Source organism: Halopenitus salinus (genome assembly GCF_042662125.1).
GTDB lineage: Archaea > Halobacteriota > Halobacteria > Halobacteriales > Haloferacaceae > Halopenitus > Halopenitus salinus.
In genome coordinates, this window is sequence record NZ_JBHSXL010000009.1 from 485,085 (window position 1) to 704,173 (window position 219,089).

Annotated in this window: 226 protein-coding genes, 3 tRNA genes, 1 other RNA gene and 2 pseudogenes (1 of these 232 only partly in view); 122 read left to right on the top strand and 110 right to left on the bottom strand. The window is 68.2% G+C overall.

The features are described 5' to 3' along the window. Together ACFQE9_RS11900 and ACFQE9_RS11905 are read left to right on the top strand one after the other, a co-directional pair. The coding region (locus ACFQE9_RS11900; protein ID WP_379744754.1) for a methylglyoxal synthase at positions 1 to 466 on the top strand (466 nt) is incomplete at its 5' end. 65 nt (positions 467 to 531) lie between these two features. Next, positions 532 to 714: a hypothetical protein gene (locus ACFQE9_RS11905; RefSeq protein ID WP_379744757.1), complete on the top strand. Its 183-nt coding sequence runs from the start codon at positions 532 to 534 to the stop codon at positions 712 to 714. A gap of 79 nt (positions 715 to 793) precedes the next feature. On the opposite strand, the gene ACFQE9_RS11910 is transcribed toward ACFQE9_RS11905, so the two are convergent. The 4 genes from ACFQE9_RS11910 to ACFQE9_RS11925 all read right to left on the bottom strand — a co-directional run bounded on the left by ACFQE9_RS11910 (position 794) and on the right by ACFQE9_RS11925 (position 2,711). Then, the gene (locus ACFQE9_RS11910) at positions 794 to 1,828 is read right to left on the bottom strand and encodes a presenilin family intramembrane aspartyl protease PSH (RefSeq protein ID WP_379744760.1); all 1,035 of its coding nucleotides are present in this window, start codon (positions 1,826 to 1,828) and stop codon (positions 794 to 796) included. Continuing rightward, positions 1,825 to 2,055 (bottom strand): H/ACA ribonucleoprotein complex subunit GAR1, encoded by a 231-nt coding sequence (locus ACFQE9_RS11915; protein WP_379744763.1) that lies wholly within the window; start codon positions 2,053 to 2,055, stop codon positions 1,825 to 1,827. Before ACFQE9_RS11915 ends, ACFQE9_RS11910 begins: the two co-directional genes overlap by 4 nt. Continuing rightward, positions 2,052 to 2,336, bottom strand: coding sequence for a signal recognition particle subunit SRP19 (gene srp19, locus ACFQE9_RS11920; protein ID WP_379744766.1), 285 nt, complete (start codon positions 2,334 to 2,336; stop codon positions 2,052 to 2,054). The genes ACFQE9_RS11915 and srp19 overlap by 4 nt, the downstream gene beginning before the upstream one ends. A 204-nt stretch (positions 2,337 to 2,540) precedes the next feature. Further along, on the bottom strand, positions 2,541 to 2,711 hold the full coding sequence (locus tag ACFQE9_RS11925; protein WP_379744768.1) for a hypothetical protein: 171 nt from the start codon (positions 2,709 to 2,711) through the stop codon (positions 2,541 to 2,543). A gap of 305 nt (positions 2,712 to 3,016) precedes the next feature. Here ACFQE9_RS11925 and ACFQE9_RS11930 point away from each other — a divergent pair, with 305 nt between their 5' ends. Continuing rightward, positions 3,017 to 3,547, top strand: a complete 531-nt coding sequence (locus tag ACFQE9_RS11930) for a DUF8173 domain-containing protein (RefSeq protein ID WP_379744771.1) — start codon at positions 3,017 to 3,019, stop codon at positions 3,545 to 3,547. Positions 3,548 to 3,550: 3 nt separating this feature from the next. Here the strand turns inward: ACFQE9_RS11930 and ACFQE9_RS11935 are convergent, their stop codons facing one another. Continuing rightward, a complete protein-coding gene (locus tag ACFQE9_RS11935; RefSeq protein WP_379744774.1) occupies positions 3,551 to 4,654 on the bottom strand; it encodes a PGF-CTERM-anchored ABC transporter substrate-binding protein in 1,104 nt (367 codons plus the stop codon). A 61-nt stretch (positions 4,655 to 4,715) separates the two neighbouring features. On the opposite strand from ACFQE9_RS11935, the gene btuC reads away from it, so the two are divergent. Further along, the gene (gene btuC / locus ACFQE9_RS11940; RefSeq protein ID WP_379744777.1) at positions 4,716 to 5,819 is read left to right on the top strand and encodes a vitamin B12 ABC transporter permease BtuC; all 1,104 of its coding nucleotides are present in this window, start codon (positions 4,716 to 4,718) and stop codon (positions 5,817 to 5,819) included. 56 nt (positions 5,820 to 5,875) lie between these two features. Beyond that, positions 5,876 to 7,192 (top strand): heme ABC transporter ATP-binding protein, encoded by a 1,317-nt coding sequence (locus ACFQE9_RS11945; protein ID WP_379745600.1) that lies wholly within the window; start codon positions 5,876 to 5,878, stop codon positions 7,190 to 7,192. A gap of 24 nt (positions 7,193 to 7,216) precedes the next feature. On the opposite strand, the gene ACFQE9_RS11950 is transcribed toward ACFQE9_RS11945, so the two are convergent. From ACFQE9_RS11950 to ACFQE9_RS11980, 7 genes are all read right to left on the bottom strand, one after another. Then, complete coding sequence (locus ACFQE9_RS11950; RefSeq protein ID WP_379744780.1) at positions 7,217 to 7,870, bottom strand: metal-dependent transcriptional regulator; 654 nt, start codon at positions 7,868 to 7,870, stop codon at positions 7,217 to 7,219. 79 nt (positions 7,871 to 7,949) lie between these two features. Further along, positions 7,950 to 8,654 carry a phosphoglycerol geranylgeranyltransferase gene (locus ACFQE9_RS11955; RefSeq protein ID WP_379744783.1) on the bottom strand — a complete coding sequence of 235 codons (705 nt, stop codon included), beginning with the start codon at positions 8,652 to 8,654 and terminating at the stop codon, positions 7,950 to 7,952. Between the two features lie 120 nt (positions 8,655 to 8,774). Further along, positions 8,775 to 9,731 carry a DUF4382 domain-containing protein gene (locus tag ACFQE9_RS11960; RefSeq protein ID WP_379744786.1) on the bottom strand — a complete coding sequence of 319 codons (957 nt, stop codon included), beginning with the start codon at positions 9,729 to 9,731 and terminating at the stop codon, positions 8,775 to 8,777. A gap of 242 nt (positions 9,732 to 9,973) precedes the next feature. Beyond that, the gene (locus tag ACFQE9_RS11965; protein WP_379744789.1) at positions 9,974 to 12,571 is read right to left on the bottom strand and encodes a DNA topoisomerase I; all 2,598 of its coding nucleotides are present in this window, start codon (positions 12,569 to 12,571) and stop codon (positions 9,974 to 9,976) included. 123 nt (positions 12,572 to 12,694) lie between these two features. Continuing rightward, positions 12,695 to 13,966, bottom strand: coding sequence for a threonine synthase (locus ACFQE9_RS11970; protein ID WP_379744792.1), 1,272 nt, complete (start codon positions 13,964 to 13,966; stop codon positions 12,695 to 12,697). 135 nt (positions 13,967 to 14,101) lie between these two features. Further along, entirely contained in the window at positions 14,102 to 14,902 is an 801-nt protein-coding gene (dph5, locus tag ACFQE9_RS11975) for a diphthine synthase (protein WP_379744795.1), read from the bottom strand. 109 nt (positions 14,903 to 15,011) lie between these two features. Continuing rightward, positions 15,012 to 16,160 (bottom strand): MFS transporter, encoded by a 1,149-nt coding sequence (locus ACFQE9_RS11980; RefSeq protein WP_379744798.1) that lies wholly within the window; start codon positions 16,158 to 16,160, stop codon positions 15,012 to 15,014. 313 nt (positions 16,161 to 16,473) lie between these two features. Here ACFQE9_RS11980 and ACFQE9_RS11985 point away from each other — a divergent pair, with 313 nt between their 5' ends. The 5 genes from ACFQE9_RS11985 (at position 16,474) to ACFQE9_RS12005 (ending at position 18,978) form a co-directional block, all read left to right on the top strand. After that, positions 16,474 to 17,460, top strand: coding sequence for a calcium/sodium antiporter (locus ACFQE9_RS11985; protein ID WP_379744801.1), 987 nt, complete (start codon positions 16,474 to 16,476; stop codon positions 17,458 to 17,460). A 105-nt stretch (positions 17,461 to 17,565) separates the two neighbouring features. Continuing rightward, positions 17,566 to 17,802, top strand: coding sequence for a hypothetical protein (locus tag ACFQE9_RS11990; protein WP_379744804.1), 237 nt, complete (start codon positions 17,566 to 17,568; stop codon positions 17,800 to 17,802). Next, positions 17,799 to 18,152, top strand: coding sequence for a type II toxin-antitoxin system PemK/MazF family toxin (locus tag ACFQE9_RS11995; protein ID WP_379744807.1), 354 nt, complete (start codon positions 17,799 to 17,801; stop codon positions 18,150 to 18,152). Before ACFQE9_RS11990 ends, ACFQE9_RS11995 begins: the two co-directional genes overlap by 4 nt. Positions 18,153 to 18,337: 185 nt before the next feature. Next, on the top strand, positions 18,338 to 18,583 hold the full coding sequence (locus ACFQE9_RS12000) for an AbrB/MazE/SpoVT family DNA-binding domain-containing protein (protein WP_379744810.1): 246 nt from the start codon (positions 18,338 to 18,340) through the stop codon (positions 18,581 to 18,583). Further along, positions 18,580 to 18,978 (top strand): PIN domain-containing protein, encoded by a 399-nt coding sequence (locus tag ACFQE9_RS12005; protein WP_379744813.1) that lies wholly within the window; start codon positions 18,580 to 18,582, stop codon positions 18,976 to 18,978. Before ACFQE9_RS12000 ends, ACFQE9_RS12005 begins: the two co-directional genes overlap by 4 nt. Positions 18,979 to 19,023: 45 nt before the next feature. On the opposite strand, the gene ACFQE9_RS12010 is transcribed toward ACFQE9_RS12005, so the two are convergent. Then, positions 19,024 to 19,320 (bottom strand): chorismate mutase, encoded by a 297-nt coding sequence (locus ACFQE9_RS12010; RefSeq protein ID WP_379744817.1) that lies wholly within the window; start codon positions 19,318 to 19,320, stop codon positions 19,024 to 19,026. Between the two features lie 15 nt (positions 19,321 to 19,335). Continuing rightward, the gene (locus tag ACFQE9_RS12015) at positions 19,336 to 20,247 is read right to left on the bottom strand and encodes a shikimate kinase (RefSeq protein ID WP_379744820.1); all 912 of its coding nucleotides are present in this window, start codon (positions 20,245 to 20,247) and stop codon (positions 19,336 to 19,338) included. Between the two features lie 128 nt (positions 20,248 to 20,375). Here ACFQE9_RS12015 and ACFQE9_RS12020 point away from each other — a divergent pair, with 128 nt between their 5' ends. After that, positions 20,376 to 20,837, top strand: coding sequence for a DUF5796 family protein (locus ACFQE9_RS12020; protein WP_379744823.1), 462 nt, complete (start codon positions 20,376 to 20,378; stop codon positions 20,835 to 20,837). A gap of 79 nt (positions 20,838 to 20,916) precedes the next feature. Here the strand turns inward: ACFQE9_RS12020 and ACFQE9_RS12025 are convergent, their stop codons facing one another. Next, a complete protein-coding gene (locus ACFQE9_RS12025; protein ID WP_379744826.1) occupies positions 20,917 to 22,599 on the bottom strand; it encodes an acyl-CoA mutase large subunit family protein in 1,683 nt (560 codons plus the stop codon). A gap of 143 nt (positions 22,600 to 22,742) precedes the next feature. Here ACFQE9_RS12025 and ACFQE9_RS12030 point away from each other — a divergent pair, with 143 nt between their 5' ends. Together ACFQE9_RS12030 and ACFQE9_RS12035 are read left to right on the top strand one after the other, a co-directional pair. Further along, positions 22,743 to 23,135 (top strand): nascent polypeptide-associated complex protein, encoded by a 393-nt coding sequence (locus ACFQE9_RS12030; RefSeq protein ID WP_379744829.1) that lies wholly within the window; start codon positions 22,743 to 22,745, stop codon positions 23,133 to 23,135. Next, entirely contained in the window at positions 23,132 to 23,875 is a 744-nt protein-coding gene (locus ACFQE9_RS12035) for a 50S ribosomal protein L11 methyltransferase (RefSeq protein ID WP_379744832.1), read from the top strand. Before ACFQE9_RS12030 ends, ACFQE9_RS12035 begins: the two co-directional genes overlap by 4 nt. Positions 23,876 to 23,936: 61 nt before the next feature. Here ACFQE9_RS12035 and ACFQE9_RS12040 read toward each other — a convergent pair whose 3' ends face one another. Continuing rightward, positions 23,937 to 24,263 carry a transcription factor S gene (locus tag ACFQE9_RS12040; RefSeq protein ID WP_379744835.1) on the bottom strand — a complete coding sequence of 109 codons (327 nt, stop codon included), beginning with the start codon at positions 24,261 to 24,263 and terminating at the stop codon, positions 23,937 to 23,939. A gap of 102 nt (positions 24,264 to 24,365) precedes the next feature. Between ACFQE9_RS12040 and ACFQE9_RS12045 the strand changes: the two genes are divergently transcribed. From ACFQE9_RS12045 to ACFQE9_RS12055, 3 genes are all read left to right on the top strand, one after another. Beyond that, a complete protein-coding gene (locus tag ACFQE9_RS12045; RefSeq protein WP_379744838.1) occupies positions 24,366 to 26,474 on the top strand; it encodes a hydantoinase/oxoprolinase family protein in 2,109 nt (702 codons plus the stop codon). Continuing rightward, a complete protein-coding gene (locus ACFQE9_RS12050) occupies positions 26,471 to 28,138 on the top strand; it encodes a hydantoinase B/oxoprolinase family protein (protein WP_379744841.1) in 1,668 nt (555 codons plus the stop codon). The genes ACFQE9_RS12045 and ACFQE9_RS12050 overlap by 4 nt, the downstream gene beginning before the upstream one ends. 192 nt (positions 28,139 to 28,330) lie before the next feature. Then, complete coding sequence (locus ACFQE9_RS12055; RefSeq protein WP_379744844.1) at positions 28,331 to 29,638, top strand: MFS transporter; 1,308 nt, start codon at positions 28,331 to 28,333, stop codon at positions 29,636 to 29,638. 57 nt (positions 29,639 to 29,695) lie between these two features. Here ACFQE9_RS12055 and ACFQE9_RS12060 read toward each other — a convergent pair whose 3' ends face one another. Beyond that, positions 29,696 to 30,100, bottom strand: a complete 405-nt coding sequence (locus ACFQE9_RS12060) for a CBS domain-containing protein (protein WP_379744847.1) — start codon at positions 30,098 to 30,100, stop codon at positions 29,696 to 29,698. A 126-nt stretch (positions 30,101 to 30,226) separates the two neighbouring features. Beyond that, a complete protein-coding gene (locus tag ACFQE9_RS12065; RefSeq protein WP_379744850.1) occupies positions 30,227 to 31,000 on the bottom strand; it encodes an enoyl-CoA hydratase/isomerase family protein in 774 nt (257 codons plus the stop codon). A gap of 197 nt (positions 31,001 to 31,197) precedes the next feature. On the opposite strand from ACFQE9_RS12065, the gene ACFQE9_RS12070 reads away from it, so the two are divergent. Next, positions 31,198 to 31,704, top strand: a complete 507-nt coding sequence (locus ACFQE9_RS12070; RefSeq protein ID WP_379744853.1) for a DUF5797 family protein — start codon at positions 31,198 to 31,200, stop codon at positions 31,702 to 31,704. A gap of 48 nt (positions 31,705 to 31,752) precedes the next feature. Here the strand turns inward: ACFQE9_RS12070 and ACFQE9_RS12075 are convergent, their stop codons facing one another. From ACFQE9_RS12075 to ACFQE9_RS12085, 3 genes are all read right to left on the bottom strand, one after another. Continuing rightward, entirely contained in the window at positions 31,753 to 32,745 is a 993-nt protein-coding gene (locus tag ACFQE9_RS12075; protein WP_379744856.1) for an ornithine cyclodeaminase family protein, read from the bottom strand. Between the two features lie 82 nt (positions 32,746 to 32,827). Next, complete coding sequence (locus ACFQE9_RS12080) at positions 32,828 to 34,012, bottom strand: MFS transporter (RefSeq protein WP_379744859.1); 1,185 nt, start codon at positions 34,010 to 34,012, stop codon at positions 32,828 to 32,830. 7 nt (positions 34,013 to 34,019) lie between these two features. After that, complete coding sequence (locus ACFQE9_RS12085) at positions 34,020 to 35,234, bottom strand: M24 family metallopeptidase (RefSeq protein WP_379745602.1); 1,215 nt, start codon at positions 35,232 to 35,234, stop codon at positions 34,020 to 34,022. Positions 35,235 to 35,387: 153 nt separating this feature from the next. Here ACFQE9_RS12085 and ACFQE9_RS12090 point away from each other — a divergent pair, with 153 nt between their 5' ends. The 4 genes from ACFQE9_RS12090 (at position 35,388) to ACFQE9_RS12105 (ending at position 40,326) form a co-directional block, all read left to right on the top strand. Further along, positions 35,388 to 35,780 (top strand): winged helix-turn-helix transcriptional regulator, encoded by a 393-nt coding sequence (locus ACFQE9_RS12090; RefSeq protein ID WP_379744862.1) that lies wholly within the window; start codon positions 35,388 to 35,390, stop codon positions 35,778 to 35,780. Positions 35,781 to 36,049: 269 nt separating this feature from the next. Then, positions 36,050 to 37,015, top strand: a complete 966-nt coding sequence (locus ACFQE9_RS12095) for a transcription initiation factor IIB (protein ID WP_379744865.1) — start codon at positions 36,050 to 36,052, stop codon at positions 37,013 to 37,015. Positions 37,016 to 37,179: 164 nt separating this feature from the next. Beyond that, the gene (locus ACFQE9_RS12100; protein ID WP_379744868.1) at positions 37,180 to 37,656 is read left to right on the top strand and encodes an NUDIX hydrolase; all 477 of its coding nucleotides are present in this window, start codon (positions 37,180 to 37,182) and stop codon (positions 37,654 to 37,656) included. Between the two features lie 177 nt (positions 37,657 to 37,833). Beyond that, positions 37,834 to 40,326: a DUF7527 domain-containing protein gene (locus tag ACFQE9_RS12105; RefSeq protein ID WP_379744871.1), complete on the top strand. Its 2,493-nt coding sequence runs from the start codon at positions 37,834 to 37,836 to the stop codon at positions 40,324 to 40,326. Positions 40,327 to 40,455: 129 nt separating this feature from the next. On the opposite strand, the gene ACFQE9_RS12110 is transcribed toward ACFQE9_RS12105, so the two are convergent. Together ACFQE9_RS12110 and ACFQE9_RS12115 are read right to left on the bottom strand one after the other, a co-directional pair. Next, positions 40,456 to 40,761: a hypothetical protein gene (locus tag ACFQE9_RS12110; protein WP_379744874.1), complete on the bottom strand. Its 306-nt coding sequence runs from the start codon at positions 40,759 to 40,761 to the stop codon at positions 40,456 to 40,458. 125 nt (positions 40,762 to 40,886) lie between these two features. Then, complete coding sequence (locus ACFQE9_RS12115) at positions 40,887 to 41,408, bottom strand: DUF7523 family protein (protein WP_379744877.1); 522 nt, start codon at positions 41,406 to 41,408, stop codon at positions 40,887 to 40,889. Between the two features lie 160 nt (positions 41,409 to 41,568). Between ACFQE9_RS12115 and ACFQE9_RS12120 the strand changes: the two genes are divergently transcribed. Together ACFQE9_RS12120 and ACFQE9_RS12125 are read left to right on the top strand one after the other, a co-directional pair. Further along, on the top strand, positions 41,569 to 42,441 hold the full coding sequence (locus ACFQE9_RS12120) for a CbiX/SirB N-terminal domain-containing protein (RefSeq protein ID WP_379744880.1): 873 nt from the start codon (positions 41,569 to 41,571) through the stop codon (positions 42,439 to 42,441). 4 nt (positions 42,442 to 42,445) lie between these two features. Continuing rightward, entirely contained in the window at positions 42,446 to 43,753 is a 1,308-nt protein-coding gene (locus tag ACFQE9_RS12125; protein ID WP_379744883.1) for a DR2241 family protein, read from the top strand. An 18-nt stretch (positions 43,754 to 43,771) separates the two neighbouring features. Here ACFQE9_RS12125 and ACFQE9_RS12130 read toward each other — a convergent pair whose 3' ends face one another. Next, positions 43,772 to 44,356, bottom strand: a complete 585-nt coding sequence (locus tag ACFQE9_RS12130) for a DUF7524 family protein (protein ID WP_379744886.1) — start codon at positions 44,354 to 44,356, stop codon at positions 43,772 to 43,774. Positions 44,357 to 44,495: 139 nt separating this feature from the next. On the opposite strand from ACFQE9_RS12130, the gene ACFQE9_RS12135 reads away from it, so the two are divergent. After that, a complete protein-coding gene (locus ACFQE9_RS12135; protein WP_379744889.1) occupies positions 44,496 to 45,920 on the top strand; it encodes an APC family permease in 1,425 nt (474 codons plus the stop codon). Then, the gene (locus tag ACFQE9_RS12140; protein ID WP_379744892.1) at positions 45,920 to 46,660 is read left to right on the top strand and encodes a universal stress protein; all 741 of its coding nucleotides are present in this window, start codon (positions 45,920 to 45,922) and stop codon (positions 46,658 to 46,660) included. The genes ACFQE9_RS12135 and ACFQE9_RS12140 overlap by 1 nt, the downstream gene beginning before the upstream one ends. Before the next feature lie 54 nt (positions 46,661 to 46,714). On the opposite strand, the gene ACFQE9_RS12145 is transcribed toward ACFQE9_RS12140, so the two are convergent. From ACFQE9_RS12145 to ACFQE9_RS12175, 7 genes are all read right to left on the bottom strand, one after another. Next, positions 46,715 to 47,860: an ABC transporter permease gene (locus ACFQE9_RS12145; protein ID WP_379744895.1), complete on the bottom strand. Its 1,146-nt coding sequence runs from the start codon at positions 47,858 to 47,860 to the stop codon at positions 46,715 to 46,717. Next, positions 47,857 to 48,519 (bottom strand): ABC transporter ATP-binding protein, encoded by a 663-nt coding sequence (locus ACFQE9_RS12150; RefSeq protein ID WP_379744897.1) that lies wholly within the window; start codon positions 48,517 to 48,519, stop codon positions 47,857 to 47,859. The genes ACFQE9_RS12145 and ACFQE9_RS12150 overlap by 4 nt, the downstream gene beginning before the upstream one ends. After that, entirely contained in the window at positions 48,516 to 50,018 is a 1,503-nt protein-coding gene (locus tag ACFQE9_RS12155) for a COG1361 family protein (protein ID WP_379744900.1), read from the bottom strand. Before ACFQE9_RS12155 ends, ACFQE9_RS12150 begins: the two co-directional genes overlap by 4 nt. A gap of 574 nt (positions 50,019 to 50,592) precedes the next feature. Continuing rightward, a tRNA-Ala gene (locus ACFQE9_RS12160) sits at positions 50,593 to 50,664 on the bottom strand. A gap of 84 nt (positions 50,665 to 50,748) precedes the next feature. Then, positions 50,749 to 51,327 carry an SRPBCC family protein gene (locus ACFQE9_RS12165; RefSeq protein ID WP_379744903.1) on the bottom strand — a complete coding sequence of 193 codons (579 nt, stop codon included), beginning with the start codon at positions 51,325 to 51,327 and terminating at the stop codon, positions 50,749 to 50,751. Positions 51,328 to 51,448: 121 nt separating this feature from the next. Then, on the bottom strand, positions 51,449 to 51,679 hold the full coding sequence (locus tag ACFQE9_RS12170; RefSeq protein ID WP_379744906.1) for a hypothetical protein: 231 nt from the start codon (positions 51,677 to 51,679) through the stop codon (positions 51,449 to 51,451). Positions 51,680 to 51,720: 41 nt separating this feature from the next. Beyond that, complete coding sequence (locus tag ACFQE9_RS12175; RefSeq protein WP_379744909.1) at positions 51,721 to 52,977, bottom strand: LEA/WHy family protein; 1,257 nt, start codon at positions 52,975 to 52,977, stop codon at positions 51,721 to 51,723. A gap of 209 nt (positions 52,978 to 53,186) precedes the next feature. Here ACFQE9_RS12175 and ACFQE9_RS12180 point away from each other — a divergent pair, with 209 nt between their 5' ends. From ACFQE9_RS12180 to ACFQE9_RS12195, 4 genes are all read left to right on the top strand, one after another. Continuing rightward, the gene (locus tag ACFQE9_RS12180; RefSeq protein ID WP_379744912.1) at positions 53,187 to 53,369 is read left to right on the top strand and encodes a DUF7525 family protein; all 183 of its coding nucleotides are present in this window, start codon (positions 53,187 to 53,189) and stop codon (positions 53,367 to 53,369) included. Between the two features lie 66 nt (positions 53,370 to 53,435). After that, complete coding sequence (locus tag ACFQE9_RS12185) at positions 53,436 to 53,666, top strand: DUF7123 family protein (protein WP_379744915.1); 231 nt, start codon at positions 53,436 to 53,438, stop codon at positions 53,664 to 53,666. A gap of 48 nt (positions 53,667 to 53,714) precedes the next feature. Next, the gene (locus tag ACFQE9_RS12190) at positions 53,715 to 54,179 is read left to right on the top strand and encodes a CoxG family protein (RefSeq protein ID WP_379744918.1); all 465 of its coding nucleotides are present in this window, start codon (positions 53,715 to 53,717) and stop codon (positions 54,177 to 54,179) included. A 90-nt stretch (positions 54,180 to 54,269) separates the two neighbouring features. Further along, positions 54,270 to 55,088, top strand: coding sequence for a nitrilase-related carbon-nitrogen hydrolase (locus tag ACFQE9_RS12195; RefSeq protein WP_379745605.1), 819 nt, complete (start codon positions 54,270 to 54,272; stop codon positions 55,086 to 55,088). 686 nt (positions 55,089 to 55,774) lie between these two features. On the opposite strand, the gene ACFQE9_RS12200 is transcribed toward ACFQE9_RS12195, so the two are convergent. From ACFQE9_RS12200 to ACFQE9_RS12210, 3 genes are all read right to left on the bottom strand, one after another. Next, the gene (locus ACFQE9_RS12200; RefSeq protein ID WP_379744921.1) at positions 55,775 to 56,854 is read right to left on the bottom strand and encodes a transcription initiation factor IIB; all 1,080 of its coding nucleotides are present in this window, start codon (positions 56,852 to 56,854) and stop codon (positions 55,775 to 55,777) included. 290 nt (positions 56,855 to 57,144) lie between these two features. Then, on the bottom strand, positions 57,145 to 58,395 hold the full coding sequence (locus tag ACFQE9_RS12205) for an asparagine synthase C-terminal domain-containing protein (protein ID WP_379744924.1): 1,251 nt from the start codon (positions 58,393 to 58,395) through the stop codon (positions 57,145 to 57,147). Beyond that, a complete protein-coding gene (locus ACFQE9_RS12210; RefSeq protein WP_379744927.1) occupies positions 58,392 to 59,075 on the bottom strand; it encodes a PHP domain-containing protein in 684 nt (227 codons plus the stop codon). The genes ACFQE9_RS12205 and ACFQE9_RS12210 overlap by 4 nt, the downstream gene beginning before the upstream one ends. Before the next feature lie 188 nt (positions 59,076 to 59,263). On the opposite strand from ACFQE9_RS12210, the gene ACFQE9_RS12215 reads away from it, so the two are divergent. The 4 genes from ACFQE9_RS12215 (at position 59,264) to ACFQE9_RS12230 (ending at position 64,854) form a co-directional block, all read left to right on the top strand. Further along, a complete protein-coding gene (locus ACFQE9_RS12215) occupies positions 59,264 to 59,575 on the top strand; it encodes a hypothetical protein (RefSeq protein ID WP_379744930.1) in 312 nt (103 codons plus the stop codon). 128 nt (positions 59,576 to 59,703) lie between these two features. Continuing rightward, positions 59,704 to 61,131 (top strand): FAD-dependent oxidoreductase, encoded by a 1,428-nt coding sequence (locus ACFQE9_RS12220; RefSeq protein ID WP_379744933.1) that lies wholly within the window; start codon positions 59,704 to 59,706, stop codon positions 61,129 to 61,131. Between the two features lie 100 nt (positions 61,132 to 61,231). Next, entirely contained in the window at positions 61,232 to 63,475 is a 2,244-nt protein-coding gene (gene purL, locus ACFQE9_RS12225; protein ID WP_379744937.1) for a phosphoribosylformylglycinamidine synthase subunit PurL, read from the top strand. Between the two features lie 149 nt (positions 63,476 to 63,624). Further along, entirely contained in the window at positions 63,625 to 64,854 is a 1,230-nt protein-coding gene (locus tag ACFQE9_RS12230) for an ABC transporter ATP-binding protein (protein WP_379744940.1), read from the top strand. Between the two features lie 131 nt (positions 64,855 to 64,985). Here the strand turns inward: ACFQE9_RS12230 and ACFQE9_RS12235 are convergent, their stop codons facing one another. After that, entirely contained in the window at positions 64,986 to 65,132 is a 147-nt protein-coding gene (locus tag ACFQE9_RS12235) for a DUF7550 family protein (protein ID WP_379744943.1), read from the bottom strand. A 121-nt stretch (positions 65,133 to 65,253) separates the two neighbouring features. Here ACFQE9_RS12235 and ACFQE9_RS12240 point away from each other — a divergent pair, with 121 nt between their 5' ends. After that, positions 65,254 to 65,979 (top strand): uracil-DNA glycosylase family protein, encoded by a 726-nt coding sequence (locus ACFQE9_RS12240; RefSeq protein ID WP_379744946.1) that lies wholly within the window; start codon positions 65,254 to 65,256, stop codon positions 65,977 to 65,979. Between the two features lie 31 nt (positions 65,980 to 66,010). Here the strand turns inward: ACFQE9_RS12240 and cyaB are convergent, their stop codons facing one another. Next, positions 66,011 to 66,610: a class IV adenylate cyclase gene (gene cyaB, locus ACFQE9_RS12245; protein WP_379744949.1), complete on the bottom strand. Its 600-nt coding sequence runs from the start codon at positions 66,608 to 66,610 to the stop codon at positions 66,011 to 66,013. Between the two features lie 183 nt (positions 66,611 to 66,793). On the opposite strand from cyaB, the gene ACFQE9_RS12250 reads away from it, so the two are divergent. The 3 genes from ACFQE9_RS12250 (at position 66,794) to ACFQE9_RS12260 (ending at position 69,195) form a co-directional block, all read left to right on the top strand. Further along, the gene (locus tag ACFQE9_RS12250) at positions 66,794 to 67,765 is read left to right on the top strand and encodes an FKBP-type peptidyl-prolyl cis-trans isomerase (protein ID WP_379744952.1); all 972 of its coding nucleotides are present in this window, start codon (positions 66,794 to 66,796) and stop codon (positions 67,763 to 67,765) included. Between the two features lie 123 nt (positions 67,766 to 67,888). Further along, entirely contained in the window at positions 67,889 to 68,149 is a 261-nt protein-coding gene (locus tag ACFQE9_RS12255) for a hypothetical protein (protein ID WP_379744955.1), read from the top strand. A gap of 2 nt (positions 68,150 to 68,151) precedes the next feature. Then, complete coding sequence (locus ACFQE9_RS12260; protein WP_379744958.1) at positions 68,152 to 69,195, top strand: sodium:calcium antiporter; 1,044 nt, start codon at positions 68,152 to 68,154, stop codon at positions 69,193 to 69,195. 44 nt (positions 69,196 to 69,239) lie between these two features. On the opposite strand, the gene ACFQE9_RS12265 is transcribed toward ACFQE9_RS12260, so the two are convergent. The 5 genes from ACFQE9_RS12265 to ACFQE9_RS12285 form a co-directional block, all read right to left on the bottom strand. After that, on the bottom strand, positions 69,240 to 69,869 hold the full coding sequence (locus tag ACFQE9_RS12265) for an RAD55 family ATPase (RefSeq protein WP_379744961.1): 630 nt from the start codon (positions 69,867 to 69,869) through the stop codon (positions 69,240 to 69,242). A gap of 23 nt (positions 69,870 to 69,892) precedes the next feature. Then, a complete protein-coding gene (locus tag ACFQE9_RS12270) occupies positions 69,893 to 70,651 on the bottom strand; it encodes a MinD/ParA family ATP-binding protein (protein WP_379744964.1) in 759 nt (252 codons plus the stop codon). A 74-nt stretch (positions 70,652 to 70,725) separates the two neighbouring features. After that, complete coding sequence (locus tag ACFQE9_RS12275) at positions 70,726 to 71,496, bottom strand: creatininase family protein (protein WP_379744967.1); 771 nt, start codon at positions 71,494 to 71,496, stop codon at positions 70,726 to 70,728. A 47-nt stretch (positions 71,497 to 71,543) separates the two neighbouring features. Then, positions 71,544 to 71,918 (bottom strand): YlbF/YmcA family competence regulator, encoded by a 375-nt coding sequence (locus ACFQE9_RS12280; protein ID WP_379744970.1) that lies wholly within the window; start codon positions 71,916 to 71,918, stop codon positions 71,544 to 71,546. Positions 71,919 to 71,997: 79 nt separating this feature from the next. Further along, complete coding sequence (locus ACFQE9_RS12285) at positions 71,998 to 72,678, bottom strand: alpha/beta hydrolase (RefSeq protein WP_379744973.1); 681 nt, start codon at positions 72,676 to 72,678, stop codon at positions 71,998 to 72,000. A gap of 128 nt (positions 72,679 to 72,806) precedes the next feature. Between ACFQE9_RS12285 and dph2 the strand changes: the two genes are divergently transcribed. After that, on the top strand, positions 72,807 to 73,850 hold the full coding sequence (dph2, locus tag ACFQE9_RS12290) for a diphthamide biosynthesis enzyme Dph2 (RefSeq protein WP_379744976.1): 1,044 nt from the start codon (positions 72,807 to 72,809) through the stop codon (positions 73,848 to 73,850). A gap of 70 nt (positions 73,851 to 73,920) precedes the next feature. On the opposite strand, the gene ACFQE9_RS12295 is transcribed toward dph2, so the two are convergent. The 4 genes from ACFQE9_RS12295 to ACFQE9_RS12310 all read right to left on the bottom strand — a co-directional run bounded on the left by ACFQE9_RS12295 (position 73,921) and on the right by ACFQE9_RS12310 (position 76,254). Further along, complete coding sequence (locus ACFQE9_RS12295) at positions 73,921 to 74,385, bottom strand: SLOG cluster 4 domain-containing protein (protein WP_379744979.1); 465 nt, start codon at positions 74,383 to 74,385, stop codon at positions 73,921 to 73,923. Positions 74,386 to 74,451: 66 nt separating this feature from the next. Next, positions 74,452 to 75,084, bottom strand: a complete 633-nt coding sequence (locus ACFQE9_RS12300) for a DUF7504 family protein (protein WP_379744982.1) — start codon at positions 75,082 to 75,084, stop codon at positions 74,452 to 74,454. Between the two features lie 75 nt (positions 75,085 to 75,159). Continuing rightward, positions 75,160 to 75,537 (bottom strand): DUF5798 family protein, encoded by a 378-nt coding sequence (locus ACFQE9_RS12305; RefSeq protein ID WP_379744986.1) that lies wholly within the window; start codon positions 75,535 to 75,537, stop codon positions 75,160 to 75,162. Between the two features lie 120 nt (positions 75,538 to 75,657). Further along, a complete protein-coding gene (locus ACFQE9_RS12310; RefSeq protein ID WP_379744990.1) occupies positions 75,658 to 76,254 on the bottom strand; it encodes an AsnC family transcriptional regulator in 597 nt (198 codons plus the stop codon). A 121-nt stretch (positions 76,255 to 76,375) separates the two neighbouring features. Here ACFQE9_RS12310 and ACFQE9_RS12315 point away from each other — a divergent pair, with 121 nt between their 5' ends. Beyond that, positions 76,376 to 76,579, top strand: coding sequence for a heavy-metal-associated domain-containing protein (locus ACFQE9_RS12315; protein ID WP_379744993.1), 204 nt, complete (start codon positions 76,376 to 76,378; stop codon positions 76,577 to 76,579). Between the two features lie 51 nt (positions 76,580 to 76,630). Here the strand turns inward: ACFQE9_RS12315 and ACFQE9_RS12320 are convergent, their stop codons facing one another. After that, the gene (locus ACFQE9_RS12320) at positions 76,631 to 77,146 is read right to left on the bottom strand and encodes a macro domain-containing protein (RefSeq protein WP_379744996.1); all 516 of its coding nucleotides are present in this window, start codon (positions 77,144 to 77,146) and stop codon (positions 76,631 to 76,633) included. A 119-nt stretch (positions 77,147 to 77,265) separates the two neighbouring features. Between ACFQE9_RS12320 and ACFQE9_RS12325 the strand changes: the two genes are divergently transcribed. Both ACFQE9_RS12325 and ACFQE9_RS12330 read left to right on the top strand, forming a co-directional pair. Next, on the top strand, positions 77,266 to 78,426 hold the full coding sequence (locus tag ACFQE9_RS12325) for a thiolase family protein (RefSeq protein WP_379744999.1): 1,161 nt from the start codon (positions 77,266 to 77,268) through the stop codon (positions 78,424 to 78,426). Further along, positions 78,423 to 78,863, top strand: a complete 441-nt coding sequence (locus ACFQE9_RS12330) for a PhlB family protein (RefSeq protein WP_379745002.1) — start codon at positions 78,423 to 78,425, stop codon at positions 78,861 to 78,863. Before ACFQE9_RS12325 ends, ACFQE9_RS12330 begins: the two co-directional genes overlap by 4 nt. An 18-nt stretch (positions 78,864 to 78,881) precedes the next feature. Here ACFQE9_RS12330 and ACFQE9_RS12335 read toward each other — a convergent pair whose 3' ends face one another. The 3 genes from ACFQE9_RS12335 to dpsA form a co-directional block, all read right to left on the bottom strand. After that, positions 78,882 to 79,814, bottom strand: coding sequence for a DUF7547 family protein (locus ACFQE9_RS12335; protein ID WP_379745005.1), 933 nt, complete (start codon positions 79,812 to 79,814; stop codon positions 78,882 to 78,884). Between the two features lie 64 nt (positions 79,815 to 79,878). Then, positions 79,879 to 80,961: an NADH:flavin oxidoreductase/NADH oxidase gene (locus ACFQE9_RS12340; RefSeq protein WP_379745008.1), complete on the bottom strand. Its 1,083-nt coding sequence runs from the start codon at positions 80,959 to 80,961 to the stop codon at positions 79,879 to 79,881. Positions 80,962 to 81,075: 114 nt separating this feature from the next. Continuing rightward, a complete protein-coding gene (dpsA, locus tag ACFQE9_RS12345; protein WP_379745011.1) occupies positions 81,076 to 81,624 on the bottom strand; it encodes a DNA starvation/stationary phase protection protein DpsA in 549 nt (182 codons plus the stop codon). A gap of 199 nt (positions 81,625 to 81,823) precedes the next feature. Between dpsA and ACFQE9_RS12350 the strand changes: the two genes are divergently transcribed. Together ACFQE9_RS12350 and ACFQE9_RS12355 are read left to right on the top strand one after the other, a co-directional pair. After that, complete coding sequence (locus tag ACFQE9_RS12350; protein ID WP_379745014.1) at positions 81,824 to 83,161, top strand: HEAT repeat domain-containing protein; 1,338 nt, start codon at positions 81,824 to 81,826, stop codon at positions 83,159 to 83,161. Positions 83,162 to 83,437: 276 nt separating this feature from the next. Beyond that, entirely contained in the window at positions 83,438 to 85,021 is a 1,584-nt protein-coding gene (locus ACFQE9_RS12355) for a phospholipase D-like domain-containing protein (RefSeq protein ID WP_379745017.1), read from the top strand. Here the strand turns inward: ACFQE9_RS12355 and ACFQE9_RS12360 are convergent. Further along, complete coding sequence (locus tag ACFQE9_RS12360; protein ID WP_379745020.1) at positions 85,018 to 87,108, bottom strand: DHH family phosphoesterase; 2,091 nt, start codon at positions 87,106 to 87,108, stop codon at positions 85,018 to 85,020. The genes ACFQE9_RS12355 and ACFQE9_RS12360 overlap by 4 nt on opposite strands. Positions 87,109 to 87,267: 159 nt before the next feature. Between ACFQE9_RS12360 and ACFQE9_RS12365 the strand changes: the two are divergent. From ACFQE9_RS12365 to ACFQE9_RS12385, 5 genes and pseudogenes are all read left to right on the top strand, one after another. Next, a pseudogene (locus ACFQE9_RS12365) lies at positions 87,268 to 87,747 on the top strand (Mov34/MPN/PAD-1 family protein); the annotation flags it as partial. A 140-nt stretch (positions 87,748 to 87,887) separates the two neighbouring features. Continuing rightward, positions 87,888 to 88,385, top strand: coding sequence for an FAD synthase family protein (locus tag ACFQE9_RS12370; protein ID WP_379745023.1), 498 nt, complete (start codon positions 87,888 to 87,890; stop codon positions 88,383 to 88,385). A gap of 45 nt (positions 88,386 to 88,430) precedes the next feature. Next, positions 88,431 to 89,870 (top strand): heme o synthase, encoded by a 1,440-nt coding sequence (locus ACFQE9_RS12375; RefSeq protein ID WP_379745026.1) that lies wholly within the window; start codon positions 88,431 to 88,433, stop codon positions 89,868 to 89,870. Between the two features lie 96 nt (positions 89,871 to 89,966). Next, positions 89,967 to 91,067, top strand: a complete 1,101-nt coding sequence (locus tag ACFQE9_RS12380) for an ABC transporter ATP-binding protein (protein WP_379745029.1) — start codon at positions 89,967 to 89,969, stop codon at positions 91,065 to 91,067. Continuing rightward, on the top strand, positions 91,064 to 91,819 hold the full coding sequence (locus ACFQE9_RS12385) for an ABC transporter permease (protein WP_379745032.1): 756 nt from the start codon (positions 91,064 to 91,066) through the stop codon (positions 91,817 to 91,819). The genes ACFQE9_RS12380 and ACFQE9_RS12385 overlap by 4 nt, the downstream gene beginning before the upstream one ends. Positions 91,820 to 91,889: 70 nt before the next feature. On the opposite strand, the gene ACFQE9_RS12390 is transcribed toward ACFQE9_RS12385, so the two are convergent. The 3 genes from ACFQE9_RS12390 to ACFQE9_RS12400 form a co-directional block, all read right to left on the bottom strand. Continuing rightward, the gene (locus ACFQE9_RS12390) at positions 91,890 to 93,602 is read right to left on the bottom strand and encodes a PH domain-containing protein (protein ID WP_379745035.1); all 1,713 of its coding nucleotides are present in this window, start codon (positions 93,600 to 93,602) and stop codon (positions 91,890 to 91,892) included. Beyond that, positions 93,599 to 94,063, bottom strand: coding sequence for a PH domain-containing protein (locus ACFQE9_RS12395; protein WP_379745038.1), 465 nt, complete (start codon positions 94,061 to 94,063; stop codon positions 93,599 to 93,601). Before ACFQE9_RS12395 ends, ACFQE9_RS12390 begins: the two co-directional genes overlap by 4 nt. A gap of 76 nt (positions 94,064 to 94,139) precedes the next feature. After that, a complete protein-coding gene (locus ACFQE9_RS12400; protein ID WP_379745041.1) occupies positions 94,140 to 94,568 on the bottom strand; it encodes an EamA family transporter in 429 nt (142 codons plus the stop codon). Positions 94,569 to 94,749: 181 nt separating this feature from the next. Between ACFQE9_RS12400 and ACFQE9_RS12405 the strand changes: the two genes are divergently transcribed. Together ACFQE9_RS12405 and ffs are read left to right on the top strand one after the other, a co-directional pair. Continuing rightward, complete coding sequence (locus ACFQE9_RS12405; RefSeq protein ID WP_379745044.1) at positions 94,750 to 95,166, top strand: DUF7548 family protein; 417 nt, start codon at positions 94,750 to 94,752, stop codon at positions 95,164 to 95,166. A gap of 74 nt (positions 95,167 to 95,240) precedes the next feature. Then, positions 95,241 to 95,553: signal recognition particle sRNA (gene ffs / locus ACFQE9_RS12410), an RNA gene on the top strand. Between the two features lie 59 nt (positions 95,554 to 95,612). Here the strand turns inward: ffs and ACFQE9_RS12415 are convergent. Next, positions 95,613 to 95,921 carry a hypothetical protein gene (locus tag ACFQE9_RS12415; RefSeq protein ID WP_379745047.1) on the bottom strand — a complete coding sequence of 103 codons (309 nt, stop codon included), beginning with the start codon at positions 95,919 to 95,921 and terminating at the stop codon, positions 95,613 to 95,615. A 215-nt stretch (positions 95,922 to 96,136) separates the two neighbouring features. Between ACFQE9_RS12415 and ACFQE9_RS12420 the strand changes: the two genes are divergently transcribed. The 5 genes from ACFQE9_RS12420 to ACFQE9_RS12440 all read left to right on the top strand — a co-directional run bounded on the left by ACFQE9_RS12420 (position 96,137) and on the right by ACFQE9_RS12440 (position 99,099). Beyond that, positions 96,137 to 96,415, top strand: coding sequence for a zinc ribbon domain-containing protein (locus ACFQE9_RS12420; protein WP_379745050.1), 279 nt, complete (start codon positions 96,137 to 96,139; stop codon positions 96,413 to 96,415). A gap of 62 nt (positions 96,416 to 96,477) precedes the next feature. Beyond that, the gene (locus ACFQE9_RS12425; RefSeq protein WP_379745053.1) at positions 96,478 to 96,795 is read left to right on the top strand and encodes a DUF7111 family protein; all 318 of its coding nucleotides are present in this window, start codon (positions 96,478 to 96,480) and stop codon (positions 96,793 to 96,795) included. A 53-nt stretch (positions 96,796 to 96,848) separates the two neighbouring features. Then, complete coding sequence (gene gatC / locus ACFQE9_RS12430; protein WP_379745056.1) at positions 96,849 to 97,184, top strand: Asp-tRNA(Asn)/Glu-tRNA(Gln) amidotransferase subunit GatC; 336 nt, start codon at positions 96,849 to 96,851, stop codon at positions 97,182 to 97,184. Next, on the top strand, positions 97,185 to 98,465 hold the full coding sequence (gatA, locus tag ACFQE9_RS12435) for an Asp-tRNA(Asn)/Glu-tRNA(Gln) amidotransferase subunit GatA (protein WP_379745059.1): 1,281 nt from the start codon (positions 97,185 to 97,187) through the stop codon (positions 98,463 to 98,465). Positions 98,466 to 98,544: 79 nt separating this feature from the next. Beyond that, positions 98,545 to 99,099 carry an OsmC family protein gene (locus ACFQE9_RS12440; protein WP_379745062.1) on the top strand — a complete coding sequence of 185 codons (555 nt, stop codon included), beginning with the start codon at positions 98,545 to 98,547 and terminating at the stop codon, positions 99,097 to 99,099. 28 nt (positions 99,100 to 99,127) lie between these two features. Here the strand turns inward: ACFQE9_RS12440 and ACFQE9_RS12445 are convergent, their stop codons facing one another. From ACFQE9_RS12445 to ACFQE9_RS12455, 3 genes are all read right to left on the bottom strand, one after another. After that, positions 99,128 to 101,689 (bottom strand): heavy metal translocating P-type ATPase, encoded by a 2,562-nt coding sequence (locus ACFQE9_RS12445; RefSeq protein WP_379745608.1) that lies wholly within the window; start codon positions 101,687 to 101,689, stop codon positions 99,128 to 99,130. Positions 101,690 to 101,867: 178 nt separating this feature from the next. After that, a complete protein-coding gene (locus tag ACFQE9_RS12450) occupies positions 101,868 to 102,656 on the bottom strand; it encodes a sulfite exporter TauE/SafE family protein (RefSeq protein WP_379745610.1) in 789 nt (262 codons plus the stop codon). A gap of 66 nt (positions 102,657 to 102,722) precedes the next feature. Then, positions 102,723 to 103,166: a cupredoxin domain-containing protein gene (locus ACFQE9_RS12455; protein ID WP_379745065.1), complete on the bottom strand. Its 444-nt coding sequence runs from the start codon at positions 103,164 to 103,166 to the stop codon at positions 102,723 to 102,725. Positions 103,167 to 103,382: 216 nt separating this feature from the next. Between ACFQE9_RS12455 and ACFQE9_RS12460 the strand changes: the two genes are divergently transcribed. The 5 genes from ACFQE9_RS12460 to ACFQE9_RS12480 all read left to right on the top strand — a co-directional run bounded on the left by ACFQE9_RS12460 (position 103,383) and on the right by ACFQE9_RS12480 (position 109,198). After that, positions 103,383 to 104,147: a protein sorting system archaetidylserine synthase gene (locus ACFQE9_RS12460; protein WP_379745068.1), complete on the top strand. Its 765-nt coding sequence runs from the start codon at positions 103,383 to 103,385 to the stop codon at positions 104,145 to 104,147. Positions 104,148 to 104,282: 135 nt separating this feature from the next. Next, positions 104,283 to 105,710 (top strand): glycerate kinase type-2 family protein, encoded by a 1,428-nt coding sequence (locus ACFQE9_RS12465; RefSeq protein ID WP_379745071.1) that lies wholly within the window; start codon positions 104,283 to 104,285, stop codon positions 105,708 to 105,710. Between the two features lie 102 nt (positions 105,711 to 105,812). Beyond that, complete coding sequence (locus ACFQE9_RS12470; protein WP_379745074.1) at positions 105,813 to 107,333, top strand: aldehyde dehydrogenase family protein; 1,521 nt, start codon at positions 105,813 to 105,815, stop codon at positions 107,331 to 107,333. A 112-nt stretch (positions 107,334 to 107,445) separates the two neighbouring features. Next, positions 107,446 to 108,648 carry a methionine adenosyltransferase gene (locus ACFQE9_RS12475; RefSeq protein WP_379745077.1) on the top strand — a complete coding sequence of 401 codons (1,203 nt, stop codon included), beginning with the start codon at positions 107,446 to 107,448 and terminating at the stop codon, positions 108,646 to 108,648. Between the two features lie 97 nt (positions 108,649 to 108,745). Continuing rightward, complete coding sequence (locus ACFQE9_RS12480; RefSeq protein ID WP_379745080.1) at positions 108,746 to 109,198, top strand: DUF5804 family protein; 453 nt, start codon at positions 108,746 to 108,748, stop codon at positions 109,196 to 109,198. A 56-nt stretch (positions 109,199 to 109,254) separates the two neighbouring features. Here the strand turns inward: ACFQE9_RS12480 and ACFQE9_RS12485 are convergent, their stop codons facing one another. Further along, positions 109,255 to 110,187 carry a PLP-dependent cysteine synthase family protein gene (locus ACFQE9_RS12485; RefSeq protein ID WP_379745083.1) on the bottom strand — a complete coding sequence of 311 codons (933 nt, stop codon included), beginning with the start codon at positions 110,185 to 110,187 and terminating at the stop codon, positions 109,255 to 109,257. A 116-nt stretch (positions 110,188 to 110,303) separates the two neighbouring features. On the opposite strand from ACFQE9_RS12485, the gene ACFQE9_RS12490 reads away from it, so the two are divergent. Next, positions 110,304 to 110,693 carry a thioredoxin family protein gene (locus tag ACFQE9_RS12490; protein WP_379745086.1) on the top strand — a complete coding sequence of 130 codons (390 nt, stop codon included), beginning with the start codon at positions 110,304 to 110,306 and terminating at the stop codon, positions 110,691 to 110,693. A gap of 25 nt (positions 110,694 to 110,718) precedes the next feature. Here the strand turns inward: ACFQE9_RS12490 and ACFQE9_RS12495 are convergent, their stop codons facing one another. Together ACFQE9_RS12495 and ACFQE9_RS12500 are read right to left on the bottom strand one after the other, a co-directional pair. Next, the gene (locus ACFQE9_RS12495) at positions 110,719 to 111,972 is read right to left on the bottom strand and encodes a Glu/Leu/Phe/Val family dehydrogenase (protein WP_379745089.1); all 1,254 of its coding nucleotides are present in this window, start codon (positions 111,970 to 111,972) and stop codon (positions 110,719 to 110,721) included. Positions 111,973 to 112,095: 123 nt separating this feature from the next. After that, complete coding sequence (locus ACFQE9_RS12500) at positions 112,096 to 113,007, bottom strand: HpcH/HpaI aldolase/citrate lyase family protein (protein ID WP_379745092.1); 912 nt, start codon at positions 113,005 to 113,007, stop codon at positions 112,096 to 112,098. A gap of 96 nt (positions 113,008 to 113,103) precedes the next feature. Here ACFQE9_RS12500 and ACFQE9_RS12505 point away from each other — a divergent pair, with 96 nt between their 5' ends. Continuing rightward, positions 113,104 to 113,580 carry a MaoC family dehydratase gene (locus ACFQE9_RS12505; RefSeq protein ID WP_379745096.1) on the top strand — a complete coding sequence of 159 codons (477 nt, stop codon included), beginning with the start codon at positions 113,104 to 113,106 and terminating at the stop codon, positions 113,578 to 113,580. A gap of 72 nt (positions 113,581 to 113,652) precedes the next feature. Continuing rightward, the gene (gene cdd, locus ACFQE9_RS12510) at positions 113,653 to 114,066 is read left to right on the top strand and encodes a cytidine deaminase (RefSeq protein WP_379745099.1); all 414 of its coding nucleotides are present in this window, start codon (positions 113,653 to 113,655) and stop codon (positions 114,064 to 114,066) included. 34 nt (positions 114,067 to 114,100) lie between these two features. Here the strand turns inward: cdd and ACFQE9_RS12515 are convergent, their stop codons facing one another. The 3 genes from ACFQE9_RS12515 to ACFQE9_RS12525 form a co-directional block, all read right to left on the bottom strand. Further along, the gene (locus ACFQE9_RS12515) at positions 114,101 to 115,063 is read right to left on the bottom strand and encodes a mechanosensitive ion channel family protein (protein ID WP_379745102.1); all 963 of its coding nucleotides are present in this window, start codon (positions 115,061 to 115,063) and stop codon (positions 114,101 to 114,103) included. Positions 115,064 to 115,205: 142 nt separating this feature from the next. After that, positions 115,206 to 116,333 (bottom strand): pyridoxal phosphate-dependent aminotransferase, encoded by a 1,128-nt coding sequence (locus tag ACFQE9_RS12520; protein ID WP_379745105.1) that lies wholly within the window; start codon positions 116,331 to 116,333, stop codon positions 115,206 to 115,208. A 130-nt stretch (positions 116,334 to 116,463) separates the two neighbouring features. Then, the gene (locus tag ACFQE9_RS12525) at positions 116,464 to 118,323 is read right to left on the bottom strand and encodes an SLC13 family permease (RefSeq protein ID WP_379745108.1); all 1,860 of its coding nucleotides are present in this window, start codon (positions 118,321 to 118,323) and stop codon (positions 116,464 to 116,466) included. A 242-nt stretch (positions 118,324 to 118,565) separates the two neighbouring features. Here ACFQE9_RS12525 and ACFQE9_RS12530 point away from each other — a divergent pair, with 242 nt between their 5' ends. Further along, positions 118,566 to 119,936 (top strand): geranylgeranyl reductase family protein, encoded by a 1,371-nt coding sequence (locus ACFQE9_RS12530; RefSeq protein ID WP_379745111.1) that lies wholly within the window; start codon positions 118,566 to 118,568, stop codon positions 119,934 to 119,936. Positions 119,937 to 119,983: 47 nt separating this feature from the next. Here the strand turns inward: ACFQE9_RS12530 and ACFQE9_RS12535 are convergent, their stop codons facing one another. Further along, entirely contained in the window at positions 119,984 to 121,279 is a 1,296-nt protein-coding gene (locus ACFQE9_RS12535) for an amidohydrolase (protein ID WP_379745114.1), read from the bottom strand. 140 nt (positions 121,280 to 121,419) lie between these two features. Between ACFQE9_RS12535 and ACFQE9_RS12540 the strand changes: the two genes are divergently transcribed. The 6 genes from ACFQE9_RS12540 (at position 121,420) to ACFQE9_RS12565 (ending at position 126,941) form a co-directional block, all read left to right on the top strand. Continuing rightward, complete coding sequence (locus tag ACFQE9_RS12540) at positions 121,420 to 123,219, top strand: histidine kinase N-terminal 7TM domain-containing protein (RefSeq protein WP_379745117.1); 1,800 nt, start codon at positions 121,420 to 121,422, stop codon at positions 123,217 to 123,219. A gap of 49 nt (positions 123,220 to 123,268) precedes the next feature. Beyond that, entirely contained in the window at positions 123,269 to 123,475 is a 207-nt protein-coding gene (locus ACFQE9_RS12545; RefSeq protein ID WP_379745120.1) for a DUF5800 family protein, read from the top strand. 116 nt (positions 123,476 to 123,591) lie between these two features. Beyond that, complete coding sequence (locus ACFQE9_RS12550; RefSeq protein WP_379745123.1) at positions 123,592 to 124,779, top strand: redox-regulated ATPase YchF; 1,188 nt, start codon at positions 123,592 to 123,594, stop codon at positions 124,777 to 124,779. A 136-nt stretch (positions 124,780 to 124,915) separates the two neighbouring features. Next, positions 124,916 to 125,725 (top strand): diadenylate cyclase DacZ, encoded by an 810-nt coding sequence (gene dacZ / locus ACFQE9_RS12555; protein ID WP_379745126.1) that lies wholly within the window; start codon positions 124,916 to 124,918, stop codon positions 125,723 to 125,725. Beyond that, positions 125,725 to 126,612: a mechanosensitive ion channel domain-containing protein gene (locus tag ACFQE9_RS12560; protein ID WP_379745129.1), complete on the top strand. Its 888-nt coding sequence runs from the start codon at positions 125,725 to 125,727 to the stop codon at positions 126,610 to 126,612. The genes dacZ and ACFQE9_RS12560 overlap by 1 nt, the downstream gene beginning before the upstream one ends. A gap of 98 nt (positions 126,613 to 126,710) precedes the next feature. Then, positions 126,711 to 126,941, top strand: a complete 231-nt coding sequence (locus ACFQE9_RS12565; protein ID WP_379745132.1) for a DUF8106 domain-containing protein — start codon at positions 126,711 to 126,713, stop codon at positions 126,939 to 126,941. A gap of 74 nt (positions 126,942 to 127,015) precedes the next feature. Here the strand turns inward: ACFQE9_RS12565 and ACFQE9_RS12570 are convergent, their stop codons facing one another. Continuing rightward, positions 127,016 to 127,609, bottom strand: a complete 594-nt coding sequence (locus tag ACFQE9_RS12570; RefSeq protein ID WP_379745134.1) for an acyltransferase — start codon at positions 127,607 to 127,609, stop codon at positions 127,016 to 127,018. A 142-nt stretch (positions 127,610 to 127,751) separates the two neighbouring features. On the opposite strand from ACFQE9_RS12570, the gene ACFQE9_RS12575 reads away from it, so the two are divergent. Then, positions 127,752 to 128,762, top strand: a complete 1,011-nt coding sequence (locus ACFQE9_RS12575) for a DUF7544 domain-containing protein (RefSeq protein ID WP_379745137.1) — start codon at positions 127,752 to 127,754, stop codon at positions 128,760 to 128,762. Positions 128,763 to 128,825: 63 nt separating this feature from the next. On the opposite strand, the gene ACFQE9_RS12580 is transcribed toward ACFQE9_RS12575, so the two are convergent. Further along, positions 128,826 to 129,083, bottom strand: a complete 258-nt coding sequence (locus ACFQE9_RS12580; RefSeq protein WP_379745140.1) for a hypothetical protein — start codon at positions 129,081 to 129,083, stop codon at positions 128,826 to 128,828. Positions 129,084 to 129,174: 91 nt separating this feature from the next. Here ACFQE9_RS12580 and ACFQE9_RS12585 point away from each other — a divergent pair, with 91 nt between their 5' ends. Next, positions 129,175 to 130,107 (top strand): hypothetical protein, encoded by a 933-nt coding sequence (locus ACFQE9_RS12585; RefSeq protein ID WP_379745143.1) that lies wholly within the window; start codon positions 129,175 to 129,177, stop codon positions 130,105 to 130,107. A gap of 155 nt (positions 130,108 to 130,262) precedes the next feature. Here ACFQE9_RS12585 and ACFQE9_RS12590 read toward each other — a convergent pair. From ACFQE9_RS12590 to ACFQE9_RS12600, 3 genes and pseudogenes are all read right to left on the bottom strand, one after another. Further along, positions 130,263 to 130,484 (bottom strand): annotated as a pseudogene (locus ACFQE9_RS12590) (DUF7539 family protein); the annotation flags it as partial. A 69-nt stretch (positions 130,485 to 130,553) separates the two neighbouring features. Continuing rightward, the gene (locus ACFQE9_RS12595) at positions 130,554 to 132,023 is read right to left on the bottom strand and encodes an MATE family efflux transporter (protein ID WP_379745146.1); all 1,470 of its coding nucleotides are present in this window, start codon (positions 132,021 to 132,023) and stop codon (positions 130,554 to 130,556) included. Positions 132,024 to 132,289: 266 nt separating this feature from the next. Beyond that, the gene (locus tag ACFQE9_RS12600; protein ID WP_379745149.1) at positions 132,290 to 132,721 is read right to left on the bottom strand and encodes a VOC family protein; all 432 of its coding nucleotides are present in this window, start codon (positions 132,719 to 132,721) and stop codon (positions 132,290 to 132,292) included. 108 nt (positions 132,722 to 132,829) lie between these two features. Here ACFQE9_RS12600 and ACFQE9_RS12605 point away from each other — a divergent pair, with 108 nt between their 5' ends. Further along, positions 132,830 to 133,297 (top strand): DUF5799 family protein, encoded by a 468-nt coding sequence (locus ACFQE9_RS12605; RefSeq protein ID WP_379745152.1) that lies wholly within the window; start codon positions 132,830 to 132,832, stop codon positions 133,295 to 133,297. A gap of 82 nt (positions 133,298 to 133,379) precedes the next feature. Beyond that, the gene (locus tag ACFQE9_RS12610) at positions 133,380 to 134,777 is read left to right on the top strand and encodes an eIF2B alpha/beta/delta subunit family protein (protein ID WP_379745155.1); all 1,398 of its coding nucleotides are present in this window, start codon (positions 133,380 to 133,382) and stop codon (positions 134,775 to 134,777) included. A 48-nt stretch (positions 134,778 to 134,825) separates the two neighbouring features. Here the strand turns inward: ACFQE9_RS12610 and ACFQE9_RS12615 are convergent, their stop codons facing one another. Continuing rightward, a complete protein-coding gene (locus tag ACFQE9_RS12615) occupies positions 134,826 to 134,975 on the bottom strand; it encodes a DUF7557 family protein (protein WP_379745158.1) in 150 nt (49 codons plus the stop codon). Between the two features lie 43 nt (positions 134,976 to 135,018). Continuing rightward, positions 135,019 to 135,516, bottom strand: a complete 498-nt coding sequence (locus ACFQE9_RS12620; RefSeq protein ID WP_379745161.1) for a metal-dependent hydrolase — start codon at positions 135,514 to 135,516, stop codon at positions 135,019 to 135,021. Between the two features lie 115 nt (positions 135,517 to 135,631). Here ACFQE9_RS12620 and ACFQE9_RS12625 point away from each other — a divergent pair, with 115 nt between their 5' ends. Further along, positions 135,632 to 137,248, top strand: a complete 1,617-nt coding sequence (locus ACFQE9_RS12625) for an HTTM domain-containing protein (RefSeq protein WP_379745164.1) — start codon at positions 135,632 to 135,634, stop codon at positions 137,246 to 137,248. A gap of 180 nt (positions 137,249 to 137,428) precedes the next feature. Beyond that, positions 137,429 to 138,745: an MFS transporter gene (locus ACFQE9_RS12630; protein WP_379745167.1), complete on the top strand. Its 1,317-nt coding sequence runs from the start codon at positions 137,429 to 137,431 to the stop codon at positions 138,743 to 138,745. Here the strand turns inward: ACFQE9_RS12630 and ACFQE9_RS12635 are convergent. After that, positions 138,720 to 139,862 carry an acyl-CoA dehydrogenase family protein gene (locus ACFQE9_RS12635; protein WP_379745170.1) on the bottom strand — a complete coding sequence of 381 codons (1,143 nt, stop codon included), beginning with the start codon at positions 139,860 to 139,862 and terminating at the stop codon, positions 138,720 to 138,722. The two genes, ACFQE9_RS12630 and ACFQE9_RS12635, sit on opposite strands and share 26 nt — an antisense overlap. 146 nt (positions 139,863 to 140,008) lie before the next feature. On the opposite strand from ACFQE9_RS12635, the gene ACFQE9_RS12640 reads away from it, so the two are divergent. Beyond that, the gene (locus ACFQE9_RS12640; protein WP_379745173.1) at positions 140,009 to 140,875 is read left to right on the top strand and encodes an RIO1 family regulatory kinase/ATPase domain-containing protein; all 867 of its coding nucleotides are present in this window, start codon (positions 140,009 to 140,011) and stop codon (positions 140,873 to 140,875) included. A 49-nt stretch (positions 140,876 to 140,924) separates the two neighbouring features. Here the strand turns inward: ACFQE9_RS12640 and ACFQE9_RS12645 are convergent, their stop codons facing one another. Next, the gene (locus tag ACFQE9_RS12645) at positions 140,925 to 141,284 is read right to left on the bottom strand and encodes an acylphosphatase (protein ID WP_379745176.1); all 360 of its coding nucleotides are present in this window, start codon (positions 141,282 to 141,284) and stop codon (positions 140,925 to 140,927) included. A 52-nt stretch (positions 141,285 to 141,336) separates the two neighbouring features. Here ACFQE9_RS12645 and ACFQE9_RS12650 point away from each other — a divergent pair, with 52 nt between their 5' ends. The 5 genes from ACFQE9_RS12650 (at position 141,337) to ACFQE9_RS12670 (ending at position 145,022) form a co-directional block, all read left to right on the top strand. Continuing rightward, complete coding sequence (locus ACFQE9_RS12650; RefSeq protein ID WP_379745179.1) at positions 141,337 to 142,905, top strand: phosphohexomutase domain-containing protein; 1,569 nt, start codon at positions 141,337 to 141,339, stop codon at positions 142,903 to 142,905. 79 nt (positions 142,906 to 142,984) lie between these two features. Next, a complete protein-coding gene (locus ACFQE9_RS12655) occupies positions 142,985 to 143,437 on the top strand; it encodes a hypothetical protein (RefSeq protein ID WP_379745182.1) in 453 nt (150 codons plus the stop codon). 87 nt (positions 143,438 to 143,524) lie between these two features. After that, positions 143,525 to 143,803, top strand: a complete 279-nt coding sequence (locus ACFQE9_RS12660; protein ID WP_379745185.1) for a ribonuclease P protein component 4 — start codon at positions 143,525 to 143,527, stop codon at positions 143,801 to 143,803. A gap of 80 nt (positions 143,804 to 143,883) precedes the next feature. After that, positions 143,884 to 144,132 carry a YhbY family RNA-binding protein gene (locus tag ACFQE9_RS12665; RefSeq protein ID WP_379745188.1) on the top strand — a complete coding sequence of 83 codons (249 nt, stop codon included), beginning with the start codon at positions 143,884 to 143,886 and terminating at the stop codon, positions 144,130 to 144,132. Beyond that, the gene (locus ACFQE9_RS12670; protein WP_379745191.1) at positions 144,129 to 145,022 is read left to right on the top strand and encodes a mechanosensitive ion channel family protein; all 894 of its coding nucleotides are present in this window, start codon (positions 144,129 to 144,131) and stop codon (positions 145,020 to 145,022) included. Before ACFQE9_RS12665 ends, ACFQE9_RS12670 begins: the two co-directional genes overlap by 4 nt. Positions 145,023 to 145,074: 52 nt before the next feature. On the opposite strand, the gene ACFQE9_RS12675 is transcribed toward ACFQE9_RS12670, so the two are convergent. Together ACFQE9_RS12675 and guaB are read right to left on the bottom strand one after the other, a co-directional pair. Beyond that, complete coding sequence (locus ACFQE9_RS12675; RefSeq protein WP_379745194.1) at positions 145,075 to 145,686, bottom strand: response regulator transcription factor; 612 nt, start codon at positions 145,684 to 145,686, stop codon at positions 145,075 to 145,077. Between the two features lie 154 nt (positions 145,687 to 145,840). Continuing rightward, on the bottom strand, positions 145,841 to 147,337 hold the full coding sequence (gene guaB / locus ACFQE9_RS12680; RefSeq protein WP_379745197.1) for an IMP dehydrogenase: 1,497 nt from the start codon (positions 147,335 to 147,337) through the stop codon (positions 145,841 to 145,843). Between the two features lie 365 nt (positions 147,338 to 147,702). On the opposite strand from guaB, the gene ACFQE9_RS12685 reads away from it, so the two are divergent. The 3 genes from ACFQE9_RS12685 (at position 147,703) to ACFQE9_RS12695 (ending at position 149,652) form a co-directional block, all read left to right on the top strand. Continuing rightward, a complete protein-coding gene (locus tag ACFQE9_RS12685; RefSeq protein WP_379745200.1) occupies positions 147,703 to 147,897 on the top strand; it encodes a hypothetical protein in 195 nt (64 codons plus the stop codon). Further along, positions 147,898 to 148,809, top strand: coding sequence for a DUF5794 domain-containing protein (locus ACFQE9_RS12690; RefSeq protein WP_379745203.1), 912 nt, complete (start codon positions 147,898 to 147,900; stop codon positions 148,807 to 148,809). It begins immediately after the preceding gene. A 90-nt stretch (positions 148,810 to 148,899) separates the two neighbouring features. Continuing rightward, positions 148,900 to 149,652: a DUF7289 family protein gene (locus tag ACFQE9_RS12695; RefSeq protein WP_379745206.1), complete on the top strand. Its 753-nt coding sequence runs from the start codon at positions 148,900 to 148,902 to the stop codon at positions 149,650 to 149,652. A gap of 27 nt (positions 149,653 to 149,679) precedes the next feature. Here ACFQE9_RS12695 and ACFQE9_RS12700 read toward each other — a convergent pair whose 3' ends face one another. Together ACFQE9_RS12700 and ACFQE9_RS12705 are read right to left on the bottom strand one after the other, a co-directional pair. Next, positions 149,680 to 152,799 (bottom strand): FAD-binding and (Fe-S)-binding domain-containing protein, encoded by a 3,120-nt coding sequence (locus ACFQE9_RS12700; RefSeq protein ID WP_379745210.1) that lies wholly within the window; start codon positions 152,797 to 152,799, stop codon positions 149,680 to 149,682. 119 nt (positions 152,800 to 152,918) lie between these two features. Next, positions 152,919 to 153,179 (bottom strand): UPF0058 family protein, encoded by a 261-nt coding sequence (locus ACFQE9_RS12705; RefSeq protein WP_379745213.1) that lies wholly within the window; start codon positions 153,177 to 153,179, stop codon positions 152,919 to 152,921. A 198-nt stretch (positions 153,180 to 153,377) separates the two neighbouring features. On the opposite strand from ACFQE9_RS12705, the gene ACFQE9_RS12710 reads away from it, so the two are divergent. From ACFQE9_RS12710 to ACFQE9_RS12740, 7 genes are all read left to right on the top strand, one after another. Next, on the top strand, positions 153,378 to 155,270 hold the full coding sequence (locus ACFQE9_RS12710; RefSeq protein WP_379745216.1) for a 2-oxoacid:acceptor oxidoreductase subunit alpha: 1,893 nt from the start codon (positions 153,378 to 153,380) through the stop codon (positions 155,268 to 155,270). 2 nt (positions 155,271 to 155,272) lie between these two features. Continuing rightward, complete coding sequence (locus ACFQE9_RS12715) at positions 155,273 to 156,211, top strand: thiamine pyrophosphate-dependent enzyme (RefSeq protein WP_379745219.1); 939 nt, start codon at positions 155,273 to 155,275, stop codon at positions 156,209 to 156,211. Positions 156,212 to 156,312: 101 nt separating this feature from the next. Then, positions 156,313 to 156,741, top strand: coding sequence for an HTH-type transcriptional regulator LrpA1 (gene lrpA1 / locus ACFQE9_RS12720; protein ID WP_379745222.1), 429 nt, complete (start codon positions 156,313 to 156,315; stop codon positions 156,739 to 156,741). Positions 156,742 to 156,814: 73 nt separating this feature from the next. After that, on the top strand, positions 156,815 to 158,200 hold the full coding sequence (locus ACFQE9_RS12725; protein WP_379745225.1) for a DNA polymerase Y family protein: 1,386 nt from the start codon (positions 156,815 to 156,817) through the stop codon (positions 158,198 to 158,200). Positions 158,201 to 158,236: 36 nt separating this feature from the next. Beyond that, on the top strand, positions 158,237 to 159,916 hold the full coding sequence (locus tag ACFQE9_RS12730) for a hypothetical protein (RefSeq protein ID WP_379745228.1): 1,680 nt from the start codon (positions 158,237 to 158,239) through the stop codon (positions 159,914 to 159,916). A gap of 84 nt (positions 159,917 to 160,000) precedes the next feature. Then, entirely contained in the window at positions 160,001 to 162,169 is a 2,169-nt protein-coding gene (locus tag ACFQE9_RS12735; protein WP_379745231.1) for a helicase HerA domain-containing protein, read from the top strand. A gap of 133 nt (positions 162,170 to 162,302) precedes the next feature. Beyond that, positions 162,303 to 162,779 (top strand): VOC family protein, encoded by a 477-nt coding sequence (locus tag ACFQE9_RS12740; protein WP_379745234.1) that lies wholly within the window; start codon positions 162,303 to 162,305, stop codon positions 162,777 to 162,779. A gap of 8 nt (positions 162,780 to 162,787) precedes the next feature. Here ACFQE9_RS12740 and tpiA read toward each other — a convergent pair whose 3' ends face one another. Beyond that, positions 162,788 to 163,432, bottom strand: a complete 645-nt coding sequence (gene tpiA, locus ACFQE9_RS12745; protein ID WP_379745237.1) for a triose-phosphate isomerase — start codon at positions 163,430 to 163,432, stop codon at positions 162,788 to 162,790. Positions 163,433 to 163,543: 111 nt separating this feature from the next. On the opposite strand from tpiA, the gene ACFQE9_RS12750 reads away from it, so the two are divergent. Beyond that, entirely contained in the window at positions 163,544 to 164,272 is a 729-nt protein-coding gene (locus tag ACFQE9_RS12750) for a DICT sensory domain-containing protein (protein WP_379745240.1), read from the top strand. 82 nt (positions 164,273 to 164,354) lie between these two features. Here ACFQE9_RS12750 and ACFQE9_RS12755 read toward each other — a convergent pair whose 3' ends face one another. After that, positions 164,355 to 164,897, bottom strand: a complete 543-nt coding sequence (locus ACFQE9_RS12755) for a multiprotein bridging factor aMBF1 (protein WP_379745243.1) — start codon at positions 164,895 to 164,897, stop codon at positions 164,355 to 164,357. A 128-nt stretch (positions 164,898 to 165,025) separates the two neighbouring features. On the opposite strand from ACFQE9_RS12755, the gene aroA reads away from it, so the two are divergent. Together aroA and msrB are read left to right on the top strand one after the other, a co-directional pair. After that, complete coding sequence (gene aroA, locus ACFQE9_RS12760) at positions 165,026 to 166,351, top strand: 3-phosphoshikimate 1-carboxyvinyltransferase (protein ID WP_379745246.1); 1,326 nt, start codon at positions 165,026 to 165,028, stop codon at positions 166,349 to 166,351. A 69-nt stretch (positions 166,352 to 166,420) separates the two neighbouring features. Continuing rightward, positions 166,421 to 166,915, top strand: coding sequence for a peptide-methionine (R)-S-oxide reductase MsrB (msrB, locus tag ACFQE9_RS12765; protein ID WP_379745249.1), 495 nt, complete (start codon positions 166,421 to 166,423; stop codon positions 166,913 to 166,915). Positions 166,916 to 166,958: 43 nt separating this feature from the next. Here msrB and ACFQE9_RS12770 read toward each other — a convergent pair whose 3' ends face one another. Together ACFQE9_RS12770 and ligA are read right to left on the bottom strand one after the other, a co-directional pair. After that, positions 166,959 to 167,681: an MBL fold metallo-hydrolase gene (locus tag ACFQE9_RS12770; RefSeq protein WP_379745252.1), complete on the bottom strand. Its 723-nt coding sequence runs from the start codon at positions 167,679 to 167,681 to the stop codon at positions 166,959 to 166,961. An 80-nt stretch (positions 167,682 to 167,761) separates the two neighbouring features. Then, complete coding sequence (gene ligA, locus ACFQE9_RS12775) at positions 167,762 to 169,531, bottom strand: ATP-dependent DNA ligase LigA (protein WP_379745255.1); 1,770 nt, start codon at positions 169,529 to 169,531, stop codon at positions 167,762 to 167,764. Positions 169,532 to 169,626: 95 nt separating this feature from the next. On the opposite strand from ligA, the gene ACFQE9_RS12780 reads away from it, so the two are divergent. After that, positions 169,627 to 171,177 (top strand): glutamate-cysteine ligase family protein, encoded by a 1,551-nt coding sequence (locus ACFQE9_RS12780; protein ID WP_379745258.1) that lies wholly within the window; start codon positions 169,627 to 169,629, stop codon positions 171,175 to 171,177. A gap of 24 nt (positions 171,178 to 171,201) precedes the next feature. On the opposite strand, the gene psmB is transcribed toward ACFQE9_RS12780, so the two are convergent. Beyond that, positions 171,202 to 171,921, bottom strand: coding sequence for an archaeal proteasome endopeptidase complex subunit beta (gene psmB / locus ACFQE9_RS12785; protein WP_379745261.1), 720 nt, complete (start codon positions 171,919 to 171,921; stop codon positions 171,202 to 171,204). A gap of 65 nt (positions 171,922 to 171,986) precedes the next feature. Next, complete coding sequence (locus tag ACFQE9_RS12790) at positions 171,987 to 172,148, bottom strand: hypothetical protein (RefSeq protein ID WP_379745264.1); 162 nt, start codon at positions 172,146 to 172,148, stop codon at positions 171,987 to 171,989. A gap of 372 nt (positions 172,149 to 172,520) precedes the next feature. On the opposite strand from ACFQE9_RS12790, the gene ACFQE9_RS12795 reads away from it, so the two are divergent. Both ACFQE9_RS12795 and ACFQE9_RS12800 read left to right on the top strand, forming a co-directional pair. Next, entirely contained in the window at positions 172,521 to 172,880 is a 360-nt protein-coding gene (locus tag ACFQE9_RS12795; RefSeq protein ID WP_379745267.1) for a DUF555 domain-containing protein, read from the top strand. Positions 172,881 to 172,981: 101 nt separating this feature from the next. Further along, on the top strand, positions 172,982 to 173,521 hold the full coding sequence (locus ACFQE9_RS12800; RefSeq protein ID WP_379745270.1) for a CBS domain-containing protein: 540 nt from the start codon (positions 172,982 to 172,984) through the stop codon (positions 173,519 to 173,521). A gap of 181 nt (positions 173,522 to 173,702) precedes the next feature. On the opposite strand, the gene purM is transcribed toward ACFQE9_RS12800, so the two are convergent. The 6 genes from purM to glmU all read right to left on the bottom strand — a co-directional run bounded on the left by purM (position 173,703) and on the right by glmU (position 181,650). Beyond that, positions 173,703 to 174,698: a phosphoribosylformylglycinamidine cyclo-ligase gene (gene purM / locus ACFQE9_RS12805; RefSeq protein ID WP_379745273.1), complete on the bottom strand. Its 996-nt coding sequence runs from the start codon at positions 174,696 to 174,698 to the stop codon at positions 173,703 to 173,705. A gap of 83 nt (positions 174,699 to 174,781) precedes the next feature. Continuing rightward, complete coding sequence (locus ACFQE9_RS12810; RefSeq protein WP_379745276.1) at positions 174,782 to 175,450, bottom strand: zinc metalloprotease; 669 nt, start codon at positions 175,448 to 175,450, stop codon at positions 174,782 to 174,784. Then, the gene (locus ACFQE9_RS12815; RefSeq protein ID WP_379745279.1) at positions 175,447 to 177,204 is read right to left on the bottom strand and encodes a TraB/GumN family protein; all 1,758 of its coding nucleotides are present in this window, start codon (positions 177,202 to 177,204) and stop codon (positions 175,447 to 175,449) included. The genes ACFQE9_RS12810 and ACFQE9_RS12815 overlap by 4 nt, the downstream gene beginning before the upstream one ends. Positions 177,205 to 177,313: 109 nt before the next feature. Further along, positions 177,314 to 179,146, bottom strand: coding sequence for a glutamine--fructose-6-phosphate transaminase (isomerizing) (glmS, locus tag ACFQE9_RS12820; protein WP_379745282.1), 1,833 nt, complete (start codon positions 179,144 to 179,146; stop codon positions 177,314 to 177,316). Further along, positions 179,146 to 180,387, bottom strand: a complete 1,242-nt coding sequence (locus ACFQE9_RS12825; RefSeq protein WP_379745285.1) for a sugar phosphate nucleotidyltransferase — start codon at positions 180,385 to 180,387, stop codon at positions 179,146 to 179,148. The genes glmS and ACFQE9_RS12825 overlap by 1 nt, the downstream gene beginning before the upstream one ends. 75 nt (positions 180,388 to 180,462) lie before the next feature. Continuing rightward, positions 180,463 to 181,650 (bottom strand): bifunctional sugar-1-phosphate nucleotidylyltransferase/acetyltransferase, encoded by a 1,188-nt coding sequence (glmU, locus tag ACFQE9_RS12830; protein ID WP_379745288.1) that lies wholly within the window; start codon positions 181,648 to 181,650, stop codon positions 180,463 to 180,465. A 158-nt stretch (positions 181,651 to 181,808) separates the two neighbouring features. Here glmU and ACFQE9_RS12835 point away from each other — a divergent pair, with 158 nt between their 5' ends. Further along, on the top strand, positions 181,809 to 182,969 hold the full coding sequence (locus ACFQE9_RS12835; protein WP_379745291.1) for a pyridoxal-phosphate-dependent aminotransferase family protein: 1,161 nt from the start codon (positions 181,809 to 181,811) through the stop codon (positions 182,967 to 182,969). 100 nt (positions 182,970 to 183,069) lie between these two features. Further along, complete coding sequence (locus tag ACFQE9_RS12840; RefSeq protein ID WP_379745294.1) at positions 183,070 to 183,183, top strand: zinc ribbon domain-containing protein; 114 nt, start codon at positions 183,070 to 183,072, stop codon at positions 183,181 to 183,183. 241 nt (positions 183,184 to 183,424) lie between these two features. On the opposite strand, the gene ACFQE9_RS12845 is transcribed toward ACFQE9_RS12840, so the two are convergent. Then, a tRNA-Lys gene (locus ACFQE9_RS12845) sits at positions 183,425 to 183,498 on the bottom strand. A 191-nt stretch (positions 183,499 to 183,689) separates the two neighbouring features. Here ACFQE9_RS12845 and ACFQE9_RS12850 point away from each other — a divergent pair. After that, on the top strand, positions 183,690 to 185,156 hold the full coding sequence (locus ACFQE9_RS12850) for a DHH family phosphoesterase (protein ID WP_379745297.1): 1,467 nt from the start codon (positions 183,690 to 183,692) through the stop codon (positions 185,154 to 185,156). An 85-nt stretch (positions 185,157 to 185,241) separates the two neighbouring features. Here the strand turns inward: ACFQE9_RS12850 and ACFQE9_RS12855 are convergent, their stop codons facing one another. Beyond that, positions 185,242 to 185,535, bottom strand: a complete 294-nt coding sequence (locus ACFQE9_RS12855) for a PRC-barrel domain-containing protein (protein ID WP_379745300.1) — start codon at positions 185,533 to 185,535, stop codon at positions 185,242 to 185,244. Positions 185,536 to 185,729: 194 nt separating this feature from the next. Between ACFQE9_RS12855 and ACFQE9_RS12860 the strand changes: the two genes are divergently transcribed. Next, entirely contained in the window at positions 185,730 to 187,568 is a 1,839-nt protein-coding gene (locus tag ACFQE9_RS12860) for a MutS-related protein (RefSeq protein ID WP_379745303.1), read from the top strand. A 75-nt stretch (positions 187,569 to 187,643) separates the two neighbouring features. On the opposite strand, the gene ACFQE9_RS12865 is transcribed toward ACFQE9_RS12860, so the two are convergent. Continuing rightward, positions 187,644 to 187,838, bottom strand: a complete 195-nt coding sequence (locus ACFQE9_RS12865) for a cold-shock protein (RefSeq protein ID WP_379745306.1) — start codon at positions 187,836 to 187,838, stop codon at positions 187,644 to 187,646. Between the two features lie 225 nt (positions 187,839 to 188,063). Between ACFQE9_RS12865 and ACFQE9_RS12870 the strand changes: the two genes are divergently transcribed. The 3 genes from ACFQE9_RS12870 to ACFQE9_RS12880 all read left to right on the top strand — a co-directional run bounded on the left by ACFQE9_RS12870 (position 188,064) and on the right by ACFQE9_RS12880 (position 189,593). Further along, on the top strand, positions 188,064 to 188,258 hold the full coding sequence (locus tag ACFQE9_RS12870) for a DUF7501 family protein (RefSeq protein WP_379745309.1): 195 nt from the start codon (positions 188,064 to 188,066) through the stop codon (positions 188,256 to 188,258). A gap of 111 nt (positions 188,259 to 188,369) precedes the next feature. After that, entirely contained in the window at positions 188,370 to 188,768 is a 399-nt protein-coding gene (gene mce, locus ACFQE9_RS12875; protein ID WP_379745312.1) for a methylmalonyl-CoA epimerase, read from the top strand. 174 nt (positions 188,769 to 188,942) lie between these two features. After that, the gene (locus ACFQE9_RS12880; RefSeq protein WP_379745315.1) at positions 188,943 to 189,593 is read left to right on the top strand and encodes a phosphate ABC transporter permease; all 651 of its coding nucleotides are present in this window, start codon (positions 188,943 to 188,945) and stop codon (positions 189,591 to 189,593) included. 63 nt (positions 189,594 to 189,656) lie between these two features. On the opposite strand, the gene ACFQE9_RS12885 is transcribed toward ACFQE9_RS12880, so the two are convergent. Next, a complete protein-coding gene (locus ACFQE9_RS12885) occupies positions 189,657 to 190,514 on the bottom strand; it encodes a 3-hydroxyacyl-CoA dehydrogenase family protein (protein WP_379745318.1) in 858 nt (285 codons plus the stop codon). A gap of 132 nt (positions 190,515 to 190,646) precedes the next feature. Between ACFQE9_RS12885 and ACFQE9_RS12890 the strand changes: the two genes are divergently transcribed. From ACFQE9_RS12890 to ACFQE9_RS12900, 3 genes are all read left to right on the top strand, one after another. After that, on the top strand, positions 190,647 to 191,267 hold the full coding sequence (locus tag ACFQE9_RS12890; protein WP_379745321.1) for a DUF7409 domain-containing protein: 621 nt from the start codon (positions 190,647 to 190,649) through the stop codon (positions 191,265 to 191,267). Positions 191,268 to 191,349: 82 nt separating this feature from the next. Continuing rightward, positions 191,350 to 192,168 carry a class I fructose-bisphosphate aldolase gene (locus tag ACFQE9_RS12895; protein WP_379745324.1) on the top strand — a complete coding sequence of 273 codons (819 nt, stop codon included), beginning with the start codon at positions 191,350 to 191,352 and terminating at the stop codon, positions 192,166 to 192,168. Continuing rightward, complete coding sequence (locus ACFQE9_RS12900; protein WP_379745327.1) at positions 192,168 to 193,079, top strand: class 1 fructose-bisphosphatase; 912 nt, start codon at positions 192,168 to 192,170, stop codon at positions 193,077 to 193,079. The genes ACFQE9_RS12895 and ACFQE9_RS12900 overlap by 1 nt, the downstream gene beginning before the upstream one ends. 9 nt (positions 193,080 to 193,088) lie before the next feature. Here the strand turns inward: ACFQE9_RS12900 and ACFQE9_RS12905 are convergent, their stop codons facing one another. Genes ACFQE9_RS12905 through ACFQE9_RS12915 form a run of 3 tightly spaced genes read right to left on the bottom strand, consistent with a single transcriptional unit; the run spans position 193,089 to position 195,074 of the window. After that, positions 193,089 to 193,910 carry a fumarylacetoacetate hydrolase family protein gene (locus ACFQE9_RS12905; RefSeq protein WP_379745330.1) on the bottom strand — a complete coding sequence of 274 codons (822 nt, stop codon included), beginning with the start codon at positions 193,908 to 193,910 and terminating at the stop codon, positions 193,089 to 193,091. Between the two features lie 37 nt (positions 193,911 to 193,947). Further along, on the bottom strand, positions 193,948 to 194,292 hold the full coding sequence (locus ACFQE9_RS12910) for a cupin domain-containing protein (RefSeq protein ID WP_379745333.1): 345 nt from the start codon (positions 194,290 to 194,292) through the stop codon (positions 193,948 to 193,950). After that, positions 194,289 to 195,074, bottom strand: coding sequence for an SDR family oxidoreductase (locus ACFQE9_RS12915; RefSeq protein ID WP_379745336.1), 786 nt, complete (start codon positions 195,072 to 195,074; stop codon positions 194,289 to 194,291). Before ACFQE9_RS12915 ends, ACFQE9_RS12910 begins: the two co-directional genes overlap by 4 nt. A gap of 177 nt (positions 195,075 to 195,251) precedes the next feature. Between ACFQE9_RS12915 and ACFQE9_RS12920 the strand changes: the two genes are divergently transcribed. The 5 genes from ACFQE9_RS12920 (at position 195,252) to ACFQE9_RS12940 (ending at position 201,140) form a co-directional block, all read left to right on the top strand. Beyond that, positions 195,252 to 196,469, top strand: a complete 1,218-nt coding sequence (locus ACFQE9_RS12920) for a mandelate racemase/muconate lactonizing enzyme family protein (RefSeq protein WP_379745339.1) — start codon at positions 195,252 to 195,254, stop codon at positions 196,467 to 196,469. Positions 196,470 to 196,593: 124 nt separating this feature from the next. After that, the gene (locus ACFQE9_RS12925; protein WP_379745342.1) at positions 196,594 to 198,387 is read left to right on the top strand and encodes an acyl-CoA carboxylase subunit beta; all 1,794 of its coding nucleotides are present in this window, start codon (positions 196,594 to 196,596) and stop codon (positions 198,385 to 198,387) included. A 112-nt stretch (positions 198,388 to 198,499) separates the two neighbouring features. Next, positions 198,500 to 199,414: an MOSC domain-containing protein gene (locus ACFQE9_RS12930; RefSeq protein ID WP_379745345.1), complete on the top strand. Its 915-nt coding sequence runs from the start codon at positions 198,500 to 198,502 to the stop codon at positions 199,412 to 199,414. Between the two features lie 33 nt (positions 199,415 to 199,447). Further along, positions 199,448 to 200,254 carry an SDR family NAD(P)-dependent oxidoreductase gene (locus ACFQE9_RS12935; protein ID WP_379745348.1) on the top strand — a complete coding sequence of 269 codons (807 nt, stop codon included), beginning with the start codon at positions 199,448 to 199,450 and terminating at the stop codon, positions 200,252 to 200,254. A gap of 4 nt (positions 200,255 to 200,258) precedes the next feature. Beyond that, entirely contained in the window at positions 200,259 to 201,140 is an 882-nt protein-coding gene (locus ACFQE9_RS12940; protein WP_379745351.1) for an amidohydrolase family protein, read from the top strand. Between the two features lie 7 nt (positions 201,141 to 201,147). On the opposite strand, the gene ACFQE9_RS12945 is transcribed toward ACFQE9_RS12940, so the two are convergent. Next, positions 201,148 to 201,978, bottom strand: coding sequence for an ATP-binding cassette domain-containing protein (locus ACFQE9_RS12945; RefSeq protein WP_379745354.1), 831 nt, complete (start codon positions 201,976 to 201,978; stop codon positions 201,148 to 201,150). Positions 201,979 to 202,212: 234 nt separating this feature from the next. Between ACFQE9_RS12945 and ACFQE9_RS12950 the strand changes: the two genes are divergently transcribed. Next, positions 202,213 to 203,145 carry an ABC transporter permease gene (locus tag ACFQE9_RS12950; protein ID WP_379745357.1) on the top strand — a complete coding sequence of 311 codons (933 nt, stop codon included), beginning with the start codon at positions 202,213 to 202,215 and terminating at the stop codon, positions 203,143 to 203,145. A gap of 200 nt (positions 203,146 to 203,345) precedes the next feature. Beyond that, the gene (locus ACFQE9_RS12955; RefSeq protein WP_379745360.1) at positions 203,346 to 204,404 is read left to right on the top strand and encodes a substrate-binding domain-containing protein; all 1,059 of its coding nucleotides are present in this window, start codon (positions 203,346 to 203,348) and stop codon (positions 204,402 to 204,404) included. Between the two features lie 15 nt (positions 204,405 to 204,419). Here the strand turns inward: ACFQE9_RS12955 and gfo6 are convergent, their stop codons facing one another. After that, positions 204,420 to 205,502, bottom strand: coding sequence for a D-xylose 1-dehydrogenase Gfo6 (gene gfo6 / locus ACFQE9_RS12960; protein WP_379745363.1), 1,083 nt, complete (start codon positions 205,500 to 205,502; stop codon positions 204,420 to 204,422). A gap of 140 nt (positions 205,503 to 205,642) precedes the next feature. Between gfo6 and ACFQE9_RS12965 the strand changes: the two genes are divergently transcribed. The 3 genes from ACFQE9_RS12965 to ACFQE9_RS12975 all read left to right on the top strand — a co-directional run bounded on the left by ACFQE9_RS12965 (position 205,643) and on the right by ACFQE9_RS12975 (position 206,577). Then, the gene (locus ACFQE9_RS12965) at positions 205,643 to 205,867 is read left to right on the top strand and encodes a DUF5795 family protein (protein WP_379745366.1); all 225 of its coding nucleotides are present in this window, start codon (positions 205,643 to 205,645) and stop codon (positions 205,865 to 205,867) included. Positions 205,868 to 206,007: 140 nt separating this feature from the next. Next, positions 206,008 to 206,180 (top strand) — tRNA-Trp (locus ACFQE9_RS12970). Positions 206,181 to 206,391: 211 nt separating this feature from the next. Then, positions 206,392 to 206,577 (top strand): DUF7333 family protein, encoded by a 186-nt coding sequence (locus tag ACFQE9_RS12975; protein WP_379745369.1) that lies wholly within the window; start codon positions 206,392 to 206,394, stop codon positions 206,575 to 206,577. Between the two features lie 162 nt (positions 206,578 to 206,739). Here the strand turns inward: ACFQE9_RS12975 and ACFQE9_RS12980 are convergent, their stop codons facing one another. Next, the gene (locus tag ACFQE9_RS12980; RefSeq protein WP_379745372.1) at positions 206,740 to 208,080 is read right to left on the bottom strand and encodes a cytochrome P450; all 1,341 of its coding nucleotides are present in this window, start codon (positions 208,078 to 208,080) and stop codon (positions 206,740 to 206,742) included. Between the two features lie 158 nt (positions 208,081 to 208,238). Next, the gene (locus ACFQE9_RS12985; RefSeq protein ID WP_379745375.1) at positions 208,239 to 208,691 is read right to left on the bottom strand and encodes a hypothetical protein; all 453 of its coding nucleotides are present in this window, start codon (positions 208,689 to 208,691) and stop codon (positions 208,239 to 208,241) included. Between ACFQE9_RS12985 and ACFQE9_RS12990 the strand changes: the two genes are divergently transcribed. After that, a complete protein-coding gene (locus tag ACFQE9_RS12990) occupies positions 208,692 to 208,898 on the top strand; it encodes a hypothetical protein (RefSeq protein ID WP_379745378.1) in 207 nt (68 codons plus the stop codon). It abuts the gene before it with no gap. A gap of 23 nt (positions 208,899 to 208,921) precedes the next feature. Here the strand turns inward: ACFQE9_RS12990 and ACFQE9_RS12995 are convergent, their stop codons facing one another. From ACFQE9_RS12995 to ACFQE9_RS13010, 4 genes are all read right to left on the bottom strand, one after another. Further along, a complete protein-coding gene (locus ACFQE9_RS12995) occupies positions 208,922 to 209,344 on the bottom strand; it encodes a hypothetical protein (protein ID WP_379745381.1) in 423 nt (140 codons plus the stop codon). Positions 209,345 to 209,451: 107 nt separating this feature from the next. Continuing rightward, entirely contained in the window at positions 209,452 to 209,643 is a 192-nt protein-coding gene (locus ACFQE9_RS13000) for a methytransferase partner Trm112 (protein WP_379745384.1), read from the bottom strand. Positions 209,644 to 209,688: 45 nt separating this feature from the next. Continuing rightward, complete coding sequence (locus ACFQE9_RS13005; protein WP_379745387.1) at positions 209,689 to 211,041, bottom strand: adenylosuccinate synthase; 1,353 nt, start codon at positions 211,039 to 211,041, stop codon at positions 209,689 to 209,691. Positions 211,042 to 211,136: 95 nt separating this feature from the next. Next, the gene (locus ACFQE9_RS13010; RefSeq protein WP_379745390.1) at positions 211,137 to 211,718 is read right to left on the bottom strand and encodes a GNAT family N-acetyltransferase; all 582 of its coding nucleotides are present in this window, start codon (positions 211,716 to 211,718) and stop codon (positions 211,137 to 211,139) included. Between the two features lie 208 nt (positions 211,719 to 211,926). Between ACFQE9_RS13010 and ACFQE9_RS13015 the strand changes: the two genes are divergently transcribed. Then, positions 211,927 to 213,075: a mandelate racemase/muconate lactonizing enzyme family protein gene (locus ACFQE9_RS13015; protein ID WP_379745393.1), complete on the top strand. Its 1,149-nt coding sequence runs from the start codon at positions 211,927 to 211,929 to the stop codon at positions 213,073 to 213,075. Between the two features lie 271 nt (positions 213,076 to 213,346). Further along, the gene (locus ACFQE9_RS13020) at positions 213,347 to 213,748 is read left to right on the top strand and encodes a type IV pilin domain-containing protein (protein ID WP_379745396.1); all 402 of its coding nucleotides are present in this window, start codon (positions 213,347 to 213,349) and stop codon (positions 213,746 to 213,748) included. Between the two features lie 89 nt (positions 213,749 to 213,837). Here ACFQE9_RS13020 and ACFQE9_RS13025 read toward each other — a convergent pair whose 3' ends face one another. Beyond that, positions 213,838 to 214,584: a hypothetical protein gene (locus ACFQE9_RS13025; RefSeq protein ID WP_379745399.1), complete on the bottom strand. Its 747-nt coding sequence runs from the start codon at positions 214,582 to 214,584 to the stop codon at positions 213,838 to 213,840. A gap of 35 nt (positions 214,585 to 214,619) precedes the next feature. Beyond that, positions 214,620 to 215,846: a bifunctional phosphopantothenoylcysteine decarboxylase/phosphopantothenate--cysteine ligase CoaBC gene (coaBC, locus tag ACFQE9_RS13030; RefSeq protein WP_379745402.1), complete on the bottom strand. Its 1,227-nt coding sequence runs from the start codon at positions 215,844 to 215,846 to the stop codon at positions 214,620 to 214,622. Between the two features lie 153 nt (positions 215,847 to 215,999). Between coaBC and ACFQE9_RS13035 the strand changes: the two genes are divergently transcribed. Continuing rightward, on the top strand, positions 216,000 to 216,221 hold the full coding sequence (locus ACFQE9_RS13035) for a PLDc N-terminal domain-containing protein (RefSeq protein WP_379745405.1): 222 nt from the start codon (positions 216,000 to 216,002) through the stop codon (positions 216,219 to 216,221). A 52-nt stretch (positions 216,222 to 216,273) separates the two neighbouring features. Here ACFQE9_RS13035 and ACFQE9_RS13040 read toward each other — a convergent pair whose 3' ends face one another. The 4 genes from ACFQE9_RS13040 to ACFQE9_RS13055 form a co-directional block, all read right to left on the bottom strand. Further along, positions 216,274 to 217,143 (bottom strand): FAD-binding protein, encoded by an 870-nt coding sequence (locus tag ACFQE9_RS13040; protein WP_379745408.1) that lies wholly within the window; start codon positions 217,141 to 217,143, stop codon positions 216,274 to 216,276. Between the two features lie 178 nt (positions 217,144 to 217,321). Beyond that, positions 217,322 to 218,134, bottom strand: coding sequence for an archaeal proteasome endopeptidase complex subunit alpha (psmA, locus tag ACFQE9_RS13045; RefSeq protein WP_379745411.1), 813 nt, complete (start codon positions 218,132 to 218,134; stop codon positions 217,322 to 217,324). 6 nt (positions 218,135 to 218,140) lie between these two features. Further along, positions 218,141 to 218,620, bottom strand: a complete 480-nt coding sequence (locus ACFQE9_RS13050) for an Rpp14/Pop5 family protein (RefSeq protein WP_379745414.1) — start codon at positions 218,618 to 218,620, stop codon at positions 218,141 to 218,143. Then, positions 218,617 to 219,089 carry the 3' portion of an RNase P subunit p30 family protein gene (locus tag ACFQE9_RS13055; RefSeq protein ID WP_379745417.1) on the bottom strand. Its footprint extends 295 nt past the window's final position, so 473 of the gene's 768 nt are visible here — the last part of the coding sequence; its start codon lies off the right edge, out of view; its stop codon occupies positions 218,617 to 218,619. The genes ACFQE9_RS13050 and ACFQE9_RS13055 overlap by 4 nt, the downstream gene beginning before the upstream one ends.

Below are 219,089 nucleotides of genomic sequence, written 5' to 3' on the forward strand. Positions count from 1 at the left end.
CGGAGACCGATCGGGAGTGACGGCTCCGGCGGTTTCGAACGGCACTCGAGCCGAAACCTCGATGTCGCTCCGCGAGAACCGTCGAGGCGGGATGCGGATCGCACTCATCGCACACGACGACGAGAAGCCCGAGATGATCGCGTTCGCGAACGAACACGAGGAGATCCTCGCCGAACACGACCTCATCGCGACAGGAACAACGGGCGGCCGCCTGAACGACGAGACGGATCTCGAAGTGACGCCGCTCGAGTCCGGGCCGCTCGGGGGCGATCTGATGATCGGTTCGGCGGTCGCCAACGACGCCTGCGACGCCGTCTTCTTCTTTCGCGATCCGATGACCGCACAGCCCCACGAGCCGGACATCACGGCGCTGCTCCGGATCTGTGACGTTCGAGACGTCCCGCTCGCGACCAACCGATCGAGCGCGACGGCCCTCCTTTGTGGACTCGACGCCGCCGTCGAGTAGCTCGAGCGATCGAATCGCAACGCCGCGACCACCATCACTATGGGCACCACCGTCGATGTGCCCGCATGGACGACCGAACCAGACTCTACGTGTCGGGGTTCATCGCCGCGACCATCGCGTACGTCACCACCGTCCTGGCCTTCGCCGGCCGGTTCGCGATCTTCGAGTGGATCGCGTTCGTGATCGCCTTCCTCGTCGTCTTCGTCGGGTTCGATCGGTTCGTCGTCTGGCTCGAGTCCCAGGAGTGATGGGCGGTCGAGCCATCAAAACGGCTTCACGGGAGGAGGAGTTCACGGTCGGAGGGATCCGCGGTCACGGGGATCCTACTCAGAGGAATCCCGAGATGCCGAGCGCCTCGAGGATCGGAACGCCGGCGACGAGCGAGCCGAGGACGTACCCGCCGATCGCGCCGCCGTTCAAAAGCGGCAGGCCGGCGTGTGCGCGCCCGCGCATCACCCATCGGAGCAACACGAACAGCCCGGCGAAGATCCCGACCATCGCGAGGAGCGCCGGGAGGTTGAGCCCGACGATCGGAACCCCGAGATCGGGCGCCGGCGAGAAGGTCGCCGCGCTCGCGACCAGCACGGTCGGAATGACGGCGTCGCCGAGGCCGATGAAGAACGCATCGCGCTCGTCGTCGTTTTCGTGGTCTCCGTCGCCTTCGTCCGCGGCGCTTCCGTCGACGTCGTTCGAGCCGTCGACGTCGGCGGCACCGCTTTCGTCCCCGTTGTCGACTCCGTCCTCACTTCCGTCGCCGTCCTCACTCCCGTCACCGTCCTCGTCCGCCTCCGCGAGGAACGAGTAGGAGAGCGAGAGCGGGATCACGAGAACGACCGGGATCCGAAGGTCCATGACTCCCTCGGCGAGCGAGAGCATGTGCTCGGTCCCGTAGACGGAGATCGCATCGTAGACCGCGAGGAAGCCCAACAACACGAGCGCCGGGAGGATCCCGAAGGAGATGCCGAACAGGCCGGCCGCGCCGGCCCCCATCAGCACGCCCGCGGCGTCGATCACGTACCACTCCGGGTACACGAGGAGCGCGATCGACACGGCCGCGGAGGGAACGACGGCGAGGACCGGATCGAAGAGCGCGGAGAAGACGTACCACGCCAACAGCCCGGCCGTCCCGACGATCACGTACCGGACCGCTCGGTCCAGATCGTAGCGGAACGCGGCGAGCATGAACCCGGTCGCGACCAGGATGGCGGCGAAGTACGCGAGGCTGTTCGTCGGGTCCTGGGGGTCCTCGACCGGCTGGTAGCCGCTCTCGACGAACTCCGGGACGAGCGCGAGCGCCCCGAGCTGGACGATCAAGAAGAGGGCGGCGGCGAACGCGACGCCGCGGTACTCGCGGGGGATCATCGCGCGTAGAGCTTGCCCCCGAGGAGGTCGGCCAGCGTGACCCCGTCGTTCGGCGTCACCGCGACGTAGGGGCGGTCGACCGGGCCGAACACGTCGACCACGCGGCCCACGGTCGAGAGCGACTCGTCCACGACCGTCTCGCCGATCCCGGGCGGATCCTCGCCCGTCGATCCGCGAGCGATCGCGAGCCCCTGTGCCGTTCGCACGACGTCGCCGACGCGTTTCACGAGTCGTCCCTGAGGAGGCCGACGTAGGCAGCGACGGCCTGCACGAGGTCGTTCTTCGTCGTGTCCTCCGTGCCTCGCACGAGGACGCGCCCACGTGCTTCGTGTTCGCGGGAGTAGCTCGCGTCCCGTTCGATCACGGCGTCGTAGCCGACCTGCTGGACCGCCTCGGCGATCTCGTCGACGGTCGGATCCGGAAGCGCCTGATCGCCCGCGACGCGCCGACCCGCTGACCGAGACAGATCGGCGTCGAGATAGGCGGGATAGATGACGTTCTCGACCATACCGATCCGCCGTCCCCGGGCCGTAAGGTCGTTTCGACTGGCGGGAGCGCCCCCGACGTCGCTCTCGAGACGTCGTGGGACGTGCTCGCGGGACCGGCGCGGCGGTCGCCGATCACGCCGCCGCCCAATTGCACCGGCCCCCCATTGCACCGGCTCCCGGTCGGCGCCCTGCCCGCCGTTCAGCGTAGGGAGTATCGACGTCGCTCAGCGTACCGCATCAGCGATCCGGGAGAGATACGGGTTGATCCGATCGAAGGCGATCAGGTAGACCCCGATGAGGATCCCGATCAACCCCAGCGGAAACGCCCCGGTCACGGTGGCGATGAACACGATGAGTCCCACGATCCTGACGATCTTGGCCGTTCGCTCGTTCATACTTGTCCCCCGTGCGACAGACTCGCGTGATCGCAATTAAAAGTTGTCCGCAAGGTGGTGCGAGGCGGTGACGGCGCTCTCCTCGCTCTCTGACGTGAGACGGTTCCACGACCGGATTCCGTGGGAGTGACGACCCGTCACTCGCCCTACTCGTGATCTCCGGCCTTCGATCGGAGCCGTTCGATCGAAGACGTCGTTCGAACGGTCAACGATCGCGGATCCATTCACGGAACGATCGCTCGCGAGACGACGACAGGAGTTTGACCCTTCCAAAAACCTTAAACGGTCGCGGGATACCGTCGTGCATGAACCCTCCGCTCGCTGCGACCCTCGCGTTCGAACCGTCACTTTCGACCGTCCTCGTCCCCGAACTCGCCCAGGTGACACAGCCGGGAGCGCCACAACCGGGAGCGAACGTGTCGCTCATCGGGAGCGTCCTCGGATCCGTGCTCCTCACCGTGGTCATCGGCGGCGGACTGCTCGCGTTCGCGCCCGACTACGTCGATCGAACCACGGGACGGATCCTCGACGATCCGGGAGAAACCGTCCTCTACGGGCTCGGGATCGGCATTGTGCTGGTGATCGGCATGGTCGTGTTGTTCATCACCGTCTTCGGGATCGTTCTCGCGATCCCGTTGATCCTGGCTACGATCGTCGCGAGCGAGCTCGGATATCTCGCCGCCGGCAGGGCCGTCACCGACGAGTGGGGTCCCGCATTGCTCGTCGCGATGGGCGTGTCCGCGATCGTCGGTGCCGTCCCGATCCTCGGTGCGGTCGTCGGACTGGTTCTCAGTAGCTTCGGGATCGGGGCTGCGTACCTCGATCTCACTCGGTAGCCGTCACCGATCGAGCCGCCGCGAGAACAGCGCCGTCGCGACGATCGCGACCGCCGCGATGGCGATCCCGAACCCGGGTGTGTCGTCCGTGGTCGGATCCGAGGTCCCCTCCTCGGTTGCCGGCGCCGAGGTTCCTCCCTCGGTTGCCGTATCCGAGGTCGTTCCGTCCGGAGTCGCCTCGACGGTCGACCCCGAACTCGGAGCCGAATCCGCTCGCAGCTGCTCGGAGACGTTCTCCACCGTGTAGACCACGCTTCGCGGCGCGGGCTGGTTGACCCACTGGACGGGGACGTAGATCGTGTTGTTCTCGCGACCCGCGGTGGTGCTCGCGTAGGGTTCCTCGGCGTGAATATCCGAGTCCCGGTCCGTGATGAGGATGTACTCCGGGTCCATCTCTAAGACGACCTCCGCGCTCAACTGGGGGTAGCCTGTGTGGTTCTCGGCCGCGACGTTTCTGGCGCCGGCCGTGGTCAGCATCTCGTCGATGAAGGTGTCGCCGGCGGCGACGTAGCCGCTGCCGAGCGGATAGAGGATGGTGGGTCGCTCGTCGTCGTCGTCGACCGAGACCCGGGCCGTCTCCACGCTCTCGTTCATCCAGGCGTTCGTCTCGGCGGCCCCCTCGCAGTTGCCGGTGAGCCTGCCGATCGTCGTCGTCTTCGCCGCGACGTCCTCGATCGAGTGTGCACGCGGGAGGTGGAAGACGGGGAGGCCGGCATCGCGCATCCCCGCCAGCTGTTCCGTGTCGGTCGAGTTCGGGACCAACACGAGGTCGGGCTCGGTGCCGGCGACCTCCTCGATGCTCACCCCGAACTCCGAGGAGACGGGGGTCCGCTCGTCCGCACCCTCGAGGTAGGAGGCGTACCGCGTCACGCCGACGACCTGCGAGCGCCCGCCGATCTCCCACATGGTCTGGGCGGCCGAGGGATTCGTCGTCGTCACGCGCTCTGGGCGCTCCTCGAGGCGAAGCGTCTCGCCCGAGGCGTCGGTGAGTTCGACCGGGAACGCACAATCGCTCGCTCCTGACTCCGCGGCGGCGACCGGCGCGGCCGCCGCGGGGAGGAGCAACGTCGCGACGAGGACCACGGTCACCGCGGTTCGTGTTCGCATCATCCCTTCCTCACCGTCAGTCCAATAAATATTTAGCTACTGCAAGCCGGTTTGTGACACCGTGCGACGGACCCGAACCGCGACGTGGTGTCTGGGCCTGACGACGCTCCTGGCGGCCGTCGTGGCCGCGAGCGCGGCGCTCGGCCCGGTTCGGGTCCCCCCGACGGCGGTCGCGAAGGTGCTTTTGGACGCGCTCGTCGTTCCGGTCGGCGCGGAGTTCGGACTGCGGTCGATGCCCGGCCCGCTCTTCGTCCCGGCCGTCGAGCTGCGGTACGTCTCGCCCTTCTCCTATCCGGTCTCGGACCTCCACCGACAGATCGTCGTCGCGATCCGGCTGCCGCGGATCCTGCTCGCGGCGATCGTCGGGTTCGCGCTCGCGGCCGCCGGCACCGTGATGCAGGGGTTCTTCCGGAACCCCATGGCCGATCCATCGATCATCGGCGTCTCCTCGGGCGCCGCGGTCGGCGCGGTCGCGTTCATCGTGGCGCCGCTCGCGTTTCCGACGTGGCTCCGATGGCTCGGCCTTCAGGGGATGGCCTTTCTCGGCGCCCTCGTCGCTGCCTTCGGCGTGTACGCGATCGCAACGAGGAACGGACGGACGCCGGTTTCGACCCTGCTTTTGGCCGGCGTGGCCGTCCAGACGTTTCTCGGCGCCGTCATCTCCTACCTCCAGTTGCGGGCCGAAGAGAGCCTGCGCGAGGTCGTCGGCTGGCTGATGGGCCACCTCGCGGGCGCGAACTGGGCGGAGGTACACGTGACGCTTCTCGTCGTTCCCGTCCTGTTCGCGGTGCTTTTGGCCTACGCGCGCGATCTGAACGTCCTGCTTCTCGGCGAGGAGGAAGCGCGGGGGCTCGGGATCGAGGTCGAGCGGACGAAGCGCGTCCTGCTCGGCGTCTCCTCGCTCATCACCGCCGCGGGCGTGGCGGTCACCGGCGTGATCGGCTTCGTCGGCCTGATCGTCCCCCACATGCTTCGCCTCGTCGTCGGACCGGACCACCGGATCCTGCTTCCCACTGCGGCGCTCGCCGGCGCGTCGTTCCTGGTGATCGCCGATACGGCCGCCCGACTCGCCAGCGCGGAGCTGCCGGTCGGAGTGGTCACCGCGGCCGTCGGCGCGCCGTTCTTCCTGTTTCTGCTTCGGCGCCGGGAGGTGCACGATCTGTGAGCGGGCCCGAGGAGACCACGGGCGAGTCGGGCGACGCCGCGGGCGAATCACGAAACGTGGACTCCGACGTCGACGACGCCGTCGAGGACTCGCCTCCGGCGATCCGCGTTCGCGATCTGACCGTCTCGTTCGGCGATCTCACGGTGCTTTCGGGGGTGTCCCTCTCGGTGGACCGCGGGACGTTCCTCGGGCTCGTCGGCCCGAACGGGGCCGGAAAGACCACGCTCTTGCGGACGCTTCGCGGGACGCTGGCGCCGGACCGCGGAACGGTGACGCTCGGCGGCGACGACGTTGCCACGCTCTCCGCGAGCGCGATCGGCCGGCGGGTCGCATCGGTGCCCCAGGAGACCTCGCTCCCCTTCTCCTTCGGCGTCGAGCAGGTGGTCGAGATGGGTCGGACGCCCCACCTCTCGCGGTTCGATTCGATCGGTTCCGACGATCGCGAGGCGATCGAGCGGGCGATGGATCGAACCGACGTCTCTCGATTTCGAGAACGATCGATCGAGTCGGTTTCGGGAGGCGAGCGCCAGCGCGTGCTGCTCGCCCGCGCGCTCGCCCAGGAGACGTCCGTCCTCCTCCTCGACGAGCCAACCGGGAGCCTCGACATCAACCACGCGGTTCGGACCCTCGAACTGGTCCGCGAGCTGGTCGCGGACGGCAAGACGGTCGTGGCCGCGATCCACGACCTCAACCTCGCCGCGCGCTACTGCGACGAGCTCGCGCTGCTCTCCGACGGATCGATTCGTGCCGCCGGACCGCCCCGGCAGGTGCTCACTGCCTCGACGCTACGGGACGCCTTCGACGCCCGAACGCTCGTCACCGATCGACCGGGGACGGCGGCGCCGCTCGTCACCGCGCTCCCGGACGACGGAGAACCTCGGGAGGACGAGACACCCCCGCACGTCCACGTCGTCGGGACCGGATCCAGGGCCGCGACGGTCGTGCGCGCGATCGCACGGGAGGGATTCGAGGCGAGCGTCGGGGTCGTCCCCGCGGGCGACGCGGCCGCCGAGGCCGCCCGCGAGGTCGGAGCCGACCCGATCCTCGTGCCCGCGTTTTCGGAGATCAACGACGAGGCCGCCGGCGCCGCACGCGATCGCGCTGCCGAGGCCGACGCGCTCGTCGTCGTCGGGCTTCCGGCGACGGGAAACCGCTCCGTCGTCGAGTCGGTGCCCGAAACGAAACGCCTCGTTGTCGGCCGATCGGCGGTCGAGGGAGTGGAAGCCCCCACGACCGAGGCGGCTGCCGAAACCGGGGGAACGGACGGAACCACGGAAACAGCCGGAACCGCTGGAACTGCCGCGCTCGACGACGCGGCGGACGTGATCGCGAGGCTGGAGACGATGATCGATCGAACTCGCAGCGGTCGGTGAAGGAGGACGCCCGGGGAGGTGGCCTCACGCCGGGCGAACGCGGATCGAGTTCGCGACCGCCTCGGGGAGGCTCTGTTCGCCCGCCGGCGTCCGGACGGTGATCATCCCGAAGGGGGCCACGTCGGTGATCTCCATCTCCGTTCCGGGGGTCACTCCGGCCTCGTCGAGGTAGGCCAGTTCCTCGTCGTCGCGGTCGGAGACGCGCGTGACCGTCACGCGATCGCCGGGTGAACACTTCGCGAGCCCGACGGAGTCGTCGTCGACCGGCTCGAGGTCCGCGCCGGGGATCGGGTCGCCGTGGGGGTCGACCTCCGGATCGTCGAGCGCGGCGGCGACGCGCCGCTCGAACTCCTCGGAGATGTGGTGTTCGAGGCGGTCCGCCTCGTCGTGGACCTCGCTCCAGTCGTAATCGAGGTGTTCGGCCAGGTAGGCCTCGAGCAGCCGGTGGTGGCGGATGACCTCGAGGGCGACCGCCTCGCCCTCGGGAGTCAACTCGACGCCCGTGTACGGCTCGCGGTCGACGAGCCCGCGGTCGGCCAGCTTGGAGAGCATGTCCGTGACCGTCGGCGACGTCTTTTCGACCTCCTCGGCGATGTCGGAGGTCGACACCGGCGGACCGTCCCGCGTCTGGAGGACGTAGATGGCCTTGAGGTAGTCCTCCATGACGTCGCTGAGCATCATCGACGTGTTGGTCGGGGTGGCGGAAATACGTGCGGGATCGGATCCGACTCTACGTGAGGGACCGGATACAGATCCGTCAGTTCGCGTCCTTCGCGCCCTCAACGGTCTCGCGGACGGCCGCACAGCCCTCGTCGTGGAGGAGGTCCCCGACGACGACGACGTCGGCGTGGGTTCCCATCTCCCGGGCGGTTTCGTAGTCGTGTATCCCGCCGCCGTAAAACAGCGTGGCCTCCTCGAGGGCGTCCCCGGCGGCCGCGACCGTCTCGGGGTCGCCGAAGGTCCCCGAGTACTCGACGTAGACGACGTCCTGTCCGAACAGACGTTCGGCGACGCTCGCGTAGGCCGCGACGTCCTCTGGCGACTGGTCGCAGTCGGCGTTCGTGTACTCCGCGACGGAGGCCTCCGGGTTCAACACGATGTAGGCCTCGGTGTGGGTTCGGTCCCAGTCGAGACCGTCCTCGATGCGGACCCACTCCTTGTGGGCGCCGACGATCCAGAAGGGATCTTCGGCGTTGAACACCGTCGGGATGAGGTAGCCGTCGAGCTCCGGCGAGTCGATGACGACGGAGGGGTTCGACGGCTCCTGGTAGATCGGGACGTCGTGTGCGGCACACGCCTCGATCACGCGTTGCATCTTCTCCTCGGTCACGCCGAGCGTGCCGCCGATCTCGATCGCGTCGGTCCCGGTCCGAACGACGTCCTCGAACGTCTCGTTCCCGTACAGCTCCTTGTCGGGATCGACTTTGAGGAGGTGATCCCACTCCTCCCACGGGTTCGTCATTACACGGAGCCACACCGGCAGGGTGTAAAAAGCAAGCGATGGATCGTGCGGGACGCCCGAATCGCCACCGGATCCGAGGCGAACGTCGCGAAGGCGAAAACGGACGCCAGCGTCGGGAGGTCAGGACGAGGGAGTCGACTCGGTCGTCTCGTCGTCAGCGCGCTCGGTTCCCGAGGACGGTTCATCGTCTCCCGTAGACGTTTCATCGTCGTCGGAGCCCCCCTCATCCGTGTCGGCATCCTCATCGCCTTCGTCCCTCGACTGCTCGGGTTCGACCTCATCGACGTCGACGTCGGTTCCCGCGACCCCGCTCTCCGATATCACGGGTTGGAGGTTGTAGCTCGCCTGATTCCCACGTTTGACCACGTTGATGTCGAAGACGAAGCTCGTCGTCTCTCCCGACCGGACCTCGAACGGCTTCGTGATCTGCAACTTCCCGCTTGGAATCATCACCTCCACCTGATCGCCGTCGACGATCCCCTCGATATCGGAGGCGTGGAGCTCGATCTTTCGGTAGCTCCCCTCCGACAGTTCACCCTCGAAGACCGGCATCGCGTCGTTCTCGATCACTTGCGTCAGATCGACGGTCGCGCCGTCGAGATCGATGACGGAGAACCCCTCGCGCCGTTCGACCCGAGCGTCGGATCCCGAATCGGGCCCCCCGTCTGATTCGTCCGTTTCGTCTGATTCGTCCGTTTCATCGGGTTCGTCCGTCCCGTCGTCGGCACCGTCGTCCGTGCCCGTCCGATTCTCCGTGTCCGACCCGTTTTCCGAGTCGGTCGAGTCGGCCTCCTCCTCGGATTCCTCGCCTTCGCCCTCGAACACCCGAGCGCTGTCGAAGGTGACGTCGAGGCGATCGAAATCACCGATGTCGGCGGGCATGTCGCTCACCAACAGTCGGAAGTTCGATCCGGACGGCTCCGATCCGTCGGATCCGGGACCGCTCGGTACGCCCGAACAACCGGCGAGAAGTGTCGTTCCCACTCCCGCCCCGAGCGTGAGCACGCGTCGTCGGTTCAGATGGATGGGCGATTCGTCGTCGTTCGATCGATCGAAGGACAGGTCGTCTCGGTTCATGGCGTCCTCCACTAGGGACGCCGAGTGGATATATTCGAACGGTACTTCAGACGAATTTAACGGGTTTAATTCGGATTTACCGCACCGCAGTCATTCGATTCTCCGGATCCAAGTCGGAAACACGGGGATCGGGATCCGGGCCGTAGCCGTGGCCGGTCGAACGCGCGCCCGCCTCCGAAGTGTATCGATGGACGTCGATCAGTCAGTCGATGGACGTGGATCCATCCGTCGATGGACGTCGATCAATCCGCGTTCGCCTGCCAATCACGGACCGTATCCGGCCCGACACCCTCGACCCGGTCGGCCAGGTCGTCCGGGTCGGCCTCCTTGAGGTCGGTGACGCCGTCGACGCCGGCGTCGGCGAGCTTCTCCGCAGTGCGTTCGCCGATCCCCTCGAGCGTCTCGAGTTCCGAGCCGTTCTGTCGGGCCTCGTACTCGCGGTAGTTGCAGATGGGACAGCCGAGCTCCCAGGGCTCGTCACCGGAGTGGACCCGGAGGTGCGGCAGGTCGTGTTCCTCGCAGGTCTCCTCCGTCACCTCGATCTCGCCGCGGCGGGGCAGCGGTAGCGAGTAGTCGCAGTCGGGATAGCGCGTACAGCCGACGAGCCGCGATCCCGACCGCAGGTGTTTGATCGCGAGCTCGCCGCCGTGGTCGTCGCCACACGCGGGACACTCGCCGATGATCGTGTCCTCGGTGGCGTCGGCCTCGTCGGCCTTACACTGCGGACAGCCGTGAACGAACGTCTTGCGTCCCGCGAGCATCTTGACGTGGTGGAGGCCGTGGTCCTCGCAGGTCTCCTCGAGGACGATCGGCTTGCCGGTCGAGGGAAGCGGCAACGTGTACTCGCAGTCGGGATAGCCGTCACAGCCGACGAAGTGGGAGCCGTACCGCGACTTCCGGACGAGGAGATCCGAGCCGCACTCGGGACAGGGGCCGATCGTCCGGTCGGCCTTCAGCGACTTCCGTAGGTGATCGCCGATATCCTCGCGGGAGTCGGCCAGTTCCTCGAAGACCGCCTCCAGCAGCTCCCGCGATTCGGCGGTGACCTCGTCGTAATCCGCCTCGCCGGCCGCGATGGACTGCATGTCCCGTTCGAGCTGTGCGGTCATCTCCTCGGAGACGATCCGGTCGGCGAACTCCTCTGCGGCCTCGACGACCGCCTCCGCGAGCCGCGTCGGCCGCGGCGGGTCGTTCTCGATGTAGTCGCGGTCGTAGAGCTTCTCGAGGGCGTTGTGTCGCGTCGCCTTCGTCCCCAGCCCGCGCGACTCCATCTCCTCGATCAGCCGGGACTGGCCGTACCGCCGCGGCGGCTGCGTCTCCTTGGCCTCGACGCGACGTTCGGAGAGCGCGAGCGTCTCGCCCTCCTCGACGTCGGGGACGATCGTCTCGCTCGCGGAGCCGTAGGGGTAGACCTCGTGGTAGCCGGCCTCGAGGAGCCGCTTGCCGTTCGCCTTCAGCCGGAGGCCGCCGTCGGCCGCGAGCGTCGGCTCCGCGCCGTCCACGGCCGCCTCGGGGTCGCGGAGCGCGGCCCGAGCGTCGGCCCGGGAGGCGATCGTCGTCGCCTCGCCGTTCGCGAGCGCGAGGACCCGGAGGTGCTCCCAGGTCGCCGCCGGTGCGCACGTCGCGAAGAAGCGCCGCACGACGAGCTCGTAGACCTCCCACTCGTCGTCCGAGAGGTCCGACCGCGAGGGCAGCTCGCCGGTCGGGTGGATGGGCGGGTGGTCCGTGGTCTCCTCGTCGCCCTCAGTCGCCTCGATCGTCTCCCGTTCGAGCAGCGAGGACGCCTCCTCGGAGAACCCGCTCTCGAGGAACGCCTCGAGCAGCTCACGGGGGTCGAGGTCCTCCGGGTACACCGTGTTGTCGGTCCGCGGATAGGTGATGTAGCCGGCGGTGTAGAGGTCCTCGGCGATCGACATCGCGCGCTGGGCGGAGTAGCCGAGCGACCCGGCCGCGCGGATGAACTGGGTCGTGTTGAACGGCGCTGGCGGCTCGTCGCTTCGGGTTCGACGGCGGACGTCGTCGACGGTCGCCCCGCCGGCGGCCTGAAGGGCCTCGGAGAGCGTCTCGGCGACGTCGCCGTCCCAGACGCGCTCGGCCTCGTTTCCGTCGGCGTCGAGCAGGAAGTACTGGGCCTCGAAGGCGTCCGCGTCCTCCTTCTCGAGGTCCGCGAACAGCTCCCAGTAGGACTCGGGGTCGAACGCCCGGATCTCTCGTTCGCGATCGACGATGAGTTTGAGCGTCGGGCCCTGCACCCGTCCCACCGAGATGAAGTCGTCGCCGAGCTGGCCGGCCGAAAGCGAGAGGAACCGCGTGAGCGCCGCCCCCCACATCAGGTCGATCACCTGGCGGGCCTCGCCCGCGGCCGCCAGGTCGAAGTCGATCTCGTCGGGCTCGGCGAAGGCGTTCTTCACCTCGTTTTCGGTGATCGACGAGAACCGGACGCGGTCGACCGGGACGTCCTCGTTCACCTCGCGGACCAGCTCGTAGGCCTCCTTGCCGATCAGCTCGCCCTCCCGGTCGTAGTCGGTCGCGATGGTGACCCGCGAGGCGTTCCTCGCGAGCCGGCGGAGGGCCGCGACGATGTTCTCCCGCGTCGGGTCCTTGCTCACCGGCGCGTCGATGAGTTCGACCGGCTCGACGTCGCGCCAGTCGTCGTACTCCGGCGGAAAGTCGACCTCGACGACGTGGCCCGACAGGCCGATACACCGCTTTCCGCCCCACTTGTAGACGTTGACGCCGTTCATCCGCTCGGACTCCGCGGACTCCCCGCTCAGGATGTCCGCGATCCGCCTGGCGGCGTTCTCCTTTTCGGTGATGATCAACTCGGGGCCGCGACTCATTGAGGTCCGGTAGGAAACTGCTCCGCGTAAACCTTTCGTGCCGGGGATTCGCGCTTTCGTGCCGGCCACTCGGACGGGATCCCGGATCGAACCCGCGGCCGAATATTGCGGTCGAACCCGCGCTCAGATCCCCTTGCCCATCAGGTGGCTTCGCAACACGTCGGGCGTCTTGACCCCGCTTTCTGTGTTGAGTAGGACGACCGTCTCGTCGCCGTCGAACCACCCATCCTCGGCGAGCGCCCACGCGCCGGCCGGGGCCGCACCGCCGGCAGCTCCCATCTCCAGCACCTCGTGTTGGGCGACCGCCACCGCGCTCTCGAGAATCTCGTCGTCGCTCGCGGTCACGCCCCGTCCCCCGCTTTCGCGCACCGCCTCCACGGCCCACTCGCCCCCTTCGGGGTCCGCGATCTCCAGCTCGCCGCAGATCGTATCGGGCGTCCCCCAGGGCTCCGGGGCGTCGATTCCTCGCTCGATCGCGGCCGCGATCGGAGCACACCCCTCGGCCTGAGCCGCGACCAGCCGGGGTCGCTCGTCGATAACCCCGAGGGATTCCAGCTCGCGGAAGCCCTTCGCGATCCCGGCGAGGACCTCGCCGCTCGCCGTCGGGACCACGACCACGTCGGGCGCGTCCCACCCGAGATCGGCGGCGAGCTCGTATGAGACCGTCTTCGCGCCCTCGTGTCGAAACGGCGTGGAGAACTCCGAGAGGTCGGTGTAGTCGGTCGCGAGCTGTTCGTCGACGGCCGCGACGGCGTCCGGGTGGCGCCCGCCCACGACGCGCATCTCGCCGCCGTGAACGTTCGTCATCGCCTTGTTCGAGAAGGCGCACCGCGAGGGAACGAACGTGTACGATCGAAGCCCCGTTCGGCCCGCGTACGCGGCCATCGACTGACCGGCGTTTCCGGGTGAGGCACACACGAGCGGTTCGACGACCGGGCTCGAACCGGACCCGTCCGTCCCGGCGGTCCCCTCCCCGAGTCCCGCCACCGCCGACATCGCGACCGACAGGCCGCGATCGAGGACCGTCCCGGTCGGGTTTCGCCCCTCGTCCTTGAGGTACACCTCGTCGACGTCGAGCTCGTCGGCGAGACGCTCAGCGGCGACGAGCGGGGTCGATCCCTCACGAGCCGAGACGGCCGACTCGGCGGGAAACGGCAAGACCGCGTCGAATCGCCACAGTCCCGGCTTTCGCGAGTCGGTCGGCGGATCGTGTGGACGCGACGGATCGGCGTCGTTCGACGCGGCCTCACGGATCGCGTCCGGATCGATCGCGTCGAGGTCGTAGCTCGGATCGAGCGGTCCGCCGCAGTTCGAACAGCGTGCCGACGCCGCGAGCGCGTGGTCGCTTCCGCAGCCGCGACACGTCAGTCCCTCGAAGGCGTTGGTCGTCTCCATACCGGCCCTTCCGGACGGGGCGACTAATCGCTTCCCGTCCGCGCCGAGGGGCCCCGTCGAGGATCCACGCCGTTCCCACGGAACCGGCAGTTCCACGGATCCGCGCTCCATCGACCGCTCGCTGCTTCTGTGGTCTCAGTGTTCCGGCAGCAACTCCGCGGGCGCGTCCGCCAGCCCGGCGAGCGCGTCGGCCTCGACGTGGTGGAGGTCGCCGGGGATCACGAGCAGGTGGAGCGGATCGCCGAAGTTCCGCTCGGCGAGCGCCGACAGTCGGTCGGCGGCGACGATCGAGTCGGGGCTGCCGGCCCGGGCGACCGCGACCGCGAGGACGTCCGCCCACTCGGTCGCGAGCAGGTCCGCGGCGTGGTCGGCCGACATGTACTCCTCGTGGTCCGGATCCGGCCCGCGCGGGCCCATTCCGACCTTGATGTCCAGATAGACGATGGTGTGGAGTCCCCGTTCGCGGTTGGCTTCGATCGTCTCGATCACGCTCTCCGGAACCGAGTCGCCGCCGTGGGCGTAGGGGAACGGGAGCGTGACGGCCTTCCCGAACCGGTAGTTCTGCAGGCCGGTCACGCCGGAGGCGGCCGACTGGGCGGTGACGCCGTGGATCACCCGCGTCTCGATGCCGCGCTCCTCGGCGCGGAGTCGCAGATCCGTGTGGGTGGTCGAGACCATCGTGTCGCCGGCGGTGAGGAAGGCGACGTCCGAGGTCTCGGCGGCGTTCAGGATCGGGTCGGGATCCTGCTCCACGCCCGCCCGGTCGCGGACCTCGATCTCGACCTCGTGGTACGCCTCGAGGTCCGCGACGTCGGCGCCGACGAGCCGACTCGTGTAGAACTCCGCGAACGCGCGGTCGGACGCGCGGAGCGCCTCGCGCCCCTCGACGGTGATCGATCGCTCGTCGTGGAGCCCGAGGCCGATGAACGTGAGCATGCCCACGCTCGGACGCGGAGGGGCTTATGGAGTCCGAAATCGTCGCTGTCGCTCGCCGCGACGATGGCGAGCCCAGACCGGACGTCCGGTTCGTTCCGCCGTGATCCGCCTACCGGCGTCCGTTCCGGCTCCGGATCCAGAGTACGACGAGCCCTCCCGCGAGGAAGAAGGGGAAAAGCGCCAGGAAGGCCAGGTTGTACCCGTATCCCTCCGCGAGGTACCCGATGTAGACCGGACCCGCGGACCCGAACAGGATGAGGATGCTCCGCGCCGCGCCGTAGTCCCCGCCCATGCTCGTGTCCGGGAAGTTGTCCATCAAATAGGCGTTCAGCACCGGCGGGTAGCCGGTGATGCCGGCGGCGAGCAGGGCGGCGCCGAGGGCGACGAGCGGCGTCGATTCGGCAACGTAGAGAACGGACAGGCCGACCGCCCCGCTGGCGGCCGCTCCAGCCGCGACGGTGAGATGGCGAAATCGGTCACCCAGGTTTCCGGCGACGATCCGGACCGCAGCACCGACGACGAAGAACGCGACGAAGAAGTTGTTGGCGAGCGTCGATGAGAACCCCTTGGCGAACTGGAGGAACGCCGGCAGGAACCCGAGCACCCCCTGGAAGACGAGGCCCATCAGGATGTAGGCCACGATGATCCACCGGATCCGGGGCTCGCCGAGGATCCGACGGACCGTCCCCCGAACCTCGAAGGTGACCTCGGAGACGTCGAGTTCGTACCGGCCACGGTGAAGGAAATGCATCCCCCCGATGACACAGACGAGCGCCGCGGCGACCGGCAGGAAGGCAACCCGCCAGGTCGCCACGGCGAGTACTCCGATGGCGATCGCCCCGGAGAGGGCGCTGCCGATGTCGATCGAGGCGGTGTAGACGCCGAAGGCCTGCCCGCGGCGTTCCTCGAAGAGCGCGGCGAGTTGGGCGTACGAGGACGGCGAGAACAGGCCGCCACCGAGTCCCATGACCACGAGCCCGACCACGAATCCGGCGTACGTCGACGTCCCCAGGAGCGTGAGGAACCCGGCCGTAAGAAGCGTCATCGCACCGATCAGAACCGTCTTGTAGGAGAGTTGATCGGCCAGTCGTCCTCCGGGGTACTGGGTAACCGCGATCGCGACCCACATCGCCGACAGCGCGGTCCCCGCCTCCGCGGACGTGATGGCGAGATCCTCGATGATCGACGGGAGCAGCGGTCCGAAGATGTTCCGTCCCACGAACGCCGACGTCGTACCGAGCACGATGAGCAGCAACACCCGTCCCGAGTATCCCCCCGATCAATCGCTCTTCGTCGTCGGACGTTACCATGTCGACGACCTCTTTTTCACGATCGATTATAAAACGACGGGCGCACGCACCCGTTCCCGTGGGGAGTCCTCCCGTCGGAGATCGGTCGCACCGCAATCGGGCGAGATGGGTATCGGTCGATCCGCTCTGAGATGGTCAGGGGGTCAAAATACGGGTTTCTCCCTCTCTATGGGTGTTTTAACCGATCGATCCCATGACATACCGTACGGCCACTGGGCTGGATGCCAAACTTTGATTGACCCACCCCAGTATGCTCGTACGATGGTTCAAGGTGACTCGATCGTTCAAATCGGCGTGATTCTCCTCTCCATACTGGGGCTGTGGATCGGCGCGCGACTCCTCGTCGATGCGGTCGTTCGGTTGGCTCGACGGTTCGGACTCTCGGACCTGACGATCGGACTGACGATCGTCGCGATGGGAACGTCAACACCTGAGCTGGCGGTTTCGTTGGACGCTACCCTCAAGGGGTTTGGTGATCTCGCGGTCGCGAACGTCCTCGGATCGAACATCTACAATCTGGCGTTTATTCTGGGCGTGATCTCCCTGTTGAAGGTGATCCCGATCGCGGAATCGCTCGTTCATCGTGACGGCATCGCTCTACTGGCAAGCACTCTCATCGGTGGAATCGCGGTTTTCGATCTCCGGATCACGAGATTCGAAGGCGTACTCTTGGCGGGTACGTTCGTCGCCTATACGGCCTATCTGCTCCGCGCCAACCAGTCGGACTCGACGACATCCCCCGATCAGGCACCCGGAAACGGAGGGGTGGCCAGTTCAGTGACCGAACGTGTGGCCTTCCGCGGGCGTGATTTCGGCCTGCTCCTGGGTGGCCTAGCGCTGGTGCTGGTGAGCGGCGACTACATGGTGGTCGCCGCTTCGGAGTTGGCCCGCGGCGTCGGGATCTCCGAGTGGGTCATCGGCGGGACGATCGTCGCAGCGGGTACGTCGACGCCGGAGTTCGCCGTCTCGCTCGTGGCGATCCAACGGGGGAGCCTCGGCGTCTCGGTCGGAAACATCGTCGGCAGCAACATATACAATATCACGGGGATCCTGGGCGTTGCGGCAATCGTTCGTCCGCTCGTCGTGAGTGGCCTGGCGCTTGAGACGTTAGCGTGGTTGGCCGGTGTCTCTCTACTGATGGTTGCTGCTCTTTGGACGAAACGAGAACTCTCTCGTGTGGAAGGTGCCTTCTTCACCACCTCCGAAATTGCTCGATGGATTCTGGGGCTACTCGGACTGGTCGGTTAGTTCACTCGTACTGGTAGCTGAACTCGATAACGTTTCGGGCGAAACGATGGGGATGGGTAATAGTGAACAAGAGTTATTCTTCAGTGGGTAATAGTGGGTAACATAATGAAAGTCGACGCGCGGGATCTGCGGACGAACGAGACGGACGACAGGGGTCGAATCTACCTCGGGACGGAGTACGCCAACAAACGCGTCACGGTAGCCGTCGTGAATGTCGAATCCGATCGGCCGGATGACGAGGAACTGGCAGCCGCGTATCGCGAGGCCTCTGAAAGTGCGGAAACGCTGGCCGAGGACTGGGATGGGGTGTCGGACGAAGCGTGGACTGGGCTGGATGAATGAGCGAGGCAGTAGCGGTTCGCCGTGGAGACGTGGTCGTCGTCCGACTCGATCCCGCCGAAGGGCACGAGATGCGGAAGACTCGACCAGCGGTGGTCGTCCAGAACGACGTTGGAAACCAAAACTCCAGTACGACCATCGTCGCGCCAGCCACTGGAACGCCCCGTGGCTACCCCTTTGAGGTGATCGTCGAAGCGGACGGTTCTCCGTTCGAAAAAGACTCCGCTATCCGTCTCGACCAGATTCGGGCCGTTTCCGTCGAAAAGCGGATTCACTCGGTCGCGGGACGTCTCGACGGAGAAACGATGAACGAAGTGGACGACGCGCTGAAACTGAGCCTCGGACTCGAGTGAACACCGCCTGAACGTGACGCGCGCGGGATTTCAGCAAATCCTCCACGCGCTCGCCAAACACGTCGTAGAGCGGGGTAGTTCACACGGATGAATTCCACCATACAAGCTGCTGAAACGCCCCGTCGAACACCACTCGTCGAGGTTTGGTGGTAAAATTCTTTGTTCATGGTAACGTAGTATCCGATATGTCAACAGAGACGGACGGGCAGGGGCGGCTATACATCCCGAAAGAGGTGCGCGAGAAGTACGGCCAAAAATATCACATCGTTATGTACGAGGACAGAATCGAGCTGATTCCGGTCGCAGACGACCCGCTCGCCGCTGTCCGCGAGGCGGCAGGCGAACTCCACGATGCATCCGTCGAGGAAATTCGGAAGGATATCGAGGCAGAGGCGAAAGACGAAGCTGAGGAAGCCGGCGGCGACGGATGACGGTGTACGTCGAGACGGATTTCCTGCTCGCACTCGCCAAAGATACCGATTGGTTACAGCGTTCCGCAGAGGACGCTCTCACCGAATACGATGTCGAAACGTCACCGTTCTCGTATCTCGAACTCCTTCTCGCTCGGGAACGTTACGAGTTCGACTACGTTCCGCTGGTGGCGAACCTGCTCGAACTCGTCCCCGTGCGGGACGAAGAAGAGAAACAGGTCGTGCTGAAAGCCGTCAACTACTACGAGGGGGGGATGACGCCGTTCGATGCGTTCCACGCGGCGACTGCGGAAACGCGGGGGATGGACGTACTCTCATCCGAGAAAGATTATGAAGAGATCGAGGTAGAACGGGTCCCACTCGAACCGACCGATGAGGACAAATCGACGTACTGATCGTTTAATACGTCGTTAGAATCCCTGAAACGCCTTTTTTATCGCCTACCGACTCTCCCGCTGTTCCACCTTGTTCAACTCGATCAAAAGCCGGAAGATCGCCTTCACGAGGTTGGCGTCGACGTCGAACTGCTCCGCGTTCTCGCCGGCGCGCTCCATCACGCGGGCCTCCTGTGACTCGTCGGTCGTGGGGAGGTCCCGCTCCGCTTTGACCCGGGCGACGGTGTCGGCGACGTAGGTCCGGCGGGCGATCAACTCGACGATCTCGCGGTCGATGTCCTCGATCTCGGCGCGCAGCTCGTCGAGTTCCATCTGTTCGGGGTCCGCGTCGTTCGTGCTCATGGATCCCCCTCGTCGTCACTCCGCAATAATCCTTGCACCATCGTTCCGGGTCGTCGTGGATCGGACGGTTCCGGAACGCTCGGACCACAGCTCCCGAACGCGATCGAGATCCGCCTCCGGGTCGCCGGGGTCCGCGACGGCGACGACGCTCGGGCCGGTTCCCGAAAGCGACACGCCGGAGACGTGCGGCATCGCCTCGACGGCCGGATCCGGCGAGAACCCGAGCGCCGCCGAGAACGCGAGCCCGTTCACCGACATGGCCTCGGCGTACCGTCCCTCCAGGGCGAGGTCGGCGACGAGGTCCGCCATCGGTGCCACGTTCCGGCAGCGGTCGAGGTCGGCGTCCGCGCTGTAGGAGCGCTCGGGCGGCGTCCAGACGAGCACGTCCCACTCGACCGATCCGCGATCGAGCAGCTCGTCCGCGGCGTTGTCCGTGACCGTGAGGCCGCCGAGCATCGACGCCGTGGCGTCGTCGAAGGCCCCGGTGACCGCGACGCCCGTCTCGCGTGCGGCCTGCACTCCGAGGCGGCACGCCTCTAGACGGTCGAGGTCGGCGCCCATCCCCTCCTCAGTCTCCCCGTGAGCCCCGGAGACGGTGGCTCCGAGCGCGTCACACGTCGCGAGCACGGTCGCGTTCGCGGCCGCGCTCGAGCTCTTGAGTCCCGCCGCGAGCGGCACGTCGCTTTCGGTCCTGACCGTTCCGCCCTCGCCGTCTCCCCAGCGCTCGGTCGCGAGCTCGACGCAGCGTTCGATGAGCGCCGTTTCGGCCTCCGGGTCCTCGGCGATCTCGCCGTCGACGCCGTCGGAATTCGGATCGAGTTCCACCGTCGCCCGGGTCTCGACGTCGAGGCCGAACGCCGAGCCGGTCTCCGTCGCGAGCGCGTTGAGTACCGTCCCCGCACCGAGTGCGGCTGCCCGTCCGTGCATACCGATCGAACCGAGGGCGCCCGCAAAGGTGTGACGGTCCCGGGTACGTCTCTTCGGTCCGATGGCACTCCACGACCGGCCGCCCGACCGAGCGCGCCGCTTTTGGGGCCGCCGGCCCAACTGACGGTATGTCCGCCAACGCGCGCTCGGAGGTCCCGCCGAGCACCATCGGCGTCGAACTCCGCGAGGAAGGCGTCGTCGTGGAGTATCTCGACGGCCGAACCACGCTGTATCGAGGAGCGCCCTCGGCGGTGGAGGGAACGCTCACCGCCGCTCCCGGCAAGGAGATGCACGTCCTCGTCACCGATCCGACGGAGACCGAGGGCGTGATGACCTACGTGAACGACCTGAAGACCCACGACGAGATCCTCGAGGACACCGGCGTCGGCCGCGTGATCTTCGAACCCGGGGAGGGGGAGGAGCTGTTCCCCGGCGTCGCTGCGAGACGGACCGGCGAACGAGCCCAGATCGAGGCCGATCCGGAGGTCGCCGGCGGGCGCGTGTTCGTCTTCGTCGAGGACGACTGGAGCGAGCGGAGCTTCGAGATCGTCTCGCCTCCCGAGGGAGGCGTCGGAAGCTTCGAGGGATAGGTCACCCTCGTCGGGATATCCGACGGGAGATAGCCATCGGACGGCGAAGGGCCAAACGGCGAGGGGATCGCCGTCCCACTCAGAGCGCGGAGCCGGGCTGATACTCCCCGAACTCCTCGCGGAGCACGTCGCAGATCTCTTGAACGGTGGCGTATCGTTTCACCGCCTCGACCATGTACGGGAGGAGGTTTTCCTCGGCGTTCGCGGCCTCCCGGATCGCCTCAAGCGCCTCCTCGACGGCCTCGGAGTCACGCTCGTCCTTCACCGCCTCGAGGCGCTCGCGCTGTTCGTTCTCGCGTTCGGGGTCGACCTCCTCCAGGTCGATCTCCGGGTCCTCGTCGCTCTCGTACTCGTTGACGCCGACGATGATCCGCTCGCCCTCCTCGATCTCGCGTTGCCGCTCGAAGGCGACGTCCTGTATCTCGCGTTGGACCCACTGGCTCTCGACGGCCGGAAGCATCCCTCCACGCTCGTCGACCGACTCGATGATCGAAACGGCGCGCTCCTCGATCCCGTCGGTCAGGCTCTCGACGTAGTAGGACCCGGCGAGGGGATCGATCGTGTCGGCGGCGCCGGACTCGTGGGCGAGGATCTGCTGGGTGCGAAGCGCCGTCCGGACCGACTGCTCGGTGGGCAACGCGAGCGCCTCGTCCTTCCCGTTGGTGTGGAGGCTCTGGGTCCCGCCGAGGACCGCCGCGAGCGCCTGGTAGGCGACCCGGACGACGTTGTTCTCGATCTGCTGGGCGGTGAGCGTCGATCCGCCGGTCTGGGTGTGGAACTTCAACTGCTTCGCCTTCGAGCTCTCGGCGTCGAACCGCTCCTGCATGATCTTCGCCCACAGCCGCCGGGCCGCGCGGAACTTCGCCGCCTCCTCGAAGATGTCGTTGTGCGCGTTGAAGAAGAAGGACAGCTGGGGTGCGAACTCCTCGACGTCGAGTCCGGCGTCGACGGCGGCCTCGACGTACTCGATCCCGTTACCGAGCGTGAAGGCGACCTCCTGGGCCGCGGTCGAGCCGGCCTCGCGGATGTGGTAGCCCGAGATCGAGATCGTGTTGAAGTTCGGGGTCTCCGCGGCGCAGAACTCGAAGACGTCGGTGATGAGCCGCATCGAGGGCTCGGGCGGGTAGATGTAGAGGTTCCGGGCGATGTACTCCTTCATGATGTCGTTTTGGATGGTCCCGCGAAGCTGCTCGCGGGGGACGCCCTGCTGGTCGCCGATTGCGACGTACATGGCCAACAGGACGGCCGCGGGCGCGTTGATCGTCATCGACGTCGAGACCTCGTCGAGGGGGATCCCCTCGAAGACGCGCTCGAAGTCGTCGAGGGTGTCGATCGCGACCCCGGACCGGCCGACCTCGCCCTCGGCCATCGCGGCGTCGGAGTCGTATCCCATCTGCGTCGGGAGGTCGAACGCCATCGACAGTCCCGAGGACCCCTCCTCGATCAGGTAGTGGAACCGCTCGTTCGTCTCGCTCGCGGTTCCCATGCCCGCGTACTGGCGCATCGTCCAGAGCCGTCCGCGGTGCATCGTCGAGTAGACGCCGCGGGTGAACGGCTCCTCGCCGGGAAAGCCGAGATCCTCCTCGTACTCGAGGTCGGCGACGTCGTCGGGTGTGTAAAGCGGGTCGATCGGCTGGCCCTCGGTGTCCGTCTCGAAGGCGTCCTCGCGCTCGCCGAAGCGGTCGACGGTGGGTCCGTAGGTCTCCTCCTCCCACTCGTCTTTCGCCTCGCGGATCGCCTCCAGCTCGTCCGGATCGTACATTACCGATCCCTCGGCGCGTTCGGGACTTAACTCTTGGAGGGTGAGGGATCGCCCCCGGTTCCGGCTCGAGGCCGAACGATCGGGCTCGAGGTCGAACGATCCGGTCCGTCACCCTTTTCCAATCAGGCGTCGACTCTCGGCGTATGCTTGGAGGCGGCGGGATGAACCCGCGGAAGATGAAACAGATGATGAAACAGATGGGGATCGACGTCACCGAACTCGACGTCGAGGAGGTCGTCATCCGGACCGACGAGGAGGACCTCGTCTTCGACGGCCCCCAGGTCACCCGGATGGACGCCCAGGGCCAGGAGACCTACCAGGTCGTCGGCGAGCCCGAGTCCGTCGAGGCCGGAACCGGCGGAAGCGGCGGATCCGCTTCCGGTCCCGACGGAGACGACGAGGGTGACGCGTCCGCGATCCCCGCAGACGACGTGGCGATCGTCGCGGAGCGGGCCGGCGTCCCCGAGGAGGACGCGATCGAGGCGCTCGAGGCCGAGGACGGAGATCTGGCCGCCGCGATCGCCCGTCTCGAGTGACCGACCCGGCCTACCTCCTGGTCGGCGACGGCCGGGAGTACCTGCTCGAACCGGGCGCGGAGTTCGGCACCGACCTCGGCGTCATCGAGGTCCCGGAGGACGTCTCCGGCGGCGACGTCGTCGAGACCCACCTCGGCGAGACCTTCGAGGTCCGCGAGCTCCGGCTCGCCGACCTCTTCGACCACCTCGATCGGACTGGGGCGCCGATGATGCCCCGGGACGTCGGGCTCGTGATCGGCCACGCCGGGATCGGCCGTGGCGACCGCGTCCTCGACGCCGGAACGGGGACCGGAATCCTGGCCGTCGCCATGGGGCGTGCGGGCGCCGAGGTGACGACCTACGAGCGTGATCCCGACTTCGCCGACGTCGCCCGCGAGAACATGCGTATCGCCGGGGTCGACGACGTGGTCGACGTTCGAACCGGCGATCTGACCGCGGAGGTCGACGCGCTCGTCGAGTCGGAGCCCGACTTCGACGTGCTCACGCTCGATACCGGCGACGCCGCGGACGTCGTCTCCCGTGCGCCGGAACTGCTCGTTTCCGGCGGCTTCCTCGCCGCCTACTCCCCGTTCGTCGAGGGGACGCGCTCGGTCGTCGAGACCGCCCGAGAGGCGGGCCTCGAGGGAGTGGAGTCCCTGGAGACGATCCAGCGGGAGATGGACTTCTCCGAACGCGGCTCGCGCCCCTCGACGGCCGGCGTCGGTCACACGGGCTATCTCACGTTCGCGCGGCGGCCCTGAGTCGGAGTCGGTTGGCCCTGGGGCCCGGCGTCCGGATTCTCGCGACGCGGTCTCGATCGCCTCAGTGGTCGTCCTCGCGCCACTTGTGTTCGCACTCGGTACAGACGAAAAAGCGCGTCTCCGACTCGTCGGCCGACCGGATCTGCTGCATGTACCAGTAGGCGGTGTCGTTGCCGCATTCGGGACAGTGCGCGGTGGTCGTCGGCAGCCCCTTGTCCTCGGCGTCGCTGACGTCGACGATCTCCGAGGACTCCTGGCCCTGGGTCGTGACCATCGTGGCCTCGGCCTCCTCGTCGCGCCCCTTCTCGAACCCGCAGGACGAACAGACCCAGTGGTCCTCGCCCTCGCCGGCCTTCATCATCGATCCGCACTCGTCGCAGAACTCCATGCCCGGTGAAAGCCACGCCAGGGTATATAAACGACGGGATCGTCGTGTGCGTCGTGACCCGGACGCAAGCAGCCATCGACTCGACCACGCGCGGGAGCCGACATGGTTCCTGAGGGGGCGACTCGATCGGACGCCACCGAGGGGTCGGAGCCCGACGGCTCGCGGCGGATCGGCGTCGACGTCGGCGGCACGTTCACGGACGTCGCGCTCGCGGTCGACGGCCGGCTCGTCACCGCCAAGGTGCCGACGACGGACGATCAAAGCGTCGGCGTCATCCGCGGCATCCGCGAGGCCTGCGGTCGCGCCGGAATCGAGCCGGAGTCGATCGACGAGTTCGCCCACGCGATGACCGTCTCCGTCAACGCCCTCCTGGAGCGAGCCGGCGCGCGGACCGCGCTCGTGACCACGGAGGGGTTCCGCGACGTCCTCGAGATCGGAAGACAGGACCGCCCGGCGCTGTACGACCTCGACGCGGAGAAGCCGGAGCCGCTCGTCCCCCGCGATCTGCGTTTCGAGATCGACGAACGGGCGACGCCTGAAGGCGTCCTCCGACCGGTGGATCCGGAGGACGCGGCCGACCTCGCCGGGACGCTTCGCGAGCGGGGGATCGAATCGGTCGCGATCTGCCTGTTGCACGCCTACGCGGACCCGGAGAACGAGCGCGTCCTCGCGCGAACGCTGCGGGAGGAACTCGACGTTCCGGTCTCGACGTCCCACGAGGTCCTCGCGGAGTTCCGCGAGTACGAACGGACCGCGACGACGGTCGTCGACGCCTACGTTCGCCCCGCGATCGACGACTACGTCGGTCGGCTCGTGGAACGCGCGCGTGAGATCGGCCTGCCGACTCCGCGGATCATGCGGGCCAACGGTGGAACGGCCGCCCCCGAGACGGTTCGGAACCGGGCGGTTGCGACCACGCTCTCGGGCCCCGCCGCGGGCGTCGTCGGCGCGGCGGCGACCGTCGATTCGGGATCGGACGGTAGCGGCGATGACGAGGATGATTCCGTCCCCACGGACGACGTGGATCCGCGTTCGGGACTGATCACCTTCGACATGGGAGGGACCTCGAGCGACGTGAGCCTCGTTCGCGACGGCGAGGTCGAGCGGACGACGGACTCCGCGATCGACGGCCACCCGATCCGGACGCCGATGGTCGACGTCCACACCGTGGGCGCCGGCGGCGGGTCGATCGCGTGGGTCGACGCCGGCGGCGCCCTTCGCGTCGGCCCGCGCTCCGCGGGCGCCACTCCCGGTCCCGCCTGCTACGGTCGCGGCGGAGCGGAGCCGACCGTCACCGACGCGAACGTCGTGCTCGGATACATCGGCCCGAACGCCTCGCTCGGCGGCGAGGTGGATCTCGACGCCGACGCCGCCCGCGAGGTCATGGCCGACCTCGCCGAGTCGGCCGGCCTCGAGGGTCCGATGGAGGCGGCTCGCGGCGTCCATCGCGTCGCGAACGCGACGATGACGCGGGCGATCCGGACGGTGACCGTCGAGCGAGGACACGACCCGCGGACGTTCTCGCTCGTCGCCTTCGGCGGGGCGGGACCGATGCACGCGACGGCGCTCGCGGATGATCTCGGCGTCGATCGCGTCGTCGTTCCGCGCTCGGGTGGAGTGCTTTCCGCGTTCGGCCTGCTCGCGGCCGACGAGACCTACGACGCGGCCCGGACCGTCGGGACGAAACTGGACGGGGCGGATCCCGGATCCCTGGAGGCCGTCTACGGGGAACTCGAGGAGGTGGTCCTCGCGGACGCCTCGGCGGGAGCCCGGACCGAGCGCGCCGCCGACTGCCGCTACGTCGGACAGAGCTTCGAACTCACCGTCCCGGTCGATGAGCCGGTCGATCCGGCCGCGATCACGGAGCGGTTCCACGAGGCCCACGAGCGCGCTCACGGCTACGCCCTCCCGGAGACGATCGAGATCGTCACCCTCCGAGCGACGGCCACCGTTCCGGGCGAGACGCCCGGGCTCCGGCACGAGGGCGGAGGTGATCCACGGATCGGAACCCGGGCGGTTCGGTTCCCGGACGCCGGGCGATGCGAGACCGACGTCTACGACCGAAGCCGACTCGCGCCCGGCGCGTCGATCTCGGGGCCGTCGATCCTCGAACGCGGCGAGAGCACGACGGTCCTGCCGCCCGGGTGGGGAGGCGAGATCCTCGCCGACGGCGCTCTCGTGGCGACTCACGAGGGGGTGGACGAACGATGACGGATCGATCGGAGCCGGGGCGAACGGAATCGGAACGATCGGCGTCGGAACGGATCGACCCGGTGACCCTCGAGGTGTTCCGAAACCGCCTCGAGGGGATCACGGAGGAGATGGGCCGGACCCTGATCCGCGGTGCCTACTCGCCGAACATCAAGGAGCGGCGCGACTGCTCGACGGCGCTCTTCGACGCCGCGGGACGGATGGTCGCCCAGGCCGAACACATCCCCGTCCACCTCGGCGCGATGCCGGCGGCCGTCGCGGCGGTCCGCGAGCGCGATCCGGCCCCTGGCGACGTCTTCGTGCTCAACGACCCGTTCACGGGAGGGACCCACCTGCCGGACGTGACGCTGGTGTCTGCGCTCGCGCCCGGGGCCGGAGAGGAGATCGTCGGATACGCGGTCTCGCGGGCCCACCACGCGGACGTGGGCGGGATGACGCCCGGAAGCATGCCCGCCGGCGCGCGGGACGTCCACCAGGAGGGGCTTCGGATCCCGCCGATACGGCTCGTCGCGGACGGGGAGATCCGAGAGGAGGTGCGGTCGCTCGTGTTGGCCAACGTCCGAAACGCCCGCGAGCGGCGCGCGGATCTCCGAGCCCAACTCGCCGCGAACGAGCGCGGCGAGCGCCGCCTCGGCGACCTCATCGAGGAGTACGGCCGCGAGGTCGTCTCGGCCGGATTCGACGCCGTGATCGACTACTCGCGCGACCGGATCGAGGCGGCGATCGCCGAGCTGCCGGACGAGACCTACGAGGCGACGGACGTCCTCGAGGGCGACGGCGTCACGGACGAGGACGTCCCGATCCGGGTCGCGGTCACGATCGACGGCCGGTCGATCGAGGTCGACTTCGCGGGGACGGCCGGACAACTCGAGGGGAACCTCAACGCGCCGAGCGCGGTCGCTCACAGCGCGGTCTACTTCGTCGTCCGGTGTGTCACCGATCCGGACGTCCCGCCGAATCAGGGCTGTTACGACCCGGTCTCGGTCCGGATTCCGGATGGATCGCTTCTCGATCCCGAGCCCCCGGCGGCGGTCGTCGGCGGCAACGTCGAGACGAGCCAGCGGGTCACGGACGTCGTGTTCGCGGCGCTCGCGAGGGCCGCACCGGACCGCGTTCCGGCCCAGGGCCAGGGGACGATGAACAACCTCACCGTCGGCGCGCGCGACGGCTCGTTCGCCTACTACGAGACGATCGGCGGCGGGTTCGGCGCCCGTCCGGACCGCGACGGAATGGACGGCGTTCACGTCGGCATGACGAACACGCTCAACACGCCGGTGGAGTCGATCGAGAACGAGTATCCGATGTCGGTCGAGCGGTACGCGCTCCGGCCCGGAAGCGGCGGCGACGGCGAGTTCCGCGGGGGGCTCGGGCTCGAGCGTGTGCTCAGACTCGAGGCCGACGCCACCGTCTCCGTTCTCTCGGAGCGTCGCCGTCGCGCTCCGCGAGGGGTCGCGGGCGGCGCGGACGGCGCCGTCGGCGAGAACCTGATCGACGGCGATCCGGTCGCCTCGAAGACGACCGTGGAGGCCGACGCCGGCACGACGGTGACGATCCGGACGCCCGGTGCCGGCGGACACGGCGACCCGGCGGATCGGGACCCGGATATGACGGCGAGGGATCGACGCGAGGGGAAGACCGAGGAATCGGCGGATCAGAACTCCTAACGTCCGCGGTCTGATCCGGTCGACCTCCACGGTCCATCCGCGTTCAACCGTCGGCCGTTGCGCCGCTGCGGCGCTGCGCTGTTTCGACGATCCGTCCGTCCTCGCCGTTTCGACGGGCCCCGTCCTCGCCGCTTCGACGAGCCGCGTTCGGTCCAGAAGGCCCTTTAGGTCGACACCCGAACCCGACCGTAGATGGGTTCGTTGGGAGCGGCGACGTCGGCGATCACCGACGCGGACAGGCGCGTGATCGTGCTCGCGCTGGCCCGGATGGTCGGCGCGATCGGCAACTCGTTTTTGATCGTCGTCCTCCCGTTGTACATCGCGAGCGGCCTCGTCGACGTCGAGGCGTTGCTGGGAACCCGCGTCGGGATCGCCGGCGCGTCGATCGCGGTCACGGAGCCGCTCCTCATCGGCGTCGTCCTGTCGCTTTTCGGCTTCCTCAACAGTCTCTCACAGCCCTGGACCGGTCGCCTCTCCGATCGGACCGGCCGTCGAAAGCCGTTCGTCCTCGCCGGGATCGCGCTTCTCGGAACCGCGAGCGGCCTGTACGTCCTCGCGAGCGAGTACTGGATGCTCGTCGTCCTGCGTGCCGCCCAGGGACTCGGCGCCGCGTTGACCATCCCCGCCGTCGTCGCGCTCGTCAACGAGTACGCCGCGAGCCCGAGCGAGCGCGGCGGGAACTTCGGCGTGTTCAACACCTTTCGCCTGATCGGCTTCGGATTCGGGCCGATCCTCGCCGGGATCATCGTCGAGCGGGGACCCTACGATCTGGGCGTCGTCGGCCTCGACGGAAGCCTCTCCGGATTCGACGCGTCCTTCGTCGCCGCGTGTGCGGGTGCGTACCTCTCGTTCGCGTTAGTGTACCTCCTCGTCTCCGACACCGAGGAATCGGCGCGAGCCGCCGGGACCGACGTGTCGATCCGGATCCGCGGCGAGGACCGGCTCCTCGATCCGGTCTTCGTGCTCGGGCTCGCGACCGTCGCGATGGGCGTGTGCATCGCCCTCTTCGCCACCCTGCAGAACCAGGTCAACGTCCGGCTCGACCAGGCGCCGGTCTGGTTCGGCACCCAGTTCGCGGCGGTCACGATCACGAACGTGATCCTCCAGGTCCCGGTTGGGCGGGCCTGCGACCGGTTCGGCCGCCGGCCGTTCCTGCTCGCCGGGTTCGTCCTGCTCGTCCCCTCGACGCTGTTTCAGGGGATCGTCCTCACTCCGGAGGCGATGCTCGTCGTACGGCTGATTCAGGGGGTCGCGGTCGCGCTCGTGTTCGCTCCCTCCCTCGCGCTCGCCGGAGACGTGGCTCGCGAGGGTGAGTCCGGATCCACCCTCTCGATCCTCACCATGGGGTTCGGATTCGGCATCGCTCTCGGCCCGCTCACCTCCGGGATCCTCGTGAGCTACGGCTTCGTCGTTCCCTTCGCGGTCGGCGCGTTCCTCGGGGTCGTCGCGCTGGTCATGGTGATCACGCAGGTCGAGGAGACGCTCGGCCACGCGACGTGAGCGCGGTCGTCGGGGTGGCGACCCGGAACGGGAATCGAACGCACCGTGCGGTCCGCCTCAGACCGTCCGCTTCGTCTCCAGACCGGAGAGGTACTCCGCCAGGTCGGTGGTCGAGACGATCCCGATGACCCCGCCGTCGTCGTCGACGACGGGCAGGTGGTGAACGCCGAGGTCGACCATGCGATCCGCGACCTCGATGATCGGGTCCTGGGCGCTCGCCGTCGTCACGTCCGTGCTCATGTACCGCTCGACGGTCGTCTGTGCCTTCGGCTTGCTCGCGGCGACGATGGCGACGAAGTCGGTCGAGGTGAGAATTCCCTCGAGACGCCCGTCGTCGTCGACGACCACGAGCGATCCGACGCCCCGTTCCAAGAGCAACGAGGCCGCCTCCTCGACGAAGGTGTCCGGGTGGACGGTGATCACGTCGCTCGTCATCACGCGGCCGACGAGGATGTCTTCCATGTCCGTTCGCATGCCATCGGCTCGCATAAGGGTGTCGGGAGCGCGTCGCCCCGGTCGATCAGGTGGGTTCGGTCGGTCCCGTCGATCCGTTCGATCCGGCTCGATTGCGTGTCGTCGTCCCGGCCCTCACTCGAAGTCCGGATCGCGCTTCTCGAGGAAGGCGCTCATGCCCTCGCGCTGGTCGTGCGTGCCGAACAGCCCCGACCAGGTCCGACGCTCGAACCGCAGGCCGGACGCGAGGGGCTGTTCGTGGACCGCATCGAGCGCCCGTTTTGCGGCCGCGAGCGCGAACCGCGGCTTCGAGGCGAGTTCCGCGGCGATCTCGGCGACGTGTTCGTCGAGTTCCGCGTGGGCGACGACCTCGCCGACGAGCCCGATCTCGTGGGCGTCCGTCGCGTCGAGTCGGTCGCCGAAGAACACGAGTCTGCGGGCGGTCTCGTCGCCGACGATCCGCGAGAGCCGCTGCGTGCCGCCCCAGCCGGGGATGATCCCGAGGTCGATCTCCGTCTGACCGAGGGTCGCTCGCTCGGAGGCGACCCGAAGGTCGCACGCCAGCGCGAGCTCGCAGCCGCCCCCGAGGGCGTGTCCGTTGATCGCGGCGATCGTCGGGCCGGGAAACGACGCGATCGCGTTCGTCACGCGATGGCCCAACTCGGCGTACGCCTGCGCCTCCGGCGTCGTCAGATCGCGCATGTATGAGATGTCCGCGCCGGCCACGAACGCCGTGTCCCCGGCGCCGGTCACCACGAGGACGCGCGCCTCGGAGTCCGCCGCCTCGTCGAGCGTGGTCTCCATCGCCTCCAGCGTCTCGACGTCGAGCGCGTTGAGCGCGTCCGGGCGATCGATGGTGAGCGTTGCCACGCCGTCCTCCCGCTCCAGCCTGATTGTCTCGTCCGCCATGGATACCGTCTCTCGCGGCTCGGTCAAAACCGTTCCCCAGCCGCGCGGCCGTTGTACCCGTTCCTCGATCCGGCGGGATCGTCTTCGATCCCACCGAGGCGCCTCGATTCCCTCGGGCGCTTCGATCTCGTTGAGGCGCTTCGATCCCACCGAGGCGTTTCGGAACGTCCTTACAGACGCGAACGATACCCCACCCCATGAGTCTCACCGACGAGGAGTTGGCCCGGCTGGCCGACGTCGTGCGGTTACAGCCGACGAAGAACGCGGCGCTGCAGGAGGCGTGGGACATGGAGTCGGGAAGCGAGGTCCACGGCTACCTCGAGTCCCACCTGAAGGACCACTACTACCGCGACGACGACAGTCTCATCCGCGCAACGCCCGAGGCGGCCGACCTCGTCGACGTCGAACCCGGGATCGAGGCGGACGCGAACGATCCGAACGGCACGCCGAGCGTCATCCGCGTCCCCGAACTCGAGGCACGCGTGTTCGACGTCGTCGCCGGACCCGACGAGCGCTCCGAGTCGGTCGTGAGCGTCCTGCGAAAGGTCCGCGAGGAGTTCGACCTCGATCCCGACGTCGAGGACGTCCGACGCGCGCTTCGGAGCCTGGAGCGCAAGAACGTCGTCGAGACGGTCTACCGGACCGTGCCGACCTTCCGACTCGCCGTCGAGCGTGCGGAGATCGACGTCGAGATCGCGGAGTAGGAGGATCGACGCCGCTTCTGGCCACCGCGCGTACGTCGCGAGCTGAGACTACAGCCCGATCTCGGTTCCGACGCCCGCCGAAAGCGCCGCCTCGTGGAGGTGTTCGGCCGCGGCGGCATCGAGCACCGCGGTCCCGACGGACTCGACGACGATGACCTCCGAGTCCGTCTCGCGTCCCGCCGCTCCCGACAGCGCCGACGAGAAGGGGATCAGCTCGTCGGCGAACGCCGACGGCACGTCGCCCGTCTCGGCCGCCTCCGAGGGGACGTCCGCGAAGATCCGGTCCGCGCGGCGCATCGTCCGCTCGTCCAGTTCGCGCATGGACTCCGTGTAGGCACCGATCGCGACCACGAGCGCCCCGTCCCGCAGATCGCGGCCGTCGAACACCGAACTTCGCGCCGTCGTCGCGGTGACGACGACCGTGGCGTCCGTCACGGCCGCCGCGGCCGACTCGACGGGGACCGCGTTGATGCCCTCCGCCTGCAGGTCGCTCGCGCACGCGACTCGCGAGTCGCTCGGGGAGTACACCCGAACGCGCTCGAGGTCGGTCGCGGCGTCGATGGCGCGCGCCTGCCACCGCGCCTGCTGGCCGGCCCCGATCAGCCCGAGCGTCACCGGCCCCTCCGGCGCGAGCGCCCGTGCCGCCAGGCCGCCGATACAGCCGGTTCGGGCGTTCGTCACCCGAGATCCGGCCATGTAGGCGACCGGCTGCCCGGTGGCCGCGTCGGTCACCGCGATCGTGGCGTTGACCGTGGGGAGTCCCCGCTCCGCGTTCCCCTCGTGGACGCCCACGAGCTTCGTGGCGTAGGTGTCCGCGCCGTGGATGTACGCCGGCATCGCCAGCCCGGTCCCGAGCGGCTCGTCGCTGGCCGCGCCGTCCGGATCTCCCGGCGGGACGAGCCCCTTCCCGACCGGGAAGTGCGGGCGTTCGGGACGTTCGACCTCGCCGCGACCCTGACGCTCGAAGGCCTCCTCGACGACCGCGAGCAGCTCCGTGAGATCGAGCACCGACTCGACGTCGGAATCGGAGAGTACGCGCATACCGTCCCCACGGACGGGGCCGAAATAACGCTCCCGGCCTCACGGTCCGCCTCCCGGCACGTTTCGTCCCGGATCGCCCACCTCACAGTCCGAGTCTCCCAATCCGGTTGATCGCGAGCGCGGCGAGGCCGAGCCCCATCACCGCGGCCAACAGGCCGAACGCGGCGAGCCAGCCGGAGAGATCCGAGACGGTGCCCACGATCACGCTCCCGCTCGCGCCGAGGATCATGTAGACCGTGCGGACGAGCCCGAATCCGGCCCCCCGCTCGGCGTCCCCGAGGAGGTCCATGAACCGCGACTGGATGGGCGCTCCCCACGACATCGCCACCCCCAACACGATCGTCGACGCCACGAGCACCGGCGGTCCGGCATCGTTCGCGGCCGCGTACACGAACCCGCCGAATCCAACCACGCCCGCGCCCATCGTGACCGTCGCCGTCACGTCGCGTCCCCACCGGTCCGAGAGAGCGCCCGTCAGGGGCTGGGTCCCGCCGTGGACGAGGAAGTACAGCGAGAACAGCAGGCTCGCCGACGCCGTCGAGAGCCCGGCCGCGTCGGTCAGGAACGCCGGCAGAAACGACGCCGTCGCCTGCCAGCAGAAGGCGCCGACCATGGAGAGTCCCGTCGTGTAAGCGATCGACGGGCGGGAGAGCAACTCGAGGAGCGGTCCGAGCGCGAACCGCTCGCGGATCGACTGGTCGGGACGGAGCGGCTCGGTGGGCCGAACGCGCCGGGCGAACAGGACGAACACGGGGATCGCGACGACCGCGCCGAGTCCCATCGCCCACCGCCATCCGTAGCGGGCCCCGACGATGGCGGCGGCGGGGGGCGCGAGCAGTCCCGCGATCGGGCCGCCGGACACGTGGACGCCGATCGCGCGTCCGATGTCGTCGAACTGCCGGGCGAGAAGCGTCGTCGCGACCGAGTAGTGCAGTCCCGCACCGGCTCCCAACACGACCGTGAACGCGATGAACGCCGCGATCGTCGGCGAGATCGCGAGCAGAACGGCGGCGGTCGCGGTGGCGCCGACCGCGATCAGGATGAGCCGTCGCTCGCCGTATCGCTCGCCGAGAACGCCGGAGGGGAACTGCGAGAGCGCGTAGGCGGCCCACATCGCGGACAGGGCGAGGCCGATCGTCGAGTAGCTGACGCCGAAGTCCGCCGCGATGAGGGGGACGACGGGGCTGATCGCGAGCCTCGCGACCATCGTCGCCGCGAACGCGAGCGTACAAAGCGAGAGGACGGTGTGCTCGTACCGCCAGTTCACCGCACGTCTACACCTCCAGTTCGATCGGATAGTCGGTGAGGGTCTCACACCCGTCCTCGGTGACGACGAGGAGGTTCTCGATGCGGACCCCGCCGACGGCCGGATCGTACAGCCCCGGCTCGACGGTGACGACGTGACCGGGTTCCAGTTCGCCGGCGCCCGGCGACAGCCGCGGGAGTTCGTGGATATCGAGCCCGACGCCGTGGCCCGTGGAGTGGATGAACCCCGTCTCCGTGTCCGGATCGCTTCGAAGCGTCGGGATCCCGGCCGATTCATACACCGCACAGGCGGCCTCGTGGACCGCCTCGCCCGTCACTCCCGGTTCGACCGCGTCGGTCGCCTCCCGAAGCGCCTCGTGGGTGAGATCGTGCCACTCGCGAACCGTCCCGTCGGCCTCGCCGCGCAGGAACGTCCGGGTCATGTCCGCGAAGTACTTCGTCGCCTTGTCGCGCGGGAAGACGTCCACGATGATCGGTTCGCCGGCGAAAAGCGGGCCCGATCCCCGATCGTGCGGGTCGGCGGCCTGCGAGCCGCAGGCCACGATCGTCTCCTCGAGCGCACAGCCTCGTTTCAACAGCGCGATCTCGATCGCCGTCTTGACGCGCTCGCTCGTGAGCGGCTCGCCGTCGTGAACCAGCGTCCCGGGCTCGATCGCCTCCTCGTCGGACCCGATCCGGGTCCTGGAGTCGTCTCCGTTCCCGTCGGTTCCCGCGATCGTCGACGACGCGATCAGGTCCTCAGCGGTAGCCATCGCCTCCTCGGTGGCTCGCTGGACCGACCGGACGTTGTCGATCTCCGCGTCCGTCTTCACCGCTCGAAGCTCCTCGAGGACCCCCGTTCGGTCCACGACGACCTCGATACCCCGTTCGCGCAGCCCGTCGGCGGTCCCGATCGGCCCTCGGGGGGGCATCGACACCGATCCCACCTCCCGACGCTCGAGGAAGGCGGCGTACATGTCGAGGCGGTCATCGCGGTCGCCGTAGTCGTACCCGTAGTCGGCGTATCGCTCGACGACGTCGGCACGCGACCGTCGACTCGCGCGTCCGTACTCGAGTCCCGAGACGAGGAGGTGGGTCCGCCCGTCCGCGTACAGGCTCAAGAACGGGTCCGGCCCGGTGAACCCCGAGAGGTAGAGCTGGTCGGGATCGTCCTGGGAGGCGTCGATCAAGTACCCGTCGGTCCCTGCCTCCGACAGCGCGTCCGCGAGCCTCGACGCGTCGATCGCGCGGTCAGCGGTCATGGAACGACGTCCGTCGGCATCCGGTATAGTGGTTGGCTTCGCGGAGAGTCTGCTCTCCCTCGGCGTCCCGGATCACGTGTCGCCACCCGGAGTTCGCACGTAATCGTTATCGATCTACGGGTTCAATTCGGGAATATGAACGACCGCACGCAACGATCGGAGGAGATCGGGGAGCTCGAGGTCTGGTGTGCGGGCGAGGAGTGGTGTCCGGTGACGACGACGTCGTCGCTCATCGGCAAGAAGTGGCACCCGGTGATCATCCACCGGCTCCTCGATCACGGCCCGAGCGGGTTCAACGAGCTGCAGACCGCGGTCGACGGCATCTCGAGCAAGGTCCTCTCGGACAGCCTGGAGGACCTCGAGGAGAAGTCGCTCGTCGATCGCGAGGTGATAAGCGACAAGCCGGTCCGCGTCCGGTACTCGCTCACCGACCACGGGCGATCCCTGCAACCGGTGATCTACGCGATGCGTGACTGGGGGCTCGAACACCTCGCGGACCCATCAGAGACCGATTCCCCGCGGGAGTGACGGGTCGGAGTGTACCCGAACCTCGAAGATCCACGGTCACCGATCCGTAACCATTATATACTCGTCGCTGGCCATCGATCGGCCGATCGATAAGAATCCCGGATCGATCGAATGCTGGATGATCGAGGCGTATCAATCCATTTTCCGATCTGAATAGTACAGAAAATTACCGATATGCTTATATGTCTCGGGCCCCTACATTATGGTGAAGGACGCGGGATCGAGACGCATCTCTCGGAGCCGATCGACGCCCGCCCGGTCACCAGCCAATGAGCGAAAACCTACGAAACGAGACCCGCGATCGAACCGAGAAGGAACGCGAGGAGGACGACGAGACCCTTCGCTGTCCCGAGTGCGGGGGCCACCTCGAGACAGACACCGAACACGGCGAGACCGTCTGTTCGGACTGCGGCCTCGTCGTCGAGTCCGACGAGATCGACCGCGGTCCCGAGTGGCGCGCGTTCGACTCGCGCGAGAAGGACGAGAAGTCGCGCGTCGGCGCCCCGACGACCGAGATGATGCACGACAAGGGCCTGTCGACGAACATCGGCTGGCAGGACAAGGACGCATACGGCCGGTCGCTGTCGAGCCGCCAGCGCGAGAAGATGCAGCGGTTGCGGACCTGGAACGAGCGGTTCCGCACCCGCGACTCCAAGGAGCGCAACCTGAAACAGGCGCTCGGCGAGATCGACCGCATGGCCTCCGCGCTCGGCCTCCCCGAGAACGTCCGCGAGACCGCCTCCGTCATCTACCGGCGGGCGCTCGACGAGGATCTCCTCCCCGGACGCTCCATCGAGGGCGTCGCCACCGCGTCGCTTTACGCCGCGGCCCGCCAGGCCGGGACGCCGCGAAGCCTCGACGAGATCGACGCCGTCTCGCGGGTGGAAAAGGACGAGATAGCCCGGACGTACCGCTACGTCGTCCGCGAGCTCAGCCTCGAGATCCAGCCGGCCGATCCGGAGAGCTACGTCCCCCGGTTCGCCTCCGACCTCGGCCTCTCCGACGAGGCCGAGATGCGCGCCAGGGGGCTGCTCAAGACGGCGAAGGAACGCGGCGTCCACTCGGGGAAGTCGCCGGTTGGACTCGCCGCCGCCGCCGTCTACGCCGCCGCGCTGCTCACCAACGAGAAGGTCACCCAAAACGAGGTGAGCGAGGTGGCGAACATCAGCGAGGTCACGATCCGAAACCGGTACCACGAGCTGCTCGATGCCGAAGAGGACGTCGCGATGCCGTGACGTCCGGTCGGATCGTCGCCCCCGACTTCATCGGCCCCGACTTCGCCGCCATCACTTCATCGGCCCCGGCTTCGCCGCCATCACTTCATCGCACCCGAGTTGATCACCATCGACTTCGCCTCGCCGATCGCGGTTTCCAAATAGCTCCCCGCCGAGGCGACGGTATGGAGACGACCCGCCACTTCACCGCGACCGTCTACCTCGTCAACGACGGCGCGACGGCTCTACACCGACACGACCGGCTCGGGATCCGCGTTCCGCCGGGCGGACACGTCGACCGGGACGAGCTCCCCCACGAGGCCGCGATCCGGGAGGCCCGCGAGGAGACCGGCCTCGAGGCCGATCTCGTCGCCGACGTGACCCCGATCGAGGGGCCGAACGGACGCGGAATCCCCGAGCCGGCCCACCTCATGCTCTACGACATCAACGTCGATGCCGACGGCCGGGTCGGCCACCAGCACGTCGACCACCTCTATTTCGCCCACGCCGACGCGAGAGAGGTCGACCCGACCGGCGACGACGAGGTCGGCGCCGACGGGTGGGCGTGGTATACGCCGGCGGACCTCCGTGCGGGTTCGTTCGACGACGACGTCGTCGAGCTCGGTTGTGAGGCGATCGAGACGGTGATGGCGACGCGATGAGGCGTCGCCGGCCGGGATAACGCACCCCCGCCGGTCGGGATAACCCACCACCGCCGACCGACGCGATGATTCGGCGACCCGTATTCCACGAAAACGGCCGATCCACGCGGGCAGGCGTCAGACGAGCGTCGTTCGCCTCCGGAAACTATTTGCCTCGCCTCCGGTGACGTATCGCCAATGGATGCCGACCGTATCGACGTCGTGACCGAGTGGGAGGGCGAGACCATCTCGGACGGCTACGCCGGGCTGCGGCGCCTCGCCGACCGCGGGTTCTCCGGTGTCGTCACCGACGGCGCCGCCTGGCTGTTCATGTTGAACGGCCGCATCGTCGGCGTTTCCGACGGCGACCTCTCGGAGTTCGAGGACGCCTCCGGGACGGCCTACGAGGCCCCCCACGAATCGCTCCCGCTGCTGTTCGCCATGCAGGAGCGCGGCGGCGAGGTGCGAACGAAGTACTACACGAACGACACGCCCGTTTCCGAGGCCGACCGAACGCTCTCGGCCGGCAACTTCACCGGGTACATCGAGCTCTCGGAGAACGTGCTGTCGGGGGACTACTACGTGGCCTACTACGGCGGCGAGTCGCTGTCGGCCGCCTTCGTGGGCAACGCCCGACAGGTGAAGACCGGATCCGAGGCGTTCGAACTCGCCGACGACGAGGTCGGGATATACACGGTCTACGAGGTCGACCTCGACGTCAGGGAGGTTCCCGAAGCGAACGGGTCCGGGCCGGGTGGCTCCGCCGCCGCGGCCGGAGCGGCCGGAGCGGCCGGATCGACCGCGGCGGCCGGATCGGTCGACGAATCCGACTCGAGCGGATCCGAAGGCGGGATCGAAATCGGCGGAACGGACGCCGGGACCGATCCGGGCGGCGCCGATCGGGGCGATTCCGCTGATCCGCCCGACACCGGACCGTCGAGCGACGTCGACGAGTCCGCCGCGACCGATCCGGCCGAAGCCGATGAACCGGCCGGAAGCGACGACGTGCGCGACGACGCCCACTCCACCGCGTCGACTTCCGCCGAGGCATCTCCCGACGCCGGCACGAACGGTTCCGATCCGGCTGAGGAGGTCGAAAACACCGGGGAAGAGGACGTCGCGAGAGAGGAGAACGTCGCCGGAGAGAAGGACGTTGCGGGTGAGGGAGAAGATCCCGATCGCGCGGATTCGACCGGCGACTCGACCGGCGATCCCGCCGCTTCGACGCCCGATCGATCCCGGAACACGTCCGGGACTTCGCGGCAGACGCGAGCCGGATCGGATTCCGAACCTGACCGGGCACCCTCCGATTCCAAATCCGACCGGGCTCCATCCGGCTCCGGGCCCGACCGAAACCCCGGAACGCGGGCACGGTCGGGCGACGACTCCGATGTGCCGGACGACGAGGACGTCTTCTCGGAGGAGGCGGAGTGGCGGGAGGCGAAGTCCATCCCGTCGCTCGATCCCTCGGAGTCGCGACCACGTCCGCCGGAGGACGCGCGATCGGGGTCGGGCGGAAACGGCGAGCGTGGCGGCCGCTCGACGAGCGCGAGCGCCGCATCGGGAGCGACGTCGAGATCGGAGTCGAAGTCGGGATCGGAGACGAAGTCCGGATCGCGCTCGGGGAGCTCCGATCGGTCCTCGACGAGCGGGGACGAGCCGTCCCCGCGGACGACCTCGACCGCCGAGGAGCCGAGAGAGGGCGCGGTGACGGAGCGCGATCGGCCCTCGGTCGAGCGGAACCGACTGAACCGCGAGATCAATCGCCTCGAGAGCGAGCTCACGCAGGCGACGGAGGAGCGTGACGAGCTGGCGGCGGAGCGCGACCGGCTCGTCGAGGAACGCGACGATCTCGAAGCGGAGACGCAGCGTCTCGAGGAGCGCGTCTCGGAGCTCGAGGAGGAGCTCGATCGGGTTCGAACCGAGCTCTCGAACGCCCGCTCCCAGCTCCCGGAGGGGGAGCGAGTCATCTCCGCGGAGGAGGCCATCGCGGAGACGAACCTCTTCATCCGGTACGACTCGAAAAGCGGCGCCACGCTCCAGAAGGTCCACGCCGGCGAGGCCGACCGCGACGAGCTCGTCTCCAACCTCCGGATCGAACACCACACGAGCTTCGAGGACGACGACGTCGTCGTCGAGGGACAACCCTACCGGGAGTTCCTGACCTCGACGATGGAGTACGGGTTCACGAACTGGCTCGTCACGGAGCTGCCCTTCGAGATCCGCGAGACGGGCGCGATCGGCGGCCTGCAGGACCTCTATGAGGTGCTTCCGGAGATCGACCGCAGCGAGATCGGCGGAACCGTCTCGGTTACCTTCACCGAGAACGGGGAGGAACACCGCGAGCAGCGGACCTTCGATCTCGTCTTGCGCGACCGGATGGGCAACCCCCTCATCGTCGCTGACCTCAACGACGGTCGGGATCCGACCGTCGAGAGCTCGCTCAACGACCTCGTCGAGAACGGGAGTCGGATCGCCGAATCGAGCGAGGAGTTCGCCGCCGGCTTCGGGGTCACCTCGAGCTTCTTCGAGCCCGAGGCGTTGGAGGCGGCCGGCGACGCGACCGGCGGCGGATTGTTGAGCCGATCGAAGAAGCGAAGCTACGTCAAGATATCCAGAAAGCGCGGGTTCCACCTGTGTCTGGCCGAGTCGCGCGACGGCGGGTTCCACCTCACCGTTCCGGAACTGTAGATCGGCTCGTCCGGACACCAACCCTCGAGATCATCGCATTCTCGCGAACGCGGTCTCCTTGTGAGTACGGTACGGCGGCTCTTCGTGCCCCCGAGTCGTCGGACGTAGAAACGAACCGTCGCTGCCGTGTCAGTTCTCGACTTCGGCCGCGGAGTCGATCCGCATCTCGCCGAGCTTGTCGACGATGTCGTCGAGCTTGTCGTCGAGCTCGTCGACGAACTCCTGGGTGCGCTCGGTCGTGATCGCTCCCTGGCTCGACGGCTCGATGAGGTTCTCCTCCTCGAGCACGCGAAGGGAGTACCGGACCTTGTGATGTGGGTATCCCGTCTCGTTAGACATCTTCACGATGCCGATCGGCTCGTTGCCGATCACCATCTTGAGCACCTGCAGATGTCGTTCCAGCATGTCGACTTCCTTCTCAAGTCGGTCTATCATGACACATGTTAACTTGTCATGCCCCGATTTAAAAGTTGCTGTCCGAGGCGGAACGGGGTGTGTTGCCACGAACTACCACGCACGAGGTCTTAACCGTTCCGTTCGGATCGATCCCGATCGACGGTTCACGACCCGACGACCGACGGAACCGCCTCGATCGCGTCCTCGATCGTCCGGAGGGCGGACACGCCCTCGCGGCGGCCGACGAGCACCAGACACGTGCCCTCCGCGATCCCGGCCGCCTCGACCTCGATCCCGTCGATCGCGAGCCGGCGGAGGACGTACGCGAGCGCGTTCGCGTCCAGGTCGCCGTCGGCGACGATCGCGGTCGCGGAGCCGCCGCGCTCGAGGCCGATCCCGGCGATGGAGAGGACGTCGCCGTCGGAGTCGTCCCCCGAATTCGCCACGGAGACGCCGCTTCGCATCGAGACGCTGGCGGACGTCGGGACGCGGTCGTGCTCCGGGAGGTCGGCCTCGAACCGCCGCAGCGCGGTCGCGACCGCCTCCGGCTCGTCGGGGAGGTCGAGTTTCGGATCGTCGATCAGCCACGTCGCGGCGGCGGCGTAGTTGAGCACGCCGGCACACAGCCCGGCGTGAACGAACGGCCTGGCCCGGACGGCCTCGCGAGCGTCGGCAGCGAGCGACATGTGAAAACACGGGCGTCCGTGAGGTATAGGTCTTCGCGGTCGTCCTCGAACGCGGGGCGCGGCTGCGGTCCTCGCCGTCGTCCCCGCGGCCGCCACGACCGACGCGAGAACCGTCGTCGTCTCCGAAGTCCCTAAGGCCGACGCGGCCCCAGATCGACGCATGCAGTCGCTGGTCATCGTGGCCCACGGGTCACACCTCAATCCGGACTCGAGCGCGCCCACACACGACCACGCGGACACGATACGCGAGGTCGGCGCCTTCGAGGAGGTGCGAACGGGCTTCTGGAAGGAGGAGCCCCACCTCCGCGAGGTGCTTCGAACCGTCGAGGGCGAGGAGGTGTACGTCGTCCCGCTTTTCATCTCGGAGGGCTACTTCACGGAGCAGGTGATCCCCCGCGAGCTTCGGCTGTCCGGATGGGACGTCGACCGCTGGGGATCCGACGGGCTCTCGGCCGACCAGGCGACGCTGGCCGCCGCCGACACCGGACAGACGGTCCACTACTGCGGCCCGGTCGGGACCCACGAGGCGATGACCGACGTGTTGGTTCGACGCGCCGAGACGGTCACCGGGGATCCGGACGTCGGCGAGGGATTCGCCCTCGCCGTCGTCGGCCACGGGACCGAACGCAACGAGAACTCCGCGAAGGCCATCGAGTACCACGCCGACCGGATCCGCGATCTCGACTGCTTCGAGGAGGTGCAGGCCCTCTATATGGACGAGGAGCCGGAGGTCGACGACGTCACGGACCACTTCGAGACCGAGGACGTCGTCGTCGTCCCGCTGTTCATCGCCGACGGCTTCCACACCCAGGAGGACATCCCCGAGGACATGGGGCTCACCGACGACTACAGAACGGGCTATTCGGTCCCCGCCGAGGTCGACGGCCACCGGATCTGGTATGCGGGCGCGGTCGGGACGGAGCCGCTTTTGGCCGACGTCGTCCTCGAGCGCGCCGCCGACGCCGGCGCCGACGTCGGCGACTCGCTTTCGGCCGTCCGCGAGACCACCCGCGTCGCGACGGGGGATGACTAGCCCGATGGACGCGCGTACCGACGCGAACGCCGACGGCGATGCCGGCGATGAACGTCCTCACGATGAACGCACTGGCGACGACACGCCGAACGACGTGCCCGCCGTCGCCCTCCCCGACGCCGCCATCGACGCCCTTCGGGCGGCGGTCGACGCGGAGGAAGGCGATGACGCTACCACCGCCGATCGTGGTACGACGCTCGTGGCTCCTGGCTTCCGCCTGGCGCGGACCGCCGACGGATACACCCTCGAGATCGACGGGGACACGCACGCGGACCTCTCGGCCGACGAGTTGACCGACCTCGCACGCGATCACCCGATTCCCGTCTCCGACTGGTACTTCCACGAGCGGATCGTCGACGACGCGGGACCCCGCGGATCGTTTCTCCGGTGGCTCGAGGGGGTCGATCCGTTCGACGATGATGTCGATGGGGGTGACGACGGCACGGGCGGCGGGACGCGGGACGATCACGCGGGAGCCGCCGAGGTGCTCCGCGACCGCTACGCGGCGCTTGCCGACGGCGTGGTCCGCGAGTGGGGGGAGCTTCGGATCGGGACGACCCTCGAGAGTGACGGCACGCGCCGGTACGAGATCCGCCACGTCGACGCCGCCGACCTCGAGCGCGAGCATCTCGAGGCCCACCACGATCCGCTTGCGGCACGCGGTATCGCGACCTACGACGAGGACGATCGATACCGGCCGCTCAAGACCGCCCCGTCGCTTCCGACCGGCTGGGTCTTTCCGGACCTCGAGGCCCGCGACTGCTATGAGACGGTCGAGACGTTCTACCCCGCCACGATCGCGAACTGGTACCGGGAGGGTCGAGGCGAGCTGGACGTCACCCACTGGCACGAGGCGATCGAACGTCAGACCGGGATCTACGGCGTCATCGAGACCTGGGACCGCGGCGCGGGCCACGAACACGTCGAGTGGGTGGCGGAGACCTGCTGTGTTGACTCCCAGTGTCTCAAGCGGCGCGAGTGGGACTACGACGCGGAAACGCCGCTCGACGTCGACGGCGGCGACGGCGCGTTCCCGTGCCGTGAGCCGTGCTCGCTCGTGATCTCGGCGGCTCGACAGTGGACGAAACTGGAGGGCGAGCGGGAACGCACCTACGAGTTCGATCTCACGCCGAGCGAGAAGGAGCAGGTCGAAGCGATCATCGACGCGGTCGCGGACGGACGCGTTCCGGAGATCCGCGAGGCGGACGTCTACGAGGGCGCCAACCGATATCGGACGCGGTTCCTGCGCGCGAAGCGGTTCGACGAGGACGGCAACCTCTGTGGCGTGGAGACGGATCCGGACGCGGAGTGATCGACGGTCGGCTTCGGCCTATCGGAACAGGACCACCGTCGCGGCGACGACCGCGACGAGCACGACCGCGGCCCCGAGGATGACCGCCGGCGTCTGGACGGTCACGCCGACCGCGACTGCGACGATGGCGGCGATGGCGGCGACGACGATCGCGGGGAGGATGCTCCCGTCGAGCGTCGAGTCGACCGTCCCGGCCGCGCGTTCGACGGCGGAGGGTTCCGGATCGCGGTCGGGGGGCTCCGCGAGGGACTCGTCGACCACGACGGACCGCTCGCGCTCCGGCGGCGGCTCGACGATGACCGTCACGTAAGTGCTTCCGGATCCGTGGCCGACGACGAGCTTGAGCTTCCCGCGCACCGTCGTCTCCGGTCGGTCGGGGTCGACGTCGACGTGGACGATCCGCCGCGACTCCGCCTCGAGGTAGTGGTTCGTCGTCGCCACTCCCGCCACTCGCGAGAGGTCGTCGTCGACGTTGAGGTGGACGTGTGCGGCCTGTCCGCGGTTGTCGATGGCGACCTCGAAGGGACCGTCCGTGGTGATCCGATCCGGTGCGTCGATCGAATGGACCCCGTCGCCGTTCACCTCGACCGGGAGCGTCTGCACGCACACACCTGGGAGGCCACGGTAGAAAAAGGTTGACGCCGATGGGCGCTCGTTCCCGGTCGACGAGGGCGCGAGCGAGACGGAACCGCGTTCATTTTCCCGCAGCTATTTGTCGACTGGCCGTGAGGTACGCTCCCGTATGAGCGACGAACCGGGCGGGACCAACATCGAGGGGGACGCTCCCGTCGTCGAGACCGTCGTCGAAACCGATTCGGCGACGATCACCGACGATTCGGAGCTCGAACGGACGCTCGGGTTGACCGGCGGGCTCGCGATCGGCATCGGGACGATGATCGGCGCGGGGATCTTCGTCTTCCCGGGGCTCGCGGGCGCCGCGGTCGGCACGGCCGCGACCGCCTCGTTCGCGGTCGGCGGGGTCGTGGCGCTGCTCGTCGCCCTACCCGCCTCCGAGCTGGCGACCGCCATGCCGAAAAGCGGGGGCGGCTACTACTTCATCTCCCGCGGGCTCGGTACGCTCGCGGGGACCGTCGTCGGGCTCTCGCTCTGGCTCGGGCTCGTGTTTGCGACCGCGTTCTACCTGGTCGGACTGGGGTTTTACGCGCTGGATGCGCTCTCCATCGTCGGGATCTCCGTCGGGGCCGATCCCGGCGTCCTCGTCTCGGTGATCGCCGTCCTGTCCGGGATCGGCTTCACCGTGGTGAACCTCACCGGGACGGAGAACGCGGCGCGGATCCAAAACGCCATCGTGGTCCTCCTCCTGTCGATGCTCGTGGCGTTCCTCGTGTTCGGCTTGCTCGACGTCGCGGGGTTCGTCGGCGACGAATCGACGGGCGGGACCGAGGCCGATCGCTGGACGGTCTTCCCGATACTCTCGACGGCCGCGCTCGTGTTCACGTCCTACCTGGGGTTCGCCCAGATCGCGACCGTCGCCGGCGAGATGAAACGCCCCGGTCGGAACCTCCCGCTGGCGATGATCGGGTCCGTTCTGGTCGTCACGGTCATGTACGTGTTGACGATCCTCGTCGCGACGAACGTCTTCGATCGGACGCAACTCGGCCAGCTCGGCGAGACGGCGATGGTCGAGATCGGCCGCGAACTGCTCGGCGTCGGGGGCGCCTTCGTCATCGTCGTCGGCGGACTGCTCGCCACGATGTCCTCGGCGAACGCGTCGATCCTGAGCACCTCCCGGGCCATCTACGGCGTCTCGAAGGACGCGCTCCTCCCGCGGTGGGCCAGCCGGATCGACCTCCGGTACGGGACGCCCTCCGTCGCGCTGGGAATGGCCGGCGGCCCGATCATCGTGCTCGCGGCGACCCGACAGGTCCAGCTTCTCGCGGAGGTCGCCTCGTTTCTACATCTGGTGTTGTACGGGCTGATCTGCGTCTCCTTGGTGGCGATCCGCAGGGACGCCCCCGAGTGGTACGACCCGGACTTTCGCGTCCCCGGCGGACCGACGATCCCCGTCCTCGGCGCGATCGCGAGCTTCGGACTCATCGCGTTCATGGATCCGGCCTCGATCGGCGTCGGCCTGTTCGTCATCGTCGGTTCCGCCGGGTGGTACCTCTATTATGCCCGCGACGTGACTCTCAAGGGGGTCCTGTAATGACACGCGTGCTTGTTCCGGTGGCGGTTCTCGAGGGGGAGGCGGTCTCTCCCGGCTTGATGTCGCTTCTCGGGAGCGTCGACGTGACCGTGCTCGGCTATCACGTGTTGCCCGAACAGACGCCGCCGGATCAGGCCCGCCTCCAGTACGAGGACCGAGCGACGGACGCGCTGGTGGATCTGAGCGAGGAGTTCCGATCGGCCGGCGGTGCCGCCGACCATCGACTCGTGTTCACACACGATCGCGAACGGACCGTCGAGCGGGTCGCCGAGGAGATCGACGCGAACGCCCTGGCGATCACGGGAGTGACCGGGGACGTCGACCGGCTCCTGGTCTCGATTTCGGGCGACGTTTCCATCGACCGCGTCATCTCGTTCGTCTCGGATCTCGTCGATGGCCGCGACATCGGCGTAACGCTGTTTCTCGCCGCCGACGAGGCCGAGGCGGGGACCGCCGACGAACGGCTCCAGTCGGCCGCGGCACGGCTCCGAAGCGAGGGGATCGACGTTCGGACGTCGCTCGCGATCGGAGCGTCCCCGATCGAGGGCCTCCTCGGCGAGGTGTCCGGACACGACGCGATCGTCATGGGGGAAACGGCGCCGTCGCTCAGCTCGCTCGTCTTCGGGGACGCGTCCGAGCGCGTCGCGTCGGCGTCCGTCGGACCCGTGCTCGTCGTTCGAAACGACGGGACCGTTGACGACGGGACTATTGACGACGAGGGCGTCGACGACGGGGCGTAACGACACCTCGAGGGGAGGACCCGCTCACCCGACTCGGGCCGATCGCCCGATCCGCTAATCGCGAAGCAGCTCCACCGGCCGCTCGTTTGCGGCCTTCCAGGCCGGGTAGAACCCGCTCAGCAGGCTCGCGACGATCGCGAACCCGAATCCGTAGACGAGGTATCGAAACGCGTTCCACTCGAGAACGAGGGTCGCGTCCTCGAGGAGGACGTGATTCAACACGAGTCCGACCCCGAAGGAGACCACGACGCCGACTGCGCCGCCGATGACGCCGAGGAAGACCGACTCGGCGAGGATCATCCGCAACACCTCCCCCCGCCGGATCCCGACGGCTCTGAGCACGCCGATCTCGCCGCGGCGCTCGATCGTGCTCATCAACATCACGTTGAGGATCGCCACGCTCGCGACGACGAGCGAGATGGACCCGATCCCGAGGAGCGCGAGGTTGAGCGTGTTCAAAAACGAGTCGACGCTCTCCTGGATGCTGGCGGGGGTGGTGGCGCTCACCATCTCCTCCCCGCGGTCGTTGATCTGCGTTTCGATCGTTTCCGCGAGTCGCTGTGCCGTCTCGCCGTCCTCCGCGAGAACGGTGACGCTCGTGTAGTACTCCTCCTCGCGCAGCGCGTCGATCGGCACGACGACCTGGCCGCCACCTCCCGGACCGAACCCCTGTTCGGACTCGAGGATCCCCCGAATCCGGTAGAGTCGGCCGTCGTACGAGATTGGATCGCCGATCTCGAGCCCGAGCTCGTCGGCGACGTCCGCGCTCACCAGCGCGCCGGCGGTGAGCCGGTCGGGTACCTCCCCCTCCTCGGCGTCGTAGAGCGCGTCGGCCCGCTCGACGCCGGTCACGCTCACCCGCGCACCCTCCCCGTTCGCCTCGAGGATCGTGTCGCTCGACTTCCGGGGAATCACCGCCTGGCCGGCCACGACCGTCTCGATCTCGCGGACCTGCGCGTCGGTGAGGCCGTCCTCGAGGTTGTCCTCGCCGGTCGTGACGGTGACCTCGTTCGTCAGGCTCCCGAGGTCCTGTGTCGCCTGGTACTGGATGGCGGCGCCGGCCATCCCGAGCGAGGCGATCGCGATCACGCCGATGGCGATCCCGAGCGCCGCGAGTCCAGTCCGGACGCGATTTCGACCCAGGTTCCGCCACGCCATCAACACGCTCGGGAACCGCCAGAGCCGTTCGATCGGGTTCATCGTATCTCCCCGTCGACGAGGTTGACCGTTCGGTCCGCGTACTCGACCAGCTGTTCGTCGTGTGTCACCGCCACGATGGCGACGTCCTCCTCGTTTTTGAGCCGGGTGACCTCGTCGAGGATCGTCGCCCCGGTGTCACGATCGAGGTTCCCGGTCGGCTCGTCGGCGAGCAGCAGGTCGGGTTCGTTGATGAGCGCCCGGGCGATGGCGACGCGCTGGCGTTGTCCCCCCGACAGCTGATCCGGCGTGTGTCGGAGCCGGTCGCCGAGTCCGACGCGTCGAAGCAGATCGATCGCCCGGTCGTGGCGGTCGACGTCCGTCTCCCACATCGACGGGAGCTCGACGTTCTCGACGGCGGTGAGCATGGGAAGCAGGTGGAAGTCCTGGAAGACGAACCCGATCTCCGATCGCCGTTCCTCGGTGAGCTCGTCCCCGTCGAAGTCGGTCACGTCGCGTCCGTCGATCCTGACCGTCCCCGAGGTCGGCGTGTCGAGCAGGCCGATCACGTTCAACATCGTGCTCTTCCCGGACCCGGATGGGCCGATCACCGTGACCATCTCCCCGCGGTCGCCGTGGAAGTCGACCCCCTTCAGCGCCTCCACGGTCTCCCCGCCGCTTTCGTACCGCTTTCGCACGTCCGTGAGTTCGACGACGCTCATCTCGACTCGTCGGATGAGCCGCCGCGTCGTCGCCAGATCACGGCGCCGATCCCGATCGCGGCTACGAGGGCGACCGCTGCGAGGGCCGGCAGGCCGATACCCGGCGGCCCGCCCGAACCGGACCCCTCGGAGTCGGCGGCCTCGGCCGCCCCGGGATCGCCGACGTCGACCTCCACGATCCGCGAGAACTCCTCGCCGTCGACGGCGTACTGGACGCGAATCGGGAGCGTCTCGACGCCCGCGGAGGCGTTCGCGGTGAGTTCGAAGGTCCCGAACTCGCTCGCGTCGATCGCGCCGATGAAGTACTCGCGGTTCGGCGGGACCGGGCGGACGCCCTCGGACCCGACCACCTCGACCCGCACCGACCGTGCGTCGCCGCTCCCGACGTTCGCGGCGTCCCCGGAGACGACGAGCGTCGACTCCTCGCGGTCGAACTCGAGGCCGGAGAGGACCACATTGGACGCGGATTGCGGGGCGTACCGCATCGTCTCACTCGTCGTTCGCCGCTCGCCGGCGGCCGTGTAGTCGGCCTCGATCGACACCTCGCCGGGCGGCACGTCGTCACCGGGAAGGACCGCCGTTCGCGACTCCTCCGCGGGCACGTCCTCAAGGAGGGCCCGCTCGACGGTTCCTCCGTCCGCGACCGCTCGGAGCCGTACGTCGCGGAGCTCCGCGTTCCCGTACTCCGCGAGCGTGGCCTCGATCACGGTGCTTCCGTTTTCGACCCCGATCGACGTCGTCAGATCGGCGTCGACGGTCGCCGGCTCGACCTCGGTCGTGATGGTCCGGTTCGCCGTCCGAGTCGTCCCGCCGGCGACGTCGTACGCGAGGGTCGCATCGAGCGTTCCGGTTCCCGAGTCGGGATACGTTACACGATAGGTGTAGGTGACCTGCGCTCCCGATTCGACGGTGGCCGCCACCCGTTCTGCGTTCTCGACGCGTGCGTCCCCGCCGACTTCGAGCCGCGCGTTCGAGATGGCGCCCGACCCGCCGTTGGAGACGGTGACGTTCATCTCCGTCTCCTCGCCCGCGACCGGGTCGACCTCGTCGGGGTCGGCCACGGAGAGGACCACGTCGTCCGGCTCGGAGACGTCGACGTAAAGCGGGAACCGCGCGTGGCTCGGGCTCCCGTTTTCGGTCCGTCCGATGGCGTGGACGGTCAGACGCTTCTCGCCGCGCTCGTCGATCCGGACCGGAAGCGGAACCCGTATCGACTCGCCGGGCGAGATCGCGCCGACGTCCTCGGCCCTGGCGTACTCGGTCGCGCTGTCCGTCTTCCGTATGTAGACGTCGGTCACCGCGACGGCCTTCCCGTTGCCCTGTGGATTTGCCACCTCGGTGGTCACCGTGAACGTCTCGCCGGGCGCCGGTTGGTCGATCGAGGCGTTCGCCGACCGGATCGAGACGTCGGTCGGTGCGGACCCGGCGACGCTCGCACCAACCGAGATCGAACCGACCACGAGGATCGCGGCGATCGCGAGCGGGACGGTTCTGGTCATCGCGATCGCGGCGAGACGTCGGTTCGTGGCGCCGGACCGTTCGGCCGTCGATCGCTCGAGGGAGGATCGTCCGTTCCGCCGGGGCGTCGCGGGAACCGTGGAGGGGGTGTCGTCGTCACGTGTTCGGACACGGTCCGTAGGTACTTATCGGTGACCGTGGGGCCAATCGAGTCTCAACGGGTGATCCCTCCAACGAGAACCGCCGGGATCTCCGAAACCGCAACGGAACGATTGTGAGACGTCGGATCACAGTTCCGGCATTCGTCGGAGACGTTGGCCCCCATCTCCATCATGGGTGGCGCCTCCCCTCGTCGAGGGCGGGACAACGATCGAGATCCCTGCCGATCGGACGTCCACAAAATTCACAGCATACCGGCTTTATGACGGCGTTTTCGGATTCCGTCATCGCAGATCTTCCCTTAGACGACCGCCGTACGGCGACGACCCGCGTTCGGATCCGAAAGCTAATCGGTTAACTGTGGGGAAGATCTCGAAATTCGATTCTGCCGATAATTGGGCGTACAGAGGATTTACCGTTGGTTTAACAATAATCGACACGACAGATGAATCGGGATGGACTCGCCGGGATTTGAACCCGGGGCCTCTCCCATGCCAAGGGAGTGATCTACCACTGATCTACGAGCCCGCTCCGCGACCGATCGTATCCCCGGTTCCATCATAAGGGCTTCGAATCGGCCGTCTCCCGGGAGTCCCTCACACGGCGATCGCCTCATAGCCGTTCGGAGTCGATCGTGACCTCGAGATCGACCTCGCGTTCGCGCCCCTCCAGGTCCGCCACGGCACGCTCGACGATCCGAACCGCCTCCTCGCGCACGAGCGGGATCACCCGCCGGAGGACCCACTCCACGGAGACGAACCGTGGAAGATCGAGCGCGTCGGAGTTCGCCGAATCGGGATCGAAGCGGACCGAGAACTCCACCTCGCAGACGTCGGCGTGGGCCGCGGTGTCGTCCTCGTCCGTGACATCCACGCCCGCGGTGTCGGCCTGCTCGACGTCCCCCTCGATCGCCGTGATCCCCCAGTGGCCCGTCGCGTCGATTCCCTTGCGGATCGCCCAGTTGATCCGCTCCGGCGGGGCGATCTCGGTCACCTCCGAGCGAACCGTGTAGGTGAGCCGCCACCAGCCGAAGGTCAACGCGTACCGGGTTCCCGGCCCGCCGTCGCCGTCGATCCGGCGAACGTGTTCCAGGTGTTCGGAGTAGCGGGCGTACCGCGGGAAATCCACGAGAAACTCATAGACCGCCTCCGGCTCGGCATACACCGTCGTCCGGACCACGAGTTCGTCCACGGACGTCGTTACCCCGGACGAGTCTTAAAACCGGCCGTCGAACGAACGGGACGCCACGACCTCGGTGTGCGGCCCGTCGCCCATCACTTGGGCGGCCCGACCGCCTTCCACCGACCGCGTTCTACGTCTGCTCGCGTGAGCCGATCTCCCGGTAGATCCACATGGCGGCGAGGTAGGACGCCACGAAAAGCAGGAATCCGACCACGAACCCGAACAGCCGGCGACGGCCCAGCCCGCCGGGGACCAGGTACGCCAACCCGGCGAGCGCGATCAAAAAGACGAGGACGCTGAAGGCTCCCGAGAGGAGATAGACGCCGAGATCGGAATCGAGTCGGTCGCGCAAATCGCTCACGAGGAAAGGTTCGCCGGGCGTCCTCAAAACCTCCCCGGTCCTCACGTCGTCCGGGCGTCGACGGCCTCCAGTTCGAGGAGCCCGTCGTCCTCCGTTTCGGTCCCCGTTGGCGTCTCCGTCTCGGTGGCTGTTTCCGTTTCGGTAGTCGCCTCCGTCTCCGTCTCGGTGGCCGTCTCCGTTTCCGTTCCGATGATCGGGTCCTCCGTTTCGGTCGGTGTCGGCGTTGCCGTCTCGGTCGGCGTGTCGGTCCCGTCGCTCGTCCCGGTCTCGCCGCCGGACGTTGTCGTGCCCGTGGGCGTTTCCGTCCCGTTCGTTCCGCCGCCGTCGGTCCCGCTCTCCCCGCTCGCGTCCTCGCCGAAGATGTCCGTCTCGATGGTACGCTCCATCGTGTCGAGGGGGATCCGGACCGTCGATCCGCCGCCGTCAGACAGGTTGACGCGCAGGTAGAAGTCGGCTTTGAGCGTCGTAACCTGTTCGTTCTGGAGGTGGCTGACCCACCACTCGTCGAGGTGCTGGTTGTCGAGGCGGAAGGTGGCGTCGATCGTCTCCTCGCCTCCCGGCGGAATGACGTAGGGACCCCCGCTTTCACCGCTTCCCATGTCGATCCCGTTCATCCCGATGTCGTAGCCGATCGAGGAGATCGTGACCGGGAACGACCGCGGGTTGTACACGACGAACTGCATGCGGATCTCGGTCTCGTTTTCGGTGACCGTTCCCCACTCGCCGCGGGTCTCGCGCACGATCAGTACGGGATCGGGAACGATCGCGCTATCGGCGTTCAACTCGCGGTCCTCGTCGGAGTTGAACGCCTCGATGAGGTCGGTCTCGATCTGCCGTTCGACTGCCGGCGCGTCGAAGGACCGGCCGAGAAGCGAGGAGTGGACGTCGGCGTGAACCGTGAGCGTCGTCCGCTCGTCCGCGCGCAGGTGGCTCACCCACCATGCCGGAATGCGCGTGTTGTTCATCTCCGAGGTCGTAGAGAGCGTCGAGTTTCCGCCCTCGATCGAGACGCCCTCGCGGGTTCCGTTGGCCATCGGAATGTCGTTCAGACGGACCTCGTAATCCACCGTGAGCCCGCCGGCCGTCACGCCGATCGGGTTGGGGTTGTGGAGGTGGATGTCGGTCTCGATCTCCGTCACGTTCTCGGTGACGTTGCCGAACCCGTTGTCCACGCCGGTCACGCTCGGCGTCCCGAGAATGCCGAGGGCGACCGCGCCCCCGACCAGAAGCACGATGCCGCCGATGCCGACGAGGAGGAGCCGCCGCCGGCCGACCGATGGGATCCAACTCGGTGCCATGCTGTCGTACGCGGAGGTTGCGGCGGGACCGTATAAAGGTGGTCGACGCGTGACGGTCGAAGGACGGGGCTGACGGTGAGCCGGGACGGGACTAGCGGCCGAACCAGGACGGGACTATCGATCGAACGGGACGGAACCGACGTCGAACCGAGACGGGATCGACGGCCGCGTTGAGACAGGACTAAGTGTCGCGCCGCGAACGTCCGAGCATGACGGCTGGTATCACCGGATCGGACAAGGGACTCGGCGTCGGACTGGCGTTCGCGGCGATCGTCGTGCTCGGAGCGGTGCTCATGTACGTCGGACCGTCACAGATCAACCGTGCGGCCGGCTTCGGCGTCGCGATGGTCGCGGCGATCATCGCGGTCTCCGCGTTCCACCTCTTCGAGTGACTCGGCGGGAGCGATCGGTCGCCCCGCCTCGTTCCGTTTAAATATCGCCGACACGTAATGTCGACAATGACGGAGTATACGGAGGAGGAAAAACGGATCCTCGCGTACCTCCACGATAGCGTCTCCCGCGGCGAACAGTACGTTCGCTCGAGGACGATCGCCGACGCGATCGGGCTCACCGCCAAGCAGGTCGGCAGCCGGCTCCCGAACCTCGCCGAGAAGTCCGAGGAGGTCGACATCGAAAAGTGGGGCCGCGCCCGCTCGACCACCTGGCGGGTCACCCAGTCCGCACCCTGAGCCCCGGGATCCACCCTTTTTTAACCATCCCCTCGCGTAGCGGTGAATATGACCGTCCGTGTCTCGCGGACCTTCGAGTTCGACGCCGATCCCGACGACGTGTGGGCGTTCATCTCGGATCCGGGCAAACGAGCCGACGTGATAAGCGTCGTCGAGTCCTACGACGTCCACGACGACCGACGCGCCACCTGGCACATCAGCCTCCCCATCCCGATGGTTCGATCCACGATCGACGTCGAGACGAGGGAGGTCGAACGCGACCCGCCGACCCGGGTGAAGTTCGTCGGGAAGTCCCGCGCGCTTCGAGTCACCGGCGAACACACGATCGAGGCCATCGAGGGCGGCTGTCGGCTGCGAAACGAGTTCGTCGTCGAGGGGGCGCTCCCCGGCGTCGAGACGTTCTTCAAGCGCAACTTCGAGGCGGAACTCGACCGGCTCGAGCGCGAGCTCCGCTCGGATCTCGGCCTCCCCGCGGGCGCCGAAAGCGACACCCCATCCCGGACCGACGGCTGATCCGACCCGATGACTGAACGCGATTCACCGACCGCTCCCGCCGCGGACGCCCGGTCGACCCCGATCGATCCCGGAGCCGAGGCCGACCCGATGCGGATCGCCTGCGTCCAGCTCGCGATCGAGGGCGGGGACGTCGCCGGGAACCTCGAGCGCGCGCTCGCCGCGGTCGATGACGCGGCCGATCGCGGCGCCGACCTGATCGCACTCCCCGAGCTCTTCGACGTCGGATACTTCGCCTTCGACGCGTATCCCCGTGCCGCCGTGAGCCTCGAGAGCGAGCGGCTCGAACGGTTCCGCGCGCGGGCGGCGGAGCACGGCGTCGCCGTCCTCGCGGGCACGATCGTCGAGGACCTCGGCGCCTCCGCCGAGGCGGGACTCGCGGTCCCGGACTCGACGGGGCTGGCCAACACGGCCGTGCTGTTCGATTCGACCGGCGAGCGGCGGCTCGTCTACCGCAAACACCACCTGTTCGGCTACGAGTCCGCGGAGGCGGAGCGGCTCGTGCCCGGCGAGCGGCTCACGACCGCGGAGCTGTCGGGCGTCCGGATCGGCGTCACGACCTGCTATGACCTCCGGTTTCCCGAGCTGTATCGACGGCTCCTCGAGGAGGGCGTCGACCTCGTGATCGTGCCGAGCGCGTGGCCCTACCCGCGGGTCGAACACTGGCGCACGCTCGCACGAAGCCGTGCGATCGAGAACCTCGCGTACGTCGCCGCCGTCAACGGCAGCGGGAGCTTCGACGGCGGCGACACCCTCCTCGGTCGCACGACCGTCTACGACCCCTGGGGAACGCCCGTTTCCACGACCGACGACGCCCCGGACGTGGTCTACGCCGACGTCGATCCCGGCCGAGTCGCCTCGATACGCGAGGACTTCCCCGCCCTTCGCGATCGACGCAGCGATCGGTGAGAAGTACGAGCTGACCGTGAGGGGAAACGCGAGGTGGCCCGGGAAGGAAACGGCGCGACGGACGGAGAAGGAAACGTCCAGACGTATCCTCGGTTCCATACATTTATTCGGGAGCACGCAGTAATACCCCTCGCCGGTGTTTCGGCGCTTTTCTCGTCGAAACGTCGGTATCGATCCGCTCCCGTCCCGACCGTCGGGTGATGTGGACGGACCGTGGCTGGATCCGCCACGTCCGTCCCGCCCGCGCACATCACCCGTCACCGCTCCCGTCGTTCGTGAACGAACGCCGACGCTCGAGACGTATCCCCGCGATTGGAGAACTAATTCACGATCATCGTCATACGTCCGTGAAATTGATCGAAAGACGTGAATCAGTCGGCATCTCCGCATCGATATTCACTCATCGAAAACTTCGATGGACGTCCGTCGCTAGTTTTGACGCGAAGAGGCCGGTTATATCGCCTCGAGCGATGATCATCTATCGGCGTCCGCGTTCCGCGATCGACGCCGACCGTCGGACGCCGCCTGTGGACTAGTGCTCCCACAGTGGCTTGGTCAGTCACCGGCCCGATCGATCGTTCGCTCGCCAGGAGCGAACGATCGTTTGTGTACGTCGTAGCTGGACTTTGTACGCCGTGGCTGGACTCGGATCCGATCTCCGTCAGAACACGTCAGTCGGTACGCGATCAGACGCCGGCGGCCTCGGCTTCGGCCTCCGCGTCACCCTCGGCGAACCCGGGGAATCGGGCCTCCTCGGCCTCGAGCAGCTCCTGATACCGGTTTCGGATCGTGACCTCGCTCATGTCCGTCGCGTCGCTCACTTCACTTTGGGTGAGATCGACGTTCGTGAGCTTGCCGGCGGCGTAGATCGCGGCGGCCGCGAGCCCGACCGGCGACTTGCCGCTGTGGACGTTCTGCCGTTTGCCCTGTTCGAGCAGCTGGCGGGCGTACTGTTCGGTCTCGTCGGGCACCTCGAGCTCGCTGGCGAACCGGGGCAGGTACTCGACCGGGTCGGCCGGCTTGATCTCCAGTTTGAGCTCGCGGTTGATGTAGCGGTAGGCCCGCTTGAACTCCTCGGCGTCGACGCGGCTGACGGCGGCGATCTCGTCGATCGACCGCGGCACCTGCTCCATCCGGGCCGCGGCCTGCAGGCTCGCCGTGGCGATCCCCTCGATGGATCGGCCGGGGAGCATGTCGTTGTCGAGCGCCTGCCGATAGATGACGGAGGCGGTCTCGCGGACGTTCTCGGGGAGGCCGAGCGCGGAGGCCATGCGGTCGATCTCGCCGAGCGCCTGTTTCAGGTTGCGCTCCTTGGAGTCGCGGGTGCGGAACCGCTCGTTCCAGGTCCGGAGCCGCTGCATCTTCTGGCGCTGATTCGAGGAGAGCGCGTTGCCGTAGGCGTCCTTGTCCTGCCAGCCGATGTTCGTCGACAGGCCCTCGTCGTGCATCATCTTCGTCGTGGGGGCGCCGACGCGCGACTTCTGGTCGCGCTCGCTCGAGTCGAACGCGCGCCACTCGGGACCGCGGTCGATCTCGTCGGACTCGACGACGAGTCCACAGCCCGAACAGACGGTCTCGGCGCCGTCGTGTTCGAGCCGGCTCCCGCACTCGGGACAGGTCGTCTCGGATTCGGTCTCCGTCGTCGATTCCGACTCGGCCGTGGCTCGCTCGCCGGTGGTCCTTCGCTCGTCGGTGGTCCTTCGCTCGTCGGTGGTCGATTCCTCGTCGGTCGTGCGCCGGTGGGCGCGGAAGGTGGTCTTACTCATGTGTTGAACTGAACGGACGTCGTCGCCCTGTACGGGCCGCGATGAGGAGGACGAAAGCGATATAAAATCCCGACCTCGCTCGTTCCTTCACTCCGAGTTAGGAACTAAGAGTATATAAATATGTCGTGGTATGATATCACAATCGAATGTACGATGTCTCTAACCGGGGTTTAGAGAACCAATATCATCCATTTATATGACGTTCGTTCGCCCTCCGACTTGGGTCGCCCGCGATCATCGTTTCACCGGGGTCCGGCGTCGATCCTTCACCCGAATCCGACGTCGATCCCTCATCCGGGTCCGGCGTCGATCCCGGCGTCCTCGAGAAGCGACGCCACGTACTTGCCGACGTGGTCGTCCATTCGCCGTTTGAATCCGGCTCGACGTGCGAGCCGGTCGAGCTCCCGCGAGACGTAGGTGCCGTACTGGAGCGCCTTCTTGTCGGCTTGCCGAACCGGATCGGGGACGAGTCCCGACGCCGCCCGCCTGAGCGCGATCTTCCGCTCGTCCGGCGTCGCGAGCAGTTCACCCGGAAGTCGGAGCGCGGCGTCGACGACCGGGTCGGCCAAAAGCGGCGTAACGGGCTCGATCCCGGCCACGCGGATCGCGGGGACGTCCCGCGCGAGCTGGCCGGGAAGCGACCCCACCGTCTCGTCGCGTGCGCCGCGTACCGTCTCCGCCTCGACCCGGTGGTCGTCGGCCGGCTCGACCACCTTGCTGTATCCGCCGAACAGCTCGTCCGCGCCCTGCCCGAGAAGGAGCCGATCGTGTCCGTCCGCGGCCGCCGCACGACCAACGAGGTAAAGGGGGATGGCGATGGAGAGGTCCATCGCGTTCGTCCGCCCCGTCGCGGCGACCAGCCCCGGGACGGCCTCGACGAGGTCGTCGTGTGTCACCTCGACGATCCGCAGGTCGTCCTCGCGTCCCATCGCCCCTGCGGCCTCCCGGGCCGCCTCGACGTCGTGACACCCCTCGAATCCGGCGACGTAACACGGCGCGTCCGGGGCGCCGCTCGCGACGAGCGCCGAATCGATCCCGCCGGAGAAGGCGACGGCGACGTCCCCGCCTTCCACACCGAATTTGCCCCCGCTATCGGTTCCAGGGTCGCCGGAGCGACCGATCGCCGCCCGAACGGCGTCGTCGACCGCCGCCTGCGCCGTCTCCGGGGGAGCGGGGGCCGGCTCCGGGAGCGTCCAGATCGTCCGACTTCCGGACGCGGTCACGACGCTGCCCGCCGAAACCGGAACGGGCGACTCGAGCGCCCGTCGATCGAACGCCCACGCTCCCTCAGCCGTCGGATCCGGGCACTCCGCCTCGACGAACAGGGGTTCGCGTCCGAGGACGTCGCGGACGAGCGCGGGTTCCTCCGCGCCGTGTTCGTCTCCACGATCCGTTTCGGGCTTCAGGACGAGCCGGCCCGCGAACCCCCTCCCGCCGGGGAGCGGGTCGGCGTCGTCGATGGCGTCCTCGATCGCCTCGGCCGTGGCGCCGCGAAGCCGGGCGTCGTCGGAGCCGGTCGGTCGGTCGGCGTGTGCCGTCATCGCACCGACCGCAGTCGGCGGAGCACGCGGCGTTTCGCCCCGCCGGCCGCCTGCCGGAAGGAGACGTGCCAGGGCGTTCGGCTCCCGACCACGCTGGTTCGTCCCTCCGCGATCGCCTCGAGGATCGCCTCGGCGGACGGCTCGTCGGCGTCGACCTCCGTGACCGCCTGTCCGACCATCTCGGAGATGTGTGCGTCGCTGCCGGCGGTCTGCGGAAGGTCGTGTTCAACCGCGAACCGCTCGGCCTTCCGATTGGCCCGGCCCGTCAACAGCCGCGAGTTGTACACCTCGATCGCGTCCGCGCTCGCGAGCTGTTCCTCCGTGACGTGGGCTGCGACCCCGTGACGGGTCTTCTGGAAGGGGTGAGGAACGACCGCGATTCCCCCCTGGTCGTGGATACGCGCGAGGGTTTCGTCGTAGGAGAGCCCCGCCGGAATCGCACGGTCGATGCCGAACGCGAGCACGTGGCCGGCCGCACACGTCACCTCCATCCCGACGATCCCGACGAGTCCGTGTTCGGCGGACAGCTCCGCCGCGGCACGGGAGGCGTCGATCTCGTCGTGGTCCGTGACGGCGAGGGCGTCGAGGCCGACCGCCGCCGCCTGCTCGACGAGGAGGTCGACCGGATCGCGGCCGTCGTGGGACAGCTCCGAGTGGGTGTGCAGCTCGACCGATAACACGCCCGACCGTACGCGAGTGGTCCACAAAAGAACCCCGGTCTCCTCACCGAGGGCATCGCCCCGGTCGTCGATGCCTTCGGTCTCCCCACCGAGGACATCGCGGTCTCCCCACCGAGGACATCGATCCTGTCGTCGACGTCTCCGGCCCCGCCGGTACGATTATGCCCCGCGACGTAGTCGGGCCACACATGACGGACGTCGATGACGCGCTCGCGGACCGGACGGTCGGGTTCGAGGCGGCGTTCGCCTACGCGTTGAGCCCCGACATGCGCCGGCTGATCGTCGTCTTCCTGTTCGGCTGGCTGCTGTTGCCCGTCGGGCTCGCGGTCTTCTTCTCGCCCGAGTTCCTCGTGGGATTCAGCGGGACGATCCGGGAGGCGACGGGGATGGTCATCGGGCTCGTCGTGGTGGTGATCGCCGGGGCGCTGCTCTTCGGCGGGCTGATCGGCGCCCTCTTCAAGACCATCGCCGACGCGAACCGATACGCGAAGGAGACCTGATCGCCCCTCGAACCGGAGTCGGATCGATCCTCAACCCGGAGTCGGATCGAACTGAAATCGAAGCCGAACGGGGCGGTTAGTTCGGGGTAACTCGAACAGTTAGGTGACGGGGGTACGAACGTCCGGGCATGGCCGATCCGTTCGTGATCGTCGGCGGTGACGCGGCGGGGTTGAGCGCCGCGAGCAAGTTCAAACGCGAGGCACCGGACCGCGAGGTCGTCGTTCTCGAGCGGGGGCGATGGGTGTCGTACGCCCACTGCGGGATGCCCTACTACGTGAAGGGCGAGGTCGAGTCGCTGTCGGATCTGCTGTCGCTGTCGCCGGCGGAGATCGTAGAGCGGGGGATCGACCTCAGGCGGGGGCACGAGGTCACGGGCGTCGATCCGGACGCGAAGACCGTGCGCGTTCGAACCGACTCGGAGCGGTACGATCAGGCGTACGGCGACCTGCTCGTCGCGACCGGCGCGCGCGCCGTCGACGGACCCATCGACGGGGCCGACCTCGAGGGCGCGTTCACGATGCACGACATGGACGCCGCCGCGGCGGTTCGGGCCTTCCTGACGCCGCCGGCGGAGATCGATCCCGACGCCGTCGACGGCGAGTACGTCGATCGCGACCGCGTCGAGACGTACGCGACCCGCGAACCTCCGGAGGCCGTCGCGGTCGTCGGCGGCGGATACGTCGGCGTCGAGATGGTGGAGGCCTTCGAGGCGTACGACCTCGACGTCCACCTCCTCCAGCGGCCGGATCGCCTGTTGCCCCCGTTCGGCGAGACGGCCAGCGAGCGGGTGATCGAAACGCTGCGCGAACGGGGAGTCCGTGTACGCCTCGGTACCGCGGTCGACGAGATCGTCGGCGACGGGCGAGCGGAGGCCGTCGTCGCCGGCGACGAGCGGATCCCCGTCGACCTCGCGCTGATCGGGATCGGGATCCGACCCAACACGGGGCCGATCGAGGATGCCGGCGTCGAACTGGGGGACTCCGGCGCCATCGCCGTCGACGACTACGGGCGGACGAACCGGGAGCACGTCTACGCCGCCGGCGACTGCGCGGAGATGTGCCACGCCGTCACCGGCGAGCCGGAGTGGGTCCCCCTCGGGCTGACCGCCAACCGTGCCGGGCGTGCGATCGGTGCGACCGTGGCCGGCGACCCGACCCCGGTCGGGGAGATCGCGGGGACGGCCGCGGTGAAGGCCTTCGAGACCGAGTGCGCTCGAACCGGGATCGTCGACCGCGACCGGGCGCGCGAGGCCGGGTTCGATCCGGTCTCCGAGACGATCACGGCTTCCTCGCGGTCGGGATATTACCCCGGCGCCGCCGAGACGGCGGTCACGCTGGTCGCCGATCGGGAGACGGAACGACTCCTCGGCGGAGCGATCGTCGGAACCGACCGTGCCGCGATACGCATCGACACGATCGCGACGGCGCTCGAGGCCGGGATGACCGTGGCGGACGTGGAGCGGCTCGACCTCGCGTACGCGCCGCCGTTCAGCCCCGTCTGGGACCCCGTGCTCGTCGCGGCCAAGGTTCTCAACGGGTCCCTCGACGCTCCGTGAGGGTCCGATCGCCGTCTACGGCGTGCTTCCACTGCCGGAGCCTATCCACGTACGTGCACATGAAAAAGCATTAGAACGCACCAAGTGACCATACAGGTGAATGAGCCTGTCCGATCCGGACGCCGATCTCGTCCGCGCGGAGCTCGGCCGCGATCCCACCCCGGCCGAGGCCGCGCTGTTCGAAAACCTCTGGAGCGAACACTGCGCGTACCGGTCCTCGCGGCCGCTGCTCGGCGCCTTCGAGAGCGAGGGAGACGCCGTCGTCGTCGGTCCGGGCGACGACGCCGCCGTGTTGGCCCTGCCGACCCCCGAGGCCGCAGACGACGCCCCCGGCGACCGCGACGCCGACGACTACGGCGACACCTACGTCACCTTCGGGATCGAGAGCCACAACCATCCCTCCTACGTGGATCCCTTCGACGGCGCGGCGACCGGCGTCGGCGGGATCGTCCGCGACACGATGAGCATGGGCGCCTATCCGATCGCGCTGCTCGACTCGCTGTACTTCGGCGCGTTCGACCGCGACCACACGAAGTACCTGCTGGAGGGCGTCGTCGAGGGCATCTCCCACTACGGCAACTGCATCGGCGTCCCGACCGTCGGCGGCAGCGTCGCCTTCCACGACGGCTACGAGGGCAACCCGCTCGTGAACGTGGCCTGCGTCGGCCTCACGAACGAGGACCGTCTCGTGACCGCGGTCGCGGAGGAGCCGGGCAACAAGCTCGTGCTCGTCGGCAACGCCACCGGACGGGACGGCCTCGGCGGCGCCTCCTTCGCCTCCGAGGACCTCGCGGAGGACGCGGAGACCGAGGACCGGCCCGCGGTGCAGGTCGGCGACCCCTACGCGGAGAAGCTGCTCATCGAGTGCAACGAGGCGCTCGTCGACGAGGACCTCGTCCTCGCCGCCCGGGATCTGGGCGCGGCGGGCCTCGGCGGCGCCTCCTCGGAGCTCGTCGCGAAGGGCGGACTCGGCGCCCACATCGAGCTCGAGCGCGTCCATCAGCGCGAGCCGAACATGTCGGCGCTCGAGATCCTCCTCGCGGAGTCCCAAGAGCGGATGTGCTACGAGGTCGCCCCCGGGGACGTCGAGCGTGTCCGCGAGCTGGCCGACCGGTTCGACCTCGGCTGTTCGGTCATCGGCGAGGTGACGGAGGGGAACTACACCTGTACCTTCGAGGGCGAGACGGTCGTCGACGTTGACGCGGAGTTTCTCGCGGACGGCGCCCCGATGAACGACCTCGAGTCCGAGCAGCCTTCGGAACCCTCCCGCGATCTCCCCGACGTCGAACTCGAGGCGGCCTTCGAGGCCGTCGTTGCGGCGCCCTCGACCGCGAGCAAGCGGTGGGTCTACCGCCAGTACGACCACGAGGTCGGCACCCGGACCGCGCTGCGTCCCGGCGACGACGCGGCGATCATGGCGATCCGGGAGGCGGCCGGCGACGCCGGTGCGGACGACGACGTCGGAGCCGGCGATGGCCCCGATTCGACCGACGACGCCGAGGGCGCGGGCGTGGGACTCGCGCTCTCCTCGGGCGCCAACCCCGACTGGACGGCGGCCGATCCCCACGGCGGCGCCCGCGCGGTCGCCCTCGAGAACGCGACGAACCTCGCGGCGAAGGGCGCCGTCCCGCTCGCGGCCGTCGACTGTCTCAACGGCGGTAACCCGGAGAAACCCGACGTCTACGGCGGTTTCGAGGCGATCGTCGACGGATTGGCCGAGATGTGCGACTCCCTCGAGACTCCCGTCGTTGGCGGGAACGTCTCGCTGTACAACGACAGCGTGGCAGGACCCATCCCGCCGACGCCGACGCTCGCGATGATCGGCACGAAGCGCGGCTACGACGCCCCGCCGGCCGCGCTCGATGCGGACGTGGCCGAGGAGTCCGATCTCCTGCTCGTGGGCGAGGGCGGCGGTGCGCTCGGCGGGTCGCAGTATCTCGCGCGAGCCGGCGGAAGCGACCGTTTCCCGGCGCTGTCGGAGAACCCGGCCGATCTCGTCGACACGCTCGCGCGGATCGCGCGCGCGGACTCGACGGTCGCCGCCCACGACGTGAGCGACGGCGGGCTCGCCGTCGCCCTCGCCGAACTCGTGACCGACGACGCGGGCGTCGACGTCGAGCTGCCGGACCGCGTGGCCGCCTTCGAGGAGACGCCCGGCCGGCTCGTCGTCCAGACAACGGACCCCGAGGCGGTCGCCGAGCTCGCCGGGGACGTGCCCGTCCTCCGGCTCGGATCGGTGACGACCGACGGACGACTCGCGTTGACCGTTGGCGAGGACCGCCTCGAGGCGACGGCCGAGTCGATCCGGAGCCGACGCGACGTGCTCGAGCGCGAGATCGCGTGAGGAGACTCGGAGACTGGTCGCCGATTCGACCGACTCCGCCGCGTCCGTGCGCTCGCCGCGGATTCGTTGACCGCGAGCGACACGTTTTTAGGGTTTCCTAAAAGATCTTCGGGCAACGACCACGCGGATTCCGTGGTGGGAACTCGTCCATGTCACAGCAAGGGTCACGAACTCGCGGGGCAGTCGACGCCGACGTCGCCTCCTCGTCGAAACCGGACGCCGGGTCGAGTTCGAACGCCGCATCGAGTGCGACCTCGACCGCGGGATCGGAGCCGGCGGGAGCGGGCTCGGAGACCGCGTCCCGACCGATCGCCGCCGGCAGCGAGACGGTGTTGGCCCTCGATGGGGTCCACAAGCGGTTCGGGTCCGAATCCGCGGTTTCGGGCGTCGATCTGGCCGTCCGTGACGGCGAGCTGTTGACCCTACTCGGACCCTCCGGCTGTGGAAAGACCACGACGTTGCGGCTCATCGCCGGACTGGAGACGCCGAGCGAGGGGCGGATCACGATCGGCGGCTCCCGAGTGGCCGACCCCGACCGCTGCGTCGATCCGGAGGACCGCGACGTCGGGATCGTCTTTCAGGACTTCGCGCTGTTCCCGCACCTCTCCGTGCGCGAGAACGTCGCCTTCGGCCTCACGGACGCCTCGAGCTCGGCGACCGAGAGGCGGGTGGACGACCTGTTGGATCTCGTGAACATGTCCGATCACGGCGAAAAGACCCCCGATCAGCTCTCGGGGGGCCAGAAACAGCGCGTCGCGCTCGCCCGATCGCTGGCTCCCGAGCCGGACGTCCTGCTCCTCGACGAGCCCTTCTCGAACCTCGACGTCCGGCTCCGCGTGGAGATGCGCGAGGAGGTCCGCCGCATCCTCAAGGAGGCCGGCGTCACCGCCGTCTCCGTCACCCACGACCAGGAGGAGGCGCTCTCCATCTCCGATCGGATCGCCGTGATGTCCGACGGGAAACTCGAGCAGATCGGCACCCCGGAGTCGGTGTTCGAACAGCCGGAATCGAAGTTCGTCGCCTCCTTTTTGGGCCGGGCGGCGTTCCTGAAGGGCCACCTCCGCGACGGCGCCGTCGAGACCGGCGTCGGCCGGTTCAACGCCGCCACCCTCGAGGGGTACGACACGGTCTACGACGGCGCGCCGGTCGACGTGCTCGTTCGACCCGACGACCTGCGAGCCTCGCCCACGAGCGAGGAGACGGCCGACGGGACGGTCGTCTCCAGGCAGTACGTCGGTCCCTCGTTCATCTATCGCGTCGAGTTGGACTCCGGCGAGTCCGTTCACTGTCTGCACAACCACTCCGAGGAGTTCGACCTCGACGAGTCCGTCACCGTCGATCTCGTGGCCGACCATCCGCTCGCGTGGTACCCGCGATAGTGGGGAAACGGCGTGGTTCGGATCGCGGTAGGGAGAGCCGTAGTCGTTCGGGTCTCGGTCCTCGGGAGACGCGTCGTTCTCGGGAACGTCGACTCAACGCGGGGGCGTCGGCGTCGCTCGGACGCCCGGGCTCACAACAGAAGCGCCGGAACGAGGTAGGCGACTGTCAGTCCCACGAGCAACACCACGAGCCCGGTCGTGACCTCCGTGCGGCCGAACTCCTGCATCGGGGAGGTCACGCGCGCGTTCGGGTCGGGTTCGTCGGAGTGATCGGTCATGTCCCGAGGTTGCGAGCCGACACACAAAAGCGCTCCCGATCCGCCGCGATCGCTTCCGGCTCGCGATCGCGTCCAACCCGCGATCGAACCGGTTTTGGCGTCCGGTCGCCTATTCGCCCGCGTGAAGAACGTCACCGACCGAACGCGAAACCCCTTCGGGATGACGCCCGACTGCCCGGCGTCCGTTCCGGGGTTCGGCGACGCCAACGCCGACTTTCACGTCGTCGGCGACCACCCGGGCGTCCACGGCGGAACCGCGACCGGCGTTCCGTTCACCGGGGAGCCCTGGTCGTCCGCGTTCCTCGAGGCCCTGGCGGAGGCGGGACTGATCCGGTCGATCGACGACGGGAAAGCGGCTCCCGCCGGAACAACGGTCGACGACCCGACTCCCGCCCAGACGACCGACGGCGGCGTGTCGACTCCCTCACACGACGGCGACGACCCGTTCGTCGTCGACCGGACGTTCCTGTCGTACCTCCACATGTGCGTGTCCGACGGGGAGCCGACCGAGGACGACTACGCCGGGATGGAGCCCTTCTTCGACGCGGAGCTTCGGGCGATCGCCGCCCACGTGCTCCTTCCGGTCGGCAGGCGGGCGACGGAACACGTCCTCGAAGAGTACACCGCGCGGGCGCGCTCGATCGACCTCGAGATGGACGCGCTCCACGGAACGGAGATCCGCGGCTCCGGCTGGCTCGTCGTGCCGGTCAAGGACCCTCGCGAGTGGACCGATTCGGACGCCGAGCGGCTGGTGGCCGGGCTTCGCGAACTCCGGCGCACCGACTACCGCCGCGTGACGGATCTCGGACGGTTCATCGCCGGCGACGACCCCTATCTCGTTCGGTGAACACGGACGGGACGCTCGCCGTTTCGACGAACTACTCCCCCTCCTCGGTGTTCCTCGAGGCGAGCAACAGGCCGAGGTAGGACGTCCGGATCTGCTCCTCCGGGTCGAGTTCGAGCGTCTCGAGGATCGCCTCGGCACTCTCGCGGGCCGGTCCGACGTCGGATTCCGCGGCGACCTCGCGTTCGATCTCGATGAACTCGCCGACGTCGCGAACCCGGTCCAGCGTGAGCGTGTACCCCTCGAGCGCGTATCGTTCCCGGCGCTTTTCGACCGTCGCCGCGGACGTGTATCCGAGCCCCTCGAGAATGGCCGCCGCCTCCGTCCCGTCGTCGACGCCCGTCTCGTGTTCCTCGCGGCTCTTCGAGCCCGCGTCGATCAGCGGACCCTTGTAGGTCATCCGGACGGACTCCTCGGCGTCGGATCGATGGTCATCTTCGGAGGAATCGGGGTCCTCGAGGGGACGTTCCACGCGGATCCGAAGGGCCTCGTCCGTCTCCGCGAAGTCCCTGTCGGGTGCGTCGTAGTAGGTGTCGACCTGTCGGACCGTCTCGAGCCGTTCGGCCCCCCGTTCGCGAAGCCGCGAGCGCGTCCTCGCGGCGTCGACCGCGACCTTCAACTCGACCTCGTACATGTCCCATCGAGCGCCTCGACGGCGTAAAAACGCGCCGCTCGTCGACGGGCACCCGCGAACTCGGCCTGCTCGGCGGCCGAACGTGACCGCGAGTCGAGACGGCGGATCCTCGGACGTGAACGGCTCACACGCGAACGAGGTGGAACCGTGCGCCTTAAGGGTGCAACGGGAGATGATTCGGGCATGAGCGATCACGAGCAGGCCGACGAGACGGGAGCCGACACCGAGGCCGACGCGACCGACGCCGAGGCCGTCGAGGCCGACGAGCAGGACGGGGACGCGGCCGGCCTGCAGGACGCCGATTTCGTCCGCATTGCCTACACGATCCGGACGCTCGACGACGGACAGGTCATCGACACGACCGACGAGGAGACGGCCGAGGAGGCCGACATCGACACCGACGAGTACGACTTCGAGCCGCGGATCATCGCCGTCGGCGCCGGCCACGTCTTCGCGACCGTCGAGGACGCGCTCATCGGCGCCGAGGTCGGCGACGAGGGGACGGTCGAGATCCCCGCCACGGAGGCCTTCGGCGAGTACGACCCCGACGAGGTCGAGACGGTGAAGGCCGACAAGATCGGCGAGGACGAGCGCTACCCCGGCGCCCAGATCCAGATCGACGGCCGCCAGGGTCGCCTCGAGACGATCATCGGCGGCCGCGCACGCGTCGACTTCAACCACCCGCTCGCGGGCGAGGACCTCGAGTACGACTACGAGATCCTCGAGATCATCGAGGACCGCGGCCAGAAGGCCCAGGGACTCCTCGGGATGTACCTCCAGGAGGAGCCGGAGGTCCGGATCGAGACGGTCGAGGAGGACGAGGAGGTTCCGGCCGACGACGAGGACGGAGAGCCCGAGACCGAGACGGTCGAAAAGGACGTCCTCTACATCGAGGCCTCCCCCGGCATGCAGATGAACCAGCAGTGGATGTTCCAGAAACAGCAGGTCGCACAGGACCTCATGGACCGGCTCGACCTCGACCGCGTCGTCATCGAGGAGGTCATCGAGGGCGGCGGCATGGGCGGTCTCGGCGGCATGATGGGCGGCATGGGCGGCGCCGGTGCCGGCGACATCGAGGACGCCCTCGAGGACGTCGACGTCGACGCCGACGAGCTGGCCGAGGAGCTCGAGGACGTCGAGGCCGACGAGGCGTAGACGCCCGGACCGACCGAGCTTAGACGCAAAGAGATCCGGTTCGAACCCGGATCGAATCCGACTCGAACTCGGTTCGAACCCGAAACCGGGATCTTTTGATTCCTCGCGCGCCCAGCACCGGGTATGGACCTCGACGACGCTCGCGAGGACGTGACCGTGGCCGCGACCGTCGCGGTCGCGACCGTCGGCGTCACCCTCCTCGTTCGATTCACCGCGGTCCCCGACCCCGGAACGTTCCACCGGCTCTCGCCGATCGCCGTCTACCTCGCCTACCTGTTCACCCGGCGGGGCGGACCCTACGGCGAGCTGGACACGACGCGAAACTGGGCGATCCTCGCCGTCGTCGTCGCGGTCGCGACGATCGCATACGCGCTTTTGGGGTGACCATGGCGTCCGAGGGACTACTTTTGGGATCGACCGCGGGCGCGCTCGTTCTCATCGCGCTCGCGACGGGTGCCATCTGGATCGCCAGCGGGTGGCTCGAGCGGTCCGCGGACGCGCTCGCCGGGTACTACGGCCTTCCGCCGGTGATCCAGGGATCGATCGTCGTCGCGGTCGGCTCAAGCTTCCCCGAGTTCTCGAGCGTGGTCTTCACCGCGCTCGCCGGCACCTTCGACATGGGCGTCGGCGCGATCGTCGGCTCCGCGATCTTCAACGTGCTCGTCATCCCCGCGCTGTCGGGACTCGCCGCCGACGGCGACCTCGAGGCGAACCGGGAGATCGTCTACAAGGAGGCCCAGTTCTACATGATCGCGGTCTCGGCGCTCGTCGTGACCTTCGCGCTCGCGGTCATCTACGCGCCGGCCACCGGCGAGACGGGCACGACGCTGGTCGGAGAGATCACGCGCCCGCTCGCGGCCATCCCGTTGGCGCTGTACGGCCTGTACCTGTTCATCCAGTGGCAGGACGTCGAGGACCACGAGGTCGTCCCCGACCGGGAGGGGGTCTCGGTCCGTCGACAGTGGATGCTGCTTTTCGCCGGGCTGTTCGCGATCCTGGTCGCCGTCGAGCAACTGGTCGCGGGCGTCGAGTCGATGGCCGCGACCTTCTCCGTCTCGGAGTTCCTGGCCGGCGTGACGATCGTCGCGGCCGCGACCAGCCTCCCGGACGCGATCGTGAGCGTCCGGTCGGCGCGGGCCGAAAACGGCCTCACCAGCCTCGGAAACGTCTTCGGGTCGAACACGTTCGACCTCCTCGTTGCGATCCCCGCCGGCGTCCTGATCGTCGGGACCGTGACGGTGGATTTCGCCGTCGCCGCGCCGATGATGGGGGTCCTCACGCTCGCGACGGTGTTCCTCTTCGCGCTCGTCAGGATGGATCTATCCGTGAACGATCCGGAGTCCTACGCGCTGTTGGCGGCCTACGGGCTCTTCGTCGCGTGGGTCATCGCGGAGACGGTCGGCGTGACCTCGCTGTTGCGGCCCGCGTGATGAGGCGGGTGATGAGGCGCCTTATCGGCCGTCGCCCCCGTGGTTCACGCGATGTCGCGGCTCGTGTCGATCGTGACCGATTCGGCGAGCTTCAGCTTCACCGGCTCCTCGAGTGCCGATCCGCCGCGGAACTTGGGTACCGCGAGCCGGTTTATCACCTCGTTCGACGTGACCTCCGTGTGGAGGTCGAAGACGACGTCGGCGACGTGTTCGGTCAGATCCCTGTTTTGGGGAACGTCCCGCCCCTTCATCGCGTGGAGGACGGCCACGCTTCCGGTGTTCATCATGTGGGTCTGCAGCGAGTTGAGGAACCGTCGGTATCTCGAGGTCTCGTGGCGCTCGAGCGGGTCGACGGCGTCGACGACGAGGTTCGCCTCCTCGGGCAGCGTGCCGATGAGGTCGTTGGCGTGATCGAGATCGAGAGCCGTATCGCCGCCGATGTCGCGGATCGTCGGCGATCCGACCTGCGTCGTGGTTCGATCGAGTCCGTCCCTGACGGCCTCCTCCGAACGGATCGTCGTCAAGTACAGCGTCCCGCGGGCCGCCGTCAGCTCGTAGAGGAACAGCTCTGCCTGGCTGGCCGGCCGCGCGGTGAGCGCCACGATGCTTCCGCTCGGGATCCCGCCGCCGAGCTCGCGGTCGAGCACGGAGATTCCCGTCGGAAGCCTGGCCATACGTTCCACGAGGCGTCCCAGCGTTAATTGCTTATCGGCGAAGCGCGCCCCTTTCGGCCGGTACGTCCGTCGGACGTCGGCCGTGCGTCATGCGTCCGGGATCCGGTCGCTTCCGTGGTCTCGATGGCGTCGGGGGTTTCGATGACGTCGACGATCCGACTCGCGACGGATCGATACGCCTCACGGACGCGGGGATCGCTCACGACCGGCGGCGCCACGGCCGGAACCGTCCCGAGAACCGGCACGTCGAGGACCGCGGCCGTCCCCTCGGGTGCGTCGCTCGCGCGTGTGACGGCCACGCCGAGCGGGGGCGCCCCGAGGCGTCGCGCCATCGCCGCCGTCTTCACCGTATCACACAGCGCCGGCGGCGAGAGCGTCGTCACCAGAAGCGTCCGGTCCGCGACCGCAAGCGGCGCGGCGGCGTCCGGGCTCGCGCCCGCGGGGGCATCGATCAGCACCGTTTCTCGCGGTCGGTTCGCGAGACGGGCGAGGTGGCATCGGGGATCGGAGTCGAGCCGTTCGGTCCCGGAGGTCGTGGGAACGGAGGCGATCCGAACGTCCCACCGCGTCTCGATCGGGATCGTTCCGTCCCGGCTCTCCCCGGTGGGATCGCGTTCGCGTGAGACGCCCGCGAGCGCGTGGAGGTTCGGCAGGTCGCGATCCCCGTCGATCGCGAGGACTCGCCCGGGGAGCGCGCGTGCGAGCGCGAGCGTGGTCGTCGTCTTCCCACAGCCCCCCTTTCCGCCGGCGACGGCGATCGTGGGACGTCGAGGTCGGCTCACGGGTCAGCTGGGTCGGAATCGGATAAAAGGGTTCGCGACCCGTGGGGCGTGAGTACCCTGGTTCGGGTCCCGACTTACACGTGGTCTCTCGGCAGCAGATCCTCGAAGTCCCGACCGGCGAGCCACTCCGCGAGTTGGACGAGCTGGTCCGTCGCCGCCTCGAAGAGCCGTTCTCCCTTCTCGGCGGTCGCGTCCGTCTGGTCGCCGAGGACGCCGTTTTCGGTGTTGTCGGCCGCATCGAAGAACGTCCGCGACCCGTGTTTGACCGTCTCGGACGCCTCGACGCTCGCCACGCCGCCGTCGCGTGCGTCCTCCAACCGGTCCTCGTGGACCAACTGCGGGTCGAGATACTGGATCATCGACGTCTCCTTCGGCCCGCCGTGCGGGCCGTTCTGCTCGAAGAGATCGTCGACGAGGTCCGGAATGCTCTCGTCCCACATCCACTCGATCGCATACAGCACTTCGTCATCACGCAGTCGCCTCCCGACCTCACGGAGATGCTCGACGTTCCCCCCGTGGGCGTTGACGTAGATGACCCGGTCGATGCCGTGGTACGCCAGATTTCGCGTTATCGACTCGACGTAGTCCCGAAAGACGGGAGCGTCCGCCCACATCGTCCCGTGGAACTGCTTGTGGTGAGGACTCACGCCGACGTTGATCGTCGGTGTACAGAGGTAGCCGGTCCTGTCGGCGGCCTCCCGTGCGAAGGCCTCGGCGATGAGGTGATCCGTGGCTTCCGGGAGGTGCGGACCGTGCTGCTCGGTCGAGCCGAGCGGGACCAGGGCCAACGACTCCGTTTCGAAGTACTCCTCGAGGTCCGGCCAGGCGACGTCTCCGAGGTACATCGTACTACCCACTCACGCGGGAGGCCAAATACGTTATCCGGTGGTGATCAATCGTGACAGCAGCCGCCGGCCTCGCCGCCGAAGTCGACCGCGAGGGGCTCGGAGATCGCCTCGTTGATGCGCTCGAGCCGGTCGGAAAGCGCCGACTGCGCCGCCAGGTACTCCGCCATCGCCGGCATCGAGTGGAGCTCCTGTTGGGCGCGTTGGACCTTCTGGAGCCCCGTCTTCGTCGCCTGGTCGGTCTGGCGTGCGGCCGTGAACTCCTGGCGGAGCCGCTCGAACTCGTCGATCTTCTCTTGGACCGCCTCGTCGTTCTCGACGGCGGTGCGGGCCTCGTCGAACCGCTCGTACTCCGGAAGCTCCGCGATCCGCTCGCCCAGTTCGCGACCGAGATCCTCGATGGACGCCGATTCGACGCTCATGGTTCTCCCTTCGGCGCGAGTCGGTTTCAACCTGCCGGACGCGGCGGCGGGAGGCGGCTTTTCGATCGCCTCGACCCCCTCACCGATTCGACTCGAGGAACGCGACGACGTCGGAAAGCTCCCCGCGACCGACGCCGTGGCCGCCGGGGTAGCTCCCGTAGGTGACGTCCGCGCCGATCGCTTCCAGTCGGTCGGCCGCCGCCCTCGAACGGGACTCCGGGATCACCCGATCGCCGGCGCCCGCGCCCACGAAGACCGGCTTGTCCGCGATCCCGTCGGGCTCGAGGTCGGCGTGCGACTCCGGAAGGTAGCCGTGTAAGGCGACCACCCAGGCGAACCGCTCCGGCTCCTCGAGCAGGAGGCTCATGCTCGTGATGGCGCCCTGGCTGAACCCCAACACCCCGATCGCGTCGGGGTCGAGGTCGTAGGCGTCGATCGCGGCCTCGACGCTCTCGTCGATCAGATCGAGGCTCCGACGGAAGTCCTCGGCGTCCGGCTGGCTGTTCTCGAGCCCGCCCGCGGACAGATCGAGCTCGTACCAGGTGTAGCCACCCTGTAACGGATCGGGCGCGCGCAGGCTGATCACGTGGCGGTCGTCGCCGAGTTCGTTCGCGATCGGGAGGAGGTCCTGCTCGTCGGCGCCGCGACCGTGGAGGACGAAGACCGCCGGCGCGCTGCCGGCGTCGCTGTCGGCGGAGCCGTCCGAACCGGCTGGCTTCTCGGGTTCGATGTGGACGTGTTCGAGCGGAAGATCGGCCATGGGGACCGATTGGCCGCGACACGGGATGTGCCTATCGGCTCGCGACGGGCGATCCCGTGGGGAACGTCGAACCGGCGCGTCGCCGTCGAACGCGCGATTTAACCGTCGTGGGGCGCTATCGAGCGAACATGAGCGGCGGGTCAACGGAGGGCGATCTCACGCGGACCGGGATGGCTCTCAAACACGATCGGGAGTGGGACTACGAGCTCGAGCGCGTCATCGACGCGATCGAGGAGCGGGACGCCTCGAAGGTCGGGCTGCAGTTCCCGGAGGGGCTCAAGCGTCGCGGTCCGCGGGTCGCCGACGACCTCCGCGAGCTGGCCCCCGACGACGTCACCTTCATGATCTCGGGCCAGCCGTGTTACGGCGCCTGCGACCTCGACACCTACCTGATGCGGCGGACCGACGTCTTCGTCCACTTCGGCCACACGCCGATGAAGGAGTCGGACCAGATCATCTACGTTCCCCTGTTCTCGAACGTGGACCCCTTCGACATCATGGCGGAGTCGCTCGAGGAGCTCGCGGACCCCGCCGAGGACCCCGACGTCGGGCTCGTGACCACCGCCCAGCACATGAATCGGTTCGAGGAGATGACCGAGTGGCTGGAGGCCCGCGACTACGAGGTCCACACGCGTCGCGGCGACGACCGGCTCACGAAGGAGGGACAGGTCCTCGGGTGCAACTACGCGTCCGCGGACATCGACGCCGATCAGGTCCTCTACGTCGGCGGCGGCAAGTTCCACCCGCTCGGGCTCGCGATGGAGCATCCGGACAAACGCGTCGTGATCGCGGATCCGGTGAACAACGTCGTGAAGATCGCGGACCACGAGAAGTTCCTCAAACAGCGGTACGGCGCGGTTCACCGCGCGATGGACGCCGACAACTGGGGCGTGATCTTCTGTACGAAGATCGGCCAAGGTCGCTGGGAGCGGGCCCAGGAGATCGTCGACGCGAACGACGACGCCTACCTCATCACCATGGACGAGGTGACCCCGGACCGCCTGCGCAACTTCGACATGGACGCGTTCGTCAACACCGGGTGTCCCCGGATCACGACCGACGACGGCCCACAGTTCCACAAGCCGATGTTGACGCCCGGCGAGTATGAGGCCGCGATCGGCGAGCGGCCGCTCGACGAGATCGAGTTCGACACGTTCCACGGAACCTGGTAGCCCGCCTCCGGCTCGCCGCGGTCGGAAGGGACGCTCCCTCCCGGGCGTACTTTTCGTCTACGCCTCCCGCCTACGCCTTCCTCGAGTTCCCCACCGCTTTCTCCAGGAGATCGACTGCCGCGACCGGCGTTTCGACCGCCTCGACCCACGCCACCTCGTGTGTCCCGATCCCGGCGATCGGCCTGTCGTAGACCGCGCCCATTCCGATCTCGGAGAGGGTTCCCGGACCCCCGTCGAGGGCGACGATCGCGTCCCCATTCATCGCCACGAGGGCGTTTCTCGCGTGGCCGATCCCGGTCGCGATCGGCGTCGTGACGAACGGGTTCGCCGCGTCCCGGCGGTCGCCCGGAAGGATCCCGATCGTCTCCCCCGGGTCGTCCGCCGTCCTGGCGCCGCGACAGACCGCCTCCATCGTTCCGCCGAGCCCGCCACAGACCACCGTGTGTCCGCGATCGGCGATCTCGCGGCCGACCGCCTCGGCCGTCGACTCGGCCCGCTCGTCGATCGAACTCCCCCCGATGACGCTCACGCGCATGCCCGGCCTCGACGTGCGCGCGGCTTAGCCTCTTCGACCCGGATCATCGTCGTCGGTCGTCCTGGGTCATCGTCTTCGAACCGTCCACTCCCCGTCGGCCACCTCGAAGAGCGCATCGAAGAGGCCGTAGAGCCGCTCCAGCGTATCCTCGTCGTGGGCGTCCGCCGCCAGGTGGTACCACGCAAGCGCGTCGACGGCGACACACCGTCCGGTCACCTGGTCGAGAAACCGGCAGGTCCGATCGAGGTCGACGTACTGCAGGAGCGTCGAGATCGACTCGAAGCGGACGACGATGGGGACGTCCTCGTCGTGCCACTCGCGTAGCGCCTCGGTGATTCGCACGCCGAGAGTCGTCAGGTCGCCGACGGACCGGACGGTCACGACCTCGAAGGGCGATTCGTCGACGATCGGATCCGGATTGTCGATCCCGTCGCGCTTCGGGGTCACGATCCGACCCGCCTTCGGTTCGAACTTGAAGGTGTCATTCCACTGCTCGATGCACGCGCGCGGCGTTCGAACGAGGGAGACCCAAAGAACGTGCGCGTCGAGCGGAGTCGACGACGACCACACGTCGGACGGTGGCGAGGAGGGCGGGCGGGCGTCGACCGGCGGATCGACGACCAGCGCGTTCTCGCCGGGATCGATACCCGGCGCACGCGTTCGTTCGTCGGGTCCGCCCGGTTCGGAGTCGGGGGACATGGTTACACATCGAGCCCGAACGGTAAGAAACGGATCCCGTTCGGCCCGCCACCGCCCGCCCGGTCCGCGGCTCGCTCAGGCGCCGTCTCCCGTGTCGTCGGCCGGTGTGTCGGTAGCTGTTGTGCCGTCAGCCGTCGTGTCTCCTGCAGTTCCGGTCGATTTCGGCGTGTCGGCGCCGTTCTCCGCTTCGTTCGTCGGCTCCTCCTCGGCCTCGTGGATGTGTGCGTCCGTGCTGACCGCCTCGAGATCGACGCCGACCTCCTCGGCGACGGCGTCCAGGACGGCGCGCTGTTCGGCCATCTCGGTCTCGAGGTGACCGACCCGCTCTGCGGTGTCGGTCACCGTCCGTTGGGTCTCCTCGACCTCGTCGCGCAGGTCGTTGAGTCGCTTGTACGTCTGTTCGGCCTTGTCCGCCAACGTCTGGATCTTCTTGGCCGTGCCTCCGAGTCCCATACCCACCGATGTTCCCGAGGCCTTGAGTGCGTTTCCGTTCTCGAAGGCGGTGGTGAGACGGCTCGCGACCCACCGATCACGTGGGTCTCGAAGAGCGGGTCCTCTCCCTCGGTCGCCGACTTAGGCCCCCTCCTCGATCCGCTCGAAGCGCTCCTCGAACCGCGAGCGACACGAGCCACAGCAGAAGTGGTACAGCGTCCCGTCGATCCGAGCCGACTCGCCCTCGCTCGTGACCGTGTTGCCGCACTCCACGCAGTCGATCGCGAGTTCCACGTCCGAACCGATCGTCGAGTCCCACGCTCGCGAGGCGAGCAGTTGTACCTCGAGTTCGCGAATCGCGTCGGGATCCGAAAGCGCCTCCGAGAGCAGCCCGTCGACGGACCCGGGGTCGATCGTCGCCGAACAGACGACCTCGCCGTCCGCGGTCTCGAAGGCGTGTTCGACCCGATCGTGGTCCGCGAGCCCGCGGTAGGCGTCCTCCGCGACCGAGATCGGCAGGTCGATCCGGAGGAGGACGCCGATCCCGCTCGAGAGCGTCCCGTGATCGACCCGGATGGTGAACCCCTCGATGACGCCCATCTCCCGGAGTCTGTCGACGCGGTCGGAGACGGCGGGCGCCGAGAGGCCGACGCGATCGGCGACGTCGCTGAAGGGGCGGCGTGCGTCCTCGCTCAACAGCTCGAGTATCTCGCGGTCGGTCTCATCGAGCGTGCGCATACCGCGGTTTCGACCCCGTGGCTGATAACGGATCCGACGACGGGGATCCGAATCCTCCCCCCACATCGTCTTTCGAATCGAAAGGGAAATTCGGATGAACCGGGGGTGCCTACGAACACACATGGTGGAACTGAACGTCGACGGCATGGCGTGTGACGGGTGTGAAACCGCGGTCGTCGAGGCGCTCTCGGAGGTACCGGGCGTCGAGGAGGCGTCAGCCGACCACGAGCGAGGGATCGCTACGGTGAGCGTGGCCGGAGGGACCGATCGCGAGGTGCTCGCGGCGGCGGTCGAGGAGGCCGGCTACGAGGTCGTCGACGACTGAGGGTCTCGAGCCCACGGATCCGTATCGTCGACCGTCGCTCCACGCCCGCGATCACGGCTCCCCGGAACGAACGTCCTCGGCGACGCGTCGAACGGTCTCCGCCTCGGACTCTCCGTAGGCGATGAACCGGACGTCCGCGAGCGACTCGGGACGGAAGGCGTCGATCTCCGAGGCGATGAGACGTGCGCCCCGTTCGAGATCGAAGCCGGCGACCCCACAGCCCAGCGCGGGCATCACGAGCGAACGGTATCCCTCCCGATCGGCACGCTTGAGCGCGTTATGGGCAGCGAGCCGGACGCTCGCGGCGGTGGCCTTTCCGTCGCCGTAGTGGGGCATCGCGGCGGCGTGGACCACGATCTCGGCGTCGAGATCGTAGGCATCCGTGACGGCTGTCCCGCCAAGATCGACGGGGCCCTTCGAGACGGCCTCCTCGTTGATCGCGCGGCCGGCGCCGCGCCGGAGCGCGCCGGCGACGCCCGAGCCCATCCGGAGGCTGGTTCCGGCCGCGTTGACGAGCACGTCGGCCGACCGTGCGGCGATGTCGCCCTCGATGACGTCGAACTCCATGGCCGATCCGACGGGGGCGAGGGTCATGAAGGGACGTGCCGCATGCGGCGATCGCGCAACGCGAGACGGGAAAACACGAAAAGGGGAAGGTATACGACGGGGGCGCCGCATCCACGGGTATGGAACGCGTCGCGATCATCGGCGCCTCGATGACGCGGTTCGGCGAGCGCGAGGGGTGGGTGCTCGACCTGCTCTCGGAGGCCGGCGAGGCCTGCCTCGCGGACGCCGGCGTCGAGGCGAGCGATCTCGATCACCTCTACGTGTCGAACATGGCCAGCGGCGAGTTCGAGGGACAGACGGGGATCTCGAACGCGCTCGCACACGACCTGGCCGCGATGCCGGCCTACACCGCCCGGATCGACCAGACCTCCTCCTCCGGGGGCGCGGGCGTCTACGCGGCCTGGCAGTCGGTCGCCTCCGGCGCCTCCGAGTTGACGATGCTCGTCGGCGGCGAGAAGATGACCCACCGGAGCACCGCCGAGGCGACGGACGTGATCGCCTCGCTCACCCACCCGGTCGAGTACAAACACGGCGTCACGCTCCCCTCCTTCGCGGGGCTCACCGCCCGGCTCTACCTCGACACCTACGACGCGCCGCGGGAGTCGCTCGGCAAGGTCGCCGTGAAGAACCACCGCAACGGCGTCGACAACCCCCACGCGCAGTTCCGCAAGGAGGTCGACCTGGAGACGGTGCTCGAGTCGCCCATCGTCGCCGACCCGCTTCGCCTCTACGACTTCTGTCCGATCACGGACGGATCGGCGGGGCTCCTGTTCTGTCCGGAGTCGGTCGCCGCAGAGTACGTCCCCGAGGACGAGTACGTCACGGTCGCGGGGATCGGCGGCGCGACGGACACCCACGTGGTCCACGAGCGCGCGGACCCCACGACGATGGGCGGCGTCGTCGAGTCGAGCGGGACCGCCTACGAGATGGCCGGGATGAGCCCGGAGGACGTCGACGTCGCGGAGCTTCACGACATGTTCACGATCCTCGAGTTCCTCCAGTCGGAGGACCTCGGCTTCTTCGAGAAGGGCGAGGGCTGGCGGGCGGTCGAGGAGGGCGTCACCGACCGGGACGGCGAGTTGCCGATCAACACCTCGGGCGGGTTGAAATCGAAGGGCCACCCGCTCGGTGCTTCCGGCGTCGCACAGATCCACGAGATCTTCGCGCAGTTGACCGGTCAGGCGGGGGCACGTCAGGTCGACGCCGACGTGGGTCTCGCGTGTAACGTGGGCGGGTTCGGAAACTGCGTGACGACCACGGTCATGGAGGCGGGCCGATGAGCGGATCGAACGGAACTTCGGACGACGGGAAACACGAGGAGGGACGTGGAGACGACGGCGCTCCGGTCTTCGAGGCCGCACGCTACGCCGACGGGACGGTCACCTACCCGCCGCACCCGGTCGGGCCGAACGGCGCGAAACGCGTCGACGCCGTCGACCTCGCCGAGCACGAGGCGGAGGTGGTCACCTGGACGGAAGCGACGGCCACCCCGCCGGGCGTCCGCGCGCCGAACACGCTCGCCATCGTGGAGTTCGACCTCGATCTCGACGACGCCCCGCCGGTTCGCGCGATCGGACAGGTCACGGAGGACGCGGACGTCGAGATCGGCGATACGGTCGTACCGGTGTACGCCGAGGAGCTTCGCGATCCCGACGCCGGCATCCGCGAACCGGACAGCCAGGAGTGGGACGGCTTCCGCTTCGAGCCGGCCGAGTAGTCGGCACGCTCCCCGGATTCAGGCCGCCGGATCGTCGCCCGCCGTCGTATCGTCGGCATCTGATCCGTTCGCGCTTGCCTCGTCGCCACCGGGCTCGTTCCCGCTTGCCTCGTTGCTCCCGGTTTCCTCGCCGTCCGGTTCGGCCTCGTCCGGCTCTTCACCCGCTTTTTCGTCTCCGTTCGTGTCGTCGTCCGCGAGTTCGTCCTTGATCGACTCGAGTTCGGCGTCGACGTCGACCGCCGGCGGCGACGCATCGTCCGCCGTCCCCGAACTCGACGCTTCGGGGTCCGAGTCCTCGTTCACGGTCGACGCCGAGTCCGAGTCCTCGTCCGCGGTCGACGTCGACTCCGAATCCGAGTTCGGGCTGGAATCGGGATCACGCACGTCGATCGAGACGCCCTCGCCAGGGTCCGAGCGTCGGTCGGTCGAATCATCCGGATCGATCCCGTTCTTCGTTCCCGGATCGGTCGAGAATTCGGCCAGCAGCTCGTCGATCTCCGCGGAGAGCGTTCGCGCGTCCTCCAGCAGCTCCCTGGAGGTCGCCTCGCGTGGGAGGTCGGCCGCCGAGAGCGCGGTCCGAAGCTCCGAGAGGCTCCGGCGAACGCCCGCGGCGGTTCCGTCGCGGACGTCGGCGAGCCGGTCGCTCGAACCGTCCGTGTCCGGTCCGTCGACGACGCCTCGACGTTCCGGATCCGCGAGTCGAAGCGTGGCTCGAAGCAGCTCGAGGGAGCGGATCGCGGCCTCCAACAGCGCGATGACGGTCGGGAGGGTGTATCGCTCCGTGAACCGGAGCAGCTCGGCGGGGCTGGGTGGTCTGGGGACCCGACTTCGAGTCCCGACCTCGTCTCGAAGATCCGAGCGAAGCCGGGAGAGCACGTCCTCGAGTTCCGCGAGACGCTCCCGAAGGTCCTCGTCGCGATCGCGATCCGCGGGTCGATCGCCGTCGGTCATTGCCGGGACGTTCGCCCTCCGAACGCAAAAACGTACGTACGCTTTGATTTTGCCGCGGCGTGCGTCACTCGAAGCGACCGCGGCGATACTGGACCGGCCACTCGAGGTCGACGCCCAGCTCGTGGGCGGCCTCGAGGGTCCAGTAGGGGTTTCGAAGCAGCTCCCGGCCGAGCGCCGCCAGGTCGGCGCGGTCGTTGCGCACCAGCGCGTCCGCGTGTGTCGGATCGGTGATCTTGCCCACCGCCGCGACCGGCACGTCGGTCTCCAAGCGGATCGACTCCGCGAACGGCACCTGGTAGCCCGGCCCGGGCTTCTCCAACTGCTGATCGGGGTGGGTCCCGCCGCTGCTGACGTCGATCAGGTCGGCGCCGGCCTCGGCGAGGAGCGGCGCGAGCCGGATCGACCCCTCGAGGTCCCACGACTCCCGGTCGGGGAGCCAGTCGGTCGCGGAGATGCGCACGAACACGGGCGAGTCGTCGGGCCAGACCTCACGAACCGCGGACGTCACCTCGCGGACGAGCCGAGCGCGGTTCTCGAAGCTGCCGCCGTACTCGTCGTCCCGGTCGTTCGAGACGGGCGAGAGGAACTCGTGGAGCAGGTAGCCGTGCGCGGCGTGAACCTCCGCGATCTCGAAGCCCGCGTCCCGGGCTCGCCGGGCGGCGTCGCGGAAGGCCTCGATCACGGTCTCGATGTCGTCGTGATCCATCTCGCGTGTCGGCGGCGCCTCCGCGTCGGGGTACGGGTACGGTCCGCTCGGAGCTATCGTCTCCCAGCCATCGCCGTCGGGAAAGAGCGGCTCGCGACCCTCCCAGGGTCGCGACGTCGACGCCTTTCGGCCCGCGTGTGCGAGCTGGATCGCCGGGGTCGCTCCCTGTGAGCGGACGAACTCCGCGATCGGGGTGAGCGCGTCGGCGTGCTCGTCCGACCAGATCCCCAGGTCGCCGGGGGAGATCCGACCGCGGGGTTCGACCGCGGTCGCCTCGACCATCACGACGCCGGCGCCGCCGACGGCGCGCGAGCCGAGGTGGACGCGGTGCCAGTCGTCCGCGAAGCCGTTCTCCGCGGAGTACTGACACATCGGCGACATCATGACGCGGTTTCGGATCTCCGTGTCCCGGATCGTCATCGGGGAGAACAGCGTGGCCATGTCCACGGAAACGCTCCGGTCACGCTAATCGGCTACGGTCCACGAACCCGGGGTCGTCGAGTTCGGTTCGACCCGCGGAAGCGGACGTCGGTCGAAACACTCGTTCCGGGCCGATCAGGCCATCGAGTCCCCGGTGACGAGGGTGTCGTCCTCGAGATAGTGTTCCAGATGGTGTGCGTGCTCCTCGACGTCCACCAGGACATCACGGAGCTGTTCCTCGGTGGTGTAGTCGCCGAGGTCGTTCGCGAGCCGGACGTGCTCGCGAAGCGACTCGATGACGTCGCCGAAGATCTCCATGTCGTTTTCGAGCGACGTCCGGACGTCGTAGGCGTCGGCGTCCTCTCCCGAGACGGGCGCGTGTTCCTCGTAGTTCGCGCCGCCCGAAAGCGGGACTCCGCCGAGCGCCTGCGCGCGCTCGGCGATGACGTCGGCGCCCTCCTCGAGGTCCGCGGCGACCTCGCCGAGGTAGACGTGGAGGTCACGGAACTCCGCGCCCTCGACGAGCCAGTGGTGTTTCTTGATCTGGTGGTACAACACGTACGTCGACGCGAGATCGGTGTTCAAGGCGTCGACGAGCTGCTCGGCCTTCTCCTCGGGGATCCGAAGCGCTTCGCTCTCTTCGACCGTTCCGTACTGCTGTCGGACGTGTCTCTGGGTACTCATCTCGTCCTCCTATTCGTCCGTATTCCACTTAAACATTCATATTACGGAATTTTATTTTCCCATCTAAAAACACATTTTTTTCATATTGGAACTCCCCACCCGATCGGCTACTGTCCGTCTCCTCGACCGAAGCGTCTCCGGGCGGGCGAGCGCGCACGAAGGGAAACGACTTAATGGACCACACACGCAGATTCACGGTATGAGCAACGGCGAGGACGAGCCGGAGGACGCCCCCGAAGAAACGGACGCGGAGTCCCCGACTCTTCCGGGAGACGTGACCGAGGAGTCCCTGAGCGAGTATCTCGACGAGGTGGAGAGCAAGCTCGAGGCGGCCGAGACCGAGGCCGACCTCGACGACGTCGAGGCCCTGCTTTCCGACGCCGAGTCGTCCCTCTCGGAGGCGGACCTGCCGGACCCCGAGGACGAGGACGAGGAGAACCTGCGTGAGGCCCTCGAGTCGCGGATCGAGGACCTTCGATCGTCGCTGTCGGACGCGCGCGGTCCGTACGCCGAGGACGTGATCGACGACGTCGAGGCGGCGATCGACGACATCGAGAGCGCCGAGTGGACCGAGACGGGACTCGAGGAGGTCGAGGCGGCGATCGAGGCGTTCGCGGCCCACGTCGCGGAGACGCTCGGCGTCGATGTCGAGCCCGAGACGGACGACGTCGACGCGCTCGTCCTCACCCTGGAGTCGATCACGGAGGCGATCGAGGACGCGGACCTCGACGCGGACGCGGACGCGGAGACGATCGCGACGCTCGTCGAGGGCGCCGAGACGCTTTCGGCGGACCTCGAGGACGCCGAGCGGTGGGAGGACCTCGGAACGAACGAACAGCTCCTCGCCGAGGGCTTTTTCGACGTGCTCGGCCACTACAAGGACTACCCGGTCGAGTGGTCCGCGCTGAAGGCCCACGAGGAGGCGGGCAACGTCGACATGATCCTGCTCGCGCTCGATTCGCTCCAGTCGGATTTCATGGAGCGCCACTGCATGGAGGCGTTCGAGCGCATGGGCAAGCGCGCGGCGACCGAGGCGGCCCTCGATGAGCTGCTCGGTCGCGCGGAGAAACGCGAGAAGGTCGCGATCCGGATCCTCGGCAAGATGGCCGCGGACGAGGCCACGGAGACGCTCCTCGAGTACGTCGACGAGGACTCCGACCCGCAGCTCCAGAAGGCGACGTTCAAGGCGCTCGGCGAGATCGGCGCGTCCGAGGCGGTCCAGCCGCTCGCGAACAAACTCGAGATGGAGGACGACAACGTACGTCCCTACGCGGCCCGCGCCCTCGGCCTCATCGGCGACGCACGAGCCGTCGATCCGCTCGCGGAGACGCTCTCGAGCGACGAATCCGCGGACGTCCGATCGGCCGCCGCGTGGGCGCTCCGACAGATCGGCACCCGCGAGGCTCTCGAGGCCGTGGCCGAGCACGACGACGAGCGCGTCTTCATCGTCCAGACGGAAGCCGAGAAGGCAAAGGAGACGCTCGACGCAGGCACGGATACAGGCACCGACGCGGACGCCGACGCACCGACCGCCTGAAGGGTCGCCGTTCGTCGAGGTCGTACCGGTTCCTCGTTCTACGGCGGTTCGCCCGTTCTACCCACACGTGTCGATCCGTCGCCTCGTTCGAATCCGCACCCGGAGGGTTATATATCGGAACGAGCCAGACGTCCCGTGCGTCGAATCGCGTCACTTCCCGACGATCGATCCCTCGTTTGCCTCCTCGTCGTCGGTCTTCTCGCGGGAGCCCTCCTGGCCGTTCCGACAGTCGCCGGGGCGGGTGGGGCTGGCGTCCACGGTCGTCCCCCCGCCGACGTGGGCGGAACATTCCCGAACGCGCCCTCGTCGTCGGGTACCCCGAACGAAACGCCCTCGAACGGGACGATCGTCGAGCTGTACCCGAATCCGGTCGCCGACGGTGACGTCGGCGAGTACCTGATCGTCGACCTCCCGGTCGCGGGAAACTGGTCGCTCTCGGACGGCCACCACGAGACGCCGCTGCCGAGGAACGCCTCCGGGCGGACGATCCTGAGCCGTAACCCCGAGGCCGCAGCTGCCCACGTCGACGACGAGGTGCTTCGACTTCCCGGATACCTCCCGCTCGCGGACGACGGCGACCGAATCACGCTCGCCTTCGAGGGGATCGCCGTCGACTCGGTGCGCTACGAGCGAGCCCCCGAGGCGGAGGTGTGGAACCGCGAGTGGGAGGGGGGCGGCTACGGAACCGGCCGTGGCGGTTGGCGACCCTACGGCTATGAACCCCACGACCTGCCCGGACCGCACGGTCCCGCGGACGTCGACGTCTTCGTCCTGCCGGACGCGAGCGAGGCCCCTCACTCGGCGGTGACCGGAGCCGAGGAGCGCATCCTGCTCGCGGGCTACACGTTCGAGTCGGCGCGCATCGCCGAGGCGCTGATCGCGGCCCACCGCCGCGGGGTGACGGTCCGGGTACTCGTCGAGGGACGCCCCGTCGGCGGGTTCTCCGGGGGAACCGCTCGAACGCTCGATCGGCTCCTCGAGGCCGGGATCGAACCGCGCGTCCTCGCCGGCGACCGACGGCGGTTCTCCTTTCACCACCCGAAGTACGCGGTCGTCGACGACCGGGCGGTGGTGCTCACGGAGAACTGGAAGCCGTCGGGCACCGGCGGCGCCGGAAACCGCGGTTGGGGCGCGGTCGTCCACGACGGGGGGTTCGCCGCCGATCTCGCGGACGTGTTCGACCGGGACGCGAGCGCCGGGGACGCGATCCCGTGGCGACGTGCCCGATCGAATCTGACCACACACGGGTCCACGCGTTCCACCGAGGAGTACCCGACCCGGTTCGAACCGCGGCGAACGACCGCTAACGAGGTGGAGCTCCTGTTGGCGCCGGAGAACGCCGCCGATCGGCTCACCGAGCGGATCGACGCCGCGGACGACCGGATCCTCGTGATGGTTCCGCGAACCGCCGGGCCGGAGTGGCGGCTCCTCGAGGCGGTCATCCGTGCGGCCGACCGCGGCGTCGAGAGCAGGGTGCTGCTCTCGAACGCGTGGTACGACCGCGAGGAGAACGCGGCCCTCGCCGCTCGGCTGAACCGACGGGCCGACCGCGAGGGCCTCCCGCTTTCGGTGGCGGTGACCGAGCCGCGTGGTCGCTACGGCAAGATCCACGCAAAGGGGATGGTGATCGACGATTCGGTCGTGATCGGCAGCCTCAACTGGAACGAGGCGGCGGCGACGACCAACCGCGAGGTTCTCGTCGTGCTCGAGAGCCCGCAGGCCGCCTCCTACTTCGAGGCGACCTACGCCGCCGACTGGCGCGGCGGGGGCGTCCAGCTCCCGATCGGGCTCGCGGGAGGGGTCGCGATCGCGGCGGCGACGGTCGCGGTCGTCGCCCGCCGGGAGGTGTCGTTCGTCTAGTCCTCCAGCACGGTCGCGGACGAGAGCGCCTCGTCGATCTCCGCGTCGGCCATCTTGCCCACGAGCGTCTCGATGACCTCGCTGCGGCGTCCCTTCACGAACTTGATCGAGCCGACGACGAGGTGGCCGCCGCCGGAGACGCCGGCGCCGGGAAGCTCCTCGTTGAGCTCGGTTACCATGGTCGGGATGTCGAGTCGGACCCCGTCCGAACGGAGGACGGCGAAGTCCGGACCGTATCCGATCGTGATGACCGGATCGCCCGTCTCCTCGACCTTCGTGTCGTGGAGCTTGCCGGTCGTCTTTCCGGGCGCCGGATAGGTGAACCGGTGTGCGTACTCGTCGAGGTCGATCCGGTAGAGGCGAGCCCCGGAGGCAAGCCGCTCGTGTTCGACGTGCTCCTCGACCGCGTCGATCTGGCGTTCGACGTCACGTTCGGCCCGTTCGGAGAGGAACTCGACGAGCTCCCCGTGACGATCGGGGTCCGGACAGTTCACGTCGAGGACGTCGTTGACGAGGGTCTTCCCCTCGGAGTAGCGCAGCCAGTGGGCGGCGTAATCGAGCGCCTCGCCGATGTCGAGGACGTGCGAGCGGTCGTATCCCGCGTCCGCGGCCAACGAGAGGTACTCCGACATCGCATCCGCCTTCGATCGGTCCGAAAGCCCCGCGACGGCCGGGACGTGGTCGAGTTCGCCGTCGATCGTCGGGTCGATGAGTCGGGCGAGTTCGACACACATCATGCCGGTCGTGATCCGGTAGTCCTCGCCGTGGAGGTAGGGGTTGACGTGGGCGTCGAGGAGGGGTTCGACGGCCTCCGGGTCCGGGTGGTGGTGGTCGACGGCGACGATCGGGATGTCGTAGTGGGCGAGGTTCTCGTAGGCGGGGACGTCCTCCTCGGTCGAGCCGTTGTCGAGCATCAACAGAAGCGGAAGCTTCTGGCCGTGCCTCGCGCGGCCGCCGAGCGCGAAGTTGAGATCGCGAGTGACGTCCTCCATCTCGTAGTACGGGGCCTTGCTCGGGAGTCGCTTGAAGAGGTGTCGCGGCGCGTCGGCGTCCTCGTGGACATCGCGGATGAAGTTCTCGAGCGCGTACTGGACCGGGATCGCGGCGCACATCCCGTCGCCGTCGGCGTGGTGTCGCGCGCGGATCGGTCGCCCCTCGAGGACCGTCCGCCGGAGCCGCCTCGCGACCTCGATGAGGTCCTCGCGGATCGGCTCGAAGGCCTCCCACTCGATCAGCGGATCGACGTCAGCGGGCTCGGAGCGCTCGGCGAGCGTCTCGTCGATCCGTTCGCGAGCGGACCGCGCGCGTTCGTCCTTGAGGGGCTGCATCGAGTCGACCTCGATCTGGAGCGCGTCCTCGCGCGTCTCGACGTCGCCCTCGACGCGAACCAGATCGCCGACCTCGATGTCGGGATAGGCCCGTACCCCGGCCTCCTCGAAGGCGGCACACGAGACGATGCCCGTCGCGTCAGAGACCGCGAAGATCGTGGGGCCCCCGGTCTGTTTGGCCTGGACGATCTCGCCCTCGACGGTGACGTTCTCGGCCGGCTTGAGCCCGCGGATCCGGGCGATCGTCGGCTCGTGTTCGACGATCTCGGTCCGGTAGTCCTGTAGATCGACGTCGTCAAAGGCGACGTCGCCGTTCTCGCGAACCTCCTCGAGCTTCACCACGAGCCGGTCGCCGACCTCGTAGGACCCCGAGAGGTTCGACTCGTGTACGAGTCCGGAGACGGAGTCGGAGACGTCGACGAAGACGCCGTAGTCCACGACGCCGTTGACCTCGGCGTGGTAGTGGGCGCCGACCTCGACGTCGGCACGGGTGCAGTCGGGGGCCAGATCGTGGACGACGGGACGGTCGTCGTCCGACTCGTCCGACTCGTTCGGGTCGTGGGTCTCATCGACCGGATCGGTTCCGGCGTCCGCCGGATCGTTGCTGGCGTCAGCCGAACCGTCGGCGTCGTCGGATCGTTCGGCTGCGGCGGCTTCCTCGACGTACTCGAAGCTGTCGGCCTCCGTCGAGCCGTCGGCGTCGGAATCGGGACTCGAATCGTCCCGGGTGCCGGAATCCCCGGCAAACTGATCGGTCATGGAAAGCGGTTCGCGGCCGGCGCGTGTTAAGCTTGTTATCTCGATCTCTCGGCTTCCCCAACCGTCGACCCCGTGGTCGATCGGTCGCCGACCTTCGGGATCGCTTCATCGGAGCCGTCGTCCGGAATCCCTTTGAGTCGACGGCGCCCAGTGTCGCCCATGCGCCTGTTCCGGTCGAAGGACCTCCTGGGGATCGCCCGGGAGACGATGGAGTTCGTCCTCGAGGCCTGCGAGGACACCCACCCGAACGAGTACATGGGGTTCCTGCGGGCGGAGGACGCGAGGAAACTCGATCTCGACCGGAACGGACAGGTGATCACCGACGTGCTCGTCATCCCCGGGACGGAGTCGAACCCGGTCAGCGCGACCGTCCGATCGACGATGAAGCCGAACGACCTCCGGTCCGTGGGATCGGTCCACTCTCACCCGAACGGCGTGCTCCGCCCGAGCGACGCCGATCTGGCCACCTTCGGCCAGGGCGAGGTCCACCTCATCGTGGGTGCGCCCTACGGCTGGAGCGACTGGAAGGCGTTCGACAACGAGGGACGGCCGACGACGCTCGATGTTCTCGACGTCGATCTCCCCGAGTCGCACTTCTTCGATTTCACCCAGGCCGACATCGACCGCGAACTGCGCGAGGAGGGACGCGAGATCGATCGGGACGTCGACGACGGGAGATGGGACGATGGACGCAGAGAGGGCGGGAGACGGAAGGAGGGGGGCGACGGCGGACGTCGAGATGAGCAGGACGACGGCGGATCGATCCTGGGGTGGCTGCGATGACCCGCGTCCTCGCGCAGGGCACCTTCGACCTACTCCATCCCGGACATCTCCACTACCTTCGCGACGCGGCCGGCCACGGCGACGAACTCCACGTGATCGTGGCACGCCCCACGAACGTCACCCACAAGCGACGGCCGATCCTCCCGGCCGAGCAGCGCCGCGAGATGGTCGCCGCCCTCGATCCGGTCGACGAGGCACACTTGGGCCACGAGTCGGACATCTTCACGCCCGTCCGGCGCCTCGATCCGGACGTCATCGTCCTCGGATACGACCAGCATCACGACGACGAGGCGATCGCCGGGGGTCTCGCCGATCACGGGATCGATTGCCGGATCGAGCGGGCGACACCCCGAGAGAAGCGCTACGAGGGCGAGCTGCTCTCGACGGGACGCATCGTGGATCGCGTCCTTTCGGAACGCGGAGGCGAACGCACACCGGACGACGATTCCGAACGTGATGACGGAGTCGACGGAGTCGACGGTCCGCGTGCGTGAACCGAAGCGCGGAAGCTATATGTCGCGGTTTCCAACTCCAGAACGGTGACTCGCCAGGACCGATTTCCGGCGTTGCTCGCGGCGACGACGATGGGCGTGTACCTGCTTCTCGTCGTCGGCGCGACGGCGACGCTTTCGGACGCGGCGACCGCGTGTGCCGCCTGGCCGGCCTGCGGTGACGGATACACCCTCCCCGCGGAGACGGTCGGCTGGATAGCGATCGGCCACCGTCTGGCCGCGCTCGGCGTCGGTGCGCTCGTGGTCGCGACCGTCGTTTCCGCGTTCCGCCGGTCGACCTCCCGCCGGGTTCGCGCGTCGCTTTCGGTCGTGTTTCTCGCCTATCCCGTTCAGGCGGGACTCGGCGCCTACGTCGCGACCGCCGACGCGTCCGCCGTGACGTCCACGCTCCATCTCGGCGTCGGGATCGCGATCTTCGCCGCGGCCATGGCCGCGTTGACGTGGTGGTTGGAGGCGGAGACCGGCGACCCGGACGAGTCGGTCGACGCCGTCGGCGACGCTGACGCGGTCGCCGACCTCGACTACGTCGACGGGACCATCGACGGCACCGTCGAGCCCGCCGGCGACGCGTCCTCCCCGGTTCCGGAGTCGGGGCTGCCGCGTCTGCGGGCGACCGCCGCGGCCTATTTCCGGCTGATGAAACCCCGGCTGATGTGGCTTTTGTGTCTCGTCGCCGCCGCGGCGATGGCGCTGGCTGGCGGTCCCGGATTCACGCCCCGGACGGTCGCGTTGACCCTCGCCGGCGGTTCGATCGCCATCGGGGCGTCGGGGACGTTCAACCACGTGCTCGAGCGCGACGTCGACCGGCGGATGCAGCGGACGGCCGACCGGCCGCTGGCCGTCGATCTCGTCTCGGTCCGCCGTGCGACGGCGTTCGGGCTCCTGTTGACGGCCCTCTCGGTCGGGCTGTTCTGGCTCGTGAACCCGCTCGCGGCGGGACTCGGACTCCTGGCGATCGTCTTTTACAGCGTGGTCTACACGCTCGTGCTCAAGCCGAACACCGTCCAGAACACCGTCATCGGCGGCGCCGCCGGCTCGCTGCCGGCGCTCATCGGCTGGGCGGCGGTGACCGGCGAGGTGGGCGGCGGGGGGCTGCTTTTGGCCGCGCTCATCTTCCTTTGGACTCCCGCCCACTTCTACAACCTCGCGCTCGCCTACCGAGAGGACTACGCGCGCGGCGGCTTTCCGATGATGCCCGTCGTCCGCGGGGAGACGGCGACGCGTCGCCACATCCTCTGGTACCTCGGCGCTACGCTCGTCGCGGCCGCGATCCTCGCCGCCACCGCCGACGCCCTCGGGGTGCTCTACGTCGGGGTCGGGGTCGTCCTCGGCGCGGTCTTCCTGTGGGCCGTGGTCAGGCTCCACTACGAGCGCACCGAGTCGGCCGCGTTCCGGGCGTTTCACGCCTCGAACGCGTACCTCGGCCTCCTGTTACTGGCCGTCGTGATCGACTCGATGGTCGTGTGATCGCCGCTCGCCGTGGCTGCGATCGCCGACCGCTATGGCCGTGATCGCCGATCCCAAAGAGGAATCCTTAGGCGCGTTCGAGACCGACCGGGATCCATGACCGGAACGTCCCGCGCGGACGGGGTCGGCGACGACGGCAGCGACGGTCGAGACGGAGCGGTCGCCGCCGGCGCGGACCGCGACCACGGCGACGGTGACGACGATGGCGACGGGCCGGCACGGCGGGCGCTCTCGGCGACCGACGTTCGAAAGGCGTACGGCGACGTCCGCGCGCTCGACGGCGTCGACCTCGCGGTCGACCGGGGAGAGGTGTTCGGGCTCATCGGCCCCAACGGCGCCGGCAAAACCACGCTCGTCCGGGGATTCACGGGGACCACCGACGTCGAGGGGACGGTCGAACTGCTCGGCGCGGATCCGACCGACGCCGATCCCGAGCGGATCGGCCTGCTTCCCCAGTCGTTCGACCCCCCAGCCCGCCTCACGGCGCGTGAGCTGCTCGAGTACTACGCCGGACTGTACGCCCAGGCGCGATCCGTCGACTCCGTGCTCGCGGACGTCGGGCTGTCGGACGACGCTGACGCGTGGTACGAGACGCTCTCCGGGGGTCAAAAGCGTCGCGTCTGTGTGGGTACGGCCCTCGTCAACGACCCGGAGGTGCTGTTCCTCGACGAGCCGACGACGGGGATCGACCCCGCGGGCCGCCGCGACGTCCATCGACTCGTCCGCGATCTGGCCGCTGGCGGAACGACGGTGCTCGTGACGAGCCACGCCATGGACGAGATAGAGCGGCTGGCGGACCGTGTCGGGCTCATCCGCGAAGGGCGGATCGTCGCCGTCGGAACGCCGTCGGAACTGATCGCCGAACACGGGGGCGAACCGACCCTCTCCGTGCGGCTGTCGGATGGCGCGGCGGCGGACGGAGCCGAGACAGCCCTGCGGGCAGTGACCTCGCGAACGCGTTTTTCGGCCGCACGGGGTCGAGACGGGGCGTCCGTGGGTAAAACCGCGGACCTCGTCGTTTCGGGGGTCGAACCGGCGTCGATCGACGCGGTCGTCGAGGCGCTTGCGGCGGCCGGCGTCGAGGTGGAGTCGCTCTCGTGGAGCGAGCCGACGCTGGAGGACGTCTACCTGGAACTCACCGGGGAGACCTATCGTCCGACCGCTCTCGAAATGGCCGAAAGCGGAGGGGATCGATGAGTCGCATTGGACGCGTTCGATCCGAAGCGCTCGCGGCAACGCGGTCGTTCCTCCGGCGGCGGACGGCCGTCTTCTTCACGTTCTTCTTCCCGGTCATCCTCGTGGTCATCTTCGGCGCGCTCGTCCGGACCCAGCCCACGGGCGGCGGCCTGTTCGCGGAGCCCGCCGGGTACTACCTCCCCGGATACGTCGGCGTCGTCGTGTTGTTCACTCCCCTCTCGCGCGTCGGCTCCGAGATCGCACGCCACCGCGACGGCAACCGCTTCGAGAAGCTGGCGACGACGCCGCTGTCGCGCGGCGAGTGGCTGTTCGCACAGACGCTCGTGAACGTCGGGATCATCGGCGTCGCGAGCCTGCTCGTCTTCGGCCTCGTCGTGGCGATCACCGACGCGACGGTGCGCGCGAGCCCGTCGCTTCTGGCGCTCCCGGCGTTCGTCGTCGCGGGGGTCGCGACGTTCTGCGGGGTCGGCGCACTCATCGGCTCGTTCGCCGACACCCAGGACGGCGTCATCGCCGCGAGCAACACGATCGCGTTGCCGATCCTCTTCCTCTCGGAGACCTTCGTCCCGCCGGCGCTGCTTCCCGGCTGGTTCCTGCCGGCCGTCGACGCCTCGCCGCTCACCTACTTCGCACGCGGCGTGCGGGCGATCACCTACGACGGCGGCGCGTGGGGACTCGAGCTTGCGGTGCTCTCGGCCCTCGCGGTCCTCGCGCTCGCGCTCGGGGCGAGGGCTCTCCCCCGGACGGACTGAACCCTGCTGTGCACGGATCCTTCCGCGGACGGATCGATCGTCGATCGTCCCCGGTGAGGGTGCCAGCGGGTCAGCGATCGGTCCCGTCCGGTTCGTCCGATTCGTCCGGTTCGTCCGATTCGTCCGGTTCGTCCGATTCGTCCGGTTCGTCCGATTCGTCCGGTTCGTCCGGATCGCGTTTCCGGTGCTCGTCGAGCCCCTCGATCGGATCGCCGGAAGCGACCTCCGCCCCGGGATCGATCTCCGCCCCAGACTCTGCCGTCGGGTCCGCCCACTCGAATCCCTGCGTTCCACGGGAGCCTTCCGCCTCCCGGCGGTCCGAAAGCGATCGCTGCAGCCGCGTTTCGAGTTCGTCCCGAATCAGGTCGGCGTCGCTCGCCTCGACGTCGAGCGCGGCCGCCTCGTGGCCCAGGAATCCACCGGACCCGGCGGTGTCCGCGACGACCGTGGCCACGTTCCATCGCCGCTGGAAGACGGTTCGGGTGTCGACGACCGTCTGGATCCGGTAGTAGGGGACGACCCTCGTTCCGCGCCTCCAGAACCCGGATCGCGTGAGGAGGTGGTCCTCGCCGAGCCAGTACCCCCGATGGGCCCACTTGTAGTGGGCCGCGAGCGGCGCGAGGACGGCGAGTCCGGCGACGCCGTACCACGGCAGCGACGCCGCGACGTAGCGATCGACGCCGAACGCGATCGCCGCGAGAACGGCGACGACCGCCAGATACCGGATCGCATACCGAACTCGGACCCGGGAGGGCGGTCGCTCGAACTCCGGGTCGCCGAAGGTCTCGATCTCCCGTGCCAGGTCGAGAACGCGTTCACGTCTGGCGATCGGGATCGCTGCCTGGCTGCCGTAGTCGCCGCCCCCGCCGGGCGCGTAGCCCGCGGTCTCGATCGTCAACGTCGCGTAGTCGAGCAGTCGCTTGGCCGGGTTGTCGGTGATGTGGAGGGTCTGGACCTTGCCGGTCGGGATGGAGCCCGAATACTGCCGGAACAGCCCGCGGTCGTAGCGCAGTTCGTCGCCGGCCCTGCTCAGCGTGAAGCCGTAGTAGTTCGAGATCGCGATCGCCGCCCCGAGGAGCCAGGAACCGACGAACAACGCGGCGACGACTCCGAGACCGGCCATCGTGACCGCGATCGCCGTGAGATCGGGGAGCATGCTCGAGAGGACGGGAACCGACCCGGACGCGAGGAAGGCGAGCAGCCCGATCAGGCGCGCATCGAACGAGAGCGCGCCGACCAGGGCGAGTTCCGTGGACGAGAGTTCGAACAGGACGGTTTCCGATTCGTCCGCCGACACGCCCCCGGCGGCGGCTTCCGTCGCACCGCTCGACGCCGGGGAGTCCCCGTTTTCCGTCTCGTTCTCCCGTTTTCGCCGTTGGATCTCGGATCTGAGCCAGTCGGCGCGCTCGGCGGTGACGTACCGGATCGCCCCCTCCGTCGAGGATCCGCCGGCGGTCTCGAGATCGACGGCGGCGATCCCGAGCAAGCGCTGGAGGACGCTTCTGGAGACGTCGACGTTCTGGATCCGTCGGTACGGGATCTCCCGGTCGCGGCGCGAGATCACCCCGGATCGAACGTCGAAGGTGTCCTCCGTCAGCTCGTACTCGAAGCGGCGATAGCGAGCCACCTCGTAGGCGAGCGCCCCCGCGAGGGCGACGGCCGCGGCCCCAAACGCGAGGGCCGTCTCGAAGCTTCCGGCGGTTCCGATGAAGACGACGGCGACGAGCAGGCTCGAGACCCGCTTCACCGCCCGGTAGGGGATGGAGACCGGCGCGAGCCTCACACCGCGTCCTCCCCCTCCGCGCGGATCGCGAGCCGCTTGAGCCGCTCGCGGAGGTCGTCCGCGTCCCCCGGCGAGAGCCCCGGAATCCGGACGTCGGCGCCACGGGATCCGGCCGTGTAGACGACACAGGAGGCGAGTCCCGCGATCCGCTCCGTCGGGCCTCGGCTCGAGTCCACGTGCTGGATCCGAACGAGCGGGACCACCGTCCGGACCTGCGTGATCACCCCGCGTTCGAGGTAGAGCGCGTCCTCGCGGATCTCGAAGCTCCACCGCCGATACCGAAGGAACGCGTGCGTCCCCGCGAGGAGGAGGACGACCCCTCCGACCGCGAACGCGATCCACTCTGGAGCGTCGAGGACGGCCGTCGCGGCGAAGGCGATGGACGACAGGATACCGGCCAGCAGGACCGCCTGAAACAGCCAGAGCACGCGGATCCGCGGGTGTAGCTTCCGATCGGTCACCGTTCGTCCTCCCGGAGGACTGCGAGCATGGCTCCCGATTGTGCGTCGTCCGGTATAAGTCTCCGTGGCGCGGGGTTCACGCCGTCGAGACGAGGTAGACGCCGCCGATCGCGAGCAGGATGCCGATCGCCTTTCGCGCCGTGAGCGACTCGCCGAGCGCCAGAATGCCGATGATCGACGAGAACACGAGGAAGGTCGCGAAGATGGGGGTCACCACGCTCACCGGTCCGAGCGCCAGCGCGCGGTAGTACGCGAGGATGCCGACCGCCAGACAGGCACCGGCGGCCACCACGTAGCCCACCTTCGGGCTCGCGAGGTGTGCGGCGACGTCGTGTCCTCCCGCGACGGCGATCGCGAGCGCCGCCGCGACCAGGATCACGTTCGAGATCGCGGCGGCAACGTCGCTCGGGATCGCGTCGGCGCCGGAGGTCGCAACGCGCATGAGCGGAGCGACGAGCGCGTACGCGGAGACGGCCAGAAGCGAGTAGGGAAGGTACGGCTGCATACGCGTCGATTCTCGAGCGGAGACTTAAACGACCCCGTCGCTTCCGGGTTCCACAGGTTTATGGCGTCCAACTGACGTCCGGACGCCGGTCGACTCCTTGAGGCTTCGCGTCGCCAACGGACGTGAAGCGCGTCGTGCCGGAATCGTCCCGTTTTAACCCTCGCGGCGGCGACGGACCGACATGGAACGCCGCCAGATCGCCCCCCGGATCGGCGCGCTCGCGTCCGTGATCACGGCGGTCGTCGCCGCCGCCCCGTTCGTCCTCGTCGACGGCAACACGCAGCTTCTCGCCGCCTACTACGGGTCCGGCCCGGTCGGACTCACGGCCGTCGTCGCGTTCACGCTCGTCGGGGCCGTGGGATTCGCCTCTGGCGAGCGAGGAAACGTGGACCCGGAGGCGATGGCGGGCGGCCTCGTCGTGCTCGGCGTGGTCGTCGTCGGACTCGTCGGACTGTGGTGGGCGTCGATCGACGAGACGGTCCTCTACAGCTTCCCGAGCGGCTATCGGTGGATCGAGTGGCATCCGGTCGCCGTCTTTATCGCAGCGATCGCGGTTCTCGTCGCCGCTGGCGTCTACGCACGTTCGGTCCTCGAGTGAGTCGACCGCACGTCCTTGGGTTCCCGCTGCGCCCCGAACAACGAAAGGCCCTTATGTCAAAGCGGGCTATCGAAGGACGGACTAGGTCGGGCGGTTAGGCCCCGCTCGCAACCCGTGAGGCAGTCTTCAGCGGGGACCGAACGCCGGGGGAGTCCGGGCCGGACCGGCCCGGGCCCCGGGAGCCAACGTGGAAGCCTCGTCCGACGGGGACAGCGGTCCGCGGCGCCCGCTCGCAGGAGCGGTCCGTCGTGGTTGGTCGATGGTACCGGGTCAGGCGCGGAAGCGAGCAGCCCACCGTCGAACGTGCGTCGCTCGTCGGGTCGCGGGGTGGAGGAGGCAACCGGGACTCCCCGTGCCGGAACGCCGGGCGATCCCGGTCGTCCACCATTCATACGTCGTCTCGCACCGCCAGCCGTGGCCGTGGGTCGAATCCTCCACGGACGTTTTCACTCTTCGTTGCCTTCGCCCTCTTCGATCTCTCCGCGCTCTACGACGCCGGCGAGGACGTCCCGAAGCCGTCTCGCCTCCTCGGGGGTGACTTCCACGCTCGCGATCCCGGTTCCGTGGTCGCCCGCCGTGGTCTCGATGCTGAGGGTGAGGCGCTCGCCGTCCGCGGTCTCGACGTCGATCGCGGCGTAATCGGGGGACTCGCGCGGCGCGCCCACCGAGAGGTCGCTCTCGCCGACGCTGACGTCGATCGACGCCCGGTCCGCCCGCTCGAGATCGATCGTGCTCCAGGGGTCCTCCTCGCTCATGTGGCGACCTACGCCGTGGACCACCTTATGAATGTGGTACGTCAACACACCGTCCGCGCTTCCGCGCCGACGCTCCGGCCGGCGAGCGACCCCGACTCCGCTCCTGGCTCCGTTCCGCTCCTGATTTCGTTCCGATCCTGGCTCCGTCCCGCTCCCTGCCCCGTTGCGATCCTGACACCGTTCGTTTCTTCCGACCGCGGTCTGAGGCTCCACGCGTGCCCGGTGGACGCTCCGTCCGTTGTACGACCTGCGACCGCGTCATCGACGAGGACGTCCGCGTCTGTCCCCACTGCGGCGAGCTGCAGCCGTCGCCGATCCTCGCGGCCGCCCTCGGCGGGCTCGGTGCGGCCTCGATGCTCTTCGGAGTGCCGCTCGCGGCGTTCTCCGTCGGCCTCTCGCGGTGGATCGGGTTCGCGCTCGCCGTCGTGGGGATCGGGCTCGCCTTCGGGGGATACACGAGCTATCTCGACGCGAAGGCACGTCGTCGGGGATGATCGGTCGCCGGAATCCCCGTCAGGATCGACAGGTACGAGGGACCGCCGGGCGAATTCCGTCCATGAGCGACACCGGGGTCGACGATCCGGAAGGCGGGGAGGCGGGCGAGGAGCGGGTCGCATCGAACGGGGCTATCACGGCGCGGTACGTCGAGGCGAACGGGGAGCGCGTTCTCACCTTCGAGCGGGAGGGACGGACCGCGACGCTGGCACAGAACGCCGATGGATACGCGATGGTGTCCGTACGCGAGGGCGCGGACGGCGAGGAACTGGAGCGGTACTACGGCTTCGACATGGCGCTCGATCACGCCGCCGAGCTGCTCGCCGCGTCCCCGAACGAGCTTCCGATCCCCGAGGCGGCCGCCGACATGGGGATGTGACCGACGGTCTCGCGATTCGAAACCCTTACTCCCCGGCCGTAACACCCCTCTGTATGAGCGATTCGTCCGACGACCGGTCCGGACCCGAGGGAGACGTCGCGTGCGACGGCGGCGAGGACGCCGCCGTCGACGTCGAGGAGGTCGAACACGTCGCGGAGCTGGCCCGCGTCGACCTGGATCCGGACGAGCGCGAGCAGTTCACGGAGCAGTTCGCGGACATCCTCGGGTACTTCGAGACCCTCGATGAGGTCCCCGAACACGACCGCGAGGAGGAACTCGTCAACGTGATGCGTCCCGACGAGGTGGAGGAGGGGCTCACGCGCGAGGAGGCGCTCGCGAACGCGCCGGAGAGCGAGGACGGCCACTTCCGCGGCCCGCGGGTGTCGTAGATGGCCGACGCGGACCTCAACGCGTTCATCACCGAGGAGTCGATCGAACCAACCGGCGAGGGGCCGCTGGACGGGGCCACCGTCGCCGTCAAGGACAACATCTCGACGGCCGGCGTCGAGACGACCTGCGGGTCGCGGATGCTCGAGGGGTACGTCCCGCCGTACTCCGCGACCGTCGTCGAGCGGCTCACCGACGCCGGCGCGACCATCGTCGGAAAGAGCAACATGGACGAGTTCGGGATGGGAACGACCACGGAGACGTCCCACTTCGGTCCCACCCGAAATCCGGTCGACACGGAGCGCGTGCCCGGCGGATCCTCGGGCGGCTCCGCGGCCGCCGTCGCGGCCGACGAGGCCGACCTCGCGCTCGGCTCCGACACCGGCGGCTCGGTCCGCTGTCCCGCCGCGTTCTGCGGCGTGGTCGGGATCAAGCCGACCTACGGTCTCGTCTCGCGGTACGGACTCGTCGCGTACGCAAACTCCCTCGAGCAGATCGGTCCGCTCGCGCCGACGGTCGAGGAGGCGGCCGCGCTCCTCGACGTGATCGCGGGTCCGGACCCGAAGGACGCCACGACGACCGACGCCGGCGCCGGATCGAGCTATGCCGACGCGGCCGACGGCGACGTGGAGGGAATGACGATCGGGATCCCCGAGGAGCTGTTCGAGGGCGCCGACGAGGGCGTCGTCGAGACGGTCGAGGACGCCATCGACGACCTGGTGGCACGGGGTGCGGAGACGACGTCGGTCTCGCTGCCCTCGGTCGAACACGCGGTCCAGGCGTACTACGTGATCGCGACCTCGGAGGCCTCCTCGAACCTGGCGCGTTTCGACGGGGTGCGGTACGGCCACTCGGCGGACGGCGACGGCGACTGGAACGAGTCGTTCGCCCGGACGCGCGAGGAGGGCTTCGGCGCCGAGGTGAAACGGCGGATCCTGCTCGGGACGTACGCGCTCTCGGCCGGCTACCACGACAAGTACTACAGCAAGGCCCAGGACGCCCGGGCGTGGGTCCGATCGGACTTCGAGTCCGCCTTCGAGGACGTCGACGTGATCGCCTCGCCGACGATGCCCGTCCCGCCCTTCGAGCTGGGCGAGGGACTCCAGGACCCCCTCACGATGTATCTGGCCGACGCGAACACGACGCCGGCCAACCTCGCGAACCTTCCCGCCATCTCCGTTCCGGCCGGCCGCTCCGAGGGACTTCCCGTCGGCCTCCAGCTCGTCGGGCCGAAGTACGGCGAGGAGACGATCGTCCGCGCCGCGAGCGCCGTCGAGGAGTGACGGAGCGACGGCCGATCCGAACACCGGCGAGAATTGACGTCTTCCACATCGGTTTTCGCACGCTCGCGAAACTCGATCCATGTCCGACGCCGACGCCAATTCCGACGCCGATACCGACTCCGAGACCGATCTCCGCGAGGCACAGGAGCCGCTGAAGGAACAGTACGAGGAGGATCCCGAGGCCGCCAAGGTGACCCTCTCCGCGAGCGGCGCCGAGCAGGCCGAGGAGGGCCGCGCCTGCAACGTCGACATCGGGCGGGCGATCTACGAGGCGGAACTCCACGAGGGGGCGGGCGGCCCCGGCTCCGGCGCCTGTTCCGGCGACCTCCTCCTCGGCGCGCTCGCCGCCTGCTCGCAGCTCACGGCCCAGGCCGTCGCCGAGAACTTCGGCATCGACGCGGACGTGAGCGTCGACGTCGAGGGCGATCTCGACCTGCGCGGAACGATGGGGGTCGACGAGGACGTCCCGGTCGGCTTCGAGGACATCCGCCTCTCGGTTACCGTCGACGCCGAGGAGGACGAGATCGACCCCGACACCGCGGCCGCCTTCGAGCGGGCGACGGAGAAGTACTGCGTCGTCTACCAGACGCTCGTCGATCCGCCGGCAATCGAGACGAACTGGAACGTCGATTGAGGAGGAGCCCGCCGGCCAGACAGGCGGTCTACTTCGCGTCGTCTATCAGCGCGCGCGAGGAGTTCGCGACGACGAGCAGGCTGCTCGCCCCCATCGCGACGGCCGCGAAAAGCGGGTTCAACAGCCCGGCGAGCGCGAGCGGGATCGCGATCGCGTTGTAACAGAACGCCCAGCCGATGTTGCGTTTCACGCGCGCGCCGGCCGCCGTCGCCAGGTCGAAGACCGTCTCCACGGACCGGAGGTCGTCGTCGACGATCGCCACGTCCGCCGCGTCGGCGGCCATGGCCGTGCCGCCGCCGAGCGCGATCCCGAGGTCGGCGCGCGCGAGCGCCGGGGCGTCGTTGGTTCCGTCTCCGACCATCACGGTCGTCCCCGACGCGGAGAGACGCCCGACCGTCTCCGCTTTCCCCTCCGGGGGGACGCCGGCGAAGACCCGCGAGACCGCCTCGTGGTCGGCGAAGACGCCGGTCGCACGCTCGTCGTCGCCGGTGAGGACCACGACGTCGATCCCGCGATCGCCGAGCGCGTCGAAGGTCGCCTCCCACTCCCCGCGCAACTCGTCGCCGACGACGATCGTCCCCCGCGCCTCGCCGTCGCGGCCGACCGCGACCGGGACGCGCCCCACCGCGCGGGCCTCCTCGATCGTCCCGGCGACGTCCTCGGGAACCGTCCAGCCGCGCTCCGCAAAGAGGTCCGGATGCCCGACCATCACCGGCACGCCGTCGACGACGCCGGAGACGCCGGTCCGATGGCTCTCGAAGGAGTCGATGCGGGATCCGGACGTCGCCCCGTCGTTCGTGGTCCGTGTCGCTTCTTCGAGCGTTCCGCCGTCGGGGGCCGCCGTCCCTCGCTCGTCGCTGGCCTCCGCGATCGCGCGTCCGACCGGATGGGCGGAACGCTCCTCCAGGACCGCCGCGAGGTCCAACAGCTCCGGATCGACGTCCGCCTCGAGCACGCGCATCTCGCCGGTGGTGAGAGTGCCGGTCTTGTCGAAGACGACCGTCTCGGCCTCGCGAACCCGCTCGAAGACGGTCTCGTCGAAGACGACGATCGACCGCTCGAGGGCGTCGCGGATCCCCGAGGCGACGGCCAGGGGGGTCGCGAGCCCGAGCGCGCACGGACACGAGACGATGAGGACGGTCAGTCCGACGAGCATCGCGTCGGCCGGACTCGCCCCGGCCAGGAGGTATCCGACGGTCGAAACGGCCGCGAGGGCGAGCACGACCGGGACGAAGACGGTCGCGAGCCGGTCGGCGAGCGCCTGGATCCCGTGGTTCGAGCTCTGGAGGTCCCAGACCAGCTCCGCGATCCGATCGAGGCTGCTCGTCGCGTCCTCGCCGACCCGGACCACGAGCGCGCCGTCGGCGAGGACCGACCCGCCCACGACCGCGTCGCCGGGGCGTTTGTCGACCGGGAGGGACTCGCCGGTCACGACCGCCTCGTCGACGGCGCCCTCGCCGTCCACGACCTCGCCGTCGACCGGCACGCGTTCGCCCGTTCGCACGAGGATCCGATCGTCCTCCTCGAGAGCGTCGATCGCCACTGTCTCGGCGCGCTCGGAGTCGTTCGTTCCGACTGATTCACTCGTTGGATCCGCTCCGTCCGCTTCAGCCGACCCGTCCGATGCGTCCCCGTCGACTATCCGGCGCGCCTCGTCGACCTGCACGGTCGTGAGATCCGAGAGGAGTTCCGTCGCGCGCCGTTTGACGGACGTCTCGTAGTGGTTCCCGATCGTCACGATCACGAGGATCGCCACGGTCACGTCGAAGTAGACGTGCTCCGCGCCGACCGCGATGGCGAGCACCGAGTAGGCGTACGCGCTCACGGCCGCGAGCGCGACGAGGAGGTCCATGTTCGGCGAGCGCGTCCTGAGGCTCACGTAGGCGCCCCGCAGGATCGGCCGTCCGGTCACGACGAGGACGACGGTCGTGAGGATGCCGACGAAGCCGTAGAAGTAGGTGCTCGACCCGTGGCTCAACGCGTCCGCGAGGAACTGCGCGGTCCGCTCGCCGTAGAACAGCCCGCCGAAGTAGGTCGGATAGATGATGACGACGTACTGTAACATCACCATCATGCCGACGAGGACGCCGACCGCGAGCCGCACGGTCGCGAGCGCGTCGGCGCGACGCCGCCTGAACGCGTCGTCCCTGGCGTAGGCGTCGTATCCGAGTCCCGAGACCGCCTCCCGGAGATCGCGCTCGGAGACGGCCTCCGGGTCGTGGTCGATCCGGACGGTCTCCGTCACGTAGCTCGCGCTGGCGGCGCTCACGCCCGATTCGGCCTCCGCCGCGGACTCGATGAACGCCTCGCAGGTCGCACAGTGCATCCCCTCGACCTCGAGGAAGGTCGACTCGTGGTCCTCGGGGACCGGGTCGGGGTCGTTTCCGGCTCCCGTTCCCGCACCCTCCGTGGACGCCGCCCGCTCGCGAACGTCGGCGGCGTCCACGTCGTCGACCGAATCGAGCGCCTCGTGGACGTCCCGACAGCCCGGACAGCAGAAGTGGTTGCCGGCTCCATCGGTGACGTCCCTCGCCGGGAGGTCACAGAGCGTGCACGTCGGGGAACCGGCGTCGGTGTCTGGCTCGGTCATCGTCGGTCGGTAGGTCGATCGTCGGCCGCCGTCTCCGGGAACGTTCGGCCGCGACGTGGATGACTGTTGCGTCTCGCCGTCGATCGGCGGGGGTCGCTCTTCCTCGAACACTGGGGTCCGCTCTCCTCCGATCGACGAAGCACGCTCTCCCCCGAACGTTCCATCTCCGTTCCCACGATCAGACATGGCCTCCGGACCCGCTCAAGGGGTCGTAGAACGGGAACATCGGGTGGGGGACCGAGATCCCGAGGCTCATCAGCCCGTGGGCGAACAGGACGTATCCCAACACGACGAAGACGGCGCCGAGAAGCCGGTGGAGCCGGCGCCGGTGGACGGCGTCGACCGCCTCGATCACGGTGCCGTAGGCGAAGACGGCCGGGATCGTCCCGATTCCGAGCGCGGCCAACGCGATGGCACCCGCTTTCGGCGACCCCGTCGCGAACGCGTAGAGGTAGGCCGGATAGAGGATCGGACACGGCAACAGGCCGTGGAGTCCGCCGAGGACGACGATCCCCGGGCCGTTCGCGAGTCGGTCCACGTACGACAGGAGCCGGCCGGTCACGCGATCGAGGCCCGGCACGTGGATCCCGGCCGACGCCCTGGCGAACAGATAGCGCAGGCCGATGGCGACCACGAACAGCCCGACCGCGATCCCGACGACGCCGCGAACGAGGCCGGCGGCCGACGCCAGCGAGTCGGCGGTGACGAGGAGCGCGCCCCCGAGCGCACCCACGAGCGCGCCGATGAGGGTGTAGCTCGCCGCGCGTCCGACGTTGAAGAGGGCGTGCTGGCGGACCTCGTAGGGCGTGAGGTGTGACTCGCGTCCCCGGTCGGTCGGGTCGTCGGCCATTCGATCGGAATAGACCGTGACGAGCGGGCCGCACATCCCGATGCAGTGGGCGCCGCCGAGCAGCCCGACGAGCAGGAACAACGCGACGTCGACGCCGAGGAGATCGGCAGACGAGATCTGTGCGACGGCGGTCGATGGCGTGAGAGTGGACGGCGGCGTGACCATGGCCGGAGTGACCATCGGTCACTCCTCGACGACGACCGCTCCGATCATCCCGGCCTGTTCGTGGGGGATACAGACGTAGTCGTACCGTCCCGCTATCTCGAAGGTGTGTGAGAACTCCTCGGCGTTCTCGAGTGCGCCGCCCCGGTCGCTCCACCACTCCTCGCGTGCGGTCTCCTCGTTCCCGTACCCGCCGGTCGCGAAGAACTCGGCCTCCTCGGGGATCGCGTCCTCGTAGGCCGTGACGGTGTGGGTCCGCGCGCTCGTGTTGCGCCAGGTGACGGACTCCCCGACGGAGATCGTGATCTCCTGGGGACGGAAGGTCGTGGCGGTCATGCCGACGTCGTAGGCGTCCTCGCCGTCTCCGCGTCCTCCGCCGAGGCTCCCGAGACAGCCCGCGATCGAGACCGTCGACGCCGCGGCCGCCGCACCCCCGACGCGAGCGAGGAACCGTCTGCGCTGCATGATCGGGGATCGGGGACGACCGGGTATATGTACCGTGGTCCGATCCCGGCTCGTGGGAACACGACCTGGGGTTGGGTCGATCGGAGGGATTGGGTCGATCGAAGGTGATGGGCCGATCGGAGGGGGCCGGCTCCCGCCACGGCGTGTGGTCGGCGTCGCGCTCCGGGAGGCCGACGGATAATAAAACGTAAAGCCCCGCTGGCCGACCCGACGGATATGAAGCCGCGGTTCGCCGGGCGGTTCGGACTCGCCGACGCCGTCACGGTCACGAACGCGGCGGTGGGGTTCATCGCCGTGATCGCCGCGACGATCGACGTCGAACTCGCCGCTCGGCTGGTGCTGTTCGGAGCCATCGCCGACGCGCTCGACGGGATCGTCGCTCGCGCACGCGGCTCCTCGGCCGCCGGGGAGCACCTCGACTCGCTGGCCGACGTCGCCTCCTTCGGCGTCGCGCCGGCGACCCTCGTCGCGGTCACGGTCGTCGAGTCGGGGGCCACGTTTCCGGACCCGTTTTTCGTCCTCGGGATCGCGATTCCCGCGGTCTACGTCGCGATGGCGGTCACCCGCCTCGGGCTGTACGCCGCCTACGACCTCGAGAGCGAGGAGACGGAGGGCGTCCAGTCCACGCTGGCCGCGACGCTCGTCGCCGCCGCGGTGCTCGCGGGATACACCGACCCGGCCGTGCTCGTCGCGGGTACCGCGGTGCTCGCGGCGCTCATGGTCTCGCGGGTGACCTACCCCGACTTGCACGCCCAGGACGCCGCCGTGATGGGGGTCGTTCAGGCCGTGGCCGTGCTCCACACGGGCTACTGGGGACGCGTGTTCGCGTTCGCGCTGCTGTTTCTGGCCGGGGGATACCTGGTCTTCGCCCCGTGGTTCTACTGGCGCGACCGACTCGACGTCGGCGCCCTCTGGGGCGGGGACGGCGCCGGTAACGCCGGAGGAGGACCGAACGATCCCGGCCGACGTGACGACGATTGAGCGGATCCCTCGACGCGACCGTCGAAGTACCGACTCCGACCCGCACGGTCCAAACGCCGACTCCGAACGCCTGGTCAACACGCCGGTTCCGACCGGTTGCACGACGTTTATGTCCCCGCCGGTCACTCTCCCGGTATGAGCGAGGATTCCGCCTCGGAGAGCACGCCGGAGGGCGTTCGAATTCGCGACCGCGAGGAGCACGCGCGTTCGCCGGCGCACGCGCTCGCGTTGAACTGCCTGGCGGCCGGCATCGACGCCGCACATCCCCGGCGAGTGGTTCACGACTCGATCGGACTCGACGGCGAGACGCTTTTGATCGACGGGAGCGAGTACGACCTGGCGGACTACGACGATATCGTCGTCCTCGGCGGCGGGAAGGCCACCGCGACCGTGACGGTCGAACTCGAGTCGATCCTCGGGGACCGGATCACGGACGGCGTCATCGTGACGAACGACCCACGAGACAGCGAACGCGTCCGGGTCGAGACCGCGAGCCATCCGGTCCCCGACGAGGCCGGGGTCGCGGGCGCCCGCGCCGTGCTCGAGCGCGCTCGGACCTGCGGCGACCGGACGCTCGTGCTCGGGGTCATCACCGGGGGTGCGAGCGCGCTCCTGCCGGCCCCCGCGGAGGGTATCGACCTCTCGCAGCTGCAGGAGACGACCACCGCGCTGCTCGAGGCTGGCGCGACGATCGACGAGATCAACGCCGTCAGAAAGCACCTCTCCGCGATCAAGGGCGGACGGCTGGCGGCCGCCCTCGGTGCCGAGGTCGGTGGGTCGCCCGACGTCGCGTGTCTGTTGTGTTCGGACGTCGTCGGCGACGATCCGGGAACGATCGGGAGCGGCCCGCTCGTCCCCGACGAGACGACCTTCGAGGACGCCATCGAGGTTCTCGACCGGTACGGGCTGGACCTTCCGGACGCGATCCACGATCGACTGGAGCGCGGCGCATCCGGCGAGGTTCCGGAGACGCCGAAACCGGGCGATCCCGTCTTCGACCGCGTGTCGATCCATCTGATCGCCTCATCGCTCACCGCGTGTCTTGCGGCACGGGACGAGGGTAGGGACTCGGAAGCGATCGAGGGAGCGGATCGGGAGTCGATCGTCCTCTCCTCGCGAGTTCGCGGCGAGGCCGCGGAGGCCGCGATCTCCGCGTCCGCCGTCGCCGAGGAGATCGCGGCCTCCGGGAACCCTGTCGAGGCGCCCGCGGTCGTCGTCTCCGGCGGAGAGACCACCGTCTCGGTCTCGGAATCGGGCGAGGGCGGCCCCAACCAGGAGTTCGCGCTGTCGGCCGCGCTCGAACTCGACGTGGACGGGGTCGTCGTCGCCGCGGTCGACACCGACGGGATCGACGGCCCGACCGAGTACGCGGGCGCGATCGTCGACGCGGGGACCGTCTCCGACGCGGGACCGATATCGCCGACCGAGGCCGAGGGGGCGCTTTCGAGCAACGACGTGACGCCGGTCCTCGAGCGGGCCTCGGCGACGATCGAGACCGGCAAGACGGGAACCAACGTGAACGACCTCCGCGTGATCGTGATCCCGGAGGACGCCGACGAGTAGTCCACCTCCGCCGTTCCGCTTCGCCCTTTGAGGGGTCCGTCTCCACCGTTTCGTCCCGCGAGCCGCGGATAGGTTTTGAACGTGGCCGTCCTACGATCGCTCATGAGTGAGGCGTATCCACACTACATCGACGGCGAGTGGGACCACGGAAGCGGCGCCGAGACCTTCGAGAGCGGGAATCCGGCGACGGGCGAGACGCTTGCGACCGTCGAGCGCGGGACGCCTGCGGACGTCGACCGCGCCGTGGCGGCCGCGGAGGACGCCTTCGAGGAGTGGCGGGAACTCTCGCGCATCCAGCGCGCCGAGTACCTCTGGGAGGTCCACCGACAGCTTCGCGATCGAACCGACGAGCTGGCCGAGGTCGTCACGCGCGAGTGCGGCAAGGAGATAAGCGAGGGGCGTGCCGACGTCGTCGAGGCCGCACACATGGTCGAGTGGGCCGCCGGCGACGCCAGACACCCGAAGGGCGACGTGGTACCCTCGGAGATCCCGAGCAAGGACGCCTACATGCGCCGCAAGCCGCGCGGCGTGACGGGCTGTATCACGCCCTGGAACTTCCCGATCGCGATCCCGTTTTGGCACGTGGCGATCGCCCTCGTGGAGGGCAACACCGTGGTGTTGAAGCCCGCCGAACAGACGCCGTGGTGCGGCCACCTGATCGCGGAGCTGTTCGCGGACGCCGGGATCCCGAACGGCGTGTTCAACCTGGTCCAGGGGTTCGGCGACTCCGGAAACGCGCTCGTCGAGAACGACGCGGTCGCGACGGTGCTTTTCACCGGGTCCGCCGAGGTCGGCCGCGGGATCCAGGAGACGCTCGCCGGCGTCCCGGGACGCCGGGCCGCCTGCGAGATGGGCGGAAAGAACGCGATCGTCGTCACGGAGTCGGCCGACCTCGATCTCGCCGTCCGATCGGCGGCGATGTCGGCGTTCAAGACGACCGGCCAGCGCTGCGTCTCCGCCGAACGGGTGATCGTCCACACGGACGTCTACGAGGCGTTCAAAAAGCGGTTCCTCGAGGTCGCGGAGTCCGTCTCCGTCGGCGATCCGCTCGAGTCGGAGACGTTCATGGGTCCGCTCATCGAGGCGGATCACCTCGAGACGGTTCGGGGGTACAACGACCTCGCGGTCGAGGAGGGCGTGCGGGTGCTCCTCGACCGAAGCGACCTCGCGGCCGAGGAGATCCCGGCGGGCCACGAGGGGGGCAACTGGACCGGCCCGTTCGTCTACGAGGCCGATCCCGACGCGGACCTGCGGTGTACCCACGAGGAGGTCTTCGGTCCGCACGTCGCCCTCCTCGAGTACGACGGCGACGTCGACCGTGCCATCGCGATCCAAAACGACACCGAGTACGGTCTCGCGGGGGCGATAATCTCGGAGGACTACCGCCAGATCAACCGCTACCGCGACCGCGCCGAGGTCGGGCTGGCCTACGGGAACCTCCCGTGTATCGGCGCCGAGGTGCAGCTGCCCTTCGGCGGGCTCAAACGCTCCGGGAACGGGTACCCGAGCGCCCGCGAGGCGATCGAGGCGGTCACCGACCGCGTCGCCTGGACGCTCAACAACGCTCGCGACATCGAGATGGCACAGGGGCTCTCGGCGGAGATCAAGACCGAGGAGGAGTGATCCACCCGGTCCGGATCCCGGGATCGTTCCCCTCGGATATGCGTGTCGGGTATTACCCGGCATGAAACTCTTTCCGCAAGTTATACCGTATCGCGTGTGATACCGGAGGGTAATGAGCAGGAACATCCAGGTCAGCCGTCTCGACCGCCGGGCGGTCGAGGACCAGGAGGTCGAGATCGTCGAGCGGAAGGGGGTCGGCCATCCCGACTCGATCAGCGACGGGATCGCGGAATCGGTCTCCCGGGCGCTCTCGAAGCTGTACCTCGACCGCGTCGGAAAGGTGCTCCACTACAACACCGACGAGACGCAGCTGGTCGCGGGCACGGCGGCCCCGGAGTTCGGCGGCGGCGAGGTGATAGAGCCCATCTACATCCTCATCGTCGGCCGCGCCACGAAGGAGTACGAGGGAGCACACCTGCCGGTCGATTCGACGGCGCTCGCGGCCGCACGCGAGTACCTCGCCGAAACCGTCCCCGAACTGGAGTACGGGACCGACGTGATCGTCGACGTCAAGCTCGGGGAGGGGTCCGGCGACCTCCAGGACGTCTTCGGCGAGGACGAAAAGCGGGTTCCGATGGCCAACGACACCTCCTTCGGCGTCGGCCACGCGCCCCGCACCGAGACCGAGCAGATCGTCTACGACGCCGAACGAGAGCTCAACACGACCTACTACGCCGAGCACCCGGAGCTCGGCCCCGACGTGAAGGTGATGGGCAAACGCGAGGGCGACCGGATCGACATCACCGTCGCGGCCGCGATGGTCGACCGCCACCTCGATGGCCTGGAGGCCTACGACGACGCCGTCGAGTCGGTCCGCGAGTTCGTGACCGACCTCGCTCGCGATCGGACGAACCGGGAGGTCGTCGTGGACGTCAACACCGCCGACGACTACGAGGAGGATTCCGTCTATCTGACCGTGACCGGAACCTCCGCGGAGATGGGCGACGACGGCTCGGTCGGGCGCGGCAACCGCGCGAACGGGCTCATCACGCCAAACCGGCCGATGTCGATGGAGGCGACCTCCGGCAAGAACCCGGTCAACCACATCGGGAAGATCTACAACCTGCTGTCGACGGAGATCGCGGAGTCGGTCACGGCGCGGGTCGACGGCATTCGCGACCTGCAGGTTCGGCTCCTCTCACAGATCGGCCGCCCGATCGACGAGCCGCACGTGGCGGACGTCCAGCTCGTCACCGCCGACGGCGTCGACATCGCGGACATCGAGGACGACGTGATCGCGATCGTGGACGAGGAGCTGGCCGACGTGACCGGCGTGACGAAGCGGGTCATCGAGGGCGACGTCTCGACGTTCTGATCGACCGCCGGCAGCCGACTCGGACAGCCGACTCGGACGTCCGCTCGAACCGCCGAGGACCACAACCGATTTGCCCGCAGGCCGACTTCTCTCCGGCATGACGACGGTGTGTCTCGTGGGAAAGCCGGACGTGACCCTCGCCTACGAGCTGCTCTCCCGTGAGACCGCCCGCGACGCGCTTTCGACCTACGAGATCGACGAGCCCTTCGAGAACGCCATCGCGGTCGAGACCGTCAGCCTCGGCGCGGCCGTCTCGCTTTGTAACGACCTGAAGTGGTACCGCGACCGGTTCGTCGCTGAGTCGCTCGTCCGTGACCCGTCCGTCGACCCCGACGAGTGGCTCTCCGCGGCGCTCGCCCGCCGGGTTCGCGACGGCGAGGTGCCGCCCGAACAGACCGACCGACGCCTCGCGGTCTTCGGGGTTCGGGACGGACGGCTCGTCGATCCCCGGTACGTCCTCCGCGAGCAGGGGACCGTCCCGAAGCGCGAGGGCGACGACGTCGAGGAGACGGTGGTCGTCCGCGTCACCGCCGAGGAGTTCGAGGGATGAGGGGTTCGGACGTCGGATGACGGAATCAAGACGCCGTTCGTCACGGCGACCCTCCGTCACTCCCGGGCGGAATCCGGATCGAACATGCCGGTCGACATGTACCGTTCGCCGCTGTCCCAAAAGACCGTGATCACGAGCGGCTCCGTGCCGGCGTAGTCGTCGGATTCGCGGAGTTCACGTACGACGGCCTTCGCCGCGAGGTTCGAGGCGCCCGAGGACTGACCGACGAAGATCCCCTCCTCGCGGGCGAGGCGGCGACACTCCGCCTCCGCGTCGGACAGCTCGACCGTGTGGACCTCATCGAGGAGGTCGACGTCGAGGTTCGGGGAGACGAATCCGGGGCCCATTCCCTGAAAGGCGTCCCCGGTGGGCTCCTCGCCGGAGAGGACGGCACTTTCCGCGGGCTCGACGGCGTCGACACGGAGGTCCGGGAACTCCTCGCGAAGGCGTCTTCCGATCCCCGTGATCGTCCCGCCGGTTCCGACCCCGGCGACGACGGCGTCGATCGGACGGCCGTCCCGCTGTTCGAGGATCTCGCTCGCGGTCGTCTCGTAGTGGGAGCGCGGATTTGCGGGGTTCTCGAACTGCTTCGGCTGAAAGAGTCCCTCCTCGGCCGCAAGCTCGTCGGCCCGGTCGTTCGCGTCGGAGATGTCCCCTTCGACCAGCTCGATCTCCGCTCCGTAGGCGCGCATGATCTCCCGTCGTTCCGGCGACTTCGACTCGGGCATCACGATCGTGACGTCGTAGCCCTTTACGGCCCCGACCGTCGCGAGCCCGATCCCCGTGTTCCCGGAGGTCGCCTCCACGACCCCGTCGTCGGGCGAGAGATCGCCCCGTTCCTCGGCGGCCTCGATCATCGCGAGCGCCGGGCGGTCCTTCGCGGACCCGCCGGGGTTCTTCGATTCGATCTTCGCCGCTACCGTGGTTCCCTCGGGGGACGAGACGCGGACCAGAGGCGATCCGATGGTCTCGAGGATGTCGGCGTCCATCGCCGACGGCTACGGCGAGGGCGCCTAAACGCCCTCCGGTCGCGGCGCCGGCGTCCTCGAGAACTGCGGCGACCGGCGACGCGCGGCTTTTAACGGGGGCGTTCCTAAAGGCCGCCATGACGCTTCGAACGATGCAGCCCAACGCGGCGTGGAGTCCGGCCGGGTACGAGGACGCGATCGAGACGCTCGGCGACGACGAGTACGTCTTCAAGGTGTGGGGCGGCGACTGGTGTGGCGACTGTCGAAGCCAGCTGCCGGACTTCGCTGCCGCCCTCGAGGCCGCCGACGTGCCCGACGACCGGATCGAACACCACCCGGTCGAGAAGAACGACGACGGCTCGAAGCGCGGCCCCGGCGTCGAGGAGTACGGGATCGAGTTGATCCCGACGGTCGTCGTCGAGCTCGACGGCGAGGAGGTCGCGCGGTTCGTCGAGGAGGAGCCGGTTCCGATCGCCGTTCACCTGGCCGGACAGCTCGACGACCTCGAGGCCGACGCGACCGCCTGAGCGGAACCGAAAACGGAGCCGAGTCCTACGGCCAGTTGCCGGCCTGTTCGTAGGCGTCGACGACGCGCTGGAGGGCCACGACGTAGGCCGCGGTGCGCAGGTTCGGCAGGTCGTGTTCCTCGTAGGCGTTGATGAGCCCGTCGAAGGCGTCGGTCATGACGCGCTCGAGCTCCTCGTTCACCTTCTCCTCGCTCCAGTGGAACCGCTGGCGGTTCTGGACCCACTCGAAGTAGGAGACGGTGACCCCGCCGGCGTTCGCGAGGATGTCCGGGACGACCCAGACGTCTCTGTCGGCGAGCACGTCGTCGGCACCGGGAGTGAGCGGCCCGTTCGCGGCCTCGACGATGACGTCCGCTTGGACCTGTTCCGCGAGTTCCGCGTCGATGGCGTTCTCGAGGGCGGCCGGAACGAGGAGGTCGACGTCGAGGGTGAGCAGTTCCTCGTTCGTAATCTCGTCCGCGTCGCCGTAGCCGACGACGCTTCCGGTTTCGTCCTTGTGTTCCTTGACTGCCACCGCGTCCAGTCCGCGCGGATCGTGGACGCCGCCCGAGGAGTCGGAGACGGCGACGACCGAGGCGCCGAGGTCCTCGAGGAGGTCGGCCGTGATCCAGCCGGCGTTCCCGTAGCCCTGGACCGCGACCGTCGCACCCTCGATGCCCTTCCCGATCCAGTCGAACAGGTCGCGTGCGGCGAGCATCGTCGAGCGGCCGGTCGCCTCGACGCGTCCCTCGGATCCGCCGGAGTCGATCGCCTTCCCCGTGATGACGCCGGGCGCGGTCGTGTTCTCGAGGGTCTCGTAGGTGTCCTTGATCCAGTTCATCTCCCGCTGGCCCGTGTTGACGTCGGGCGCGGGCACGTCACGGTCCTCGCCGATGATGGGGCGAAGCTCGGTCGCGAACGCGCGCGTGATCCGTTCGAGTTCGTCCTCGGAGTACTGCGCCGGGTCGATGCTGATCCCGCCCTTCCCGCCGCCGTAGGGGATGTCGACGACGGCGCACTTGTAGACCATCCATCCCGAAAGCGCCTTCACCTCGTCGCGGGTGACGTTCGGGTGATACCGGATCCCGCCCTTGTAGGGACCGCGGTCGCCGTTGAACTGCGATCTGTAGGCGCGCACCGTCTCGAGGCTCCCGTCGTCGAGCTCGACGGTCAGGTTGGTCTCCAGGATCCGTTCCGGGTTCCGAAGCCGCTCTACGACGCCGTCGTCGAGGTCGAGATGTGCGGCTGCGTCGCCGATCTGCTCTTGAAGGCTCTCGAACGGATTGGCATCGTTCGACATACGCGATAAAGGTATATGCGTGTGGTTAACTGTACCGTCTCAAATCGATCGTCTACATATCCACCAATACCCCTTATATGTCATGAATTCCAGGGATCCTGCCGATCGAATAACCCATTTTCCTCACCGGATACCGGAATCACGTGCACGTTCGATCACCCGTTCTGCCTGCTCGAGCAGGGGCGCGTCGATCATCTCGCCGTCGACCTCGAAGGCGCCCCGCTCCTCGTTCGCCGCGTCCTCGCCGGCCGCGAGCACGCGTTCGGCCCACGCGATCCGGTCCGCGTCGGGCGTAAACGCGTCGTTGATGATCGACACCTGTGCGGGGTGGATCGCGATCTTCCCGTCGTACCCGAAGCCGGCCGCGGTTTCGGCCGCCGCGGCGAGTCCGTCTTCGTCCTCGAAGTCGGGATGGACCGTGTCGATCGCCTGGACGTCGGCGGCGGCGGCCGCGATCACGACGCGCTGGCGCGCGTAGATCATCTCGGTTCCCTCGGCGGTCCGCATCGCGCCGACGTCCGCCGCCAGATCCTCGGCGCCGAAGACGAGCGCGCTCGTCGCGTCGGCGGCGGCGATGGACGCGGCGTTCACCACGCCCGCGGCGGTCTCGACCAGCGCGAGGACCGCCGGATCCAGACCCCGATCGGCAAGCGCCGCCCCGATCTCGTCGACGCGTCCCGCGGACTCGACCTTCGGGAGCATCACGGAATCGAGCCGGATGTCCGACGCGTCGTCGCCACTCGTCCGCTCGCCACTTGCCCGCTCGCCACCCGTCCGCTCGCCACCGACGGCCCCGACGATGGCGTCGAGATCGACGAGCGGTTCCGACGCGGTCAGCCGCACGCAGACCTCGGCGTCGGGGTCGAAGGCGGGATCCGCGAGGACCTCCCGAACCGCCCGACGCGCGGCCGCCTTGTGCCCCGGGGAGACGGCGTCCTCCAGATCGAAACAGATCACGTCCGCGTCGGTCTCGGCCGCCTTCCGGAGCATCGCCGGTCTGTCGCCGGGTGAAAAGAGCACGCTCCGTCGAACCATGCCCGGCGTTGGCCGTGAGGATTAATAAGTGATCGCCGGAGTAGACACGTATGGCGGGTAGATACGCATGACGGGACGGTACTACGAGGAACACGCATGACGGGACGGTACTACGGGGAGTTCGAACCCGGCGAGACGATCGATCACGCGAGACGCCGAACGGTCAGCGAGGCTGACAACCAGCGATTCTGTGACCTGACGATGAACGCACAGCCGCTGCATCTGGACGCCGCCTTCGCCGCGGAGACGACCTTCGGCGAGCGGATCGTCAACGGCCTGTACACGCTCTCGCTCGCTGTCGCGCTCACCATCCCCGAGACCACCGACGGGACCATCGTCGCGAACCTCGGGTACGACGCCGTCGAGCACCCGAACCCGGTCTTCCACGGCGACACCATCCGGGCCCGCTCGACGGTGACGGACAAACGCGAGACGAGCGACGGCGATCGGGGGATCGTCACGATGCACGTCGAGGCCTTCGCGATCCGGGACAGGGATCGTGAAAACGACCGCCTCGTCTGCGAGTTCGATCGGACGGTCCTCTCGAAGAAGCGCCCGGACGACGACGAGTGAGTTCGCGTCCGACGGAAAGCGGGACCGATCGCGTCCTCACCCTTTATCCGGGCCGTCGTCGATCGAACGGACATGGACGTCGATCCGCTGATCGAACGGGCTCGCGACGCGCTCGAGCACGCGCACGTACCGTACTCGGAGTATGCGGTCGGTGCCGCGCTCCGGGCCGCCGACGGAACCGTCTACACGGGCTGTAACCTCGAGAACGCCAACTACTCGAACAGCCTCCACGCCGAGGAGGTCGCGATCGCCAAGGCCGTCACCGGGGGACACGAGTCGTTCGACCGGCTCGCCGTCGCCTCCGACGCGCGGGACGGGGTGACGCCCTGTGGCATGTGTCGCCAGACGCTCGTCGAGTTCTGCGAGCCGGACCTGGAGATCGTCTGCGACGAGGGCGACGGGAAGTCGACGAGCTACACGCTCGGCGAGCTGCTCCCGGCGGCCATCTCCGCCGACACGCTCTCCGCGGCCGAGGAAGGCGAGTAGGCGGACCCGCGGCGAGCCGATCCCTGCTTCCCGGTCAGCGATTCCGTCCGACAGGGAAGGCGATCCGGTCGGGGTGCTCGCCGAACCGCTCGAGCACGCGCTCGTAGAGTTCGTTCTTCACCCGCTGGCCGCGGCGGGGATGTGCGAGATACCGAAGGCGCAGCTCCACCCAGCTTTCGCGCTGGGCGACGTTCACCGTGGGGCGGTCGGTCACCTCGAGTTCGACCGGCGTCTCCGCGAGCGCCTCGCGGTAGGCCGCGACGTGGCGGGCCATCTCGTCGCCGAGATAGGCGTCCGCCTCCTCGCGCAGGAGTTCGCGCGCGAACGCGAGATCGGTCTCGTAGGCCACCTGCACCGCGATCTCGTTCCAGACGTACGGCGACCCGCCGCCGCCGAAGTTCACCACCTCCGAGGAGAGAACGAGCCCGTTCGGCACCGTCACCACGCGTCCGGACGGCTGGTTCGAGGAGACGAGCTCGCCGTTTATCTCCCAGATCGTCGTCGCGAGGAAGTCGACGGCGATGACGTCGCCCTTCGCCTCGCCGATCCGGACTCGATCGCCGACCGAGTAGGGACGCCGGACCAGGATGTACAGCCAGGCGACGAGCGAGGAGAGCGGCTGCTGAAGCGCGAAGGTGACCGCGAAGCCGACCACGCCGAGCGAGACGAGCAGCCCGAGCCACTGGCGGGTGAGCACCGCGAGCACCGCAAGCGCGCCCGCGAACCCGAACGCGAGCCGGAGGACGTTCCGCAGGTCGTGTCGCCGGCGCTTACTCGCGTTGTGTGAGAGCACGGCGAGGACGAGCGCGTAGAGCCCGAAGGCGACGAGCGCCACCCCGATCGCGAGCATTCCACGGGCGACGAGCGTCCCGACCGGCCAACCGAGGACGGGCGGGAACGACTCGATCGGGTCGAACGCGGCGATCGCTCCGGCCGCGATCCCGCAGGCGATCCCGGCCGCGAGCGCGGCGATCGCCGTGACCCTCGTTCGGTTCACTGTGCGGATATCCCGCCCACCCGACTAAACGGTTGTGCCGACACTCATGTCGTGGTCGTTCGTGTGTCTCCCCACTTCACTCTTCGCCGCCGGGGAGTCGGGGCGTCTTCGAGATCGTCTGAGCCGAGCGTGATCGTCCCGCTCAGACGACGGCGTCGTAAGCCTCGCTCATCCGCTCGATCGCCTCCTCCAGCTCCGACTCGTCGGTCGCATACGAGATCCTGGCGTAGCCCTCGCCGTGTTCGCCGAACGCCTCACCGGGAACGATCACGACGCCGCGGTCGAGGCACTCGTCGATGAAGCCCTCGGGGACCTCCGGCATCGCGTAGAAGGCGCCGCTGGGGCGCGCACATTCGAGGCCGATCTCCGCGAAGCCGTCGAGGACGAGATCGCGGCGACGCTCGAACGAGTCGGTCATCTCCTCGACGACCGACTGGTCGCCGGTGAGCGCCGCCTCGGCGGCGAACTGCGCCGGCGCGGACGCGCACGCCTGAACGTACTGGTGGACGCGCAGCATGCGGTCGATCCGCTCGGAGCCGGCCGTGACCCACCCGAGCCGCCAGCCGGTCATCGAATAGAGCTTCGAGACGGAGTGGACGACGACGACGTTTCCGCCGGCGTCGAACTCCATCGGCGAGCGGTGTTCCCCCTCGAAGACGGTGTACTCGTAGACCTCATCGGAGATGCAGAGGACGTCGTGTTCGCGGGCGATCCGGGCGAACTCCGCGACGTCCTCCGGGTCGGAGACGGCGCCGGTCGGGTTCGCCGGCGAGTTGACGATGAACGCGCGCGTGTCCTCGGTGATGGCCTCCTCGATGGCGGCGGGATCGATGGTCAGGTCCTCGCGAAGGGGGACCGAAACCGGCTCCGCGCCCGTGAGCGTGGTGAGCGCGGCGTAGGAGACGAATCCCGGATCGGGGACGAGCACCTCGTCGCCGGCGCCGACGTGCGCCTCGAGCGCGAGGTGGAGCGCCTCGCTGCCGCCCGCGGTCGCGATCACGTCGTCCGGATCGATGGAGACACCCTGGTCGCGTTCGTGTTTGTCGACGATCGCCTCCCGCAGGGGCGAGATCCCCCGGTTCGGCGTGTATCCGTCCGCCTTTCCGGCACGGATCGCCTCGACGGCCGCCTCCCGGGCGTGGTCGGGGGCGGGAAAGTCCGGCTGGCCCAGCCCGAGGTTGATCGCGTCCTCGCCGGCCGCGTCGAACACCTCGCGGATGCCGCTGGCCGGTATCCGCTCGATCCGGTCCGAGAAGGTCGGTGTGGACATACCTAACGGAGGGATCCGCCCCCGAATAATTCTTGTCACACGCCCCGCGTGACGGCAACTCCCTAACGTCCGGAAGTGGACGGTTCGAACGCCGGGAGGCGGGCGACTCAGACGTCCGGGAACGAGCGACTCAAACGCCCCACCAGTGGACGATCCCGAGCGTCGTCACGACGGTGAGGATCGCCTGCAGCGGGGCGCCGACCCGGATGAAGTCGCCGAACCGGTAGCCCCCCGGCCCGTAGACCATCAGGTTCGTCTGGTAGCCGATCGGCGTCATGAGCGCCGTCGAGGCCGCGAAGGTGACGGCGAGGACGAACGAGAACGGCTCGGCGCCGATCGCCTCGGCCGTGTCGACGGCGACGGGGATCATCAACACGACGCTCGCGTTGTTGCTCACCACGTTCGTGATGAGCGAGGTGAACAGATAGAAGACGCCCAACACCACGATCGGCGCCAGGCCGGCGGTCCCGACGACGACCACGCTCGCGAGCCACTCCGCGCCGCCCGTTCGCTCCATCGCGACGCCGAGCGGGATGAGCCCGGCCAGCAGGAACACGACGCTCCAGTCGACCGACTCGTACACCTCGGTCGGCTTGACGCAGCCGGTCGCGACCATCGCGACCATGCCCGCGAGCGCGCTGATGAGGATGGGCATCACCTCCAGCGCCGCGAGCGCGACCACCCCGAGAACGATCCCCACGGCGACCGGGATCCGGCTTCGTCTGAAGTCCGGCCGCGTCAGCTCGCGGGCCAACACGAAGTTTCGGTCGTTCCCGAACCGCCGGATCGTGTCGTCGGACGCCTGGATGAGGAGGGTGTCGCCGCCGCGGAGCCGGCGTTCGTCCATGCGGGCGTGGATGACCTGCCCGCCGCGGCGGATCGCGAGGACGGTCGCGTCGTATCTGTTCCGGAAGTTCGTCGTCTCGAGCGTCTCGCCCACGATGGACGCCTCCGGCGAGAGGACGACCTCGACGAGGCTCTGGTCGTCCTCCGGCTCCATCGCCGCGTCCTCAACGTCGAGGGTCTCCTCCGTGACCTCCGCGTCCGGGGCCAGATCGAGGCCCTCCGCGTCGAGCAGCTCGAGCAGGCTCGAGCGGTCCGTCCGGATGACGAAGACGTCGTCGGGTCGCACCTCCTTTCGCGCCAGCGGCTCGGAGAACACCTGGTCGCCCCGGACCAGCTGAACCACGTCGACGTCGAGGTCCGTGTCCTGGAGGACCTGGTTGACGGTCCGACCGACGAGCGGGGAGTCCTCCCGCACGACCACCTCCGTGAGGTACTCCGCCATCTCGAACTCCTCGATCAGCTCCTCGTCGACGGTGATCCGTTCGGGGAGGAGGTACCGTCCGATCGTCGCGATGTAGACGGTTCCGGTCACGAGGACGAGCACGCCGAGCTGGGTGAACTCGAACATCGAGAACGGGTGGCCGATGAGCCTCGCGGAGACGTCGGAGGCGAGGATGTTCGTCGAAGTTCCGATCAGCGTGAGCGTGCCGCCGAGCATCGCCACGAACGAGACCGGCATCAGCAGCTTGGAGGGGGAGATCCCGGTCTTCTTCGAGATCGTGTTGACCATCGGGATCATGATCGCGACGACCGGCGTGTTGTTGATGAGTCCCGCCGTCCCTCCGGAGATCCCCAACACGGCGAGCAGCTGTTTGAGGTGGCTGTCGCCGAACCGCTCCGCGACCGCGGCGCCGACGATGTTGATGAGCCCCGAGCGTCGGATCCCCTCGCTGAGGACGAACATCGCGAGGACGGTGATCGTGGCCGGACTCGAGAACCCGCTCACGCCGGTGGTCGGATCGACGCGCGTCCACGGCTCGAGGACGACGAGCGCGACGAGGACCCCCACCGCGACGATGTCGATCGGCAGCGGCTCGGCGACGAACAACACGAGCGCGACGGCGACGATGGCGAACACGAGGAGGATCCCGGGCGTCACGGGCGGGATCGACGCGCCCGTCTGTCCGAGAACCGAGGTCCACATCGTGGATGGCTCCGCGGCGGGGCCCGATAAAACCTTGCTGAAGGCTCCGGGCGAGGCGGGACCGATGGGGTTGAACGACGGAAGGGCGATAGTCGGCGGAGGACGATCGCCAACGGAGGGCCGTGGGAGTGCAACGACGGGATGGAGCCGGAAACGAACCGGGACGAATCCCGGATCTGATGCCGACGAGCCGACGGAATCGGGATAAAGAGTTTTGCCGGCGCGCCGGCGACGGGTAGTATATGACCAGCCACGAGTACGACGTCGTCGTCGTGGGGGCCGGCACCGCCGGGTGCTATGCGGCGACGACGATCGCGAAGGAGGGCCTCGACGTCGCCATTGTCGAGCGGAAGGACGAGACCGAGGCCGGCCACATCGCCTGCGGCGACGCGTTGAAGGGCGCCGACGCGTTCCCGGAGGCGATCCCCAAAACCCGGATCGAGCCGGCCTTTACGAACACCGGCGTCGACCACGGCCGCTTCGAGATCCCACAGGAGGACACCGTCCTCGAGATCCCGGTTCCCGGCGAGCTCGCCGTCATCGACCGCTGGGAGTACGGTCGCCGGATCATCGACGCTGCCGCGGACGCCGGCGTCGAGTTCCACTACGAGACGGTCGTCGGCGACGTTCGCCAGGACGACGACGGGCGAGTGACCGGGATCCGCGGGAAGCGCCGAGGCGAGGCGATCGACTTCGAGGCCGACGTGGTGATCGACGGCGCGGGGTCGCTTTCGGTCCTCCAGGACAAGGCGGACTTCTCCGGGACCACCTTCGATACGAACGTGCGGTACTCGCAGTTCTGTTCGGCCTACCGCGAGATCGTCGAGGTCCCGGAGCCGGTCGAGTGGGACGACGCGCTCGTGTTCAAGCCGACCGAACGGGCCGCGGGCTACCTCTGGTACTTCCCGCGGACGGACACGGAGATCAACGCCGGACTCGGCTTCCAGATGAACGAGGAGCCGATGAAGCTCGTCGAGTCGCTCAAACGCGACCTGCGGCGGCGTCCGGAGTTCGAGGGCGCCACCGTGACGGACAAACTCGGCGCGGCGCTCCCGACGCGGCGCCCCTACGACTCCGCGGTCGCGCCGGGATACATGGCGGTCGGCGACGCCGCCGGCCACGTGAACCCGACCACCGGCGGCGGGATCGCGGGCGCGGCCTACGCCGGCAAGTACGCGGGCGAGCAGGCCGTGCGGGCGGTGAGCGAGGGCGACGCCAGCGAGGAGTCCCTCTGGCGGTACAACGAGCGCGTCATGGACCACTTCGGCGGACGATACGCCGGCCTCGACGTCTACAACGTCCTCTCGACCGCCGTCGACGTCGACGACCTGATGGGCCTGCTCGCGGCGCTTCCCGGCGAGAAGCTCGCGGAGGCGTTGTACGAGGGCTCGACCTCGATGTCCTTCGCGCTCAAGCTGAAGTGTGCGATCAGGAGCTTCGGCTACTGGGGGACGATCTGGAACTTCTACGAGACGAAGCGGCTCGCCGACGAACTGCTCGACCACTACGACCGCTATCCGAACTCCCCGAGCGCGATGGCCGAGTGGACGGACGACAGGGACGAGATCATGGACCGGATCTACGAGACGACCGGCGCCGACGCGAAGTACTGATCAGGCGACCTCGCGGAATCCGATACGCCTTCGGGGGATCTCTCGACTCAGGTTGAGACGTCGCGAACGCCGTCGCGTCCGACCCGCTCTATCGCGCCCGAGAGCACCTCGATCGCGATCCGCAGGTCGTCCTCGACGAGGTCGAACGTCGCGGAGTGGTGAGCGCCGGGGTGGTCGGTCCCGACGCAGACGTAACAGGCCAGTCCGCCGCGTTCCTGTACGTGACGCATGAGGTAGGTCGCGTCCTCGCTCCCGCCGAGGTCGTCGCGGTCGCGTATCGCGGTCACGCCGTCGACGGCGCGTGCCACCTCGCCGACGACCTCGGCGAGTTCCGGGTCGCTTTCCGCGCTCGGGGCGCCCCCGGTCGTCTCCATCGAGGCCTCACAGCCGTGCATCTCGGCCGCGCTCGAGACGACGCGTTCGGCCTTGCGGTACATGTAGTCGGCCAGTTCGGTCGTGCTCCCGCGGACCTCCCCCTCGAGGAACGCCTCCTCGGGGATCACGTTCGTCGCGGTCCCGCCACCGACGACCCCGGCGTTGACGCGGGTCTTCCCCTCGGCGTGCCTCGGGATCGCATACAGGTTCTCGACGGCCGCGGCCATCGCCTGCACGGCGTTTCTGCCCTGCTGGGGACTCGCGCCGGCGTGTGCCGTCTCCCCTTGGAACTCCGCGCGTAGGTGTCTGACCGCGAGGAACTCGTCGATCCCGCAGACGACCTCGCCGGATGGGTGATCCAGCCCGAGGTGGAGCGCGAACAGGTACTCGACGTCGTCGAGGCGACCGGAGGCCGCCATGGGCTCGCCGCCCGCGACCGTCTCCTCGCTCGGCTGGAAGCAGGCGATGAGGGTGCCGTCGAAGTCACCCTCCATGACCGCGTCGATGGCGCCGAGCCCGATCGTCATGTGACCGTCGTGTCCGCAGGCGTGCATGTACCCCTCGTTCGTCGAACGGAACCCATCGGCGGCGGGTTGGTGGTCCGCATCGTCGCTTTCGCGCACCGGGAGGGCGTCGATGTCGACCCGAAGCCCCACGATCGGCCCGTCGCCGAACTCGAAGGTCGCGATACAGCCCGTGTGGCCTCCAGCGGTCCGCTCGAGGACGGACTCGTCCGCACCCGCCTCGCGTGCGCGTTCGGTCCACTCCTCGAGGACGGACTCGTCGGGAACTCGGGTCCGCTTCTCGCTCGCGAGCGCCTCGCGGCCGACGTAAATCGCGTCCGGATCGCGTTCCTCGAGCGCCTCCACGAGTCGGGCGGTCGTGTGGAACTCACACCACGCGGGCTCCGGGTATCGGTGGAACTCGCGTCGAAGCTGGCGATAGCGCTCGAACTCGCTCGCGTGCATATCCCCGAAAGCACCCGCGAGCGGATAAATATGTAGTCGGGAGGGATGGACACGTCTGATAGCGGAGGAACCGAGGGCTTCCGCTTTTCACGCCGACCCGTGATGGGGTTTTATGACGGCAGGAGGGAGTCGTTCCGACGATGGCACTCGAGGCGGGAACGGTCGGGATCGGCTACCTCGTGATGGGGTCGCTGCTCCTCTTCCTGCTCGCGGTCCCGTTGCGGCGTGCGGAAAAGCCCGGAAGTCGCGGCTTCGCGCTCGCCGTCCTCGGGGTCGCGTTGTGGCCGATCGGACTCGGCGTCAGCTACCTCACTTCGATCGGAGGGCTCGTCGTCGCCGCCTGGAACGTGCGTCTCTTGGCCTCCTCGCTGATCGCGGTCGGCTGGCTCCTGCTCGCGGTCGAGGTGACGACGGGACGGTGGCCCCCGAACCGGAAGCTCGTCCCGTTCGTGGCCTATCTGGGCCTCGGGCAACTCGTCACCTGGTCGAACTCCTATCACGGGCTGGTTCTCGCTCCCGACACCGCCGTTCGCCGATCGGTGATCGTCGCCTCCTATGGCCCCGTCTTCTGGGCGCAGACGGGAGTCAACTACCTCCTCGTCCTCTCCGGCACCGCACTTCTCGCCGGCGAGTGGCTTCGGTCGCGGGGCATACGCCGCCGCCAGGCCGCGATCCTCACCCTCGCCGTGGTTCCCCCGATCCTCGCCAACCTCGCGATGCACTCCGGACTCGTCTCCTCGCCGTACGATCCGACCCCGATCGGACTCGTGGGAAGCGGCCTCTTTTTGGCCCACGCGCTGTATCGGACCGACTTCCTCGACGTCGTCCCGGTCGCACGCGAGGTCGTGATGGGCGAGATGGAGGACGCGGTCGTGACGATCGACGGACAAGACCGGGTGGTCGACTACAACGAGACCGCAGCCGCGCTGTTCGTGCCCGAGGATGCTCGCGTCGGCATGGACGTTCACGACTTCTTCGAGACGGTTCCGCCGGCGATCGACGACCGGATCTCCGGTGTGCGATCGAGCGACACGGAGGTCTCCTTCCGGATCGACGGCTCCGAGCGGCACTTTTCGGTCTCCGTCTCGTCCGTCCAACAGCCGGGAAACGGGACGGCACAGGTGTTCGTCCTCCGCGACATCACGCCGATCAAGCGGCGCGAGCGCGAGCTGGAGGACCGCGAGTCGGAGCTCGAACTGCTTCGACAGGTCCTCTCGCGGGTGCTTCGCCACAACATCCGGAACAAGCTCACGACGATCCGGGGGAACGCGGAGCTGCTCGAGGACGACCTGGACGAGTCCGAATCGATCGAGCGCGTCGAGTCGATCCTCGAGGCCAGCGAGGAGCTGCTCGGTCACAGCGAGAACGCCGGCGAGATCGAGCGGATCATCGAGCGACGGGGGCGAACGGTCGTCTACGAGCCGCTCGAGATGGTCGAGAGCATCACGGCGGATCTCTCCCGGCAGTATCCGGACGCCGAGTTCCACGTCCGGGGCGGCGATCCCGCGTCGGTCGCCGGCGGGCCGGGCCTGGAGACGGCGCTTCGGTGTCTCATCGAGAACGCCGCGATGCACAACGACGCCGATCGCCCCCGCGTGTGGGCCACCGTTCTCGAGGACGGGGGCGGCGTGACCCTGTCGGTGGCGGACGACGGTCCGGGGATCCCGGACCACGAGCTGGCCGTTCTCGACACCAACGAGGAGACGCCGCTTTCTCACGGCAGCGGCGTCGGCCTCTGGCTCGTCACCTGGGCGGCCGACTCGGTGGGCGCGGAGTTGACCTTCGAGACCGAGCGGGGCGGCTCGATCGATACGGATGTACACGACGACTCTCGACCGTACCCGGCGGCGGCCGTTCCACGGGACCGGCAGGCTTCCACCGTCGTTTCGCTTCACGTCCCTCGCTCGGGCGACGATCCGGAACCGCGATCGGACACGTGAACGAGGCCGGAGCCGCACGCTTATACGTTCACCCGGCCTCGGGTCTGACATGACCACGATCCTCTCCATCGAGGACGACGGCGTCGACGTCGTCTACGAGGGCACGGAGTTCCGGCTCGACCGCGACCTGATAGAGGAGGCGACCGAGAAGGGGTACCCGGACGTCACCGACCACGAGATCCTCCAGATCGTCGAGTCCGACCCGGACCTGAGCGGCGAGCCGAAGCGCGTCGGCGACGTGCTCGCCGGCGCGTAGATTCGGATCAACCGGTATCGTATCGAATAGTTCCGTATCGTATCGAATCGTATCGAATCAAATCGAATCGGGTCGGACCGAAAGGCGCTTTCGACCCCGCGAAAAAACCACGCGTCATGATCACCGTCGCGCTCGCGGGGAAGCCGAACGCGGGCAAGTCGACGTTCTATACGGCCGCGACGATGGCCGACGTGGACGTCGCCAACTACCCGTTCACGACGATCGACGCCAATCGCGGCGTGACACACGTCAGAACGCGGTGTCCCTGCCTCGACCGCGAAACGCGGTGTGGCAACGAGAACTGCCGGGACGGCAAGCGCTACGTTCCGATCGAACTCCTCGACGTCGCGGGGCTCGTCCCGGGCGCCCACGAGGGTCGCGGGCTCGGGAACCAGTTCCTCGACGAGTTGACGAACGCGGACGTCATCCTCAACGTCGTCGACGCCTCCGGCGGGACGAACGCCGAGGGCGAGCCGGTCCCGGTCGGGACGCGCGACCCCCTCGAGGACGTGACGTTCATCGAGCGTGAGATGGACCTGTGGCTCGCCGGGATCGTCGATCGAAACTGGGAAGCCGTAGAGCGGAAGTCGCGATCGCCGGAGTTCGACGTCGACGAGGCGATCACGGAGCTCCTCACGGGGTTTGGCGCCTCGGAGGCGGACGTCGCCGCCGTCCTCCGAAACGTGGAGTACCCCGAGGACCCGATCGCCTGGGAGGACGAGGACCGCGAGCGGCTCGCCCGTCGTCTCCGTCGGCGGACCAAGCCGATCGTCGTGGTCGCGAACAAGGCCGACGTGGCCCCGCCCGAGAACCTCGAGCGGCTCCGAACGGAGACCGACGGCTCCGTCGTCTTCGCCACCGCCGATGGCGAGCTGGCGCTTCGACGAGCCGAGGAGTCAGGCGCGATCGACTACGACCCCGGCGACGACGACTTCGAGATCCGCGCGGACCTCACGGACGCACAGCGCGAGGGGCTCGAGACCGTCCGTGAGGTGATGGCGAAGTTCGACGGTACGGGCGTCCAGACGGCGCTCGATGCGGCCGTCTACGACCGGCTCGATCGCTTTACCGCCTATCCCGTCCAGGACGCCTCGAAGTGGACGGACGCGCGGGGGAACGTCCTCCCGGACGCCGTCCTGCTTTCGCGCGGGTCGACCCCGCGGGACCTCGCGTACGCGGTCCACACCGACATCGGGGAGGGATACCTCCACGCGATCGACGCGCGCTCGAACAGGCGGATCGGCGAGGACCACGAGCTCTCCGAGGGGGACGTGGTGAAGATCGTCTCGACGGCGGGACAGTAGCCGTCGCGTCGGCGACGATCGGTTCTCGTCTCGGCTCTCACTCTCGGCTCTCACCCTCCTGACGGCTCCTTCGTCGGACGCACGCGTGACGACGGCACAACTGCTTTATATACGGCCTCGGACGATTTAAGTAACGATGACGACCCTCACCGACCTCCTCGACGACGTGGTCGACGACGTCGACGACGTCTTCCTGTTCTCCCCGAGCGGTTCGTTCCACGATCGGTTCACCGAGGCCGACGTCGACGTCGTGGTCGTCGCGACGGACGACGTCGTCGAGGCCGACCGGTTCGTGGAGCTGCCGCTCGAGTTCGACAACGTCCGCGATCGGATCCGGTTCGGCATCGAGGGCGCGATGGACCAGGGGATCATCGAGGAGGGCGACACGATCGCCTGCTCGGTCGCGATCTTCGACGACGATCCGGACTCCGTCGTTCGGGTGCGTGCGACCGAGGACATGGGAACGGGGATCTACGACCTCTTCGTCGACTCGCGGGCGGAACCCGGGGTCATCCGAGACGTCTTCGAGGTGGCCATCGAGCTCGGCAAGAAGGGCCAAAAGGGCAAGCCGGTCGGCGCGCTCTTCGTCGTCGGCGACGCCGGCAAGGTGATGAACAAGTCCCGGCCGCTCAGCTACAACCCCTTCGAGAAGAGCCACGTCCACGTCGGCGACCCGATCGTGAACGTGATGTTGAAGGAGTTCTCCCGGCTCGACGGCGCCTTCGTCATCTCCGATTCGGGGAAGATCGTCTCCGCGTACCGCTACCTCGAGCCGGCCGCCGAGGGCGTCGACATCCCGAAGGGCCTCGGCGCGCGCCACATGGCCGCCGGCGCGATCACGCGTGACACGAACGCGACCGCGATCGTGCTCTCCGAGTCCGACGGCCTGGTTCGGGCGTTCAAGGGCGGAACCTTGATCCTCGAGATAGATCCGGAGGCGTACTGATGATCCGGGTGGGACTCGGCGGGTACGGTTTCCCGGCCGCAAGAACGGGCTTTTCGGCCGCGGAGACCGGCTCGGCCGCGGGCGAAGCGGCGCGCGTGCCGGCGCTCGTACAGGGAACGGTCGAGGAGGCGTTTCGGCTCGTTCCGCCCCGGATATGGCTCGCGCTGTTCATCGTCGTCCTCGGTCTCGTCGCGGGGTATCTGGTCCAGATCGTCAACCGCCGGCTCCTCGAGCGGGCCGGCGTGCCCGAGGCGATCGAGGGAACCGCCTTCGAGAGGACCAGCCGCGAGTTCGGCCTCTCCACGGTCTCGATCATCGCGAAGCTCTCGAACTACTTCATCGTCGGCCTCTCGATCCTGGTCGCGCTCTCGGTCGCCGAGATCCAGTACGCGGAGCTGTTCTGGATCGACATCGCGACGTTCGTCCCCCGGGTCTTCGTCGCGCTCGTCGTCCTCGTCGTCGGCGTCGTCGTCGGCGACAAACTCGAGTTGTACGTCGCGGAGCGACTGAAGGGGGTAAAGCTCCCGGAGACCGGGATCATCCCGACGCTCGCGAAGTACAGCGTCGTCTACGTCGCGGTCCTGATCGCGCTCTCGCAGATCGGCGTCGCGACGCTCGCGTTGATCGTGCTTCTCGCCGCCTACGCGTTCGCGCTCGTCGTCCTCACGGCGATCGCGACGAAGGACCTGCTCGCGGCGGCCGCCGCGGGCGTCTTCCTGCTTTTGTCACAGCCGTACGGGATCGGCGACGAGGTGAAGGTCGCGGGACGTCGCGGCATCGTCCAGGAGATCGACCTGTTCGTGACCCACATCGACACCGACGGGGAGGAACACGTTCTCCCCAACCACCTCGTCTTCCGTGAGGGGATCGTCCGGATCCGCGAGTGAGCGTCCGAGTTCGAAAGCGATCAGACCCGCGTCGGCGACGGATCGAGGTTCGGACGGAGTACGACATGGTTATGCCCGTCTGGGGCGAAGGTATGGGAATGACGCCCTCCACATCCACTGCCGAGCGCCAGCCTCCCGACAAGGCGACGCTCCACTGTCCCGAGTGCGGTCACGAAAGTCGCATCAACGGGGACTGGATCATCCGCGTACGCGCTGATTCTCTCACCTACGCGTGCCCCAATTGTGACACGGTGATCGATTCCCGCCGGAATCGAGAGGAGTTGGCCGCGGGAAGTTGCGGATCGCTCGGCTTCGCGGTCGAGAACTGACTCGCACGTGGTCGTCCCGGTGTTTCGCTCCCGGTGTTCGGTCACTCCGTCTTCGATCCCGTCGCTTCCGCGGTTCACTCCTCCGTTCCGCTGACCCGTTCCGACCCGACTTCACCATCGCCCCCCGACCGCGAGACGACCGTGGCCGGAACGCCCGCGACGGTCGCCCCCGGAGGCACGTCCTCGACGACGAGCGAGTTCGCGGCGACTTGCGCCCCCTCGCCGATCGTCACTCCCGGCAGGACGATCGCCCCGGCGCCGATCATCGCGCGTCGCTCGATCACGACGTCGCCGAGGCGGTACTCTCCCTGGAGAAACTCGTGGCAGAGGATCGTCGCGTCGTATCCGACGATCGCGTCGTCCTCGACGGTGATCCGCTCGGGCCAGAACACGTCGGGCGTGGACTCGAGGCCCCACGAGACGCCGCGGCCGACCGTCACCCCGATCCGGCGGAACAGCCAGTTCTTCAGCCGGAGGCTCGGCGAGATCCGACACAGCAGGACGACGAGGTAGTTTCGGACGACCGCGAGCGGCGAGCGCCGCCTCGGCCAGTTCCAAAGCGAGTTTCGCGGCCCGTCGACCGGGACGCGCTCGAGCCGGTCGTGGCGGCGTCCCGACGCGGACCCCTCCCCCTCCGGCTCGTCGGTTTCGCTGTCGTCGTCCGTCACGTCCGCCGATCGGCGGCCGGTGAACATAAAGACTCCCGCTCGACGATTCCCGATCGAGGCGTGGCGCCGCCCACGCTCCTCCTCGTCGGAGGGTCGACCGTCCCGCCAGAAGTTCTATGTCGGTCGTCCGTCTCCATCCGATATGGCCCTCCACGCCGTAGACGACGTCGACGACGCCTTCGAGGCGACGCGCGCGTTGCTGTTCCCGATACGGATCCGCCGCTGGCTCAAGCTCGCCCTCGTGGCGTTCTTCATCGGGAGCGGGATGAACGTCCCGACCGCACAGTTCAACAGCCCCGGTACAACCGGGGGAAACGGCGGAACCGGCGGAACCGGCGGCGGAATGCCGAGCGAGCTCCCGCCGGCGCTCTCGGAGAACGTCCTCGCGATACTCGCAATCGCCGCCATCGTCCTCGTCGGGATCTGGGTGACGTTCGCGATCGTCGGCGCGATCATGGAGTTCGTGTTCGTCGAGTCGCTGCGCCGGGAGCGCGTCTCCATCAGGGAGTACTGGAGCGACCGATGGACGCAGGGGCTTCGACTCTTCGGGTTCCGGATCCTCATCGGACTTCCCGTGATCGCCGTGGCGGTGGGCTGGCTCGCGCTCCTCGTTGCGCCGTTCGCGCTCGGCGTGATCGACCCGGTCCTCTCGGTCGCTGGGCTCCTCGTCGGTATGGCCCTCCTGTTCGTGTTCGCGTTGCTCCTCGGGTTAGTGAACGGCTTTACGACCTCGTTCGTGGTTCCGATCATGATCCAACGGGACGTCGGCGTCCTTTCCGGGTGGCGGACGCTTTGGGGATCGATCCGCTCCGACTGGAAGGAGTACGTGGTCTATGCCGTCCTCGCCGTGGTGTTGAACGTGGTGGCCGGCCTCGTCGCCGCCCTCGCCGTCGGCGTGGTCGGAATGGTCCTCCTCGTTCCGCTCGTCGTCCTCGCCGCCGTCGTCCACCTCACGGTCTCCATCGGCTCGACGATCGGGGTCGCGATCCTGGCGGTGCCGGCCGCCCTCTACGCGCTGGTCATGATCGTCGTCTGGGCGACGGCCCAGGTCCCCGTGCTCGCGTACATGCGGTACTACGCGCTGCTCGTGCTCGGCGACGTCGACGAATCACTGGACCTCATTCCCGATCGACGGGACGCGATTCGGTCGTGAACGATCGGGGAAACGACCACGCCGCTCCGTCAGTGCGGCGTTTTCCCGCCACCGTCGCCGCGACTATTCCGCGCCCTCGGAGTCTATCGCCGCCTCGAGTTCGTCGATCCGGCCGCGCAGCCGCTCGTTCTCCTGCGCGAGCCGTGTGAGCGTCTCGTCGATGCGGGCGAGTTCGTCCGTGATCTCGATGAAGGCGAAGCCGGCGCCGAGTCCGACGAGGAGCCCGATCACGCCCGCCGCGAGGAACCCGGCGACGAGCGCGACGAGGAGGACCACGGCGTCGATAACGTCCTGTGCGTCGATGAGGAGGGCGATCGGCATATCGGAGCGTGTTCACCCCGGAAGAAAACGGTTTCCACGCTCGGGGATCACCTCGCGGAACGTTTTGTACCTGGAGGTCGAACCCCCCGGTATGGCTCTTCGTGAACGTGCCGCCGCGAGTCCCGGGTCGACGCATCCGGTCGCCGCGGAGTTCGGGATCGTGGCCGTCATGCTGACGGGATTGTTCGTCCTCCAGCGAACGGTCGCGGAGGTCATGGCGGTTCTCCTCGCGCCGCCGCCGGCGGGGGACGGAATCCTCGTGAGCGGCCTCCTTCGCGGGCTGCTTCTCGTCTCCAGCGTCGTCGTCTTCGGGTACGTCTACGTTTCAGCTCGCGGGATCGCAGTCCGGCGATCGGTGCCGACGCGATCGGACCTCCCGACGGTCGCGTTCGCCGCGGCCGTCCCCCTCGGGCTCGCCGGCGTGACGAAGTTGGCCGGAAGCCTGACGGGAGTCCCGTACAACGGCCTGGTGATGGCGTCGTACGCCGCGGACGCCTCGCCGCTCCCGATCGCACTCGTGGCCGCCGTCGGGATCCTTACGAGCGTCCCGATCCTCGTCGTCGTCTCCCAGATGCTCCTCCAGGGGAGCTTCGAACGAGTCATGGCCACCGACGAGGCGATCGTGGCGACCACCGTCGTCGCGAGCGTCGTGTTCACCAGTTCGACGGGGAGCGTGACCGCCATTCCGGAGCCCGAACGCGTCGTCGTGATCGGCTGTTTCGCGCTCCTCGGCGCGCTCGCCGTGTACGGAACCGACCGGTTCGCGGGACGGGACCGGCGTCGGTTCCTCGCGTTCGTGCCGCTCGCCGCGTTCTCGCTTCTCGCCGTGCTCTCCGCGATCGCCGCGATCGGGTCGATCACCGAGGGACTGTACGCGATCGCCCACCTCGCGACCTTCGGCGTCGCCGCCTACGCTTACGACCGGACCGACTCGCCGATCGCGCCGGCGATCGCCTACGTCAGCCTCCTCGTCGCCAACGTGGCCATCGTCTACCTCCTCGAGGCCGGAATGCGGAGTTGGTGAGGGCGCGGTCGACGGCGGTCGGCGTCGTCGATCCGGAACGTCGTAGAACACGTCGTACGGTGTCGTTTTCGCAACTTTGCGGATGAATCGGTCGTTGGAACGGCCGTGTGAACCGACGAGTCGGTCGCCAGCAGCCTCCCGACCGCCCACTGCTGTTGGGTCCCCCGGAGGAACTCCTCCAGCTCGGGCTCGACGAGTGCTGTGACACGATCGCCGTACTGCCAGCGCGCCGCGTTCAGTCGTTCCTCGGTCTCGTCACCGAGGTCGTCCGGGTCCCGGAGGACCGAGTCACTGGTGATCTGCGGGTGATAGACGCAGACGACGCCGAGTGAGGTGTCCGAGGCTGACGTTCCGGCACCGTGAATGCCGTATTCGTCCCGCGTACTCGCCATGATATCTCGATCGGCACCTGCCCCGATGTCCTGATCGGCACCTGCAGTGGCGTCTCAATCGCCGCCCGTCGTGGTCTCGACGGCGGGGTCCTCGAGGTCGACCCTGGTCTCCGTGAGGTCGCTTTCGCGCCACGTTCCGCGCCGATACCACGCGTAGGCGATGGCCGCGCCGACGACGTTCGAGACGGCGAAAGCGACCCAGATGCCGGACTCGCCGAGCGGCCCGGCGGCGAACCATGCGATCGGGAAGCGAACGATGCCGAGCATCAACACGGAGATGGCGGCCGCGGTCAGCGTCTTACCGGCCCCCCGGAAGCTTCCGGTGTAGGCCCGCATGACGCCGATGAACCCGAAGGTCAACGCGACGTATCGGAGGAACCTGGTCGCGATGTCGACGACCTCCGGATCCGTCGTGAACAGGTCCGCGATGGGCGCCGCCGTGAACCACACGAGGATCCCCGCCAGGGAGAGCACGCCGAAGAGGACGGTCGCGGCAAGCCCCGCCGCCCGCGCGGCGCGGTCTGGCTCGTTCGCGCCCATGTTCTGTCCGGTCATCGTCTCGACGCCGCGCGCGACTGCGATGGCCGGCAGGAAGATCACGGAGAACACCCGGGTGCCGATCCCGTAGGCCGCGACGACCGTGTCGGGAAACAGCGCCACGATGACCAACAGCAGGTTCATCGACAGTGCCCGGCCCGTGCCCTCGATGGAGGCGGGCAGGCCGATCCGGACGAGCCGCCGAAGGTACGAGCGGTCCGGCGTCATGTCCCGGAGGCAGATCTGCACGCCGCGGTTCCCCCTGAACATGATCGCCAGACCGACGACGAGCGCGAGCGCGCGCGAGAAGACGGTCGCGATGGCGGCACCCTCGATCCCGAGTTCCGGGAAGGCGACCGTCCCGACGATCGGCGCGTTCTCGACGACCGTCCACCCGAAGATGAGGAACGGATCGAGGACGATGTTGAGCACGACCGACCCGAACATGACGAGCATCGGCGTGATCGTATCGCCGTACCCCCGCATGAGCGCGATGAAGACGAAGAAGCCGAACATGAAGACGAGTCCGAGCGAGATGACCTCCATGTAGCTGGCGGCCATCGGCAGGACGTCCGTTGAGGCCCCGAGGAGCCCGAGGAACGGCTCGACGACGAAGTACCCCGAAACGCCGAGCAGGATCGACGCCAGGATCGCGAACGTCACCGTCTGGGAGGCCGCGTACTCCGCCTCCCGCTCCCGTTTTGCGCCCGTGTACTGGGCGACGAGGACGCTGCCCGCCACGGAGATGCCCATGCCCAACGAGATGAGCAGAAAGACCATCGGGAACGCGAAGCTGATCGCCGCCAGCGCGTCCGTCCCGTACTGGCCGAGCCAGAAGGTGTCGGCGAGGTTGTAGGCCGTCTGAAAGAGGTTCGTGACCACGATGGGCATCGACAGGAAGAACAGCGGCTTGCCGATGCTCCCGGAGGTGAGATCGAACTCCTCGGGACCCTTGAAGGCCGAGCGAACGCGACTGCGAAGCCCCATCAGCGGCCGCCCTCCGCCCGCCCGCTCATGGGGGATCGCCTTCGGGCGTCATTGTGTCCTGTCTGATCGCGTCGCTCCGTCGAGGCTTCGTCGGAGCAGTCCACGCCGGCGTGTGGATACGCGTCGTCACGTCGCAACTGGGTGCGTCGGGGCGTCCCCGAACGCGTCGTCGATGAGTCGTCGTCCATGTCGGTCGATACGGTACTTACTGACTAGTTAGTCAAATAGCTTGTGAACCGGGGGGTCACCGAAAGTGTCGACGTTCCTCACTCGGCGTCGAGGGCCTCGCGAAGGGGTTTCGACTGCTCGACGATCTGCATCATGACGACGGTGTCGTTCTCGATCGTCGCGACCTCCCAGGCGCCGTTCGGACCGGGTCGCGGATCGCCCTCCTCGAACTCGATCCCGCGGGCCGCGAGTTCGGCCATGCGCTCGCGCACGTCGTCGACCTCGAAGGCGACGTGAAACAGCCCCTCGCCGTTGTCCCGGATGAACTCGTGGGTCCACCCCTCCTCGGAGAGCGGCGAGATGAGTTCGATCAGGCTCTCGCCGGCGAAGTACATCGCGATCTCCAGATTGAAGTTCTCCGTCATGGTTCGTGAGTGGGCGAGTTCGAGACCGAAGACGGACTCCATCTGCGTGCGTGCGGCCTCCATGTCCCGGAGCGCGAAGGCGATGTGGTGGACGTTGTCGAACACGGTACTCGGTGTATACCCGCTGCGGTCCGATAGGTGTGCCGGCGATCGAGGCGTTCGAGGGTCCCCGGTGACGCAACGCTCTTTTGAGTCCTCCACCTACCGAGCTCCATGAGCGACTGGACCGATTCGATCGTCGGGGACCGAATGGCCGTCGATCGGGAGTTCAACGACCGCGTGCTCGACTCGCAGTTCTCGAGCCAGGAGTGGGGACTGATCATGACGGCGACCGAGTTCGAGATCGAACACCCCGAGGATCCCGACCGAGCCCGGATCGTCGCCGACACCTCGAAGCTTCCCCAGATGATGCCGGAGATCGAGAACATCCGCGAACGGATGCCCGCGGCCGGCGGGGGAGCGGGCGATAGCTCCGGCGGCGGTCTCGCTGGGGGCTCCGGAGGCTCGGGCGGCCTGTTCGACTCGATCCGAAACGCCCTCGGTCTCGGCGGCTCCGACGGAGTCGACGACGACCAGCTCGAGGCCGCAGAGCGGTTGGTCCAGGAGTACGCCGACGCGCTCCAGGAGCGTCTCGAGTCGAAGGGGTCCTTCGAACAGGTCCGGATCGCCTACCAGGAGTGACCGGCTTTGACGGTCGCTCCTCGCCAAGAGTGACCGGCTTTGACGGTCGCTCCTCGCCAAGAGTGACCGGAGTGTTCGGACGATGACTGACGGCGAGGACGGGATCCGAGATCGAAACGGAGACGGTCCGACGGAGACCCACGTCGTCACCGTCTTCTTGCGCCACGACGCCGACGTGCTCCTCCTGTGCCGCAGCGACGAGGTCGGCTCCTACCGTGGCCGCTGGGGCGCCGTGGCTGGCCACGCCGAGGGCGATCCGGACGCCGCGGCTCGCCGGGAGATCCGCGAGGAGACCGGATTGGATCCGAGCGCCGATGTCCGGTTCATTCGACGTGGGGACCGCTTCGCGGTCGTCGATGCCGACCTCGACAGGCGGTGGATCGTCCACCCGTTCCTGTTCGCGGCCGGAACCCGCGCGGTCGAGACCAACTACGAGACGACCGCTCACGAGTGGGTCCAGCCGACGGCGATCCTCGACCGCGAGACCGTGCCGGACCTGTGGCGGTCCTACGATCGCGTGCGTCCGACCGTCGAGACGGTACGTGACGACCGTGAACACGGGTCCGCGGCGCTCTCGGTGCGCGCGCTCGAGGTCCTTCGTGACGAGGCCGCGATCGCGGACGATCGGGGAAGCGGGGACGGAACGGCAAACGACGGCGCGGGCGATAGCCAAAACTGGACTGACCTCATTGCGACGGCACGCGCCCTCCGCGACGCGCGTCCCGCCATGCCGGTCGTCGCGAACCGGGTGAACCGTGTGATGGCCGACGCGAGCGAGCGGAGGACTCCCGCCTCCCTGCTCCGTGCCGCGATCGAGGGGATCGACCGGGCGCTCGACGCGGACGAGCGGGCGGCCGCCCGCGCCGCGACCCGACTCCCCGACCGCGTGGCGACGCTGTCGCGCTCGGGCACCGTCCTGTCGGCGATCTCCCGATCCGACCCCAAATTCGTGCTCCTCCCTGAATCACGCCCGGGTCGAGAAGGGGTCACTGCAGTCGAACGGATCGCGGTCGAGATCGAGACCGACGAGACGGAGATCGACGAGACGGAGATCGACGAGACCGACGCCGGTGTGACGCTCACGACCGACGCCGCGTTCGGGGAGACGTTCGCCGATCGGGACGTCGAAGCCCTCGTGGTCGGTGCGGACGCGATACTCGCCGACGGTCGAGTCGTAAATAAGGTCGGAACCCGCGGGGCCACGGCGATCGCGGCTGCAGAAGGGGCGGACCGCTACGTCGTGGCCGCCGCCGACAAGGTCCGGCCGGCCGACTCCGGAGCCGAATTCGACCGGGAGGAGCGCGATCCAACGACCGTCTACGACGGCGACGCCGATCTCGAGGTCGTCAATCCGACCTTCGGGGCGACGCCGACGGAGCGGTTCGACGCGGTGATCACGGAGGACGGCACGCTCGATGCGGCCGGCGTTCGGGAAGTCGCCGCGGCCCACCGCCGGCGTGCCGGTTGGGACGTGAAGTGAACGGTCCGTCTCGGCGTCGTAGTTCGGATCCGGCCTCCGCTTTCGACCTCACTCCGCGTCGCCGCTGTGAAACAGCGTCAGCTCCTCGGCCTCGTAGATGTTGATCAGCTCGTTGATCAGGTCGTCGTACTCCTCGTCGTCGACGCGGAGCCCGTCGAGCCGCGCGATCGTCTCCTCGTCGAGGTGGATCTGGGGCATACCCGTCCCTTCGCCGGGAGCGGGCATAAGTGATCGGAAACGATCAGAATCCGACCAGTCGAGCAGCGGCGGTGAAGACGCCGATCGCGGTCACGACGCCCGCCGCAAGGAGTCCGTAGTTCGCGATCGCGTTGTCCGCACGCCACAAGTAAAGCGAGTGGGTCCGACCCGAAAGCGGCCACAGAAACGGCACGCCGGCGGGCGTCATCGCGTCCGCGAGCAGGTGCGCGAGGATGGTAACGAACCCGACGACGAACCCGAACGCGCCGAGACCGACCGCGGCGACGACGCCCAGCTGCGAGGCGGCGATCGTCCCCGCCGCCGCCCCCACGCCGCCGGCGAGGAGGGCGAACGCGAGGCTGTGTGTCGGCCCGCGATGGGGAACGATCGGGAGCCGGTGGTCGACGTCCGGCAGCATCGTGAACCAGCACATCACGGCGCCGGCGAACACCGCGAGCGTGTCGGCGCCCACGACGAGCAGTCCCGCTCCGATCGGCGCGTAGACGGCGATCGAGACGCCGAGGTGGCCCGTTCGGTACACGCCTCCCGCTCCGGGTTCGGGAACGAAAAGCGGTCGGGTTTCGACGCCCCGATGGGCGCCGAGACGACCCGGCTCCACAAAGCCTATCCACGGGAGCGCGATAGTTCGCGACAGGATGGTTCGTCTCCCCGGTCGCCGCCTCGGTCCCCCACTCGACCGGATCCGAACCGCGGTCCGTCGCCGAGCCGGAATCGACCGGCGCGCGCTCGCGGCGTTCCGGATCGGGCTCGGGACCGTGATCCTGCTCGACCTGCTGTTGCGGAGCCGGGCGCTTTCGGCGCACTACACGGAGTCGGGAGTGCTCTCGCGCGAGGCGCTCGCGAGCGCGTATCCGCCCCTCGCGCGCTACTCGCTTCACGTTCACGCCGAATCACTCGCAGGGACTGCCGGCGTTACGGGGCTGTTCGTGCTGGCGGCGATCGCGGCGGCCGCGCTGCTCGTCGGCTACCGGACACGGATCGCCGCGCTCGTCTCGCTCGCGCTGGCGCTGTCGCTCCAGGCGCGAAACCCGTTCGTGCTCAACTCCGGCGACCTGCTCCTGTGGCAGCTGCTCCTGTTGTCGATCTTCCTGCCCACCGGGTCGCGATGGTCGGTCGATTCGCTTCTGGAGCGGACTCGAAGCGGGCGCGGCGGCGAGGGGCCTCACGAGCTCGCGGATGTCGGTGGGGATCGCGATGAAGACGGCGTCGTCGATCGCGACAGGGTGGCCGTCGCGTCTCTCGCGACGGCCACCCTCCTCGTTCACGTCACGCTCGTGTACGTCTCGAACGCGATATTCAAACTCCGCGGCGATCACTGGATCGCGGGCGAGGGTGCCGCGATCGCCTTCAGCATGGACCAGTTCACGATCCTCCTCGGACCCCGGATCGCCGAGGTGCCACCGCTCCTCGTCGCCATCAACTACCTCTGGCTCGGCCTGCTCCTCGCGTCGCCGCTTCTCGTCCTCTCGACCGGGCGCCTTCGGACCCTCCTCGCCGCGGGCATCGCCGGCGGCCACCTCGGCATGACGGTGACGATGGCGATCGCGATCTTCCCGCTCGTGTCCGTCGTCTCGCTGCTCGTCTTCCTCGGTCCCGGCGTCTGGGACCGGGTCGAGGGACTCCTCGATCGCGTCGGGGGGTTCCTCGACCGAGTGGTGGGACCGGCTGGTTCCCGCCTCCCGATTCACCGATCGAAGGCCGGAGGGAACGCATCGAAAGAACGAATCGGTGGATCCACGACCGACCCACGACCGTCGACCGGTAGCCGTCTTCTCCGGGCCGTTCCGACGGCCCTCGTCGCCTGCCTGCTCGTCGGGTCGCTGGCGTGGAACGCGGCCGCACTCGGTTACGTCGACCTCGGGGGCGGCGGGATCGATCCGGCCGAACACGGGTGGGAGATGTTCGCGCCCGATCCTTCGGGCGTCGATCGCTGGTTCGTGATCGAGGGGACCGCGACGGACGGCGAGCGGTTCGACGGATTCGGACGGGCGTCGGTCACGACCGATCCGCCCCCCGACGTCGCCGCGACCCACCCCTCCGCGCGGTGGCGCAAGTACATGATCGCGATCGCCGTCGAGGACGACCCGACTGTCTCGGGCTCGACCGCGGCGCACTTTTGTGACCGGATCGAGGACCGGACCGGACGGCGAGTCGAGACCGTGCGTATCACCTACGTCGAACAGCAGGTCTGGCCGGAGCGATCGACGGAGACCGGCACGAACGAACTCGTGACCCACGAGTGTAGTGGGTAGCGATTAGCGAGACGGCGTCGGTAGCGTCTTGCGAGGTGAGACGGCGACAGCGCTTGAGGAGACGACGACTGCGAGAGGTGGGACGGCGAGTACGCTAAGCGAGCGCGCTCAACGCGGCGACGAACGACTTTAGGTCCCTGGCACGGATCCTCCGTGAGTGATCGACCGGAGGTTCGGCACGTGAGAGAACGGTGGCTCAACGCGTGGGGGACCGGCTACGCCGCGGTCGGCGCGGCCTCGCTCTCCCTCCCGCTCCGGGCGATCGAACTCGGTGCCGGCGCGTTCCTCGTCGGACTCATGGCCTCGACCGCCGCGTTCGCCGGGGTGCCGGGCGCGATCGCGTGGGGGCGACTGGCGGCTCGCACCGGCCGACGGCGACCCCTGATCCTGATCGCGCTCGGGTCGGTCGCCGCCGTGCTCGCGGTCGTTCCGCTCGCGAGCTCGCCGTGGACGCTGTTGGTCGCCAACGCCGCGTTGTGGTTCGTCGTCTCCGCGGCCGCCCCCGTGTTGAATCTGATCGCGATCGAGGGCGTACCGGACGCGGAGTGGGACGCGCGGATCGCCCGACTCAACGCGGTCCAGGGGTACGGCTGGGTCGCGGGGCTCGTCGTCGGCACCGTCTGGACGGCCGCCGCCACGCGGCTCCGCCCCGGCGCGTCGACCCAGGAGCCGCTCTTCTACCTGCTCGCCGCCACGGCCGGCCTCGCCTTCCTCGCGACGATCCGGTGGTACCCGGCGGCGCCGACCACGAGCATGGAGCGATTCGACCGCGTCTTCCATCGGCTGGAACGGCGCGAGTGGGGCGCCGGCCGCTTCATTCGATCGGCACCCTACGGGTCGACGCGGCTCTACTGGTCGGTCCGCGAGTGGCTCAACGCGAGACGGCGCGGCCGTCGTCCGGCGTCGGGGTTCGACCGGTCGCTTCGTCGATACCTGCTCGCCGCCACGCTCTTTTCGGTCGGGTTCGCGGTCTTTTGGGGGCCGATGCCCGCGTATCTGACCCAAGCCGGCTTCGCAACCCAAACCGTCTTCGTGGCGTTCCTTCTCGCGAACGCCGCCAGCGCCGTTTGCTATATGCCGGTGGGACGGCTCGTCGGAACCTACGGTCCCTACCGGATCCAGGCGCTCGCGCTGGCCGGTCGGGTGGCGCTGTTCCCGGGCGTCGCGTTCGTCGGGGTCGCGTTTCCGGCCGTCTCGCTGGCGGCGATCGCCCCCGCATTTCTGCTCATCGGGGTCACCTGGGCGATGATAGCCGTGACGGCGACCGGGATCGTGACCCGGCTGACCGCGGGCGATACGCGGGGCTACGCGCTCGGGGCCTACACCGCGCTCGCGGGAGTCGGAACGGGCTTCGGCAGCGCCGCGGGCGGCGCGCTCGCCGCGGCCGTGGGGTATCGGATCGCGTTCGTCTGGGCTGGGCTCGTCGTCGCCGTCGGACTCGTCGTGGTGGTCGGGACCTTCCCGGGCGACCTCAAAGTCCCAGCTCGCGGCCGATGATGAGCCGCTGGATCTGGCTCGTCCCCTCGCCGATCTCCATCAGCTTCGCGTCGCGGTAGAACCGCTGTGGGGCGAACTCCTCCGTGTAGCCGTAGCCGCCGAGCACCTGCACCGCGTCCTCTGCGACCTCGCGGGCCGCCTCGCTGGCGTCGAGCTTCGCGAGCGCGGACGCCCGCGTCACGGGTTTCCCCTCGTCGCACCGCCAGGCCGCCTCGCGGGTGAGGAGGCGCGCGCGCTCGATCCGCCGATGCATCTCCACGATCATGTCGCGGACCGCGTCGAACTTCGCGATCGGTTGCCCGAACTGCTCGCGCTCGCCGGCGTACTCCGATGCGGCCTCGTAGGCGCCCCGGGCGAGCCCCGTCGAGAGCGCGGCGATGGATATCCGACCGCCGTCGAGCGTCTCCATGGTCTGTGCCCACCCGTCGCCCGCCTCGCCGAGGAGGCGATCGGCCGGGACGTGGACGTCGTCGAGGACCACCTCGCAGGTGGGCGAGCAGTTGAGTCCCATCTTCTTCCAGACCTCCGTCACCTCGAAGCCGTCGTCGGCGTCGGGATCGAGGATGAACGTCGAGATTCCGTCCTCGCCCGCCTCCGGGTCGGTGACGGCCTTCACGAGCACGGAGTTCGCGACGGTCGCGTTCGTGATGAACTGCTTCGTGCCGTTCAACAGGTATCCGTCGCCGTCGGGCTCGGCCGTGGTCGCCATCGATGCCGCGTCCGACCCGCTTTCGGGCTCCGTGAGCGCCCAGGCGCCGATCCCTTCGCCCTCCGCGAGCGGGCGCAGCCAACGCTCGCGCTGTTCGTCGGTCCCGAACCGCTCTATCGGCTTCGCGCCGAGCGAGACGTGGGCCGCATACGACAGGCCGATCCCGCCCGAAACGCGGCCCAGCTCCTCGACGACGAGCGCGTACAGCAGCTGGTCGCCGCCGAGTCCGCCGTACGCCTCGTCGATCGGGACGCCCATCACGTCCAGGTCCGCGAGCCGCGAGAAGATCTCCTCGGGGAAGCGGGCCTCCTCCTCGATCTCCTGGGCGATGGGTGCGATCTCGGCCTCGCAGAACTCCCGTACCGTCTCGCGGATCATCCGGTGTTCGGCGGGCAACTCGAAGTCCATGGGTGCCTCTGGGTCGAGCGGTCCCATAAATCACGCGGCGGACCGCGGATCTCGAGACCGGACCGTGGGAGACCCGGAGTCGCGACCGTCGAGGTCCGCGGTCCGCCGGAACGACAATTTATCCGCCTCGGAGCCGTTGGCGGCGTATGGAGCTTCGACGACTCGTGCGTGGCCGGATCGATTGGCCCGACATCGAACGAGTCGTCGCCGAACTCGCCGAGCGATACGGTCGCGAGGAGGTCCACGTCCGGTTTCTGGACGCCGACAACTGGCTGTCGACGCCGATGGTGCTCGACGACGACCTGTTCGTGAAGGTGATCACGCGCCAGAACACGCTCGTCCACGCGCTCTTTACCACCGGCCGAAACCTGGGGGCCTTCTCCTCGGGAACCGAGGGCTTCTTCGAGCGCTTCGAGACGCCCTACGAGATGGCGCGACACGAACTCGAGGCGACCGAACGGATGCGCGAGCTGGGGGTGAACGCCCCCGAGCCGATCGAGGCCGTCGAGATCGACGGCATGGGCGTTCTCGTCTCGGAGTACCTCCCGGAGTTCCGTCCCCTCGACGAGCTCGACGAGGAACGCGAACGCGAGCTGGCCCCGGAGCTGTTCGCCGCGCTCTCGGTCCTCCACGACGCCGGCCTCGCACACGGCGATCTCCGTGCGGAGAACGTGTTGATCCTCGACGGCGTGCTCCACTTCATCGACGCGACGAACGTCGACGGCGAGGCCCGCGAGGACGCGCGTGCCTACGACCTGGCGAGCGCGCTCGCGTCCCTCGAGCCGCTCATCGGATCGCGACGGGCCGTCGAGGCGGCGCTTTCGGTCTACACGCCCGAGGAGCTGCTTTCGGCCCGACGCTTCCTCGATTTCGTCTCGATCCGGCCGGACCACGACTTCGACGCGACCGGGCTGAAAGGCGAGATCGAAAAGCGTGCGACCGCGGATCCCGGAGGAGCCGGAGAGCGGTTCGAGGGACGTGGCGGCGATACGACCGGAACCCCTCCACAGTGATTCCCTCAACAATCATCTCCTCCACCGTGGCCCGGCCCGGTTCGGGCTCTCACCGGCGGATCTCGAACCCCTCGATACCCTGCGGGTCCTCGCGTTCGACGCTCACGTCGTCGACGGACGCCGCCGGACTGCCGGCGTGACACCACTCGATCATCGCCTCGACGGCGTCCGGGTCCCCCTCGAAGACGGCCTCGACGCGTCCGTCATCCAGGTTCCGAACCCATCCGTCGACGTCGCGATCGTGGGCGGTATCTCGCGTCGTCGCCCGGTAGTAGACGCCCTGTACGCGTCCGGAGACGTGAACGTGTGCGCGAACGCGGTCCGTGTCGGGGCCGTCTTTCGGGACGTCCGTCGATTCCTCCTTTGATCCCCCTTCAGTCCTTGATCCCCCTGCGGATCCGGTGTCCATACGCGCGCAACGAACGGCCGAGATATATACCCGGCGACGACCGAGGAGGTGTATGGACCTCTTTGGAACCGCGGGGATCCGCGGCGCCGCCGAAACGCGAGTGACGCCGGATCTCGCGCTCGCGGTCGGCCGAGCCGTGGCACGCGAGGTGGCCGAGGAACGCGAGCGGTCAGGGGGATCGACGGCATCGACGGCAGCGGCGGAAGCGTCGAGGGCGTCGGAGCGGACGGAGGCGCCGGATCTACCGGAGATCGTGATCGCCAGGGACGGGCGCGTCACGGGCCCGGCGCTCGCGGACGCGGCCGCCGCCGGCGCGAGTTCCGCGGGTGCAGAGGTGCGTCGCGCGGGCGTCCTTCCGACCCCGGCGCTCGCGTACGCTGCCCGCGATCGCTACGGGATCGCCTTCACCGCCTCGCACAACCCGCCGGCCGACAACGGGATCAAGCTCTTCCGGAACGGCGTCGAGTTCGACCGCGACCTGGAGACGGCGGTCGAAGAGCGCGTCGCGGGGAACGGCGAGCCGGCCGAGTGGGACCGGTGGACGACCCCCGAGTCGATCGAGGTCCTCTCCGACTACCGGTCGGCGGTCGCGGAGTACGCTCGCGGGTTCGGGGTCCCGGCCGACGGGCTTCGGATCGTCGTCGACTGCGGCAACGGCATGGCCTCGCTCGCGACCCCGCAGGTGCTCGGCGCGCTCGGGGCCGAGGTGGTGACGCTCAACGCGAACGTGGACGGCCACTTCCCGGGACGCGGGAGCAAGCCGACCCCGGAGACCATAACCGACCTCCGGGAGTTCATCGCGGACGCCAACGAGGGTATCGACGAGCCCGGACGATCCCCGGACGGCGGCGAGGATACGGAGGGGTTCGCCTTCGGAATCGCCCACGACGGCGACGCGGACCGGATCGTGATCGTCGACGCGGACGGCGAGATCGTCCACGAGGACACCGTGCTCGCGATCCTCGCGGAGCGCTACACGCGAGCGAGCGACGCGGACGATCCGGTGGTCGTGACGACCCCGAACGCCTCCGGGCGGATCGACGAGCGGGTTCGTGCGGCCGGCGGCCGGACGGAGCGGGTCCGGCTCGGCGCGCTCCACGAGGGGATCGCCCGAGTTCGTGCGGAGGCGGACGCACGACCCGGCGGGGATCCCGATCCGGACCGTGAATCCGACCGTGACGCGAACGAGCCCCGCTCGACCCGGGTCGTCTTCGCCGCCGAGCCGTGGAAACACACCCACGTCGGCTTCGGCGAGTGGATGGACGGCGTCTGCTCGGCCGCGGTGCTCGCGCGGCTCGTCGCGGAATCGGGACTCGATGCCCTCCGCGAGCCCGTGACGGAACGCCCCTACCGCAAGGTGAGTCTCGAGTGTCCCGACGCCCGCAAGTCCACCGCGATGGCTCGCCTCGAGGGCGCGCTTCCGGAGGCCTTCCCGGAGGCCTCCGTCTCGAGTGAACACGGCGTCCGCCTCGAGTTCCCGGACGCGAGCTGGCTGCTCGTGCGTCCCTCCGGAACCGAACCGTACGTCCGGCTGTACGCGGAAAGCGACGACGTGGACGCGCTCGTCGAACAGGCTCGGTCGGTCGTCGGGGAAGCGATCGATCGAGCCGACGACGCCTGAAGGTCGGGTCTCGGAGCGCGTTCAGCATCGGTCGGTCACGAGCAACAACCCTTTTCGGACGCGAACACGAAGCGCGGGTATGGCAGACGACGAACCGGCCGACGGCGGCGAGGAAGTGGGCGACTCAAACGGATCGGCGCAGGACCCGAGCGAGGGATCCGACGAGGAGAAGTCCTTCCGCGAACGCGTCGAGGAGATCCGCGAGCGCCGCGAGCAGGAGCGTGAGGAGGGCGAGGGCGAGGGCGAACGCCCGAGTCCCGAGGAGATGATGGGCGGCGGTCCGGGCGGGCCGGGCGGCATGGGCGGAGGCGGCGGCAACCCGTTCGCACAGATGATGTCGGGCATGATGGGCGGCGGTCCGGGCGGACCGGGCGGCATGGGCGGCGGCCCCGGCGGACGTCCCGACGAGCGAGGCGGAGACGAGGGTGCCGGCAACGAGGAGCTCGTTCGCGAGGTCCGACAGCTGCGCGACGAGGTTCGCGACGCCACCCGGCAGCTGCAGCGGATCGCGCAGGCGCTCGAGGACGACTGAGGCGGCTTCCGGCGCGGACCGCCACGCGGGGTCCGATCGACTCCGACGCTTCGCAACGCCTTTGAATCGAGGCGTCGGCCATGCTGTATGGGGATTCCCGAGGAGCGCATCGACCGGCTGTTGACGCTCGCGCGGGAGGCGGTCGTCCTCGAGGAACTCGATCGTTCGCGCGAACTCGTTCGGCGCGCGCGCCGAATCGCGGAGCGAAACCGGTGTCCCGTTCCCCGGGAGTTCGAACGCCGTACCTGTGACTCCTGTGACGTCTACCTCCGTCCGAGCGTCACCGCGCGGGTCCGGACTCGTCCCGGCCGCGTCGTCGTGCGCTGTCTCGAGTGCGGTGCGACACATCGGTATCCGTTCTCGTGACGGTTCGGGACGCTTTGTGTGGCGTCGCGATACGCCCGCGATTCTCAAGTTTCAACTAGCGTCGCCCCGTCGATGGTTACATGTCGGACCAGGAACTGCGCAAGGAGGCCCACGACGTGGACGTCACGGTCTGGGTCGGCAAGGCGGGGATCGAGGCCGTGATCGACGAGCTGTCGGACCAACTCGAGGACCGCAAGCTCGTGAAGGTGAAGTTCCTCCGGTCGGCCCGCGGCGGGACCACCGTCGAGGAACTGGCCGACGAGCTCGCGACGGCGGTCGAGGCGGACCTCGTCGAGACGCGCGGAAACACGGCAGTGTACCATCGATGAACGTCCCGGCGGTAGCACAGATCCAGCCGGTCCAGGACGCGTTGACGCCGTTTCTCGGCGTGGAGTTCGCGGGGACGGTCACCTCGGCGATCGTCTTTCTGGCCGTGGTTCTCGCGGTGCTCGTGATCAACCGGACGCTTTTGACCCCGATCGTCGAGCGGGTCCTCGACAGACGCGGACTCGAGGAGCACGCGCGACGTCCGCTGAACAAGATCGCCTCGATCGTCGTGATCTTCGCCGGGATCGCGGTGGCCTTCGGCCTCGCGGGCTACGGGAGCTTCCTGCAGTCGCTCGCGACGATCGCCGCCGCGGCCACGCTCGCGGTCGGCTTCGCGCTTCAGGAGGTGATCCGGAACTTCGTCGCCGGCGTCTTCATCTACACGGACAGACCCTTCCGGATCGGCGACTGGATCGAGTGGAACGGAAACTCCGGCGTCGTCGAGGACATCTCGTTTCGCGTCACTCGCGTTCGAACCTTCGACAACGAGCTTCTCACCGTCCCGAACTACGAGTTGACGAACGGCGTCGTCAAGAATCCGGTCGCGAAGGACACCCTCCGGCTCAAGTTCGTCTTCGGCATCGACTACGAGGACGACATCGACCGCGCCACCGAGATCATCGTCGAGGAGGCGGAGGCGCACGCGGAGATCCTCGAGGACCCCGCGCCGTCGGTCCGACTGAACGAACTCGCGGACTCCTACGTCGGGCTCCAATCGCGCGTCTGGATCGCGAATCCCTCGCGGGCCGACTTCGTGAGGACGCGCGCCGAGTACGTCCAGTCGGTCAAGGAGCGGTTCGACGAGGCCGGCATCTCGATCCCGTTCCCCCAGCGGACCGTCTCCGGCCGCGACGCCTGGGAGGACCCGGTTTCCTTCGGCGGCGATCCCTGATCACGGTTCGCCGACGCGTCACAGGACGACCCGAATCTCGCCGGGCGGCGGATCAACCGTCGTCGGGATCGCCGACGTCCTCGGGGACGTCCGCGTCCGTCCGGAACTCCCGAAAGAGGTTCTCGAAGTCCGCGTGGCTGTCCATGCTCGTGATCGCCTCGTCGAGCGAGCCTTTGAGCTCGTCGAGACGCTCTGTGAGTTCGTCGTACTCCTCGCTCTCCTCGAGGGTTGCTCGTCCCTTCTCGGACTCGAGGACGGCCCGCTTCGAGGCCAGAGAGAAGAACTCCTGAACCCCCGCGTCGTACTGGCTGCGGCGGTTGAGCTCCTCGACGGTCTCCCGGAGGGCCTCCTTCGTGACCGGCTTCACCAGGTAGTCGTCGAACCCCATCTCGACGATGTCGAAATCCGGCTCGACGGCCGTCACCATCGCAACCCGACAGTCGATCCCGCGCTCGCGGACCGTCTCCAACACCTCGTCTCCGGAGAGTCCGGGCATTCGTCGATCCAGGAGGATCACGTCGATGTCCTCCGAGAGGGCGTCGAGCGCCTCCTGGCCGCCGTAGGCAGTTCGGACGCGGTACTCGTCGCCGAGCCACGCGGCGTATAGATCCGCCAGATCAGGTTCGTCCTCGACCACGAGGACGAGCGGGGGTTCCTCACTCATGGGTCATCGAGTTGGCGACAGAGTCGCTTGCTCGAAGGTTGTGTCGTCTTTGCATATCAAAATACCCCTTGTGGATCGGTTTCGCTGGTTTCTCCCGATCGGGGGGATGGCTCCGGGCGCCGTCGAGTACGGATCGCGTCTCGAGAGGCCGCGATCACTCCTGCGGGCTGTAGTTCGGCGCCTCGTCCGTGATCATCACGTCGTGCGGGTGGCCCTCGGTCTGGCCCGCGGCGGAGACGCGGACGAACTCGGCGCGCTCCTTCACGCCCGGGATCGTCTCGGCGCCGACGTATCCCATCCCGGAGCGCATCCCGCCGACGAGCTGGTAGAGCTCGGAGGCGAGAGAGCCCTTGTAGGGCGTCGCGGCCTCGACGCCCTCGGGGACGAAGTCCTCGTCCTCGTCGGCGTCCTTGAGGTATCGGTCGCCGCCGCCGGACTGCATCGCGCCGACCGAGCCCATCCCGCGGTACTGCTTGTACTTCTTGCCGTTCATCGTGATCACGCGCCCCGGCGCCTCGTCGGTGCCCGCGAAGTAGGACCCGAGCATGACGGCGTCCGCGCCGGCGGCGATCGCCTTGATCGCGTCGCCCGAATAGCGGATCCCTCCGTCGGCGATGACGGGGACGTCCTCCTCCGAGGCGACGTCCGCGACCTCCGAGACCGCCGTGATCTGGGGCATCCCGGCGCCGGAGACGACGCGGGTGGTACAGATCGATCCCGGTCCGATGCCGACCTTGAGCCCGTCCGCGAAGTCGACGGCGGCCTCGGCCGCCTCGCGCGTCCCGACGTTTCCGACGACCACGTCGGCGTCCACCGTCTCGCCGATCGCCCGCGCCGAATCGAGCACGTTCATGTTGTGTGCGTGCGCGCAGTCGATGAACAGCACGTCCGCTCCGGCCTCGTCCGCGGCCACGGCGCGGTCCTCCTCGAAGGGCCCGACGGCGACGCCGGCGATCAGACGGCCCTCCGCGTCGCGGGCGGCCTGTTCGTGCTCGCGGCGCTGGAGGACGCCCTGCATCGTCACGAGGCCGACGAGCCTGTCGTCCTCGTCGACGACCGGGACGCGCTCGATCTTGTGGTCGTACATCAGCTCCAGCGCCTCCCTGGCGGTCACGTCCTCGTCGGCCGTGATGACCTCGTCGGTCATCGCCTCGCGGACGGCGTCCTCCTCGCCGACCTCGAGGTAGGGACGGATGTCCGTTCCCGAGATGATGCCGAGGACGACGTCGTCGTCGTCGACGACCGGGGCGCCGGAGACGCCCTCGCGTTCCATCGTCGCGTCCGCCTCGCGAACGGTCATCTCCGGGGTCACCGTCACGACGTCCTCCCGGCGGATGACGAGTTCGTGTGCGCGTTTGACCTGCTCTACTGCCGCCGCCGTCTCCTCGACGGTCATGTTGCGGTGGAGCACGCCGAGTCCCCCCTCGCGAGCCATCGCGATCGCGAGTTCGGCCTCCGTGACGGTGTCCATCGCCGCGGAGAGGACGGGGACGTTGATCTCCACGTTTCGCGAGACGCGCGAGGAGACGTCCGCCTCGTCGGGCTCGACCCGACTTTCCTTGGGTCGCAAGAGGACGTCGTCGAAGGTCAACGCCTCCGGGACGCGGAGCTTCTCGGAGAACGGGCCGCCGGTGGGAGAATCCTTCGCCATATAAATCGTCGTTGCGTCGCCAGCAAAAACGTTGCGAGTCGTCACCGTCGTGTATCCGATTGCCAACCGACGACGATGAATGACCAGCTTCGTGGATCGATCCGTGAAGCGACCGCCGTGGCTTGACCTTCGTGGGTCGACTTCCGTGGCTCGACCTCCGCCACCCTCCGTGGCCGATCGCGGGTTCGGGTGGTCCCGATGGCGTCGCGATCGAATGACTCCGTCGTTCGCCGGACATCGAGGCGGACGAACGATCGAAAACGTCCACGAAACCCCCCGATCACACGCGAACGATCGCGATCGAGGATCGGTATGTGAATGCGGGTCGCACAACGTTTATCAGCGATCCATCTGTAACTACGAGTATGGACTCCGACAGTCCCGCCAGTGTGAGTGTTGCCGGACGGCCGATCGCGTTCGCGAAGCCCGGCACATTTACATTTACTGTTACTGGGGACTGCACGGACCGCTCCGGACTCGACGCCACGCGCGTGCGCCGCGGCTATCGTGGCCCGTCCGGACACCGCCGTTTGCCCGACGGTGAGGGCGTGCCGGCCTGAATGAGCGTCTCCAGGCACCCGGTCGCGCTCCGTCTCGAGGAGCGCGTCGGCGGCGCGACCAGACTGCTCGCCACCGTGATGGCGCTTCCGCTCATCGACGGGATCTTCCCGGCGCTCGTGTTGGCCGGCGCCCTCTCGACGTTCGTCGGCGTCGTCGAGACCGGACTGTTGATCTTCGGCGGCTCCGCGACCATGGCGGTCATCCTCGCCGAGATGGACGGAACCAGACGCGAGCAGGTCCGGTCGGTGCTCGCGATCGGCGCGCTCGTCGTTCCGGTCGCCGCGCTTCAGGCCGCGATCGCGCCGACGATCGCCGGACTGCTCGATCTGGCGGTCTTCCAGCGGTTCGCGGGCCTCGTGATACTCACCGTGGCCGCGAAGACGGCCTCCTCGAAGGTCGGGGACGTGTTACCGAACCCCAGCGTGATCATCGCGCTCGGGCTCGTCGCGAGCGTCTCGCCGGCGGGCGCCGAGGTGGCGTTCTCGAGCGACCCCGAGGTCGTCGTCCGTGGCGCCGCGGCCGCCGCGGTCGGCGTCGCGTTCGCGCTCGCCGTCGCTCTGGCGGCGCCTCGACTCCGCGGACAGGTGGACATCGACCGCTTTCGGTTCGGCTCCGCTGTCGCGCTCGGCGTGCTCGCGTTGCCGATCCTCGGCCTGCTCGAGACGGACGCGCCCATCGCGCTCGCGGTGCTCGTCGTCACCGCCCTGTTCGCGTACGACCCGACGGATACCGTCGAGACGTCGACGCCCGCCGCGTCCGCCGAGGACCAAACGAACGAGGACGGGACGTCCGAGATCCCGAGCGGAGACGACGCGTCCGTGACGGGACCCGAGGCCGACGTCGAGCCCTCCCGTGCGGAGACGGACCCTGACCCGGTCGACGAGGGCGCGACCCGCGCGCCCTGGCTGTGAGCACGGGACGGTCCGCTCCACGCACGGTCCGCTCCACAGGACGGCCCGCCCGAGGACATGCTTATTGGGACGGGGGCTGTTCGACTCCGTATGTTCCGCGAGGATCGACGGGGGGTGAGCGAGGTGATCGGGTTCGTGCTCGTCTTCTCGCTCGTGGTCGCCTCCGTCGGGATCGTCTTCACCGTCGGGCTCGGCGGCCTCCAGGACGCCCGCGACACGGAGCGGGTGACGAACGCCGAGCGCGCCTTCGACGTCCTCGCGGAGAACTACCGAGACGTGCTGGCCGGCACGCCCTCGCGGTCGACCCAGATCCGGCTTTCGGGCGCGGACATGCGCGCCGGCGACGACGTCGAGTTCGAGGTCCGCGACGGCGACGGCAACACGACCGCCTCCTGGAGCGTGACGTCCATCGTCTTCGCGGTCGACGACGAATCGATCCGGTTCGTCAACGGCGCCGTGATCCGCGAAAGTCGCGACGGGGCCGTCATGATTCAGGATCCCCCCGGGTTCGTCGGGGCCGATCGCGCGCTGTTTCAGGACGTGGCGTTCAAAAACGGCGGTCCCGCGGGCGTCGGCGGCGATCGGACGGTCCAGGTCCGAACCGAACACACGAGCAACTCGGACAACATCGGGTCGAACGTCTACGAGAACACGACCGGCCGGGAGCTGTGGATCGTGACTCACAATCCCGAACCGTGGAGAACCTACTACGGCGACCGGGGATTGTCCTGTGGGGTGACGGACCTCGCGGACGACGACCGCGATCGCGTCGAGTGCGAGCTCGACGGTCTCGACCGGTTCGTCGTGGTCGATCAGGGCTCGATCACGTTCTCGTTCGAGTAGGCTTCCCGGCTCGCCGAGCGCGCCTCCTCACTTCTCGAGCGCGTTTGCGACCTTCTCGATCGGATGGGGCGGCTCGCCGTCGGTCTCGACCTCGAGGTGGTCGAGCTGCGACCGACAGGACGCCCCGGGAGCGACGACCGTCTCGCCGGAGCTGTCGCCGACCTGCTCGGCGAGAATTCCCCCGATCGACTCGCTCATCGAGAGGTGTTCCGCCTCGTAGCCGAAGGACCCGGCCATCCCACAACACGTCGAATCGAGCGGGTCGACCGAATACCCAGCCCGTCGGAGGACCCCGACCGCGTGGTGGTCCTTCGTCGTGGACTTCTGGTGGCAGTGGCCGTGGTAGACCAGGCTCTCGGCGGGCGCCTCGAGCGGGAGGTCCTCGTCCAGCCGGAGGACGTCGATGAACTCACAGACCCCGTAGGCGTTCTCCGCGACGCGGACGACCGACTCGTCGTCGCTGCCGAGGATGTCGAGGTAGTCCGACTGCAGCATCACCGCGTCCGAGGGCTCGACGCTCACGACGCTCCAGCCGTCCTCGAGGTACGGATCGAGTTCGTCGACGGTCGCGCGCGCGGTCTCGCGAGCGCGATCGATGAACCCCTTCGAGTACGCCGGCCGGCCGCTCCCGTCGACGTCGGGGATCGCGACGTGGCAGTCGGCGGCCTCGAGGACCCGTATCGCGGCCTTTCCGGCGGCCGGGTGCATGTAGGTCGTGTAGACGTCCGGCAGCAGGAACACGCGGTGGGCGGCCTCCTCGACCGGAACGGCGGCGCCGCCGCGTGCCTCGAACCAGTCGATCAGGCTCTCCGATCGGAACCGGGGGAGGTCGCGCTCGCTTGCGATCCCGACCGTCTTCTCCATCGCCCAGCTCGCGCCGGGGAGGTTCGGAAGCGCGTTCGCGATCGGCGCCAGGGTCGAGCCGATCGGCGCGAGCGTCTCGATGCTCGCGAACAGTCGGTCCCGGAAGCTCGATCCGTGCTCCTGGTGGCGGGCGTGTGCCACCTCGGCTTTCAGCTTCGCCATGTCCACCTCGCTCGGACAGTCCTTCGAACAGCCCTTACAGCCGATACACAGATCGAGGACCTCGTTCGCGAACTCGTCGTCGGTCGGGTCCTCGGGGAGATCGCCGGACATCGCCCCGCGGAGCATGTTCGCGCGTCCGCGGGTCGCCTGTATCTCCTCGTCGGCGGCCCGGTAGGTCGGACACATCACGCCCCCGGTCGTCTCCTGGGGACCGCGACAGCCGCCACAGCCGTGACACAGCTCCACCATCCCCTGCATCCCGTTCTCGTTGGCCCACTCGAGGGCCGGATCGAATCCGGCCTCGAAGTCGTACTCGGGGGAAAACCGGAGGTTCTCGGTCATGTCGATGTCGCCACACACCTGGCCGGGGTTCAACAGCCAGTCGGGATCGAAGGCGGTCTTCAGCTCGCGGAACGCGGTCCAGAGGTCCTCGCCGTAGAGCTTCCGGTTCCACTGGGTCCGCGCGCGTCCGTCGCCGTGCTCGCCGGAGATCGACCCGCCGAGGCTCACGACCACGTCGGAGACGGCCTCGGCGATCGACTCCATGGTCTCTACGCCCTCGACGGTCTTCGTGTCGATGAGCGGCCGAACGTGTAGGACGCCCGGACCGGCGTGCGCGTAGAAGGCCGCGAAGGTGCCGTGGTCCTCGAGGATGCGCTGGAACTCGCGTGCGTACTCCGGGAGGTGTTCGGGCGGGATCGCACAGTCCTCGATGAAGGAGATGTGCTTGGCGTCGGAGGTCCGGCCGAGCAGGATCGGAAGCCCCGACTTGCGCATCTTCCAGAACCGCTCGCGGGTCGACTCGTCGTGTGCCTCCATCGCCGCGACCGCGTTGTGCGGCGCGTCGGTGATCCCGGCGGCGCCGTCGCTCGGGTCCGCCTCCGAGTCGCCGTCCGGAACGCGGTCGGCGATCAGGTCGGCCACCTTCCGGCGTCCCTCGGCGTCGTCGTCGGCGTAGAACTCCACGAGGAGCGCGGAGTCGGTCCCCTCGGGCAACATCCCGACGACGTCGCCGAACTTCTCCGTGTCCCCGGCCAGTCCGAGCAGCACGTCGTCCATCACCTCGACGGCGGCCGGATCGTGTTCGAGGATCGGGGCCACGTCCTCCATCGCGTCCACGAGGCTCCCGTAGGTCAAGAGCGCGACCGCCTTCGTCTCGGGAACCTCCTCCAGGGAGACGGTCGCGCGGGTCACGACCGCGAGCGTCCCCTCGCTGCCCGCCAGCAGTCGCCCGAGGTTGACGGTCCCCTCGTCGCCGTACTCGCCGCGGTACTCCGCGAGCAGGCGGTCGAGGTTGTACCCCGAGACGTTGCGTTTCAGCTCCGGGAAGCGCGCGTCGATCTCCTCGGCCTCCTCGTCGATGATCCGGACGACCGCGGCGGCGATCCGTGCCTCGAGATCGACGTCGTCGCTCGTCCTCTCCCCGACCTCGGAGTCGTCCGGAGGGCCCGCTCTCTCGAGAGCAGCCTCCGCCTCGTCCGCCCGTTCGCGAAGCTCCTCGACGGCGACCTCGCCGAAGGTGGTCACGGTGCCGTCGGCCAGGACGACCTCCAGCTCCTCGACGTAGTGGTCGGTCTTGCCGTAGACGAGCGAGTGCGATCCGGTCGAGTTGTTGCCGATCGCTCCCCCGATCGCCGACTTGTCACGCCAGGCGGGATCGGGCGCGAACTTCAGTTCGTCCGTCTCGAGCTCGCGGTTGAGATCGCCGATGTACGCGCCGGCGTCGACGGTCGCGGTGCGCCCCTCGACGTCGATCTCCCGCACCTCGTCCATGTGTCGCGAGAGGTCCAACACGACCGCCTCGTTGACGGTCTGGCCGGCCAGCGAGGTTCCACCGCCGCGCGGCAGGACCGGAACGCCCTCCTCGAAGCAGTAGGAGACGACGGCGGCGACGTCCGCCGTCGACCGGGGCAACACCACCCCGATCGGCGTCACCTCGTAGGCGGACGCGTCGGTGGCGTACAGCTGTCGGGTGTAGGCGTCGAACCGGACCTCGCCGTCGACGCGGGCCGAAAGCGCCTCCATCAGCTCCGGTCGCTCGAGCTCGCCGCCCCGGTAGTCGAAGTCCGCGTCGACGAGCGGGTCCACCTCCCCCGTGGATCCGTCCGCGTGTTTGCTCATACGCCCGGGTGGAACTCCGGCGACATAAAGCGTGCTCACCGCCTCGACGGAGTTCGACGGCGAGGTCGAAGAACGCGATCGAAAAAAGCGGTCCGCGGATCGAGTTGCGTTTGCGGTGATCAGGCGGTAACGGCCCGCTCCGGCTCGTCCTCGAGCGTTTCCTCGCTTTCCGTCCCGTCGGTGACGGCTCCGGCGAGGGCGCCGGCGAGTTCGATCACGGCCTCGGCGTGTTCGGCCCGCGAGCCGTGCATCGTCATGGGCGACGTGCCGAGTTCACGATAGGTCCGGAGGTCCTCGGACTCGAGGATCCCGTTCTCGTGGAACTCCCGCGAGATCGTACCGAGCAGGTTGTGGACGTGGATGAGTTCGTTCTTCTGCATGTCGATCCGATACGGGATCCACACGGGTAAATCCGTCGCCGATCGAAGGACAGTATCCGGCGACCCCCCGGAACTATCACCTTCGATCCTTATAAATCAACGATCCCAAAGGATCGTTAATTGTGAATCCATAGCAAGCCCTAATAGGTGGCCGTTGCAACCTTTCACCACTCGGCCTACGGAGGGCCAGACCCACCAATGACTGACAACGAACTCATCTGGCGAATCTCCGGGGGATCCGGCGACGGGATCGCCTCGACGAGCCAGAACTTCGCGAAGGCCCTGATGCGCTCGGGGCTTCACGTGTTCACACATCGGCATTATCCGTCGCGGATCCGCGGTGGCCACACCTACACCGAGATCCGCGCGAACGCCGATCCCGTCCGCTCGCGCGGCGACGGGTACAACTTCCTGCTGGCGCTCGGCGACTCTTTCGCCCGCAATCCCCAGGAGGAGGCCATCTACGGCAACGAGGAGATCAAACCCCTCTCGGAGAACCTCGACGAGCTCCGCGAGGGCGGCGTGATCGTCTACGACGAGGGGCTCTTGGATCCCTCGGAGATCCCCGACTTCGAGGAGCGCGCGGCGGAGAACGACTGGCACGTTTATCCCCTCGATCTCCGCGGACTCGCCCGCGAACACGGCCGCGAGATCATGCGCAACACCGCCGGCATCGGCGCGACGTGCGCGCTCATCGGGATGGACCTCGACCACGTCGAGGACCTGATGCGCGACGCCATGCCCGAGAAGATCCTCGAGCCGAACCTCGAGGTGCTCGAGATCGCCTACGATTCGGTCCGCGAGGACTACGACGTCGACGCCCACGACGTCTCGGTTCCCACCGGCGAACACGACGAGGAGCAGGTCCTGCTTTCGGGCTCGGACGCCATCTCCTACGGAGCGATCGACGAGGGATGCCGGTTCATCGCCGGCTACCCGATGACGCCGTGGACGGAGGTCTTTACGATCATGACGAAGAACCTGCCCGAACTGGGCGGGATCTCCGAACAGGTCGAAGACGAGATCGCCGCGGCCGCGCTCGCGGTCGGCGCCTCACACGCCGGCGTCAAGGCGATGTCCGGCTCCTCCGGCGGCGGCTTCGCGTTGATGTCCGAGCCGCTCGGGCTCGCGGAGATGACGGAGACGCCGGTCGTGCTCGTCGAGGCGATGCGCGCCGGCCCCTCGACCGGCATGCCGACCAAGCCCGAACAGTCCGACCTCGAACACGTCCTCTACACCTCCCAGGGCGACTCCCAGCGCGTCGTGTTGGCTCCGGGGACCGTAGAGGAGGCCTACGAACAGAGCCGGCTCGCCTTCGAGCTCGCCTACGAGTACCAGATCCCGACGATCCTGCTTTACGACCAGAAGCTCGGCGGGGAGCTCGTCAACGTCCCCAAGAGCCACTTCGACCGCGAGCCGAACGCGAGCCTCGGCAAGACGCTCTCGGAGGCACAGCTCACGGAGGAGCCGCACTCCGCCGACGGCAAGTTCCACCGGTTCCAACACGACGTCGACGACGGCGTCTCGCCGCGGTCGATCCCCGGCCAGAAGGGCGGACGCTATCTGGCGACCGGCAACGAACACGGTCCGAGCGGACACATCAGCGAGGATCCCGACAACCGCGTCGCCCAGATCGACCGACGGACCCAGAAGCTCGAGGCGATCCGCGAGCGACTGGACGGCGAGGACACCCAGACCTACATGGGCCCCGAGGAGGCCGACTACGGCATCATGACCTTCGGCAGCCAGCAGGGCACCGTCCAGGAGGCCGTCGAGGTGCTCAACGCGGAGGGCCACTCGGTCAAGGCGCTCGGCGTCTCGGACATGCTGCCGTTCGCGACCGAGGAGGTCGAGGCGTTCATCGAGAGCGTCGACGAGGTGCTCGTCGTCGAGATGACCGCCTCGGGTCAGTTCCGCGGTCTCGTCCAGAAGAACCTCGGCCGGTACGGCGAGAAGCTCTCGAGCCTGTTGAAGTACAACGGAAACCCCTTCGAACCCGCGGAGATCGTCGAGGGATTCGAGTCGATCGTCGTCGACGGCGGCGATCTGGACAGTTCCACGACCACCTTCGTCCCCGCAGCAGGTGATTAATCATGAGCGCATTCTCAGCCATCGGCGAGGAACGCGAGATCGACCAAGACGAGTACACGCCCGGCGTCGAGCCGCAGCCGACGTGGTGTCCGGGCTGTGGCGACTTCAGCGTCCTCAAGTCGCTCAAACAGGCGCTTCCCGAGATCGGCCGCAGTCCCGAGGAGACGCTTCTCGTGACCGGGATCGGCTGTTCGGGCAAGCTGAACAGCTATCTCGACTCCTACGGCTTCCACACGATCCACGGGCGATCGCTACCGGTCGCGCGTGCCGCGAAGCTCGCCAACCCCGACCTCGAGGTCATCGCGGCCGGCGGCGACGGCGACGGCTACGGGATCGGCGGGAACCACTTCACCCACACGGCCCGTGAGAACCACGACATGACCTACATCGTGTTCAACAACGAGATCTTCGGGCTCACGAAGGGACAGACCTCCCCGACGAGCCCGAAGGGCCACAAGTCGAAGACGCAACCCCACGGCAGCGCCAAGGAGCCGGTGAAGCCGCTCTCGCTGTCGCTCAACGCCGGCGCGTCATACGTGGCGCGAACGGCCGCGGTCAATCCCAACCAGGCCAAGGAGATCCTGATCGAGGCGATGGAACACGACGGGTTCGCCCACGTGGACTTCCTCACCCAGTGTCCCACCTGGAACAAGGACGCCCGCCAGTACGTCCCCTACATCGACGTCAACGACTCCGACGACTACGACTTCGACGTCCACGACCGCGTCGAGGCCGCGGAGATGATGCGGACCACGGAGGAGGCCCTCTACGAGGGCGAGGTCCTCACCGGCCGGTTCTACGTCGACGAGGAGCGTCCCTCCTATCAACAGGAGAAGCAGGCCATCGGCGAGATGCCCGAGGAGCCGCTCGCCGAGCGCTACTGGGACGACGACTACGAGTGGGAACGGTCCTACGACCGCTTCCTCGACAAGCACGCCTAATCGCTCCTGGCGTCTCCCGCGACTTCGCCGTCGGATTCGCTCTTGAAAAGACCGTTTACGTGTTCGCAAGGTATTTTTTCCGTGGCGCGAAACGTACGTCCATGAGCACCGCATCGACGGAGGAACGCATCCTCTCCGTGTTGGAGGAGGACGCACAGGCCTCCTACGCAGAGATCGCGGACCGCGCCGACGTCTCGAAGCCGACGGTCAGAAAGTACATCCGCCGGCTCGAGGACGAGGGCGTCATCGTCGGCTACTCCGCGGACGTCGACCCCAAGAAGCTCTCGGGGCAGTCGATCGCGCTCGTCGGCATGGACGTCGACAGCGGCAAGTACGTCGAGGTGACCCGGACGCTGAAAGATCTCCCGGAGATCGAGGCGCTTTACACCTCCTCGGGCGACCACATGCTGATGGCCGAGGTCCGCGCGAACGACGGCGACGAGCTCGGCGACGTCATCTCCGAGAAGCTGTTGGCCGTCGACGGGGTTACCGCCGCCCATCCCTCGTTCCTTCAGGAGCGGTTGAAGTAGGTCCCGACCGCCGTCCGACTCCGATATCGATCGGTGCTTAAGTCGATCGAGCACCGAGAAACGAGCATCGACGATGGACTCCGGCACCCTTCCCGGCGCGGAGCCGGACGACGCGGACGCCGAACGGGTGGTGCTCCACGTCGACATGGACTGTTTTTACGCCTCCTGTGAGCGGCTTCGCGATCCCGAACTGCGTGGCGAGCCCGTCGTCGTGGGCATGGGGTACGAGCCGGGCGAGACGATCGGCGCCGTCGCGACCGCCAGCTACGAGGCCCGCGAGTTCGGCGTCGACAGCGCGGACCCGATCTCGGCGGCGCTCGAGGCCCTCCCCCGCCGATCCGAGGCCGACCCCGACGATCCGGACGCGCCGGACCCGGCGGAGACCGCACACTACCGTACCGTCGACATGGAGCACTACAAGTCGATCGCGGCGGGGGTGAAGGAGGTCCTTCACGACTGTGCGGACGCCGTCCGCGAGGTGAGCGTCGACGAGGCGTATCTCGACGTGACGGAGCGCACGTCGTGGGAGCCGGTCGCGAGCGTCGACGACGCCGAGGTCTCCACCGAGAGCACGGCGTCGGGTCCAGCGGAGCGTCGGACGCTCGCGGAGGGATACGCCAGATACGTCCGCGACCGGATCGAGCGCGAGGCGGGGGTGCCAGCCAGCGTCGGCGTCGCGCCGAACATGTCGGCCGCGAAGATCGCGAGCGACCACGACAAGCCCGAGGGGCTCGTCGTCGTTCCCCCCGGCCGGGTCGGCGAGTTCCTCGCGCCGCTCCCGACGGAGGCGGTCCACGGCGTCGGTCCGGTCACCGCACGCACGCTCTCCGGGATGGGTATCGAAACGGCCGGCGACCTCGCGGAGGCGGACCCCGCGGAGCTGGAGTCCGAACTCGGCGAGCGCGGCCGCGAGCTTCACGAGCGAGCCCGCGGCGAGGACGACCGCGAGGTGACGCCCACGGGGCTCCCCAAGAGCCTCTCGCGGGAGTCCTCCCTCCCGCCGACCGACGACGTGGGGACGAAACGCGAGCGCGTGAGGGCGCTCGCGGCCGACGTGAGCCGGCGTGCCGGAGAGCGCGAGTGTCTCTATCGGACCATCGGGATCAAGGTCGTCACGCCTCCCTACGACGTGAACACCAGAGCGCGGAGCCTCCCCGGCCCGGTCGACGACCCGGAACTGCTCGAGGAGGTGGCGCTCGACCTCTTAGAGGAGTTCGAGGAGGATCGGGCCCGCAAGCTCGGCGTCCGCGTCTCGAAGCTCGACTTCGCCCGCGGCGACCAGGCGACCCTCGGCGGGTTCGAGATCGCCGGCTCCGACGCCGAGGAGAGCGGCGGCGGGCGGGACGGCGACGAACGCGATTCCGAGAGTCGTTCGCCGGGGGTGAACGGGACGGGCGAGGAAAGCACCGCCCGGAACTGCGACGGACAGACCTCGCTCGTCGAGTTCGACGCCGAGTGACCTCCGCTTAAGTGTGGCGCTGCTGATCGGGGACGTGTGTTCGCCCTCCGTTCCCCCCTCTCCGTCGCGCTGAACGACACGCGGCTGGTCGCCGTCGCCGTCGTGGTTGTGCTGGTCGAGACGACCGTCAGGGTCCTCCTCGCCGCGCTGTGGAACCCGCTCGTCGCGCTGGCGGCGCCACCGCTGGTCACGGCCGCCGGTCTCGGCGCGGTCACGCCGCGGAATCCGCCGGACGCTACCCCTTCGAACTCCGGTCGTTCGGACATCACCCGTTCGATCGCAAACGGAAACGCGGCTGCCTCCGCGACCGGCGTCGTACCGATCGGCTTCGTCCGCGACCGCCTTCCCCGCATCGTTGCGATCGCGACGATCGGCCACGCCGTCGCGCTAGCCGGCGGTCTCGCCCTGTTCGTGCTCGTCGACACGCCGGCGAAGGCCGCGATCTACTGGCTGGGGCGCGGTGACGTGCTCGGGATCGGATGGCTCGTCGCGTGGCCCACCGTGGGCGTTACCGCCGGGACGTTCCTCGCGTGGAGCGCCGTCGCGGGTGCGGTGACGGACGCCGCGCTCGAAGCGGAGGAAGTGGAGACGAGGGGTGAGAAGCCACCGCTTCGCGGAGCGGTCGAACGCGTCGCGACGGCCGTCGTCCGCTCGCTCGCGGCTCCCCGGTCGACTGCCGTCGTCGTCGGCTGTCACCTCCTTCCCGTCGTGATCGGAGTTCTGGGGGCGGCGACGATCCTCGTGCTTGGTAGCCCCCGAATGCGGGAGAGCGCCGGTATCGCGCTGATGGCGGCCGTCGCGCTCGGGGCCATCGCGCTGATCGGGATCTCGATGGCGTTTCTGACCGCCCTCCACGCACACCGAAGCGTTCGGGAGGCCGTGAACGCGGACCCGGACGGGGGTTCGACCGTCGAATCGCTGCCGGTTCGGCGCGTCGCGCTCGCGCTGCTCGTCGTCTCGGCGCTCGTCGTCGGGGCGGGTGCCGTGCGCGTCACCGAGACCAGACCGGTCGACGCCACACCCGAACCGCTCCCCGAAGATCCCGACGCGCTGTACGCTACCGCGCTAGCGAACACCGAGCGGGCCAGTCACGACTACCGCGTCGCGGTGGACGCCGGGTCAGAGGAACCGTTCATCGTGGGGCACCGGATCGATCGTGAGGATCGACGCTACCGGCAGTATCTACGCGGCGAGGCGGTCGGTCCGGAGGTGTACGCCTCGACGGGAGTCGGGAGTCCGCCGCCGCGGACCGGCGTGGCCGCCTACGCGCTCGGGACGCGCACTGCGCCGGAGACCGACCAGTCGGTCGCCGCGCTCCCCGCCTACGTCCACTGGGACGTCCGGTACGAGTGGGAGGCCGGCGGACTGAACCCGCCGGCGGCGGTCGAGGGGTGGGAGGTGATCGACCGCGGAGACGACCGTCTCGTCCTCGAGCTCGCCGACCCGGAGGCGGTGTACTACGCCGCGCAGGGACGACGTCCGAGCGACGTCACCGACGTGTCGTCTTCCCGGATCCGCGCGACGGTCGATCGCGATCGCGGGACGCTCCGATCGGTCGACGTGCGGCTGAACGCGACCCTCGTCCACGACGGGGAGTCACGGCGATACGACGCGGACGTCCGCCACGAGTTCACGGTCGATTCGGACGTCGAACGCCCGGATGAACTCGGGTCCCCGTCGCTCGGCGAGTGGATCTGGCGTCTGTTGGTTTTCTGAAGGTTGGTTCGCTCGAGGAAGCACGTCAGACGAGCGTCTGACGCGGGCGAAGGTCTTTGAGGACCGGCCGGCGTCCTTACGGTAATGAGCGAGGAGGACACGGAGACGATCCACGTTGCGGAGGTGAGCGACGGGAGGGGCGGCGACGCCGACGCCGACCCCGGCGATCCCGTCGAGTTACCCGTCGTCGACGTGTTGACCGGGCGGTCGTTCATCACGGGAAAGAGCGGATCGGGCAAATCGAACACCGCGTCGGTGCTCATCGAGAACCTGCTCGACAACAGCTTTCCGGTGTTGATCGTCGACAGCGACGGGGAGTACTACGGGCTCAAGGAGGAGTACGAGATCCTCCACGTCGGCGCGGACGACGAGTGCGACATCGTCGTCTCGCCGGAACACGCGGAACGGATCGCCACGCTCGCGCTCGACGAGAACGTCCCGATCATCCTCGACGTCTCGGGATATCTCGAGGAATCGGTCGCCTCCGAGTTGATCCTCAACGTGGTCAAACACCTCTTCGCCAAGGAGAAGAAGCTCAAGCGGCCGTTCCTGTTGGTGATCGAGGAGTGCCACGAGTACATCCCCGAGGGCGGCGGGATGGACGAGACCGGAAAGATGCTGATCAAGGTCGGAAAGCGGGGGCGCAAACACGGCCTCGGGATCGTCGGGATCAGCCAGCGGCCAGCCGACGTGAAAAAGGACTTCATCACCCAGTGCGATTGGCTCGTCTGGCACCGTCTCACCTGGGACAACGACACCAACGTCGTCAGTCGCATCCTCGGGTCGACCTACGCCGACGAGATCGAGGACATGGGCGACGGCGAGGCGTTCCTCATGACCGACTGGGACGAGTCGATCCGGCGGATCCAGTTCCACCGCAAGCGGACCTTCGACGCGGGCGCGACCCCCGGGCTCGACGACTTCGAGCGTCCGGAGCTGAAGTCGGTCTCCGGCGACCTGATAAGCGAGCTCGAGACCATCTCCGACGAGCAGGAGCGGCGCGAGTCGGAGCTGGCCGACCTCCGGACGGAACTCGAACGCAAGCAGGCGCGGATCGACGAGCTCGAGCGCGAGCTGTCGGACGCGAAGGACCTCTCGCGCATGGCCGAACGCTTCTCGCAGGCCCTGCTCGGGCGCGCCGAGGCGCCCTACAGGGGCGGAGACGGCCGGAACCTCGAACGCGAGCGTCCGGACGACCAGTCCGAACTCCACGACTACGAGCCGGAGCGCGAACCCGGACGAAACGGGACGGGGAGCGACGAACCGAGCGGGGAGTTGGACGAAACGAACGATCGGCTCGACGAGACGGACGGCCTGGGCGAAGGCGAAGCCGGCGGAACGGCCGAACCGGGTGAAACGGACGAATCGTCCGACTCGGCCGAATCCGCCGAACCGGCCGAACCGTCCGACGCCGCCGGAACCGTCTCGCCGATCTCCAGGGACGACGTCGCCGAGAGCGCGCTTCGGTTCGACGAGACGGTCGATCTGGGGACCCGCGAGGCCGTGATCGCGGAGCTTCGCGGGCGCGTCGAGGACCTCCCGGAGCTGTCGACCGCGATGCTGTGCCACTACCGCCGCGAGGGCGAAAGCGACCCGATCGCCGCCCACATCGACGCCGGCGGCGACGGCGATACTGAACACGCCTACGCGCGAAACCGGCCGCTTCGTCGAACGGGCGTGATCCGCCACGCCGAGCGGGGGCGTTACGAGTACGCGATCCCCGCGCTCGTCCGCGAGGCGTACGCCGACCGGCTCGACGACGAGGAGGTCTCGCGGATGGTCGCGGAGATCGAGGCGGCCTTCGTCCCGGCGGGCGAACGGGAGTCCGAGGACGAAAACCCGGATACAGACGGGGACGCGGACGCGGGCGACGGATCCGAGTCGGAATACGTGTCCGACTCCGAGCCAGTGTCCGAGCCCGAATCCGTGATCGAGGAGATGCTCGATCAGGCCGCCGAGTCGAACGGCGACGTCGCGGGATCCGTCCACTCGGACGATCGAAGCGTCTCGGAGATCGCGAGCGGCCTGAGCGAGGTGGCACGAGCGCTCGCGAACGGCGGACACCTCTCCTCGCGATCGGGTACCCCGGAGGAGACGGGGACGTCGACCGCCCCCGTTGACGCTGAGGGTACCGATGCTGCTGACGCCGACGAGTCCACGTCCACCGACGGGGATGGCGAACCGAAGGACGACGCCCACGATCCCCTGGACCCGGCGGCCGACGACGCGGAGTTCATCGACGCCGACGGATGACCGGAAATGCCGACGGATGACCGGAAACGCCGACGGGTGATCGAGAGCGTATCTCGAGCGAGGCGTTGAACCGAACCGAAGTCCCGGCCGCGAACGGGCGGGATATATGTCCGTCGGACGCCTTCGTTCGGACATGACCGACACGACAGGCGGAGACGTCCCGCGATCGGTCGGACACGTCCACCTCAAGGTTCGGACCCTGGAGCCGGCGGTCGAGTTCTACACCTCGCTTTTCGACCTCGAGGTCGCGGAGCGACACGCCCGGTTCGCGTTCCTCTCGTGGGGCGAGCGCCATCACGACGTCGCCCTGCAGGCCGTCGGCGCGGACGCGCCCGGCCCCTCCCCCGGCGTCGGACTCTATCACGTCGCCTTCGAGGTCCCGGACGCGGAGGCGCTCGCGTCGCTCTACGACCGACTGCTCGAGCGAGGGACCGACGTCTCGCCGGTCGATCACGGGATCAGCAAGGCGCTCTACTTCGACGACCCGGCCGGAAACGGCGTGGAGGCCTACGTCGATACGCGTGAATCGTACGACCGATCCGAGTGGCGGGGACGAAACGACTACTTCGATCCCCACCGGCTGGTCGAGCGCTCGGACGACGCCGAGTGACGGCCCCCTCAGATTCCGCTGACGAGGTCCTCGAGCGCCGATCGCGGGTCGGCGGCCTTCGCGACCCCGGAGGCCAGGAGGACGCCCGTCGCGCCGAGGTCGCGTGCCGCCTCGACGTCGTCGCCGGTCGAGACGCCGGCGCCACAGAACAGCTCGACGTCCGGATCGACGGCGTTCACGGCCGCGACCGCGCCCTCGACGATCTCCGGATCGGCGGTGGCGACCGAGACGTCCCCGCCGATGAGCGCCGGCGGCTCCACCGCCACGGCGTCGGGGGAGAGCGCCGCCGCGGCGCCGGCCTGTTCGGGATCGTTCGCACAGACGATCGTCTCGAGGTCCGTCCGTCGGGCGGCGGCGAGCGCGTCGTCGACGGCCGCGAGGGTGACCCGCCGCTCGGAGTGGTTGATCAGGGTTCCCTCCGCGCCGTTGGCCTCGACCGCCTCCGCCAGCGTCGAGCCGGTGTGGGAGCCGTGTTCGACGGGCGAGACGTGTTGGGCCCACGTCTCGACGCCGGTCGCCTCGACGCGAGCCAGGTCGGCCGCCTGCGGTGCGACCGCGATCCGAACCCCGTGTGCGTCCGCGACGTCCCGGGCTGCACGCGCGACCGCGACCGGATCACAGGGGTACGCCTTCAGGTTGACGAGGATGAACACGTCGGATGGGTGGGACGACCCGACCAAATAGATTGTCACTTCCGTCGCTCCGGTCGGCGAAAGCTACAAACTCGACGGCACCGTACTCGCGTGCGAGTCACTCTCGATCGAATGTCGCTCATCGAACTCATCTCCGGGGTCGAGTCCCACGCGGCGACGCTCACGGTGGTCAACGCCGATCCGGACGTCCGCGACGAGCTGGCCGACCGCTTCGCCGAGCGGAACCTGGTCGTCACGGCGGACACCCTGCCCGGCGGTCCGCGGGAGTTCGCGGTCCTCTCTCGGGACGGTGAGTTCCTCACGGCGGTCCCGGTAGCGGATCTTCTCGCGCCCGGCGAGGAGACGTCGCCCGGGTTCGACCGGCGGTCGTATCAGCCCGTCCTCGACCACCTCGATGAGACGATCTTCACCTCCTACTCGACCGCGCGGATGGTGGCGGCCTCCCGCGAGATCGAGGACCGCGCCTGGCGGACCGGTTCGGGGGAGCTGCACGCCGGGTTTCAGACGCTCGAGACGCTCTCGCCCACCGTCCCGACGTACAACCGCCTGAGCGAGCGCGGGGGCCTGACGGTACACGCCTACGCGAGCCCGGAGGGCGAGGCGCCCGACGCGGCGTTTCCCGTCCACGTCGAGCGTGCGCCGGAGATCCGCGAGACCTGGTTCGTCGCCTACGACGGCGGCGGCACCGACGCGAACAAGTGCGCGCTCCTGGCCGAGGAGCGCGAGCCGGGGCGATTCTACGGGTTCTGGAGCTACGCACCCGAGACCGTCGACCACGTGATCGACCACCTCACCCGTACCTACGGGCTCATGCGAACCGACGGCGAGGAATCGGGGTGAGGGTGATGCCTCCACGGGGTGACGCCCCCGGATCGAACGCTCGTGACGCGCGTCGTTCGAGGGGCGAGATCGGCTCCGGGGACTAGTCCTTTCGCTTGACGACGTCGCCGAGCGTCATCGTCGAGGAGTCGCCGGAGTCCCACTCCTCGTCGACGTCGGACCCCTCGACGAGGGTGATCTCGAGGGTGTTCTCGAGCTTTCGCTGGACGTCGTCGGACGGGAGGATGTCCCCCCGTTCGAGCTTCCGGATGAGGCTCGCCTTCTCGTTGAGCTGGTCCGCGAGCTCCTCCTGGCTGAGCCCGCGGGACTCGCGGGCGTTCCGGATGCGGTCGTCGTAGTCGGCCGCGACCTCCTCCATCTCGTCGAACATGTCGCGGCGACGACCGCCGCCGGAGGAGCCGCCGGATCCGGACCCGGAGGACCCGGACGATCCGGAGCCCGAACCCGACGAGCTGCGGCCCGAACTCGAGGAGGTGGAGTACTTGCTCGTGGTCGTGGAGTCGGGCTCCTCGCGGACCTCCGTCCCGAAGTCCGTACAGGAGTCACAGAGCTCCAGTTCGGCGCCTTCGACCTTCGTCGTCGTCAGCGAGGCCTGCTCGGCGCCACACATCTCACACTGGGGCATACCTCCGCTAACGCGTCCGCTCGTATAAACCGTACGCTGGAATCGTGCGATGGGAATACCGGGCGACGCCGGACCGATGCGCTGGCCCGCTCCGGTACGCTGATACACGAGGCGACGTAGGGTCCGGTATGGACGCACACATCACCCCCGGATCGGTCGACGGGCGGGTCCGAGCGCCCCCCTCGAAGAGCTACACCCATCGGGCCATCCTGGCCGCGGGCTACAGCGACGGGGCGATCGTTCGCTCCCCGCTCGTCAGCGCGGACACGCGTGCGACGGCCCGCGCCGTCGAGGCGTTCGGCGGCGACGTCGACCAGGCGAACGACGGGAGCGCCTTCGTCGTCGACGGGTTCGCCGGCGTTCCCGACGTCCCGGCCGACGTCATCGACTGTGCGAACTCCGGCACGACGACGCGACTCGTGGCGGGCGCGGCCGCGCTCGCGGACGGCGGGAGCGTGCTCACCGGCGACGCCTCGCTCCGCTCGCGCCCGCAGGGGCCGCTTCTGGAGGCCCTCTCCGATCTCGGCGCTCGCGCCGAATCGACCCGCGGCAACGGCCAGGCCCCGATCGTCGTCTTCGGTCCGATCCCGGGCGGAGAGGTGGCCATTCCCGGCGACGTCTCCTCGCAGTACGTCACCTCGCTGCTCATGGCCGGGGCGGCCACCGCGGACGGGATCGAGGTGTCGTTGACGACGGACCTCAAGTCGGCGCCCTACGTCGACATCACCCTCGACGTGTTGGACTCCTTCGGGGTGACGGCCGAGCCGATCGGAAGCGAGACGGCCGACGGCGCGTCGGGCTTTCGCGTCCCCTGCGAGCAACGCTACGAGCCCGCCGACGGCGAGTACGCGGTCCCCGGGGACTTCTCGTCGATGTCGTACCTCCTCGCCGCCGGCGCGGTGGCCGCGGACCCGGACGGGGAGGTCGTCGTCCGCGGCGCGGCCGAGAGCGCACAGGGCGACGCCGCGATCGTCGAGATCCTCGAGCGGATGGGCGCGGAGATCGACTGGCGGCGATCGGAGTCCACGATCGTGGTTCGGCGCTCGGAACTCTCCGGCGTCACCGTCGACGTGGGGGACACGCCCGATCTCCTCCCGACGATCGCGACGCTCGGCGCCGTCGCGGACGGGGAGACGCGCATCGAGAACTGCGAGCACGTCCGCTACAAGGAGACCGACCGGGTGTCCGCCATGGCCGAGGAGCTGGGGGCGATGGGCGCGAGCGTCACCGAGGAGGCGGACGTGCTCACCGTCCACGGGGGCGAAAGCGATCTGCAGGGGGCCGTCGTCGACGGCCGCGGCGATCACCGGCTCGTCATGGCCCTCGCCGTGGCGGCGCTCGTTGCGGGCGGGGAGACCACGATTCGCGGCGGCGAACACGTCGACGTCTCGTTCCCCGGGTTCTTCGACGCGCTCTTCGACCTCGGCGTGTCGGTCGATCTGCAGGATCGGTAGTCGATATCTCCGGTTCCCTCCGCTCCCGCCGGCGAAACGCCCTTCGCCGTGGGGCGTCTAAGGATCGCCATGACCGATACGGACCGCCGTGAGTCGACCCGAGCGGGGAGCGACGTGAGCGATCCGGCGGAGCGAGACGTGAGCGACCCGACGGAGCGCGACGAGGACGAGTGGCGCGAGCGACTCACGGACGAGGAGTACCGAGTCCTCCGGGAGAACGGCACGGAGGCGCGGTTCTCCGGCGACTACGTCGATCACGACGAGGACGGGGTCTACCGGTGTGCGGGCTGTGGCGCCGTCCTCTTCGACTCGGAGACGAAGTACCACTCCGGCTGCGGGTGGCCCGCGTTCTACGCCGCAGCGGACGACGCGGTCACGACCCGGATCGACGAGAGCCACGGGATGCGCCGCACCGAGGTCCGGTGTGGCTCCTGTGACTCCCACCTCGGTCACGTCTTCGAGGACGGCCCCGATCCGACGGGCAAGCGATTCTGTATCAACTCCGTGGCGATGGACTTCGAGGACGATCCGACGGACTTCGAGGACGATTCCCACGACGTCTGAGGGCTCTTGCGGCCGTTCGGGGGGTTCGCGTTCGGCCGCCTCCTCACTGGTTCGCCGAGCGCTCGTCGAGCGCGACCGGGATGGACCGCGAGGCGACGTCGGCGGCGAAGGCCGGCCCGTCCGCGGCCAACTGATCGAAGGTGTCGTAGTGGATGGGGACGACGAGGTCCGGGTCCATCCGCTCGGCCAGGTCGGCCGCCTCGTGTCTATCCGAGACGAGCCCGCCCCCGCCGATGTTCGCGAGGAAAAGCGAGACGTCGAGCTCCGCGAAACCGTCGAGCGCGTCCGAGTCGCCCGGCCAGAACACGGTCGTTCCGCCGATCGAGAGGAGGAATCCACAGCCCGTCCCCTCCGGGTGGACGACCGACCCGTCGTCCGCCGCGTTCGGGCCGTCTGGGTCGTTGTACGCCGGAACCGACCAGACGGTCGCACCGCCGACCGAAAGGCGGTCCTCGTCGGAGACCCGGATCACCTCGAAGTCCTCGGCGAGCGCCTCGACGGGTTCGACGTCGCGGTCGATCCGTCCGGCGTCGACCGCCTCGTGGATCACGACGGTCGCGCCGTCCGTCGCGACGGAACGGATCCCGTCCGAGCTGTAGTGGTGATCGTGGGTGACGACGACGAGGTCGCCGTCGCGCGCCCAGTAGTCGTCGAGAACGCCGTACCGCCCGGGATCGGTGTAGACGACGGCCCCGTCGGTGGTCTCGAGGCGCGCCGTCGCGTAGCCGAGCCACTCCACCGTCAGATCGTCGTGTCGAACCGTCATGTGCGGGGAGACGGTCTCGGGGGCTTTGAGCGTACCGACGGCTCGAGTGCTGGGTCGTCGTTCGGAAACCGCTCCATCCCTCACTCGCCGCCCACCAAACGCTCGAGCCGCGAGAGCGTGTCGGCGTCCGGGACGTCCTTGTCCTCGCGCACCCCGAGGAACCGCGGGAACCGCAACGCGTAGCCGGACCCGTAGGTCGGCGACTCCTGGATCTCCTCGTAGCCGACCTCGATCACGACCGCGGGATGTATCTCGACGTCCGTGCCGTCCTCCGATCTGACGTGGGGGTTGAGCCGGTCGGAGAGCGACTTGAGTTCCGCGTCGGTGAGCCCCGTCGCGACCTTTCCCACGGGCTCGAAGGTCGAATTGCCGTTCTGCTCGCCCGCGCGGACCGAGACTTCGAAGGTCCCGAGGGTCGAGGCGCGGCGTCCCTCGCCCCACTCCGCGCCCGTCACGACCAGATCGAGGGTCTCAACGTCCGGCTTGCGCTTGAGCCACCGACGGCCGCGGTCGCCTGGCGTGTAGGCCGCCTCCGGATCCTTGAGCATGACCCCCTCGTGGCCCTCGGAGAGCGCGTTCGCCTCGATCGCCTCGATCGCTTCGGCGTCCTCGACGACGGACGTCGAGGAGCTCCGCTCGGGGAGCATCGACTCCAGACGATCGTGTCGACGGCGGAACGGCGCGTCGAGGAGGTCCTCGCCGTCGGCGTGGAGGCAGTCGAACGCGTGTAGGCGGAGTTCCACCTCCTCGCGCATTCGCTCGACGTCGTGTTTGCGCCGGAAGCGTCGAAGCACCTCCTGGAAGGCGAGCGGCTCCCCGTCGGAATCAACCGCCACGACCTCCCCGTCGAGGATGACCGGCACGTCCACTCGCGCCTCGATCAGCTCGCGGATCTCCGGGAGCGCGTCGGTGACGTCGTCCATGTTCCGCGAGTACAGCTCCGGGCCGATCCCCGCCGCCGGCGCGTAGTGGATCTGGACGCGAGCGCCGTCGAACTTCGTCTCCACCGCGGCCCGTTCCCACTCCGCGATCGCGTCCGCCGCCGTCCCGGCCTGCGCGAGCATCGCCTGGACGGGCCGGCCGATCTCCAGTCCCTCCTCGCGGAGTCCCTCGCGCCCGCGATCGCGTGCGAGCGCCGCGACGCGGCCGTAGTCGTTCGTCACCTGCAACGCACGCTCGACCACGTCGGCCGGATTCGATTCGTCGGCCGTCTCCGCGTCTCCCGTTTCGCTCGATCCGTCCACGTCGTCCGTCTCCGGGGCTGCCTCCACGAGAAAGGCCTCAGCGATCGCGTCACGGACCGTTCCCTCGCCGACGCCGATGCGCATCTGTGAGAGCACGAGCCGCGCGAGGATACGTGCCTCCGGCGGATCGCTCCGGTTGAACAGGCCGAACAGCTCGTCGAGCTTCGTGTCCTCGCTTCCCCCGCCTTCGGCGGCGGCGACCGACCGCAGCCGACGGTCCACCTCGGCGATCGTGAGTGGCTCTCCCGGGCCGGTCGAACCGTCCGCGGAGCCGCCCGCGAACGCGCCCAGTCCGCGTTGGCCGCCGAACTCGTAGGACGCCGCGACGGCGCCGATCTCCCCGATGTCCGCGAGGCGATCCTCCACGTCGTCCGAGTCCACGTTCGGTCCGGCGGCCCTGGCGATCGCCTCCCGGCAGAGCGCGGGACCGATCTCGAGCGTCCGCGTGTCGTGAGCCGGAAAGACGCGCCCGAGGAGGAACCGGACGACGGTCTCGAGGTCGTCGCCCGCGCCCGCGAGCAGGTCGGCGACGAGCCCGACCGTCTCGAGGTCCGCCGGCGTCTCCTCCATCTCGATGGCCCGGTCGGCGAACGCCGCGAACTCCATACCCGGAGTCGGCGATCGCCGAACAAAAACACGCCGATGGACCGTCGCCGTTCCGGGTCACGGATATTTATACCGCGGTAGGCGTGTAACCCGGTATGGACACCGATCACGAGCTCTCCGAACGCGTTCGGGAGGTCCTCGACGTCGACCGGGGCGCGTTCGCCGATCGGGCCGCCGAGGAGGCCGAAATCGTCAAGCAACGGCTTCGGGAGGGCGCCTTCGACAACCACCAGTCGATCGTCGGCTTCGAGTACGAGTTCTACGCCGTCGCCGACGGGCGCTGGAGCGCGGAGTCGCGGGCGGGCGAGTACGCGCTCATGCGCGTGCCGCGTCGCCTCCTCGAGTTGATGGGCTTCGAAAAGGAGCTCGGACTCCACAACGCCGAGATGTCGACGAGCCCGCAGCCGCTCTCGGATCACGGCCTCGAAGCCCAGCTCTCGGAGGTTCGCGCCCGGCTGCAGGCCGCACTCGAGTGCACGTCGGCCGAGGGGATGCGGCTCGTCTCCGACGGCCTCTGGACGATCCCGCCGGCCGGCGAGACGGCGGCCGAGTACCTCGACGACAGCGTCGAGATCGACGGGATCCGGATCGCGACCAACATGAGCGAGGCCGTTCGCTACCACGCGATGGCGAACGCGATCGGCGAGGGAAGCGGCGATCGGCGCACCCGGCTTTCGGCCCCCGGCGTCTCCATGACGACCGCGACGGTCATGCCCGAGAGCCTGATCACGTCGATCCAGCCGCACTATCAGGTCGCACAGGCGGCGACGCTGCCGATCCACTTTCGATACGCCCTCCGCATCGCGGGGCCTCTCCTCGCGCTCGGCGTCAACTCCCCCTTCTTCCCGCCGGAGCTGTACGACGAGGACTGGGACGGCGAGCGGATCCTCGCAGACGGCGCACGCGAGAATCGGATCCACGTCTTCGAGTCGGTCCTCAACGGCCGGACGGACGAGCCGAAGGTCCGGTTCCCCGACGATCTGGAGACCACGGAGGAGGCGGTCGACCGGATCGCCGCCGACGAGGCGTTCGTGCCGATGGACCCGGAGCCGGGGACCAGGTTCGACGACGACTTCGCGACCTTCCGGACGAAACACGGCACCTACTGGCGGTGGGTCCGTCCGGTCTTCGACGGCGCGACCCGTTCTGCGGCCAACGCGCGCATCGAGTTTCGACCGATCGCGGCCCAGCCGACGGTCCGCGACTCGGTCGCCTTCCAGGCCGCGTTTGCGGGGCTACTGGCCGAGCTTCCAAAACGCGAGCATCCGGTCGTCAACCTCCCGTGGGAGCGTGCGCGAGACAACTTCTATGCGGCCGTCGAAGGGGGGATCGACGCCGACCTCGAGTGGATCGCGAACCACGGCGACCTCACGACCGATCACGAGGAGATCTTCGAGGATCTGTTGAACCACGCCGTCGCCGGCCTCGAGTCTGCCGGGTGCTCGCCGGCGGAGGCCGAACGCTGGATCGCGCCGCTCCGCTGGCGCGCACACGAGCGGGTGACCCCGGCGAGCTGGAAACACGACCGCGTGCGCGAGCGACTCGACGACGGCGAATCGTTCGATGCGGCAGTCGAGGCGACACAGCGCGAATACATCAAAAACCAGTCGGAGACGCTCGTCGACGGCGGATTCTCCGAGTGGTAGCGACTCCGAACGGGTCGGAAGGGCCTACAGCAGTTCCTCGAACTCCTTGTGGCGGGTGATCTCGACGCCCTCGTCGGTGACGACGGCGACGTTGATCCCGTTGCCGGACGCGAGGTCCCGCTCGACGGCGGACTTGATCGAGCGCGCGGCCACCGTCTTCGCGTCCTCCAGCGACATCCCCTCGTCGAACTCCTGTTCGAGGACGCCGAGCGCGTACTGGGAGCCGGAGCCGGTGACGGTGTACTCCTCCTCCGTCGTGCCGCCGAGGGCGTCGATGGAGTAGATGTGTGCGCCCTCCTCGTCGACGCCGCCGAGGATCGGCTGGACGACGAAGAACGCGCCGGAGCGGAGCAGGTTGCCCGTCAGCGTCGAGAGCGCCTCCATCGACATGTCCTTGCCCCGGCGCGCCTCATAGAGGTTCGTCTCGGCTTTGAGCGTGGAGATGAGCGACTGCGCCGCGGAGACGGACCCGGCGATCGTCAATGCGCCGGTGGGGTGGATCTGTTCGACCTTCTGGACGTCCTTCGAGGAGACCATGTATCCCATCGAGGCCCGCATGTCCGTCGCCAGGACGACGCCGTTCTCGGTGGTGAGACCGACGGTCGTGGTTCCGGTCTTCATGCCCTCCTCCTCGCCGGCCTCCGCGGCGCGCCGCTCGCTCTCGGAGAACTCGCCGAGTTCCGGTCCGAAGACCGGCCGGTCGTCGGACAGCTCAGCCGTGAGATCGCCTGTCGGTGTTCGCATTAGGTACGCGTTCGCCGGCGGCGCAGATAAAGGCAACCCTTCGACCACAGGTCGAAACCGCGTCCTCACTCGGCGGCGCCGGTCGCCTCGACGAGCCGCCGAACGGGACCCGAGAACGGCAGTCCCGCCCGCTGTGCTGCGAGCGCGATCGGGAAGACGGCGATCCCGAGCGCGATGGTCAACTGTGAGAGGCCGGTTCGGAGGGTTCGGTGCAGGCGGCTGATCATCGGTCTTCGATACTCGCCAGACTACGCCAGTATATATACTTTCCGTACGGCACCCGCAGTTGAACCCGGCGCAGTCCTGCGATCGTCGTGGAGCGACCGTGGGTGGCGACGGACGACTCCGGTCGACCGCTCCACGCTGGATACGATGGTTTGGTGTGGCCCACGAACTGCATAACTTATGAGAATGGGTTCCCGGTCGTGCGCCTATCCATCGCCATTGACGACCCGCGGAAAGTGGGTCTCGACGACCCGCGGTGAGTTCGCGGGAGCGGATTCTGACGCCCCCCTTGTCGACCCGGACGTCCTCCCCGTCGGCGGCGGACGTCGCGCGGAAACCGCAAAGCACGAAACCCCCGACCCCGACTACCGTGTATGAGCAACTACTTCGTCGCGATGGAAGCCGCGTGGTTGGTCCGTGACGTGGAGGACGTCGACGACGCGATCGGCGTCGCCGTCAGCGAGGCCGGAAAGCGACTCAACGAGACGGACAAACAGTACGTCGAGGTCGAGGTCGGCGCGACGCCGTGTCCCGCCTGCGGCGAGCCGTTCGACTCGGCGTTCATCGCCGCCGGAACGGCCCTCGTGGGGCTGCTTCTCGAGATCGAGATCTTCAACGCCGACGGCGAGGAGCACGCCTCGCGGATCGCCAAAAGCGAGGTCGGCGGGGCGCTTCGGGACGTTCCCCTCGAGGTGATCGAGGTCGTCGAGACCGAGGACGACGAGGACGAGTAGCCTCCCCCGTCGCTGGACGGCGTTCGTTCCCGGCGACACGTGACGCCGACGGCGGGATCCGACGCCGAAAGCTTTTCTAATAACCTTTAGTTATAGGGGGTATGGAGCTACCCACCCCACAGGACCTGCGCGAGCGCCGCAACGCGTTGGGCCTCACACAGAGCGCGCTCGCCGACGCGGCGGGCGTCTCACAGCCGCTGATCGCCCGCATCGAGGGCGGGGACGTCGACCCGCGGCTCTCGACGCTTCGACGCATCGTCAACGCGCTCGAGGAGGCCGAAGGCGAGGTCGTTCGCGCGGAGGATCTGATGCACGAGACCGTCGTCAGCGTCGCGCCCGACGACGCCGTCAGCGACGCCTTCGATCTGATGGACGAGGAGGCGTACTCGCAAGTTCCGGTGCTGCAAAACGGCATCCCGGTCGGATCGCTCAGTCTCTCGGACATCAACGAGGCCGGCGAGGACGTCGGCACACTCCCGGTCAGCGAAGTCATGAGCGAGTCGTTCCCGACGGTCGCACGCGACGTCACCGTCGACGAGCTCCGAAACCTTCTCGATCACTACAAGGCGGTCATGGTGACCGACGGCGGCGAGACGGTCGGGATCATCACCGAAGCCGACATCGCGGCGCACCTCTCCTGAGTCGCATTTCGCGTTCGGTCCCGTCCTTTCCCTCGAGTTTTTATCCGATACCGAACCAGCCACCGCGTGCGCTAACCAACTCGACCATCTTCGGCCCGGGCGGTCGTGGCACACGCCGGGATGGGACGAGACTCGACGTGCCCTGTTCGCCAGCGTTTCGAAGCGATCGCCGTCCCGACCGTCACGCTCGGAGGTCGAGTCCGCGGATCGCGACGCCTTCCCCTTCCTCGACGTGTCCGATCACGCGTCCCTCGGTTTCGTCGGCGAGTGCGTCGGCGGCGTCGGAGTCGATCGCGGCGACGAACCCGGTACCCATGTTGAACGTTCGGTGCATCTCCTCGGCCGGGACGTTCCCCTCCGTCCGGACGAACTCGAAGACCGGCTGTGGCTCGTAGGGGTCCTCGATCACGTAGCGGTTCTCCCCCAACCGCTCGAGGTTCGTCCACCCGCCGCCGGTGACGTGTGCCGCACCGCGGACGCCGTGATCCCGCATGGGATCGAGGAGTCCCGTGTAGATACGAGTCGGCTCCAGGAGCGCCTCCCCGACCGTCTCGTAGTCGCCGAAGGGACACGGGTCCGTGTACTCGTGATTTCGGGTGACCGCCTCACGAGCGAGGGTCAGCCCGTTCGAGTGGATCCCCGAGGAGGGCCAGCCGACGAGCGCGTCCCCCGGCTCGGCGCCCCCCTCGAAGACGGCGTCCTTCGCGGCGAGGCCCGCACAGGTTCCGGCGAGGTCGAGCCCCCGGATCACCTCGGGCATCACGGCGGTCTCGCCGCCGACAAGCTCGATGTCCGCGCGTTCGGCGCCCGCGGCGAGCCCCTCGCCGACCTGTTCGGCGAAGCCCTCGTCCGGCTCGTCCACCGCGAGGTAATCGACGAACGCGACCGGCCGAACCCCCGCGGCCACCAGGTCGTTGACGTTCATCGCGATGCAGTCGATGCCGATGGTGGAGTAGTCGCCGAGCGCCTCCGCAACGAGCAGCTTCGTTCCGACGCCGTCGGTCGCGAGCGCCAGGTATCGATCGCCGATGTCGAGCAGTCCGGCGTAATCACCCTCGGAGTCGCCGACGGCATCGATGAGCGCCGCCGTCGCGGCCTCGCTCGCGTCGATGTCGACCCCCGAGTCCGCGTAGGTGAGCCCCGGTTCCTCCTCGTCCGTGGTCGCCTCGTCGCTCATAGTGGTGAAGGCGGCTCGCCGGAGGAAAAACACACCGCTTGCCGGCTGTAGGACCCAATCGGAATCGGAGTGCGCTCGCCGAGTCAGAACGCGTACACGCCAGCGCCCGAGAGCAGGAATCCCGCCGTTGCGGCCGCCGAGACGATGAAAGTGGCCGCCCAGACGGGTTTGCTCCAGGTGATCACCGTCCGGCCGTCGAGGGGTCCGTACGGGATCAGGTTGAAGGCGGCGAGAAAGAGGTTGATCGCCACCCCGCGAGCGCCGAGTACGGCCAGCACGTCCGAGGCGATCGCGAATCCGACGAGCAGAATCGGCGCGAAGACCAGGCTCAACGCGAGGTTCACGGCCGGTCCGGCGAGGGCGATGTGTCCGTGCTCGCGGGGGGTGATCCGTCCCTGATGGTGGACTGCGCCGGGGGCGGCGAAGATGAACCCGAGGAACGCGGACATCACGGCGAGGAACAACATTCCGTGGTCCGCTCGGAACTCCGCGATCTGGTCGTAGCGAACGGCGACGACCTTGTGAGCGATCTCGTGGAGCAGGAACGCGACGCCGGCGGTGGCGAGGCTGACGAACAGGAGGACGACGCCGCCGGCCGAGAGCAGCGCGCCGATCGCGCCCGCGCCACCCTCGAAGAAGATCGCGAAGGCGACCCCGAGAGCCAGCCACGCGACGAGGAGGTCCGTAAGCTCCGTGCGGCTGAACTGCAGTCCGGCGATCCGAACGCCGGCGGAGCGTGTGCCGGGCGTCATCGTGCCGCGAGCACCTCCCATATCGTCTCCGCGCTCTGGCGTGCCCCCTCGATCATCAGCCTGGAGACGCCGTCGATGCCGCCGAGTTCGGCGCCGAACATCGGGAGCAGGTACGTCGCGAACAGGAAGCTCGCAACGATGCTGCCGACGTTCGTCATCGCAACGATCATGATGAGCCGAAACAGAGGAACGTCGAACATCTCGGAGAGGATCCGACTCATCGGCTTCGTCTCGTCGGAGATGAGCTCGTTGAGCGTGGCGATGTCGCTCACGTTGACCGAGAGGCTCCGAAGCTCGACCCAGCCGGCGAACCAGCCGGGCGCGAGCATCGGATTGATCGACGTCATCCACGCCACCGCCCCGCCGACGCCGGCTGACGTCCAGCGCGCCCCGGCGAGCTTCGCGAAGGAGAACGCGAAGAACGCGTTGATCGCGAACCACGCGGCGAACACCCGCAGGAGATAGCCCTGCTGGACGCCCGCCATCGCGAGCAGCAGGAAGAACCCGACGAAGACGACGGTGACGCCGTATCCGAGGATGGTCCCCCACGGGATTCCGCGTCCCGTGTTCCGCTCTCGGCCGACGAGGGTCTCCATCGCGGGGAGCGTGGCGGGATCCTCGAGGTACGATTCGATCCCGCGTCTGTGTCCGGCGCCGACCACGGCGACGACGTCGAATCCACGTTCGCGAAGCGCGACCAATCGGTGGGCGATGAAGGCGTCGCGCTCGTCGATCAGGGCCTCGGCGCCGCCGGGCGAGAACTGTCGAAACTCCTCCATCATCACGGTGACGACGTCGGCGTCGGTGAGGTCCTCGACTTCCAGTCCCTCGATCCCGCCTTCCGCCTCGGGCTCGTCGACGCCGAGAAGGCCGATGATCGCGGCGACGGCGAGTCCGATTCCCGCCCCGCAGAGCAGGCCGAGACCCAGGCTCCCGATCGCGCGGACGGTGAACGGGCTGAAGACGGCCTCGATCGGGCCGTCGACCACGCCGGTCGCCGCCACCGCGATGGCGGTCGCGATGCCGCCCCCGAGCGCGAGCAGGAGTCGGTCGTCGGGGTTGGAGACGAGCGGTCCAGTTCGTTCGAGAAGGTACGCGACCCCACCTCCGAGGAGAACGCCCCCGGCTACCCTGGTGAGAAGCAGCTCGGAGACGCCGAGCGAACCGCCGAACAGCGCGATCGCGGGGCCGACCAGGCTCCCCGCGATCACGCCGATCGTGACGCCGACGATCCGGGGATCGGTGATCCCGAAGGCGAGCCCGCCGACCATCCGGAGCTTCTCGAGGATCGTCATGCGGGCCCAGAACCGCTGTATGGTCGTCTGGATGTCCCGATCGACGAGGGCGACCTCGATGCCGAGCGACTGGGCGGTTTCGACGGCCGCCATCATGTCGGCACCGGGCTCGATGTCGAACCGCTCGCCGAGTTGCGACTGGACGTACGAGAGCATCCAGTAGGCGAGGAACTGGAAGACGGTGTTTCCGCGCAGGAGGTCGCTCGCGTCGAGGTCATCAGGCGTTCCGCCCTGCAGTTGCCGGTACCGCCCCTCGTCGAGTTCCACGGCTACGACGTCCGGACGTTCGCGTTCGATCGTCTCTTCGACCTCGGCGACGCTCTCGGAGGAGACGTGAGCGGTTCCGACGACGGTCACCGATCCCGGCTCCGATCCGTCCGGGGGTGATTCGGGGGTGGACGGCGGGTCGTCCGGGGCGTTCACGGACGAGTCCCCGGATCGATCCGGCGTTTCGGGCATTGTGCCCCGGTAGTCGATCACGCCGTATAGGGGTTGTGAGTCGACCGCGTGGGTTCCCGCGCGGTCGGGCCGCGCGAGATCACTCCGACGGTGACGTCCTTTGGGAGCTTCACTCCACCGTGACGCTCTTGGCCAAGTTTCGCGGCTTGTCGATCGGGCGACCGAGGTCGTTGGCGAGGTGGTAGGACACGAGTTGGAGCTGCACGTTGGCGAGGACCGGCGCCGTGAGCGGGTGTGTGTCCGGAATCTCGAGGACGAGATCGGCGTACCGGGCGGCCTCGGAGCGTCCGTCCGTGACGACCACGACGGGCGCGTCGCGCGCCTCGACCTCCTTTATGTTCGAGATCGTCTTCCTCGCTCGCTCTCCGTCCCCGGTGACGATCGCGAACACCGGCGTCTCGGACGTGACGAGCGCCAGCGGGCCGTGTTTCAGCTCGCCGGCGGCGAACCCTTCCGCGTGCTCGTAGCTTATCTCCTTGCACTTCAACGCGCCCTCCAGCGCGACAGGGAACTGTCCGCCGCGGCCGATGAAGAAGAACGCGTCCGATCCCGAGATCTCGGCGGCGACCTCGCGGGCGTCGGTCGTATCGAGGACCTCCTGGACCGCGCCGGGGAGGTCGCGTAGCGCCTCGATGAGGGGGTCGAGATCGTCGACGACGTCGACGAGATCCTCGACCAACAGGAGGGACGCGACGAGCTGTGAGGAGAACGTCTTCGTCGCGGCCACGCCGATCTCGGGACCCGCGCGAATGTAGACGACGTCGTCGCACTCGCGAGCCGCGGTCGAGCTGACCTGGTTCGTCACCGCGAGCGTCCTCGCCCCCCTCGCGCGCGCCTCCCGCAGCGCGGTGAGGGTGTCCGCGGTCTCCCCGCTCTGGGAAATCCCGACGACGAGCGTGTCCTCCGCGAGCGGTGCGGGCGCGGTCGCGTACTCGCTCGCGAGGTGGGCAGCCGCGGGCACCCCGGCCTCACGCAACAGCGTGGCCGCGTACATCGCGGCGTGGTAGGAGGTCCCGCAGGCGACGAGGTGGACCGATCCCGGCGCCGGGAGATCCGAGAGCTCCTCTATCTCGATCGTTCCCTCGAGTTCGTCGAGCCGCCCCGAGAGACACTGTCGGAGCGCGTCCGGCTGCTCGTTGATCTCCTTGAGCATGTAGTGATCGTAGCCGCTCTTTCCGGTCGCCTCGGCGGTGTACTCGACCGTCTCGATCGACACCTCGGCCGGGGATCGATCCGCGTTTCGAACGGTCCACCGGTCCGGGCGAAGCTCGACGCGCTGTCCGTCCTCCAGGTAGACGACGTCGCGCGTCCGTTCGACGAACGCCGGCACGTCGCTCGCCAGGTACGTCGCGCGCTCGCCGACCCCCATCACCAGCGGGGATCCCTGTCTCGCGGCGAAGATCCCCTCGTGTCCGTCGATCGTGGCACACAGCGCGTAGCTACCCTCCAGGCGATCGACGACCGCGTGGAAGGCGTCCGCGGGATCGATCGAGGACGATCCCCCAGCCGCCGCCGTACCGTCCGAACCGCGCCGGAGTTCGCGTGCGATGAGGTGCGGGACGACCTCCGTGTCCGTCTCGCTCGTGAAGGTGACGCCGTCCGCCTCCAGCTCGTCGCGGATCGCCTGGTAGTTCTCGATGATCCCGTTGTGGACGACGGCGACCCGTCCCGACTCGTCGGTGTGGGGGTGGGCGTTCCGGTCGGCCGGCGGACCGTGCGTGCTCCAGCGCGTGTGTCCGATCCCGAAGTCGCCGGCCGGCGGATCGGCGGAGACGGCCGTCCGAAGCTCGTCGAGCTCGCCCGCCCGCTTTCGGACCTCCAGGTCGGGTCCGAGCGCGACCCCGGCGGAGTCGTACCCGCGGTACTCGAGGTTTCCGAGCCCCTCCATCAGCGTCTCGAGCGTCTCGTTCGGGCGACCCATACAGCTGACGATCCCGCACATTACCGGACCACCTCGCTTCCGTCGTCGATCTCCCCGCCGACGGTCGCGCCCGGACCGACCCGCGCGTCGTGTCCGACGATCGTCCCCGGTTCGGCGACTGCTCCCCCGCCCAACTCGGCGCGGTCGGCGAGAACCGCGCCGAGTTCGATGTCCTCGTGAACGGTCGTTCCACGCCGAACGTCCCCGGGGCCGCCCGAAACGGTCGCGCCGGCGCCGACGCGAACGCTCTCGCCCGACACGAGATCGACGACGGTCGCGTTCGCGCCGATCCGACAGTCGGCATCGATCACGGTGTCGCGAACGACCGCTCCCGTTCCGACCGTGGATCCGGTTCCGATCGCGGCGTTCGGGCCGACCACGGCGCCGGCACGGACGACCACGCCCGCGTCGATCGCGACCGGCGGGACGAGCGTCGCGCTCGCGTGGATCCGCGCGTCGTCCGCGACGTAGACGTTCCGGCGAACCTCCGGAAGCGACACGTCGCGGTTCGAGAGCACCTCTCGCGTCAGCGTCCGGAGGTCCCACGGATAGGTCGCGTCCCGCCAGTAGGCGTCGGTCCGAACCGCTCGGACCTCCGAGCCGGCGGCGATCCGCCTCGCGACCGCGTCGGGCAGCAGGATCGCTCCGTCCCTGCGGTCGACGGACTCGAGGGCCTCGAAGACGTCCGGGTCGAACGCGTACACGCCCGCGTTGAGCAGCCGGTAGTCGTCCCCGCCCGGCTGCTCGACGAGATCGCTCACCCGATCGCCGTCGAGCGAGACGGCGCCGTACTGTGGGGCCCGGTCGGCCTCGACAACCGCCATCGTGGCGCCGGTCGAGCCGCGTCCGTGGTCGCCGTCGCGTCCGTGACCCCGTCGGACCTCCTCGACCATCTCCGTGTCGACGATCTGGTCGCCGTTGACGACGAGGAACGGCGCGTCGATCGCATCGCGGGCCTGGAGGAGGGCGTGGCCGCTTCCGAGCTGGTGGGTCTGTTCGTGGTAGGCGACCGCCAGTCCGCGGTACTCGTCGCCGACGTGCGAGCGCACGCGGTCGCCGGCGTAGCCGACGACCAGGTGGACTTCGCGCACCCCCGCGTCGACGAGGGCGTCGAGGACGTGCTCGAGGATCGGCCGCGTGCCGGCCGGCAGCATGGGCTTCGGCCGGTGTGCGGTGAGCGGGCGAAGGCGTCGCCCCTCGCCGGCCGCGAGCACCACGGCGGTTCGAGGGCCCGGGTCCGGCCCGGAGGGGTTCCGTGACATTGTTCGGTTCACGACAGGCGAGAGCGGGCCATATATCTGGTGGGAGGCGAGCGGGCGATTTCGACTCCTCGTCCCTCACCGATCCCTGGTGACGGTCTCTCCGGGCCCGGTCGTCGTGTCCGCGTCCAGTCGGACGCCGGCGTCGATCGACGTGTCGATGCCCGTCTTGACGCGGTCACCGCAGACGACGCCGAACTTGCGGCGTCCAGTCGAGACGCGCTCGCCCTTCACCGTGAGTTCGATCGGCTCCCCGTCGTGGCGGAGGTTCGCGACGTCGGTTCCAGCCCCGAAGTTCACCTCGCGGCCGACCACGCTGTCGCCGAGGTAGGAGAGGTGGCCGACGCTCGATCCCGAATCGAGGACGCTGTTTTTCACCTCGACCGCGTGTCCGACCTTCGCGTTCGGGCCCAGATACGTCGCTCCGCGCACGTACGCGTTCGGCCCGACCGTCGCGCCCGATGAGACGTACGCCGGCCCCTCGATCACGACGCCGGGTTCGATCTCGGCCCCCTCCTCGATCACGACGTCGCCCGTGATCGTCGCGTCCGGATGGACGCTGCCTCGAACGCCCGTTTCGAGTTCCGCGAGCTTCCACTCGTTGGCCTCGAGAAGCTCCCACGGTCGGCCGACGTCGAGCCATCGTTCGACCGGAACGACCTCGACGTCGACGGACTCACAGGCGCGCTGGAGCACGTCCGTCAACTCGCGTTCGCCCCGTTCGCTCTCGGGGACGTCGAGACGCTCACGGCTCGAGGCCGGGAAGACGTATGCTCCGGTGTTGATCAGGTTCGAGGGCGGGTCCGCGGGCTTCTCGATCACGCCCTCGAGGTACCCCCGTTCGTCGCGCGCGAGGACGCCGTATTCGGAGGGGTTGTCGACGCGGTAGGACCCGACCGCGGGGCCGGCCTCGAGGAGTGTTCGAAGGTCGTCCGCCTCGTAGAGCGCATCGCCGTTCAACACGGCGAAGGGGCCGTCATCGAGTTCGGGTGCCGCGGCCGCGACCGCGTCGGCCGTGCCGCGTCGCCGCTCCTGGGAGACGAAGGTCACCGGAACCCCGATCTCGGCGTCCTGGAAGTACGCTCGGACCGCCTCGGCCTCGTACCCGACGACGAGGACGATCCGGGAGGCCCCGGCCTCGATCGCCGTCTCGACGGTGTGGGCGACGAGCGGCTTGCCCGCGACCGGCAACATCGGCTTCGGTCGATCGGCGGTCAGCGGTCGCATCCGCGTGCCCTCCCCCGCGGCGAGAACGACTGTCTGCATGGTCCCCACTCCGCCGTGATGCTACAAGAAGCTCCGGGGTCTCCATCGGAACGGATCGAGGTCTCGAGCGAAAGGAGTCATCGACCAACCGGGCGAAACACGTCATATCGGAATCACTCTCCGTCGAACTTTTCACCCGTCGCTCGGTAGCCGAGGGTATGTCCGACTCACGCGAGACGCCGGAGGACGCGCCGCAGGTCGACGAACTCACGCCGCCGGACCGCACGTTGATGGGTCCCGGACCGAGCGACGTCCACCCGCGCGTGCTGCGGGCGATGAGCACGCCGCTCGTGGGCCACCTCGATCCCTCGTTCATCGAGATCATGGACGAGGTGCAGGAGCTGATGCGCTATACGTTCCGGACGGACAACCGCTGGACGATCCCGGTCTCGGGAACCGGATCGGCCTCGATGGAGGCCGCGATCGGCAACCTCGTCGAACCGGGGGACACGATGCTGGTCCCGACGAACGGCTACTTCGGCGGACGGATGGCCTCGATGGCGCGGCGGGCCGGCGGGGAGGTCGTCGAGGTCGACGCGCCGTGGGGCGAACCGCTCGATCCGGCGGACGTCGAGGCGGCGTTTAACGAACACCAGCCGGACGTCTTCGGGTTCGTCCACGCCGAGACGTCGACGGGCGTCCTCCAGCCGGAGGTCCCCGAACTCACGTCCATCGCGCACGAGCACGACGCGTACGTGATCGCCGACTGCGTGACCTCGCTCGGCGGCGTCGAGCTGCGCGTCGACGACTGGGACATCGACGTCGCCTACTCGGGGCCCCAAAAGTGCCTCTCGTGTCCGCCCGGCGCGAGTCCGCTCACACTCTCCGACCGCGCGATGGACAAAGTCCTCGACCGCGAGACCGATCCCCGGTCGTGGTACCTCGATCTCTCCCTGCTCGAGGGGTACTGGGGCGACGATCGGTCGTATCACCACACCGCACCGATCACGAACGTCTACGCGATCCGCGAGGCCCTCCGGCTCGTCGCCGAGGAGGGCATCGAGAACCGATGGGATCGACACCTGGAGGTCGCCGGCGGGCTGAAGGCCGGCCTCCAGGACATGGGTCTCGAGATGAACGCGCCCGACGAGTACTGGCTGCCCAGCCTGAACGCCGTCAAGGTTCCCGACGGCGTCGACGACGCCGCCGTGATCGACCACCTCATCGAGGAGTACGATCTGGAGATCGCCTCCGGGCTCGGCGACCTGGCCGGCGACATCTGGCGGATCGGCTGTATGGGCTACTCCGCGCGCCCGAAGAACGTCGAGTACCTGCTCGCCGCCCTCGAGGACGCCCTCGCGGAGCAGGGACAGCTCTGAGTCGTCGAGCCGTCTAAACCGACGACGGACGAGCATCGGGATCACAACACGCGGCTCGTGGCGCCACAACGTTCATTCCCAAGGACGAGAACGATCGGTCATGGGCGATCGACCGTGCGATCGGGTGTTCTGTCCGGCGTGTGATGCGCCGGCGACGACGAGCGACGCGACGTGTCCGGATTGCGGCGCTCCGCTGCCGGACGACCGCGAGTGAAGGGGTTGATCCTCGCCTGAGCGTTCCTGGTCGCTTGCTTTGCGAGCGGCGAATTGGCTGCGTCGGATTCCTTTACAGATCCACTCGACGGTTCGCGCCGATCGCCGTGGCTCGACGGTTCGGACGGGCCGGGAGGGATTTGAACCTCACTCGCACGGTCGCCTCGCTCCGCTCGGCGCTGCGTGCTCCCTGGTTCGAACCCTCCTCCGCGTTTTCACTGCTCGCTTCGTTCGCAGGAAAACGGGCCGGGAGGGATTTGAACCCCCGACCGACGGATTAAGAGTCCGTCGCTCTCCCTAACTGAGCTACCGGCCCTCATCGTCCCCTTTCCGGGACACCATAAAAGGACTTTCGTCTTCCCGTCCGTGCCTCCGAGATCCTCGACTATCGCTCCCGGATCACCGTTCCCGCCTGCGATCTGATCGACGCCGGCGCGAATATCGATCTCGATATCGAACCCGGCAAGCGCGTCTGTTAAGTGTCGTGCGATCCGAACGCGGGTACCTATGAGTGTAGGGGCGAGCGGGACCGCTCGAACGCGATACGCGATCCTCGGGTGTGGAAGCGTCGGCCACGCCGTCGCGGAATCGCTCACGGACCGCGACAAGGACGTTCTGATCCTCGATCGCGACGAGAGCCGCGTCGAGGCGCTCCGCGATCAGGACCTCAACGCCCAGGTTCAGGACATCTCCGAACCCAGCGTCGCCGACGCCGTCGCCGATCGCGACATCGTGTTGATCCTTGCCTCCGACGTCGACGCCAACAAGGCCGCCGTGGAGGCGGTTCGCGACGCGGGCGGCGACCACTACGTGGTGGTCCGCGCCTCCGATCCCGTAAGCGAGGACGAGCTTCGTGACCTCGGCGCCGACGTCGTGATCAACCCCTCCACCGTCATCGCCGACTCCGCGCTCCGGTCGCTCGAGACCGGCGAGCTCGAGTACATGGCGCGCCAGCTCGCCGACATCCTCTCCTCGACGGAGGACGGGATGGCGATCCTCACCCACGACACGCCGGATCCGGACTCGATCGCCTCCGCGACCGCGCTCCAGGCGATCGCCGACTCCTACGGCGTCGAGGCCGACATCCTCCATCCCGGCGACGTCGGCCACCAGGAGAACCGCGCGTTCGTGAACCTGCTCGGGATCGATCTCCTCTCGCGTGCGGAGGCGCGGCCGCTCTCGGAGTACGAGACGATCGCCGTCGTGGACCACGCAAAATCCGGCGATCCCGAGACCACCATCGACGCCGACGTGGACATCTACATCGACCACATCGAGGCGGAGACGGAACTCGAGGCCCGGTTCGTCGACATCCGGACCAACGTCTCCTCGACGTCGACCATCCTCACGAAGTACCTCCAGGAGTTCGACCTCTCACCCTCGGAGGCCGTCGCCACGGCGCTTCTCTACGGGATTCGCGCGGAGACCCTCGACTTCAAACGCGACACGACGCCCGCGGATCTGACCGCCGCCGCCTACCTCCACCCGTTCGCCAACCACGACACCCTCGAACAGGTCGAATCGCCCTCGATGTCCCCGGAGACGCTCGACGTGCTTGCCGAGGCCATCCAGAGCCGACAGGTCCAGGGAAGCCACCTCTTTTCGAGCGCGGGTTTCATCCGCGATCGCGACGCGCTCTCGCAGGCGGCCCAGCATCTGTTGAACCTCGAGGGGATCACCACGACGGCCGTGTTGGGCGTCGCCGACGAGCACATCCACCTCGCCGCGCGCTCGAAGGACATCCGAATCAACATCGGAAACGTCCTCCAGGAGGCCTTCGAGGACATGGGCGAGACGACCGGCCACTCCACGCAGGGCTCCGTGGAGATCCCCCTCGGGATCTTCACCGGCATCGAGACGAACGACGAGAACCGCGACACCCTGCTGTCGCTCACCGAGGAGGCGGTGAGACGCAAGCTCTTCGACGCGATGGGCGTCGAGGGGACCTCCTCGGAGAGTTCGAACGGCTCTTGAGCTGTCGATCGACACCGAGACCGGCGTTCGTGATTCTTCGATCGACGACGAAGGGAACGACGCCGGTGTGAGAACGCTCCGCGGGTCAGGCGACCGCTTCGCCGGAGTCCTCCTCGTCCGATTCGAGCCGCTCTATCACGTCGTTGATCAGAATGACGTCCCCGACCGCCCGAACCCATCGATACGGAACGATGGCGCCCTCGCCGGACTGCACGCGGTTCCGGAAGAGCTCGCCGTTGAGTTCCGTGAGCGCGAGTCCGGTCACGGACCGGGAGTCGATGTCGAGCCGTACGTCCTCGACCTCGCCGACGAACACGCCGTTGTTCGAGTAGACCTCGCGACCGACGAGGCTCGTGATCTCATCTGCCGTCGATTGCATACCCGTGAGGTGGCGAGCGCGCCTATTAAGTATTGGTTGTCGGCGGACGGACGTCCGACGATCGCACGACATCGGACGCGAACGGGTCCGGTCAGTTCGAACGCATCCGCTTTCTCCGACGGTGGCCCGGACGTCGACGAATACGCGACCGGGTCGGACGAAAACGCCAAGACGCCGGGGGCGGACGATGAGGTATGCGACTGGAGGACTACTGGGGCGTCGGCCCGAAGACGAGCGAGCGGCTCGCGGAGACGCTCGGCCGCGAGCGGGCCGTCGAGGCGATCGAGTCGGCGGACGTTCGGGCCCTCGTCGACGCCGGGATCCCGCGCGGGCGGGCCACCCGGATCCTCCGGCGAGCGAACGGCGATGCGAGCATGGGACTTCTCGCCACGAGCGACGTCCGGACCGTCTACGACGACCTGCTCGCGCTCGCCGCGAGCGACGCGCTCACCGCCCACGCCGGCGACAGGATCCGAGTACTGACCCCGCTTTCGGACCCGGAGGCGATCCGGAATCGGCTCGAGAACGTGATCGCCGCCAGGGACGCCTGGGAGGCCCTGAACGACTCCGATCGGGAGACGGTGATCGACGCCTTCGAGGAGTACGACGCGGCCGGCGGAACGGATAGAGCCGCTGTCAAGGCGGCCCTCGCGCTCGAAGGTGTCGACGTCGAAAGCGGTCCCTTCGCCCCGCTGGCGACCCTCGACGGCGACGCGCTCCGTGAGGCCGCGGGAGCACTCGGGTACGTCCGCGGGCGTTCCGACCGTCGAGGAGGCGATCGCGACGACGAGGCGGTCCCTCCCACTGCCGCCGACCTCGAGGTCCTCGAGGGTGCGGACGAGGAGCTCGATCGGCTCCGAGACCAACTGGCCGCGGCCCGTGGTCTCGAGAACGCCGCATTCGACGTCATCGAAGAGGTCCGCGAGGGATCGGTGCGCGACTTCGAGTCGTTCAAAGGCGGCGTCGTCGACCACGTGGCCGATCGGACGGGCGTCGATCCGGGACGGATCCGGTCGGCCGCGCCCGGCGAAGCGGTCGACGCCGCGGACTTCGTCTCGGGGACGCTCCGCGCGCTCGTCGACGACCTCGAGTCGGCCGCGGATCGACGCGAGGAGACCGTCGCCGCGGACCTCCAGGAGCGAATCAACGAGGCCGGCGGGGACGTAGAGACCGCCGTCGAGGCGGTCGCGGACGCGGCCTTCGAGCTCTCCCTCGGCCGATTCGCCGCGGAGGAGGACCTCTCGCGGCCGGTGTTCGGAGGGGACGGAATCGCGGTCGTGGGTGCGAGACATCCCTTCCTCGACGGCGAGGTCGAACCCGTGAGCTACGCGGTCGGGTCGCACTCGCTGGCCGCGGACGGGGAGCAGGAAGCCATTCTCGAGGAGGAGAGATCGCTCACATCCCCGCCGTCCGGCGATCGAGTGACGGTTCTCACCGGCGCGAACTCCGGCGGCAAGACGACGCTCCTCGAGACGCTCTGTGCGGTCGCCCTGCTCGCGTCGATGGGGCTTCCGGTGCCGGCCGACCACGCCGAGGTCGGCCTATTCGATCGGATCGTCTTCCACCGACGTCACGCGTCGTTCAACGCCGGCGTGCTCGAGTCGACGCTCAAGTCCATCGTCCCGCCGCTCGTCGAATCGGGCCGAACGCTGATGCTCGTCGACGAGTTCGAGGCGATCACCGAACCCGGCCGCGCCGCCAACCTGCTGAACGGGCTCGTCGATCTGACCGTCGATCGCGGCGCGCTCGGCGTGTACGTGACCCACCTCGCCGACGAGTTGAGCCCCCTTCCCGATCGGGCGCGGATCGACGGGATCTTCGCCGAGGGGCTGACCGACGATCTCGACTTGCGGGTCGACTATCAGCCGCGATTCGGCACCGTCGGCAAGTCGACGCCGGAGTTCATCGTCTCGCGGCTCGTCGCCAACGCCGACGATCGGGGGGTTCGCGGGGGATTCGAACACCTCGCGGAGGCCGTCGGCGAGGAGGCGGTTCAGCGAACGCTCTCGGACGTTCGGTGGTCCCCCGAGTGAGTGATCGCGCGGCGGTGCCGTCGCTACGCTGCCAAGATAGAGTCGTTCGAGAAGCGATACCTCCCGCGGTCGGCGTTACAGTCGTTGCAGGTTCGTCGCTCGGGGACCCTTGTCGGCCTCCTCGATGTCGAATTCGACCTCCTGCCCCTCCTCGAGGTCCGGGCCGCCGACGTCCTCCATGTGGAAGAAGACGTCCTCGTCCGCGTCCTCGGTTTCGATAAAGCCGTAGCCGCCAGTGTCGTTGAAGAATGCAACAGTGCCAGTAGCCATTACTGCGTCTCCGGAGAGAACTGGGACGTCCGGATATTTATACTTATGGGACGAATTCGCACTTCGCCGTTCGTTCGACAGATAATTGGACGTATGGAGCTATCAATACTACCTATCGAGAATAATAGGGCATTCCCGAACCATTATAGAGCGATTAGATTAACAATCTCCGGAAATACTGTCCCATCGTAAAATTATAAGTCACAAGGGATCGCATGATCGCGTATGTCAACGACCCCATCGACGACACCGACGCCGAACTGGAGCGACCCCAACGACTGCCCCTTCTGCGGCGAGCCGCTCTCGGATCCGGGTGCCGGGTTCGTCGATCACCTCGCGGAGAGCGATGCCTGCGAGGCCGGATTCGACGACTGGCGCGAGAACGTCGCCGGCGACATGGGCGGCGAGTGGAGCGGATGACGCGGTAGGCGCTGCCGTTCGAACCCTCGCCCGCGGTCCGGTGTTCTTTGCGGCCGAGATCGAGGTCCTCATCGCCGAGGGATTTTACCCGCTCGAGCGCGGCCCATCGTCATGGAGTTCGATCACGTCGGGATCGCCACGCGGGACGCCGGAGCCCTCGCGGATCTCTTCGACGACCTGTTCGTTGCGCCGATCGCTCACGAGGAGCGATTCGACGGCATGCGCGTCGTGTTCTTGGAGCTCTCCGGCGGCGGATACCTCGAGCTTCTCGAACCGGGTGACGGCGGCCCGGTAGCCGACTTTCTCGATCGGTCGGGGCCCGGTATCCATCACGTCGCCTTGGGGACCGAAGACGTCGCTGCAGCGCTCGATCGGGCCCGTTCCCTGGGCGTGGAGCTGATCGACGAGGAACCTCGGCCCGGTGCGTGGGGACACGACGTTGCGTTTCTGCACCCCCGTTCGACGGGTGGGGTTCTCGTCGAGTTCGTTGAACGGACCGACGGCCAGTAATGGGCCGTCGGTCCGTCTCCCGGTGGCGGCCAGTAATGGGCCGTCGGTCCGTCTCCCGGTGACGGCCAGTAATGGGCCGTCGGTCCGTCTCCCGGTGGCGGCCAGTAATGGGCCGTCGATCCGTCCCTCGATGACGATCGGGTTTTTAACCGATGGCGACCCAACCCGGGTCGTATGGTCGCGATCGAAGCGATGGACGTCGGAGTCGTCCTGATCGGGTTGGTGTTGGCGTTCGTCGGAGCCGCGGTCTCGGTCTACGCGGTCACGCTCACGGGGTTCCTCATCGGAGCCGGCGTCGGCCATCTCGCCGCGCCGAACCTCGCGGGACTGCTCGGCGTCGAGGGGCTCCTCGCCTCCGCGGCCGCGGTGGCGATCGGCGGCGGGATCGGCGCGGTTCTCGCGTACGTCGGGCTCTCCTTCGCCGTGATGGGGATCGGTGCGATCGTCGGCGCGTTCGTCGGCCGGTTCGTCGTGGGGCCGCTCTACGTCGAGGGAACGATCCTGCTCGTCGGCGCGACGCTGGCGGGGATGGCCGTCGGTGCGATCGTCGGTATCGTGCTCACGCGGACCACGCTCGTGTTCTCGACCGCGTTCATCGGCGCGGCGCTCGCCTCGCGATCGCTCACGCCGGGCGATTTCGAGGCGGCCACGGACCCGATTGCGCTCGAGGCGCTCGTCATCGACCCCACGGCGCCCGCGTTCCTCGCGGTGTTCGTCCTCGGTGTCCTCTCGCAGGTGGGGCTGTTCAAGTTCGGGTACGTCACGAAGCTGGCGGCGATCGTCCCGGGTGCGGGACGGTGGACGGCGAGCGACGACGGCGGGTGACCCGTCGACGCATCCGGCCTATCCGTGAACCCTCGCCCGCCTACTCGTACTCGTCTCGCCCGCCTACTCGTACTCGTAGAACCCACGTCCCGACTTTCGCCCGAGGTCGCCGGCCTCGACCTTCCGTTTCAGCAGGTACGCCGGCGTGTAACGATCCCCGAGCTCCTCGCGAAGCGTCTCGCTCGCGGCGAGGACGACGTCGAGCCCGATCTGGTCGGCGAGTTCCAACGGTCCCATCGGGACGTTGGTTCCGAGCCGCATTCCGGCGTCGATGTCCTCCTTCGAGGCGACGCCCTCGTCATAGGCGCGGATCCCCTCGTTGAGCCACGGCATCAGGATTCGGTTCGTGACGAACCCGGGTTTGTCCTCGGACTCCCAGGTGGTCTTGCCCAGGTCCTCGGCGAACGCGTGGGCGAGATCGAGTAGCTCCGGGTCCGTTCGTTCGCCGCGAACGACCTCGACGCCCTCCATGATCGGGACCGGATTCATGAAGTGGAGGCCGACGACGGCGGCCGGCCGGTCCGTCGCGCTCGCGATGGACGTGATCGAGAGCGTGGAGGTGTTCGTCGCCATCGGGACATCGGATTCCACGACGTCGTCGAGATCCGAGAAGACCTCCCGTTTGACCTCGAGGTCCTCCACCACCGCCTCGACGACGAGGTCGGCGTCCGCGAGGTCCTCGAAGTCCGTCGTCGTGACGATGCGATCGCGGATCGCGGACGGGTCCTCCTCGAGCGAGTCCCGTTCGGCCAGCCGGTCCAGGCTTGAGTCGATCCGCTCGAGGCCCTCCTCGAGGAGTTCGGTCTCCACGTCACGGACCACGACCTCGTAACCGGCGGTCGCGGCCACCTGCGCGATGCCCCCGCCCATCGTTCCGGCCCCGATCACCCCGACGGCGTCGATCTCCTCGAGTTCGTACATACCGACTCCTACACGGGGCGGCGTGTAAGTGTGGCGGGCGTCGCCGACCGCTCCGCAGCCGCGGTCGACGGCTCGGTCGAGGGCCGGCGGAGAAACCTTCAAGTCCCTGATCCGCAAACGCGTCGGTATCCGGTGACCTCGCTCGTGTCAGATTCCGATACCGCGGACGTCGACGACGAGTCCGACCGTACCGACCTGCGGTGGATCGGTCCCGCGACCGCCCAGGTGCTCGAGGCGGCCGACATCGACGCCGCTGACGTCCGCGCGAAGCGGGTCGCCTACAGGACCCTCGTCGAGGCGGGCGTCAATCCCGGCGTCGCGGCGAAGATCCGCCGTGAGCACTCGCTGTCGTGGTCCTTCGAGGCCGGCGAGGGACTGCGGCGTCGGTCGACACAGATTCGCAGCCTCGGAAGCGACGAGGCGGAGTGGATCGCCGCCTCATCGGGCGACTGGGCGGATTCGTCGGAACGGACCGGGACGGGTTCGGGATCGACTCCGGGAACGGAGGCGGAGGCCGACGGAAGCGGCGATCCCGTCTCCGCGGAGTCCGCCTGGCGCGATCGATCCCGTCCCACGCCGCCGACGGATCTCGATCCCGTCTCCGAGGCCGACGCCGACATTCTCGCGGAGGCCGGGATCACCTCGGTCCGCAGCCTCGCCACCGCGGACCCCGAACACGTGGCGGACGTGCTGTCGATCGAGCCGGAGCGCGTCGAGCGATGGCACGAGGCGGCCGAACGGGCGGCGGAGTGAAGTAGACTCCGTCGTCGGTCACCTTCATCCTCCGTCCGCGTTACCGCAGTATTTTTGATGGTCGTTGTCGGAACGTGAAACGATGAAACAGAACGCGGCGGACGCCATCACGCGGGACGGCAAGGTCTTGATCCTCGCGTACGACCACGGGCTCGAACACGGCCCCGTCGACTTCGAACCGAACCCGGCGACCGCGGACCCCGAGCGGATCTTCGATCTCGCCACCCACGACGCGGTCACGGCGCTCGCGGTACAGAAGGGACTCGCGGAGGCGTACTATCCCGACTACGAGTCGGACGTGACGCTGCTTTTGAAGCTCAACGGGACCTCCAACCTCTGGATGGGCGAGCCCGACAGCGCCGTCAACTGCTCCGTCGAGTACGCGGACGAGATCGGCGCCGACGCGGTCGGGTTCACGCTCTATGGCGGATCGAACCACGAGGTGGAGATGGCCGAGGAGTTCCGCGACGCACACGAGGACGCCCGCGAGCGCGACCTCGGGGTCGTGATGTGGTCGTACCCCCGCGGCCAGGGCGTCAAGGACGACACGAGTTCCGGGACGATCGCCTACGCCGCCAGACAGGGACTCGAACTCGGCGCCGACGTCGCCAAGGTGAAATACCCGGGCTCGCCCGAGGCGATGGCCGAGGCCGTCCGGATGGCCGGCCGCACGAAGGTGGTCATGTCCGGCGGCTCGAAGACGGACGACCGGCAGTTCCTCGAGACCGTCGAGGCGGCCGTCGACGCCGGTGCGAAGGGGCTCGCAGTCGGGCGAAACGTCTTCCAGCGTGAGAACCCGACCGAAATTCTCGACGCGCTCGAGCGGGTCATCTTCGAGGAGCGCTCCGCGGAGGAGGCGCTCCGTCTCACCCGCGAGGACGCCGAGGCCTCCCCCGAGTGATGTCCGGATCCGATCGCCTCGAGGCGTCCGTGATCGAGTCGGTGTTCGACGCGGTCGCGGAGACCGCCCCCGAGATCCGCGCGGCCCTGCCGGGGCGGCGCGTCGAAAGCGACAGGGAGAACCCCTCGGGAGAGACGGTGATGGCCGCGGACGTCCACGCCGACGAGCTCCTCGAGGAGCGGATCGGGCTTATCGACGGCGTCAGCGGGTACGCGAGCGAGGAGCGTGAGACCGTCGTTGACGTGGGCTCCGAACCGAAACTCGGCTCCGAGTCCCGCTACGCGGTCGCGGTCGATCCCCTGGACGGCTCCTCGAACCTCCGATCGAACAACGCCATGGGGACGGTCGTCGGCGTCTACGACGGATCGCTTCCCGCGCGCGGCAGGGACCTCGTCGCCGCCGGATACGTCCTCTACGGTCCGATCACCACCATGGTCGTCGCGACCGCCGACGGCGTTCGCGAGGAGGTCGTTACGCGTGGTGGGGATGAAGGAGTCGAGCGATCGGTCGTTCGCGAGTCGATCTCGCTTCCCTCCGATCCGGTCGTCTACGGCTTCGGCGGCCGGGTCCCCGACTGGACCGACGGCTTTCGCGTGTTCGCCCGCGAGATCGAATCCGAGCTGAAGCTGCGGTACGGCGGCGCGATGGTCGGCGACGTCAACCAGGTGCTCACCTACGGCGGGATCTTCGCGTACCCCGCGCTCGCGGACGCCCCGAACGGCAAGCTCAGACTGCAGTTCGAGGCGAACCCGATCGCCTTCATCATCGAGCGGGCGGGCGGAGCCGCCTCCGACGGCACCGAGGCGATCCTCGATGTGGATCCCGAGGAGCTTCACCAGCGTGTTCCGCTCCACGTCGGGAACGAGCAGCTCGTCGATCGGCTCGAGGCGGCGGTCGAAAGCGGTCAATAACCGCCGGGGCTATCGAGTCACCGACGCCTCGACGGTGCCGATCGACTCGACGACGGAGCGGACTTCATCGCCCGGCTCGATCGGTTCGGCGCCGGGCGTGCCGGTGCTGAAGAGGTCGCCCGGACGGAGGGTCATCACCTCGGAGTGGAACGAGACGATCTCCCGAGGCGGGAAGGCCATGTTTCGGACCGCGTTTTCGGCGGCGACCTCGTCGTTGACGATCGTCCGAACCCGGACGTCCGTGAGATCCATCGGCTCCTCGGGGACCGCGATCGCCGGGCCGACCACGAGGAACGTGTCGTAGCTCTTCGCGCGGGTGAGGAATCGCGGATTGCGCTGGAGGACGTCCTCCGCGGTCATGTCGATCACCGGGAGGAAGCCGGCGATCACGTCGTCGACCGATTCCTCGTCGACGGAGCGACACTCGCGGCCCATCACGACGGCGAGTTCCGCCTCGGCGGTGACTCGATCGCTTTGTGTGGTCGGCGGGAGCCGGATGGGTCCGCCGGGACCCGTCAGGACGCTCGGGGGCTTGAGGAAGCTCGCGGGCTCCTCCGGGCGGTCCTCCTCCAGGTCGCCGGCGTGTTCGAGGTAGTTCAACCCGATCCCCCACAGCTTTCCGAACCGGTCGAGCGGCGGCCCGAACGCGACGTCGTCCGGGGCGATTCGATCTGCGGTCGCCGACTCCGGTCCGGCCAGGGTACCAGCGGCGGCCTTCGGCAGGGCGTCGCGGACGCTTTCGAGTCCCGGATCGGCCGCGCTGAGCGGGCAAAAGCCGTCCTCGTCGCCGACCAGCGGACGGCCCTCTCGGGTTCGAGCGAGGTACTTCACGGCCGCTCCTCCGACCGGGGGGAGTGCCTCGGTCCCCTCATTCCCGGTCCGTCCAGAAGTCGAACGAGCGTCCCGGGGCGAACACGTCGAGCCCGACGGCCCGCTCGTCGCCCGTGTTCTCCACGCGGTGGGCCTCGTTGGACTCCAGGTGGACGGAGTCGTGTTTGGAAAGCGTCACCTCGTCGTCCTCGGTGGCGACGGTGAGCTCGCCGGCCAGACAGATGCAGACCTGCTCGTTCTCGTGGTCGTGCATCGGGGAGCTGTGTCCCGGCGGCTTCTCGAACCACTCGAAGCTGAACTTGTCGCTTCCGGCCATCGCGACGCGACGCCAGCCCTCGTCGGGCTCGTAGGTCTCCGCGTCGTCGAAGGAGACGGGGTTCATAGGTTCGACCCCGACGCGCCGCCGTCGATCGTCACGGTCTCGCCGTTTATGAACCCGGAGCGCGGCGAGGAGAGGAACGCGACGGTGTCGCCGAGCTCCATCGGGTCGCCGGTCCGGCCGAGCGGGTTGCTCGCCCAGTTCTTGATCCCCTCCTCGTAGGAGTCGTACTCGCCGCGATCGACGGCCTGGTTGACGAGGTCCTGAATGCGCGAGGTCTCGTGCGGGCCGGGGAGGACGGCGTTCGAACGAACCTCCGGCGCGAACTCCTTCGAGAGGGTCTTCTCGAGGCCGATGACGCCCATCCGGACCGAGTTCGAGAGCACGAGGCTGTCGATCGCCTCCTTGACGCTCCGGGAGGTGATGTTGACGATGGTGCCGCCGCCGTCGGAGAGGTGGGGTTCGGCCTCGCGCGCGAGGCGGACGACGCTCATCACGAGGAGGTCGTAGGCGTGGTACCAGTCATCGTCGTCGGTATCGAGGAACGCGCCCGAGGGCGGTCCCCCGGCGCTCGTGACGAGGTGGTCGATCGTCCCGAACTCCTCGACCGTCCGATCGACGAGCGCCGTGACGTCGTCCTCGTCGGTCAGATCCCCGGGCTGTGCGACGACGTCGCCCGTTGCGACCTCCTCGATGTCGGCTTTCGCCTCCGCGAGTCGCTCCTCGTCTCGACCGTTGATCACGACGTTCGCGCCCTCGCGGGCGAGCGCCTTGGCCGACGCGCGTCCGAGACCGCTCGATGACGCCGTTACGAGTGCCGCGTTGCCGTCTATCCGTAGATCCATGTCCGTTCTGAGGGATCACAGGCGCGACCGAAAGCGTTTCCCTATCGGCAAGTTGGCTGTCATATTTGGCGGCGATCCCGTCGGGTTCGACGACGATCCGTCGCTCGAACCGCGGCGGCGCTCCACGGCAAGTTATATCACGACGTGGGGTAACGAGGGGGACACGGAGCACCACGGATGCGAGACTATTCGAACCACACGAGCCGCCGGGCGGAGGCCCGGGACGTATCGATCACCGACATCAAAAGCTGCGTCGTCGAGGGGAACTTCGAGTGGAACCTCGTGAAGATCGAGACCGACGCCGGGGTGACCGGAATCGGCGAGTCCTATCGCGGCGGAGCGGTCCCGGAGATCATCGAGTACACGGAGCGATTTTTGATCGGCGAGAACCCGCTCGACGTCGAGCGGATCGTGAGACGGATCGTCCAGGAGATGTCCGGCCACGGCGGGACGACCGGCAAGGTCGTGACGGCGGCCTCGGGGATCGAGATCGCCCTGTGGGACGTCGCCGGCAAGATCCTGGATCTCCCGGTCTACCAGCTGCTCGGATCGAAGTACCGCGACGAGGTCCGCCTCTACTGTGACTGTCACGCCGGCGAGGCCTTCGAGACCGAGGACGGCTACACCGCCTACGCCGACGAGGACGCCTACGCGCCGGGGGCATACGCCGCGGAGGCCGAACGCGTCGCGGGGATGGGCTTCGACGCGCTCAAGTTCGACCTCGACGTGCCGATGGACAACGACCCGGACCCCTACAACGGCCGGCTCTCCAACGCCGCGATCGAGCACAAGCGGCGGGTCGTCGAGGCGGTTCGCGACGCGATCGGCTACGAGATCGATCTCGCCTTCGACTGCCACTGGGACTACACCGTAGAGAGCGCGAAGCGGCTCTCCCACGAGCTCGCCGAGTACGACCTCATGTGGCTCGAGGACGTCGTTCCGCCGGAGAACATGGACGCACAGATCGAGGTGACGGGGTCGACGCGGACGCCGATCGCCACCGGCGAGAACCGGTTCCGGGTCCACGAGCTCTCCGAGCTGATCTACGAACACGGCGTCGACATCCTGACGCCCGATCCGACCACCGTCGGCGGGCTCGCGGAGACGATGCGGATCGCCGACCGCGCGGAGGAGAACTACATGCCGATCTCCCCGCACAACGTCTGTAGCCCGGTCGGAACCGTGGCCTGCGTCCACCTCGGCGCCGCGATCCCGAACTTCGACTACCTCGAGTACCACGCCCTCGAGGTCGACTGGTGGGACGACCTGCTCGTCCGCGACGAGCCGCTCATCGAGGACGGACGCATCGCGGTCCCCGAGGAACCCGGACTCGGGATCGAGCTGGACGAGGCGGTCGTCGAGGCCAACCTGCACGCCGACTCCGACGGGTTCTGAGACCGGAGGTCGCGCGGGTGAGACGGGAACTCACGGGCGCTGTTCGGGCGCGTCGCAGGGGTGCGGTCCCCGTGGCGGCCCCGATCGGGGAAAGCCATTTGCGATCAGCACCCACACTCCCGGTATGCGGGTCCACGTCGGACAGGCGGCGACGGCCGAGGAGGCGACCGCGATCGCGCGCTCGCTCGCCGAGCACCTGGGGACGCCGATCGAGGTGTACGTCGGCGAGGCTGACGAGCCGGCCGCGACCGCCGATCCCCCGGACCGCGACTACCCGATCGAGGACGACCTCGGACCGACGGAGCGGGAGCGGGCCCTCAAAGCGGAGATCGCGGACATCCTCGAGGGGGGACCAGAAAAGTACAAAAAGCGGCTCTCGGAACGGGGCAAGCTGTTCGTGCGCGATCGCCTCGACCTCTGGTTCGGCGGCGAGGACGGGACCGGCGGAACAGGCGAGGCGGGCGAGGAGCCGCCGGCGGGGGTCCGCTTCGAGGACGGCCGATTCGCAGCTTTCGACGAGTGGCACGAGAACGGCGCGAACGTCGACGACTACGACGAGAACGTGCGGCTTCCCGCGGACGGCCTGTTGACGGGGGCCGCGACCTTCGAGGGACGCGACGTCCACTTCATGGCCAACGACTTCACCGTCAAGGCCGGATCGATGGCGGCCCGCGGCGTCGAGAAGTTCCTTCGGATGCAGCGGCGGGCGATGAAGACGCGAAAGCCGATCCTCTATCTGATGGACTCCTCGGGCGGCCGGATCGACGAACAGACCGGATTCTTCGCGAACCGCGAGGGGATCGGCAGGTACTACTACAACCACTCGATGCTCTCGGGGGTCGTCCCGCAGATCTGCGTCCTCTACGGGCCGTGTATCGCCGGGGCGGCCTACACGCCGGTCTTCGCCGACTTCACCGTCATGGTCGAGGGGATCTCCGCGATGGCGATCGCCTCCCCGCGGATGGTCAAGATGGTCACCGGCGAGGAGATCGACATGGCCGACCTCGGCGGGCCGGCCGTCCACGCCGAACACACCGGGTCAGCGGACCTGATCGCGGAGGACGAGGAACACGCGCGCGAACTCGTCGCCGACCTCATCGGGTATCTCCCGGACCGAACCGGCGAGGATCCGCCCCACGCCCCGACGCGCTCGCCGACCCACTCGCCGGCGGGCATCGACGAGGTGGTCCCCGCGGAGCCGAACCGCGCCTACGACGTTCGGGACCTCCTCGTCCGGATCGCCGACGCGGAGTCGATCCTCGAGCTCAAGTCCGAATACGCCCCCGAGATGCTCACGGCGTTCTGTCGGATCGACGGGCGGCCGATCGGCGTCGTCGCGAACCAGCCGGACGTGCGGTCGGGAGCGATCTTTCCGGACTCGGCCCAGAAGGCCGCGGAGTTCGTCTGGACGTGTGACGCCTACGGGATCCCCCTCCTGTACCTGTGTGACACGCCGGGGTTCATGGCCGGATCGCAGGTCGAACGCGAGGGGATCCTCGAGGCCGGAAAGAAGCTCATCTACGCCACCTCCACCGCGACGGTTCCCACCCAGACCGTCGTCGTCCGCAAGGCCTACGGCGCCGGGATCTACGCGATGGGCGGTCCCGCCTACGAACCCGAGAGCGTGCTCGGGCTCCCCTCGGGAGAGATCGCGATCATGGGCCCCGAGGCGGCAGTGAACGCCGTCCACGCACGCAAGCTCGCCGAGATCGACGACCCCGAGGAGCGCGAAGCCCGCGAGCGGGAGCTGCGCGAGCAGTACCGCGAGGACATTGACGTCCACCGCATGGCCAGCGAGGTGGTGATCGACGAGCTCGTCGAGCCCTCCCGGCTGCGCGAGGAGCTCGCGGCGCGGTTCGACTTCTACGCCGACGTCGAGGAGGACCTGCCCGACCGGAAACACGGCACGGTGTTTTGATCGGCGTTCGAACGGTCCCGATCGGCGTTCGTACGAGCCCGATCGGGGGTTCGCGCTCTCGATCCGGAATTCGCGCCAACATCTATGCAACCCCGTCCCCAACGGTCGGCCGATGGCAACGCTCGAGCGGCTTCGCGTGTATCCGATCAAGGGACTCTCGGGGATCGACGTCGAATCGGCACGGATCCTCGAGGGCGGAACGCTGGCGCACGACCGGGAGTTCGCGCTCTTCGATGCGGACGGCGAGGTGATAAACGGCAAACGGACCGACCGCGTCCACGATCTGTCGGTCGAGTTCGATCCGGGGACCGCGGTCGTGACCGTCGAGGACACGGCCACCGGGGAAGACACGGCGACCGGGGGCGGTTCGAAACGGTTCGATCTGGACGACGAGACCGATCGAGATCGGGCCGAGCGATGGTTCGGCTCCGTCTTCGACCTCGAGGTGGCCCTCGAGCGCGACCGCTCGCTGGGATACGTCGACCGACGGGAGATGGGCCCCTCCGTGGTCTCGACGGCCACCCTTGAGACGCTCGCGTCGTGGTTCGAGGACATGACCGTCGAGAGCGCGAGACGACGGCTCCGAGCCAACGTCGAGATATCCGGCGTCCCCGCGTTCTTCGAGGACCGGTTCGTCGGCGAGGACGCGCCCGCGCTCTCCGTCGGCGACGTTCGGATCGAGGGAGTCACGCCGTGTGGACGCTGTGTGGTCCCCCAGCGCGACCCCGACTCCGGCGAGGAGACGCCCGACTTCCGCGAGCGTTTCCTCGAGAAACGCCGGGAGACCTTCCCCTCGTGGGCGGACCCGGACGCGTTCGATCACTACTACACGCTGATGATCATCGGCGCGATCCCGGAGTCCGACCGCGGCGGGAAGCTTTCGGTCGGCGATCCGGTCGCGGTCGTCGACGAATCCGGAACCGAGGTCGGGGTTGACGGGGCCGAGGACGGAGACGGGAGCGAGGACGGGGACGGGAGCGAGGACGGTGACGAGGACGAGGACCGATCCGCGCGGACCCATCGGTAGCTCTTTTTGACGCGACGGAGTAGGATTCGCGGTATGACTGGCCATGGAACATTCGACTACGCCGGCGAGTCGGCGATCGTCACCGGCTCCACGAAGGGTATCGGACGGGGCATCGCGAAGGGACTCGCCGAGGCGGACGCGAACGTCGTCGTCAACTCCCGGACCGAATCCGACGTTCGCGAGACGGCCGAGGAGCTCTCCGAGTGCGGGGCGGGCGAAGTTATCGGCGTCGCGGCGGACATGGGCGTCCCCGAGGAGATAGAGGGCCTCGTCGACGAGGCGATCGAGGCGTTCGGGGAGATCGACCTCCTCGTGAACAACGCCGCGGTCTGGCCGCGGGAGGGAACCCTCGTCGAGTCGTCGATCGACCAGTGGGACATGGCGATGGACGTCAACGTGCGGGCGCAGTACTACGCCTCGAAGCTCGTCGCCGAGCACATGATCGACCACGACGTGGCGGGGAACATCATCAACCACACGAGCCAGGCCGGCGACAGGCGGACGGACGCCTTCGGCCTCTACGGCATCTCGAAGACCGCGATCAAGGGGCTGACCTGGCGAATGGCCCAGGAGCTCGCCGAGGAGGGCATCCGGATGAACGCCATCTCGACGGACGTCACGGAGACCTACCAGACGCGCCACGAGGCGGAGATGGAGGCGGCCGAGGACCCCGATCGGACCGCCGAGGAGATCCTGCAAGCGCGCGGCGAGGCGCGGCCGATCGGTCGGCTCGGACAGCCCGAGGACCTCGCGGACGCCGTGTTGTTCCTCGCGAGCGACAGGGCCTCCTACGTCGTCGGCGACATCCTCCGCGTGAGCGGCGGCGGCAACCTGGAGTGATTCCATGCGATTCGTCGATACACACACCCACACGTGGGGACCCGACACCGACGAGCTGCCGTGGCCGGCCGAGCTGCTCCCGCCGGGGTGGGAGGGACCGTACACGGTCCACCAGCTGATCGCGGACATGGACGCGGCGAGCGTCGACGAGAGCGTGATGGTCACGACCCCGCTTTACGGGCGCGGGATCCGCGCGAACGAGTACACGATGCGGTCGATCGAGGCGTACCCCGACCGCCTGTGGGGCGTCGGGCTCATGGACTTCTTCCGGGACGATCCCGAGCAGGTGCGCGCGGATCTGCGGCGCGTCGTGGGACACGACCGGATGCTCGGCGTTCGGATGCACGCCTGTTTGACCTACGAGGAGCACTCCTCCGAGCTCGATCGGACCGCCGACTGGATCCTCGATCCGGAACTCGAACCGGCGTGGTCCGAGGCGGCACGCCAGGACGCCGCCGTCTTCATCTTCCCGAAGGCGGAGCAGCTCTCGATGATCGGGACGCTCGCCGATCGCCATCCCGACGTCACGATCGTCGTCGACCACATGGCGTATCCGGACGAGCGGACGGATCCAAGCGAGGAACCCTGGACCGACTTCGAGACGCTCGCCGAACATCCGAACGTGGCGGTGAAGGTCAGCTCGCTCCCCCGTTCGAGCGAGACGGGCTGGCCCTACGAGGACCTGTGGGAGTACCTGCGGCGGCTCCTCGAGTGGTTCGGTCCCGAGCGGCTGATGCTCGGATCGGATTACCCCTGGATGGACGGCTGGGCGAGCTACGAGGAGTGTCTAAACTGGATCGAGGAGGTGACGTTCCTGTCGTCGCGTGACCTCTCGTACCTCTCCCGGCGGAGCTTCGAGCGCGTTCACGGCGTCGACGTCGGTTGAGACGGTCTCAGGCGCTCACGGCGTCGCCGGACTCGTCCTCCTCGGATCGTCCGTCCTCCTCGACCCGCTCGTCCTCCGGGAGTCCGGCGATCATCCGGCTCACGATCTCCTCCCTGTCGACGTCGCTGTCCTCGATGACGCCCGCGTCCTGGCCGTGATAGAGGACCTGGATCCGGTCCGCGGCGCGACGGACGTAATCGAGGTTGTGCGAGATGAGGATGATGGAGATGCCCTGGTCCTGCATCCGACCGATGAGGTCGAGCACCCGGTCCGCGCCCTCGACCGAGAGCGCGCTCGTGGGCTCGTCCATGATGACGATCTTCGGTTCCGAAAGCAGCGTTCTTGAGATGGCCACGAGCTGGCGTTCCCCGCCCGAGAGGTTCGAGACCTTGGCGTCGACGTCGACGTCGATCTCGAGGTCCTCGAGCAGCTCGCGAGCGCGCTCGCGCATCGAGCCCTTGTCGAGGATCCCCAGGATCGAGTCCGGCCCGGTGACCTGCTCGCGCCCGAGGAAGATGTTCTGGGCGACGGTGAGGTTTCCGGCCACCGCGAGGTCCTGGAACGTCGTTTCGATCCCGCGGCGTTTGGCGTCCCGGGGCGATTCGATGGTCACGACCTCCCCGTCGATCCGAATCGTCCCGGAGTCGGGGCGGAGCGCGCCCGCGAGACACTTGATGAGCGTCGACTTCCCGGCGCCGTTGTCGCCCGCGAGCGCGAGCACCTCGTTCCGTCGAAGCCGAAGCGTGACGTCCTCGAGCGCGACGACCTCGCCGAACCGTTTCGATATGCCCTCCATCTCGACGATGTGGTCGGTCGGCCGACCGTCTCCCGATTCCATGGTGGTAGGTCATGACGTGTCGATAAAAGGGTTCTGTCACGCGCCCGAACTCGCCGTTCGTCCCGGGCCGCACCCCTGGCCTCTCGGACCGCGGCCCCGTCCGTCCCGGACCGCCTCCCGAGGATCCAACCCATCCGGAAACCGTCTTCCAAAGGTATAATATATCGCCGTGGAAAGCGATGTCACATGTCCCATTCGGCGGTCGATATACGGAGGATAACCGGCCGGCTTCCATTGGATCGGATCAGTCGGTACGGTCCGATCATCGGTCTCGTCGGACTCTACGTCGCGTTCTCGGTTTTGAACGACCGATTCCTCACCGTGGGAAACCAGATGAACGTCCTGCGGCAGGTCTCGATCATCGGGATCATGGCGATCGGCGTCACCTTCCCCATCCTCTGTGCGGAGATCGACTTGAGTATCGCCCAGGTGATGGAGGTCGCGGGCTTGACGATCGCGACGCTCGCCGTGGGCGCCCGGCTCTTCGAGGACTTCCTGCTTCCGGTTCCGGTGGCGATCCTGATCGGGCTGCTGTTCGGCGCGCTCTTCGGTACGATCTCCGGATACGTCACCGCCCGGTTCGGCGTGCCGTCGTTCATGACGACGCTGGCGATGCTGTTCCTCGCCGACGGGCTCGGACTGATCGTCTCGGGGAACCGGCCGATCACCGGGCTTCCGGAGTCGCTCACCGCCATCGGCGGAGCGCGAATCCTCGGGCTTCCGAGCCTCGTCGTCGTGTTCCTCGCGCTACTGGTCGTCTCGCAGTTCATTCTCTCGTACACCAAGTTCGGACTCTACATCTACGCGATCGGCGGCGATCGCCAGTCGGCAGAGCGGATGGGGATAAACGTGATGGCGGTTCGGATGGGGACGCTCATCATCTCGGGCCTGTTCGCGGGCATCGCGGGGCTCGTGATGCTCGGTCGCCTCGGGAGCGCGGTTCCGACGATGGGCGCCAACATGCTGCTTCCGCCGATCGCCGCGGTCATCCTCGGCGGCGCCGACCTCTTCGGCGGATCGGGCAACATGATGGGGACGCTCGTCGGCGTCCTCATCCTCGGGGTGCTCCAGAACGGACTCAACCTCATGGGCGTGGGCCCGTCCGGCCAACTCGTCGCACAGGGGATCGTCTTGATGCTGGCGGTCCTCGCGAACGTCCGCAACTAGACGGTCGACACCGTTTATCGGTACGATCCCGTTCACCCGGACTACCTCACTCCCCGATCCGACCCGGAGACATCGACTGGTTCCGGCAAATCAACGGTTAGTTTCCGTGGAGCAGGGACGAACGCACGCGATCGCGATTCCGACGATCGGTCGTCCTCGTGCGACACCTCTTTTACCCGAGCGGCGAAAATAGGTAACGCATGTCACGTAACATCGACAGGCGGACGTTCATTCGCTCGGGAGCCATCGCGGGTACCGCGATGCTCGCCGGCTGTAGCGGAAACGGTGGAAACGGTGGAAACGGCGGTAATGGCGGAAACGGCGGAAACGGTAACGGCGGCGGCAACGGTGACGGTAACGGCGGCGGAAACGGCGACGGTGACTCGCCCCCGACGGTCGCGTTGGCGGTCCCGTCCCTCGAGTTCACGTTCTTCGCGCGCATGGAGAACGCGTTCAACCAGGCCATCGAGGACGGCATGATCTCCTCCGAGTCGTCGTTTTATGACGCCGGAAACTCCCAGAGCACGCAGGTCTCCCACATCGAGACCGCGGTCTCGAACGAGGTCGACCTGCTCCTGCTTTCCGCCATCACGGCCGAGGGCGTCATCAGCGCCGTCGAGGACGCCAACGACGCCGGCATCCCCATCGTCGCGATCGACCGGAACATCTCCGAGGGCGAGACCGTCTCCTACGTCGCCTCGGACAACGTCCAACTCGGCCAGCGCTCCACGGAGCTGTGTGTCGAGTTCATGGAGGACCAGGGCGACGCCGACACCTACAACGTCATCCAGCTCGAGGGCACGCCGGGCGCGAGCGTGACCAACGACCGCGGCGAGGGGTTCCAAAGCGCCGTCGACGCGAACGACTCGCTGAACAGCCTGGCGAGCCAGACCGGCGAGTTCTCCACCCAGGAGGCGTTGAGCGTGATGGAGGACTTCATCACGGAGTACGGCGACGAGATCGACGGCGTGTTCTGTCAGAACGACCTGATGGCACTCGGCGCCCAGCAGGCGCTTCAAAACTCCGATATGTCCGTGCCGATCACGGGCATCGACGGGACCGAGGCGTGGGTCGAGGAGTTCTCGGACAACGAGTACTACGGCACCATCGCACAGCTTCCCGAGGAGATGGTCACCACGGCGATCCAGACCGGTACCGACTATCTCGCCGGCGAGGACGTCGAGGACTCCATCACGGTCGAGGGGCTCGAGGTCACCCAGGAGAACGCCTCGGACTACCTGAGCGAGTACTTCGGGTAGCGTTCCCTCCCGTTTTCACTCGATATCGATCGTCGCTCCCGACTCGGCGGACGCGTAGACCGACTTGATCGTCTCGATGTCGACGAGACCGTGTTCGCCGTCGGCGTACGGCTCCGTGTCGGTCAACAGACAGTGTGCGAAGTACTCGAACTCCTCCTGCATCTGGTCGACCTGCTCGAACTCGATCGTCAGCTCCGAACCGCCGTGTGAGACGTGGAGCTTCCGTTCGTCCCACGGGTAGAACGCGGGCTCGACGCGAACCTCGCCCTCGGTTCCGGTCACCCGGATGTGACTCGACATGTGGGCGTTCTGGCTTGCGGTACAGTGTGCGACGACGTGGCCGGGGAACTCGAGCTGGAAGGCGGCGTGTTCGTCCGGGACGTCCTCGAACTCCGGCTGTACGGAGGCAACCGATCCGGAGACCGACACCGGGTCCGAATCGAGCAGATAGCGCGCGGTGTTGAGCGAGTAGATCCCGATGTCCATCGCCGCACAGCCGCCCGAGAGGTCCCAGTCCAGCCGCCACTGGTCGGGATCCGGAACCAACTCGAGGATCGGCTCGGTCATGTTGCCGTGGACGAAGACGGGATCGCCGACGTACCCCTCCTCGATCAGGTCTCGCGCACGGCGGACCGCGGGCTCCGTGTGCATCCGGTAGGCGATCATCAAGGTGACGTCGTGGTCCGCACATCGTTCGACCATCCGTTCGGCCCGCTCGATGCTCGCCTCCATCGGCTTCTCACAGAGCACGTCCTTGCCGAGCGAGGCGGCCGTCTCCACGAACGGGAGGTGTTTCGCGTTCGGGGTCACCACGTACACCGCGTCGTAGGCGTCGGCGGCGACGCCCTCGTGGAACTGCTCGTAGGTGATCGCGTGCTCGACCGTCTCCGAGTCGTCGGCGACCGATGCGGCCTTCTCCGTGTCGCCGCTCACGAGCACGGTCGTCTCACACAGCTCCGCGGCCGCGACCGCCGGCATCGCCTGCTCGCGGGTCCACCATCCCACGCCGATCATGGCGATTCGGACGGGGTCGTCCGTCTCGGTCACGGTCTGCCAGTCGCGTCGATCGAACTCCTCCGTCAGCGCGTCAAGCTCCATGTTCGCCATTCGTCGGGCGATCGGCAAAGAGCTACCGGGAATCGACGACGGACGCGCTCGCCCGGCATTCTGCGAGTCCCGGGTGGACGGCGTGAGAGTCCGACCGTCGCGCTTTAGGCGTCCCGAGCGTCAGTGGTCGTATGAGCAATCGCGTCGTTCAGGGACGGATGGTAACGCCGGAGCGGCTCGCGGAGCTGATCGAGGGCGAGTCGGTGCTCGAGGCTGAGTCGATCGAGGACGCCGACCGCGAGTGTCCCGACTGCGGCGGCGACGTCGTTCGGGTTGGCTACATGCCCTCGGTCACCGCGTTCGTGACCGGCTACAAGTGCCAGGAGTGCGACTGGTCGGAGACGGACGCCGAATAGCGGCGAGGGATGCCGAGCCGGCTGGACGGGACGTCGAGCGGGATCGATCGGCCGACCACACCACATCGACGTCCGTCGATCGCCGTTCGATCGAAACCCCTTTAGAGTCAGATGGTGAACGCTCGGATGCGAGATCACGAGGGGCTGTGGCCAAGCCAGGCATGGCGACTGACTCCAGAGGTGACGCCCGGTGACGAACTCCGGACTGATATTCCGAGCGGACGACTGATCATCGCCCGCGTTGACGACGTTCTGGAGTACCGAGGCAGCCGGAGATATCAGTCGATCGGGGGTTCAAATCCCTCCGGCCCCATACCGGTCTTTACTCTAACTGTTTCGTTCTGAGAGGTCACTACTTAATCCAATAGAGTTCTTTAATCGAAAGAAGTAGGTCGTATGATTGATGTAGCACGAGGACGTCCGTGCTGCACCGCTGGATCGTTTCCGGGCGCAGCTCGTCGCGGCCGCGTCAATGTCCACCGCGACCGGGTCGGGTTTTTGTTCGTCCGGCCACAACGATGGGTATGAAGTTCGACTTCACACGGTCGGTGGTTCCACTCGTCGTGATCGTCGCCGTCGCGACGGTCGCGCTCACGAACGTGATGACCTCCTCGACGGTCTTCATGATGGTCCTGCCCTCGATGATCGTCTTCTCGATCATCGCGTTCTTCCTCGGGATGAAACACGGCGAGTTCCGCGCCAGCCCGTAGTACCCCGGCTCGATCGCTGATTCCGCGGGAGCAGGGTCGATGCTCGCTCCGAGGGATCGAAGCTCCCTCCGCCGACACCGAGTAACTCGCCCCGCTGACCCGTCGAGCCGGCACGTCGTGGCCTTTTCGGGGGCGAGCCCTGCTCGACGTGGACCGTATATCCTACCGCCGTCTGACCCGCACCTTCACCGCTCCGTCCGGTCGCAGCGTGATCGACGGCGAGAACGACAGCTCGTCGGTCACGGGTTCGAACTCCCACTCCTGTGCGATCGTGGCGAGTACCAGCCGCGCCTCCAGCTTGGCGAGGTTCTCGCCGATACAGCGCCGTGGCCCGCCACCGAAGGGGAAGTACGCAAAGCGCGGGAGCGAGTCGCGGAACTCCTCGCTCCACCGCCCCGGCCGGAACGCGCCGGGGGCTTCGTAGAACCGAGGATCACGATGGAGTACCCACTGTTGTACCGTCACTACGGTTCCCTCGGAGAGCTCGTAGCCGTCGAGTTCGACCGGTTCCGTGGTTTCGCGTACCAGACTCTGTACCGGCGGGTACACGCGCATTCCCTCCCTGATCGTCCGTTTCGTATACGGCAACTCCTCGACGACGTCCATCGACAGCGGGCCCCCGTTCACCTTCTCGTCGAGTTCGGCTCGCAGCCGATCCGCTTGCTCGGGGTTCGTTGCCAGCAGGAAGAGGGTGTAACTCAACGCGAGCGCGGTCGTCTCGTGGCCCGCCAACAGCAGCGTCACCACCTCGTCTTTTATCTGCTCCTCGTCGATCCCCTCCACACGTGATTTCGCCTGCAGGAGCCGCGAGACCACGTCGTCTCCGTCGGCGTCGTGCGCCTCGACGATCTCCGATGCGATCGCATAGAGCGTCGAGAGCGCGTGTTTGTACCGCCGGTTGCCGGGCGTCGGGACGCTATCGGGAATCTCGATGGGACGCTCGAGTCGTTTCTCCGACCGGTTCATCACCGCCTCGAGGGCGTCGGCGATGTTGGACTCGTACTCCCGAATGTCCACGTCGAACAGGGCCTTCGCCGTGATCTCGACGGTGAGGTGCATCATGTCCGCGTGGATGTCCCGGACCTCGCCGTCGCGCCAGTCCGTCAGTAACCGCTCGGTGTATTCGACGATCAGCGGCGTGTAGTCCGCGAGTGCCTCGGGATGGAAGGCCGGCTGCATCCGGTGACGCTGTTGTCGCCAGAGTTCGCCTTCGCTGATCAACAGGCCGTCGCCGATGATCGGGTTGAGAATCCGTCGATACTCCTCTCCTTTGTGGAACCTGTCGTTCTGGTGGACCAACACCTGCTCGACGAGGTCGGGATCGCTCAACTGGTAAAACTCCCTCCCGCCGAGTGTGTACCGTGCGATCGGCCCGTACTCGCGTGCCACCTCCTCGTAGAACGACAGCGGATCGGACGCGAACTGGTAGATGTTCCCCACAAACGGGAGGCCCGACGGGCCCGATGGTTCGCCACCTCGTTCCGTTCCCTTGCGATCGTCCACGATGCGTAGTGTGTCGGCACTCGTTACAATATAATTTGCCCATGTTCCTCTCCGAGCGCGGCATGTCGTCGAATCCGTTCGTTTCGGCGAGTTCGAAATGGCGGTGAGTCCGGGCGGTTCGACGAGTCCGGAGGAAACGGTCAGTGGGCTCCCGACCGTCACCCGTGAGACGTCCCCGTCTCGATCGTCTCCGACTCGTAGTCGATCCCGGCCTCGTCGAGAAACGACTCCAGCGTGGACATTCCGCGATCGAAGTCGAATCCGACGCCGTCGATGTGGGGGTTCCCGTTCTCGGTCGGCTCGAGCTCCCAGTGTGCGTGGAGTTCGATCCGGTCGTCGTCGCCGCGCCAGCCGCGGAGGTGGGTCTGCCACCAACGGTAGGTCGTCCCCTCGACCGTCTCGCGTTCGTACACGACACGGGCGAGATTCAAGACCTCGCCGCGTTCGTAATAGGAGAACTCCCAGTTCGGCGCGAAGCTGTACGCGCCGAGTTCCGCCTCGAGATCATCGACGGTCCGATCGACGACCAGGTACTCCCCGGACGGCCGCGGTGCCGTGAAAAGCGCTTTCCGCAGCTGGCGATAGCCGGTCCGAACGGCGTCGAACGGCACGTGAACGACGTCCCAGAGGTCGACTCCCGTCATCTTCCGCTCGACGAACGACGGGACGTCGGAGCCGACGCGAGCGTCGGGGTGGGTGTCGAGGCGAACGTTGGAGTGAGCGTCGAGGCAAACGCTGGGGTGAGCGTCGAGGAGATCTCGGCTCCCGTACGTATCCACTTCGTGTGCATAGGTACCATTGATCTCGAACTCACTTAGGGCTTCGTTCCCGGACCGCGAGTTCACGGCGGCAGGCTCACGCGCCGTTCGAGCACGTACGAGTATCTCGAGTCGGCCGTCCACTCCTCGACGCTCGTCTCGTGGACGCGGCCCGAGGAGTACACGCGCTCGTCGTCGAAGGCGATCACGTGTCGCGGCCAGGGGTAGGGCCACTCCCAACAGAACCCGAGCCCGACGTCGTCGCGGTCGTGTGCGGCCGCCCACGAGAGCGCGACGAGCGCGTAATCCTCACAGTCACCGCGACCGGTCTCGACGCACTCGCGCGGACGCCGCGCGAAATCACGAACGCCGTTCCAGGGGTCCTCCCGCCAGGAGTACTCCGAGCGCGACCACTCGAGGAGGTCGAAGGACTGCCACCAGTCGTCGCGGTCGACGTAGCGGGCGGGCGCGATGAACGTGAACGGCGTCCAGCGACGGACGTCCATGGACGTCCATACGCTCGCCGAGGGTAATAGTGTGGGTGGTGTTCTCACCCACCAAGGATGTGCGGGGTTCGCCGACGCGGCACGAAGTCACCACGTCACGGGGTCGTTCAGTCGGACTCCTCGCGCATATCCGGGGGGAGGAGGTTCGGGATGCCGTCCTCGATCGGATAGACCTCGCCGCAGTCGCTACAGGTGAGCGTTCCCTCGAGGATCTCCTCGTCCGTGCGGTCCTCGACGTCGAGCTCCAGATCGTGTTTGTCGAGCGGACAGCAGACGACGTCCAGAAGCGACTCCTTCATGCCCGGCGGTACGCGAAGGGACGCAAAAAGCCTGCGGGTTGGCCCTCACTCGTCCGACGAAAACGGGTTCGCGAGCTCGATCGTCTCCTCGCGGCCCGGCCCGACGCCGACGGCGTAGACGGGCGCTTCGACCTCCTCGCTCACGTACTCGAGGTACGCCCTCGTTCCCTCCGGAAGCGCGTCGTATCCTTCGCGTGCGACGGCCCCGGAGTCGAACTCCGGCCAGGGATCGAACTCGCGGAAGACCGGCTCACACCGACCCCACTCCTCGGTGGTCGCGGGCATGACCTCGAGCCGCTCGCCGTCGAGCTCGTAGGCGTGACAGACCTTCAGCTCGTCGAGCCCGGCGAGGACGTCGACGTGATTGACGGCGATCCCCGTGAATCCGGAGACCCGGGAGGCGTGTCTGAGCATCGGCACGTCGAGCCAGCCGATCCGACGCGGCCTGCCGGTGACGGTGCCGAACTCCCCGCCCTTCTCGCGGATGAAGTCCGCGAGTTCCTCCTCGCGGTCGGTCGCGTCGAGTTCGGTCGGGAGCGGGCCGGTTCCGACCCGCGAGAGGTAGGCCTTCACGATCCCGACGACCTCGCCTTGCCCGACGACCGTCGGACCGACGCCGGAGCCGACCGCGGCGCCGCCGGCGGTGGGGTTCGAGGACGTGACGTACGGGTAGATCCCGTGGTCGATGTCGATGGAGGTCCCCTGTGCGCCCTCGAACATGATCCGGTCGCCGGCCGACCGGCGGGCGTGGAGGAACCGCGAACAGTTGATCGCCATCTCACCGGCGGCGAGCCGCTCGCCGTATTCGACGTACTCCGACACGAGCGCGTCGACGTCGAAGGCATCGGCGCGATCGCTCCCCTCGAGGTCGAGCCCGTAGATGTCCTCGGCGATCGCCCGCTTTTGGGGCACGACGTATTCGAGGCGCTCGCGAAGCACCTCCGGGTCGAGCAGGTCGCCGATCCGGATCCCGCGTCGGCCGGCCTTGTCCTCGTAGGTCGGGCCGATGCCGCGGCCGGTCGTGCCGGCGTCGAGGTCCGAATCCGACTTCGCCTCCTCCTCGATCCCGTCGAGCACGCGGTGGTACGGCAGGATCGCGTGTGCGCGCTTGGCGACGCGGACGTCCGGATCGAGTCCCCGCTCGCGCAGGCCGTCGATCTCCTCGAAGAGCGTTCGTGGGTTGACGACACAGCCGTTTCCGAGGACGCCGACCTTGTCGCGAACGGCGCCGCTCGGCACTAACGATAACTTGTACTCGTCGCCGCCCTGGACGACGGTGTGGCCGGCGTTGTCGCCGCCCTGATAACGGACGATCACGTCCGCGTCCCCTCCCCACCGGTCGACGAGGGCGCCTTTCCCCTCGTCTCCAAGCTGGGAGCCGACGATGGTGACAGTCATACACCCGCCATTCTACAGGCCCTGCTAAACCGATTACGGTCCGGACCGGTGACCCGAAGCTCGCCGGAGCCGGCTCCGGATCCGTTCCCCGCCGCTCACCCGCCGGTGTCGTACTTGTAGGTCGCGGAGTCCGGATCGATGCCGAAGTCCTCCGGCGACTCCTCCGATTCGGAGCCGTCGGTCTCCTCCGGCGCGGCGTCCTTGAACGCCTTGCGGGCACCGGACGGGATCTCGAAGTCGTCGACGTCGAGCCGCAGCGCGACCACGTCCTCGTCCACGGTCGAGCGCTTCTCCGCGAGACGCTCGCCGAGGCGGTCGGGGAGGGTGTCGTCGTCCACGCGATCGAAACCGAACCGCTCGAGGTAGCCCGGCTGGTCGGTGAGCGTGTAGACGGTCGAGAACTCCTCGGCGTCAGCGGTTTCGACGAGCCGTTCGATCACGTGCGCGCCGACGCCCTGGTTGCGCCAGGCCTCCAGGACGCCGATCCCCGTGAGCTCACAGAGTTCGGGGTCGCCTTTGTGGATCCGGAGCCGCCCGAAGCCGACGCGTTCGTTCGACTCCTCGTCGACCGCGATGACGTAATCGCGCGACCGGAAGGCGGCGTCGTCGAGGCCCATGTCCTCGATGTGGTCCAGAAGCCACGCCTCATCGCGGTTCTTGGCGTCGCGGACGTACATACCCGACCTAAGCGTCCCCACCGTGAAAACCGTTCCCCGGATCCGGGCCCGAATTCGCCATCGCTCCCAGTGACGACGACGTTTCCATCACCCATCGCCGTCACCTGCTGCCGTCGCCGTCAATCCGGAGGCTGGCGCCGACGACGACGCGGCCGGGGGCGCCGGGGACACAAGAACTAATGGACCCGACCGCCTCGGTCGTGGCGTCATGTCGACCCCCACGATCCGGTCCGTCGAGACCGTCCCGCTCCGGTCCACCCTGGAGGAACCGTTCGGCTACGCCCAGGCGTGGGTCGGCGAGCGAACCGCCCTGCTGGTCCGCATCGAGGCCGACGACGGAACCGTCGGCTGGGGCGAGTGCTGGGGTCCGATCGCCGGCACGCGCGAGACGATCACGGACCTCCTCGCGCCGATGATCGAGGGCGAGGACCCGACTGCCGTCCGACGGCTCCACCGCGAGATGTACGATGCGACCCGGGCGGCCTACCAGTCGATCGTCCCGCTGCCCGCGATAAGCGGCGTCGACGTCGCGCTTTGGGACCTCCGGGGGAAGCTCGCCGGCGAGTCCGTCGCCTCGCTGCTCGGCGGCCGCCGCCGTGAGGACGTCCGCGCGTACGCGACCGGCCACTACTTCAAACACGACGCGTCGCTCGCGGAGCAGTACGACCGCATCGCCGCGGAGGCGGCCGAAAACGCCGATCGACTTGGCGCCGTCAAGGCGAAGATCGGCCTCTCGCACGTCGGGTACGGACCAGAGGAGGACATCGAACTCGTCCGTCGGATCCGCGAGGCGGTCGGCGAGGACGTCCACGTGATGGCCGACGCCAACTACGCCTACGACGCCGCGACGGCCCGCCGCGTCGGTCGGGCCCTGGAGGACCTCGACGTCTACTGGTTCGAGGAGCCGGTCCCGCCGGAGGACCACGACGGCTACGCCGCCCTCAGCGACGCCCTCGACGTCCGGGTCACGGGCGGGGAGTGTCACACGCCCGCGGAGATCGCGGACCTCCTCGCCGCCGGCGCCCTCGATATCGTTCAGCCCGACGTCTGCAACGTCGGCGGGCTCTCCTCGGCGTCGGACGTCGCGACGCGGGCGGAAGCCGCCGGGACTCCCGTCGTCCCCCACGTCTGGGGAACCCCGGTCGCCATCGCCGCGAGCCTCCAGCTCATCGCGACGTTCGACGGGCAGGCGGAGCCCTGGCTCGAGTTCGACAACTCCTCGAACCCGCTTCGCGAGGACCTCGGCATCGGCGGATTCGACGTAAGCGACGACGGACGCGTCTCCGTCCCCGACGGACCCGGCCTCGGCATCGAGATCGACCGGGGCGGGCTGGAGAAACATCGGATCGAGGAGTGAGACTCGGGATCTCGAACGTCGGTTTCTCCCGTTATCTCCCGTGACGGCGTCAGACGCTCGCAATACCCCAAAACGTCAAACATTACGTATCTCTCAGTTGTCCGTTCAACCACAACGACAGGCAACACGGGCGATCGGGGGGACACGTCGGGGGAACGGAAGTCGTAACCGGACCTTCGCGTGCGATCGACTTTCTCGCGATCCTTCGACAGCCCGTTGTACGAATCATGAATCCGAAACAACTCTTCATGGACGATCGAGCGGTCAGTCCGTGATCGGCGTGATTCTGATGGCCGCGATCACTGTGATCCTCGCGGCCGTGATCGGTACCTTCGTGCTCGGTCTTGGCGACGACTTGCAGGATCAACAGCCGACCTCGAGCTTCAATTTCGACTGTAATGCCGGCAACACCGGAAGCGTAGACATCACTCACACTGAGGACGATACGATCGACGCAGACACGAATACGGTTACGGTAACTGCCTCTGAAGGTTGCATAGCCTCACCGGACACTGGCAGTAACCAGTGGCCAGCGGAAGAGATTTCTGCGGGAACGTCACGCACGTTCAACCATGATGCTGGATCTCGGTCTGGCCAAACCGTGAACGTCAACTGGGAATCCTCCTCCGGCGGATCCTCAGCCACGCTCGCCTCGGACACCGCGCCCGAATAGCTAACTCGCTTTCGGGTCACTCTTGACCCACTTTTTTCACACTCGCCAGAACCATCTCCGTCCCTACGGATCCTCTCAAGAACCCCGCCTCAAACCGGCACGTCCTCGGGTCCGATCGACTCCCGCTCCGGTCCCTCGCCGATCGACACGTCGCCGTCGGACTCGCTCGCTTCGTCGCCGGGCGGTCGCAACACGATCGTCGCCCCGCAGGTCAACGGCGCGATCAGTCCCGCGACCACGGTTCCCGGCCTGGCCAGGGAGTCGCGGACGACGACGCGGGAGTCCGGATCGAGCCCGTAGCGTTCCACGAGGCTTGCCGACGCCGAGAGCGCCTCGCCGTGGGTGACGCTCCGGCCCTCGCCGCGATCGGCGTCGGGAGCAGTACTCACAACCAGCGGATCGTCGGGGTCGAGGTCGGTCGGCGGGAACGCGGGGTTCTCGCTCCAGACGTCCGACTCCCAGTGGGTGATTCGCGGGTCCTCGGGCGGGTCGCCGACGGCGACGATCCGGGTCCCCGGCGACGCGTCGAGGGACTCGGCCTCGGCGGTTGGCACGACGAGCGCCCGCGCGCCCGCGTCTCGGCTGGCGGGGACGTCGAACCGAACGTGTGCGCCGAGGAGTCCGGCGCCGAGGAACGCGAGGACCGAGGGCAGGTCGGCGACGGGAGCGATTCCCACCTCGCTGCCGTGGCGGACGCCCTCGTGGCGAAGCGCGTTGCCGCCGCGGTAGGCGTTCGTGATCACCTCGCGGTAGCTCCGCTCGCGTCCGTCCGCGGTCACGAGCGCGAGGTCGTCGCTGCGTCGATCGCGGGCCAGCACGTCCGCGAGCGTCTCCATGCCGGACACTCGCGGCGAGGCGAGCATAAAGGTCGTTATCTCTCCGGCTCGTCGCCCTCCGTGCCGGTCCCGGTCTCGATGTCGGCGTCGCTCCCGCCGTCGAGAACCCTCGCCAGGCGCTCGGCGACGCGACCGGCCACGACGTCCTTACCGCCGCGCGCTTCCTCGACGTCGGCGGGGTCGTCCTCGCCGGCGACGAAGAGCACGCGGGTGTCGTCCTCGCCCATCACGCTCGCGTCGTTGGCGACGACGAAGGCCAGCCCGACCCGATCGCGAATGCGGTTCGCCTCCCGAACCATCGCGGCGTCGTCGCCGGACGTCTCGGCTTTGAACCCGACGATCGGGAGGTCGGGGTGGTCCCTCCGCACGGAGTCAATGAGCTTCGGCGTGGGCTCGAGTTCGACCGACAGCGGGGAGCCGGAACGGATCTTCTCCTCGACCGCGTCCGCGGTGAAATCGGAGATGGCCGCCGCCGAGACCAGCGCGTCCGCGGTGACGCAGGCCTCCGAGACCGCCGCGAGCATCTCGTCCGCGGTCTCGACGCGTTTCACGTCGGCGTACTCGACGTCGGGGCCGTCGTGGACGAGCGTGACGCTCGCGCCGCGGACGTAGCAGGCGCGCGCGACCGCCCGTCCCGTCCGACCCGACGCCCGGTTCGTGAGGATCCGGATCGGGTCGATGTACTCCGTGGTGGCGCCGGCGGTGACGACGACGTGTCTGCCCGCGAGCGTCCGTGGCGTGGTCGCGCGCGCGAGCGCCGTGGCGATCGCCTCCTCGCTCGCGATCTTCGCCTTCCCCTCCTCGATCCGCGGGTCGACGAGGTCGACGCCCCACGACTCGAGGGTCGCAAGCGCCTCGAGCACGCCGGGATGGTCGTACATCGGCTCGTGCATGGCGGGCGCGAGGACGACCGGGACGTCGGCGCCGAGGGCCGTGGTGGCACAGGTCGTGACCGGCGTGTCGTCGATCGCGGCGGCCATCTTGCCCGCGGTGTTGGCCGTCGCGGGCGCGACGAGGAACACGTCCGCCCAGCCGTCACGCCCGCAGAGCGCGACGTGCTCGACGTCGCCGGTGATCTCCTCGACGACCTCGTGGTCGGTCGCGAACGACAGCGCCCACGGATGGATGATCCGCGTCGCCGCGGGCGTCATCACCGCACGGACGCTCGCCCCGTGGCGTCGGAGCTCGTGGGCCAGTTCGACGGTCTTCACGGCCGCGATGCTGCCCGTGACGCCGAGCGCGACGTTGACCCCCGAAAGCATCGTGTGCCCGATTCGGCGGTGTGGGTTAAATACCCTCCCGAAACGACGACCGTCGACGCTCCGGAGGGTGAGTGCCGGGAGAGGAGTCCCGGGACGCCGCGTCCGGATTCGGCCACCGAAAGACCCTTGCCTCGAGGGGTGAATCCGCGTGATATGTTCCCCGCGACGGACATCCTGCTTCAGCAGGGCGGCGCCGCGATCGCCCTTCTGTTCGGACTGCTCGCCCTCCTCGTCCAGCTCGCGCTCGTCGTCTGGACGTACATGGACGCGAAGACGAACAGCAGCCACCCGGCGTTCCTGTGGGCGATCGTGATCTTCCTCGCGCCGCTTCTCGGGATCGTGTTGTACGTCCTGCTCGGCCGCGACCAAGCGTGAGACGCGAGCGAGACACGGATCGGTGACCTGGCGAGAGAGCCTGGCCGGCGCCTCACTCCTCCGGGACGCGCCCGAGCTCATCGTCGACGAGGCTCGGGTGGGTTCGCTGGCGCTCGCCGTGCGGCTCGGCGAAGTGCTCGCGCATCTCCGCCATCGACTCGCGCTCGCGGGCCAGCCGTTCCTCCTCCGTGATCTCCTCACATCCCGGCGGAACCTCGCGACCGCGGTCGGTGAAGTATCCCTCCGGCGCCACCCAGTCGTGGTAGAAGGGGACCTCGGCGTCGTGGATCAGCGTGATCGCCGTTCGGGCCCCGTCGCCGGCCGCCACGACCGCCTGGTGGTACCGCTCGGCGAGCCGCCCCGCGGCGTAGATCCCCTCGACGGAAGTGCGGCCGTGTCCGTCGTCCTCGACGTACGTCTTCGAGCCCGCGTCCCGGAGGTCCGCGCCCGCCGGCTCGAGGTACGACGCGTCCGACCACGAGGCGGCGACGACGCGGTCGGCGACGATGGTCGAGGGATCCGAGTTCTCCTCCGAGCCCGTCGACGACCCCGCCGGCTCCACGGTCGCGAGGAATCCGGCGTTCGCGCGGTCGGTCGATTCGATCGCGGTCACGCGGACGCGTCGCAGGTCGGCGCCGTTTCGTGTCGCCTGCGAGCGCTGCAGATCTAAGAGAAGACGAGGGTTGATTCCGGCGGGGAACCCGGGGACGTTCTCGACGTGTGCGTTCCGCTTCAGGATCGACTCGCCGGCCGTCGCGACCACCGTCTCCAACCCGGCGCGTGCGGTGAAAGTGGCCGCCGAGAGTCCCGCAACCCCCCCGCCGACGATCAGGACGTCGACGACGTCGTCCGCCGTTCGATCGTCCGCCGTTCGATCTCCCTCCACGTCCTCGTCCGCCGTTCGTTCCGGTGAACCGTTCATGCCGGTGGCTGGCGGAGTTCGTACATATATCTCCCGGGTTCGATCGTCGACGAGCGAAAAGGCGGGAAGTCGGACGGCGGTTCGGTGCGGCCAACGGGACGTCCGAAGCGTTCGACGGGGACGTCCGAAGCGTTCGACGGGGACGTCCGAAGCGTTCGATCGAAGCCGTCCCGGATCGCTACTCGTCGGCGCCGCCTTCGTCCGTTCCGCTCTCGTCAGCGTCGCCCGTGGCGTCCTCCGCAGCGTCGTCCTCCTTGCTCGCGAGCAGGTCGTGATCGGCCAGGATCGACTCCTTTTCCTCGGCCGAGCGCTCGTGGAAGTCCTCGTCGTCGACCTCGATGGTCGCGACGCCGACGCCGTCGGGGGTGAGCCCGTCGTCGTCGTTCACCTCGGCGAGCGCCTCGAGGGCGAGGCCGATCGCCGCCTCGATCCCGATGTCCTCCGAGTAGTTCTCCTCGAGGAACTCGCGGACGTCGGAGCGGTTCGCGCCGATGGAGAGCGCCTGCCACTCGTAGGGCGTTCCGGAGGGGTCGGTCTCGAAGAGGCGCGGCTCGCCGTTCTCGATGCCGCCGACGATGAGCGCGACGCCGAACGGACGCGCGCCGCCGATCTGGGTGTACTGTTGGATGTGGTCCGTGATCTCCTTTGTCAGCGTCTCGATGCCGATCGCCTCGCCGTAGCGCAGCCGGTTCACCTGCGCCTGCCGGCGCGCGAAGTCGATGAGCTGTCGCGCGTCGGCGACGTGGCCGGCGGAGGCGACTCCGACGTGGTCGTCGGCCTTGTGGATCTTCTCGACGCTCGCGGGCTCCATGAGCGGCGAGCGTGCGCGCTTGTCGGCGACGAGGACGACGCCGTCCTCGGCGCGGATCCCGATGCTCGCGGTGCCGCGTTTGACGGCCTCGCGCGCGTACTCCACCTGATAGAGCCGACCGTCGGGGGAGAAGATCGTGATGCCGCGGTCGTACGCCTGCTGTTGGGCTTGTCCCTGCATGTAGTATCACTCGAGGTCGAGTCGCGTCGCGCCGACGTGGCCGCCGTCGACCGACACGTCGACCGCGTCCTCCCGGACGACGGCCGGTCGATCGCCACCCTCGAACGCGACGTCTCTCTGTGGCGTGATTCGGCTCGCCCGACCCATATATCTTTCCTCACAGGCCCGAACCGTTCCCGAGACGCCCCGGACGTGGACGCCGACCGGATCGCCGTCGACCTCGGAGACGCAGGCGATCGCCGCCCGTGCCTCCTCGAGGTGGCCGTGTCGGACTCGAACGACCGCCTCGCCCGTGCCGTTCTCGAAGGAGAAGGACAAAACCGACAGGACCGCGTCGGCGCTTCCGGGGTCTCCGAGCAGGTTTCCGGCGGCGTACCAGAGAGCCCGCTGGAACTCCCGCCGTCGGACCGTCGCGTCCGGCCACGCCTCGATGCCGACCGCGACGTATCGCCATCGCGGTCGCAGGTGTTTCGGGAGGTGTTTCACTCCGAATCGCCTCCCGCCTCTCGATCCCCATACTCCTCTCGATCGGATACCGGTCCCTCGTATCGCCCCAGCCGAACGCCCGGCTCGACGAACGCGTCCGAGAGCCGGTGGCGGTTCCGATCCGTGATCGTCTCCCACGCGTCGAGCCCCTTCCGGATCGCCTCGTGCGAGAACCCGATCGCCTCGCCGACGGCACACAGCTCGCGGGGCGCCCGGAGCTCCAGATGCGATCGCGCGTTCGCGCTGACGACGTAGGGAGAGTCGTAGTGGTCGAGGATCTCACGGAGCTTGCGCAGCCGCGAGAGCACCTTCACGCGTTTTCCGCCGCTCTCGCGGAGAACGGGGCCCAGATCGAACTCGACGTGAACGTCGTGTTCGCGTGCCGCCTTCGCGAGGACGTGGTTGAACCCGCCGCCGCGGTCGGTGGGTCGCGAGAGCACGTCGACGCGGTCCGACTCGACCGCGAACC

What these genes read in the sequence shown, in the direction of transcription:
- psmB (WP_379745261.1), bottom strand. Translation starts at nt 171,921, where the DNA reads ATGCGAACACCGACAGGCGATCTCACGGCTGAGCTGTCCGACGACCGG.
- ACFQE9_RS12055 (WP_379744844.1), top strand. Translation starts at nt 28,331, where the DNA reads ATGGGTTCGTTGGGAGCGGCGACGTCGGCGATCACCGACGCGGACAGG.
- ACFQE9_RS12120 (WP_379744880.1), top strand. Translation starts at nt 41,569, where the DNA reads ATGCAGTCGCTGGTCATCGTGGCCCACGGGTCACACCTCAATCCGGAC.
- ACFQE9_RS12710 (WP_379745216.1), top strand. Translation starts at nt 153,378, where the DNA reads ATGACTGACAACGAACTCATCTGGCGAATCTCCGGGGGATCCGGCGAC.
- ACFQE9_RS13005 (WP_379745387.1), bottom strand. Translation starts at nt 211,041, where the DNA reads ATGACTGTCACCATCGTCGGCTCCCAGCTTGGAGACGAGGGGAAAGGC.
- ACFQE9_RS12500 (WP_379745092.1), bottom strand. Translation starts at nt 113,007, where the DNA reads ATGGTTCGACGGAGCGTGCTCTTTTCACCCGGCGACAGACCGGCGATG.
- ACFQE9_RS12645 (WP_379745176.1), bottom strand. Translation starts at nt 141,284, where the DNA reads ATGGACACCGGATCCGCAGGGGGATCAAGGACTGAAGGGGGATCAAAG.
- ACFQE9_RS12230 (WP_379744940.1), top strand. Translation starts at nt 63,625, where the DNA reads ATGTCACAGCAAGGGTCACGAACTCGCGGGGCAGTCGACGCCGACGTC.
- ACFQE9_RS12115 (WP_379744877.1), bottom strand. Translation starts at nt 41,408, where the DNA reads ATGTCGCTCGCTGCCGACGCTCGCGAGGCCGTCCGGGCCAGGCCGTTC.
- ACFQE9_RS12695 (WP_379745206.1), top strand. Translation starts at nt 148,900, where the DNA reads ATGTTCCGCGAGGATCGACGGGGGGTGAGCGAGGTGATCGGGTTCGTG.
- ACFQE9_RS12275 (WP_379744967.1), bottom strand. Translation starts at nt 71,496, where the DNA reads ATGTACCTCGGAGACGTCGCCTGGCCGGACCTCGAGGAGTACTTCGAA.
- msrB (WP_379745249.1), top strand. Translation starts at nt 166,421, where the DNA reads ATGACCGATACGGACCGCCGTGAGTCGACCCGAGCGGGGAGCGACGTG.
- ACFQE9_RS12930 (WP_379745345.1), top strand. Translation starts at nt 198,500, where the DNA reads ATGGCAACGCTCGAGCGGCTTCGCGTGTATCCGATCAAGGGACTCTCG.
- ACFQE9_RS12235 (WP_379744943.1), bottom strand. Translation starts at nt 65,132, where the DNA reads ATGACCGATCACTCCGACGAACCCGACCCGAACGCGCGCGTGACCTCC.
- ACFQE9_RS12405 (WP_379745044.1), top strand. Translation starts at nt 94,750, where the DNA reads ATGGAACGCCGCCAGATCGCCCCCCGGATCGGCGCGCTCGCGTCCGTG.
- ACFQE9_RS12850 (WP_379745297.1), top strand. Translation starts at nt 183,690, where the DNA reads ATGAGTGTAGGGGCGAGCGGGACCGCTCGAACGCGATACGCGATCCTC.
- ACFQE9_RS12615 (WP_379745158.1), bottom strand. Translation starts at nt 134,975, where the DNA reads ATGCCCCAGATCCACCTCGACGAGGAGACGATCGCGCGGCTCGACGGG.
- ACFQE9_RS12690 (WP_379745203.1), top strand. Translation starts at nt 147,898, where the DNA reads ATGAGCGTCTCCAGGCACCCGGTCGCGCTCCGTCTCGAGGAGCGCGTC.
- ACFQE9_RS12005 (WP_379744813.1), top strand. Translation starts at nt 18,580, where the DNA reads ATGACGGTGTACGTCGAGACGGATTTCCTGCTCGCACTCGCCAAAGAT.
- ACFQE9_RS12825 (WP_379745285.1), bottom strand. Translation starts at nt 180,387, where the DNA reads ATGTCACGGAACCCCTCCGGGCCGGACCCGGGCCCTCGAACCGCCGTG.
- ACFQE9_RS12215 (WP_379744930.1), top strand. Translation starts at nt 59,264, where the DNA reads ATGACGGACGTCGATGACGCGCTCGCGGACCGGACGGTCGGGTTCGAG.
- aroA (WP_379745246.1), top strand. Translation starts at nt 165,026, where the DNA reads ATGGACGCACACATCACCCCCGGATCGGTCGACGGGCGGGTCCGAGCG.
- ACFQE9_RS12090 (WP_379744862.1), top strand. Translation starts at nt 35,388, where the DNA reads ATGAACGACCGCACGCAACGATCGGAGGAGATCGGGGAGCTCGAGGTC.
- ACFQE9_RS12295 (WP_379744979.1), bottom strand. Translation starts at nt 74,385, where the DNA reads ATGCGCGTGAGCGTCATCGGGGGGAGTTCGATCGACGAGCGGGCCGAG.
- ACFQE9_RS12795 (WP_379745267.1), top strand. Translation starts at nt 172,521, where the DNA reads ATGAGCAACTACTTCGTCGCGATGGAAGCCGCGTGGTTGGTCCGTGAC.
- ACFQE9_RS12020 (WP_379744823.1), top strand. Translation starts at nt 20,376, where the DNA reads ATGTCCGCCAACGCGCGCTCGGAGGTCCCGCCGAGCACCATCGGCGTC.
- ACFQE9_RS12050 (WP_379744841.1), top strand. Translation starts at nt 26,471, where the DNA reads ATGACGGATCGATCGGAGCCGGGGCGAACGGAATCGGAACGATCGGCG.
- ACFQE9_RS11935 (WP_379744774.1), bottom strand. Translation starts at nt 4,654, where the DNA reads ATGCGAACACGAACCGCGGTGACCGTGGTCCTCGTCGCGACGTTGCTC.
- dph2 (WP_379744976.1), top strand. Translation starts at nt 72,807, where the DNA reads ATGAGCGGCGGGTCAACGGAGGGCGATCTCACGCGGACCGGGATGGCT.
- ACFQE9_RS12455 (WP_379745065.1), bottom strand. Translation starts at nt 103,166, where the DNA reads ATGCAGCGCAGACGGTTCCTCGCTCGCGTCGGGGGTGCGGCGGCCGCG.
- dpsA (WP_379745011.1), bottom strand. Translation starts at nt 81,624, where the DNA reads ATGAGTACCCAGAGACACGTCCGACAGCAGTACGGAACGGTCGAAGAG.
- ACFQE9_RS12325 (WP_379744999.1), top strand. Translation starts at nt 77,266, where the DNA reads ATGGAACGCGTCGCGATCATCGGCGCCTCGATGACGCGGTTCGGCGAG.
- ACFQE9_RS12810 (WP_379745276.1), bottom strand. Translation starts at nt 175,450, where the DNA reads ATGACGCCCGGCACACGCTCCGCCGGCGTTCGGATCGCCGGACTGCAG.
- ACFQE9_RS12750 (WP_379745240.1), top strand. Translation starts at nt 163,544, where the DNA reads ATGTCGCTCATCGAACTCATCTCCGGGGTCGAGTCCCACGCGGCGACG.
- coaBC (WP_379745402.1), bottom strand. Translation starts at nt 215,846, where the DNA reads ATGCTTTCGGGGGTCAACGTCGCGCTCGGCGTCACGGGCAGCATCGCG.
- purL (WP_379744937.1), top strand. Translation starts at nt 61,232, where the DNA reads ATGAGCCTGTCCGATCCGGACGCCGATCTCGTCCGCGCGGAGCTCGGC.
- ACFQE9_RS12425 (WP_379745053.1), top strand. Translation starts at nt 96,478, where the DNA reads ATGAGCGACACCGGGGTCGACGATCCGGAAGGCGGGGAGGCGGGCGAG.
- ACFQE9_RS12955 (WP_379745360.1), top strand. Translation starts at nt 203,346, where the DNA reads ATGTCACGTAACATCGACAGGCGGACGTTCATTCGCTCGGGAGCCATC.
- ACFQE9_RS12535 (WP_379745114.1), bottom strand. Translation starts at nt 121,279, where the DNA reads ATGCACGCGAGCGAGTTCGAGCGCTATCGCCAGCTTCGACGCGAGTTC.
- gatC (WP_379745056.1), top strand. Translation starts at nt 96,849, where the DNA reads ATGAGCGATTCGTCCGACGACCGGTCCGGACCCGAGGGAGACGTCGCG.
- ACFQE9_RS12625 (WP_379745164.1), top strand. Translation starts at nt 135,632, where the DNA reads ATGGTTCGTCTCCCCGGTCGCCGCCTCGGTCCCCCACTCGACCGGATC.
- ACFQE9_RS12440 (WP_379745062.1), top strand. Translation starts at nt 98,545, where the DNA reads ATGTCCGACGCCGACGCCAATTCCGACGCCGATACCGACTCCGAGACC.
- ACFQE9_RS12700 (WP_379745210.1), bottom strand. Translation starts at nt 152,799, where the DNA reads ATGAGCAAACACGCGGACGGATCCACGGGGGAGGTGGACCCGCTCGTC.
- ACFQE9_RS12525 (WP_379745108.1), bottom strand. Translation starts at nt 118,323, where the DNA reads ATGTGGACCTCGGTTCTCGGACAGACGGGCGCGTCGATCCCGCCCGTG.
- ACFQE9_RS12915 (WP_379745336.1), bottom strand. Translation starts at nt 195,074, where the DNA reads ATGGATCTACGGATAGACGGCAACGCGGCACTCGTAACGGCGTCATCG.
- ACFQE9_RS13025 (WP_379745399.1), bottom strand. Translation starts at nt 214,584, where the DNA reads ATGGAGACGCTCGCGGACGTGCTGGCCCGCGATCGACGCAGCGACGAC.
- ACFQE9_RS12310 (WP_379744990.1), bottom strand. Translation starts at nt 76,254, where the DNA reads ATGCGCACGCTCGATGAGACCGACCGCGAGATACTCGAGCTGTTGAGC.
- ACFQE9_RS12030 (WP_379744829.1), top strand. Translation starts at nt 22,743, where the DNA reads ATGCTTGGAGGCGGCGGGATGAACCCGCGGAAGATGAAACAGATGATG.
- ACFQE9_RS12740 (WP_379745234.1), top strand. Translation starts at nt 162,303, where the DNA reads ATGACCGACACGACAGGCGGAGACGTCCCGCGATCGGTCGGACACGTC.
- ACFQE9_RS12560 (WP_379745129.1), top strand. Translation starts at nt 125,725, where the DNA reads ATGATCCGGGTGGGACTCGGCGGGTACGGTTTCCCGGCCGCAAGAACG.
- ACFQE9_RS12315 (WP_379744993.1), top strand. Translation starts at nt 76,376, where the DNA reads ATGGTGGAACTGAACGTCGACGGCATGGCGTGTGACGGGTGTGAAACC.
- ACFQE9_RS12280 (WP_379744970.1), bottom strand. Translation starts at nt 71,918, where the DNA reads ATGAGCGTCGAATCGGCGTCCATCGAGGATCTCGGTCGCGAACTGGGC.
- ACFQE9_RS12285 (WP_379744973.1), bottom strand. Translation starts at nt 72,678, where the DNA reads ATGGCCGATCTTCCGCTCGAACACGTCCACATCGAACCCGAGAAGCCA.
- ACFQE9_RS12670 (WP_379745191.1), top strand. Translation starts at nt 144,129, where the DNA reads ATGAACGTCCCGGCGGTAGCACAGATCCAGCCGGTCCAGGACGCGTTG.
- glmS (WP_379745282.1), bottom strand. Translation starts at nt 179,146, where the DNA reads ATGTGCGGGATCGTCAGCTGTATGGGTCGCCCGAACGAGACGCTCGAG.
- ACFQE9_RS12260 (WP_379744958.1), top strand. Translation starts at nt 68,152, where the DNA reads ATGGCGTCCGAGGGACTACTTTTGGGATCGACCGCGGGCGCGCTCGTT.
- ACFQE9_RS12195 (WP_379745605.1), top strand. Translation starts at nt 54,270, where the DNA reads ATGCGGATCGCCTGCGTCCAGCTCGCGATCGAGGGCGGGGACGTCGCC.
- ACFQE9_RS12880 (WP_379745315.1), top strand. Translation starts at nt 188,943, where the DNA reads ATGGTCGCGATCGAAGCGATGGACGTCGGAGTCGTCCTGATCGGGTTG.
- ACFQE9_RS12205 (WP_379744924.1), bottom strand. Translation starts at nt 58,395, where the DNA reads ATGACGGCACACGCCGACCGACCGACCGGCTCCGACGACGCCCGGCTT.
- ACFQE9_RS12010 (WP_379744817.1), bottom strand. Translation starts at nt 19,320, where the DNA reads ATGAGCACGAACGACGCGGACCCCGAACAGATGGAACTCGACGAGCTG.
- ACFQE9_RS12125 (WP_379744883.1), top strand. Translation starts at nt 42,446, where the DNA reads ATGGACGCGCGTACCGACGCGAACGCCGACGGCGATGCCGGCGATGAA.
- ACFQE9_RS12360 (WP_379745020.1), bottom strand. Translation starts at nt 87,108, where the DNA reads ATGACCGATCAGTTTGCCGGGGATTCCGGCACCCGGGACGATTCGAGT.
- ACFQE9_RS12530 (WP_379745111.1), top strand. Translation starts at nt 118,566, where the DNA reads ATGACCAGCCACGAGTACGACGTCGTCGTCGTGGGGGCCGGCACCGCC.
- ACFQE9_RS12900 (WP_379745327.1), top strand. Translation starts at nt 192,168, where the DNA reads ATGTCCGGATCCGATCGCCTCGAGGCGTCCGTGATCGAGTCGGTGTTC.
- ACFQE9_RS11960 (WP_379744786.1), bottom strand. Translation starts at nt 9,731, where the DNA reads ATGAACCGAGACGACCTGTCCTTCGATCGATCGAACGACGACGAATCG.
- ACFQE9_RS12800 (WP_379745270.1), top strand. Translation starts at nt 172,982, where the DNA reads ATGGAGCTACCCACCCCACAGGACCTGCGCGAGCGCCGCAACGCGTTG.
- ACFQE9_RS12780 (WP_379745258.1), top strand. Translation starts at nt 169,627, where the DNA reads ATGGACACCGATCACGAGCTCTCCGAACGCGTTCGGGAGGTCCTCGAC.
- ACFQE9_RS12480 (WP_379745080.1), top strand. Translation starts at nt 108,746, where the DNA reads ATGACGACGGTGTGTCTCGTGGGAAAGCCGGACGTGACCCTCGCCTAC.
- ACFQE9_RS12330 (WP_379745002.1), top strand. Translation starts at nt 78,423, where the DNA reads ATGAGCGGATCGAACGGAACTTCGGACGACGGGAAACACGAGGAGGGA.
- ACFQE9_RS12140 (WP_379744892.1), top strand. Translation starts at nt 45,920, where the DNA reads ATGACACGCGTGCTTGTTCCGGTGGCGGTTCTCGAGGGGGAGGCGGTC.
- ACFQE9_RS12370 (WP_379745023.1), top strand. Translation starts at nt 87,888, where the DNA reads ATGACCCGCGTCCTCGCGCAGGGCACCTTCGACCTACTCCATCCCGGA.
- gfo6 (WP_379745363.1), bottom strand. Translation starts at nt 205,502, where the DNA reads ATGGAGCTTGACGCGCTGACGGAGGAGTTCGATCGACGCGACTGGCAG.
- ACFQE9_RS12460 (WP_379745068.1), top strand. Translation starts at nt 103,383, where the DNA reads ATGAAGCCGCGGTTCGCCGGGCGGTTCGGACTCGCCGACGCCGTCACG.
- ACFQE9_RS12610 (WP_379745155.1), top strand. Translation starts at nt 133,380, where the DNA reads ATGACTGACGGCGAGGACGGGATCCGAGATCGAAACGGAGACGGTCCG.
- ACFQE9_RS12415 (WP_379745047.1), bottom strand. Translation starts at nt 95,921, where the DNA reads ATGAGCGAGGAGGACCCCTGGAGCACGATCGATCTCGAGCGGGCGGAC.
- ACFQE9_RS12770 (WP_379745252.1), bottom strand. Translation starts at nt 167,681, where the DNA reads ATGACGGTTCGACACGACGATCTGACGGTGGAGTGGCTCGGCTACGCG.
- ACFQE9_RS12910 (WP_379745333.1), bottom strand. Translation starts at nt 194,292, where the DNA reads ATGAACCCCGTCTCCTTCGACGACGCGGAGACCTACGAGCCCGACGAG.
- ACFQE9_RS11965 (WP_379744789.1), bottom strand. Translation starts at nt 12,571, where the DNA reads ATGAGTCGCGGCCCCGAGTTGATCATCACCGAAAAGGAGAACGCCGCC.
- ACFQE9_RS13000 (WP_379745384.1), bottom strand. Translation starts at nt 209,643, where the DNA reads ATGAAGGAGTCGCTTCTGGACGTCGTCTGCTGTCCGCTCGACAAACAC.
- ACFQE9_RS12650 (WP_379745179.1), top strand. Translation starts at nt 141,337, where the DNA reads ATGGACCTCTTTGGAACCGCGGGGATCCGCGGCGCCGCCGAAACGCGA.
- ACFQE9_RS12885 (WP_379745318.1), bottom strand. Translation starts at nt 190,514, where the DNA reads ATGTACGAACTCGAGGAGATCGACGCCGTCGGGGTGATCGGGGCCGGA.
- ACFQE9_RS12495 (WP_379745089.1), bottom strand. Translation starts at nt 111,972, where the DNA reads ATGTCGAACGATGCCAATCCGTTCGAGAGCCTTCAAGAGCAGATCGGC.
- ACFQE9_RS11950 (WP_379744780.1), bottom strand. Translation starts at nt 7,870, where the DNA reads ATGCTCAGCGACGTCATGGAGGACTACCTCAAGGCCATCTACGTCCTC.
- ACFQE9_RS12110 (WP_379744874.1), bottom strand. Translation starts at nt 40,761, where the DNA reads ATGATAGACCGACTTGAGAAGGAAGTCGACATGCTGGAACGACATCTG.
- ACFQE9_RS13035 (WP_379745405.1), top strand. Translation starts at nt 216,000, where the DNA reads ATGTTCCCCGCGACGGACATCCTGCTTCAGCAGGGCGGCGCCGCGATC.
- ACFQE9_RS12940 (WP_379745351.1), top strand. Translation starts at nt 200,259, where the DNA reads ATGCGATTCGTCGATACACACACCCACACGTGGGGACCCGACACCGAC.
- ACFQE9_RS12605 (WP_379745152.1), top strand. Translation starts at nt 132,830, where the DNA reads ATGAGCGACTGGACCGATTCGATCGTCGGGGACCGAATGGCCGTCGAT.
- ACFQE9_RS12380 (WP_379745029.1), top strand. Translation starts at nt 89,967, where the DNA reads ATGACCGGAACGTCCCGCGCGGACGGGGTCGGCGACGACGGCAGCGAC.
- ACFQE9_RS12350 (WP_379745014.1), top strand. Translation starts at nt 81,824, where the DNA reads ATGAGCAACGGCGAGGACGAGCCGGAGGACGCCCCCGAAGAAACGGAC.
- ACFQE9_RS12675 (WP_379745194.1), bottom strand. Translation starts at nt 145,686, where the DNA reads ATGAGTGAGGAACCCCCGCTCGTCCTCGTGGTCGAGGACGAACCTGAT.
- ACFQE9_RS11925 (WP_379744768.1), bottom strand. Translation starts at nt 2,711, where the DNA reads ATGAACGAGCGAACGGCCAAGATCGTCAGGATCGTGGGACTCATCGTG.
- ACFQE9_RS12060 (WP_379744847.1), bottom strand. Translation starts at nt 30,100, where the DNA reads ATGGAAGACATCCTCGTCGGCCGCGTGATGACGAGCGACGTGATCACC.
- ACFQE9_RS12075 (WP_379744856.1), bottom strand. Translation starts at nt 32,745, where the DNA reads ATGCGCGTACTCTCCGATTCCGACGTCGAGTCGGTGCTCGATCTCACG.
- ACFQE9_RS12920 (WP_379745339.1), top strand. Translation starts at nt 195,252, where the DNA reads ATGCGAGACTATTCGAACCACACGAGCCGCCGGGCGGAGGCCCGGGAC.
- ACFQE9_RS12580 (WP_379745140.1), bottom strand. Translation starts at nt 129,083, where the DNA reads ATGCCGATCGCCCTCCTCATCGACGCACAGGACGTTATCGACGCCGTG.
- ACFQE9_RS12505 (WP_379745096.1), top strand. Translation starts at nt 113,104, where the DNA reads ATGACGGGACGGTACTACGGGGAGTTCGAACCCGGCGAGACGATCGAT.
- ACFQE9_RS12485 (WP_379745083.1), bottom strand. Translation starts at nt 110,187, where the DNA reads ATGGACGCCGACATCCTCGAGACCATCGGATCGCCTCTGGTCCGCGTC.
- cdd (WP_379745099.1), top strand. Translation starts at nt 113,653, where the DNA reads ATGGACGTCGATCCGCTGATCGAACGGGCTCGCGACGCGCTCGAGCAC.
- purM (WP_379745273.1), bottom strand. Translation starts at nt 174,698, where the DNA reads ATGAGCGACGAGGCGACCACGGACGAGGAGGAACCGGGGCTCACCTAC.
- ACFQE9_RS12975 (WP_379745369.1), top strand. Translation starts at nt 206,392, where the DNA reads ATGAAGTTCGACTTCACACGGTCGGTGGTTCCACTCGTCGTGATCGTC.
- ACFQE9_RS12490 (WP_379745086.1), top strand. Translation starts at nt 110,304, where the DNA reads ATGACGCTTCGAACGATGCAGCCCAACGCGGCGTGGAGTCCGGCCGGG.
- ACFQE9_RS12305 (WP_379744986.1), bottom strand. Translation starts at nt 75,537, where the DNA reads ATGGGACTCGGAGGCACGGCCAAGAAGATCCAGACGTTGGCGGACAAG.
- ACFQE9_RS12585 (WP_379745143.1), top strand. Translation starts at nt 129,175, where the DNA reads ATGGCTCTTCGTGAACGTGCCGCCGCGAGTCCCGGGTCGACGCATCCG.
- ACFQE9_RS12145 (WP_379744895.1), bottom strand. Translation starts at nt 47,860, where the DNA reads ATGAACCCGATCGAACGGCTCTGGCGGTTCCCGAGCGTGTTGATGGCG.
- ACFQE9_RS11995 (WP_379744807.1), top strand. Translation starts at nt 17,799, where the DNA reads ATGAGCGAGGCAGTAGCGGTTCGCCGTGGAGACGTGGTCGTCGTCCGA.
- ACFQE9_RS12040 (WP_379744835.1), bottom strand. Translation starts at nt 24,263, where the DNA reads ATGGAGTTCTGCGACGAGTGCGGATCGATGATGAAGGCCGGCGAGGGC.
- ACFQE9_RS12995 (WP_379745381.1), bottom strand. Translation starts at nt 209,344, where the DNA reads ATGGACGTCCGTCGCTGGACGCCGTTCACGTTCATCGCGCCCGCCCGC.
- ACFQE9_RS12870 (WP_379745309.1), top strand. Translation starts at nt 188,064, where the DNA reads ATGTCAACGACCCCATCGACGACACCGACGCCGAACTGGAGCGACCCC.
- ACFQE9_RS12105 (WP_379744871.1), top strand. Translation starts at nt 37,834, where the DNA reads ATGGATGCCGACCGTATCGACGTCGTGACCGAGTGGGAGGGCGAGACC.
- ACFQE9_RS12200 (WP_379744921.1), bottom strand. Translation starts at nt 56,854, where the DNA reads ATGAGTAAGACCACCTTCCGCGCCCACCGGCGCACGACCGACGAGGAA.
- ACFQE9_RS12635 (WP_379745170.1), bottom strand. Translation starts at nt 139,862, where the DNA reads ATGGACTTCGAGTTGCCCGCCGAACACCGGATGATCCGCGAGACGGTA.
- dacZ (WP_379745126.1), top strand. Translation starts at nt 124,916, where the DNA reads ATGACGACCCTCACCGACCTCCTCGACGACGTGGTCGACGACGTCGAC.
- ACFQE9_RS12965 (WP_379745366.1), top strand. Translation starts at nt 205,643, where the DNA reads ATGAGCAATCGCGTCGTTCAGGGACGGATGGTAACGCCGGAGCGGCTC.
- ACFQE9_RS12155 (WP_379744900.1), bottom strand. Translation starts at nt 50,018, where the DNA reads ATGACCAGAACCGTCCCGCTCGCGATCGCCGCGATCCTCGTGGTCGGT.
- ACFQE9_RS12685 (WP_379745200.1), top strand. Translation starts at nt 147,703, where the DNA reads ATGGACTCCGACAGTCCCGCCAGTGTGAGTGTTGCCGGACGGCCGATC.
- mce (WP_379745312.1), top strand. Translation starts at nt 188,370, where the DNA reads ATGGAGTTCGATCACGTCGGGATCGCCACGCGGGACGCCGGAGCCCTC.
- psmA (WP_379745411.1), bottom strand. Translation starts at nt 218,134, where the DNA reads ATGCAGGGACAAGCCCAACAGCAGGCGTACGACCGCGGCATCACGATC.
- ACFQE9_RS12190 (WP_379744918.1), top strand. Translation starts at nt 53,715, where the DNA reads ATGACCGTCCGTGTCTCGCGGACCTTCGAGTTCGACGCCGATCCCGAC.
- ACFQE9_RS11930 (WP_379744771.1), top strand. Translation starts at nt 3,017, where the DNA reads ATGAACCCTCCGCTCGCTGCGACCCTCGCGTTCGAACCGTCACTTTCG.
- ACFQE9_RS11910 (WP_379744760.1), bottom strand. Translation starts at nt 1,828, where the DNA reads ATGATCCCCCGCGAGTACCGCGGCGTCGCGTTCGCCGCCGCCCTCTTC.
- ACFQE9_RS12725 (WP_379745225.1), top strand. Translation starts at nt 156,815, where the DNA reads ATGGACTCCGGCACCCTTCCCGGCGCGGAGCCGGACGACGCGGACGCC.
- ACFQE9_RS12665 (WP_379745188.1), top strand. Translation starts at nt 143,884, where the DNA reads ATGTCGGACCAGGAACTGCGCAAGGAGGCCCACGACGTGGACGTCACG.
- ACFQE9_RS12400 (WP_379745041.1), bottom strand. Translation starts at nt 94,568, where the DNA reads ATGCAGCCGTACCTTCCCTACTCGCTTCTGGCCGTCTCCGCGTACGCG.
- ACFQE9_RS11985 (WP_379744801.1), top strand. Translation starts at nt 16,474, where the DNA reads ATGGTTCAAGGTGACTCGATCGTTCAAATCGGCGTGATTCTCCTCTCC.
- ACFQE9_RS12445 (WP_379745608.1), bottom strand. Translation starts at nt 101,689, where the DNA reads ATGACCGAGCCAGACACCGACGCCGGTTCCCCGACGTGCACGCTCTGT.
- ACFQE9_RS12945 (WP_379745354.1), bottom strand. Translation starts at nt 201,978, where the DNA reads ATGGAATCGGGAGACGGTCGGCCGACCGACCACATCGTCGAGATGGAG.
- ACFQE9_RS12000 (WP_379744810.1), top strand. Translation starts at nt 18,338, where the DNA reads ATGTCAACAGAGACGGACGGGCAGGGGCGGCTATACATCCCGAAAGAG.
- ACFQE9_RS12705 (WP_379745213.1), bottom strand. Translation starts at nt 153,179, where the DNA reads ATGCAGAAGAACGAACTCATCCACGTCCACAACCTGCTCGGTACGATC.
- srp19 (WP_379744766.1), bottom strand. Translation starts at nt 2,336, where the DNA reads ATGGTCGAGAACGTCATCTATCCCGCCTATCTCGACGCCGATCTGTCT.
- ACFQE9_RS12545 (WP_379745120.1), top strand. Translation starts at nt 123,269, where the DNA reads ATGACCACGATCCTCTCCATCGAGGACGACGGCGTCGACGTCGTCTAC.
- ACFQE9_RS12065 (WP_379744850.1), bottom strand. Translation starts at nt 31,000, where the DNA reads ATGGCGGACGAGACAATCAGGCTGGAGCGGGAGGACGGCGTGGCAACG.
- dph5 (WP_379744795.1), bottom strand. Translation starts at nt 14,902, where the DNA reads ATGCTCACGTTCATCGGCCTCGGGCTCCACGACGAGCGATCGATCACC.
- glmU (WP_379745288.1), bottom strand. Translation starts at nt 181,650, where the DNA reads ATGCAGACAGTCGTTCTCGCCGCGGGGGAGGGCACGCGGATGCGACCG.
- gatA (WP_379745059.1), top strand. Translation starts at nt 97,185, where the DNA reads ATGGCCGACGCGGACCTCAACGCGTTCATCACCGAGGAGTCGATCGAA.
- ACFQE9_RS13010 (WP_379745390.1), bottom strand. Translation starts at nt 211,718, where the DNA reads ATGTACGTCCGCGACGCCAAGAACCGCGATGAGGCGTGGCTTCTGGAC.
- ACFQE9_RS12175 (WP_379744909.1), bottom strand. Translation starts at nt 52,977, where the DNA reads ATGGCACCGAGTTGGATCCCATCGGTCGGCCGGCGGCGGCTCCTCCTC.
- ACFQE9_RS12640 (WP_379745173.1), top strand. Translation starts at nt 140,009, where the DNA reads ATGGAGCTTCGACGACTCGTGCGTGGCCGGATCGATTGGCCCGACATC.
- ACFQE9_RS12335 (WP_379745005.1), bottom strand. Translation starts at nt 79,814, where the DNA reads ATGACCGACGGCGATCGACCCGCGGATCGCGATCGCGACGAGGACCTT.
- ACFQE9_RS12565 (WP_379745132.1), top strand. Translation starts at nt 126,711, where the DNA reads ATGACGCCCTCCACATCCACTGCCGAGCGCCAGCCTCCCGACAAGGCG.
- ACFQE9_RS12860 (WP_379745303.1), top strand. Translation starts at nt 185,730, where the DNA reads ATGCGACTGGAGGACTACTGGGGCGTCGGCCCGAAGACGAGCGAGCGG.
- ACFQE9_RS12070 (WP_379744853.1), top strand. Translation starts at nt 31,198, where the DNA reads ATGAGTCTCACCGACGAGGAGTTGGCCCGGCTGGCCGACGTCGTGCGG.
- ACFQE9_RS12475 (WP_379745077.1), top strand. Translation starts at nt 107,446, where the DNA reads ATGAGCAGGAACATCCAGGTCAGCCGTCTCGACCGCCGGGCGGTCGAG.
- ACFQE9_RS12595 (WP_379745146.1), bottom strand. Translation starts at nt 132,023, where the DNA reads ATGGGGCTTCGCAGTCGCGTTCGCTCGGCCTTCAAGGGTCCCGAGGAG.
- ACFQE9_RS12575 (WP_379745137.1), top strand. Translation starts at nt 127,752, where the DNA reads ATGGCCCTCCACGCCGTAGACGACGTCGACGACGCCTTCGAGGCGACG.
- ACFQE9_RS12265 (WP_379744961.1), bottom strand. Translation starts at nt 69,869, where the DNA reads ATGGCCAGGCTTCCGACGGGAATCTCCGTGCTCGACCGCGAGCTCGGC.
- ACFQE9_RS12180 (WP_379744912.1), top strand. Translation starts at nt 53,187, where the DNA reads ATGACGGCTGGTATCACCGGATCGGACAAGGGACTCGGCGTCGGACTG.
- ACFQE9_RS12025 (WP_379744826.1), bottom strand. Translation starts at nt 22,599, where the DNA reads ATGTACGATCCGGACGAGCTGGAGGCGATCCGCGAGGCGAAAGACGAG.
- ACFQE9_RS12250 (WP_379744952.1), top strand. Translation starts at nt 66,794, where the DNA reads ATGAGCGATCACGAGCAGGCCGACGAGACGGGAGCCGACACCGAGGCC.
- ACFQE9_RS12715 (WP_379745219.1), top strand. Translation starts at nt 155,273, where the DNA reads ATGAGCGCATTCTCAGCCATCGGCGAGGAACGCGAGATCGACCAAGAC.
- ACFQE9_RS11990 (WP_379744804.1), top strand. Translation starts at nt 17,566, where the DNA reads ATGAAAGTCGACGCGCGGGATCTGCGGACGAACGAGACGGACGACAGG.
- lrpA1 (WP_379745222.1), top strand. Translation starts at nt 156,313, where the DNA reads ATGAGCACCGCATCGACGGAGGAACGCATCCTCTCCGTGTTGGAGGAG.
- guaB (WP_379745197.1), bottom strand. Translation starts at nt 147,337, where the DNA reads ATGGCGAAGGATTCTCCCACCGGCGGCCCGTTCTCCGAGAAGCTCCGC.
- ACFQE9_RS11955 (WP_379744783.1), bottom strand. Translation starts at nt 8,654, where the DNA reads ATGACGAACCCGTGGGAGGAGTGGGATCACCTCCTCAAAGTCGATCCC.
- ACFQE9_RS12150 (WP_379744897.1), bottom strand. Translation starts at nt 48,519, where the DNA reads ATGAGCGTCGTCGAACTCACGGACGTGCGAAAGCGGTACGAAAGCGGC.
- ACFQE9_RS12135 (WP_379744889.1), top strand. Translation starts at nt 44,496, where the DNA reads ATGAGCGACGAACCGGGCGGGACCAACATCGAGGGGGACGCTCCCGTC.
- ACFQE9_RS13015 (WP_379745393.1), top strand. Translation starts at nt 211,927, where the DNA reads ATGTCGACCCCCACGATCCGGTCCGTCGAGACCGTCCCGCTCCGGTCC.
- ACFQE9_RS12300 (WP_379744982.1), bottom strand. Translation starts at nt 75,084, where the DNA reads ATGTCCCCCGACTCCGAACCGGGCGGACCCGACGAACGAACGCGTGCG.
- ACFQE9_RS12340 (WP_379745008.1), bottom strand. Translation starts at nt 80,961, where the DNA reads ATGGCCACGCTGTTCTCCCCGATGACGATCCGGGACACGGAGATCCGA.
- ACFQE9_RS12320 (WP_379744996.1), bottom strand. Translation starts at nt 77,146, where the DNA reads ATGGAGTTCGACGTCATCGAGGGCGACATCGCCGCACGGTCGGCCGAC.
- ACFQE9_RS12220 (WP_379744933.1), top strand. Translation starts at nt 59,704, where the DNA reads ATGGCCGATCCGTTCGTGATCGTCGGCGGTGACGCGGCGGGGTTGAGC.
- ACFQE9_RS11970 (WP_379744792.1), bottom strand. Translation starts at nt 13,966, where the DNA reads ATGGAGACGACCAACGCCTTCGAGGGACTGACGTGTCGCGGCTGCGGA.
- ACFQE9_RS12520 (WP_379745105.1), bottom strand. Translation starts at nt 116,333, where the DNA reads ATGTCCACACCGACCTTCTCGGACCGGATCGAGCGGATACCGGCCAGC.
- ACFQE9_RS12840 (WP_379745294.1), top strand. Translation starts at nt 183,070, where the DNA reads ATGGGCGATCGACCGTGCGATCGGGTGTTCTGTCCGGCGTGTGATGCG.
- ACFQE9_RS12835 (WP_379745291.1), top strand. Translation starts at nt 181,809, where the DNA reads ATGTCCGACTCACGCGAGACGCCGGAGGACGCGCCGCAGGTCGACGAA.
- ACFQE9_RS12255 (WP_379744955.1), top strand. Translation starts at nt 67,889, where the DNA reads ATGGACCTCGACGACGCTCGCGAGGACGTGACCGTGGCCGCGACCGTC.
- ACFQE9_RS12185 (WP_379744915.1), top strand. Translation starts at nt 53,436, where the DNA reads ATGACGGAGTATACGGAGGAGGAAAAACGGATCCTCGCGTACCTCCAC.
- ACFQE9_RS12470 (WP_379745074.1), top strand. Translation starts at nt 105,813, where the DNA reads ATGAGTGAGGCGTATCCACACTACATCGACGGCGAGTGGGACCACGGA.
- ACFQE9_RS12855 (WP_379745300.1), bottom strand. Translation starts at nt 185,535, where the DNA reads ATGCAATCGACGGCAGATGAGATCACGAGCCTCGTCGGTCGCGAGGTC.
- ACFQE9_RS12865 (WP_379745306.1), bottom strand. Translation starts at nt 187,838, where the DNA reads ATGGCTACTGGCACTGTTGCATTCTTCAACGACACTGGCGGCTACGGC.
- ACFQE9_RS12550 (WP_379745123.1), top strand. Translation starts at nt 123,592, where the DNA reads ATGATCACCGTCGCGCTCGCGGGGAAGCCGAACGCGGGCAAGTCGACG.
- ACFQE9_RS12735 (WP_379745231.1), top strand. Translation starts at nt 160,001, where the DNA reads ATGAGCGAGGAGGACACGGAGACGATCCACGTTGCGGAGGTGAGCGAC.
- ACFQE9_RS12790 (WP_379745264.1), bottom strand. Translation starts at nt 172,148, where the DNA reads ATGATCAGCCGCCTGCACCGAACCCTCCGAACCGGCCTCTCACAGTTG.
- ACFQE9_RS12895 (WP_379745324.1), top strand. Translation starts at nt 191,350, where the DNA reads ATGAAACAGAACGCGGCGGACGCCATCACGCGGGACGGCAAGGTCTTG.
- ligA (WP_379745255.1), bottom strand. Translation starts at nt 169,531, where the DNA reads ATGGAGTTCGCGGCGTTCGCCGACCGGGCCATCGAGATGGAGGAGACG.
- ACFQE9_RS12540 (WP_379745117.1), top strand. Translation starts at nt 121,420, where the DNA reads ATGGCACTCGAGGCGGGAACGGTCGGGATCGGCTACCTCGTGATGGGG.
- ACFQE9_RS12935 (WP_379745348.1), top strand. Translation starts at nt 199,448, where the DNA reads ATGACTGGCCATGGAACATTCGACTACGCCGGCGAGTCGGCGATCGTC.
- ACFQE9_RS12660 (WP_379745185.1), top strand. Translation starts at nt 143,525, where the DNA reads ATGGGGATTCCCGAGGAGCGCATCGACCGGCTGTTGACGCTCGCGCGG.
- ACFQE9_RS12755 (WP_379745243.1), bottom strand. Translation starts at nt 164,897, where the DNA reads ATGCCCCAGTGTGAGATGTGTGGCGCCGAGCAGGCCTCGCTGACGACG.
- ACFQE9_RS12045 (WP_379744838.1), top strand. Translation starts at nt 24,366, where the DNA reads ATGGTTCCTGAGGGGGCGACTCGATCGGACGCCACCGAGGGGTCGGAG.
- ACFQE9_RS12655 (WP_379745182.1), top strand. Translation starts at nt 142,985, where the DNA reads ATGGCAGACGACGAACCGGCCGACGGCGGCGAGGAAGTGGGCGACTCA.
- ACFQE9_RS12015 (WP_379744820.1), bottom strand. Translation starts at nt 20,247, where the DNA reads ATGCACGGACGGGCAGCCGCACTCGGTGCGGGGACGGTACTCAACGCG.
- ACFQE9_RS12465 (WP_379745071.1), top strand. Translation starts at nt 104,283, where the DNA reads ATGAGCGAGGATTCCGCCTCGGAGAGCACGCCGGAGGGCGTTCGAATT.
- ACFQE9_RS12385 (WP_379745032.1), top strand. Translation starts at nt 91,064, where the DNA reads ATGAGTCGCATTGGACGCGTTCGATCCGAAGCGCTCGCGGCAACGCGG.
- ACFQE9_RS12100 (WP_379744868.1), top strand. Translation starts at nt 37,180, where the DNA reads ATGGAGACGACCCGCCACTTCACCGCGACCGTCTACCTCGTCAACGAC.
- ACFQE9_RS11905 (WP_379744757.1), top strand. Translation starts at nt 532, where the DNA reads ATGGACGACCGAACCAGACTCTACGTGTCGGGGTTCATCGCCGCGACC.
- ACFQE9_RS12095 (WP_379744865.1), top strand. Translation starts at nt 36,050, where the DNA reads ATGAGCGAAAACCTACGAAACGAGACCCGCGATCGAACCGAGAAGGAA.
- ACFQE9_RS13040 (WP_379745408.1), bottom strand. Translation starts at nt 217,143, where the DNA reads ATGAACGGTTCACCGGAACGAACGGCGGACGAGGACGTGGAGGGAGAT.
- ACFQE9_RS12815 (WP_379745279.1), bottom strand. Translation starts at nt 177,204, where the DNA reads ATGCCCGAAACGCCGGATCGATCCGGGGACTCGTCCGTGAACGCCCCG.
- ACFQE9_RS12925 (WP_379745342.1), top strand. Translation starts at nt 196,594, where the DNA reads ATGCGGGTCCACGTCGGACAGGCGGCGACGGCCGAGGAGGCGACCGCG.
- cyaB (WP_379744949.1), bottom strand. Translation starts at nt 66,610, where the DNA reads ATGTACGAGGTCGAGTTGAAGGTCGCGGTCGACGCCGCGAGGACGCGC.